The sequence below is a fragment of the Brevibacillus sp. AY1 genome (assembly GCF_029870785.1).
Lineage (GTDB): Bacteria > Bacillota > Bacilli > Brevibacillales > Brevibacillaceae > Brevibacillus > Brevibacillus invocatus.
Genome location: NZ_JAFLPN010000004.1, coordinates 1 through 198,504, shown reverse-complemented (window position 1 = coordinate 198,504; position 198,504 = coordinate 1). Strand labels below are relative to the sequence as shown.

The 198,504-nt window shown below is 50.0% G+C and carries 203 protein-coding genes, 1 other RNA gene, 1 pseudogene and 1 other annotated feature; of the genes and pseudogenes, 164 read left to right on the top strand and 41 right to left on the bottom strand.

All coding sequences use genetic code 11. The annotated features are described in order from the left end of the window. The first annotated feature begins 163 nt into the window (after positions 1 to 163). Complete coding sequence (locus JZI27_RS06755) at positions 164 to 931, top strand: enoyl-CoA hydratase/isomerase family protein (RefSeq protein ID WP_280207112.1); 768 nt, start codon at positions 164 to 166, stop codon at positions 929 to 931. A 140-nt stretch (positions 932 to 1,071) separates the two neighbouring features. Further along, positions 1,072 to 1,707 (top strand): RsfA family transcriptional regulator, encoded by a 636-nt coding sequence (locus tag JZI27_RS06750; protein WP_280207111.1) that lies wholly within the window; start codon positions 1,072 to 1,074, stop codon positions 1,705 to 1,707. A gap of 69 nt (positions 1,708 to 1,776) precedes the next feature. Here the strand turns inward: JZI27_RS06750 and JZI27_RS06745 are convergent, their stop codons facing one another. Then, positions 1,777 to 2,244, bottom strand: coding sequence for an N-acetyltransferase (locus JZI27_RS06745; protein ID WP_122907694.1), 468 nt, complete (start codon positions 2,242 to 2,244; stop codon positions 1,777 to 1,779). Positions 2,245 to 2,527: 283 nt separating this feature from the next. Between JZI27_RS06745 and JZI27_RS06740 the strand changes: the two genes are divergently transcribed. From JZI27_RS06740 to JZI27_RS06695, 10 genes are all read left to right on the top strand, one after another. Continuing rightward, positions 2,528 to 3,874: an acetyl-CoA carboxylase biotin carboxylase subunit gene (locus JZI27_RS06740; protein ID WP_280207110.1), complete on the top strand. Its 1,347-nt coding sequence runs from the start codon at positions 2,528 to 2,530 to the stop codon at positions 3,872 to 3,874. A gap of 15 nt (positions 3,875 to 3,889) precedes the next feature. After that, the gene (locus JZI27_RS06735) at positions 3,890 to 4,105 is read left to right on the top strand and encodes an acetyl-CoA carboxylase biotin carboxyl carrier protein subunit (protein ID WP_280207109.1); all 216 of its coding nucleotides are present in this window, start codon (positions 3,890 to 3,892) and stop codon (positions 4,103 to 4,105) included. Between the two features lie 55 nt (positions 4,106 to 4,160). Continuing rightward, positions 4,161 to 5,072, top strand: a complete 912-nt coding sequence (locus JZI27_RS06730; protein ID WP_122907691.1) for a hydroxymethylglutaryl-CoA lyase — start codon at positions 4,161 to 4,163, stop codon at positions 5,070 to 5,072. A 2-nt stretch (positions 5,073 to 5,074) separates the two neighbouring features. Beyond that, positions 5,075 to 5,866 carry an enoyl-CoA hydratase-related protein gene (locus JZI27_RS06725; protein WP_481752799.1) on the top strand — a complete coding sequence of 264 codons (792 nt, stop codon included), beginning with the start codon at positions 5,075 to 5,077 and terminating at the stop codon, positions 5,864 to 5,866. Positions 5,867 to 5,883: 17 nt separating this feature from the next. Next, complete coding sequence (locus JZI27_RS06720) at positions 5,884 to 7,422, top strand: acyl-CoA carboxylase subunit beta (RefSeq protein WP_280207107.1); 1,539 nt, start codon at positions 5,884 to 5,886, stop codon at positions 7,420 to 7,422. Positions 7,423 to 7,666: 244 nt separating this feature from the next. Beyond that, positions 7,667 to 8,632, top strand: coding sequence for a ketopantoate reductase family protein (locus JZI27_RS06715; protein WP_280207106.1), 966 nt, complete (start codon positions 7,667 to 7,669; stop codon positions 8,630 to 8,632). After that, positions 8,629 to 9,027 carry a DUF3397 domain-containing protein gene (locus tag JZI27_RS06710; protein WP_122907688.1) on the top strand — a complete coding sequence of 133 codons (399 nt, stop codon included), beginning with the start codon at positions 8,629 to 8,631 and terminating at the stop codon, positions 9,025 to 9,027. Before JZI27_RS06715 ends, JZI27_RS06710 begins: the two co-directional genes overlap by 4 nt. A 57-nt stretch (positions 9,028 to 9,084) precedes the next feature. Further along, a complete protein-coding gene (locus tag JZI27_RS06705) occupies positions 9,085 to 9,642 on the top strand; it encodes a helix-turn-helix domain-containing protein (protein ID WP_122907687.1) in 558 nt (185 codons plus the stop codon). 118 nt (positions 9,643 to 9,760) lie between these two features. Continuing rightward, on the top strand, positions 9,761 to 11,383 hold the full coding sequence (gene bshC / locus JZI27_RS06700; protein WP_280207105.1) for a bacillithiol biosynthesis cysteine-adding enzyme BshC: 1,623 nt from the start codon (positions 9,761 to 9,763) through the stop codon (positions 11,381 to 11,383). A 107-nt stretch (positions 11,384 to 11,490) separates the two neighbouring features. After that, positions 11,491 to 12,543 carry an S-layer homology domain-containing protein gene (locus JZI27_RS06695; protein ID WP_280207104.1) on the top strand — a complete coding sequence of 351 codons (1,053 nt, stop codon included), beginning with the start codon at positions 11,491 to 11,493 and terminating at the stop codon, positions 12,541 to 12,543. A gap of 65 nt (positions 12,544 to 12,608) precedes the next feature. Here the strand turns inward: JZI27_RS06695 and JZI27_RS06690 are convergent, their stop codons facing one another. Continuing rightward, on the bottom strand, positions 12,609 to 13,901 hold the full coding sequence (locus JZI27_RS06690) for an APC family permease (protein ID WP_280207103.1): 1,293 nt from the start codon (positions 13,899 to 13,901) through the stop codon (positions 12,609 to 12,611). A 119-nt stretch (positions 13,902 to 14,020) separates the two neighbouring features. Here JZI27_RS06690 and JZI27_RS06685 point away from each other — a divergent pair, with 119 nt between their 5' ends. The 34 genes from JZI27_RS06685 (at position 14,021) to JZI27_RS06520 (ending at position 50,946) form a co-directional block, all read left to right on the top strand. Then, the gene (locus tag JZI27_RS06685; RefSeq protein ID WP_122907683.1) at positions 14,021 to 14,956 is read left to right on the top strand and encodes a LysR family transcriptional regulator; all 936 of its coding nucleotides are present in this window, start codon (positions 14,021 to 14,023) and stop codon (positions 14,954 to 14,956) included. 80 nt (positions 14,957 to 15,036) lie between these two features. Beyond that, complete coding sequence (locus JZI27_RS06680) at positions 15,037 to 16,296, top strand: adenosylhomocysteinase (protein WP_122907682.1); 1,260 nt, start codon at positions 15,037 to 15,039, stop codon at positions 16,294 to 16,296. 153 nt (positions 16,297 to 16,449) lie between these two features. Further along, the gene (gene mraZ / locus JZI27_RS06675) at positions 16,450 to 16,881 is read left to right on the top strand and encodes a division/cell wall cluster transcriptional repressor MraZ (protein WP_122907872.1); all 432 of its coding nucleotides are present in this window, start codon (positions 16,450 to 16,452) and stop codon (positions 16,879 to 16,881) included. Between the two features lie 17 nt (positions 16,882 to 16,898). After that, entirely contained in the window at positions 16,899 to 17,843 is a 945-nt protein-coding gene (gene rsmH, locus JZI27_RS06670) for a 16S rRNA (cytosine(1402)-N(4))-methyltransferase RsmH (RefSeq protein ID WP_122907681.1), read from the top strand. Between the two features lie 31 nt (positions 17,844 to 17,874). After that, complete coding sequence (gene ftsL2, locus JZI27_RS06665) at positions 17,875 to 18,306, top strand: cell division protein FtsL (protein WP_122907680.1); 432 nt, start codon at positions 17,875 to 17,877, stop codon at positions 18,304 to 18,306. A gap of 173 nt (positions 18,307 to 18,479) precedes the next feature. After that, positions 18,480 to 20,900, top strand: coding sequence for a penicillin-binding protein (locus tag JZI27_RS06660; RefSeq protein ID WP_280207102.1), 2,421 nt, complete (start codon positions 18,480 to 18,482; stop codon positions 20,898 to 20,900). A gap of 65 nt (positions 20,901 to 20,965) precedes the next feature. Next, entirely contained in the window at positions 20,966 to 22,885 is a 1,920-nt protein-coding gene (locus JZI27_RS06655) for a stage V sporulation protein D (RefSeq protein ID WP_122907678.1), read from the top strand. Positions 22,886 to 23,011: 126 nt separating this feature from the next. Then, positions 23,012 to 24,490, top strand: a complete 1,479-nt coding sequence (locus tag JZI27_RS06650; RefSeq protein ID WP_251243158.1) for a UDP-N-acetylmuramoyl-L-alanyl-D-glutamate--2,6-diaminopimelate ligase — start codon at positions 23,012 to 23,014, stop codon at positions 24,488 to 24,490. 44 nt (positions 24,491 to 24,534) lie between these two features. Continuing rightward, positions 24,535 to 25,506, top strand: coding sequence for a phospho-N-acetylmuramoyl-pentapeptide-transferase (gene mraY / locus JZI27_RS06645; RefSeq protein ID WP_122907676.1), 972 nt, complete (start codon positions 24,535 to 24,537; stop codon positions 25,504 to 25,506). Next, positions 25,503 to 26,867, top strand: a complete 1,365-nt coding sequence (gene murD, locus JZI27_RS06640; RefSeq protein ID WP_251243159.1) for a UDP-N-acetylmuramoyl-L-alanine--D-glutamate ligase — start codon at positions 25,503 to 25,505, stop codon at positions 26,865 to 26,867. Before mraY ends, murD begins: the two co-directional genes overlap by 4 nt. 70 nt (positions 26,868 to 26,937) lie before the next feature. Further along, complete coding sequence (gene spoVE / locus JZI27_RS06635; RefSeq protein ID WP_251243160.1) at positions 26,938 to 28,032, top strand: stage V sporulation protein E; 1,095 nt, start codon at positions 26,938 to 26,940, stop codon at positions 28,030 to 28,032. Positions 28,033 to 28,160: 128 nt separating this feature from the next. Next, a complete protein-coding gene (gene murG / locus JZI27_RS06630; protein WP_280207101.1) occupies positions 28,161 to 29,264 on the top strand; it encodes an undecaprenyldiphospho-muramoylpentapeptide beta-N-acetylglucosaminyltransferase in 1,104 nt (367 codons plus the stop codon). A 103-nt stretch (positions 29,265 to 29,367) separates the two neighbouring features. Continuing rightward, complete coding sequence (gene murB, locus JZI27_RS06625; RefSeq protein WP_251243161.1) at positions 29,368 to 30,273, top strand: UDP-N-acetylmuramate dehydrogenase; 906 nt, start codon at positions 29,368 to 29,370, stop codon at positions 30,271 to 30,273. Between the two features lie 15 nt (positions 30,274 to 30,288). Further along, a complete protein-coding gene (gene murA / locus JZI27_RS06620; RefSeq protein WP_122907672.1) occupies positions 30,289 to 31,545 on the top strand; it encodes a UDP-N-acetylglucosamine 1-carboxyvinyltransferase in 1,257 nt (418 codons plus the stop codon). A 138-nt stretch (positions 31,546 to 31,683) separates the two neighbouring features. Next, on the top strand, positions 31,684 to 32,478 hold the full coding sequence (locus JZI27_RS06615; protein WP_280207100.1) for a cell division protein FtsQ/DivIB: 795 nt from the start codon (positions 31,684 to 31,686) through the stop codon (positions 32,476 to 32,478). 26 nt (positions 32,479 to 32,504) lie between these two features. Beyond that, complete coding sequence (locus JZI27_RS06610) at positions 32,505 to 33,215, top strand: DUF881 domain-containing protein (protein ID WP_280207099.1); 711 nt, start codon at positions 32,505 to 32,507, stop codon at positions 33,213 to 33,215. Between the two features lie 19 nt (positions 33,216 to 33,234). Further along, on the top strand, positions 33,235 to 33,978 hold the full coding sequence (locus JZI27_RS06605) for a DUF881 domain-containing protein (RefSeq protein WP_122907669.1): 744 nt from the start codon (positions 33,235 to 33,237) through the stop codon (positions 33,976 to 33,978). Positions 33,979 to 33,980: 2 nt separating this feature from the next. Next, positions 33,981 to 34,328: a small basic family protein gene (locus JZI27_RS06600; protein ID WP_122907668.1), complete on the top strand. Its 348-nt coding sequence runs from the start codon at positions 33,981 to 33,983 to the stop codon at positions 34,326 to 34,328. 140 nt (positions 34,329 to 34,468) lie between these two features. After that, positions 34,469 to 35,722, top strand: coding sequence for a cell division protein FtsA (ftsA, locus tag JZI27_RS06595; protein ID WP_251243162.1), 1,254 nt, complete (start codon positions 34,469 to 34,471; stop codon positions 35,720 to 35,722). A 267-nt stretch (positions 35,723 to 35,989) separates the two neighbouring features. Continuing rightward, positions 35,990 to 37,141 (top strand): cell division protein FtsZ, encoded by a 1,152-nt coding sequence (gene ftsZ / locus JZI27_RS06590; protein ID WP_280207098.1) that lies wholly within the window; start codon positions 35,990 to 35,992, stop codon positions 37,139 to 37,141. A 340-nt stretch (positions 37,142 to 37,481) separates the two neighbouring features. Beyond that, the gene (spoIIGA, locus tag JZI27_RS06585) at positions 37,482 to 38,444 is read left to right on the top strand and encodes a sigma-E processing peptidase SpoIIGA (RefSeq protein WP_280207097.1); all 963 of its coding nucleotides are present in this window, start codon (positions 37,482 to 37,484) and stop codon (positions 38,442 to 38,444) included. Positions 38,445 to 38,446: 2 nt separating this feature from the next. Next, positions 38,447 to 39,169, top strand: coding sequence for an RNA polymerase sporulation sigma factor SigE (gene sigE, locus JZI27_RS06580; protein ID WP_122907664.1), 723 nt, complete (start codon positions 38,447 to 38,449; stop codon positions 39,167 to 39,169). Between the two features lie 147 nt (positions 39,170 to 39,316). Continuing rightward, positions 39,317 to 40,096, top strand: coding sequence for an RNA polymerase sporulation sigma factor SigG (gene sigG / locus JZI27_RS06575; protein ID WP_092267774.1), 780 nt, complete (start codon positions 39,317 to 39,319; stop codon positions 40,094 to 40,096). A gap of 159 nt (positions 40,097 to 40,255) precedes the next feature. Next, on the top strand, positions 40,256 to 40,540 hold the full coding sequence (locus JZI27_RS06570) for a YlmC/YmxH family sporulation protein (protein WP_122907663.1): 285 nt from the start codon (positions 40,256 to 40,258) through the stop codon (positions 40,538 to 40,540). 78 nt (positions 40,541 to 40,618) lie between these two features. Then, positions 40,619 to 41,443, top strand: a complete 825-nt coding sequence (pgeF, locus tag JZI27_RS06565) for a peptidoglycan editing factor PgeF (protein WP_280207096.1) — start codon at positions 40,619 to 40,621, stop codon at positions 41,441 to 41,443. 21 nt (positions 41,444 to 41,464) lie between these two features. Then, positions 41,465 to 42,163, top strand: a complete 699-nt coding sequence (locus tag JZI27_RS06560; RefSeq protein ID WP_251243165.1) for a YggS family pyridoxal phosphate-dependent enzyme — start codon at positions 41,465 to 41,467, stop codon at positions 42,161 to 42,163. Positions 42,164 to 42,212: 49 nt separating this feature from the next. Continuing rightward, complete coding sequence (locus tag JZI27_RS06555) at positions 42,213 to 42,632, top strand: cell division protein SepF (protein WP_251243166.1); 420 nt, start codon at positions 42,213 to 42,215, stop codon at positions 42,630 to 42,632. A 29-nt stretch (positions 42,633 to 42,661) separates the two neighbouring features. After that, a complete protein-coding gene (locus JZI27_RS06550; protein ID WP_122907659.1) occupies positions 42,662 to 42,922 on the top strand; it encodes a YggT family protein in 261 nt (86 codons plus the stop codon). A gap of 12 nt (positions 42,923 to 42,934) precedes the next feature. Next, positions 42,935 to 43,708 carry a YlmH family RNA-binding protein gene (locus tag JZI27_RS06545; protein WP_280207095.1) on the top strand — a complete coding sequence of 258 codons (774 nt, stop codon included), beginning with the start codon at positions 42,935 to 42,937 and terminating at the stop codon, positions 43,706 to 43,708. 107 nt (positions 43,709 to 43,815) lie between these two features. Continuing rightward, the gene (locus JZI27_RS06540) at positions 43,816 to 44,301 is read left to right on the top strand and encodes a DivIVA domain-containing protein (RefSeq protein ID WP_122907657.1); all 486 of its coding nucleotides are present in this window, start codon (positions 43,816 to 43,818) and stop codon (positions 44,299 to 44,301) included. A 57-nt stretch (positions 44,302 to 44,358) separates the two neighbouring features. Beyond that, positions 44,359 to 44,633 (top strand) — a binding site (T-box leader). A gap of 48 nt (positions 44,634 to 44,681) precedes the next feature. Further along, positions 44,682 to 47,468: an isoleucine--tRNA ligase gene (gene ileS, locus JZI27_RS06535; RefSeq protein ID WP_122907656.1), complete on the top strand. Its 2,787-nt coding sequence runs from the start codon at positions 44,682 to 44,684 to the stop codon at positions 47,466 to 47,468. A gap of 143 nt (positions 47,469 to 47,611) precedes the next feature. Continuing rightward, positions 47,612 to 48,373: a TraR/DksA C4-type zinc finger protein gene (locus tag JZI27_RS06530; protein WP_481752798.1), complete on the top strand. Its 762-nt coding sequence runs from the start codon at positions 47,612 to 47,614 to the stop codon at positions 48,371 to 48,373. Between the two features lie 20 nt (positions 48,374 to 48,393). Then, a complete protein-coding gene (locus JZI27_RS06525; RefSeq protein ID WP_280207093.1) occupies positions 48,394 to 49,512 on the top strand; it encodes a mandelate racemase/muconate lactonizing enzyme family protein in 1,119 nt (372 codons plus the stop codon). A 21-nt stretch (positions 49,513 to 49,533) separates the two neighbouring features. Next, positions 49,534 to 50,946: an MFS transporter gene (locus JZI27_RS06520; protein ID WP_280207092.1), complete on the top strand. Its 1,413-nt coding sequence runs from the start codon at positions 49,534 to 49,536 to the stop codon at positions 50,944 to 50,946. 48 nt (positions 50,947 to 50,994) lie between these two features. Here the strand turns inward: JZI27_RS06520 and JZI27_RS06515 are convergent, their stop codons facing one another. After that, positions 50,995 to 51,477, bottom strand: a complete 483-nt coding sequence (locus JZI27_RS06515) for an NUDIX domain-containing protein (protein ID WP_122907652.1) — start codon at positions 51,475 to 51,477, stop codon at positions 50,995 to 50,997. A gap of 49 nt (positions 51,478 to 51,526) precedes the next feature. Then, positions 51,527 to 52,435, bottom strand: coding sequence for an NAD(P)/FAD-dependent oxidoreductase (locus JZI27_RS06510; protein WP_280207091.1), 909 nt, complete (start codon positions 52,433 to 52,435; stop codon positions 51,527 to 51,529). Between the two features lie 243 nt (positions 52,436 to 52,678). On the opposite strand from JZI27_RS06510, the gene JZI27_RS06505 reads away from it, so the two are divergent. From JZI27_RS06505 to JZI27_RS06480, 6 genes are all read left to right on the top strand, one after another. Further along, positions 52,679 to 54,061, top strand: coding sequence for an LCP family protein (locus JZI27_RS06505; protein ID WP_280207090.1), 1,383 nt, complete (start codon positions 52,679 to 52,681; stop codon positions 54,059 to 54,061). Positions 54,062 to 54,206: 145 nt separating this feature from the next. Then, positions 54,207 to 55,640, top strand: a complete 1,434-nt coding sequence (locus JZI27_RS06500; protein ID WP_280207089.1) for a sigma-54 interaction domain-containing protein — start codon at positions 54,207 to 54,209, stop codon at positions 55,638 to 55,640. Positions 55,641 to 55,832: 192 nt separating this feature from the next. Continuing rightward, positions 55,833 to 57,113, top strand: a complete 1,281-nt coding sequence (gene hisD / locus JZI27_RS06495) for a histidinol dehydrogenase (RefSeq protein WP_280207088.1) — start codon at positions 55,833 to 55,835, stop codon at positions 57,111 to 57,113. Positions 57,114 to 57,156: 43 nt separating this feature from the next. Then, on the top strand, positions 57,157 to 58,017 hold the full coding sequence (locus JZI27_RS06490) for a substrate-binding periplasmic protein (RefSeq protein WP_280207087.1): 861 nt from the start codon (positions 57,157 to 57,159) through the stop codon (positions 58,015 to 58,017). 70 nt (positions 58,018 to 58,087) lie between these two features. Beyond that, complete coding sequence (locus JZI27_RS06485) at positions 58,088 to 58,786, top strand: amino acid ABC transporter permease (protein WP_280207086.1); 699 nt, start codon at positions 58,088 to 58,090, stop codon at positions 58,784 to 58,786. Between the two features lie 4 nt (positions 58,787 to 58,790). Further along, on the top strand, positions 58,791 to 59,531 hold the full coding sequence (locus JZI27_RS06480) for an amino acid ABC transporter ATP-binding protein (RefSeq protein WP_280207113.1): 741 nt from the start codon (positions 58,791 to 58,793) through the stop codon (positions 59,529 to 59,531). A 181-nt stretch (positions 59,532 to 59,712) separates the two neighbouring features. Here the strand turns inward: JZI27_RS06480 and JZI27_RS06475 are convergent, their stop codons facing one another. Next, entirely contained in the window at positions 59,713 to 60,138 is a 426-nt protein-coding gene (locus JZI27_RS06475) for a DUF6157 family protein (protein WP_280207085.1), read from the bottom strand. Positions 60,139 to 60,328: 190 nt separating this feature from the next. Between JZI27_RS06475 and JZI27_RS06470 the strand changes: the two genes are divergently transcribed. Next, the gene (locus JZI27_RS06470) at positions 60,329 to 60,937 is read left to right on the top strand and encodes an Hsp20/alpha crystallin family protein (protein ID WP_122907649.1); all 609 of its coding nucleotides are present in this window, start codon (positions 60,329 to 60,331) and stop codon (positions 60,935 to 60,937) included. A 340-nt stretch (positions 60,938 to 61,277) separates the two neighbouring features. On the opposite strand, the gene JZI27_RS06465 is transcribed toward JZI27_RS06470, so the two are convergent. Genes JZI27_RS06465 through JZI27_RS06440 form a run of 6 tightly spaced genes read right to left on the bottom strand, consistent with a single transcriptional unit; the run spans position 61,278 to position 63,248 of the window. Then, positions 61,278 to 61,493 (bottom strand): spore germination protein, encoded by a 216-nt coding sequence (locus JZI27_RS06465; RefSeq protein ID WP_122909657.1) that lies wholly within the window; start codon positions 61,491 to 61,493, stop codon positions 61,278 to 61,280. A 36-nt stretch (positions 61,494 to 61,529) separates the two neighbouring features. Then, complete coding sequence (locus JZI27_RS06460) at positions 61,530 to 61,904, bottom strand: spore germination protein GerPE (protein WP_122909656.1); 375 nt, start codon at positions 61,902 to 61,904, stop codon at positions 61,530 to 61,532. An 18-nt stretch (positions 61,905 to 61,922) separates the two neighbouring features. Beyond that, entirely contained in the window at positions 61,923 to 62,126 is a 204-nt protein-coding gene (locus JZI27_RS06455; protein WP_251244848.1) for a spore gernimation protein GerPD, read from the bottom strand. Beyond that, on the bottom strand, positions 62,113 to 62,733 hold the full coding sequence (gerPC, locus tag JZI27_RS06450; RefSeq protein ID WP_280207084.1) for a spore germination protein GerPC: 621 nt from the start codon (positions 62,731 to 62,733) through the stop codon (positions 62,113 to 62,115). The genes JZI27_RS06455 and gerPC overlap by 14 nt, the downstream gene beginning before the upstream one ends. Before the next feature lie 42 nt (positions 62,734 to 62,775). Then, positions 62,776 to 63,000, bottom strand: coding sequence for a spore germination protein GerPB (locus tag JZI27_RS06445; RefSeq protein ID WP_280207083.1), 225 nt, complete (start codon positions 62,998 to 63,000; stop codon positions 62,776 to 62,778). Beyond that, positions 62,997 to 63,248: a spore germination protein gene (locus tag JZI27_RS06440; protein ID WP_251244846.1), complete on the bottom strand. Its 252-nt coding sequence runs from the start codon at positions 63,246 to 63,248 to the stop codon at positions 62,997 to 62,999. The genes JZI27_RS06445 and JZI27_RS06440 overlap by 4 nt, the downstream gene beginning before the upstream one ends. Before the next feature lie 152 nt (positions 63,249 to 63,400). On the opposite strand from JZI27_RS06440, the gene JZI27_RS06435 reads away from it, so the two are divergent. The 28 genes from JZI27_RS06435 to JZI27_RS06300 all read left to right on the top strand — a co-directional run bounded on the left by JZI27_RS06435 (position 63,401) and on the right by JZI27_RS06300 (position 92,813). Continuing rightward, positions 63,401 to 63,583 carry a hypothetical protein gene (locus JZI27_RS06435; protein ID WP_280207082.1) on the top strand — a complete coding sequence of 61 codons (183 nt, stop codon included), beginning with the start codon at positions 63,401 to 63,403 and terminating at the stop codon, positions 63,581 to 63,583. 159 nt (positions 63,584 to 63,742) lie between these two features. Then, the gene (locus tag JZI27_RS06430; RefSeq protein ID WP_276532812.1) at positions 63,743 to 63,874 is read left to right on the top strand and encodes a hypothetical protein; all 132 of its coding nucleotides are present in this window, start codon (positions 63,743 to 63,745) and stop codon (positions 63,872 to 63,874) included. A 124-nt stretch (positions 63,875 to 63,998) separates the two neighbouring features. Next, positions 63,999 to 64,379 (top strand): ASCH domain-containing protein, encoded by a 381-nt coding sequence (locus JZI27_RS06425; protein WP_280207081.1) that lies wholly within the window; start codon positions 63,999 to 64,001, stop codon positions 64,377 to 64,379. 38 nt (positions 64,380 to 64,417) lie between these two features. After that, positions 64,418 to 64,576 carry a helix-turn-helix domain-containing protein gene (locus JZI27_RS06420; protein ID WP_280207080.1) on the top strand — a complete coding sequence of 53 codons (159 nt, stop codon included), beginning with the start codon at positions 64,418 to 64,420 and terminating at the stop codon, positions 64,574 to 64,576. Positions 64,577 to 64,688: 112 nt separating this feature from the next. Then, complete coding sequence (locus JZI27_RS06415) at positions 64,689 to 65,441, top strand: CPBP family glutamic-type intramembrane protease (protein WP_280207079.1); 753 nt, start codon at positions 64,689 to 64,691, stop codon at positions 65,439 to 65,441. A gap of 170 nt (positions 65,442 to 65,611) precedes the next feature. Further along, complete coding sequence (locus tag JZI27_RS06410) at positions 65,612 to 67,882, top strand: type IA DNA topoisomerase (protein ID WP_280207078.1); 2,271 nt, start codon at positions 65,612 to 65,614, stop codon at positions 67,880 to 67,882. A 111-nt stretch (positions 67,883 to 67,993) separates the two neighbouring features. Continuing rightward, entirely contained in the window at positions 67,994 to 68,659 is a 666-nt protein-coding gene (locus tag JZI27_RS06405) for a PspA/IM30 family protein (RefSeq protein WP_122909647.1), read from the top strand. A gap of 94 nt (positions 68,660 to 68,753) precedes the next feature. After that, positions 68,754 to 69,158, top strand: a complete 405-nt coding sequence (locus JZI27_RS06400; RefSeq protein WP_122909646.1) for a DUF350 domain-containing protein — start codon at positions 68,754 to 68,756, stop codon at positions 69,156 to 69,158. A 22-nt stretch (positions 69,159 to 69,180) separates the two neighbouring features. Continuing rightward, the gene (locus JZI27_RS06395; RefSeq protein ID WP_122909645.1) at positions 69,181 to 69,687 is read left to right on the top strand and encodes a DUF4178 domain-containing protein; all 507 of its coding nucleotides are present in this window, start codon (positions 69,181 to 69,183) and stop codon (positions 69,685 to 69,687) included. A gap of 12 nt (positions 69,688 to 69,699) precedes the next feature. After that, entirely contained in the window at positions 69,700 to 70,473 is a 774-nt protein-coding gene (locus JZI27_RS06390) for a DUF4247 domain-containing protein (RefSeq protein ID WP_122909644.1), read from the top strand. A 151-nt stretch (positions 70,474 to 70,624) separates the two neighbouring features. Beyond that, positions 70,625 to 72,217: a long-chain-fatty-acid--CoA ligase gene (locus JZI27_RS06385; protein WP_280207077.1), complete on the top strand. Its 1,593-nt coding sequence runs from the start codon at positions 70,625 to 70,627 to the stop codon at positions 72,215 to 72,217. Positions 72,218 to 72,683: 466 nt separating this feature from the next. Further along, complete coding sequence (locus JZI27_RS06380; protein WP_280207076.1) at positions 72,684 to 73,334, top strand: DUF4912 domain-containing protein; 651 nt, start codon at positions 72,684 to 72,686, stop codon at positions 73,332 to 73,334. Between the two features lie 14 nt (positions 73,335 to 73,348). Further along, positions 73,349 to 76,234, top strand: a complete 2,886-nt coding sequence (locus JZI27_RS06375) for a 1,4-alpha-glucan branching protein domain-containing protein (RefSeq protein WP_280207075.1) — start codon at positions 73,349 to 73,351, stop codon at positions 76,232 to 76,234. A 43-nt stretch (positions 76,235 to 76,277) separates the two neighbouring features. Next, entirely contained in the window at positions 76,278 to 78,653 is a 2,376-nt protein-coding gene (locus JZI27_RS06370) for a sugar phosphate nucleotidyltransferase (RefSeq protein WP_280207074.1), read from the top strand. 43 nt (positions 78,654 to 78,696) lie between these two features. Then, positions 78,697 to 80,676: a glycoside hydrolase family 15 protein gene (locus JZI27_RS06365; RefSeq protein ID WP_122909639.1), complete on the top strand. Its 1,980-nt coding sequence runs from the start codon at positions 78,697 to 78,699 to the stop codon at positions 80,674 to 80,676. Continuing rightward, positions 80,676 to 82,100, top strand: a complete 1,425-nt coding sequence (locus tag JZI27_RS06360; RefSeq protein WP_251244835.1) for a phosphoglucomutase/phosphomannomutase family protein — start codon at positions 80,676 to 80,678, stop codon at positions 82,098 to 82,100. Before JZI27_RS06365 ends, JZI27_RS06360 begins: the two co-directional genes overlap by 1 nt. 203 nt (positions 82,101 to 82,303) lie before the next feature. Beyond that, a complete protein-coding gene (locus tag JZI27_RS06355) occupies positions 82,304 to 82,948 on the top strand; it encodes a TetR/AcrR family transcriptional regulator (RefSeq protein ID WP_251244834.1) in 645 nt (214 codons plus the stop codon). 1 nt (position 82,949) lies between these two features. Next, positions 82,950 to 84,482 (top strand): o-succinylbenzoate--CoA ligase, encoded by a 1,533-nt coding sequence (gene menE, locus JZI27_RS06350; protein ID WP_280207073.1) that lies wholly within the window; start codon positions 82,950 to 82,952, stop codon positions 84,480 to 84,482. After that, complete coding sequence (locus JZI27_RS06345) at positions 84,475 to 84,897, top strand: MaoC family dehydratase (RefSeq protein WP_122909635.1); 423 nt, start codon at positions 84,475 to 84,477, stop codon at positions 84,895 to 84,897. Before menE ends, JZI27_RS06345 begins: the two co-directional genes overlap by 8 nt. Beyond that, on the top strand, positions 84,894 to 85,895 hold the full coding sequence (locus tag JZI27_RS06340) for a 3-oxoacyl-ACP synthase (protein WP_251244832.1): 1,002 nt from the start codon (positions 84,894 to 84,896) through the stop codon (positions 85,893 to 85,895). Before JZI27_RS06345 ends, JZI27_RS06340 begins: the two co-directional genes overlap by 4 nt. Before the next feature lie 25 nt (positions 85,896 to 85,920). Further along, positions 85,921 to 87,177, top strand: coding sequence for a substrate-binding domain-containing protein (locus tag JZI27_RS06335; RefSeq protein WP_122909663.1), 1,257 nt, complete (start codon positions 85,921 to 85,923; stop codon positions 87,175 to 87,177). Positions 87,178 to 87,205: 28 nt separating this feature from the next. After that, positions 87,206 to 87,970: an ABC transporter ATP-binding protein gene (locus JZI27_RS06330; RefSeq protein ID WP_122909633.1), complete on the top strand. Its 765-nt coding sequence runs from the start codon at positions 87,206 to 87,208 to the stop codon at positions 87,968 to 87,970. Further along, positions 87,957 to 88,661 (top strand): ABC transporter ATP-binding protein, encoded by a 705-nt coding sequence (locus JZI27_RS06325; protein WP_122909632.1) that lies wholly within the window; start codon positions 87,957 to 87,959, stop codon positions 88,659 to 88,661. Before JZI27_RS06330 ends, JZI27_RS06325 begins: the two co-directional genes overlap by 14 nt. A 13-nt stretch (positions 88,662 to 88,674) precedes the next feature. Next, complete coding sequence (locus JZI27_RS06320) at positions 88,675 to 89,529, top strand: branched-chain amino acid ABC transporter permease (RefSeq protein WP_251244831.1); 855 nt, start codon at positions 88,675 to 88,677, stop codon at positions 89,527 to 89,529. A gap of 5 nt (positions 89,530 to 89,534) precedes the next feature. Next, positions 89,535 to 90,500, top strand: coding sequence for a branched-chain amino acid ABC transporter permease (locus JZI27_RS06315; RefSeq protein WP_122909630.1), 966 nt, complete (start codon positions 89,535 to 89,537; stop codon positions 90,498 to 90,500). Positions 90,501 to 90,629: 129 nt separating this feature from the next. After that, positions 90,630 to 91,280 carry a serine/threonine protein kinase gene (locus JZI27_RS06310; protein ID WP_251244830.1) on the top strand — a complete coding sequence of 217 codons (651 nt, stop codon included), beginning with the start codon at positions 90,630 to 90,632 and terminating at the stop codon, positions 91,278 to 91,280. Between the two features lie 90 nt (positions 91,281 to 91,370). Continuing rightward, a complete protein-coding gene (lspA, locus tag JZI27_RS06305; protein ID WP_122909628.1) occupies positions 91,371 to 91,823 on the top strand; it encodes a signal peptidase II in 453 nt (150 codons plus the stop codon). A gap of 60 nt (positions 91,824 to 91,883) precedes the next feature. Next, entirely contained in the window at positions 91,884 to 92,813 is a 930-nt protein-coding gene (locus JZI27_RS06300) for an RluA family pseudouridine synthase (RefSeq protein WP_122909627.1), read from the top strand. Between the two features lie 88 nt (positions 92,814 to 92,901). Here the strand turns inward: JZI27_RS06300 and JZI27_RS06295 are convergent, their stop codons facing one another. Next, positions 92,902 to 93,582, bottom strand: coding sequence for a hypothetical protein (locus JZI27_RS06295; RefSeq protein WP_280207072.1), 681 nt, complete (start codon positions 93,580 to 93,582; stop codon positions 92,902 to 92,904). 201 nt (positions 93,583 to 93,783) lie between these two features. On the opposite strand from JZI27_RS06295, the gene JZI27_RS06290 reads away from it, so the two are divergent. From JZI27_RS06290 to JZI27_RS06230, 13 genes are all read left to right on the top strand, one after another. Next, entirely contained in the window at positions 93,784 to 95,142 is a 1,359-nt protein-coding gene (locus JZI27_RS06290; protein WP_280207071.1) for a TolB-like translocation protein, read from the top strand. A 278-nt stretch (positions 95,143 to 95,420) separates the two neighbouring features. Then, on the top strand, positions 95,421 to 95,960 hold the full coding sequence (gene pyrR / locus JZI27_RS06285; protein ID WP_122909624.1) for a bifunctional pyr operon transcriptional regulator/uracil phosphoribosyltransferase PyrR: 540 nt from the start codon (positions 95,421 to 95,423) through the stop codon (positions 95,958 to 95,960). A gap of 173 nt (positions 95,961 to 96,133) precedes the next feature. Continuing rightward, positions 96,134 to 97,477, top strand: a complete 1,344-nt coding sequence (locus tag JZI27_RS06280; RefSeq protein ID WP_122909662.1) for a solute carrier family 23 protein — start codon at positions 96,134 to 96,136, stop codon at positions 97,475 to 97,477. A 178-nt stretch (positions 97,478 to 97,655) separates the two neighbouring features. Then, positions 97,656 to 98,600: an aspartate carbamoyltransferase catalytic subunit gene (locus JZI27_RS06275; protein ID WP_122909623.1), complete on the top strand. Its 945-nt coding sequence runs from the start codon at positions 97,656 to 97,658 to the stop codon at positions 98,598 to 98,600. Beyond that, positions 98,570 to 99,850: a dihydroorotase gene (locus JZI27_RS06270; RefSeq protein ID WP_280207070.1), complete on the top strand. Its 1,281-nt coding sequence runs from the start codon at positions 98,570 to 98,572 to the stop codon at positions 99,848 to 99,850. Before JZI27_RS06275 ends, JZI27_RS06270 begins: the two co-directional genes overlap by 31 nt. 97 nt (positions 99,851 to 99,947) lie before the next feature. Beyond that, positions 99,948 to 101,045, top strand: coding sequence for a carbamoyl phosphate synthase small subunit (locus JZI27_RS06265; RefSeq protein ID WP_280207069.1), 1,098 nt, complete (start codon positions 99,948 to 99,950; stop codon positions 101,043 to 101,045). Continuing rightward, entirely contained in the window at positions 101,029 to 104,241 is a 3,213-nt protein-coding gene (carB, locus tag JZI27_RS06260) for a carbamoyl-phosphate synthase large subunit (protein ID WP_280207068.1), read from the top strand. Before JZI27_RS06265 ends, carB begins: the two co-directional genes overlap by 17 nt. Positions 104,242 to 104,328: 87 nt before the next feature. Then, positions 104,329 to 105,033: an orotidine-5'-phosphate decarboxylase gene (pyrF, locus tag JZI27_RS06255; RefSeq protein WP_481752800.1), complete on the top strand. Its 705-nt coding sequence runs from the start codon at positions 104,329 to 104,331 to the stop codon at positions 105,031 to 105,033. A gap of 47 nt (positions 105,034 to 105,080) precedes the next feature. Next, entirely contained in the window at positions 105,081 to 105,719 is a 639-nt protein-coding gene (pyrE, locus tag JZI27_RS06250) for an orotate phosphoribosyltransferase (protein WP_280207066.1), read from the top strand. A 153-nt stretch (positions 105,720 to 105,872) separates the two neighbouring features. After that, positions 105,873 to 106,379, top strand: coding sequence for a GNAT family N-acetyltransferase (locus JZI27_RS06245; protein ID WP_280207065.1), 507 nt, complete (start codon positions 105,873 to 105,875; stop codon positions 106,377 to 106,379). 163 nt (positions 106,380 to 106,542) lie between these two features. Then, complete coding sequence (locus JZI27_RS06240; RefSeq protein WP_280207064.1) at positions 106,543 to 107,199, top strand: FusB/FusC family EF-G-binding protein; 657 nt, start codon at positions 106,543 to 106,545, stop codon at positions 107,197 to 107,199. Between the two features lie 189 nt (positions 107,200 to 107,388). Then, the gene (locus tag JZI27_RS06235; RefSeq protein ID WP_280207063.1) at positions 107,389 to 108,570 is read left to right on the top strand and encodes an AAA family ATPase; all 1,182 of its coding nucleotides are present in this window, start codon (positions 107,389 to 107,391) and stop codon (positions 108,568 to 108,570) included. 70 nt (positions 108,571 to 108,640) lie between these two features. Continuing rightward, positions 108,641 to 109,120, top strand: coding sequence for a hypothetical protein (locus JZI27_RS06230; protein WP_122909614.1), 480 nt, complete (start codon positions 108,641 to 108,643; stop codon positions 109,118 to 109,120). A gap of 19 nt (positions 109,121 to 109,139) precedes the next feature. On the opposite strand, the gene JZI27_RS06225 is transcribed toward JZI27_RS06230, so the two are convergent. Next, positions 109,140 to 109,757, bottom strand: a complete 618-nt coding sequence (locus JZI27_RS06225) for a TetR/AcrR family transcriptional regulator (protein ID WP_122909613.1) — start codon at positions 109,755 to 109,757, stop codon at positions 109,140 to 109,142. A gap of 172 nt (positions 109,758 to 109,929) precedes the next feature. Between JZI27_RS06225 and kynB the strand changes: the two genes are divergently transcribed. After that, entirely contained in the window at positions 109,930 to 110,556 is a 627-nt protein-coding gene (gene kynB, locus JZI27_RS06220; protein ID WP_122909612.1) for an arylformamidase, read from the top strand. 76 nt (positions 110,557 to 110,632) lie between these two features. On the opposite strand, the gene JZI27_RS06215 is transcribed toward kynB, so the two are convergent. Next, the gene (locus tag JZI27_RS06215; protein ID WP_122909611.1) at positions 110,633 to 111,835 is read right to left on the bottom strand and encodes a saccharopine dehydrogenase family protein; all 1,203 of its coding nucleotides are present in this window, start codon (positions 111,833 to 111,835) and stop codon (positions 110,633 to 110,635) included. A gap of 501 nt (positions 111,836 to 112,336) precedes the next feature. Between JZI27_RS06215 and zwf the strand changes: the two genes are divergently transcribed. From zwf to glpK, 5 genes are all read left to right on the top strand, one after another. After that, complete coding sequence (gene zwf / locus JZI27_RS06210) at positions 112,337 to 113,833, top strand: glucose-6-phosphate dehydrogenase (RefSeq protein WP_280207062.1); 1,497 nt, start codon at positions 112,337 to 112,339, stop codon at positions 113,831 to 113,833. A 36-nt stretch (positions 113,834 to 113,869) separates the two neighbouring features. After that, positions 113,870 to 114,766: a phosphogluconate dehydrogenase (NAD(+)-dependent, decarboxylating) gene (gnd, locus tag JZI27_RS06205; RefSeq protein WP_122909609.1), complete on the top strand. Its 897-nt coding sequence runs from the start codon at positions 113,870 to 113,872 to the stop codon at positions 114,764 to 114,766. A 39-nt stretch (positions 114,767 to 114,805) separates the two neighbouring features. Then, positions 114,806 to 115,798, top strand: coding sequence for a Gfo/Idh/MocA family protein (locus JZI27_RS06200; RefSeq protein WP_280207061.1), 993 nt, complete (start codon positions 114,806 to 114,808; stop codon positions 115,796 to 115,798). A 31-nt stretch (positions 115,799 to 115,829) separates the two neighbouring features. Further along, a complete protein-coding gene (locus JZI27_RS06195; protein ID WP_122909608.1) occupies positions 115,830 to 116,459 on the top strand; it encodes a cyclase family protein in 630 nt (209 codons plus the stop codon). 201 nt (positions 116,460 to 116,660) lie between these two features. After that, on the top strand, positions 116,661 to 118,157 hold the full coding sequence (gene glpK / locus JZI27_RS06190; protein ID WP_251244087.1) for a glycerol kinase GlpK: 1,497 nt from the start codon (positions 116,661 to 116,663) through the stop codon (positions 118,155 to 118,157). A gap of 49 nt (positions 118,158 to 118,206) precedes the next feature. Here the strand turns inward: glpK and JZI27_RS06185 are convergent, their stop codons facing one another. Beyond that, the gene (locus tag JZI27_RS06185) at positions 118,207 to 119,373 is read right to left on the bottom strand and encodes a CapA family protein (RefSeq protein WP_280207060.1); all 1,167 of its coding nucleotides are present in this window, start codon (positions 119,371 to 119,373) and stop codon (positions 118,207 to 118,209) included. Positions 119,374 to 119,490: 117 nt separating this feature from the next. Here JZI27_RS06185 and JZI27_RS06180 point away from each other — a divergent pair, with 117 nt between their 5' ends. Then, positions 119,491 to 120,330: a VOC family protein gene (locus tag JZI27_RS06180; protein ID WP_251244085.1), complete on the top strand. Its 840-nt coding sequence runs from the start codon at positions 119,491 to 119,493 to the stop codon at positions 120,328 to 120,330. A 73-nt stretch (positions 120,331 to 120,403) separates the two neighbouring features. On the opposite strand, the gene JZI27_RS06175 is transcribed toward JZI27_RS06180, so the two are convergent. Beyond that, positions 120,404 to 120,883, bottom strand: a complete 480-nt coding sequence (locus JZI27_RS06175) for a CcdC family protein (RefSeq protein WP_122909604.1) — start codon at positions 120,881 to 120,883, stop codon at positions 120,404 to 120,406. Between the two features lie 116 nt (positions 120,884 to 120,999). Then, the gene (locus tag JZI27_RS06170) at positions 121,000 to 122,205 is read right to left on the bottom strand and encodes an MFS transporter (RefSeq protein WP_251244084.1); all 1,206 of its coding nucleotides are present in this window, start codon (positions 122,203 to 122,205) and stop codon (positions 121,000 to 121,002) included. 184 nt (positions 122,206 to 122,389) lie between these two features. Here JZI27_RS06170 and JZI27_RS06165 point away from each other — a divergent pair, with 184 nt between their 5' ends. Then, entirely contained in the window at positions 122,390 to 123,073 is a 684-nt protein-coding gene (locus tag JZI27_RS06165; RefSeq protein WP_251244083.1) for a CPBP family intramembrane glutamic endopeptidase, read from the top strand. Between the two features lie 116 nt (positions 123,074 to 123,189). Here the strand turns inward: JZI27_RS06165 and JZI27_RS06160 are convergent, their stop codons facing one another. Next, entirely contained in the window at positions 123,190 to 123,726 is a 537-nt protein-coding gene (locus JZI27_RS06160) for a DUF309 domain-containing protein (protein ID WP_251244082.1), read from the bottom strand. An 86-nt stretch (positions 123,727 to 123,812) separates the two neighbouring features. Between JZI27_RS06160 and JZI27_RS06155 the strand changes: the two genes are divergently transcribed. Continuing rightward, positions 123,813 to 124,046 (top strand): hypothetical protein, encoded by a 234-nt coding sequence (locus JZI27_RS06155; RefSeq protein WP_280207059.1) that lies wholly within the window; start codon positions 123,813 to 123,815, stop codon positions 124,044 to 124,046. A gap of 66 nt (positions 124,047 to 124,112) precedes the next feature. On the opposite strand, the gene JZI27_RS06150 is transcribed toward JZI27_RS06155, so the two are convergent. Beyond that, positions 124,113 to 124,283, bottom strand: coding sequence for a YjzC family protein (locus JZI27_RS06150; protein WP_122909599.1), 171 nt, complete (start codon positions 124,281 to 124,283; stop codon positions 124,113 to 124,115). A 138-nt stretch (positions 124,284 to 124,421) separates the two neighbouring features. Between JZI27_RS06150 and JZI27_RS06145 the strand changes: the two genes are divergently transcribed. The 5 genes from JZI27_RS06145 to ssrS all read left to right on the top strand — a co-directional run bounded on the left by JZI27_RS06145 (position 124,422) and on the right by ssrS (position 128,634). Beyond that, positions 124,422 to 125,366, top strand: a complete 945-nt coding sequence (locus JZI27_RS06145) for a GntR family transcriptional regulator (protein WP_251244080.1) — start codon at positions 124,422 to 124,424, stop codon at positions 125,364 to 125,366. Positions 125,367 to 125,847: 481 nt separating this feature from the next. After that, on the top strand, positions 125,848 to 126,204 hold the full coding sequence (locus tag JZI27_RS06140; protein WP_122909597.1) for a DUF4870 domain-containing protein: 357 nt from the start codon (positions 125,848 to 125,850) through the stop codon (positions 126,202 to 126,204). Positions 126,205 to 126,457: 253 nt separating this feature from the next. Continuing rightward, positions 126,458 to 127,612: a CaiB/BaiF CoA transferase family protein gene (locus JZI27_RS06135; protein WP_280207058.1), complete on the top strand. Its 1,155-nt coding sequence runs from the start codon at positions 126,458 to 126,460 to the stop codon at positions 127,610 to 127,612. Between the two features lie 4 nt (positions 127,613 to 127,616). Then, complete coding sequence (locus tag JZI27_RS06130) at positions 127,617 to 128,387, top strand: enoyl-CoA hydratase/isomerase family protein (RefSeq protein WP_122909595.1); 771 nt, start codon at positions 127,617 to 127,619, stop codon at positions 128,385 to 128,387. A 54-nt stretch (positions 128,388 to 128,441) separates the two neighbouring features. Beyond that, positions 128,442 to 128,634, top strand: a non-coding RNA gene (gene ssrS, locus JZI27_RS06125) — 6S RNA. A gap of 97 nt (positions 128,635 to 128,731) precedes the next feature. Here ssrS and JZI27_RS06120 read toward each other — a convergent pair. From JZI27_RS06120 to JZI27_RS06110, 3 genes are read right to left on the bottom strand one after another with little or no spacing between them, the layout of a single operon-like run. Next, positions 128,732 to 129,196: a hypothetical protein gene (locus tag JZI27_RS06120; protein ID WP_122909594.1), complete on the bottom strand. Its 465-nt coding sequence runs from the start codon at positions 129,194 to 129,196 to the stop codon at positions 128,732 to 128,734. Positions 129,197 to 129,217: 21 nt separating this feature from the next. Continuing rightward, positions 129,218 to 129,562, bottom strand: a complete 345-nt coding sequence (locus JZI27_RS06115) for a DUF2512 family protein (protein ID WP_122909593.1) — start codon at positions 129,560 to 129,562, stop codon at positions 129,218 to 129,220. A 45-nt stretch (positions 129,563 to 129,607) separates the two neighbouring features. Continuing rightward, entirely contained in the window at positions 129,608 to 131,338 is a 1,731-nt protein-coding gene (locus JZI27_RS06110; protein WP_280207057.1) for an Rqc2 family fibronectin-binding protein, read from the bottom strand. Between the two features lie 232 nt (positions 131,339 to 131,570). Between JZI27_RS06110 and JZI27_RS06105 the strand changes: the two genes are divergently transcribed. The 14 genes from JZI27_RS06105 to rpe all read left to right on the top strand — a co-directional run bounded on the left by JZI27_RS06105 (position 131,571) and on the right by rpe (position 145,755). After that, the gene (locus tag JZI27_RS06105) at positions 131,571 to 132,461 is read left to right on the top strand and encodes a YicC/YloC family endoribonuclease (protein WP_280207056.1); all 891 of its coding nucleotides are present in this window, start codon (positions 131,571 to 131,573) and stop codon (positions 132,459 to 132,461) included. Positions 132,462 to 132,484: 23 nt separating this feature from the next. Next, complete coding sequence (remA, locus tag JZI27_RS06100; protein WP_015891999.1) at positions 132,485 to 132,745, top strand: extracellular matrix/biofilm regulator RemA; 261 nt, start codon at positions 132,485 to 132,487, stop codon at positions 132,743 to 132,745. A 14-nt stretch (positions 132,746 to 132,759) separates the two neighbouring features. Further along, positions 132,760 to 133,380: a guanylate kinase gene (gene gmk / locus JZI27_RS06095; protein ID WP_122909590.1), complete on the top strand. Its 621-nt coding sequence runs from the start codon at positions 132,760 to 132,762 to the stop codon at positions 133,378 to 133,380. Between the two features lie 2 nt (positions 133,381 to 133,382). Further along, on the top strand, positions 133,383 to 133,589 hold the full coding sequence (gene rpoZ, locus JZI27_RS06090; RefSeq protein WP_122909589.1) for a DNA-directed RNA polymerase subunit omega: 207 nt from the start codon (positions 133,383 to 133,385) through the stop codon (positions 133,587 to 133,589). Positions 133,590 to 133,687: 98 nt separating this feature from the next. After that, positions 133,688 to 134,932 (top strand): bifunctional phosphopantothenoylcysteine decarboxylase/phosphopantothenate--cysteine ligase CoaBC, encoded by a 1,245-nt coding sequence (gene coaBC / locus JZI27_RS06085; RefSeq protein ID WP_280207055.1) that lies wholly within the window; start codon positions 133,688 to 133,690, stop codon positions 134,930 to 134,932. Further along, on the top strand, positions 134,929 to 137,364 hold the full coding sequence (gene priA / locus JZI27_RS06080; RefSeq protein ID WP_251244074.1) for a primosomal protein N': 2,436 nt from the start codon (positions 134,929 to 134,931) through the stop codon (positions 137,362 to 137,364). The genes coaBC and priA overlap by 4 nt, the downstream gene beginning before the upstream one ends. A gap of 16 nt (positions 137,365 to 137,380) precedes the next feature. Further along, positions 137,381 to 137,857 (top strand): peptide deformylase, encoded by a 477-nt coding sequence (gene def / locus JZI27_RS06075; RefSeq protein ID WP_122909586.1) that lies wholly within the window; start codon positions 137,381 to 137,383, stop codon positions 137,855 to 137,857. 6 nt (positions 137,858 to 137,863) lie between these two features. Continuing rightward, the gene (gene fmt, locus JZI27_RS06070) at positions 137,864 to 138,814 is read left to right on the top strand and encodes a methionyl-tRNA formyltransferase (RefSeq protein ID WP_280207054.1); all 951 of its coding nucleotides are present in this window, start codon (positions 137,864 to 137,866) and stop codon (positions 138,812 to 138,814) included. Positions 138,815 to 138,817: 3 nt separating this feature from the next. Then, on the top strand, positions 138,818 to 140,164 hold the full coding sequence (gene rsmB / locus JZI27_RS06065) for a 16S rRNA (cytosine(967)-C(5))-methyltransferase RsmB (protein WP_280207053.1): 1,347 nt from the start codon (positions 138,818 to 138,820) through the stop codon (positions 140,162 to 140,164). A 222-nt stretch (positions 140,165 to 140,386) separates the two neighbouring features. Beyond that, the gene (gene rlmN / locus JZI27_RS06060) at positions 140,387 to 141,457 is read left to right on the top strand and encodes a dual-specificity RNA methyltransferase RlmN (RefSeq protein ID WP_280207052.1); all 1,071 of its coding nucleotides are present in this window, start codon (positions 140,387 to 140,389) and stop codon (positions 141,455 to 141,457) included. 8 nt (positions 141,458 to 141,465) lie between these two features. Then, complete coding sequence (locus JZI27_RS06055) at positions 141,466 to 142,221, top strand: Stp1/IreP family PP2C-type Ser/Thr phosphatase (RefSeq protein WP_122909582.1); 756 nt, start codon at positions 141,466 to 141,468, stop codon at positions 142,219 to 142,221. A gap of 5 nt (positions 142,222 to 142,226) precedes the next feature. Continuing rightward, positions 142,227 to 144,206: a Stk1 family PASTA domain-containing Ser/Thr kinase gene (pknB, locus tag JZI27_RS06050; RefSeq protein ID WP_122909581.1), complete on the top strand. Its 1,980-nt coding sequence runs from the start codon at positions 142,227 to 142,229 to the stop codon at positions 144,204 to 144,206. Positions 144,207 to 144,223: 17 nt separating this feature from the next. Then, a complete protein-coding gene (rsgA, locus tag JZI27_RS06045) occupies positions 144,224 to 145,114 on the top strand; it encodes a ribosome small subunit-dependent GTPase A (RefSeq protein ID WP_280207051.1) in 891 nt (296 codons plus the stop codon). Continuing rightward, a complete protein-coding gene (gene rpe / locus JZI27_RS06040; protein ID WP_280207050.1) occupies positions 145,108 to 145,755 on the top strand; it encodes a ribulose-phosphate 3-epimerase in 648 nt (215 codons plus the stop codon). The genes rsgA and rpe overlap by 7 nt, the downstream gene beginning before the upstream one ends. Positions 145,756 to 145,837: 82 nt before the next feature. Here the strand turns inward: rpe and JZI27_RS06035 are convergent, their stop codons facing one another. Beyond that, on the bottom strand, positions 145,838 to 146,278 hold the full coding sequence (locus JZI27_RS06035; protein WP_122909578.1) for an RDD family protein: 441 nt from the start codon (positions 146,276 to 146,278) through the stop codon (positions 145,838 to 145,840). Positions 146,279 to 146,595: 317 nt separating this feature from the next. On the opposite strand from JZI27_RS06035, the gene JZI27_RS06030 reads away from it, so the two are divergent. From JZI27_RS06030 to spoVM, 6 genes are all read left to right on the top strand, one after another. Further along, positions 146,596 to 147,438 carry a transporter substrate-binding domain-containing protein gene (locus JZI27_RS06030; RefSeq protein WP_122909577.1) on the top strand — a complete coding sequence of 281 codons (843 nt, stop codon included), beginning with the start codon at positions 146,596 to 146,598 and terminating at the stop codon, positions 147,436 to 147,438. Positions 147,439 to 147,472: 34 nt separating this feature from the next. Next, a complete protein-coding gene (locus JZI27_RS06025; RefSeq protein ID WP_122909576.1) occupies positions 147,473 to 148,132 on the top strand; it encodes an amino acid ABC transporter permease in 660 nt (219 codons plus the stop codon). Next, entirely contained in the window at positions 148,125 to 148,847 is a 723-nt protein-coding gene (locus JZI27_RS06020) for an amino acid ABC transporter ATP-binding protein (protein WP_280207049.1), read from the top strand. Before JZI27_RS06025 ends, JZI27_RS06020 begins: the two co-directional genes overlap by 8 nt. A gap of 144 nt (positions 148,848 to 148,991) precedes the next feature. After that, entirely contained in the window at positions 148,992 to 149,552 is a 561-nt protein-coding gene (thiT, locus tag JZI27_RS06015; RefSeq protein WP_122909574.1) for an energy-coupled thiamine transporter ThiT, read from the top strand. A gap of 214 nt (positions 149,553 to 149,766) precedes the next feature. Next, the gene (locus tag JZI27_RS06010) at positions 149,767 to 149,943 is read left to right on the top strand and encodes a hypothetical protein (protein WP_183185091.1); all 177 of its coding nucleotides are present in this window, start codon (positions 149,767 to 149,769) and stop codon (positions 149,941 to 149,943) included. A 20-nt stretch (positions 149,944 to 149,963) separates the two neighbouring features. Beyond that, a complete protein-coding gene (gene spoVM / locus JZI27_RS06005) occupies positions 149,964 to 150,047 on the top strand; it encodes a stage V sporulation protein SpoVM (protein WP_023557299.1) in 84 nt (27 codons plus the stop codon). Between the two features lie 91 nt (positions 150,048 to 150,138). Here spoVM and rpmB read toward each other — a convergent pair whose 3' ends face one another. Then, positions 150,139 to 150,327 carry a 50S ribosomal protein L28 gene (gene rpmB / locus JZI27_RS06000; RefSeq protein WP_005831020.1) on the bottom strand — a complete coding sequence of 63 codons (189 nt, stop codon included), beginning with the start codon at positions 150,325 to 150,327 and terminating at the stop codon, positions 150,139 to 150,141. A 251-nt stretch (positions 150,328 to 150,578) separates the two neighbouring features. Here rpmB and JZI27_RS05995 point away from each other — a divergent pair, with 251 nt between their 5' ends. From JZI27_RS05995 to JZI27_RS05950, 10 genes are all read left to right on the top strand, one after another. Further along, the gene (locus tag JZI27_RS05995; RefSeq protein ID WP_122909573.1) at positions 150,579 to 150,944 is read left to right on the top strand and encodes an Asp23/Gls24 family envelope stress response protein; all 366 of its coding nucleotides are present in this window, start codon (positions 150,579 to 150,581) and stop codon (positions 150,942 to 150,944) included. 12 nt (positions 150,945 to 150,956) lie between these two features. Further along, complete coding sequence (locus JZI27_RS05990) at positions 150,957 to 152,657, top strand: DAK2 domain-containing protein (protein WP_280207048.1); 1,701 nt, start codon at positions 150,957 to 150,959, stop codon at positions 152,655 to 152,657. A gap of 20 nt (positions 152,658 to 152,677) precedes the next feature. Continuing rightward, a complete protein-coding gene (locus JZI27_RS05985; protein WP_122909571.1) occupies positions 152,678 to 153,532 on the top strand; it encodes a DegV family protein in 855 nt (284 codons plus the stop codon). 161 nt (positions 153,533 to 153,693) lie between these two features. Then, positions 153,694 to 154,362 carry an L-serine ammonia-lyase, iron-sulfur-dependent subunit beta gene (sdaAB, locus tag JZI27_RS05980; protein WP_280207047.1) on the top strand — a complete coding sequence of 223 codons (669 nt, stop codon included), beginning with the start codon at positions 153,694 to 153,696 and terminating at the stop codon, positions 154,360 to 154,362. A gap of 39 nt (positions 154,363 to 154,401) precedes the next feature. Further along, positions 154,402 to 155,289 (top strand): L-serine ammonia-lyase, iron-sulfur-dependent, subunit alpha, encoded by an 888-nt coding sequence (gene sdaAA, locus JZI27_RS05975; protein ID WP_122909569.1) that lies wholly within the window; start codon positions 154,402 to 154,404, stop codon positions 155,287 to 155,289. Beyond that, entirely contained in the window at positions 155,286 to 157,340 is a 2,055-nt protein-coding gene (recG, locus tag JZI27_RS05970) for an ATP-dependent DNA helicase RecG (RefSeq protein WP_280207046.1), read from the top strand. The genes sdaAA and recG overlap by 4 nt, the downstream gene beginning before the upstream one ends. 128 nt (positions 157,341 to 157,468) lie before the next feature. Further along, complete coding sequence (locus JZI27_RS05965) at positions 157,469 to 159,040, top strand: hypothetical protein (protein ID WP_280207045.1); 1,572 nt, start codon at positions 157,469 to 157,471, stop codon at positions 159,038 to 159,040. 181 nt (positions 159,041 to 159,221) lie between these two features. Beyond that, positions 159,222 to 160,469 (top strand): DNA polymerase IV, encoded by a 1,248-nt coding sequence (locus JZI27_RS05960; protein WP_415783027.1) that lies wholly within the window; start codon positions 159,222 to 159,224, stop codon positions 160,467 to 160,469. Continuing rightward, positions 160,466 to 160,855: a YhjD family protein gene (locus JZI27_RS05955; protein WP_251244060.1), complete on the top strand. Its 390-nt coding sequence runs from the start codon at positions 160,466 to 160,468 to the stop codon at positions 160,853 to 160,855. Before JZI27_RS05960 ends, JZI27_RS05955 begins: the two co-directional genes overlap by 4 nt. Beyond that, complete coding sequence (locus JZI27_RS05950) at positions 160,852 to 161,199, top strand: YolD-like family protein (RefSeq protein ID WP_122909565.1); 348 nt, start codon at positions 160,852 to 160,854, stop codon at positions 161,197 to 161,199. The genes JZI27_RS05955 and JZI27_RS05950 overlap by 4 nt, the downstream gene beginning before the upstream one ends. Before the next feature lie 32 nt (positions 161,200 to 161,231). Here JZI27_RS05950 and JZI27_RS05945 read toward each other — a convergent pair whose 3' ends face one another. Further along, entirely contained in the window at positions 161,232 to 161,585 is a 354-nt protein-coding gene (locus JZI27_RS05945) for a VOC family protein (protein ID WP_122909659.1), read from the bottom strand. Positions 161,586 to 161,920: 335 nt separating this feature from the next. Here JZI27_RS05945 and JZI27_RS05940 point away from each other — a divergent pair, with 335 nt between their 5' ends. Together JZI27_RS05940 and JZI27_RS05935 are read left to right on the top strand one after the other, a co-directional pair. Next, positions 161,921 to 162,202 carry a hypothetical protein gene (locus JZI27_RS05940; RefSeq protein WP_122909564.1) on the top strand — a complete coding sequence of 94 codons (282 nt, stop codon included), beginning with the start codon at positions 161,921 to 161,923 and terminating at the stop codon, positions 162,200 to 162,202. 164 nt (positions 162,203 to 162,366) lie between these two features. Next, complete coding sequence (locus JZI27_RS05935) at positions 162,367 to 162,849, top strand: hypothetical protein (RefSeq protein ID WP_122909563.1); 483 nt, start codon at positions 162,367 to 162,369, stop codon at positions 162,847 to 162,849. A gap of 76 nt (positions 162,850 to 162,925) precedes the next feature. Here JZI27_RS05935 and JZI27_RS05930 read toward each other — a convergent pair whose 3' ends face one another. Next, positions 162,926 to 163,297 (bottom strand): NucA/NucB deoxyribonuclease domain-containing protein, encoded by a 372-nt coding sequence (locus JZI27_RS05930; protein ID WP_245996927.1) that lies wholly within the window; start codon positions 163,295 to 163,297, stop codon positions 162,926 to 162,928. 277 nt (positions 163,298 to 163,574) lie between these two features. Between JZI27_RS05930 and JZI27_RS05925 the strand changes: the two genes are divergently transcribed. Further along, positions 163,575 to 165,170 (top strand): amidohydrolase, encoded by a 1,596-nt coding sequence (locus JZI27_RS05925; RefSeq protein ID WP_280207044.1) that lies wholly within the window; start codon positions 163,575 to 163,577, stop codon positions 165,168 to 165,170. A gap of 34 nt (positions 165,171 to 165,204) precedes the next feature. Here JZI27_RS05925 and JZI27_RS05920 read toward each other — a convergent pair whose 3' ends face one another. Then, complete coding sequence (locus JZI27_RS05920) at positions 165,205 to 166,113, bottom strand: DMT family transporter (RefSeq protein WP_251244055.1); 909 nt, start codon at positions 166,111 to 166,113, stop codon at positions 165,205 to 165,207. 144 nt (positions 166,114 to 166,257) lie between these two features. Here JZI27_RS05920 and JZI27_RS05915 point away from each other — a divergent pair, with 144 nt between their 5' ends. Continuing rightward, positions 166,258 to 167,142: a LysR family transcriptional regulator gene (locus JZI27_RS05915; RefSeq protein WP_280207043.1), complete on the top strand. Its 885-nt coding sequence runs from the start codon at positions 166,258 to 166,260 to the stop codon at positions 167,140 to 167,142. Here JZI27_RS05915 and JZI27_RS05910 read toward each other — a convergent pair. Together JZI27_RS05910 and JZI27_RS05905 are read right to left on the bottom strand one after the other, a co-directional pair. Continuing rightward, positions 167,137 to 167,481, bottom strand: coding sequence for a TMEM164-related integral membrane acyltransferase (locus JZI27_RS05910; RefSeq protein ID WP_481752797.1), 345 nt, complete (start codon positions 167,479 to 167,481; stop codon positions 167,137 to 167,139). The genes JZI27_RS05915 and JZI27_RS05910 overlap by 6 nt on opposite strands. Before the next feature lie 451 nt (positions 167,482 to 167,932). Further along, positions 167,933 to 168,121 carry a hypothetical protein gene (locus tag JZI27_RS05905; RefSeq protein ID WP_276531761.1) on the bottom strand — a complete coding sequence of 63 codons (189 nt, stop codon included), beginning with the start codon at positions 168,119 to 168,121 and terminating at the stop codon, positions 167,933 to 167,935. Positions 168,122 to 168,321: 200 nt separating this feature from the next. Here JZI27_RS05905 and JZI27_RS05900 point away from each other — a divergent pair, with 200 nt between their 5' ends. Next, entirely contained in the window at positions 168,322 to 169,890 is a 1,569-nt protein-coding gene (locus JZI27_RS05900; RefSeq protein WP_280207041.1) for a PTS sugar transporter, read from the top strand. 101 nt (positions 169,891 to 169,991) lie between these two features. Here the strand turns inward: JZI27_RS05900 and JZI27_RS05895 are convergent, their stop codons facing one another. Genes JZI27_RS05895 through JZI27_RS05885 form a run of 3 tightly spaced genes read right to left on the bottom strand, consistent with a single transcriptional unit; the run spans position 169,992 to position 170,956 of the window. Continuing rightward, positions 169,992 to 170,174 carry a hypothetical protein gene (locus JZI27_RS05895; protein WP_122909556.1) on the bottom strand — a complete coding sequence of 61 codons (183 nt, stop codon included), beginning with the start codon at positions 170,172 to 170,174 and terminating at the stop codon, positions 169,992 to 169,994. Positions 170,175 to 170,234: 60 nt separating this feature from the next. Next, on the bottom strand, positions 170,235 to 170,456 hold the full coding sequence (locus tag JZI27_RS05890; protein WP_183185087.1) for an alpha/beta fold hydrolase: 222 nt from the start codon (positions 170,454 to 170,456) through the stop codon (positions 170,235 to 170,237). Next, on the bottom strand, positions 170,456 to 170,956 hold the full coding sequence (locus JZI27_RS05885; protein ID WP_122909555.1) for a Gmad2 immunoglobulin-like domain-containing protein: 501 nt from the start codon (positions 170,954 to 170,956) through the stop codon (positions 170,456 to 170,458). Before JZI27_RS05885 ends, JZI27_RS05890 begins: the two co-directional genes overlap by 1 nt. 160 nt (positions 170,957 to 171,116) lie before the next feature. Between JZI27_RS05885 and aspA the strand changes: the two genes are divergently transcribed. Further along, positions 171,117 to 172,541, top strand: a complete 1,425-nt coding sequence (gene aspA, locus JZI27_RS05880) for an aspartate ammonia-lyase (protein WP_122909554.1) — start codon at positions 171,117 to 171,119, stop codon at positions 172,539 to 172,541. 115 nt (positions 172,542 to 172,656) lie between these two features. On the opposite strand, the gene pdaA is transcribed toward aspA, so the two are convergent. Then, complete coding sequence (pdaA, locus tag JZI27_RS05875; protein WP_280207040.1) at positions 172,657 to 173,475, bottom strand: delta-lactam-biosynthetic de-N-acetylase; 819 nt, start codon at positions 173,473 to 173,475, stop codon at positions 172,657 to 172,659. Between the two features lie 170 nt (positions 173,476 to 173,645). Between pdaA and JZI27_RS05870 the strand changes: the two genes are divergently transcribed. The 4 genes from JZI27_RS05870 (at position 173,646) to JZI27_RS05855 (ending at position 177,496) form a co-directional block, all read left to right on the top strand. Continuing rightward, the gene (locus JZI27_RS05870) at positions 173,646 to 174,107 is read left to right on the top strand and encodes a hypothetical protein (protein WP_280207039.1); all 462 of its coding nucleotides are present in this window, start codon (positions 173,646 to 173,648) and stop codon (positions 174,105 to 174,107) included. Then, a complete protein-coding gene (locus JZI27_RS05865; RefSeq protein ID WP_148038758.1) occupies positions 174,079 to 174,285 on the top strand; it encodes a hypothetical protein in 207 nt (68 codons plus the stop codon). Before JZI27_RS05870 ends, JZI27_RS05865 begins: the two co-directional genes overlap by 29 nt. A 69-nt stretch (positions 174,286 to 174,354) precedes the next feature. After that, the gene (locus JZI27_RS05860) at positions 174,355 to 176,319 is read left to right on the top strand and encodes a CotS family spore coat protein (RefSeq protein WP_280207038.1); all 1,965 of its coding nucleotides are present in this window, start codon (positions 174,355 to 174,357) and stop codon (positions 176,317 to 176,319) included. A 25-nt stretch (positions 176,320 to 176,344) separates the two neighbouring features. Beyond that, the gene (locus JZI27_RS05855; protein WP_280207037.1) at positions 176,345 to 177,496 is read left to right on the top strand and encodes a glycosyltransferase family 4 protein; all 1,152 of its coding nucleotides are present in this window, start codon (positions 176,345 to 176,347) and stop codon (positions 177,494 to 177,496) included. A 158-nt stretch (positions 177,497 to 177,654) separates the two neighbouring features. Here the strand turns inward: JZI27_RS05855 and JZI27_RS05850 are convergent, their stop codons facing one another. Together JZI27_RS05850 and JZI27_RS05845 are read right to left on the bottom strand one after the other, a co-directional pair. After that, entirely contained in the window at positions 177,655 to 178,209 is a 555-nt protein-coding gene (locus tag JZI27_RS05850) for a hypothetical protein (protein ID WP_122909549.1), read from the bottom strand. A 175-nt stretch (positions 178,210 to 178,384) separates the two neighbouring features. After that, a pseudogene (locus tag JZI27_RS05845) lies at positions 178,385 to 178,534 on the bottom strand (LysE family transporter); the annotation flags it as partial. A 194-nt stretch (positions 178,535 to 178,728) separates the two neighbouring features. On the opposite strand from JZI27_RS05845, the gene JZI27_RS05840 reads away from it, so the two are divergent. The 5 genes from JZI27_RS05840 to JZI27_RS05820 are packed head-to-tail and all read left to right on the top strand — an operon-like array spanning position 178,729 to position 183,746. Then, the gene (locus JZI27_RS05840) at positions 178,729 to 179,751 is read left to right on the top strand and encodes a DUF7847 domain-containing protein (protein ID WP_280207036.1); all 1,023 of its coding nucleotides are present in this window, start codon (positions 178,729 to 178,731) and stop codon (positions 179,749 to 179,751) included. Continuing rightward, complete coding sequence (locus tag JZI27_RS05835; protein WP_122907641.1) at positions 179,744 to 180,373, top strand: DUF4129 domain-containing protein; 630 nt, start codon at positions 179,744 to 179,746, stop codon at positions 180,371 to 180,373. The genes JZI27_RS05840 and JZI27_RS05835 overlap by 8 nt, the downstream gene beginning before the upstream one ends. Next, positions 180,366 to 181,496 (top strand): DUF4350 domain-containing protein, encoded by a 1,131-nt coding sequence (locus JZI27_RS05830; RefSeq protein WP_122907640.1) that lies wholly within the window; start codon positions 180,366 to 180,368, stop codon positions 181,494 to 181,496. The genes JZI27_RS05835 and JZI27_RS05830 overlap by 8 nt, the downstream gene beginning before the upstream one ends. A 29-nt stretch (positions 181,497 to 181,525) precedes the next feature. Continuing rightward, entirely contained in the window at positions 181,526 to 182,425 is a 900-nt protein-coding gene (locus JZI27_RS05825) for an AAA family ATPase (RefSeq protein WP_415783061.1), read from the top strand. After that, positions 182,376 to 183,746, top strand: coding sequence for a DUF58 domain-containing protein (locus JZI27_RS05820; RefSeq protein WP_280207035.1), 1,371 nt, complete (start codon positions 182,376 to 182,378; stop codon positions 183,744 to 183,746). Before JZI27_RS05825 ends, JZI27_RS05820 begins: the two co-directional genes overlap by 50 nt. Here the strand turns inward: JZI27_RS05820 and JZI27_RS05815 are convergent. After that, a complete protein-coding gene (locus tag JZI27_RS05815) occupies positions 183,713 to 184,699 on the bottom strand; it encodes a stage II sporulation protein M (protein WP_122907637.1) in 987 nt (328 codons plus the stop codon). The two genes, JZI27_RS05820 and JZI27_RS05815, sit on opposite strands and share 34 nt — an antisense overlap. Before the next feature lie 82 nt (positions 184,700 to 184,781). On the opposite strand from JZI27_RS05815, the gene JZI27_RS05810 reads away from it, so the two are divergent. The 4 genes from JZI27_RS05810 to JZI27_RS05795 all read left to right on the top strand — a co-directional run bounded on the left by JZI27_RS05810 (position 184,782) and on the right by JZI27_RS05795 (position 188,349). After that, positions 184,782 to 185,597: an RDD family protein gene (locus tag JZI27_RS05810; protein WP_280207034.1), complete on the top strand. Its 816-nt coding sequence runs from the start codon at positions 184,782 to 184,784 to the stop codon at positions 185,595 to 185,597. Between the two features lie 245 nt (positions 185,598 to 185,842). Further along, a complete protein-coding gene (locus JZI27_RS05805) occupies positions 185,843 to 186,361 on the top strand; it encodes a hypothetical protein (RefSeq protein WP_251244037.1) in 519 nt (172 codons plus the stop codon). Beyond that, positions 186,342 to 187,421 (top strand): phosphodiester glycosidase family protein, encoded by a 1,080-nt coding sequence (locus tag JZI27_RS05800; protein WP_122907634.1) that lies wholly within the window; start codon positions 186,342 to 186,344, stop codon positions 187,419 to 187,421. The genes JZI27_RS05805 and JZI27_RS05800 overlap by 20 nt, the downstream gene beginning before the upstream one ends. 79 nt (positions 187,422 to 187,500) lie before the next feature. After that, a complete protein-coding gene (locus JZI27_RS05795) occupies positions 187,501 to 188,349 on the top strand; it encodes a M15 family metallopeptidase (protein ID WP_280207033.1) in 849 nt (282 codons plus the stop codon). A gap of 61 nt (positions 188,350 to 188,410) precedes the next feature. Here JZI27_RS05795 and lepB read toward each other — a convergent pair whose 3' ends face one another. Then, positions 188,411 to 188,971: a signal peptidase I gene (gene lepB, locus JZI27_RS05790; RefSeq protein ID WP_251244036.1), complete on the bottom strand. Its 561-nt coding sequence runs from the start codon at positions 188,969 to 188,971 to the stop codon at positions 188,411 to 188,413. A 388-nt stretch (positions 188,972 to 189,359) separates the two neighbouring features. On the opposite strand from lepB, the gene JZI27_RS05785 reads away from it, so the two are divergent. From JZI27_RS05785 to JZI27_RS05770, 4 genes are all read left to right on the top strand, one after another. Then, positions 189,360 to 189,779 (top strand): MarR family winged helix-turn-helix transcriptional regulator, encoded by a 420-nt coding sequence (locus JZI27_RS05785; RefSeq protein ID WP_183184817.1) that lies wholly within the window; start codon positions 189,360 to 189,362, stop codon positions 189,777 to 189,779. Between the two features lie 69 nt (positions 189,780 to 189,848). Next, a complete protein-coding gene (locus JZI27_RS05780) occupies positions 189,849 to 190,520 on the top strand; it encodes a hypothetical protein (protein WP_251244035.1) in 672 nt (223 codons plus the stop codon). A gap of 131 nt (positions 190,521 to 190,651) precedes the next feature. Further along, positions 190,652 to 190,798 carry a DUF4025 domain-containing protein gene (locus JZI27_RS05775; protein ID WP_280207032.1) on the top strand — a complete coding sequence of 49 codons (147 nt, stop codon included), beginning with the start codon at positions 190,652 to 190,654 and terminating at the stop codon, positions 190,796 to 190,798. Positions 190,799 to 190,922: 124 nt separating this feature from the next. After that, positions 190,923 to 192,041, top strand: a complete 1,119-nt coding sequence (locus tag JZI27_RS05770; protein WP_122907628.1) for an aminopeptidase — start codon at positions 190,923 to 190,925, stop codon at positions 192,039 to 192,041. Between the two features lie 3 nt (positions 192,042 to 192,044). On the opposite strand, the gene JZI27_RS05765 is transcribed toward JZI27_RS05770, so the two are convergent. The 4 genes from JZI27_RS05765 to JZI27_RS05750 form a co-directional block, all read right to left on the bottom strand. Next, positions 192,045 to 192,365 (bottom strand): hypothetical protein, encoded by a 321-nt coding sequence (locus JZI27_RS05765; protein ID WP_122907627.1) that lies wholly within the window; start codon positions 192,363 to 192,365, stop codon positions 192,045 to 192,047. Between the two features lie 210 nt (positions 192,366 to 192,575). Then, the gene (locus JZI27_RS05760; protein WP_280207031.1) at positions 192,576 to 193,097 is read right to left on the bottom strand and encodes an isoprenylcysteine carboxyl methyltransferase family protein; all 522 of its coding nucleotides are present in this window, start codon (positions 193,095 to 193,097) and stop codon (positions 192,576 to 192,578) included. 6 nt (positions 193,098 to 193,103) lie between these two features. Further along, positions 193,104 to 194,168 (bottom strand): type III polyketide synthase, encoded by a 1,065-nt coding sequence (locus JZI27_RS05755; protein ID WP_280207030.1) that lies wholly within the window; start codon positions 194,166 to 194,168, stop codon positions 193,104 to 193,106. Between the two features lie 208 nt (positions 194,169 to 194,376). After that, positions 194,377 to 195,618, bottom strand: a complete 1,242-nt coding sequence (locus tag JZI27_RS05750) for an MDR family MFS transporter (RefSeq protein WP_122907624.1) — start codon at positions 195,616 to 195,618, stop codon at positions 194,377 to 194,379. Between the two features lie 263 nt (positions 195,619 to 195,881). On the opposite strand from JZI27_RS05750, the gene JZI27_RS05745 reads away from it, so the two are divergent. The 3 genes from JZI27_RS05745 to JZI27_RS05735 all read left to right on the top strand — a co-directional run bounded on the left by JZI27_RS05745 (position 195,882) and on the right by JZI27_RS05735 (position 198,389). Then, positions 195,882 to 196,526, top strand: coding sequence for a GGDEF domain-containing protein (locus JZI27_RS05745; protein ID WP_122907623.1), 645 nt, complete (start codon positions 195,882 to 195,884; stop codon positions 196,524 to 196,526). 233 nt (positions 196,527 to 196,759) lie between these two features. Beyond that, positions 196,760 to 197,377 (top strand): DUF47 domain-containing protein, encoded by a 618-nt coding sequence (locus JZI27_RS05740; protein WP_122907622.1) that lies wholly within the window; start codon positions 196,760 to 196,762, stop codon positions 197,375 to 197,377. Then, positions 197,370 to 198,389 carry an inorganic phosphate transporter gene (locus tag JZI27_RS05735; protein WP_280207029.1) on the top strand — a complete coding sequence of 340 codons (1,020 nt, stop codon included), beginning with the start codon at positions 197,370 to 197,372 and terminating at the stop codon, positions 198,387 to 198,389. The genes JZI27_RS05740 and JZI27_RS05735 overlap by 8 nt, the downstream gene beginning before the upstream one ends. The last annotated feature ends 115 nt before the right edge of the window (positions 198,390 to 198,504 follow it).

Below are 198,504 nucleotides of genomic sequence, written 5' to 3'. Positions count from 1 at the left end.
AAAGATTAGCGGAAGATAGTATAAGTGCAACTAAGGCTCCGCCAAAAGCTTGGCGTAGCCAAGTTTTCTAATTGCCATCTTATTCAGATCGCGTCACTCACGTAGGATTTTATATCTGTGGGTTGTACAATAGAGCTATGCAGTTAAAAGGAGCGAAGGTAACATGGAAACGATTCTTTTCGAAAAACAGGATGGGTTTGCTACAATCACGCTCAATCGGCCAGATGTTCACAATGCTATCAGCGTAGAGCTGGTGGATGAGCTTGTCGATATCCTAGACGAGTGCGCTGGAGATGACGAAGTAAAGGTGCTCATCCTGACTGGTGCAGGCAAAAGCTTCGTCTCTGGAGGGGACTTGCCACAGTTTATCGCTGCTCGGGGTCGCGAGCAGGCGGAGCCATTGCTCGGCAAGGTTGCAGCACTGCTGTCGAAGATTGATCAATACAGCAAGCCCATAATCGCGATGATAAATGGTTCTGCAGTTGGAGGCGGATGCGAGGTAGCTGGTGCTGCTCATTTTCGCTTTGCAAGTCGAGAGGCTGTCTTTGGCTTTGTCCAAATCGGTATGCATATCACGACAGGCTGGGGCGGAGGCGCTCGCTTGCTGGATCTGCTGCCTGAGTCCAAAGCTTTGTCCCTGCTGCTGACAGGCGAGCGAATTACTGCTGAGGAAGCCAAGGACTACGGATTTGTGGATGCTGTATTCCCGGCAGAGGATTTAAAGCAGGAAGTGGAGCGCTTCGCCTTGAAAATCGCTGCTCAACCACTCGTCGGAATTGAAGCCTACATGCGAGTCTTGCAGTGGAAGCGCTCTGGTCTAGCACAAGGACAACGGATCAAGCTTGAAGTAGAGCAGTGTGCAGGGCTTTGGGGAAGCGAAGCGCATGTCCAAGTGGTAGAAAAATTTCTTTCAAAAGGTAAAAAGAGGTAATTCTTTCGTAGCAAGGTTTCTCCCGTTTAAACATTTATTCGCTTGGACATACTTTTTCTAGTAGAAAGCGATTCTACAAGAATAGGGAAAAGCATAGGATGAACTACATCATCCTTTTAAAGGTTACGGGAGGGACTTATATGGTAGCTTCCAGACAAGACGCGTGGACTGAAGATGACGATCTGGTATTGGCAGAGGTCACTTTACGTCACATTCGAGAGGGCGGCACACAGCTTGCCGCTTTTGAAGAAGTAGGACAACGGTTAGGACGGACTGCAGCAGCCTGCGGTTTTCGTTGGAACAGTTGCGTCCGCAAGCGATATGATGCCGCAATCTCCATCGCCAAGAGCCAAAGACAGCAATTGAAGAAGATGGGTAGGATCATCACACCTCTGCAGGAAGAGGTGGAAGCGATCCAAATTCCTGTGAAACGCCCTGTGGCGCAAGCCTCTGGAGCGTCACCTCACGATGAGGACGAGGATCAGCAGATTGAAGCAGTCATTCGTATGCTGCGGAGCCAAAAGGATCTTTCACGTCGTGTAAAACAATTGGAACAAGAGTTAGAAGGAAAAGAGTTGAAAATAAAAGAATTGGCTGAGGCCAATGAGCGTGCCAGGAAGGAAATGGAGCAGATTCAGGGTGTCAATGAGGATTATCGGGCACTCGTCCAGATCATGGAACGTGCGCGCAAAATGGCGTTTTTACAAGAAGAGGAATCGTCCAAACCCATCTTCAAGATGGATGCCAACGGCAATCTGGAGCGCGTAGAAAAGTAGTGGGCTCCCTAATCAAGAGCATAAAAAAGAAGCGGCGATCAACCGCTTCTTTTTTCATGTATCACAGCATTAATCCTGAAGCTCGACGTTTTCAGGCAACCATACATAAGGATTCTCACCGCGGTCACGCATCGGGTTGTACTTCACAGGTGTGAAGCCCATTTTCAGCCAGAACTGATCGGCGCGGCAGCGGGAGTTCGTCTTGATAGGGGAACCAAAGCTTTTTGCATGATTAACCAGGATGGTACCGAAGTCTTTACCCCGATAGTCAGGCAGGACCTCCAGCTTCCACAGCTCGTAATAATCTTGAGCTGGCTGGAAGTAGCGGTCGTACTTTCCGTCAATTTTATAGAGGCTCATCCGAGCGATGAGAAGGTCATTGTCGTAAATTCCGTAAAATGGAGATTCCGAATCGTTCTCCACGATGTTCGCCTCCAGGTCTTCCTTCATGGAAAGCTCCTCCAGGCCAAATTCGCGAAACTGCTGGAATTCTTCCAGTGTCTTATAGTTAATTTGTAAACGCTTTACTTCGAACATGGAATAGCCACTCCTCTCAAAACGCTTTGTCTTGGAACCACCTTTGCTTACTTGTATTATACACGAAACTACAGGAAGAGAAGAGAAATTCTTTACATTAAAAAGTAGGGAGGTGTAGGGAATGAATTTGCTTCCATGGAAAAAAATATAATTTCATCCTAGAACTATGAGCTAACTCATGGCAAAATAGAGACGAGAAGCATATGCCGTATTCGGAGGCACTCTGGATGCAAGCGCTTTCAGTCCTCGCTGCTCCGAATACGATGAAAGAGGGGAGCGTTGCATGAAAAAGGTTTTGATTGCAAATCGTGGCGAAATCGCCAGAAGGATCATTCGCACTTGTCAGGCACAGGGAGTGGCTACAGTCGCCATCTACTCAGATGCGGACAAGGATATGCCGTTTGTCCGAGAAGCCGATGAAGCCGTACATATCGGTCCTCCTCCTGTTCCACACAGTTATTTGAATGTTGAGGCAATCCTTGCAGCAGCGAAGAGTTGCCAGGCTGACTTCATTCATCCGGGCTATGGCCTCCTGTCGGAAAATGAAGCCTTTGCCCGTAGAGTCACCGAAGAGGGAATCGTCTTCATCGGACCTACACCTGAAGTGATCGGTCAAATGGGTGACAAACTGACTGCCCGGCGAATCATGCAAAAAGCGGGTGTTCCCGTCGTGCCAGGTGGCGACACTCCTTTGGATAACGCAGATGAAGCAGCTAATATGGCAGCGTCGATCGGGTATCCTGTCATGCTGAAAGCGAGCGCTGGCGGCGGCGGAATCGGCATGCAAATTTGTCAGAGCGAAGATGAGCTGCGACAGGCTTTCCAATCTGCTCGCGGCAGAGCGAAGGCGTACTTTGGCAACGATGCCATGTACGTAGAGAAGTATGTGGATAGACCGCATCACATCGAAGTCCAGATTGCAGGGGATCAGACAGGTCACGTAATCCATCTGCTGGAGCGTGAGTGTTCGATCCAGCGCCGCCATCAAAAGGTACTGGAAGAAAGTCCATCGCCGTTTTTGGATGAGGCGACGAGGAATGCGCTTTGTGACGCAGCCGTACTGGCAGGAAAGGCTGTGGGTTACACGGGCGTAGGTACCGTGGAGTTTATTGTCGATTCACAGATGAATTTTTATTTTCTGGAAATGAATACAAGATTACAGGTAGAGCATCCCGTCACGGAAGAGATGATCGGCCTGGATCTGGTGGCTATGCAATTGGAAATTGCACAAGGCCAGCCCTTGTCTATCAGTCAGGAAGACGTCCGGGCAAAGCGCCACGCGATTGAGCTCCGTGTTTATGCGGAGGATCCGGTGTCCTTCTTGCCTTCACCGGGTACAATCAGCCTTTATCAGGCTCCGGTTATGGAGCATGTCAGGATCGACGACGGGGTTGAGACCGGAACCAAGGTGACGCCATTTTACGATCCGATGATTGCGAAAGTCATTGCGTCAGGGGCGACGAGAGACGAAGCCATTCTCAGAGCTCGTGAAGCCATGCAGCAATTCCTGATCACCGGAATCAAAACCAACATTCCTTTCTTGCAGGAGGTTCTGGAAGACGACCGCTTCATTGCAGGAGAGTATACGACATGGTTTATCCAAGAAAGAAAACCAAAATCCACGATTTAGAAGGAGAGTAGACAGATGACACAAGTAGCAGCGAATATGGCAGGTACTGTTTTCAAGGTATTGGTACAACCAGGTGATTCCGTTGCAGCAGGACAGGACCTAATCGTGCTGGAGTCGATGAAAATGGAAGTTCCGATCGCAGCTGAATCAGCAGGCAAGGTAGTAGAGGTCAAAGTCAACGTCGGTGATTTTGTGAACGACGGGGACATTGTCGTGGTCTTGGATAATTAGCTCGATTTTTCGATTCAAACCAACTGAGCGCTCGCTAGGCAAGGAGGGTATCCCGATGAAGGTCAAAATCGTGGAGGTAGGCCCGCGCGACGGTCTGCAAAATGAAAAGGACATCCTCCCTTCAGCGGTCAAAGCAGCGTTGATCAACAAGCTGGCTGAAGCAGGACTGCAAACGATCGAAGCCAGCTCTTTTGTCAACCCTCGCTGGATTCCGCAACTGGCAGATGCCGACGAGGTTTTGTCCACAATCAATCGCGCACAAGGAGTCACGTACACGGCGCTCGTTCCCAATCTTCGAGGGCTGGAACGAGCACGAGCGTGCGGACTCAATGAAATCGCTTTGTTCATGTCTGCTTCTCAGACCCACAACCTGAAAAATATTAATAAGACGCTGGAGGAAACGTACCCGATTCTGCGTGAAGTGGCGCTGGAAGCACTGGCTTTAGGCATGCGGGTGCGCGGCTACGTTTCCACCGTCTTCGGTTGCCCCTACGAAGGCAAGGTGCCTTTGGACAATAGTCGGCGAGTGACCGAAGCATTGCTCGAAATGGGGGCGTATGAGATTTCACTCGGAGACACGATTGGCGTAGCGACCCCCAAGCAGGTGCATGACTTGTTCAGGGAATTGGTCAAGGATGCTCCGGTACAGCGCTTGGCCGGTCATTTTCACGATACGCGTGGAACAGGATTGGCAAATGTAGTCGCTGCGATGGACGTGGGCATCCGCACCTTTGACAGCTCAATTGGCGGGTTGGGAGGATGCCCGTACGCGCCTGGAGCCGCCGGCAATATTTCAACCGAGGATTTGATCTACATGCTGCACGGAATGGAATACGAGACTGGAGTCGACTTGCAGAAGCTGCTGGAAGCAGGGGCATTTATCCAAAAGCAGCTGGGGCGAGACCTCAACTCCAAAGTATTGAAGGCCCATCTTGCAGCTGAATGCTTGGCAGCTAAGGACGAATAGGAATGGCGGGAGGGAATGGCTTGAGTGTGTTGTTTCAAAAAGAGGGCGCAGTCGGAATTCTGACGATTGATCGTCCGCAGGTTCACAATTGTTTAAATCTAGAGACATTACTCAGCCTTCGTGAATGGATTACGAGCTTGTGTTCGGACAAGGAGATTCGCGTGGTGCTTGTCACAGGATCGGGCGACAAAGCATTTTGTACGGGTGCTGATCTGAAAGAACGGCGAAAGCTGACACCCCAACAGGTGGAGCAGTACATCAGAACCATCCGTGATACGTTTACGGAACTGGAGAAAATTCCAAAGCCTGTCATCGCAGCAATCAACGGGCTGGCCCTTGGCGGAGGCACAGAGCTAGCGCTGGCTTGTGATCTGAGGGTGATAAGCGAGTCGGCGCAGATGGGACTGACGGAGACGTCCTTGGGCATTATTCCAGGGGCAGGGGGGACGCAGCGACTTCCTCGCCTCGTAGGAAAAGGAATTGCCAAAGAACTCATTTTCAGCGCTCGCCGCATACTGTCGGATGAATCGCTTCGCATCGGGTTGGTCAACCGGGTGGTTCCAGCGGATCATCTTATGCCAGCAGCGCTAAGCCTCGCCCAGCAAATAGCTGAGCAGGCCCCATTGGCGCTCGCCCAAGCGAAGTATGCAATTGACTACGGACTGGAAGTAGATCAGGCAACAGGCTTGGCGATGGAAAGTCACGCCTATCAATTATTGATCCCGACAAAGGACCGCTTGGAGGGACTGGAAGCGTTCAGGGAAAAGAGAAAGCCGGTATATCGCGGAGAGTGACGAGGAGGAAGCTACTGATGAGCAAACACGCTGAAAACATGCTGAACGAAAAAATCGATCACATCAAACAAGGCGGCGATGCAAAGTACCATGCAAAGCTGAAGGAACAGAACAAGCTGTTCGTCCGCGATCGCCTGAAGCTGCTGTTTGACGATGAATTTCTGGTAGAGGATGGACTTTTCGCCAATGTCATGGCGGGAGACCTGCCGGCAGACGGTGTCATCACCGCAATCGGAAAGGTGAATGGCCAGACCGTGTGTGTCATGGCCAATGATTCCACCGTAAAAGCAGGCTCCTGGGGCGCGCGAACTGTGGAGAAAATCATCCGCATTCAGGAAACCGCTGAAAAAATGCAGGTTCCTCTCGTGTATCTGGTCGATTCAGCTGGAGCCAGGATTACGGACCAGCTGGAGATGTTCCCAGGGCGTCGAGGAGCGGGACGAATCTTTTACAACCAAGTGAAGCTATCTGGAAAAATTCCACAGGTGTGCATTCTCTTTGGCCCTTCTGCTGCAGGCGGAGCGTATATTCCCGCTTTTTGTGACATTGTCATCATGGTGGATAAAAACGCGAGCATGTATCTGGGCTCCCCACGTATGGCCGAAATGGTCATTGGAGAAAAAGTAAGCCTCGAAGAGCTGGGTGGGGCACGCATGCATTGTACCGTGAGTGGCTGCGGCGACGTTCTTGCTGCCAATGAGGAAGAGGCGATCCAGTCAGCACGTCAGTACTTGCGCTTTTTTCCAGCGAATTACAGCGAAAAGCCTCCTGTTGCAGCGGCACAGCCTCCAGTGGAAACGGCAAAAGAGATTACGGCGATCGTGCCGGAGAATCAAAATGCCCCGTTCAACATGCATGATCTGATCACTGCTTTGGTAGACGAAGGCTCCTTCTTTGAGATCAAGAAACTATTTGCGCAGGAGCTGGTGACAGGTCTGGCCCGTCTGGATGGCAAACCGGTGGGGATCATCGCCAACCAGCCGCGTGTAAAAGGCGGCGTCCTTTTTGTCGATTCAGCTGACAAGGCAGCGCGTTTTATTACCCTGTGCGATGCTTTCCAGATTCCCTTGCTCTTCCTGGCTGATGTACCGGGTTTCATGATCGGCACAGCTGTAGAGCGTGCGGGAATCATCAGGCACGGCGCGAAAATGATTTCAGCGATGGCGGAAGCGACCGTGCCGAAGATCTCTGTCATCGTACGTAAGGCGTATGGAGCAGGGTTGTATGCGATGGCAAGTTCTGCATTTGAGCCAGATGCTGTGCTCGCTCTGCCAAGTGCGCAGATCGCGGTCATGGGGCCGGAAGCAGCGGTTAATGCGGTTTACAGCAACAAGATTCAGGAAATAGAGGACCCGCAGGAGCGACAGGCTTTTATTGCGGCGAAAAGGAAGGAGTATCAGGAGGATATCGATATTACCTTGCTAGCCTCCAACCTGATCGTCGATGCGATTATCCCCCCATCCGATTTGCGAATGGAATTGATTTCGCGCTTTGCTGTTTACCAACACAAGAAGCAGGTTTTTTCCGAAAGAAAACATCCCGTTTATCCCGTATAGTGCCAAAGCCAGACTGTCTCTAGATGAAAGAGGCAGTCTGTTTGTTTCATGACAAGCGGTGATGACTGTTTTGTTAAGGGAGAATGATAAAGCGTTTCTTGTCGTTCATGTAAGAATGGTATCGATATCATAATTTTTACCGTCAAATATTTCGACAATTTCGATCTTTTTTAAGCCAATCAATTGCCCATTCTCCTAATCTCTGTTATTCTTTAAATAAGTATTGATTAATGTGGGTGAACAAATGCGATCGGAAACTTTTCCTGTCCAGACGGTTGTGATAGGCGGTGGTGCTGTAGGGTTATTGTACGCTGCAAGGCTTGTGCTGAGCGGACATTCAGCAACGGTCGTGACGCGAAGTTCGCATCAGGCTGAACAGATTGCCCGGCAGGGAATTACCTTTCATCATTTGGATGGGAGAGTATGTACAATCCCGATGGCAGCAAGTTCTGTCGAACAGGCTTTGCCTGAAGGCGGCTTGTACATTCTTACTGTAAAGCAAACCGACCTGCCAGGACTGATTCCCGCTTTGAGGCAAATCCACAAAAGCATACCCGTCATTGCGATGCAAAATGGCATGGGTCATCGGGAAATGCTTACAGAGGTACTGCTCGATGGGCAATGCTTCTTCGGGATCAACTCGGAAGGAGCCAGGCGCTTGTCTGGCACAGAGGTGGTTCATACAGGAAACGGTTCACTTCGTGTCGGTCCTTGGGAGAGGGGACATGCACACGATCCTGTGGTTCAGGCTTTCGTGGACTGGGCAAACTCGAACCAAATCATAGCCAGCTACGAGGAATCGATCCAACCGTTTGCATGGCGAAAGCTGGTCGCAAATGCGTTGATCAATCCGTTAACCGCGATTTTTGAAGTCCCCAACGGGGGGTTGCTTGAAAATCCGTACACCGTGGGCTTGATGCGTGAGCTTTTTAATGAAGCGACGACAGTAGCCAACCATTACGGACAAAAATTGGGGGAAACGGATTGGCAGGAGATAATTACAATTTGTCGAAATACTTCCCGAAATCTTTCCTCCATGCTGCAGGATGTGAAGCGTCACAGGCAGACGGAGGTAGAGGCGATCAATGGTTATCTCGTCAATAAGGGTAAAGAAGCAGGAATACCCACACCGCTGCACGAAAGCTTGCTTCGCGTGATCCTTCTCAAGACGAGCATGGGAAAAGAGAAGGTGGGAGGCGACAGTACATGACCATCGTGGCCAATGTCTGGTCCTACTTATGGGGTACACTGACCGTTATACCGTTTTTGGGATTTCCAATTGCCTATTTCCTATTATATGCGTGGAAACGGGACAAGCGGTTGGCTGGCCGCTGGGCGATAAATATCACGAATCTTTTGTTGATTCGCTCGGTAGTCGTCGCGTACAGCGAAATATGGCCTGAAGCCATGTCAGCTTGGTGGTGGATTGCTTGCTTCTATCTTGTCTTCATCTCGCTGCTTGGCTGGATGCAAGTGAAGTGGAAAGGGAAGCTATCCTTAAGAAAGATCGGCTTTTCCGCATGGCGCTTGTCGTTTCTCTTGTTTGGACTCATCTACGTAGTGCTGATTACGACAGGGATTGTCAAAACCATGAGTGTCGTATAAAAGCACTTTTGTTGATACATAATCGTTTCTATTCCGATAAGAAAGAAGGTTGGAAATATGCGACTTCCCATCGAGACCATCGGACACAAGATTCGAATGATTCGGAAAGAGCGCGGCTTTACTCTGGAGATCATGGCGAACAAAACAGGGTTAAGCAAAGGCCTGCTCAGTCAAGTGGAGCGGGGAATTTCACAGCCGTCCTTGGACTCCCTGTGGAAAATCACCAAGGCTCTCGAGTCACCCATCATTCACTTTTTTGAAGATATTGACCAAAAACAGGTGCATGTTACTCGCCAGCAAAAGCGCAGACAACTCGTATTTCCTGAATCAACGGGTACGTATTCGCTGCTCTCTATGGGAGGAAGTGCCAAGCTTGGCATGCTGGAGGTACGGCTCAAGCCAGGCGAAATGGCCGTCGATAAATTTGTACAAACGGAGGGCGAAGAGTGTTTTACTGTCGTGACAGGCAGTGTAGTAGCCCGTTTTAATGATGAAGAGCATGTGCTGGAAGCGGGAGACAGTATCTCGTTTGACAGCGCGAAAAATCACGCGATTGAAAATACGGGCGATCAAGAAGCGGTTTTGATCTGGTCCGTTACACCTCCGCAATTTTAAAAAACACATACCTACACTTCGACAACCCATTCGCGTGGGTTGTTTTCTTTTTTAAAGGGGAGGGTGCATGATATAATTTGCGAGAGAGACCACGGTCCTGAAGAAAGGTGAGCATGTCATGAACGTTGAAAGTGTTACGCTTCCGCTAGCCAATCGACTGGCAAAAGAATACCTGCAAGGAAAAGAGCTGGCGCAATCCTTTTTTAACTACCAGCCATACCGCAAAGAATCTTATCAGCAACGCCTGGACTGGCTTCGCAGCCGGCCATACGCGCATCGGGAAAAGCTGGTGGAAGGATTATATACGTACAATCAAAAGATGGGGAACCACGAAGAAGCGTTGAAACGGATTGAAGCGCTCAAGCATCCAGATACCTATGTCGTGATTGGTGGACAGCAGGCGGGTGTGTTGACTGGGCCTCTCTACACGGTTCATAAAGCCATTCATTTGATTCAGGCAGCAAAAAAATGGTCCAAAGAGCTGCAGGTAGAAGTCGTGCCTGTCTTTTGGATCGCAGGGGAAGACCATGATATCGACGAGATCGATCATGTGTATTGGCTGACTGACAAAGAGAGACGCTTGCACAAGGAAAGAATGCAACTGAATCGGAAAGGACGCCTATCTGCCAGCCAGATGCCGCTGGATGAGCAGGCTTATTCCACCTTTCTTCAGCAGTTTTTTGCCGGACAGACAGAGACCGTGCACACGCAGGAGATTCGCCACATGCTTGAGGAGACCGCTTCAGCCTCGACAACCATTGTGGAATGGTTTGCAAGGATTATGGCACAGCTGTTCGGCAAGCATGGACTCGTGCTGGTAGAATCGTCATCTCCCTATATTCGCGAACTGGAACAGCCGATGTTCGCTAAAGTCATCGAAAAAAATGAACAGCTTGCCGCTATTCTGACCCAAACCGCTGACCGGATCGCCCAGGCAGGGTATCCGTTGCAATTGCAGGTAGAAGAGCACCAGGCCAATCTCTTTCTTTATGAGGGTGGCGAAAGGCTTTTGTTGGAGCGGTACGGGGATCGTTTTGTCAATAGACGATGTACGTACACCCGTGATGAGCTGATCCAGCTGGCTTCCCGTGAGCCACAGCGCTTTAGTGCCAACGTCGTAACGCGTGGTCTGATGCAGGAGCATCTCTTCCCGACACTAGCGTTCATAGGAGGACTTGGAGAGGTCGCTTACTGGGCGTATTACAAGGAGGTATTTGCTGCGTTTGACATGCAGATGCCGATCGTTCTACCGCGTATGTCCATCACGTTTCTGGAAGGAGCGGTGGAAAGACTGCTGGCTGGCTTTGAGCTCAATGTCGAGCATGCCCTTACTGACTTTGCAGCATGGAAGACAAAGCAGGAGACCACGCAGGCAAGACACCCGCTAGAGAAAAATTTTGCTGATGTCCGAGAGTCCATGCTGGCTATGTACCGTCCATTAGTGGATGAAGTCGTCGCGATGGACGGCGGATTGCGGGGAATAGCTGAAAAGAACGTTTCCTTGCTCCTGGAACAGGTGAACTTTTTGGAAACGCGGTTGCTGCGTTCCCTGGAGGAGCGTGAGGATGTACAATCGCACCGTCTAAAGCGAATCGAGGCTAGCCTGATGCCGGAGGGTGGCTTGCAGGAACGAAAACTGAATCTGTTTACGTATGCCAACAAATACGGTCTGTCACTAATAGACCGTTTGGTGGAAGCGCCGTTCTCCGATGACGGAAGCCACCAGATCTTCCACGTCTAAAAAGTAGGACTTTGGACATTATTTCCTGCGAATATGCTGAAACATTCTCGACAAATTCTGCGTCTTACCCAGTATAGGAATACTCCTGCGAAAGGGGAGATTGTAAGGTGCAGAAAAAGTTGCGACTCATCGGAAAACGAATTGGACTAAAGGCTCTGGTACTGTCCCTTGTGCTGACAGGTGCAACCGTGGGAGGTTTAGACCGGGCAGAAGCGAAAATGGATGCCACGTCGATTTCTGCTCCTTTTTCGGACATTCATGGTCATTGGGCCTCCAAGGAAATAGCAGAGGCGACGAAGCAAGGACTCATTCGCGGATTTCCGGATGGGACCTTCCGACCGGAACAGACCATTTCACAAGAAGAGTTTCTCGTGATGATCGAACGGGTCATCCCTTCCTTTCCAGGTAATCAGCCTGATGATTTCTCACGGGAGACCTACCTCTCCAAGGTAAAGGGACGGTGGTCCGAGGGAACCTATACGCATTTACTGGCTGCAGGAATTACGCCAACAGGCAATCCGACGGACTCGCTGGATCGGCTGGAGGGTGCGAGGCTCATGCTTGCAGCCTTGGGCCATCAGTCCGAAGGTGAAAAATACAGGGGAACAAAATCCAAGTTTTTTAGCGATCTGTCCGTGGAAAATGAAGGTCAGGTGATGACGGTCTATCCCGCCTATAAGATGGGTATCATCACGGGCTATCCGGATGGAACCTTCCGTGCAGATGAAAAGGTAAGCCGTGCGCAAGCTGTAGTTCTTCTCTCACGATTGTCCCACCAAATCGAGGAATTGTTCCCGGGAAGAGTGTCAGAGGAAGAAAAGCAGAGCATGACCAAGCTGGTTTCTACCTTTGTAGGCCAGGTTATGGATAAAGAGCGAATCCGACGCTTTGATGAACTGGTCAAATACGTGGAAAAAGAAAAAGCACCCGTAAGTCAGCAGTTTTTACGCGAGCATTTCTCTTTCATGAATTACGAGGTCTATGACTACGTTCGTTTCCCTCGATTTAATGAGTTGATCTACTACGCCAAGATCGGCAACGACAAATATCGGATGACTGTCCAATACTACTCCGGTGAGCTAGGAGGCAGTGTTGACAAGACATTTTACCTGTCGTCCGCGGATGGCAAAACGTTTCGATTGATCGGAAAAGACGAATAGACACACAAAAGGCGTGCTGCAATAGCACGCCTTTCTCATTTTGCCGAATAGAAGCTGAAATTTTGTTAGGCAGATAGCGACTGCCCAGAACCTTTATTGATTCTTTTGCTTCCAATTAAAATGAGTGCAGCTGCGATCGCAAGCGGGTAGAGCGCCGACCAACCCAGGAAGGGGTATAGACCTGCTGTGAAGATCAGGGAGGTCCAGGAAGCGATGCGCCCAACCCGATTGTCTCGCAACAGCTTGACGCCAGCCAGGCATCCACCAATATACGTGGCGATGAAGGTGGAATTAGGAAGCTCAATCAACCGTGATAAATCAATCAGTCCCAGATACAGAGTGGTCAGGACGAGGACAAAGCACATGGCCAAAAAGAGAAGTCCTCCGGTTGGTGTCTGGTATTTAGGATGCAATCTGCCAAACCAACGAGGAGCAATGTTCTCTTGCGAAAGGGCGAAAGCAATGCGGGAGGCTGCACCTACATAGGCATTCGCGGTAGCGATACAAATAAAGAGGGCCGTGATCGCGACGATCCAGCCGCCAACGGGACCAAGGGAAAGCTGGATCATTACACTCAGCGAAGCAGCGGAAATCCCGACACCATAGCTGTGGGTGGCGACAGTCATAAAGGCCACACCAAAATACAACAGTGCGACAATGCCGGCACTCCAAAGAACACCGCGAATCGCATTTTTCGATGGATCGACAAACTCTTCGGATAGATGGGTCACTGCTTCCCAGCCAATAAAGCACCAGAACATCAAGACGGCTGCCTGTATCACGCTAAGCCAGCCATTGGGTGCAAATGGTACGAAATGCTCAGCAGAAGTATGGGGGATTGCGGCAATCACAGCCAAAATCAGGATGGACAAGATGAGTGATACGACAATGGTCTGGACGCGAGCCGCCACGTGAAGACCGATTACATTCATCCCGAGAACCGTCAGAAGAATCAATCCGGCACACAGATACACCTGTAACTCGCCCCATTGAAAGAGAACAGCAAGGTAATGAGCGCCTGTGACGCTTAGGATGGGAGCACCTATAGGTACCGAAAGCAGGAAAAACCATCCGACCATGTTGCCAAAGCGGTCGCCGTACGCAGTCCGAACGAAGGTAGAAACACCTCCAGCACTGGGAAAGCGGGCTGAAAGCAGGCCCATCGTAATCGCCATCGGGAGAACGAGGACAGACATGAGCAGCCACGCTACGATAGAGGCTGGCCCTGCTTTTTCAGCTGCCAACCCAGGTATGAGCAGTACGCCTGAACCGAGGACGGAGCCAATATATAAAGCAACAATCTGTGTCAGTCCAAGCGTTTTGGACAGACCGGGTGATGAGGCTACACCCTTTTCCATATCCTATCCCTCACTTTTAATAAACTGTATGCGTAGTGTAGCATAGACTTTGTAATCGGAGATATCTATAATATTAAATAATATGCATCGAAAAAATCGAATTGAAAGGGAGAGAGAGTATGGACACCCGCTATTTGCAGACCTTTCGAGAAGTTGCGAAATGGCAAAGCTTTACGCGGGCAGCTGAAGTTTTAGGCTATGCCCAGTCCAGTATTACCGTACAAATTCAAAATCTGGAAACTGAATTCGGCGTGTCTCTCTTCGAACGCTGGGGCCGAAAAATCAGACTAACACATGCGGGAGAAGTCCTTCTCGACTACACCGAACAGATGCTGGCTCTATTGGACGAAGCGAAGGGGCAGCTGTCTGAACATGCCCAGCTAGCAGGCACACTAAGCGTTGGAACGGTAGAATCTTTAGCTGCTTTTTACCTTCCGCCCTATGTGCAAAAGTTTCGACAGGAGCACCCGCAGATGCGTGTACTGCTGCATCCGGGGATTTGTCATGAATTGCGACAAGGGGTTAAAGAAGGAACGTACGACTTTGCTTTTATTCTCGACAAATGGCAAGAAAATGCCGATTTGATCACCGTCAATCTGGGTGAAGAAGAGCTGGTGGTTGTCTCCTCACCCGACCACCGGCTAAGTAAGCTCGAACAGGTAGAAGCCACAGATTTTTCCGGAGAAAACTGGATCTTTACTGAGGCGGGATGCAGCTACCGTTCACTGCTGGAGTCTGTCTTGCGGGAGGCGGGTTCCACAGTGCATTCAGCGCTGGAGTTCGGCAGCATGGAAGCGATCAAGCAATGTGTCGCCCACGATCTGGGTATCGCGCTGATCCCGAAAATCGCGGTGAAGGATGAAGTGAAAAGCGGCAAGCTGGCTATTCTCTCTTTTTTCCATCCGGACATTCGCGTGTTCCGGCAATTGATTTACCACCAGAAAAAGTGGATGCCTCAAGCCTTGCGCTTTTTCCTGGAGCTCCTGAAAAAGGGCGGACTCGACTTTGATCCAAAGGCTCGTCTGGCGAGTGTGCAATCAGATTGGCGAGAATAGGAAAAACAGATGATCGCTGATCTTGCGTATGATATGATAGAAGCTAAGTTGTTTTTGAGATGAAGGAGGTTCATGTTCGCATGAATAGTGTAGAAGAAAGCATTGTAAAAGATATGGGATTGGCTCACAACGGCCACCTGAAAATTGACTGGGTACAAGAACATATGCCCGTCCTGAATCGTATTCGCGAGCGTTTTGAAAAAGAAAAGCCTTTTGCTGGGCTGAAAGTAGCAATCTCCCTTCACCTGGAAGCGAAAACCGCTTACCTCGCGAAGGTTGTTCAAGCGGGTGGCGCTGAAGTGACGATCACTGGCTCCAACCCACTTTCTACGCAAGACGATGTGTGCGCAGCGCTGGTGGAAGACGGTATTCGCGTATTTGCGAAATACAACCCGGATCCAGCTGAGTATAAAGAACACCTGATCAAGACCCTGGAAACCCGTCCTGACCTGATCATTGACGACGGTGGCGATCTGGTAACTATCCTGCACAGCGAGCGTCGCGATTTGTTGGCGCAAGTGCGTGGCGGTGCAGAAGAAACGACGACAGGTATCCTTCGCCTGAAGGCTTTGGAAAAAGAAGGCAAGCTGGAATTCCCGATGGTAGCAGTGAACGATGCTTTCTGCAAATACTTGTTTGACAACCGCTATGGTACTGGCCAATCCGTGTGGGATGGTATCAACCGTACGACAAACCTCGTCGTGGCTGGAAAAACGGTTGTTGTTGTGGGTTACGGCTGGTGCGGTAAAGGCGTGGCTATGCGTGCAAAAGGCCTGGGCGCGAAAGTGATCGTAACCGAAATCGACGCGATCAAAGCGGTAGAAGCTTACATGGACGGCTTCGAAGTGATGCCAATGAGCGAAGCGGCTAAACATGGCGATTACTTCGTGACCGTTACAGGTAATCGCGACGTCATTCGCAAAGAGCACTTCGAAGTGATGAAAGATGGCGCTATCCTTTCCAACGCAGGTCACTTCGATGTCGAAGTAAACAAAGTGGAACTGAAGGAAATGTCGACATCCACGCGCATTGTGCGTAAAGACATCGAGGAATTTGTCATGGCTGATGGTCGAAAAGTGTATCTCCTGGCAGAAGGCCGCCTCGTGAACCTGGCTGCTGGAGATGGACATCCGGCTGAAATTATGGACATGACCTTCGCGCTGCAAGCCGTTTCTCTGGCATATGTGAACGAGCAGTACAAAAATATCGGCAAGCAAGTACTGAACGTGCCATATGAGCTGGATGCGATGGTTGCTCAATACAAATTGGAAGCACTGGGACTCGGTATCGACAAATTGACCGACGAGCAAAAAGCATACCTGGATAGCTGGGTCGAATAAGCTCGCGAAACCCGTCCTTTCCCGGCAAAAAAATAAACGAAAAAATCCTGCATACAAATGCGGGATTTTTTTTGTATAATAGCAAGTAGGTAGCAAAGTGGGGAAAAGTGGGGGAAAGTGGAGCCGCTTGAACGGAAAGTGGGGGAACCGGGCTTGTTCATGGGTGAATATCAGCACAGCATCGATGAAAAAGGTCGTCTGACCATCCCTGCCAAGTTCCGTGAAGGATTGGGCAGTTCCTTTGTCATGACCCGCGGTTTGGACCAATGTTTGTTTGCCTACCCGCTGGACGAATGGAAACAACTGGAGGAGCGTCTCAAAACGCTACCTTTCACCAAGGCGGACGCTCGTGCTTTTACGCGCTTCTTCTTTTCAGGAGCGACTGAATGTGACTGGGACAAGCAGGGAAGGGTAAACATACCTCAAAATCTGCGTGACCATGCTGCTATTCAAAAAGAATGTGTCGTCATCGGAGTATCCAATCGCGTTGAGGTTTGGAGCAAGGAGCGTTGGGAAGCGTACTTTGCGGAATCGGAAGGCTCGTTTGGAGAGATTGCCGAAAAGCTGGTTGATTTCAATTTGTAACAGCAAGAAGAACGGGAGTGACGATCTTGTCGTTTCATCATGTAACCGTATTGCGGGAAGAAGCAGTCGCTGGACTGAACATCCGACCAGGAGGTATCTATGTGGATTGCACCTTGGGTGGAGCAGGGCACAGCAGCCTGATAGCCTCTCAGCTGACAGATGGCGGACGTCTCATCGCTATCGATCAGGATGACTGGGCCTTGGATCATGCGCGCGAACGCTTGGCAACCGCTATGGATAAAGTAACTCTGGTAAAGAGCAATTTTCGCCATATCAAGGAAATAGTGAACGACCTGGATCTGGAGGGAGTAGACGGGATATTGTTTGATCTCGGTGTTTCTTCTCCACAGCTGGATGAGGGTGAACGGGGTTTCAGCTACAATGCAGATGCTCCCCTCGACATGAGAATGGACCAGCAAGCTCCTCTCTCGGCCTACGACATCATCAATGAGTGGGATGAAGAAGAGATTGCGCGAGTGATTTGGGAATATGGGGAAGAGAAATTTTCCCGGCGAATTGCCCGGCAAATCGTGGAGAATCGGAAGAAAAAACCGGTCGAGACGACGGGTGAGCTCGTTGAAATCATTAAGGAAGCGATACCGGCTGCAGCCAGACGTACAGGACCACATCCGGCCAAGCGCACCTTTCAGGCGATTCGTATCGCGGTTAATGACGAGCTGGACGCATTTAAAGAAGCGATTATCGATGCCATTTCCGTGCTGCGTCCAGGCGGAAGAGTGAGTGTCATCACGTTCCATTCGCTGGAGGATCGGATTTGCAAACAGATTTTTCAGGAGTATTCCAAGGGATGTACGTGTCCGCCAGCCTTTCCGATCTGTGCCTGCGGCAATCAGGCAACGGTAAAAGTGATCACCAGAAAGCCGGTACTGCCTTCAGATGATGAATTGGAAGCGAATCCGAGAGCACGTTCAGCCAAGCTGCGTGTTGCCGAAAAACTGTAAATACTTCATGGCTCAATAAGGGGGTTAGAAAATGAGCTACTACTACCGGGGAAACCTGGCGATGGAATTGGAACAGGAACAGCAAACCCGCACCGTAACGAAAACCAAACGCACGATCCGGATGAAACCGACGATTCCAACAGGGGAGAAGCTACTGTATTTGCTCTTCATCTCACTGACTGTAGCCGGGTTGGGTTTTGTGGGGGTGCGTTACTCGCAAATCTCCCAATATAACTACGATATACAAAGTGTCAAAAAGGAAAATCGCCTGTTGACTGAACAAAACGCCGCCTTGCATTTGCAAATCGAGCAAATGAGCAACCGGGACCGCATTCAAGGAGAAGCAGAACGCCAAGGAATGGTCTTCGACCCAGCAGCTGTGCACGTGATCGGCAAAGGCAACGTGGTAGTGAGTAGCCCGGTGCCAACTTCAGAGCCATCACAACAGACAACCCAACGATAATCATAATGTTACTTGCGAATAGCAAAGTAACATTTTTTCTTAAGTGAGAGTGTAGCAGATACGCGTTCTCATCTCATGAAAGATGCCACGAAAACCGATAACAACAAGGATGCCTACAAGAGTTCCGACATTGAATACATAGCGGAATATGTCTTGCGTTTGGAGTGACGACAATGGATACAAAGAGGCGCGTGAATTGGCGAATTCTCATGTTCGCGTTGTGCGTGATTCTTGGATTTTCCGGACTAAGTATGAGAATGTGGTGGCTGCAGTCCGTAGAAGCTGCCAAGATCATGGATTATGCCCGAAGCCAATGGGATTGGGAAAAGACGTTGAAACCAAAACGCGGAGCCATCATGGATCGGAACGGAGAAATTCTCGCTTATGAAGGCAAGGCCTATACGGTTAACGCAAGGCTCAAGCCCATGCACGAGAAAGATCAGGATTACGTTAAGGATCCCTATTATACGGCGACAACCCTTTCCCGTATTCTGGGTGCTCCCGTGGATTCGCTGCTAAAACCACTGACCAATCCGAAGTCCAAGGTCGTTTTGTTGGGGCGTTGGGGTAACAAAATTACGGAAGAACAGAAAAAGCAGATTGAGCAAGCCCAGTATCCGAAATTGCCGAGCGGTGAGGAAGTCAAAACGAATCAGCTGCCAGGCATTTATTTGACAGAGACAACTCGCCGTTTTTATCCGAACAACAGCTTTGCCGCCCACGTCTTGGGGTATTTGGATTTCGACGATAACCCCAAAATGGGGCTGGAGCTGCAGCTGGACGAGCAACTCCGCGGTGAAAAAGGCGAGATGGCGGTGATGACAGATGGCGCTGGCTATCAGCTGCCAGACGGTGAGCACAAGTACAAGCCCGCACAGGATGGCAGCAATGTCTACCTGACGATCGACAGGCAAATCCAGGATTACGTGGAACAGGCACTGGATATCGCGGAACGTGACTTTAAGCCAAAAGGACTGATGGTCGTTGTTTCTGACCCGCAAACCGGCGAGATTTTGGCGATGGGGAATCGTCCGCAGTTTAATCCGAACACGTATTATAACGGGATTACCAACTTTACCAACCATGCGGTTACCTCGATGTTTGAACCGGGATCCACGTTTAAAATTATTACCCTGGCTGCGGCGATCGAAGAGGGGATGTTCAATCCGAATGAGCCTTATCAATCCGGGACATATACCATCAAAGGCCAGACGCCGATCCGCGACCACAACAACGGTCGAGGCTGGGGCAAGATCAACTTTCTGGAAGGTGTACAGCGCTCTAGTAACGTGGTATTCGTCATTATGGGTTACGAACGTTTGAAACTGGAGAAATTGAAAGGCTACTTCGAGAAATTTGGCATTGGGTCCATCACGGGAATTGAGCTGCCGTATGAGAAAAAGGGGAATATTGCCAACCTGGAAAACCCGCGCTCTCCGCGCGACTGGGCAGTTACTACCTTTGGTCAAGGGGTGACCGTGACGGCGATTCAGCAGATTGCGGCAGTTGGAGCGATTGCGAACGGTGGAGAACTGTTGAAGCCGCGTATCATCAAGGAAATGCGAGACCCGCATACAGGAGCTGTCGAACATCGCAGTGAGAGAGAAGTAGTACGACGTGTGGTCAGTGCTGCGACTGCCAATCAAACCCGCGATATTCTTGAAACTGTTGTAACTGGGGAAGCGGGTACCGGAAAGTCCTATAAAATTGAGGGCTACCATGTGGCTGGTAAGACCGGGACCGCTCAAAAATACGAAAATGGAAAGCTGATGGATGGACATTACATCGCTTCCTTTATTGGCTTTGCACCGAAGGACAACCCGCGATTGTTAGTCTATGTCGTCGTCGATGACCCCGATATGAGGGACTACACCCAATACGGTGGGAAAATTGTCGCGCCGATCTTCAAATCAATCATGGAGCGCAGCTTGCAATATTTGCAGCAACAGCCTGATCTGAAGTCGGTAGAAGGAAAAGACAAGAACAAAAAACAAGCAGTAGCGCAACAGGCTAGCCTGACACCTGTAAAAGAGCTGACGTTGCCCAAATTCGTAGATATGGCCACGGCGACCGCTCAGATGAGAGCCAAACAGGATGAACTGCAAGTCACTGTGATCGGAACGGGAACGAAAATTGTAGAACAGTACCCGGCTCCCTACTCAAAAGTTGTATCCGGACAGCAGATCGTATTGGTTACGGACCGTGTTCAAGGCACGAAGATGCCTGATCTGACGGGCAAATCCTTACGTGATGTAATGGAATTCACCTCTATTTTGCACATGCAGGTTAAACCGACGGGGGTCGGGTTTGTCGCGCAGCAAAGCATTCCGCCAGGGACTCAGCTCCAGGGAGGAGAGACCCTCATGGTGACGCTCAAGTCTGAGTCAGAGCCGCTCGCGCCGACTGCTCCGATTGACGGTCAGACAGAAGGACCTGCGGATACTCCAGCAGCGGGCGCAGATACCCAGCCACCTCCTGAAACGCCTCCTGAGGCTCCTGTTCAGTCTTCAGGAGAAGTGGACGAGGCTGGTATACCCCCTGATGCTGGGACGTCTGAAACGGCAAATACAGAGCAATCAAGCACCACCCCATAGCAGTTCTAATGAGTCCCCCCGACGAATAGGGTTAGAAGAGACAACCTATTCGAGGGGGGACTCGTTTGCGAGTATCCAACGCTACCGTACGCCGTCGTATTTTTGTTGCACTGGTGATTGGGATCGTATTGTACACGGCATTGATTACCCGCTTGGGGTATGTGCAGTTGATAGAAGGACCTCGCCTGGCAGAGATGGCGGGTGATTTGCTTCAGCGCAATATCGACTTTCAACCCAACCGGGGGCGGATTCTGGACCGCAACGGCAACGAGCTCGTTTCGAACATCACGGTCCCGACAATCGTAGTTGTACCCGCACAGATCAAAGATCCGCAAGGCACCGCCCAGCAGCTCGCTGTGATCTTGGGGCAAAAAGAAGAGGAGATCTTCAAGGCGATTACCAAAAGGGCAATGAGCAATGATAAAATTCCGGGCGGACGCAAGATCTCGGAAGAGACAGCCAGAAAGATTCAAGAATTAAACCTCCCGGGAATCTACCTCGCGGGTGACACCAAGCGTTTCTATCCCAATGGAACCATGGCTGCCCATATCTTGGGCTTCACCGGGATCGACAATCAAGGGCTGACTGGATTGGAACGAATCTACGATACCTTTTTGCAAGGGAAGAAAGGATATATCTCCTATCCTTCAGATGCACGAGGTCGGGTGTTGCCGGGGGGCACTGAAGAGTATGTGGCTCCTGTAGATGGAATGGACATGTATTTAACCATAGACAGTACGATTCAGTCTTTTATCGAAAGAGAGCTGGATCAGGCGGTGGTGGCGTATCAGCCGGGTGACGTTCTGGCGATTGCGATGAATCCGAAGACAGGAGAAATTTTGGGTATGGGCAGTCGCCCCACTTTTCAGCCTGATCAATACCGGGACTATCCCATAGAGGTATACAATCGTAATTTGCCGATCTGGAAGACCTACGAGCCAGGATCGACCTTCAAAATCGTCACGCTTGCTGCCGCCCTAAATGAGGGCGTGATCACTCTGGACGAGGGGTTCTATGACCCGGGCTTCATCAACGTAGCGGGCAAGCGTCTGCGCTGCTGGAAGCGACAGGGACACGGGCAGGAAACCATGCTGGAAGTTGTAGAGAATTCCTGCAATCCGGGCTTTGTCACGATGGGACAACGCCTCCAAAAAGAACGGCTATTTGAATACATTAAGAAGTTCGGATTTGGCCAGAAGACGGGCATCGATCTGATCGGAGAAGAAAATGGATTGCTCTTCAATCTCAACCGTGTCGGCCCTGTGGAGCTGGGGACTACTTCCTTCGGGCAAGGTGTATCGGTGACGCCGATCCAGCAAATGGCTGCGGTCTCTGCCGCGATCAACGGTGGCAAGCTGATGAGGCCGTACGTCGCCAAGGAATGGCGAGACAGTGTGACGCACGATGTCATCGGACGAACGCTGCCGACTGAAGTCCGGCAGGTCATCAAGCCGGAAGTATCCGAGAAGGTACGCTACGCGCTGGAGAGTGTAGTGGCTCGCGGTACGGGAGGAAAGGCCTATATTGAAGGCTATCGGGTTGGCGGCAAGACGGGTACCGCGCAAAAAGTGAAGAACGGCAGATACATGGATGGAGAGTACATCGTATCCTTTATCGGTTTTGCTCCAGCAGATGATCCGCAGATTGTCGTCTACTTTGCGGTGGACAATCCAAAGGCACTGGCTTTTGGCGGATTGATTGCAGCTCCCAGTGTCAAAAGCATCATTGAATCCTCGTTGCAGCATCTGCAGGTTGAAAAGCGAAAAGACGGAATATCCAAAGAGATCAACAAGGCTTTGGGTGAAAGAAGTCCGATCGAAGTTCCCAACATGGTGGGGCAGAGCATGCAGGATGTAGTGACCACCTATGAGACTCTCCCGCTCGTCGTATCAGGTAAAGGCAAATACGTCGTTTCACAAGCTCCGGCAGCAGGCGTAAAAATCGAAGAGGGAGCAAAAATTCGCATCTACCTTGGTGACAAATGAAGCAATTAGCTATAAAATGAGTTTTTGGAGGCGGAGGAGAGTAGTCTTGTCTACGGGCGCTCACCTCCGTTCTTTGCAAAAAACACGAGATTTCTGTCTATACTAATGAAAAATGGGGTGCCTGTTATGTTGTTACGAGATCTGCTTTCGCCTCTGTTGCAGAAGAAGGTAAACGGAGATGACAGCATAGAAATAACGGGTTTGACAGCAGACTCGCGCCAGGTAAAGCCCGGTTTCTTGTTTATTTGTTTGACAGGATATACGGTGGATGGCCATTCCTTTGCCGCCAAAGCCGTCGAGTTGGGAGCAGTTGCCGTCCTAACACAGCGGGAGCTTGAGGTTGATGCTACGTTGGTTCAGGTAGGGGATACACGGCGAGCGATGGCCATTTTGGCTGACCGCTTTTTTGGTTCGCCTACGCGTGAATTGAAACTGATCGGCGTAACCGGAACGAACGGCAAGACGACTACAACACACCTGATAGACAAGATTTTGCGCGATCAAAAGAAACAGACAGGGTTGATCGGGACGATCCATATGCGGATCGGCGATGTGAGTGAAGAAGTAAAAAACACGACACCCGATGTTATTGACTTGCAAAGCAGCTTTCGCCGCATGCGCGATATCGAGACGGATTATGCGATCATCGAAGTATCCTCCCATGCGCTGGAACAAGGCCGAGTACGTGGCTGCAATGTACATACTGCTGTATTTACCAATTTGACGCAGGATCATCTTGACTACCACAAGACGATGGAAAACTATCGCTTCGCCAAATCGCTTCTTTTTTCCCAGCTCGGTAATGGCTATGAATGGGATAGCATGAAAACAGCTGTGCTCAACGCCGATGACGAAGCTTCCCAGCTGTTCGCGACGGTTACACCAGCTCGAGTGATCACGTACGGAATCGATCAGCCGGCTGATGTGTTTGCAACAGACATCGAAATCACTGGCAAAGGAACTTCTTTTACAGCTCATACGTTTGCAGGCAGCATCGGGTTACAATTGAAAATGGCGGGGAAATTCAATGTCTACAATGCCCTGGCAGCAATAGCAGCGACGCTTGTGGAAGGAGTGCCGTTGGAGGACATCAAAGCGAGTCTGGAATCGATTCCAGGTGTGAATGGACGCTTTGAAGCCGTGGAAGCCGGGCAGCCATTTACTGTGCTGGTGGACTACTCCCACACACCTGACAGTCTGGAAAACGCGCTTAAGACCGTCAAGGAATTTGCCAAAGGAAGAGTCGTTTGCATCGTAGGCTGCGGTGGTGACCGCGACCGGAGCAAACGCCCGATTATGGCTCAGATTGCAACAAAGTACGCGGATAAAAGCGTCTTAACATCTGATAACCCCAGATCTGAGGACCCGCAAGCCATCCTGGACGACATGCTGGCTGGCCTGGAAGGTGTAGACAAGAGCCGCTATACGACGCAGGTAGACCGGCGTGAAGCAATCTTCCACGCCATAGCGGAAGCTCTGCCTGATGATGTGATCCTGATCGCCGGAAAAGGGCATGAGACGTATCAAATCATAAAAGATCAAGTACTGTCGTTCGACGACCGCGAAGTAGCACGGGAAGCAATCGCTCAGTACAACCACGAATAGAGATGGATGCAATTGAATAGCATCGAAAGAAAGGAGGGTCGGGCATGTTCGCTGACAACGTACTCATCGTCACGATCGTCGCCGCGTTTCTCATCGCCGTACTCATTGGTCCCTTATTCATCCCATTTCTTCGCCGCCTGAAATTTGGGCAGGCGATCCGGGAGGAAGGGCCGCAGTCTCATAAAAAGAAAGCAGGAACGCCCACAATGGGTGGAACCATCATTCTCTTGGCACTTATTTTTACTGTGTTGAAGTTTGCGAATTCCTCCGTGGAAGTAACCTTTCTTTTGCTGGTGACGCTTGGGTACGGATTGATCGGATTCCTGGATGACTTTATCAAGATCAGAAAAAAACACAACCTGGGATTGACCGCCAAACAAAAATTTGCGGGGCAGATATTGCTCGGTATTGCTGCATATGCGTTGTTGATCGTGATGGGTCATGACACTTCGCTGCACCTGCCTGGTACCCCGTGGAAGCTGGAACTTGGCTATTTTTACTTTCCATTCCTGCTGTTTTTACTTGTTGGGACGACCAATGCCGTCAATCTCACAGACGGCCTAGACGGACTGTTGGCTGGAACAGGAGCCATCGCATTCGGTGCTTATGCGATTATTGCCTGGTTCGGACAGAACTACGACACGGCTATCTTCAGTGCGGCTGTCGTCGGTGGAGTCCTTGGTTTTCTCGTCTTCAATGCTCATCCGGCTAGAGTGTTCATGGGGGATACTGGCTCGCTCGCACTAGGCGGAGCCTTGGCAGGGATCGCCATCATGACCAAGACAGAGCTGCTTTTGGCCATCATCGGCGGCGTGTTTGTCGTAGAAACACTCTCTGTCATACTACAGGTGGTTTCATTCAAGACAAGAGGAAAACGCATTTTCCGAATGAGTCCGCTCCACCACCATTTTGAATTGACGGGTTGGTCGGAATGGCGTGTTGTGGTCACGTTCTGGCTGGTGGGTATTTTCTTCGCTGGTCTGGGCGTATATCTTGAGGTGGTGACAATCAAATGAATGACTATCGAGATCAACACGTTGTTGTTCTAGGGATGGCCAAAAGCGGTGTAGCAGTGGCAAAACTGTTGCACCGCTTTGGTGCTCATGTCGTCGTAAACGATCAAAAGCCAAGAGAAGAAGCAAGCGGCGCAGACGAGCTGGAAGAGCTGGGAATCACCGTTATCTGCGGATATCATCCGGATGATTTGATTCATCCAGGGATATCCCTTGTGGTCAAAAACCCCGGCATCCCTTATGAGGCGGCTCCAGTGGCCAAGGCGATGGGGCTAGGGATTCCGATCATTACAGAAGTGGAGCTCGCCTACCAAATCGCGAAGGCACCCATTATTGGAATTACCGGCTCCAACGGAAAGACTACGACCACCACGCTCGTCGGGCTGATCATGAAAGAGGCCAGAATTGAAGCGATGATTGGCGGTAATATTGGCACAGTGCTGTGCGGTTTAGCTGAGACCGCTACAGCTGACCAGTGGCTGGTAGCTGAGTTGAGCAGCTTTCAATTGGCGGGAACGGCAAGCTTTCGTCCACGAATTGGTGTTCTGATGAATCTGTACCCTGCTCACCTTGACTATCATCATTCCATCGATGCCTACTTAGAAGCGAAAATGAACATGTTTGCCAATCAAACGGCAGACGATATCGCCATACTCCCACTCGATCAGCCGGAGCTGTTGCCGCGGTTTGCTGAGCTTGCGGCTCGCAAATTCTATTTCAGCAAGCATCAGCAGGTGGAACAGGGAACCTATATACATAACGGCATGATTGTCTACGCGGACGGAAAGGGAAACCGAGAAGAGATCGTCGCGGTTGGGGAGATCACGGTTCCGCATGTGGACAATGCACTGGCCGCAGCGTTAATCACGATACTGGCAGGCGCGGACAAGCAATCAGTCGCCAGCGTATTGACGACCTTCTCAGGTGTCGAGCATCGCATGGAATACGTCGCAAGCATTGATGGGGTCAAGTACTTTAACGATTCCAAAGCAACGAATCCAGAAGCGGCTTCCCGTGCTTTGCAAGCGTGCAAGGAGCCGATTGTTTGGATCTGTGGAGGACTGGATAGAGGTGTGGACTTCAAGGAGCTGATTCCTTTTATCCAGGGTCGGGTAAAGGCGGTCGTTGCTCTGGGGCAGACGGCTGAAATCTTGTTGAAGCGGGCTGAAGAAGCAGGGATTAAGGAACGAATCCATGTCGATACTGTGGAGAAAGCCGTTCTGACTGCTTCTCAATTAGCGAATTCGGGTGATGTAGTGTTGCTAAGCCCGGCTTGCGCAAGCTGGGACATGTTTCCTTCCTTCGAAGCGAGGGGGAGCATGTTTAAGGACGGCGTGCATAGACTTAAAACAAGCCTAGCATAACGTCCCACAGCATCCTATAAAAAGACCAATCAGAGAATCGGGACGGCATGAGAAAGGATGACCTGCTATCATGAGCAAGGTACGCTCAGCTCCCGACTTCGTAATTATTTTTGCAACACTTTTTTTATTGGGAATTGGCATTGTGATGGTTTACAGCGCCAGTGCCATCGTGGCGCAGAAGCCGCCGTTTTCCGATCCGTACTTTTTTGCCAAGCGGCAGCTGATCTTTGCCCTGCTCGGCATTACTTCCATGTACATCACCATGAATATCGACTATTGGGTGTGGAAGCAGTGGGCCAAGCCTGGGTATTTAGTGAGCATCGGGCTTCTGGTGCTCGTCCTGTTGATCGGGATTGAAGTAAATGGATCGAAAAGCTGGCTTGGATTTGGGGCGTTTGGTATTCAGCCCGGGGAATTCGCCAAGCTGGGGGTCGTAGCCTTCCTGGCAAGGTGGCTATCTGACAATCAAAAACAAATCGTCTTGTTTCGCAAGGGGTTGGCTCCGGCACTGGGGATTCCCTTGGCATGCTTTGCCTTGATCATGCTCCAGCCCGATCTGGGTACAGGGACGGTTTTGATGGGAACAGCCGTCGTGATGATTTTTGCCGCAGGGGCGAGAATCAGCCACTTCGCTGCGCTGGGTATGCTTGGTGTCGTCGGTTTTATCGGCCTCGTCATCTCTGCGCCCTACCGAATCAAGCGCATTACCTCCTTTGTTGATCCCTGGTCTGATCCGCTAGGTGCGGGCTATCAGATCATTCAATCGCTCTACGCGATCGGCCCAGGCGGTCTCCTGGGCTTGGGTCTCGGACAGAGCAGGCAAAAGCACTTGTATCTGCCGGAGCCGTATAATGACTTTATCTTCTCAATCGTCGCCGAAGAGCTGGGCTTCATCGGTGGAACGCTGGTCCTGCTGCTGTTTTTGCTCCTCTTGTGGAGAGGGATGCGTACGGCAGTTACGGCTCCAGATCTGTTTGGAAGCCTGCTTGCCCTAGGCATTATTGGCATGATTGCCATCCAGGTTGTGATTAACATCGGCGTTGTGACTGGCATGTTTCCGGTGACCGGGATTACGCTGCCATTTTTAAGCTATGGGGGTTCTTCCCTGACACTGATGCTCACGGGGGTAGGGGTATTGTTGAACATATCCCGTTTTTCCAGGTAGCCATTCTCCGTTCGAGGTCCGTTCTGTAGAGGGACCTCGATTTGGAGGGTAGTCATTCATCCTGTATCGCGTTACAATTCATAGTTGGAAATGACTGAATCGATGCAGGAAAAAAGGGTGTGAATGTGATGCGTGTCGTCTTAACAGGCGGTGGTACAGGAGGACATATTTATCCGGCACTTGCGGTGGCGAGAGAAATTTCCCGCCAGTCTCCGCAAGCTGCCTTTTTGTATATTGGGAGTAAAAAAGGATTGGAGGCACAGATAGTTCCACGGGAAGGCATTCCCTTTCAATCGGTTGAGATCAGTGGCTTGAAACGAAAGCTGAGCCTCGACAACCTGAAAACCTTGTGGAATTTTTTGAGTGCAGTCTCTGAATCCAAAAGAATGCTCAAAGAGTTCAAGCCGGATGTCGTTATTGGAACCGGTGGCTATGTCTGTGGTCCGGTCGTGTATGCAGCAGCCAAGCTGGGGATTCCTACGATGATTCATGAACAGAACGTCGTACCGGGCTTGACCAACAAGTTCCTTGCGCGTTCTGTGACCAAAGTGGCTGTCTGCTTCGAAGAATCGCTTGCCTTATTCCCGGCTGCCAAGACCGTACTGACCGGAAACCCACGTGCAACGGAAGTCATGCACGGAAATAAACAAGCAGGAAGAAGTTTTTTGGGCGTGGATGAGGACAAGCGGATTGTACTGATTTTCGGTGGCAGTCGTGGCGCGAGAGCGATTAATGAAGCGGTGCTCTCTATTGTGGAACAGCTAGGGGAGCTGAATCGGACTCATATCGTCTACGTGACAGGAGAAGTTCACTTCAAGACGATTTCGGAAGTGCTGGAAAAAAGGGGACCTGTGCCACGCAACATGACCGTGCTCCCATTCGTCCATAATATGCCGGATGTTTTAGCAGCAACGCATATCCTGGTGGGGCGTGCAGGTGCTTCCACACTGGCGGAAATTACGGCGTTAGGGGTACCGGCTATTTTGATACCGTCCCCCTATGTGACCAATAATCATCAGGAAAAAAACGCGCGCGGTTTGGAGCGGGCAGGAGCTGCACGTGTACTTGTAGAACGGGAATTGACCGGAGAAAGCTTACTGGTGCTCCTGACAGAGCTGCTTGATGACCAGAAATCATGGGAAGAGATGCAGAAGGGTTCGCTTGCATTGGGAATGCCAGATGCAGCGACAAAGATCGTTCGCCAACTCCAGGAAATCGTCCGTCAAAAATGATCGGATGGGCGATTGTCACGCCAATCTGGGCGATCGCATAGTATGGAGCAAACACGTGATATGAACTGCGTCCGACCTAGCATGTGTATCAGGAGGTTCACGAATGAAGCAGATTGCAGAAGAATTGAAACAGGCAGGAATCGAAAAAGTGTGGACCGACGAACCTCTCGCCAATCATACGACATGGCGGATCGGGGGTCCAGCTGATTTGTTAATCCAACCCAAGGATAAAGAGTCCTTGATAAAAGTCTTGCAGATCGTCCATCGTCATGAAATTCCTTGGAGTGTAATCGGGCGCGGCTCCAACCTTCTGGTGAGGGACAGAGGGATACGAGGGGCCGTACTCAAGGTGACTGAGGGCTTGAGTCACTGTGAATTCAGGGGTGAAGAGGTGTGTGTGGGTGCCGGATATTCGATGATCCGCCTGGCGATGGAAACGGGGAAGATGGGATTAACAGGTATGGAGTTTGCGGGAGGTATTCCTGGTACTGTGGGCGGAGCCGTCTACATGAATGCTGGGGCGCATGGATCAGATCTTTCACGTATTCTCATTGAAGCCGAGATCCTCTTCGAAGACGGTGAAGTGAAAGTGTTGACCAATGAGGAAATGAACTTCAGCTATCGGACGTCTTTGTTGCAGCAACGAAAAGGAATTGTGGTAGAAGCACGCTTTCGCTTGCAACCCGGTGATCGCAAGGAGATTGCCGCTACGCTCGCCGCCAACAAGGAGCGCAGGCGTGAGACGCAGCCACTGCAGATGCCTTGTGCTGGAAGTGTATTCCGCAATCCGCCGGGAGATCATGCCGGTAGACTCATTGAAGCAGCAGGACTGAAAGGCTATCGATATGGGGGAGCTCAGGTCTCAGAGATACACGCGAACTTTATCGTCAACCGTGGTGGAGCAACGGCTACCGACGTCCTCACCTTGATAAATCACATCCGCAGCACGATCCAGACGAAATTCGGGGTCGATTTGCATCCGGAAGTGCTGGTGGTGGGCGAGGGGTAACACGGAGGTGAAAGTTTGGAGACTTTTGCGATCGAAGGCGGAAGACCTCTGTCCGGTTCGCTTCGGATCCAAGGAGCTAAGAACGCTGCGCTTCCGATACTGGCAGCAGCCGTGTTGGCGGAAGGGCAATTCTATATTTATGACGTTCCCCAACTGCGAGATATTGAAGTTATGCTGGAAATCCTATCAGCGCTAGGAGCAGATGCTAAATTAGTTGACGGCTGTGTGGATTTGGATACGACTTCTGTTTCTGTTCCGATGATACCAGATGACTTGATGGGGCAGATGCGATCTTCCATTTTTCTGGCGGGTCCTCTGCTGGCTCGTTTGGGAGAGGTAACCATCTCCAGGCCTGGTGGATGTGATATTGGGGAAAGACGCATTGATCTGCATCTGGCTGGATTGACTGCACTTGGAGCGAAGATCGAAGAATCGGAAGGCTACATTACGTTTCGAGCGAAACAGCTTCGCGGAACCAATATTTTCCTTTCCTTTCCCAGTGTAGGTGCAACCGAAAACATTATGATGGCAGCGGTTTTGGCCAAAGGGACGACTCGCATATGCAACGCTGCGAGGGAACCGGAGATTGTAGATTTGCAAAACTTCCTCAATGCGATGGGGGCGCGCATCCGCGGAGCGGGTACGGATACCATCGAGATCAATGGTGTTCCGCGGCTTCGTTCGGTCAGCTATCGGATTATTCCCGACAGGATTGTGACCGGCACCTATTTGCTGGCAGCCGGGGTAGCCCAAGGGCATATCGAGTTGACCAACACCATTCCGGAACATCTGACGGCTTTGATTGAGGTTGCGCGTAGCTGTGGTGTTGAAATCAAGACCCGCCATGATATAATGGAAATCAAATGCACCTCTCGACCTCGCGCCTACGATCGGATCATCACTTCGCCTTACCCTGGATTTCCAACTGACCTGCAGGCGCAGCTGATGGTATTCTTGTCACAGGCCAGAGGAACGAGCGTCATCAAAGAGACGATTTTTGAGGGAAGATTTAAACATGTGAATGAATTGGCGCGAATGGGCGCATCCATATACGTAGATCTGGGCTCTGCGATCATCCGAGGTGCCAATAGGCTGACGGCTACCAGCGTAGAAGCGACAGATCTTCGGGCAGGAGCAGCATTGGTCCTTGCTGGACTTACTGCTGAAGGTGTCACGACCGTGCACCAGATCCATCATATCGACCGGGGGTATGAACGGCTCGAGCAACAGCTGCACCAGCTTGGTGCCGATATTACGCGCGTGTCGATATAGGCAGGGACTTTGTTCAGCGGCATACAGCTATGCCGCTTTCCCTGTTTTTTAGATTAACAAAAATTTCCAATCGCATCGAATTGACGGCAAACGTAGGACAGGCATGCTTGCCTATTCTAAGCGAGGAAGGGTAGAACGATGGCGGTATACGACGAACGCATCCCGCAAGTCAAGCAACAACGTCCCAGAAGAAGGGGCAACCGCAAACTGGCTTTTCTGCTCGTACTGTTTTTTCTTACTGTTCTCATTGTTGTTTTTATCCAATCACCCTACAGTAAGGTGCAGCAAATCCAGGTTTTTGGAAATGATATTTATTCGGCAGAGCAAATCGTTGCGCAGTCAGGCTTGATCCGGGACATGCAGTTTATCAACGTTTGGGAAAGCAGTGTGAGAAACGCGTTGCAGCCTTTTGAAGGGATCAAGGAAGTGACACTGACCCGTTCGTTTCCAGGCGTCATCCAGATTCATGTTACAGAGCATAAGAGAGTCGCTTTCTGGAGCGGTCAGGACGGTACGAGATTTCCATTGCTGGATAATGGTTACGTGCTCAAGCAGGTAGACTTTTCAAAACGCGTGGTGGACAGGCCATTGATCAGCTCCTGGTCGGCACCTGAGCTGCTGCCCAATCTTGCCAAGTCGTTATCCCGCCTTTCACCAGCTGTACTGGGAGAGATCTCAGATATTGCACTGACACCTACTGTTTACGATAAACAGCGAGTCAGACTGTTCATGAGGGACGGAAATGAAGTGCGCAGTGTGGTCTACAAACTGGACAAGATGTTGAACTGGTATCCGGCAATCGTAAAGGAATTGCCGAGCGACTCCAAGGGAGTGCTATCGATGTTTGAACAGCCTTGGTTCGTACCGTATGGAGCAGCAGACGAGGCTATTCCGCTACAGGGGAACGAAGGACAAGCTCAAAAACCGCAGTAAGAGTAAAAGGAAAGGGACAGCCAAAAATGACACGTCGCAGCAAGTTTCAAATTTATCTTACCATCGTGACGTTTAGCACTGGATTCCTAGTCGCTACCTCGATTGAAACAACCAAGCTCATGAGAACGGAAAAGATGAACAATCAGTTGTTTCAGCAGGAGACGCAGCTGACGGACCGGATTTTGTCGGAGAAGGAACAGAACCGTCATCTGGAAAATCAGCTGATCGACTTGCAGCGTCAGGTAGGCAAGGTAGAGGAAGCGATGGCAGCGCGCAAGGAAGAGGCTGCCGACATCCTGGGCCAACTGGAAGCCGCGCGCATGCAGGCAGGGGTAGTTGCTGTAGAGGGACCAGGCATTGTCGTTACGATGCAGGATTCCCAACACGCCTCTACCAGCGCGGATATTACCAATTACATCGTGCATGAGCATGATGTTCGACTCGTCGTCAATGAGCTGCGGGCAGCTGGAGCGGAAGCAATCAGCATCAATGGACAACGGCTGGTCAGCAACTCTTCTATCCGCTGCGTCGGCCCAACAATTATTGTGAATGGTATCAAGTCGGCTGCTCCTTTCGTCGTTTCAGCGATTGGAGATCCGGGGACACTAGAAGGAGCCTTGAGCTTGCCAGGTGGAGTCCTGCAATCCCTACAGGATTTTGTACAAATCGACGTGGCCAAGCACGCGACGGTTCAATTGCCAGCTTTCGTAGGGGATGTCAAATCCAAACACTCGTAGTTGAAGGATGCGTTTAGCTATGTTGCAAAAAAGCCGTAAAATCACGTTTATTCTTGCCATTATTAGTGCTATCATAGGTGTGATGTTGACTGTGCAGCTACGCAGCAGTCTGGACCCGGTCCACAAAGAGTCGCGAAGTATTGCGGAACTGAGGGCCTCACTTCAAAAAGAGCTGGAAAAGCATAAAAATCTGCTAGCTGACATCTCCAAGTACAATCAATTGTATTACCAGTACGAGACTTCACTGAGTGAAGACGAAAGTCTGTCTGTCATGAGAGAAGAGCTGGCGCGTAACCGTAAAATGGCTGGTATGGTGGGTGTAGAGGGGCCAGGTATCGCGATCAGCATCGTAGACGTCGAGTTCGACGAAAGCATTGTGGACGAGCATATGTCTGCACCAGTAGTCGGCGGTTATTCGATTGATGACGAGGATTTGCGGTGGCTGGTCAATATCCTCTTCGCGAACGGAGCCCAAGCTGTTTCCATCAACGGACATCGCTTGATCTCCACTACTGCTATTCGCAATGTCGGGGATGTGATACAGATCGACACGAGGACCATACAGCCTCCTTATGAAATGAAAGCACTCGGAGAACCGGAAGTTCTGTTGTCAGCCTTGAAGCTGGAAGGGGTAGAGGAATACTTTCAGCTTTCCAATAAACATGTACTTGCCGAGAAGCGGGACAAGCTTATCATTCCTGCCAACAGAGAAGAACGTAGCATACGATTCATGAAACCAGTGAAAGAAAAAGGAGATTCGTAATCATGTGGCTCCCGCTCATCGGACTGATTGTCGGTCTTGTCGTCGGCTTTTTGCTGGACTGGCGTGTGCCTCAGGAGTATAGTAGCTATCTTTCCATTGCTTTATTGGCGGGATTAGATACGATCTTTGGAGGAATTCGTTCATTCCTGGAACGCACGTTCAATGTGCGCATTTTCTTGTCCGGCTTTTTCTTCAATACCTTGTTTGCGGCAGGTCTGGCTTTTATCGGTGGCTTTTTGGGAATCGATCTATACCTCGCTGCGATTGTGGCCTTCGGGGTGCGTTTGTTCAATAACCTAGCTGTAATTAGGAGAATTGTTCTATCCCGTTGGATCAATCAACAGGAATAGGGAAGGTAACTGGGAAGAAGGTCATATTTTTACAAAAATTCAAGATGAAAAAAAGGGAATGGTTATCCTGTGTGGAATAATTTATGCAGGTGTTCTCATTTTAACAAGACAGAAGACGTAGCAGGGGAGGTGTCACAGGTTTGGTAAGCAATGAACTCATCGTCAGCTTAGATATTGGAACTTCGAAAGTCCGCGTCATGATTGGCGAAGTCAACAACGGTTCCATCAACATCATCGGCGTCGGCCAGTCGCACTCAGAGGGGATTAAAAAGGGTGTGATCGTCGACATTGACCAAACCGTGCATGCCATCCGGGAAGCTGTCGACCATGCTGAGCGTATGGTTGGCGTTTCGATCGAAGAAGTGTATGTAGGAATCACGGGAAATCATATCGAGCTGCATGAAACACAAGGGGTTGTCGCTGTATCCAGCGAGGACCGTGAGATACGGGAAGAAGACATCCAGCGCGTCATCCAGGCTGCAAAAGTTGTCGCTATCCCACCGGATCGGGAGATCATTGAAGTAGTACCAAAGGAGTATATTGTCGACGGACAAGGTAGTATAAAAGACCCACGCGGTATGATCGGTGTAAGATTGGAAATGGAAGGTACCATTGTAACCGGATCCAAAACGGTTGTACATAACATCGTGCGTTGTGCACAACGTACCAATTTGCGCGTGGCGGGTATTTTTCTACAACCCCTGGCTGCTAGTACAGTCGCTCTTTCCAAGGATGACAAGAACATGGGTGTCGTCCTTGTAGATATCGGTGCTGGATCTACCACGATTGGTGTATTCGAGCAGGGTAAGTTGGCTGCCTCTACCGTAATTGGCATTGGCGGAGATCACATTACTAGCGATATTTCACTGGGATTACGTACACATACTGACGTAGCGGACCGGGTGAAGATCAAAAATGGGTGTGCCTTGATCGACGAAGCATCGGAGGATGTCAAATTCAAGGTGAACCGAATTGGCAGCGAGGTTGAAAAGCAGTTTACGCAAGTAGATTTGGCGAATATTATTGAGCCTCGTGCAGCCGAAATATTCCAACTAGTAGAGGATGCTGTCTACAAATTGGGGTATCGCGACGAAATTGCCGGAGGATATGTACTTACCGGGGGTACCGTCGCAATGCCTGGAATGTTGGAATTGGCAAAAGAAGAACTGGATGCTCCTGTTCGAATTGCCATTCCTGATTACATCGGAGTGCGCGATCCAGCCTACACCACTGGAGTAGGTTTGATTCAATACGCCTTGCAGCTGATGGAGCGTCGTAGCATTCGCACCACCCCCTCATTCAAGGGCAGCCAGAAACAAGCCGTTTCCAAGCCCAACAAAGAAGGCGGCGGCTTAATGGAAAAGGTGAAAAACTGGTTCAGTGAGTTTATTTAATCGCTCAAAATGGTAAGCAAGCGACAAGGATTTCTTGTCAGAGGGAGCTTTCTCACTGTATCGGAAAGTACAAACATCGTGCTAAGCTTCTCGATACAGCAAGAATAACCCGTCGCTCATCCTTGTTAAGCCTCGATAGAGGTTCTTCCAGTATCGGTAAGGAATACCCCGATACTGCATGATGAACTTTCCTCTATTTCGTGGTCGCACATCCTTGAAAAGCCTCAATAGGGGTTTTCTTATGTTGAATTGGGGAGGACTAGCAAGATGCTGGAATTTGATATGGATTTGGAATCCTTTGCGCGAATTAAGGTAATTGGTTGTGGCGGTGGCGGAAGCAACGCAGTAAACCGAATGATTGCAGGCGGTCTTCGTGGCGTCGAATTCATTACATTGAATACGGATGCCCAAGCACTCCAGCTGTCCAGTGCGGACATTAAATTGCAAATCGGAGAAAAACTGACTCGTGGACTTGGTGCAGGCGCAAATCCGGAAATCGGAAAAAAAGCAGCAGAAGAGAGCCGTGAGCTGATTGAAAACGCACTGCGCGGAGCGGACATGGTGTTTGTGACCGCTGGTATGGGTGGAGGTACAGGTACTGGTGCAGCCCCTGTCGTTGCGGAAATTGCCAAGGAATTGGGAGCCCTTACGGTAGGGGTAGTGACGCGACCGTTTTCATTCGAAGGCCGCAAGCGTTCCAGCCAGGGAGAACTGGGTATTGCCGCTCTGAAAGAAAAAGTGGACACCCTGATCGTCATCCCGAATGATCGTTTGCTGGAAATCGTGGATAAAAACACGCCGATGCTCGAAGCATTCCGTGAGGCAGACAACATTCTGCGTCAGGGTGTGCAGGGTATTTCGGACTTGATCGCCGTACCTGGTCTGATCAACCTCGACTTTGCTGACGTGAAAACCATCATGACAGAACGCGGTTCCGCGCTGATGGGAATTGGTGTGGGCAGTGGTGAAAGCCGTGCATCGGAAGCTGCTCGCCGTGCCATTTCCAGCCCGCTGCTCGAAACTTCGATTGATGGAGCACGCGGGGTTCTGATGAACATCACCGGTGGCACCAATCTGAGCTTGTACGAAGTAAACGAGGCAGCAGATATCGTCTCTTCGGCAGCAGATCCCGACGTAAATATGATCTTCGGTGCCGTGATTAACGAAGATTTGAAAAATGAATTGGTCGTTACTGTGATTGCTACCGGTTTTGAAGAGGCTCAGCGCCAAACGGCTGCACGCCGTCCTCAGCAACCAGCAGCTACACCGAACCGGCAAACACAAATCTCTCAAACCCCAAGCACGACACGTCCGGCGAACAAAGAGGAAGAGGACGAGAAATCGTTCTTCTCTATGAATAACCTGGATAACCTGGATATTCCGGCGTTCCTGCGTAATCGTCGTCGCAACAAGAAGTAAGAGAAAACAAATGCAAAAACCTTGTCTCCACTAGAGGCAAGGTTTTTTTGCGCTTTTAAAAAATTATCAAGACTTCAGGGTGTGCAAACAATTTTTGTCCTTCGCGTATCCTACACGTCGCTTTCATTTGAAAAAAAAACGTTCTACAAAAAATCCAAAAAAAGTCCGTCAAGAATTGACAGATTTTACATACACATTGATATATACTGCTTTTACCGGAAGAAGTATCGATACGGCGATTTTGGGAGCTAGCCATCTCAAGCGCGGTTTCTTCTGTATGTATTTGGACTCTTGCAGGCTGAGAAAGCCTTGAAGTACCGGTCGGGGGTGAGCACTCAGGGTGATTGTATATCTTGATATTATTTTACTCCTGAATATCGCGATTGATACCTTATTACTCTGGTTCACAGCGTTTTTTCGCAAAGAGCGAGTGGTCTGGTGGAGGATCATTGCGGCTTCAGTCTGTGGCTCGACGTATCTGCTTTTTTTCTTTTTTCCGTCTTTTTCCCTCATGTACCAGTGGCCAGTTAAATTGTTGTTATCCATCCTGATCCTGTGGATTGCTTTTGGGAACAAGCGTTTATGGGCATTTACCCAGAACCTGATCATTTTTTATTTTGTTGCGTTTGTGTTTGGGGGAGGCGTATTTGGTCTTCAGTATTTTTTAGCACCGCAAAATGAGATTTTAGGAGGATTGGTGGTGACACATAACGATGGCTTTGGAGTAGGGTTCAAGCCTACCTTTGTTATCCTAGTCATCGGCTTTGGACTGGTCTATGTGCTGGGAAGAAAGAGCTATCAAGCCATCCAGGAACCTCGACGAATCGAAACCTTTCTCGCTGAGGTCGTCGTCACACTGGCAGGAGAACGCGTCATTTGCAGAGGTCTGGTGGACACTGGAAACCAATTGCATGAACCGATCACGCGCATTCCTGTCATGATTATGGAGACTCGCATGCTGGCACATCTCCTGCCGCCGTCGCTTCTCCGACAAGCCGATGAAAACGGTGGAGTGTGGGAAAAGCTGGACGGATGCTGGGAAGAGCTTCCCGCCGAATGGCAGCCGCGTATTCGTTTGATTCCTTACCGTAGTGTTTCGCGTGGAATGGATTTTTTATTAGCGATCAAACCGGACTCGGTCACGATCGTGCAGGATGGCAATCGCTTTGAGACGCAGAAGGTTCTGATTGGCCTCAACCCGATCCCGTTGGCTGCAGACGGCAAATATCAGGCCATCGTACACCCCGCTATGATGGAGACCTATTCGCAAGAACCTACCCGAATTCTTGAACAGGAGGGCTAATCATGTACGTAAAACTTCGCCTACAATTGCAATTAACCTGGTACCGTTTCCTGATATGGATTGGTGCAAAAGCTGAAGAAGTCTACTATATCGGCGGGAGTGAGGCCCTACCTCCACCACTGACGCGAGAAGAGGAAGAAGTGTTGCTCGTACGTCTGCCGTCTGGCGATCCAGCCGTACGTGCCATGCTGATCGAGCGAAATTTGCGTCTGGTCGTCTACATCGCCCGGAAGTTTGAGAATACCGGAATCAACATCGAAGACCTTGTCAGTATCGGGACAATTGGATTGATCAAGGCCGTGAATACGTTTGATCCAGATAAAAACATCAAACTGGCCACCTATGCGTCCCGCTGTATCGAAAACGAAATCTTGATGTACCTGCGTCGCAACAACAAAATTCGTTCGGAGGTTTCGTTTGATGAGCCTCTGAATATCGATTGGGATGGCAATGAGCTGCTGCTATCCGATGTTTTGGGTACAGAAAATGATACGATTTACAAAAACATTGAAGACCAGGTAGATCGCAAGCTGTTGAAAAAAGCACTGGATAAGCTATCGGAGAGAGAGCGGATCATCATGGAGCTGCGCTTCGGATTAGCAGGGGAAGAGGAGAAGACACAGAAGGATGTAGCGGATCTATTGGGCATCTCCCAGTCCTACATTTCCCGACTGGAAAAGCGAATTATAAAACGGTTGCGAAAAGAATTCAACAAGATGGTCTAACGCATATTTTCCCATTCGAAGGGGATACTGTTCCTATCACCGAGCCAGATAGTGGTAACTGCCACGATCGCGTCGGCCACGCGTCAGCACGCGGCCTTTCAAGACAACCGAGTTAGGAACTTTTTCTTGCTTCGAGGAGGGAAAGACGTGACGCGCAATAAGGTAGAGATATGCGGGGTAGATACCTCCAAGCTTCCGGTACTTACCAACAAAGAGATGAGAGAATTGTTTGAGCGTCTGCAGAGCGGCGAACTGGCGGCCCGTGAAAAACTGGTCAACGGAAACTTGCGGCTGGTGCTCAGTGTGATCCAGCGGTTCAACAATCGCGGGGAGTACGTGGATGATTTGTTTCAAGTGGGCTGCATTGGTTTGATGAAAGCAATCGACAACTTTGATTTGGGGCAAAATGTGAAGTTCTCCACCTATGCAGTTCCGATGATCATTGGAGAAATTCGGCGCTATCTACGCGACAACAATCCCATTCGCGTATCCAGATCATTGCGCGACATTGCGTACAAGGCATTGCAGGTACGTGACAATTTGACCAACAAGCACTCCCGCGAGCCCACCATCACAGAGATTTCGCAGGAGCTCAACGTGGCCAAGGAAGACGTCGTATTCGCGTTGGATGCGATCCAGGACCCAGTATCGTTGTTTGAGCCGATTTATCAGGACGGCGGCGATCCGATTTACGTCATGGACCAAATCAGCGATGAAAAGAACAAGGATGTCACCTGGGTGGAGGAAATTGCGTTGCGTGAAGGGATGCAGCGTCTGGGCGATCGTGAAAAGATGATTTTGTCCATGCGCTTTTACGAGGGAAAAACCCAGATGGAAGTGGCAGAGGAGATCGGAATTTCACAAGCACAGGTATCCAGACTGGAAAAGGCAGCCATCGCGCATATGCAAAAGCACGTACAATCGTAGTGAGCGTCTATGTGAGGCATACCCGACGGATTTTTCGTTCGGGTTTTTTTGTTCCCCTAGCTTCAACCCAGATTTCTCATTTCATCAGGCTTGTCAACGGACATAATCCCAGGTTGTTTCATATACTAAAATAACGTAAGAAAAGTAGGTGAGGTCAGAATGGTGAAGATATCCGACTTCCAAACCAAAGAAGTGGTCAATATTTTGGACGGCAAGCGCTTGGGACAAATTTCTGATCTGGAGATTGATCTTCGCCATGGTCGGGTGGAGTCGATCGTGATCCCTGGACCGGGTAAATTCCTTGGCTTTTTTTCCTCGGGCAATGATTATGTGATTCCCTGGCGAAATATTGTTAAGATTGGCAAGGATGTCGTGCTGGTACGAATGGAGGAAACGTTGAAGGTGGAGTCGCGACATGGGGGGACGGACGAATACAGGGAGTGAGGGAGAAAGGCGTCAGACAGCCTTTCTTTTCTTTTGGGCTATGGTATGATAAGCCATATGAGGAAGGTGAAAAAGCGGATGAGAGAGCCATTTGTTCGGGTTGAGGATAAACCTTTTTTACAATTGCTGGAATGGGAGCGAAGCCATCCAGGTTTGGTAGCTGGATTTACAATTCGGACAGGCGGAGCGAGCGAATTGCCGTTCGAATCTTTCAATATGGGATTGCATGTAGGAGACAATGCGGGACACGTGGTGGCCAACCGGCGTCAGCTGGCCGCTCAGCTGGATATGCCGTTCGATGTTTGGACCTGTGCGGATCAGGTACATGGGCATCAGGTTTGCCGGGTCATGGCAGGTGGAGCGGGAAAAGAAAGCTTGGACGATGTGATCAAAGCAACGGACGGCTTGTATACAACCGAGAAAAACGTGCTTTTGACGTCCTTTTATGCTGATTGTGTTCCCTTATACTTCTTGGATCCTGTATCCGGAGCAGTTGGTTTGGCACATGCTGGTTGGAAAGGGACCGTTCAGCGTATTGCCGAGGAAATGGTTCAATCGCTTTCACAATCCTGCAAGTCAAAACCGGAGGATCTGCTGGTAGCTTTGGGACCATCGATTGGCGGTTGTTGCTACGAGGTGGATGAACGGATTATGGAACAAGTACGTAAGAGTGTTGAGCAATGGGAGAAGGCTGTGACACCAGCTGAAAAGGAAGATCGCTGGATGCTCGATTTACGCATCCTAAATCAGCTCATATTGGTGGATGCAGGCGTGAATTCTGCACATATTTCATCTGCAGATTGGTGTACAAGCTGCAGGACTGACCTGTTTTTTTCTCATCGCAAAGAAGCGGGAAGCAAAGGAACGACGGGCCGCATGGCTTCCTATATAGGCTGGAAATAGGAAAAGGAGTGGAGTTGCAGCATGCATGCAGAACAGGAAGTATTGAAGGAACGACTGGAACAGATCGAGAAGAGAATCCAGGCTGCTTGCGATAGATCGAACCGCAAGCGTGAAGAGGTAAAAATCATCGCAGTCACCAAATACGTAGAGGCAGATACGATTGGCAATCTGCTAGCAGTAGGAGTCGAGGATATTGGCGAGAACCGGCTGCAGGATGCATTGCCTAAGTTCGAGAAGTATGGGGACAAAGGCATCTGGCATTTTATCGGACACCTGCAAACGAACAAAGCAAAAGAAGTGGTCGGACGTTTTGCCTATGTTCATTCGCTGGATCGCGTGTCCTTGGCGCAGGAGCTAAATAAAAGGGGAGAAATGCTGAATCAGGTCGTTTCTTGCTTTTTGCAGATCAATATATCCGGAGAAGAGACAAAATTTGGGCTTAGTCCTGATGACGTATTGGCTTTTTTGCAGGAAACCAGTAATATGAAACATATAAAGATTGTTGGATTAATGACGATGGCGCCTGTTGTCGATAATCAAGAGGAAGCCCGTAACGTATTTCGCGGGCTTGCAGAATGGAAGGAACGCATCAATGATCGAGGCTTTCCTCACGCAGAAGTCACGGAGCTCTCCATGGGCATGTCCAGCGATTTTGAAGTGGCAATTGAAGAGGGAGCTACATATATCCGACTGGGTTCCGTATTGGTCAAGCCGGAGTAAAGCACGTATCAAACACATAGCGATCAAGAGATAGAAAGGAGGAAGGAAGATGGGAGTCATGAACAAACTGATGGGGTTCTTGGGATTGGACAACGAAGAGTACATAGAAGAAACCGTAGAGGAGCAACGAGAAGAACAGGATTCTTCCACCAAGCGTCAGCCTGCGGGACGTGCGAATAATGTAGTACCGTTTCAGGCTCGGGAAAAGGAGGGGATTCGCTTGATCCTCTGTGAACCCCGTCATTATAGCGATGCACAGGATATTGCAGATAACCTGCGTCATCGCCGTCCAGTAGTAGTGAACCTGCATCGCGTGGAGAAAGACCAGGCGAAACGGATCATCGACTTTTTGAGCGGTACAGTCTATGCATTGAACGGTGACATTCAAAAAGTAGGGGATACGATATTTGTTTGTACGCCTGACCATGTAGATATTCAAGGTACGATTTCCAGTGTTATTGAAGAGTAACAATCAACGACGAAAAAAAGGGTGAGCAAATGGGTTACTTCTTTACCATTCTAGATTTCGCTTTTACCGTATATCAGTACATGATCATCGCCTACATCCTGATGTCTTGGGTTCCACAAATGAGAGACACAGGAATCGGTCAACTGCTCGAACGTTTGGTAGAGCCGTACCTGGCGCCGTTTCGCCGATTTATTCCACCACTCGGATTTATTGATATCTCGCCGATCGTAGCGTTGATTGCTTTGCGTTTTGCGCATTACGGATTGGTTTCCATCCTGATTAAATTGTAGGCAGGATACGTCATGAGTGTATTTGACCATTTTTCAAAAGAAGAACGTCCTTTTGTTGAGCGGGCGCTGGAAATGCTGACGCAAGTAGAGCGTAAGCAGGCCATGCGCCTTACTGATTTTGTCGATCCCAGGCAAATGATGATCTATCAAAGCCTTACTTCCCAAGTACAGGATGTGCGTGTCTCGCCATTTGGTGGCTATGAGGGAGCTGAGCGTGTGCGTATCTTGCTTCATCCCGATTATCTCCCTGTGGAAAAGGAAGATTACGGACTGGCCTTGCTGCACATTGTAGCGGATCAACGCTTTCATGCACTCGAACACCGGGACGTGATGGGAGCCTTGCTGCATGTTGGGCTCAAGAGAGAAAAGTTTGGGGATATGCTAGTGAATGAAGAAGGCTGCTATGCCATCGTGGCGGAAGAAGTAGCAGACTTTGTTTGTTCCCAAGTATCTCAGATTCACCGAACCTCTGTCTCATTCGAGCGATTGTCATGGGATGCATTTACCCCACCGGGTCCTCGTTTCAAGGAAAAGACGATTACGGTAGCGTCTCCTCGGACGGATGCTGTGATTGGAGAGGTATACAACCTGTCCCGGGCCAAAGCACTTGTTCCGCTTCGGGCCGGAAAGGTAAAGGTAAACTGGAGAGTGATGGAGGATCCCTCCTTTCCGCTTCAGACAGGCGACATGGTCTCGTTTGCTGGCTATGGACGATTCAAGATTTTCGAAATATCAGGTACCACCCGGAGCGGTAGACTTCGCATGATTGTAGGGCTGGTTACATAAGATGAGAAAAAACGAAAAATGCTAAAAAAATGTAAGATCGTAAAGGAAATGCTGCAACTCTTGTCGAAATAATGTTCAACGATTATCGGGAAAAGTGGGGGGTTCATGTGCCTTTAACGCCGCTAGACATACACAATAAAGAATTCAGTACAGGCTTTCGTGGATATAATATCGACGAAGTGAATGAATTTTTGGATCAGGTCATTAAGGACTTTGAACTTCTGATCAAGGAAAAAAAGGAAATGGAAGAACGTATCGCGATCTTGAATGAGCGAGTGGACCACTACAAAGGATTGGAAGAAAACCTGAGCAAGTCCATTCTTGTCGCACAGGAAACAGCAGAAGACGTCAAATCAAACGCACGCAAGGAAGCTCAGCTGATCCTCAAGGAAGCGGAGAAAAACGCAGATCGGATCGTCAATGAAGCCTTGGCGAAATCTCGCAAGATTGCCATAGAGATCGAAGAGTTGAAAAAACGCGCCTCCGTATACCGGATGCGTTTTCGAACACTCTTGGAAGCACAGCTGGAAATGCTGGAGCACGGAGCTTGGGATGATATCGAGCAGGCAGATTCCGCAGTAGTCGTTGAATAAAAGATTGACGACTGGTCCATGATGGGACTATAATGAAAGACAACTTTTTGATATTTTTACGTGACGATGATCGGGACGAGTACGTAAAGAAGCGCTGCCAAGAGAGTCGGGGGTCAGGTGTAAACCCGTCCAGCTGCCTTTGCGGAATATCACCCGGGAGTTCAATAGCCGAAAGCCTGTTGCACAATCAACGTAATCAGGGCAAGTAAGTGAGCGAGTCATTCCCGTTACAGAATGTTCAAGTGAAGCGAGCTTTCGTCCATGTTGTACATAGGCATAGGTGAACTCGTTTAATCAGGGTGGTACCACGGGAGTCTTCTCTCGTCCCTTACCGGGGATGAGTGAAGGCTTTTATTTATTTTATAGGAGTGAAGAAGGCTATGGATTACAGCAAAACGCTATCTTTGCCAAAAACGGATTTCCCGATGCGTGGGAATTTGCCCAATCGCGAGCCGCACATGCAAACAAATTGGGATGAACAAAGTATTTATCAAAAAGTACTGGAACGCACCAAAGGACGTCCGTCTTTTGTCTTGCACGATGGTCCTCCGTACGCCAATGGCGATATCCATATTGGGCACGCCTTGAATAAAATTCTGAAAGACTTCATCATGCGCTACAAGTCCATGGCTGGTTTTTACGCGCCGTATGTGCCAGGCTGGGACACGCATGGTCTGCCAATCGAACAAGCGATTATCAATGCGCAGGGACTGGATCGTCGCGCGATCGAGGTCAACGATTTCCGCAAGCGCTGTGAAGAGTACGCTTGGTCCTATATTGACAAACAACGTGATCAGTTCAAGCGTCTGGGTGTTCGCGGAGATTGGGAAAATCCTTACGTGACACTCCTGCCTGAGTATGAAGCCAACCAGATCCGCGTCTTCGGAGAAATGGCAAAGAAAGGCTATATCTACAAGGGCTTGCGCTGTGTATACTGGTCTCCTTCCTCGGAAACTGCCTTGGCAGATGCAGAGATCGAGTACAAAGACAAACGCTCTCCATCTATTTATGTCAGCTTCCAGGTCGTGGATGGAAAAGGTCAGCTCGATACGGAAACCGGCGTTGTTATTTGGACGACCACTCCTTGGACGCTGCCAGCCAACTTGGCTATTTCGATTCATCCAGAGCTGGAGTACAGCGTGGTAAGAGTAGCAGATCGGAAACTCCTCGTGGCTAGTGGTTTGCTGGAAGCGGTGACCAAGGAGCTCGAGTGGGAAAATGTAGAGGTCGTCTCTACTCATAAAGGAGCAGACCTGGAGGGTGTAGTCACCCAGCATCCGTTCTATGAGCGCAAATCCCCTCTGATTCTGGGTGAGCACGTCACCTTGGATGCCGGTACAGGTTGTGTTCACACAGCACCAGGTCACGGGGAAGATGACTTTGCTGTAGGACAAAAATACGAGCTTGGGGTCCTTTGCCCAGTAGACCATGAAGGGAAAATGACCAGTGAAGCTCCTGGATTCGAAGGCTTGTTCTATGAGGACGCGAATAAGGTCGTCACTGAGAAGCTGAAAGAAGCGGGTGCATTACTGAAGCTGAGCTTCTTTACTCACTCCTATCCGCATGATTGGCGCACCAAAAAGCCGGTCATCTACCGTGCTACCGAGCAATGGTTTGCTTCAATCGACGGCTTCCGTGACCAAATGCTGGAAGCGATCAAAAATGTAAAGTGGATTCCGCAATGGGGCGAAACCCGCTTGGCGAACATGATCGCAGATCGCGGCGACTGGTGCATTTCCCGTCAGCGCGTCTGGGGTGTACCTATTCCGATCTTCTATTGCAAATGCTGCAATGAACCGATCATTAACGATACGACCATTAACCATATCGCGGATATGTTCCGTAAAGAAGGTTCTTCTGTCTGGTTCGCGCGTGAAGCAAATGAGTTGGTGCCTGAAGGACTGTCCTGCCCGAAATGTGGTGCCCATGAATTCCGCAAAGAGACGGACATTATGGACGTTTGGTTCGACTCCGGTTCCAGCCATCAAGCCGTACTGCGCGAGCGTGGCATGAGCTGGCCGGCAGATATGTATCTGGAGGGCTCCGACCAATATCGTGGATGGTTCAACTCTTCCTTGTCCACGGGCGTAGCTGTATACGGCACAGCGCCTTACAAGTCCGTATTGAGCCACGGCTTTGCATTGGATGGTGAAGGACGCAAAATGTCCAAATCACTGGGTAATGTAGTCATTCCGCAGCAAGTCATCGACAAGCTGGGTGCAGATATCCTGCGTCTGTGGGTTGCATCCGTTGACTACCAATCCGACGTCCGCATTTCCGATGCGATTCTGAACCAAATCGCAGAAGTGTATCGCAAAATCCGCAACACCTTCCGTTTCCTGCTAGGCAATCTGGATGGATTTGAGCCGGCGCGGGATCGTGTTGCGTATGAGCAGCTCGGCGAATTGGATCGTTACGTGCTTGCCAAAGCAGCGCAAGTAACAAAGCGTGTGAAGAAAGCATATGACGAATATCAATTCCATACTGTCTTCCACACGGTTCACAACTTCTGTGTCATCGAACTTTCGTCGTTCTATCTGGATATTTGCAAGGACAGATTGTACGTCGAGGCACCAGACAGCAGCAAGCGCCGCGCTGCTCAAACGGTCATGTACGACTGCCTGTTGAGCCTGGTCAGACTGATCGCTCCGATTCTGCCGCACACCGCGGATGAAGTATGGAACTTTATCCCGGGCGTGGAAGTCGAAAGCGTACAATTGACGGATATGCCAGAAGCAGAAGAAAAACATCTGAGCTTCTCGGCTGAAGCATTGAGCAAGTGGGATGCCTTCATGGAAATCCGTGATGAAGTTCTCAAGGCCATGGAAGAAGCGCGCCGCAACAAGGTATTCGGTAATTCCGTTGACGCCAAGCTTGCTTTGTATCCGCAAAACGATGCAGTTGCCCAAACGCTGGCGGCGATGGAGGATCTGGCAGACCTGTTTATCGTGGCACACGTTGATCTGCACAGCCAAGATGCGGCAGCTCCAGCTGACGCTGTCCAACTGGAAGGCATCCGCGTAGTTGTAGCGGCGGCAGATGGTGTCAAGTGCGAGCGCTGCCGTGTGGTGAAGCAGGACGTTGGTTCACACTCCGCGCACCCAGCTATTTGCGGACGTTGTGCTACTGTTGTCGAAGAGCATTACGCTCATGTGCATGAAGAATAAACAAACGCTTGTTCGAGCCTGTCTTTCCCGAATGGGGAGGGACAGGTTTTTTGTTTGGAGAGAGTCCTACCACCATCGGTTATTTCCGTTGATGCCAAGACATACTACCTGTTGAGGAATCAAAAAGAAGGGTGGTGTCCGACGTGGACCGAAATAAGTTGACTAGTCTGCGTGAGAGACTGCTGGAGGAAAAAAAGGACATAGAAGAGCGGGTGCAGGAACACTACGGCTTGCGGGAACAAATGGCCACTTCTCTGCAAGAATTTGCCATGTACGATAACCATCCTGCAGATATAGGTAGCGAGCTGTTTGAACGGGAGAAGGATTTGGCCCTCGACAGCCTGGATCGCGAAACGTTGAAGGAAATCGATCAGGCTTTGACCAGAATGGAAGAAGGTACCTATGGCATTTGCACGGTTTGTGGACAACCCATTCCCGAGGAGCGCTTGGAGGCCCTACCGCATGCTCAGACCTGCAAGGAACACGCCCCAGCTCCAAACATCAATGATTCACGGCCGATTGAAGAAGAGTTTCTCCAGCCGCCTTTTGGCAGAACGTCTTTAGATGAAAAGGAAGGCCAAAACGGCTTTGATGGAGAGGATGCCTGGCAGATCGTAGAGGCGTGGGGAACCTCAAGCACACCATTTTCATTTGTTGATAACGACAAGACGGACTACAAGGAAATGTATGTGGAAAGTGATGAACCCGACGGCTTCGTAGAGGCAGTCGAGGAAATCGGCTATACAGGGATCGAGGGGTACACCGGACCTGAGAGTGTCAACTACATGCGCAGCGGAACCTATGAGGAGTACATGCGAAAAGGTGAGGGGAAGGGGAATTTTCTTCAATACGATGATTACGAGGAAGAACGTGCGGAGCGTGAAGGCCGCGATGATTTGCTGTAACTGGAGGCTAGGCAACTGACATGCGGATCGAACGAGTCGAGACATATCCCCTCTTGTACCGATTACCAGAAGCATACGGAGATGCGAATGGATACAAGCGCTATCGCACCACTTATCTGATCAGACTGATTACCCGGTCCGGAATCGATGGCTGGGGGGAGATTCTGGACTGGCTTCCTACGTTACACGTCGGTTTTCGAGAGCGAATCGCCCCTTTTTTGATCGGAAAAAAAGCGACTGACAGGCGGACGATTACCGAGGTTGTCAATAAATGGCATCAACGCTCAGCCGCCGGGGTTAGTATGGCGTTGACCGAGATCATAGCCAAGCAGGCTGGCCTGTCTGTGTGTGAGCTGTGGGGTGGAAAAGTACATGGAAAGATCCCAGTGTACGCTTCGTTTCAGTCCTATCGGGAAACAGATGATTGGGCAGTCAGGTCGCTACAGCAGGTTACTTCCCAAGTTGAGTCAGGATTCAAACGGATAAAAGTGAAAATTGGCGGTCGCACGATTCGAGAGGATCACAAGCATATCGAGGCGCTCATGAATTCCCTTTGTCCCGATGTATGTGTGGCACTCGATGCCAATCAGAGCTATGACCTAGCGGCAGCACGTGATTGGGAGCATCTGATTTCACGGTACCCCAACTGGATGTGGCTCGAGGAACCGATGCCGATGGATCGGGTAGTGGAATACGTCAGGCTGCGTGCCGCTTTGCCTATTCCTCTGGCAGGTGGAGAAAATCTGGTGCGTTGCAGTGAGTTTCTGCCACTGCTCCATCAAGGAGCCATAGATATCGTTCAGCCTGATCCCATGCACACAGAAGGGCTGGATGCTTATCGTTGTCAGGTTGAGCTCTCGCGACAATTTGGATATCGGGTTTCCCCGCATGCATTTGACGGAAGCTTATCCCGTCTGTATGCGATCTTTGCTCAAGCTTGTCTTCCTGCATGGAGCAAGATGCAAGATCAGCAGATTGAGCCAGTAGAGTGGGATGTCATGGAAAATCCATTTACTCATTTGTTCTCGCTACAGCCGATCCAGGGAGAGGTTATCGTACCCGATGGAGTGGGGATCGGATTGGAGCCGAACTGGGAGATCATCAATGCCATGCACTGGGATGGCCATGTATTTGTGTAAAAGTGGAGGGACAACAGCCATATGGCGCAGAATGCGAAGAACCTGATTGGTTTGACGGGAATCCCGCTGGTGATGGTATTGGGCAATTCCATGCTGATTCCCGTCTTGCCGACGATGAAAGCCAAGATGGATTTAACTCAATTTCAAACCAGTCTGCTCATCACTGCCTTCTCTATCGCAGCGGGGATCGTCATTCCTTTTGCCGGCTATTTGTCCGACCGCTTTGGCCGTAAAGGTGTGATCCTGATCGCACTTGGCCTCTACGGAATAGGTGGGCTAGTGGCTGGTCTTGCATCGCTTTGGGTGGACAATCCCTACCTTATGATCATGGCAGGACGGATCATGCAGGGGATCGGTGCAGCGGGTACCGCTCCGATCGCCATGGCGATGGTCGGTGATTTGTTCGATGGGGCATCGGAGAGTAAAGCACTAGGTCTTCTGGAGACCTCGAACGGAATTGGCAAGGTATTGAGTCCAATCATTGGCTCCTTGCTAGCTTTAATATCCTGGTACATGGTCTTCCTTGCCTTTCCGATCATCTGTGGTGTCATTTTGTTGTTCTTTCTTTTTTTTACGAAGGAAAAGAAGCAAGAGCGCAAGCCGCTTCTGATCAAACAGTATGTTCATTCGATTGGTCAGGTGTTTAAGAAGCATGGAAAGTGGCTGGTTCCCGCCTTCTTTATCGGGAGTATTTGTCTGTTTACCCTCTTTGGGGTCTTGTTTTACTTATCCGATTTGCTGGAGGAAACGTACAAGATCGATGGAGTCATCAAGGGTGGATTCCTTGCCATTCCCTTGCTGGTCATGAGCATTGCGGCTTATGTGACAGGGCTGATTATCAAGAAAAAGCTGAAGCTGATGCGACTTTTTGTGATTGTCGGCATGTTTCTGCTTAGCACTTCCTATGTACTCGCGACTTTTGTCAAAGGCGCCTATGTCCTGATAGGAATTCTGGTTATTGGCAGCCTGGGCACTGGACTTATTCTCCCTTGCCTGAACAGCATGATTGTAGGGGCCGTCCAAAAGACAGAGCGAGGCATGATCACTTCACTATACAGCGGAGTCCGGTTTATCGGGGTAGCAATAGGACCGCCTGTCTTTACCTGGCTTCTCGGGATGTCGCGCACCGTCATGTTTATGTCAATCGCGGGTCTCTCTCTGGTGTTTGCTGTTGTCGCCATCTTTTTTCTAAAACCGCAGCAAACGCAACAGCAATCCCAGCAGTCACAGACCACGAGTGAGGATGCAGAAGCAGAACAGAAAAAACAAAAAGAGGCACAAGCATGGCGCCATATATCCGAGGTGCTGGGAATTGAGCCGCAGAAGCAGACCGATAAACGAAAAGAAGAGGCTATCAAGCATTTCGGATTTGATCCAAGCGACATGATCAAGCATTTGTTGGGCGGAAAAGAAAAGGAAAAGGGTAAAGAATAACAGGCATCTGCCGAAGGATTCGTCGGTAAATGCCTGTTTTTTTTCGTATCAGTACGTTTTTTTCAGAGCAAAGGGGTGCTTCAATGCTTGCTCCAATGCAAGCGGATACACCTCATCATACAGAAAACGGCTGAATGTGGGGTTTCCCTGTACCTGAGTAGGAATTTCATCAAAGGTCACCGTCTCCCAAACATCAGGACCCGTAGGGGGGTGGGAGCAATGCTGGACCAGTGCTATGTAAATATCCTTTCTCAGCTCTTCATTGACGGTATATTGACCAATCCGTTCGATACCGTTGAGAACAGCTCCGGTTTCTTCATAGGTTTCCCGGACAGCGGCGGCAAGACTGCTTTCTCCTGGCTCTACTTTTCCACCTGGCAATTCAATGCCTCGCTCACGGTGGCGGGTAAACAGCAGCTTTCCTTGCCAAAACGGAAAAATCAGCACATGGCGTGCGTCATGCATGTGATACTCTTGTGGATCAAAGGTAAGGGTGACGGGCAAGCCGAAGTCATCCAAAAAAGCGTACATACCTCGGTCTCCTTCATGAATAGAAGTCTGAGCAGCCGTAAAAGCTGGCTTAAGTCTGTTGCTGGGAAATGTGTTTGACTGCTTTCATGGCCTGACCAACGGATAGCGAAAGAGAAGAATAGGCAGAACCATTGGCCACATCTCCGATCGCATAAATCCATTGCTCAGCTGTGACCTGGTTGCAATCGGTCATCAGATAATGCTGATCATAAGTATCCAGCGGATCGAAGCCTTGGCTGTTCCCACGGACACCAACGCGTGGCAAAATCCAGTCCACAGAGATGGAACGTGGGGTCGCAGGCAGATTGGAACGCAGGTTGAGCGTCATGCGGCCAGCCTCCTCAGCGAAGGTATCGATCTGAGTCTCAACCAATAAGTGCAGATTGGGCATTGCAGAAATGCGATCCAACCATTCCGACCTGGCTCGAAGCTGTTTGCCGCGAACGAGCAGATAAACGTGACGGGCATGTGGAGAAAGATTGGCAGCACCCTCCAGTGCGCGGTCACCACCGCCTATCACCGCAACGTCCTGGCCTCGTATAGTAGAAGCCTGTGAAGTGGTGGAAAACCACGGAGACAATACGCGAGAGCAGCCTTCCAGAGCGGGAATGACATTTGGAGTTACACCTGTGGCGATAATCAAATAATCAGCTCGATACACGGAGTGAGAGGTCGTGACGAGATGATTCTCAACATCAATGGAAAGAATGGGCTCACCCAAGCGCGGGCGTAGTTGTTTGATTGTCGGATGAGCCAGCAAATCCTTGAGCAATGCGGCTCCATCTGGATATACCTGTGGAGGAAAATCCCAAATTTCATTGTGAATGTGCGCGATTTGTCCGCCCAATGCATCTGTTTTTTCCAAAAGGAGAGAGGATAATCCCAAGCGTTGGCACCAGATGGCGGCAGATAATCCTCCGATGCCACCTCCCGCGATCAGCACCTGTACGTGTTCCACTCTATTGTCCCCTCCGATTTTTCGTGACGTAGCCAAACAAGCAAGATTACATCTTCAATTTTAGACTACCTGTTTCATTACGCGAGTGCAAGAACGTTATGGGCAGGAAGTGCGTCATATAGATACAATCGGCAGAATTCTACAAATTATTGTGAAGGTGTGATAGAATGAACATAATTTTCCATAAACGGCGATGAAGGTAGTGACAGATTGTGCCCTTTTTCGGGATAAGGAGTTGAAGTCATGCAAGCGAGAATGGAAAAGAAGCCAGCGCACCAGGCGCCCAAAACAAAGCAAAAGAAGCGAGGAAAGCGTGGGAAAAAATGGTACTTCCTCCTTGCTATCAGCGTGTTTTTTTGTTTGTTGATTGTAGGGGTAGGCTTGGCGCTATCACAAATGGACAAAACACTTGAAGTTGTCACAGACGATCCATACAAGCTTCCGGATCAGCCAGCAGTCGTTGTTCCTTATGAAGGGAAAAAAGCGCTCTCCTTCGTCATTGTCGGCGTCGATACACGTAAGAACATCGGAATGCTGAATACAGACGTGCTGGTCGTAGCGGTAGCCAATCCGGAAACACAAAAACTGACAATGGTTTCGCTGCCAAGAGATACGCGCGTAGAGATGCCGGGCTATCCTGGCTACCATAAGGTAAACGAGGTCTTTGCGTTAGGTGAAAATATACGTAGAGATGCGGAGAATAAGGGCAAGCCCGTAACAGAAAACGGGATGACGCTCTTGAAAAAAACGTTGGAAGGAATGCTGGGAATCCCAATTGAGCATTATGTCCAGCTGGATTTTGAAGGATTTACGGCGGTCATCGACAATCTTGGCGGCATTAAGGTTGATGTAGATCGCGATCTGGTCTACGAGCTTCCACAAGAAGGCGTCTACCGAAATTTGAAAAAGGGACTTCAAGTCTTGAATGGCGAACAGGCTCTCGGGTTCGTGCGCCATCGTCTGGATAAACGAGGTGAAGCCTACAACTCCAGCGATTTTGACCGGAACCGGAGACAGCAGCAAGTGATTCGGGCTGTCGTCGATAAAGTCGTATCGATTGATGGAATCTCCAATCTGACCACCGTTCTCGACACCTTTGGCAAACACATTCGCACAGACCTTTCAGCCGAACAAATCAAGGGGTTGGCCCTTGACTTTGCCACCATTTCTTCAGAAAAAATGGTATCGCTCGACAATGGCGCGGTTTGGAAATCGCCGTACTCGATGTGGCCGCAAAAAAACATGCAAGACGTACGCAACACGCTCAAAGCAGAGATGGCCACCAATAACCTGCAACTGACCGCGAATAGGCTAAGTGATGCAGCAGTCGTGGAGCTAGCCAAATTTGAAACTCAGCCCAAGCCGACTGTCGCTCCCAAAAAGCCGACAACCACGGCGCCAACCAAAGTACAGGTGCCACCAGCCCAACCGGAGCAGCCACCGCAGCAGCCTCAGTCGGAGACACCACAGACAGAAGGAGCGCCGATGCAACCACCGTCATCGGATGCGCCACCTTCTCCGACAAATGAGCAGCAGCCATTTCCTGCAGATCAACCACCACCTGACATCGTGGCACCGCCTGCGCCTGTCGTTGAAGTGGTCGATCAAGAGCAGGGTGAAGGCTGAAGTTAAGAGATGTATAATGGTACACAAAATATACCCGCTCTGTTACCCAAACAGCAGTGGGTATTTCTTTTTTATTTTTCAAATTAATTGTACTAATTTATGATAGAACTATATAAAGACAATCTGTGAGGAAAGGATGGGAGCTATGATGCCAGAAATAGACCAAATATTGAAAGAATTATTGGAAAAAAATCAGGAGCTAGAAATGGTTTTTCAGTCCTCTCACGACGAGATTTTTGTGACGGATGAGACAGGGACTTGTATTCGTGTAAACCCGTCTTGTGAGCGACACTACGGCTTGCAAGGGATTGAATTGCTTGGCCGAAACGTTTTCGAAATGGAAGAAAAAAAGATCTTTTACCCATCGGCAACTGTGATGGTTCTCAGGGAGAAGAAACCGGTCACCATGATTCAATCTACTTCAACTGGAAGGCGCCTGCATGTAACGGCCAATCCGGTTTTTGACGAATCGGGCAATTTGTTTCGCGTAGTCTCCAACTCGCTGGACATCACAGAGATTCTCACTTTGAAAAAACAGGTTGAAGAGATGGAAAAAGTCATAAAGGAGTACAATGGGCAGCTGGAACGATTGCGTCAATCGCATTTTGGGAGGAAGGGGGCATTAATTGCCAAGAGCAAAGCGATGAAACGAGTCCTGCAGCTATTGGAGAGGGTTTCACAGGTGAATACAAGCGTCATGCTGCTTGGCGAGTCAGGTGTAGGCAAATCGGAAGTGGCATTCTGGCTGCACAACATCAGCAATCGCAAGGAAAAAGCATTCATAGAAGTAAACTGTGGTGCCATACCCGCCAGCTTGTTCGAATCGGAGCTGTTTGGCTATGAAGCAGGAGCTTTTTCAGGGGCACTTTCATCGGGCAGAGCAGGTCTGTTGGAATCAGCAAATGAAGGAACGCTGTTTCTGGATGAAGTGGGTGAACTACCGCTCGAACTGCAAACCAAATTACTCCAAGTCATTCAGAATCAATCGTTTATGCGCGTAGGTGGCAGAGAGTTGAAAAAAGTTGATGTTCGCTTTATCACTGCAACCAATCAAGACTTGGAAAAAATGGTATCGGAGGGGACGTTTCGCAAAGACTTGTACTACCGGTTAAATGTCGTGCCCGTAAAAATCCCTGCATTACACGAACGTACGGAAGATTTAATAGAATTGATCTTTTTATTTATGGAACGTATCAATGAAAAGTATCACTTCCAAAAAACGCTGTCTCCATCGGTGTTGGACAAGCTATTGGCCTACCATTGGCCCGGAAATGTACGGGAGCTGGAAAATGTGCTGGAAAGAATCGCCATTACATCTGACTGCAGTGAGATCTATACGGACAGCTTGTTCGATAATTTGCGTAGCGAAGGATACCATCAGAGTGAGCAAATGGTATCGAAAGAGGACTTCTTGAAGAGATTGGTCAGCGATCCCGAAAATACGCTCGACAAGATGCTATTCCAAGTGGAGCAGGAGATATTTGCCCATTTCTCAAAGGAACTGGGGTCTATGAGAAAAGTAGCGCAGCGCTTAGGGGTGAGTCAAAGCACGATCAGTCGAAGATATAAGAAAGCATAAGAGGAGAGGTGATGCATAATTGCAATGAATTGCAGAAATGAATCAAAATTCTCTAGTTGTTGTTGCAAAATTGAAATAATTGCGCTTCCTGTTTTTCAAAAAGCCCGTTGAGTGTTCATTTTTTTCTGACTGTTATGTTGGCACGCCTCTTGCTTTAGTAATAAGCCAACAACAGTATTGGAGGGTATAAAAATGATCCATCACATCAAAGAAGAAGCTGGGCTGCAAGTAGAAGAGAGAACTGAACTAGAAAATACGGTGTCTGACATCATCCACCGTGTACGCCAGGAAGGAGACAGCGCGTTAAAGGACTTTTTGCAAAAATTCGATGGAGTAGATCTGGACGATCTAAAAGTATCCGAAGAAGGCATTGCAAAGGCAAAAGCAGTCTTACCGCAAACACTGCTGGAGGATATCGCTTTTTCGATTGAAAGAATCAAGGCGTTTGCAGAAGCACAACGCCGTACGCTGACCGAATTTGAGCAAGAGATGATCCCTGGAGTCTACCTTGGTCAACGCGTAATTCCAGTCGAGTCGGTTGGCGCGTATGTACCTGGTGGTCGATATCCGCTGTTATCATCTGCACAAATGGGGATTATTCCAGCGAAAGTAGCCGGTGTTCCGAAAATTCAAGTTTGTACACCGCCAACCAAAGACGGAGAAATTCATCCTGCCGTCATTTACGCTGCGCATCTATCGGGTGCGGACGACATCTATCGTGTAGGGGGAGCGCAGGCGATCGCTGCCTTGACATACGGAACAGAAACGATAAAGCCGGTCAATAAGGTCGTTGGCCCTGGAAACCGATTCGTCACCGAAGCGAAGAGGCAAGTATCTGGTGTAGTTGGAATCGACATGCTGGCAGGACCAAGTGAAGTATTGGTCGTAGCGGATGAAACCGCTCGTCCTGACTACGTCGCCTCCGATCTGTTAGCACAAGCTGAGCATGATGTAGACGCGCGTGTGATTCTGGTTTCAACCAGTGAGAAGCTTGCAGCAGCTGTACAGGCTGAGATTGTCGAGCAATTGAAAACGCTGCCGACGGCGAAGGTAGCGGAAGCAGCTTGGGCACGCAGAGGACAAGTCATTGTGACAGATACGTTAGAGGAAGCCATTGCTGTGACGAATGACATCGCACCGGAGCATCTGCATGTGCAAATCAAAGATAGCCGAGAACATCTGCAGGCGTTTATCAATTACGGTTCTCTTTTCTTAGGGGAACAGGCGTCTGTCGTTTACGCAGATAAAGTCTGTGGTACCAATCATATCTTACCGACATTGGGCGCAGCAAAATATACAGGTGGCGTATGGGTTGGAACATTCCTCAAAGTCGTCACCCATCAATGGATTGATGATCAAGGAGTAAAGGCGCTAGCACCACATTGCGTTCGTCAATCAGAAAGAGAGGGACTTATCGGGCATCTACGTTCTGCCAATATCCGTCTGACAGGCAAGCTGGATATCGAATCGTAGATTTCAGAATGAGAGTCCATCAAACAAGAAGGGGTGTTTTTAGATGAAAAAGAAATGGACAAGGCTGTTATCCATCAGTGTTCTCGGGATGAGCTTGCTCTTAGCGGCTTGTGGCGCTCAAAGCTCTACCGGAGAAAATGCGACTCCTGGCACAGGTGCTGCGGCGAAGGGAACGCTGGAACAGATCAAGGAAAGAGGGGTACTGATTGTAGCCTCCTCCAATGACGTTCCATTTGCGTATATCGATAAAGATACGAAGGAATTTACCGGTATTGATGCGGAGATCATTAAAGAAATTGCCACCCGCTTAGGCATTCCAAAAGTAGAAATGAAGGAAGTAAAATTTGAAAATATGTTAATCGAAATGAATAATAAGAACGTGGATATGGTAACGGACGGGATGTACGTAAAGCCAGAGCGTGAAAAAATCGCGAACTTTACGCATCGCTGGTACAAACAAGGAGAAGGTTTGATCGTACGCAAAGATTCTGACATCACGGGCTTGGATAGTCTGAGTGACAAAGTGGTAGGTGCTCAAAAAGGGACAACCTTCCTCGAATTTCTTGAACAGCTTCAAAAAGAAGGAAAAATAAAGGAAGTAAAAATCTTCGGTTCGCAGGCCGAGTTGCTTTTGGCGACGAACACGAAAAAAGTGGATGCAGTTGTGACGGACAGCGCGACGGCAGCTTTTACAATCAAAAAAGACCCTACGTTGAATCTCAAATTGGTCTCTCCATACACCCCTCATTTTGACGGAATCGTTGCTGCTGCTGTCCGCAAAGAGGATCAAGACTTGCTGGACGCAGTGAATGCAGAGCTCGACAAACTCAAGCAAGAAGGATTTATTTTAGAAGTACTGGAGAAATACGGTTTAAGTGAAGACAACATGATGCCTGTAGAGTAATCGCGAATGAAGAAATTTACGGGGGGAAGTGCAGGGATGCGCTTCCCTTGGTTAGCGGGGGGTTAGTAGTGTGAATCATTTGGATTTTAAGACAGCTTTTGAACAACTTACGCCTTCTCTTCTGGAAGCATTAGGGTTAGTCGTTGCCTTGGCATTACTTTCCTTTACCTTGGCATTAACGATCGGCATGCTGGTTGCTTTAGGCAGACTTTCGAAAGTGCGTTCTTTGCATGTCGTTTTGATTGCATTCTTGGAAATCGTACGAGGTACCCCTCTATTGGTCCAGCTGCTCTATGTCTACTACGTTTTACCTGAGATCATCAGCTACGTAGTCGGGATCTGGGTACCCGGTTATCATATGAATATTAGTGCATTTACAGCAAGTATTGTCGGTCTTGGGGTCAACTATGGCTGTTACCTGTCGGAAGTCTTCCGCTCATCGATTCAGGCGATAGACAAGGGACAATTGGAGGCGGCTAAAGCATTGGGCTACACCAGTCGAAAAGCCATGTGGCATATTGTCATTCCGCAGTCCATTCGCATCGCTTTGCCGCCGCTCGGGAACTATTTTAACGCGATGCTGAAAGATACGTCTCTTTGCGCGTTTATTACGTTAGGCGAAATTATCCTGAAAACACAGGCATATGCATCGCAAACCTTTCTCACGATTGAGTCGTACACGATCGCTGCCTTGATTTATTTGATCGTCAGCATACCTCTGGGACAGGCTATTCGCATCATGGAAAGGAGGCTGCGCCGACATGTCTAAGACGATGGTCACCATTCAAGGTCTCTACAAAAAGTTTGGAGAGAACGAAATTCTCAAAGGGATTGACTTGCGCATCAGACAAGGAGAGAAGGTCGCTATCATCGGCCCCTCTGGATCAGGAAAATCGACGTTTCTTCGCTGTATCAACTATCTGGAGCAACCTACTTCAGGGACAGTCATGATTGATGATAAAAAATTCGCAGAACCGAATCAAAAGCTGAATGAAAAGCATGTGGCTGGATTGCGTCAGGAAGTAGGGATGGTATTCCAGAGCTTTAATCTCTATCCTCACAAAACGGCTTTGCAAAATGTCATGGCCGCACTCATCACGATACGTAAAATGCCGAAAGCACAGGCGATTGAAATTGCGGAAAAATTTTTGCAAAAGGTAGGGCTGGCTAACCGAAAAGATCATTATCCAAGTCAGTTATCGGGTGGGCAGCAGCAACGGGTTGCAATAGCCCGTGCTCTAGCGATGGAGCCGAAGGTCATGCTGTTTGACGAAGCCACTTCTGCACTTGATCCGCAATTGGTTGGAGAGGTGCTGCAGGTCATTAGAGAGCTGGCAAATGAAGGCATGACGATGGTTTTGGTTACACATGAGATGAAATTCGCTAGGGAAGTAGCGGACCGAATCATCTTTATGGATGGTGGCGTGATTGTGGAGGAAGGGGAGCCGGAGCCATTTTTTACGAACCCTGCACATCCCAGAACCAGAGAGTTCTTGCAGCAAGTCGACAATTAAAGGAAGAGAGTAGGAAAAAGGCTTTCACAGTCTCCAGGATGTGAAAGCCTTTTTCAACGTATAGGAATTTATAAGCGTCAAGCTTATGATTTTTGGAGCGCATGAAAACTTTCCGCTAAAACGCGGTCGCTCCTCCTTGAGAAGGCCTCGATAAAAGTTTTCTTAACTTGCGTTTTCGATTTCAAGCACGCGAATTCCTCATCCCAAAGACGAGCTTCAATCCATCTTCTCCCGATTCAACAAACCTACGGTACTCATCTGTCTCCATACCGTACAGGGCCAGTTTGCCTTCTTGATCGTGGTGGACGCCCCAGCCGTATTTTTTGGTCAGCATGGATGCACGCATGCACGGATGCTTCTTTTGAAAAAGCGCTTCCCTAATCGCATCTGCGTGAGTCGCAATTTCTTCTGCTGGAATTTGCTTGTGACGGATGTGCACCTCATAAATCAGGTCTTCTAGCGTGAAACGATAAGGGTATTGGGTCAACAGCTGATATTGGAGTACATGTATAGATGGATTCGCGTCCTGCTTAGTTGGTGGAATGGTACCCGTTTTTACGGGACAATCAGGAGAGACTTGCACAAAGGTATGTACGATTTCAGTCATTTCATAGCACCCACTTTTTATTGAAGAACGTATACTTGAATATAGCGTAAATAGTGAATTATTACCAGTTTTTCCTCTTGTCAGAAAGTTAATCGCGGGGACAAACGCCTACTGCATATCCTGTTAGGGAAGGATAGCGAGTCGTTCGCAGGGAGTTCTGACGGACTGACGAGAGGGGAGGTACGGGCGAGTGAAAAATTTGCAAGAGACCATGAAGCAGCTGCAAAAAGCATCAGAAAGTTTATCGCGTTTAAGTATTGATCAGGAGCATCCTTGGAAAGCATTGAGTCAGATGAATCAAATCTTGGATACGAATTTTTGGGAAAACCTGGTCGTTCTAAGCAAGCATGCAGCTCCTACCGTTCAATCCCAGCCACAAGAAATCACGACGAAAGTGAAAAAAGCAAAAAAAAGAAGAACGAAAGCACCTTCGGCAGCGCCTTCGACTGTACTCGTGGAAGAAGAACATTCTTTTTTCCCGACAACAGATGTATTCCAGACCGATCACCTCGTTATTGTTTGCTGCGAGCTGCCGGGCTTCGCTCGGGACAGTCTGGAGGTAACACTGCTGGATCAAAGGGTCATCGAGCTGCGCGGAAGAATTCGTGAGCACGTATACGCTCCGTCACGCGTGCATACAGAGAGAACGTCTGGCTCGTTCTGCCGGAAAATTGAGCTGCCGGTATCAGTTGGCTCAAAGGGAATGAAGGCGCAGTATCAGGACGGGTTGCTTGAGCTGTATTTGGTCCGGGATCAGACGATGAGAGAGAAAAAAGCGACGTTTCGCGCAAATTTGTAGAGAGAAGGTAGATGCCTTCTCTTTTTTTGTACTATCGGAAAGTGTTGAGTGCGCTAAAGCGCTAAAAAGATTAGCGGAAGATAGTATAAGTGCAACTAAGGCTCCGCCAAAAGCTTGGCGTAGCCAAGTTTTCTAACAGTATCGGAAAGTATAAACTTCTGTGAGTAAAACGTCCCGATACTGCAAGAATAACCTACCTCTAAAACGCGGTCGCACGTCATTGAAATGGCCTCGATAGAGGTTTTCTTATGATGCTCACCCGAAAACGGGAGCATGAACGCAGAACAGGGCTTGTCCGACCTATAAAAGAGCACAGTGTCTGGGAGATGAGCACTGTGCATCAAACATTTCCAACAAGTGGCTGGTCCACGACGCTCGGGTCTAGCGTGTTCGTCGCACTTGCCCCATTTATGGTGTTGACGACGTTTCCTGTATTGCCGCCACCAGAACCGGAGAAGGTTTTATTCGCACTTTTCGGTGAGATATTGAGGGTGTCCCCAAAGTTAACGGTACCAGAGTTGCTGTTGATATTAACTGCGCCTATGATCGAAGGCAAAGAACACCCCTCCCTTCACCCTCGTGCACCTGTCGATCAAGACGGATCTCTCAACAAGTGCCGAATGTTTTTTATGCGGGTTTCCATCGTGACACAGTCATTTGAGCCAATTTGCAAAACAGAGGAAGCAGAGAGAAAAGAAGTCTTCACACATTTCACATGGATAAAGCCGTTGTCCTGGCACGTTATCGTTTGGAAGGAGTCAGGCTGTTCAGGCTCTGGCAGGGGGAAGGTGAATAACGGATAATCCGTGAATTGAAATTCATGCTCGTAGTAAATGGCTGGCTCGCGCTGTACAGAGATGACATTCGAGACCGCATCGATATTGTGAGAATCGCCGATTTCGATGACAGAAGAAGTATCGACTGAGATGATGGACAAGGAGTCTACTTTTGATGTTCTTGTGTTCATGGCAGGGACTCTCTTTGCTTACGTAGCCAGGGGACGCACCGGCGCAAGCGTGACCCCGACAATCAATTCTTCAGGCGGCCCTTCGAATGAGGTGAAGAGGTACACTTTTTTTGTATCTCCTACGAGCAGAGAAGCTGCGGTAGACAGGCTGAATATATGAAGTGCACCAACGCAAACCTCACCATTCGTCACTTTGTAGTTCAACCTCTCATGCTTCTCCATGGTCTACCTCCCGCGGCAAATGTGTGACAAACGTAGTACAAGTCCGTTCAATATCGCGTTTCACCTTTTGTATGACCTTTTGTTCCCAGGCATCTATTTGCTCCGGCTCTAGCTCATCTGTATCTAGCTGGCCGAGATAATGAAGAATCCGCTGATCGATCTGTTTTTTGACGTCATCCAGAATAAAGCTGCGGTATGCCGGGTCCAACGGATAACCGTAATCGTCTTCGATCCGCTTCAAGACCTGATAGGCGTCCCGCTCCAGATAACGGTAAATTTCACTCTGTACGCGTTTGAAAGATGGCGAGCCAGCCGGATCAGTCGCACCGTTCGAGGGAGGAGTAGGCACAGAAATTTCGCCGATAGCAGCATCATTACCTTTGGGATTAAGTCCAATATTCATGGTGCCTTCGAGCTTCTCCACTTTTAACAAATCAAATTTATATTCATTTTTGATCACGGTAGGGACTTGCTTTTCTTTCCACTCACTCATTTCCTGATTCAGCTGCTCAATCAGCTTTTTCATGCTCTCCATCTGTTTGTTTTGAGCATGCAGATAATCGCTCATCTGTTGAAAATACTGCATGATTTCTTGATCCAAGTACATGACGATCATCCTTCTTTTCCGAACTGACAGCAGTCTAGACTGCTAGGAAGGCGTAACCAGAGGTACGCGTGGGACAAAATCTTCCGGTGGGGTACTTTCTGGTTGTAATTCGGTTTGAGGCGCGGGCCCTGTAAAGCCTCCGGTATTAAAAAGCTGTGTGATTGGTTTGATCATTCCTGAACTGCCGATCTGACAAATGGACGAATTGGTCAGACTCTCGATTTTTAACTGATGAATGACAATATGCTGTTGAACAAAAAAATTCATGAACGCTCCCGTCCTTTGATCGAGGCCTCAACGATTTCTTCCACAAATATCGGTATCTGTGCATCAGAGGTATCATTTACGTAGATGACGGTTTTGGGGATATGAAAATACAGGTTCTTGCCCGAGTTGAAAGATCCCCCACCGGTAAACGTCTGGAGGTAGCTGACTGGCGTGACGTTTCGCACATCGCCGACGTTAAAGACGCCAGTCATACTATTGACATTCACGACTCCCACAATAGCTGGCATCTCATCCACACCTTTCGCCAAGGAAATCCTTTTGTATTGTATGTGAGAAACAAGTGGGTGTTCATATCTGTTTTTATGACCGCTTTTAACGACGCAAGCATAGAGTGGATCATCCATGATTTTTTACAGCAAGACAATAAGGAGGTCACGTATTGGAAATCAAAATGAACAACAAGTGCATGAAGGTTGATGAGATCGAAATCACGGGTGTCACACAATCGTCCTTTGTATTGATCGGTGATGCAGATGTCGTAGATTGTGTAACCTTGTTCGATACACCCGAAGACTCACTGATTATTAGCAAACAAGTCCCGCTCAAGCCGAAAGAGTGGTAGCGAAGGTGCATGTGTTTCTTGACAAGACGAGTCTTTACAAATTTCCCAGCTCCACGTAAAATAACGTTCAGCTTAGAAAAATCTGTAAAAGATGATTTTTCTAAGCATTTTTTTGGTTAAAAATGAACATTCGTTCATGATTGGACGCGGGGAAAGGGGATGCTTCATATACAAGAGCTCGAAAAAGTCATTCAGGAAGAGATGCAGAAGAATCAGCTACCAGGACTTGCTATTGCGGCTGTACATAAACGATCGAACGGCATTTCTTTGTATCACCAAAAGGTGGAATGATTCGTTTCGACGAGGAAGGTACCGGAGTCGTGAATCCCTTTTTTTCGCAGGATGCTGACGGATCGATCGATCAGGAACGCCGTCGAAGCCCATATACACCTATACGGAAAGCGAGTGAATGATCATGAAACGAACCACATTTTGGGGACGGGACGAAAATGATGAACGCCTGGTCGAGCAAATCATAGCGGGTACGAAAACCGCAACATGTACACCGAAATGTTGGTATGATGCCGATCCAGATGAAATCACAGAGGTAGGAGAGCTGGTGGAGGTATACAGTAAAAAAGGGGCGTACATGTGCACGATTGAAATCATCGATAAATACGAGCTGCCATTTGGCCAGATCGACGAGCGAACCGTCGTTGGGGAAAATTGCAGCAGCTATGCAGAGTTTCGTGCAGATCATGTCTTTGCTTGGGAGTCTGACCTAAAAAAAGACGGTCATGAATTGACAGACGACACCATGATTGTGGTCGAACATTTTCGACTGGTGAAAAGTTGAGAGCGAGTTATGCAATACTTAAAGAAAGAAAGAAAGAAATGGAAGAGACGATTTTTGCTGTAGCGCGACAAGAATTTTCACAACATGGATTTGAAGCTACGACGATGCGAAAGATTGCGCAAGAAGTCGGCATAACGGCGCCTAATCTGTACCGATACGTGGAAAATAAAGACTTGAACAAGTGGAGCATCAGATGATCAACGAGCTACCTCGTCTGAGGAGGAAGAAGTAATAGTCAGCCTGACCATCCAGATGATCCACATGTATGTTAATCTTACACGGCAGGACTGAAAGGAACGAATGAGCAGTATGTGGAGAAAACATCTAAAACTTGCATCATGGGCAGCTGTCATAGCCATACTCGCCAGTCTGATCCTTCTTCCTTATCAACTAAAAATCGTCACCATGCCTACCGTACCCGGCATTCCGATGGCGGTGCTATTGGCATTATCCATCTTTCAGACCAGCGTCATGGTTTTTGTGCTGTCTCTTTTGGGATCCCGGCTGGCTGAAGAGGTTCAATTGCCGCTCCCGATCCTTCGCGGGTATGTAGAAGGCAGAAAAGGAGCAGTCTGGGATAAGCAATCCCTATTGTGGTCATTGGGTATGGGGATTTTGGTCGCTTTGCTGATCACGGTGCTGGACCGTTATGTATTTTCTTCCTCGATTCCAGGATTGGTGAATCTCGAACAGCAGGTTCCTCGCTGGTATGGGCTGTTGACGGTACCGTATGGAGGAATCGTGGAAGAGCTGATGCTTCGCCTTGGTGTCATGAGTATGACGGTCTGGCTTTTGGCGAAAATCACGAGAAGTCGTTTTAGCGCTATACCTACTTGGGTATATGTGTGTGGGATCGTGCTTGCGGCCATCGTCTTTGGCTTGCTGCACTTGCCTGCCACTATTCAAATTTTTGGTGAATTAACGCCAGTACTGATCCTTCGTGGTATCCTGCTGAATGGCATCGGAGGAGTGGTGTACGGTACTCTCTTTTGGAAAAGAGGGTTGGAATACGCTATGGTTGCCCATATGGCAGGAGACGTTGTCTTGCACGTCGTGTTTTAGAAAGCAGCTTCCCAGGATTGGACTACCTTCGAGCTATGCATTGAGGTATACTATTTGTATGATGAAAGCATCCAGGACTCTAGCGTATCGTTCGCTAGAGTTTTTTTGCTCAATTTGCTGGGAGAGTGTAGTCGGAATCAGCCAGCAGCTTAGTAAGGAGAGAACCCGTTTTGAAAACACTCATTATTGCGGAAAAACCTGACATGGGACGAAATATAGCGGCCGCAATAGAGCCCAAAGCCAAAAATCACCGTACATACCTTGAAGGCGAGCGATACATCATTACCTGGGCGATCGGTCACTTGGTCGAATTGGCAGAACCGGACGCCTATGATGTGAAATACAAGAAGTGGAACATCCATGATCTCCCGATTATCCCGAATACATTTAAGCTGGTACCCAACCGCAAAACCAGGGATCAGCTGAAGGTCATTGCAGATTTGGCGAAGCGAAGCAATCTTCTGATCAATTCATGCGATGCCGGGCGGGAGGGGCAGCATATCTTTTCGCTGATCCAGCGACATCTCAAGCTGAGACAGCCTGTGAAAAGGCTCTGGATATCAGACCTGACGCCGGAAACGATCCGCAAGGGCTTTTCCGAACTCAAGGACGGATCCGAATATGAAAATCTGACAAAAGCAGCCAGAGCCCGCAGCGAAGCCGATTGGCTGATCGGGATGAACGGTTCGCGCGCCTTTACCACCAAGCACAATGTCCTGATCTCAGTAGGCAGAGTGCAGACCCCCGTACTCGCTCTGATCTACGACCGGCAAAAACAGATCGAAGCTTTTTCCTCTTTGAAGTATTTTGAAGTGGAAGGTCACTTTACGCAGAATGAAATCAGCTACAAGGGAATCTGGCAAGGCGAGCGCATGACCGATCCTGCGAAAGCCGAGCAGCTGGCACGAAAAGTGAAGGGCAAACCGGCGCGCATTGCCTCCTATGAAGTGAAGGACACCAAAGAGTATCCTTTTAAGCTCTACGATCTGACCTTGCTGCAGCGCGAAGCCAACAGCAGGTACGGTTTTTCAGCCAAAAAGACACTCGATCTCGCGCAGGCGCTTTATGAAAAGCACAAGGTGATTTCCTATCCGCGTACGAATTCCAACTACGTGACCGAGCAGAACATTCCGGAGATGCACAAAACGCTGAACGCTTTGCAAGGCACGTCCTACGACGAGTGGGTGAAGGGAGCAAACCGCAGTCTCGTACACAAGGGAAACCGCTTCGTTTGCAATCCGGCAAAGGTCGAGGATCATCATGCGATCCTGCCAACCAATCGCAAGGCGACGGGCCTATCTTCAGATGAGCAAAAGCTCTACGATCTGATTGTACGCCGCTTCCTTTCCCAATTTTACCCGGCTGCCGAATACAAGATTCATTCGGTTATGACAGAAGTGGAAAAGGAAAGGTTCAAGACAACCGTCAAAGAGCTGCGCAGCATTGGCTGGAAGGTCATCTATGCAGACCAGAAGAAGGAAAAGCCCAGAGGCGCCAAGAATCAGAACAAGAATGAAGAAGAGCAAGAGGAAATCGAAGTCAACGAACCTTTTTCCCTGCTTGCCGATGCAGCCGTCCATTGTCAGAACGCTCAGGTAAAAGAGAAGGAGACGCAGCCGCCCAAGCACTATACCGAGGGCACTCTGCTCAAGGCGATGGAAAGTGCGGGCAAGCAGATCGAAGACGAGGAGCTGCGCGACGCGATGAAGGAATCCGGTCTGGGTACACCCGCGACCCGGGCAGCCACCATCGAGCGACTGAAGAAAGTCGGTTACGTGGAAATGCAGGGGAAGAAAATCCTCTTGACGCAAAAAGGACGAACCGTGATCGAACTGATTCGGGGAGCAGGGGTCGAGCTGCTAACCTCGCCTGAAATGACAGGTCACTGGGAGCGCCGCCTGAATGAAATTTCCAGGGGCGCTGCTTCTGACGAGCGTTTCATGGAAAACGTGAAGAAATTTGCAACCATGATCGTAGACAAGGTTCGTGTACAGGCGCGTGCAGACAAGACCTCATTCGAAAGTGCGGATGGCAAGGGGGCTCAGAGCAAAAGAGCAAGTGGGAAAGCGACAGGTAAATCAGCAGCAGCCAAAACGCGCAAAACGACCGGAGAAGCAGGTGCAACACGGAGTCGCGCGAAGGCTGGCACTTCTACCGCTTCCGCAGCTTCTAGCATCATTGCCCAATGCCCGCGACCCGGATGTGGCGGTTCGATCTTCATGGGGCGAAAAGGCTACGGATGTTCCAATTACAATGTAGGCTGCCGCTTCGTCATCTGGAAGGAGAGCTATGGGCGGAATCTGACAGATGCCCAGGTAAGAGGACTGATTGAAAAAGGCAAGACAGGGAAAATGAAGCTGATGCTTGCAGATGGAACCCCGACGGAGGGGCGCCTCATGCTCCAAAGCAAGGAGACAGGCGAGCTGGGAATTCTCCCCTAAAAAACTCCATCACGATATCGAAACTTCTTTCTCCCTTTCACGTAGATACATAGTAACAAGAGGGAAGCCAATTTTCGCCCTTTCACAAAGGTATCTAAGGAGGAAAAATCCATGTCCATTTTTAAAAGACTTCGTGATTTGACCATGTCCAACCTGAATGCGCTGATCGAAAAAGCAGAAGATCCCATCAAACTGACGGATCAATACCTGCGTGACATGCAGGATGATCTGGAGGAAGCAGAAAAAGCGGTAGCTGCCCAAATCGCACTGGAAAAGAAATTCAAGGTGCTGTATGAAGAACAGGAAGCGTTGGCGAAAAAACGTGAAGAGCAGGCACATGTGGCTGCACAAGCGAAAAATATCGACCTGGCTCGCAGAGCATTGGAAGAGAAAAAAGCTGCTGAGCAAAAAGTGGCGGAGTACAAGGCCGGTTACGATAAAAACAAACTGGCTGCCGACAACCTGCGTGATCAACTCGCTGAGATGAAAAAGCAGATCACCGAGTTGAAAAACAAACGTGAGACGCTGGTCGCACGCGTAAATGCAGCGAAAGCACAAAAGACCATCAATCAAGCGATGTCCGGCCTCGGTTCCAGCTCCGCGATGTCCGGTCTGAAGCGGATGGAAGAAAAAGCCCTGCAAATGGAGGCGGAAGCCGAAGCGAGCGGAGAGCTTTACAAGAAAGAAACCAATCTGGACGAAGAAATCGCCAAGCTGAGCAAGGATCAACAGGTTGAAGACGAGCTTGCAGCATTAATGAAAAAATACGAGGGGTAAACCGCATTTGGCGGTCCCCCTTTTTTTCGGCCTTGTGGTGTGTGCAAGTGCAAGGCTAACTCTCTAATCATTTGAATCGTACGGGGTGATGTGCTTGGATTGGATCGAAGTTCTCGCCATGCTGGTATGGACCGGTGCTGGAGGCCTTTTATTATTCGTATTGATGTGGATTGACTCCTTGTTTACCAAGTACAAGGATATGACGGAAATGAAAAACGGAAACATGGCTGTGACGGCTCGATTCGTCATGAAGCTGTTTGCACAAGGCTACATTTTGTCCCAGTCTATCGCTCATTCTCAAGACTTGTGGACGGCATTGTTCGTTTCCGTGATCTCATTTGTGATTTTATTCATTCTGGAAAGAATCGTGGAATTGGTGTTCCGAATGATCGGAGGACTCAATCTGGAAGAAGGCACACAGCAAGGAAAGGTTACGCATGCGATTTTGGCAGGTTCCTTTCATATCGTTGGAGCCATGATCATCGCGGCGTGCCTGTAAGCGCAGCAGGAGGGAGTATGCAATGAGCCTGTTTAAGCGAATAACGAACTTGTTTTCCAAGCACGAACCGCCGGAGCCGGAGAAAAGCATCCTGACCGTAGGGGCAGGTGACGTGGTAGAAGTGTCGATGGTCACGTATCAGGTGACGGGCAAAGCCAGCAATGCGAGCCGCCATGCAACCATGCTGACGCTGCAGGACGGCAATGATATTCGCTATCTCTACATCGAAGATCGTGAGCGCACGGTGTTTCACCTCTATCATGTGATCGATGGACGACTGGATTCGGTGGATGAGGTGCCGACCACCATCGAGATGGATGATGTGACGTACCATCTGGAGGAGCAGTATTCCGGACGGATCAGCGTGGTCGGAAAAGCTCCTTTTTCAGCATCTGGAGAGCAGTATATTTGGCAATTCCAGTCTGACCAGCGCCAGCTGTTGCGGATTGAATGGCAGGATGGTAGATTCATGCTCTACGAGGGAGAGACGGTACTTCCGGCTGATGTGCAGGTGTTACGCGGTAGCTAGGAGGAGAGGCATATGCCCCGTGAATGGGTAAAATTGATCAAGCTCTTTTTGATACCTGCCATCTTCCTGATGGCTATGGCTGGCGGTGGCGGCCATGCAGCGCCGGATATCAGTGACACGTATGCCTTGGAATCCGTCAGTTCCGTAGATGGAGGGCAATCCTCACGCGTATATCGGGCTGTCAATAAGACCGTGCCAGAGGTTGCCGAAGAGCTGGTCGCTATTGAAGAGCCGGAGGAAATGTCTGCGGAAAATACCGAGCGCATGTTCCTCGTCTATACAGATGCCTGGTATCATCTGCAGCAGGACCCGCAAAATCCGGCGGATACCATCGTGCAGAAAGATACGAAGGAATTCGTTGAGAAAAACTACGAGTCTTCCTTTCTGAAAGCGTACTTTGTCGCCTCCGTCCTGGAGGATGTCCTCGATGGGATGAGCAGCAGTGGAGGCAGCTATCGTGGATATTCCAGCAAGGAAGTGAACAAGCCAGGCGGAACGTACAGTACGCCGGACAAAGCAAGCCCGCCTGTCACCAAAGAAGGTACAGGGAGCATCATTAAACGGAGCAGCCAAAAACCCGATCAAACCGCAACGGTAGGATCCGGAGGCAGCTTGTTTGACAAACAGTCGGATTCAACGACCAAAAGCTCAGGAAAAATCATCCGCAATTCTTCATCGTCCAAGGAATCCTCGTCGAGCAAAAGCTCATCCATTTTTTCACCATCGAAAAAATCTCCTCCAAAGACGAAAGTCGGAGGTTCAGGCAGAATAACCAAACGACGTTGACCCGCCAGCAGGTTTGAGGCGGGTTTTCGTCTATTCTTGGACTTAGTTGTGGAATTGTGAATTTTTTCAGTATTTTCCGATAACGAAATTGACGCCAAACTCCTGAATTGCTAGTCTATGGATAAAGCACCAATAGAAGGAGATGGAACCTATGCATGTAGCCTTGCGAATCGATGATACCTTGCGCCGTGCAGTCTTGCTCTATCCGGATGTGGAGGCTGTTTTGGAAAACGAAAGGCGTTGGACCTACAGGGAATTTCAGAGTGAAGTGCATCAGCTGGCTCGAGCCATGCAGCGGCTGGGAATTGAAAAAGGAGATCGGGTAGCCGTCCTCTCGCCCAATACGGCAGCCATGCTGCAGCTATTCTATGCCTGCTTCCAGCTGGGAGCGGTGGTTGTCCCCCTCAATACACGACTGTTGCCGCATGATTATCAATACATCGTCGATCATGCTGAGGCGAAGCTGTTTTTCGTGGACGAGGAATTAATTCCATTGGTACAGCCGATTGTCGATGAGCTTCCGACCGTATCCAGGCGCATCATGATCGCACTGGACTTCTCCTCAGAACCGCATGGCGGATGGGCAACATTTCATTCCCTTCTGGCACAAGAAAGCTGTGATCCGTTGGTCGTCGAGATCGAGGAGACGGATTTGGCAACCATCCTCTACACCAGCGGCACGACTGGCAAACCCAAAGGCGTCATGCACTCCCACCGCACCCTTTACTTCAACATGCAAAATACGATGTTCCATCTCCGCGCTTCCGATCACGATGTCCTCTTACATACCTTACCGATGTTTCACGTCAATGGCTGGGGAACCCCATTCTCCTTTACAGCAGTAGGTGCCAGGCACGTCATGCTACGAAAGATCGATCCGCCACTCATTCACTCCTTGATCCAAAACGAAGGGATCACAGTCGCATGTATGGCCCCTACGGTACTGAATATGCTGATAAATGAGCCTCTTTTTCATAGTGACAAGGTGGACAGCTCGATCCGAGTCGTCATCGCTGGGTCAGCACCGCCTACAGCGTTTGTCCGAACCGTGGAACAGCAGCTGGGCTGGGAATTTATACAGGTATACGGGATGACGGAATGCGCACCACTGATCACGGTATCACCCATCAAGCATCATCTGAGAAATGAAGAGGAGGAAACTCGTTTTCGCCGGAAAGCCAAGGCGGGAATCCCGATGCTGAATGTAGAAATTCGAGTCGTGGACGACGAAAATAGCGACGTGCCGCGGGACGGAAAAAGCATTGGCGAGGTGATCGCTCGCGGCAATATGGTGATGGAGGGCTACTGGAAGCAGCCGGAAGCCACTGCAGCCGCTATTGTGGATGGCTGGTACCGGACGGGTGATATGGCAACGGTCGATGCTGAAGGATATATCGACATCGTAGATCGTAAGAAAGACATTATCATCAGCGGCGGTGAAAATATCTCATCGATCGAAGTGGAAGGCTTGCTTTATGAGCATCCTGCTGTATTGGAAGCCGCAGTCGTTTCCGTTCCGCATGAAAAATGGGGTGAGGTGCCATACGCGATCATCGTTCCTCGTCCTGGCATGCAGATCGACGAGGAAGCATTGAACCATTTTTGTCGAGATCGAATGGCTGCGTTTAAATGTCCCAAGGGCTTTCAGATTGTCGACGAATTGCCAAAGACCGCCTCAGGTAAAATTCGCAAGGTGGAGCTTCGCCAACCGTTTTGGCAGGAGAAAGGAAAACGGGTTAATTAGTTAGCTTCGAAATGGTACAGAACACTACGGTAAGAGTCGATGCCTTTTGGCGTCGGCTTTTTTTCTTTTTCCTGATCGCGAGTATACATACATCAACATCCGTCGGCATAAGTGAAAGGGGTATGTGTTCTATTTCTGCTTATGAAGAAAGGAGTTTCGCGCAAAAAATGAACGAAAATTCGACGTGTGAAAGCGTTTGCTGCGCATAGCAACTCAACTTTTGCTCGGACATGACGAAAACATCATTCTTTATCGACAAAAGAAGAAGGGAACCTCAACCAGCGTTCGACAGTTTTTCTACCTTGCATTGGCTATGATGACAGTGTTGGCTGATGATCACAAAAACAGTCGAATCCGTCTGGTTTGACTGCAAGTTGTTACATCTCTTCATAGGAAAAACTCCGAAAAGTGTGGATCTCTCGTTGAGAGGGGACGTTTTTCACAGAAAGGAAAGGAGCGCTCACCTGTGCTAGAAAAAATTCTACAGCTTAAATCCCAATCGATGACGATTTCCCAAATTGCCGAAGAATGTGGTTTGACGATCGGTCAGGTCAAGTACCGGTTGCAAAAAGGGAAGTCCAAATCTGAACAAGAAAGCCACCAGCCGAACCACCAGCTGCCCCAAAAAGCCGAACCAGATGACAACCAAGGCTGGCGCTTAGCCAGTTATTACGGTCGGGATATCATCAAGGCAATGGCACAAGGGCCTACTGTACTTTTCGTCTATTGGGAAATCACCTGGCCGCGCATGAGAATGGTCGCTTCTTATCTGCAAAGCGATTATCGTCAAATCCAAAAAGGAATTCGGATTTATGATGTGACCGACCGTTTGTTTGATGGTCATAACGCACATTGGCATAGAGATTTCCAAATTCAAGAAGAGGCAAACGGATGGTACGTGAACGATCTTCAACCTGATCGAACGTATATCGTTGATTTTGGACTCTTTGATCAAAATCGTTTTTGTCCCATATTACGTTCTGAATCGGTGGTCACACCGCGAAATACAAAGGCTGTCTGGGGAGAGCCACTGATAGAACCTGTGACACAGACATCTGTTCCGTCTTGGTTCGAGAACTTTTCTTCCTATTCCCTATATACCAAATCCACTCCATAAGTGAGGTGCTGTCGGTGCATCACGGATATCTCGCCCTTGTGCTGCATGCCCATCTACCCTATGTGCGTCACGGGGACAGGGACGATTGTTTAGAGGAGCGTTGGATCTATGAAGCGATGCTGGAATCGTATCTGCCTATTCTGCTGGTTTGCGAAAAGCTGCTGGAGGATCGAATTGATTTTCGCCTGACTGTGGCGGTATCGCCAACCTTGTTGTCCATGCTTGAAGATGAATTGGTCCAGTCTCGATTCCGTATTCATCTGCGAAAAACGGTGGAGCTGGCGGGACGTGAGGTTAGGCGGTCAGTCGAGCATCCAAAAGAGCATCGCCTCGCCAAAATGTATCTCGAACGCTTTCGAGAGATCGTCACGTACTGCACCAAGCACCAGTATTCATTGATACCTGCTTTGAAAAAGCTTCAGGATAGCGGATGCGTCGAGGTGATTACTTGCGCGGCAACCCACGCTTTTCTTCCGTATGTGGAGACGGAAGAGGCGATCCGTGCACAGCTTCTGACAGGGATCGAGACGCACACACGCATCCTGGGCAAACGCCCTACCGGAATCTGGCTACCGGAGTGCGGGTATACGCTAGGCTTGGATCGGTTGTTGAAAGAAGCAGGCATCCGTTATTTCTTCGTGGACAGTCACACGATCCAGCACGCGACTCCCCATCCGCGACGTGGCTTGTACGCTCCACTCTTGACTCCTTATGATGTCGCTGCCTTTGCGCGTGACGAGGTCGCCTCCCGACAGGTATGGAGTTCCTATGACGGTTACCCGGGCGATTTTGATTACCGTGAATACTATCGCGATATCGGATTTGATCGGGAGATGACGTACATTGAGCCCTATATCCATCCGGCGGGGATTCGCGTACATACGGGACTCAAATACCATCGGATTACGGGCAAGAATGTAGAAAAGGATTGGTATGATCCCCAACTGGCTCGTGAGAAAGCAGAAGCTCATGCACAGCACTTTCTCGAGCATCGCGAGCGTCAGGTGCGGGAAACAGCAGTCTGGATGGACCGGGAGCCGCTGGTGGTCGCCACCTATGATGCTGAGCTGTTTGGCCACTGGTGGTATGAAGGCCCACAATTTCTCGATCATCTGCTTCGCAAAACCACGATGGCTTCCGATGAGGTTCGCCTGATCACTCCCGCCGCCTATCTTGAGCGTTATCCTGAAAATGATCGCGCACGACTGCCGATGTCCTCCTGGGGACGCAATGGCTATGGCGAGGTCTGGCTGAATGAACGAAACGATTGGCTGTATCGCCACCTGCATCAGGCAGAGCGGGAAATGGTTGAGGCTGTGATACAGGTTCACAGGCAGCAGGATCATGGAGAGAAGGCCGAATTCGGGGTCCGCTGTTTGCGTCAGGCTGCACGGGAACTGATGCTTGCGCAGAGCAGTGACTGGTCATTCATCATGGATGGGCAGACTGTCGTGGAGTACGCGGTACGTCGCGTTCATGATCATCTGACACGTTTTTTTGAACTGATCGAGATGGTTCGAAGCGACCAGTATGAACCGGTAAAAATCCAAAGCATGGAAATGGCTTATCCGCTTTTTCCTGATGTGAGGGAAAGGTATTATTTGCCTGCTTCCATGCATAAAGTGAACGTATCGCAGCAAATGGTTGCGGTCAGCCAGGCGCACGGAACGCAGCCCCGAATCCTGATGCTCAGCTGGGAATTCCCTCCGTATGTGGTTGGCGGACTGGGACGGGCGGTCTACGATTTGGCCATCCATCTGGTTCGCTTGGGTGTGGAGGTGCATGTCCTGACTGGCTCTGCTGACAGGGTAGCAGGGAGTGAATGGGTGGAGGGCATCCATGTCCATCGTGTCAACACCTTCTCTACGGCAGAGCAAGAGGATTTCCTGCAGTGGGTATTTCAACTGAACCTGGCGATCGTGGACACGGTCGAACAGATGAGGAGAGAAGGCTTTTATCCTGATCTGATTCATGCCCATGACTGGCTGGTTGGTTGGGCAGCCGTGGAAATGAAACACCGCTGGAACCTTCCCTTGATTTCCACGATTCATGCTTTGGAACATGGCCGTCATCAGGGGATTCATTCGCCACTACAGCAGCGAATCCACGATTGTGAAAGGGAGCTGTGCAAGGTATCTGACCGCATCTTTGTTTGCAGCCAGTACATGATGGAAGAAGTGAAACGCTTGTTTGGAATGGCTGAAGAAAAGATGTGCCTGATTTACAACGGTGTAGAATCACCCCCTGACCTGAGTGAAGAAATGAGTCGGCATATGGAGGAGGTTCGACGGGAGCTAGGTCTGGGGCAGGGACCCATGCTGTTTTTCGTTGGTAGACTTGTCAAAGAGAAAGGCGTTCATCTCCTGCTTCATGCACTCTCACGCTTGCGGCACGAGCATCCGGATCTGACGCTCGTCATCGCCGGAAAAGGTCCAATGCGTGAAGAACTACAAGATTTGGCACACCGGTATGGCATTGCTAATGAAGTACGTTTCTTGGGATTTGTCGACGATGAACGTAGAAATGTGTTGTTTCGTTTGGCAGACGTAGCCGTATTCCCCAGCTTGTATGAGCCATTCGGAATCGTCGCATTGGAGGCGATGTCGTTTGGCACGCCATTATTGGCAGCAGATACAGGAGGTCTTCGCGAGATTGTCCGCCATCAGGAGAACGGGGTCACGATGTACGCAGGTGATGTGGATTCGCTTGTCAATCAGTTGCGCTGGCTGTTGAATCATCCTGAAGAGAGGATTTTCATGTCCAAGGTCGCGCAATCTGAGGTGCAAAGCCGATATGCATGGACACATTTGGCCCAAAAAACGGTTGAGCAGTATCGTATGCTTCTCCCTACAGTAAGACCTGATGAGGAAGTTGATCTTGTGTCATCGAAAGTTCCGTGACAGACTCGATGGAAGATTGCCAGTATGAAGGAGGAGCTTGAGGATGAAGGCAGTAATCATGGCTGGCGGCAAAGGTACACGTCTGCGTCCCTTAACGTCTCATACACCAAAGCCGATGGTCCCGTTGTTGAATCGGCCTTGCATGGAGTACACGATCGAGCTGTTGAAACGACATGGCATCAGAGATATTGCGGTCACGCTTCAATTTCTTCCTGACGTGATTCGCAACGCTTTTGGTGATGGCTCACAGTATGGGGTTTCCCTCACTTATTTTGAAGAGACAACGCCTCTAGGTACAGCAGGAAGTGTGAAAAATTGCGCCGATTTCTTGGATGAACGGTTTATCGTCATCAGCGGAGACACCTTGACTGACTTCGATTTGACACAAGCCATCCGTTTTCACGAAGAGAAGCAGGCACTTGCCACCTTGATTTTGACCCAGGTGGAGACACCCCTCGAATTCGGGGTGGTGATGACGGATGAGAGTGGTCGGATTGTCCGGTTTTTGGAAAAGCCGAGCTGGGCAGAAGTGTTTAGCGATACCGTGAATACCGGGATGTATGTGTGTGAACCTGAGGTGCTTGCTTATATAGAGAATGACAAGGAAGTGGATTTCAGCAAAGAAGTGTTTCCATTTTTCTTACAAGAACAAAAACCGCTCTTTGGCTATGCTGCCACTGGGTACTGGTCAGACATCGGCTCTTTGGAGGTATACCGGCAAGCGCAATTTGACCTCCTGGACGGGCTTGTCCAAGTGGAAATCAAAGCGCAGGAGATTGCTCCGCGCATCTTTCTGGAGTATCAGGTGAAGATTGATTCCTCCGTACGATTGGAAGGTCCTGTGTACATCGGTGAGCAGGTGCATTTGCAGGCAGGGGTGTCAGTAGGCCCGTACAGCATTATCGGAAACCACTCCGTCGTCGCTTCCGGATCGAAGCTGACGCGAGCGGTGCTGTGGGAAAATACAGTGGTTGGCAAAAAAACAGAGTTTACGGGTACCACGCTCGGACGTAATATCCAGATCGGCGATTCCGTGATTCTGGGTGAAGGAGCCGTGATTGGAGACCGTTGTCAGATCGGTTCGAAATCTTCAATCAAGGCAGGCGTGAAAATTTGGCCGGATAAGGAAATCGGCGAAAGTGCTACTGTCACGACATCCTTGATCTACGGTACAAAGCAAAGTAAAAATCTGTTTGGCACATCTGGCATTAAAGGGATCGGCAACGTGGAGATCACGCCCGAATTCGTGACGCGTTTGGCGGCAGCATATGCTTATGGCCTGCCATTTGGCAGTCGTATCGCCCTGTCGGCTTGCCCGCATCCCTTTGCCCAGCTGCTTAAGCACAGTTTGATGACCAGTCTTTGCTCATCAGGGATCGACACGGTTGATCTTGGCGTGGGAAATGTACCACTGCTTCGTTACGGGGTACGCAGCTTGGGGTGCCAAGGAGGCATCCACTTGCAGATGACAGATCCGCTTGATGAGAAACAAATGATTCTTCAATTTGTCGATCAGAGCGGGTTGCCGATCACGCGTGACGCGGAGCGCAAGATCGAGAATGCGTATTGGCAAGAAACGTACGTACGCAGTCTTCATCAGCTTGGACAATTGCACATCGAGCATCAGGTGCAGGATGCGTATATGCGTGAACTCGTTGAACGGCTTGATGTGGTGAGTATTCAACGCAAGCGATTCCGATTGCTGATCGATTGTGAGCCACGCTTCTATCCCACCTTTCTCACTCCACTGTTTCATACCCTTGGTGTGGTTGCGATTTACGGTTCGATCCAAGAAGGGGTGAGCAAACAGGGAGCCGATCTGGGCGTGTGCCTGAATCGAGACGGAGAACATCTTTCTTTGTACACAGAGCGAGGAATCCCTCTTTCAGCGGAACAGCTCCTGGCGATCCAAATTCTGGCATGCAGTCCTCTGCACAAGCGTATTGGTCTACCAGTGAGTGCACCGATAGAGCTGGAACATTTGGCTCAGCTGCTGCAAATAGAGGTCGTGCGCACAAAGGTTTCGCCGCGCTCCATGATGGAGGTTTCTGTCGGGGAACCCTTCCATCCGTTATTTGATGCTGTATACAGCCTGATGCAAATTCTTTCGTATCTCGCACGGGAGGAGAAGCCTCTTGGAAGCTTGCTTGAAAATATTCCGGCCTGCTACATGGAAAAGCAGATTGTGTTTTGCCCGTGGTCGCAAAAAGGTCGAGTCATGCGGAAAGTGCTGGAAGAAAGTAAAGGAAAGCTGCTGGAGCTAGTGGATGGCATCAAGGTATACGATGCAAACGGCTGGGTATTGATTCTGCCTGATAATGAAGATTCCCACTTCAAAGTGATTTCTCAAGGGGCGACGGCGGAGACGGCTGCAACACTCGCTTCCTCCTATGCCCGACGGATTGCCGAATACCAGTAGCAAGGGTATTGCCACGTTCTTTATTTCGATCAGGAGGTGTAGTATGCCAAGACCGCTCGTCGTCGGCAATGGAAAATTGCTGATCAATTTTGACGACAGACTGCACATGCGTGACCTCTATTATCCCTATGTGGGACAGCTCAATCATGTAGGCGGTCATTTCAGCAAGATGGGAATCTGGGTTTCGGGTCAGTTTTCCTGGCTGGATGAAGACGGATGGCAACGAAAGCTCGGCTACGAAAAGGAATCGCTGGTCACGGATGTACATTGCGAGCATGAATCCATGCAAATTTCGCTGCACCTATCGGATGGCGTGCACCAACGAGACCCGATCTATTTGAAGAAGGTACGCGTCCACAATCGTTCCAGCGAAGCAAGAGAAGTCCGTTTGTTTTTTAACCATGATTTCAGCCTGAATGAGAGCGAAGTAGGGGATACGGCTGTGTACGATCCTCTGCTTCGCACCATTTATCACTATAAGCGAAACGTGTACATCCTAGTGAACGGCAAAACGAATATCGGTGGAATTGACCAATACAGCGTAGGAATCAAACGTTTCCATTACGCCGAGGGAACCTGGCGTGATGCAGAAGACGGCTTGCTCGCCGGCAATCCGATTGCACAAGGCTCTGTCGACAGTACCATTGCCTTGCGCATGATGCTAGGGCCGGATGAGAAACAAGTCATGACCTACTGGATGTGCATTGGGGACTCCTATTCTGATGTAAAAAAAAGGAATCAATACGTGCTGGAAAGTGATCCGGAGCGCCTTTTGTCGAGAGTATCCGTGTACTGGCAGCGATGGGTCAACAAAGAAGAGCGTGATTTTGCCGATCTGCCTGCTGAAGTGATTGATCTGTACAAAACCAGCTTATTGATTGTTCGCACGCAGATCGATCAGCATGGCGCGATACTGGCAGCCAACGACTCTGACATTCTCCAGTATAATCGCGATCATTACAGCTACATGTGGCCGCGTGACGGCGCTTTGATCGCCTGCGCCATGGCAAAGGCTGGCTATACAGGGGTGGTAGCCCCCTTTTTTCGCTTTTGTGCAGAGGCTTTGACAGACGAAGGGTACCTGCAGCACAAGTACAATCCTGACGGTTCCGTTGGTTCGAGCTGGCATCCATACATCGTGGATGACGAGATTCAGCTGCCGATCCAGGAAGACGAGACAGCTCTGGTGCTGTACGCCTTGTGGGAGCAATACAAGAGCGGCAAACAACTGGAAGATTGTCAGGCTCTTTATCCTACCCTGATCAGGCCTGCCGCCCGCTTTTTGCTGGATTACATGCATCCAGAATGGGATCTGCCGATGCCCAGCTACGACCTTTGGGAAGAGCGGCGCGGCATATACACCTTTACCAGCGCTGCTGTTTTTGCGGGATTGAAGGCGGCCGCCAGATTTGCCTTGCTGTTCGGCGATGATCATCGATTCCAGCGCTATGACCAAGGTGCCGAGCGTATACGAGAAGCTATGTTGAAGCATCTGTACGATCCGCAGCTAGGGCGCTTCCTGCGCGGGTATTCTGCTGGGCCAGAAGGGCGCTTGGAAAAGGATTTCACCATGGAGAGCAGTCTGTTTGCCCTCTTTGCTTTCGATGTGCTGCCTGCAGACGATCCGCGAGTGGTAAACACGATGGAAGCAGTCAAACGAAGCTTGCTGGTACAAACCCCAGTCGGTGGGTTCTCCCGTTATCAGGGGGATGCGTATTTTCAAAAAGCACACGATCGATCGTTGGTTCCAGGAAATCCCTGGATTATTTGCACGCTTTGGATCGCGGACTGGGAGATTGCCAAAGCCACGTCATGGTCCGAATTGCAGGAGCCGAAGGAAAGGCTGCAGTGGGTCGTTCGGAAAGCCCTGCAGAGCGGTGTGCTGCCGGAGCAGCTGGACCCGTATTCAGGTGCGCCTGTTTCTGTAGCGCCACTAACCTGGTCACACGCTACATACGTGGGCACGGTGCTGCGATATTTGGAAAAGGTACAAGAGCTACAGGGAAGAAAGGAGAGGTCGTGATGCATGCGATCCGTTTCGGTACGGATGGCTGGCGAGCGATAGTAGCAGATGAATTTACAACGGCAAACGTACGCATTGTCGCACAGGCGATTGCCAGCTATACCAAGGAGAGAGGCCAACAGGAGCAACCCCTTTTGGTCGGACATGATACGCGGTTTTTGGGTCGACGCTTCGCAGAGGAGGTCGTCCAGGTACTCACGGGAAATGGCATACGCACCTATTTGCTGAGCGAGGCTGCTCCGACACCAGCAGTTGCTTTCGGAGTCAAGCATTTCGCTGCCAGTGGGGCGATCATGATTACCGCCAGTCACAATCCGCCCGAGTACAATGGAATCAAGTATATTCCCGATTATGCGGGACCGGCTTCACCCGCGATAACGAAACGTTTGGAAGAATGGATCACCCAGATTGTGCAGTCCGGCGAGGTGCATCGAACCAGCATCGATGAAGCTATCGCACAAAAGCGGATGCAAATCATCGTCCTGCGCCCTCATTACGAAGCCCATTTGCGCAGGATGGTGAAGCTCGATGTGCTGAAACGATCCTCTATGCATGTCGTCGTTGATGCCATGCATGGAGCAGGAATGGGTTACGTGAGTGGATTGCTGCGTGAGACCGGGATTCGAACGGTAGGGCTTAGAGAGACGGTGGACGCAGCATTCGGTGGGAATCTTCCTGAGCCAAACGAAAAGCATCTGACTCTATTGAGGCAGGAAGTCGTGAGCCGTCAAGCAACGATGGGCTTGGCCAATGATGGCGATGCGGATCGTTTTGGCGTCGTGGATGAAGCTGGTCGGTTTATTCCACCCAATGAAGTGCTGGTGCTGTTGGCTTACCATTTGGTGAATAACCGGAAGCTTTCTGGCAAAATCGTACGGACAGTAGCAACGACCCATTTATTGGACAGGGTTGCCGCTGCCTATGGTCTGGAGCTGGTGGAGACTCCCGTCGGCTTCAAGTATATTGGCGAGCAAATGCTGCTAGGAGATGTGCTGCTAGGCGGCGAGGAGAGCGGAGGTGCCAGCATACTCGGTCATATCCCCGAAAAAGACGGCGTTTTGATCAATCTTCTGATAGCGGAATTATGCGCGTGGGAAGGAAAACCGCTCGGCAAGATCCTGCGTGACGTGCAGGATCAGTTCGGTGAGCTGTTCAGTACTCGGATCGATATTTCGTTGACTCGCAAAGAAGATCTGCTGCAAAAATTGCTCGATCAGCCGCCTCTGCAGGTAGGTCCGTATGCGGTACAGGACATCAATCAGTTGGATGGTCGCAAGCTGCTTCTGGAGGAAGGACATTGGGTGTTGATTCGACCTTCAGGAACAGAGCCGCTCGTTCGTATCTATTGTGAAGCAACCAATCTCCTCGCACTGGAAAAAATCAAGGAAGCAATCCGGGATTGGTTTATGGAAATACGAGTGTAGCTTGAGGAGAAGAAGGAAGGATAGCCATCGGGGCTGTCCTTTTTTGTTTTTAAAGACCTATTAGAACGAACAAAAATTTACAAATAAACAATTGCCAAACAATTTTGAAAACGTTATCATAATAATCAGAAAAACTGACAACTGATTCATATTTCAGTTTTATGAAAACCCATACTTTCTCGAATGGACAAAAGGTGATGAACATGACTGAGCATACTTCCGAAACCAAGCAGCAGCAAAGCAAGATACCCGCAACCACAAAAGGAGCCAAGACGAGGCAAAAGCTACTGAACGTGGCCGAAGAGGTTTTCGGAGCGAAGGGGTATTTCGCAGCCTCCATCATTGATATAACTCAGCAGGCCAACGTAGCGCAGGGGACTTTTTACAACTACTTTGAATCCAAGTACGAGATTTATGCAGAGCTGATCAAACAGCTGAGCCGGGACTTCCGCATGGAGATCAAGCAGGAGGTCGCGCGTGCCAAAAGCCAGCGTGAAGCCCTGGAGATCGGTATCCACGTCTTTCTCAAATGGGTGAAAAATCACCGCAATCTGTACAGTATTGTCCAGCAATCCGTTCTCGTGGATGAGCAGTTGTACCGCGCGTACTACGAGCGTTTGGCCCAAGGCTATCTGAAAGGTCTGGAGGAAGCGATCGGCAGTGGCGAGTTCAAAGCACTGAACGCAGAAACAGTAGCTTACTGCCTGATGGGTGTCACTTCTTTCATCGGCATGCGCTGGGTGTACTGGGAAAACAAAGAGGTTCCCGAAGAAGTGGTACAGGACGCCATCACCTTTATTTTTGAAGGGCTGGTCAGCCAGGAAAGGAAAAATCAGAAGGGGGAGTAGGATGAAAGGGATTGCGGATTGGATTGACAAGCGTGCCTTCATTACACCGGAGCGAACTGCACTGATGGATGAAAGGCGACAGCTTTCCTACCTGGAGATGAGCGCAGAGGTCAACCGTCTTGCCCGCATGCTTGATGACAGATACGGATTACAGCCCGGTGAAAGGGTGGGCATCCTGGCTGCGAATAGCATCGAATATCTTTTGACGCTGTTCGCGATAGCCAAGCTGGGGTGTATCGCGGTAGTGCTCAACATACGGCTAACACCAGACGAGCTGGAGTATCAGCTCAATGACAGCGGGACGCGTATTCTGATCGCGGAAACAGCTTATCGCATCGAAGGAGAAGGGCTTCTGGAAACGACCGGTATTCAAGACATTCTTTGGTACGACCATCACGAAGAATCCCCTATGCAGCTATGCAACCTATCAGCAGCTTATCCTGCCGAATTGTTGACCAGAAAGGAAGTAGATGGGAACAGCCCCTTTATCATCTGCTATACATCCGGAACGACAGGACGCCCCAAAGGTGCCGTACTGACCCAGGAAAATATGTTCTGGAATGCGGTCAACAACGTATTGGCGCTGGATCTCACCTCACACGACAAATCGCTGACACTGCTTCCACTCTTTCATATCGGCGGGATCGGACTCTTTGCCTTGCCGACGCTCTTTGCAGGAGGAGCCGTCATCGTTCCCAACCGCTTTGATCCGGAAAAAGCGCTCCAGCTGATCGAGGAGCATGCGGTGACGATTGTGATGGGCGTGCCCACGATCTATGATTACATCCAGAAAAGTCCGAATTTTGAAACCGCTAATCTACAATCCATCCGCTGGTTTTACTGTGGAGGTGCGCCATGTTCACATGAACTGATCCACATTTACTTGGAGCGCGGGCTCACTTTCGCACAGGGATTCGGCATGACCGAGGCAAGCCCGACTGTATTTATGACTTCCCGGGAGGATTACACGCGCAAGATCGGATCGGTCGGAAAGCCTGTGATGTTCAGCGAGATTCGGGTTGTCGATGAAGGCGGCAGAGATGTTTCCCGCGGTGAGATTGGCGAGCTGCTGATCAAAGGCGGCAACATCATGCAGGGCTACTGGAATCGTCCGGAAGCGACAGCAGCGACGTTTCGCGATGGGTGGCTGTTGACCGGTGATCTTGTGACACAAGACGAGGAAGGCTTTGTCTACATCGTGGGACGCAAGAAAGACATGATGATCTCTGGCGGTGAAAATATTTACCCGCTGGAGGTAGAGCAAGTAATCGGCCAGCTGTCTGCTGTAGACGAGGTCGCTGTGATCGGTATGGCAGATCCGAAGTGGGGGGAAGTGCCCGTAGCGGTCATTTCCGTAAAAGCAGGACACGAGTTGACCATGGACGATGTAAAAAATCACTGTTTCAAGCGCTTGGCTAAATACAAGGTGCCAGTAATGGTGAGGTTTGTAAGCGCTTTACCGAAAAATGCAACCGGCAAGATCGACAAAAAAATGATCAAAACAGATTTTATGAAGGAGGAACAGCATGGCTAGATTCGAGATTGGTCAGAAAGCTTCTTTCGGCAAGACGATCACAGAGACGGACGTCGTTTCGTATGCGGGCTTGAGTGGAGATTTCAACCCGATACACGTAGATCGGCAGTTCGCCCAAACGACTCGCTTCGAACAGCGGATTGCACACGGACTATTGACGACCAGTCTCTTGTCTGGCGTGCTTGGCATGCATTTGCCCGGACCTGGCTCTGTTTACATCGGACAGACGCTGCGGTTCGTCCGTCCAGTATTCATCAACGATACGATTACGGCAACAGCTGAAGTACTCCAGTATGACCCTGTAAAAGGAAACATTCTGCTCAAGACGGAATGTCGCAATCAGAATGGTGAGCTCGTCCTGGAGGGAGAGGCGAAAATGCGTGTGCCACGCGAGGAACAGGGGGTTGGAGCATGATTGGCATCACAGAGACAGGGGTATATTTCCCGCCGCGTATCGAAACAGCAAAGGAGATCGCTGCCCGAGCAGAAATCCCCGAGGAAGTGATCGTGGAAAAGTTCGGTCTGGTGCAAAAACACATATCCGACAACCGTATTCATGCATCTGACATGGCAATCGAGGCTGCCAGATCGATCCTTGAAAAGATAGATCCGCTGTCGATCGATGTGCTGATTTACTTTGGCAGCTCCTACAAGGATTACATGGTCTGGACGTGCGGGACGAAAATCGTGCATGAGCTCGGGCTGAAAAATGCCTACGCCTTCGAAATCATGAACGTCAGCTCCTGTTTCCCGATCGCATTGAAGGTTGCCAAAGATATGCTCGTCTCCGATCCGACGATCCACAACATCCTGCTGGTCGGGGGCTGCAAGGAGGCGGAGCTGGTCGATTATCAAAATGTTCGCTCACGTTTTATGTTTAACTTTGCCGATGGAGGTGCAGCCGCTTTGGTACAGCGCGGTTCAGCGCGGAGTCGAGTGCTGGGCTCAAGCATTTTAACCGACGGATCCTTCCATGATGATGTTCGCGTGGTCGGCGGAGGCTCCAAGCATCCTGCCAGTCTGGAGAGCGTACAGCAGCGGCTACATTATCTGGATGTGAAAGATCCCAAGGACATGAAAAAGCGTCTGGACCCGGTATCCGTGAATTATTTCGTGCACGTGGTGCAGCATGCTTTAGAAAAAAGCGGGCACTCGGTTCGGGACATCAATTGGCTGATTCCGCTGCATACCAAGCGCTCCATGTTTCTGGAGCTGCTCAGCCGACTGGAGCTGAACGAAGACCGGGCGATTTACCTGGATCATTACGGCCATTTGTCCGCGCTTGATCCGTGCATTGGGCTTCACGTGGGTCAGGAGCGCAGGCTGTTTCGTAAAGGCGACAAGATCGTCACAGTAAGTGCGGGTACGGGCTACACCTGGGCCGCTACGGTGCTGGAGTGGCTTGAATCATAAATAGAGCGGGGGATCAAAGATGAGAATGAGAAAGCAAGGTTTAAAGCGTGGACTTACCACATGGCTGGTTGCGACCACACTCCTGGCATCAGCTTGCTCGACTCAGCAATCCGCACCACCATCAAATCCAGCTCAGCCTGGGGCAGCGACACCTGCAGCATCAGAGGCGAAAGCACCTATTCGAATTGGCGTGCTCGCTTCACTGACAGGAGCATTGGAGGATTATGGAAAGCAGACCACGCGCGGCTTCGAACTAGGGATCGCCTACGCGACAGGAGGCACGAACGAGGTGGGGGGCCGTCCGATCGAAGTGATCGTCGAGGATACAGAAACGAAATCGGATGTCGCAGTGAAAAAAGCGACGAAATTGATCGAGGATGAGCAGGTGGATTTTCTCGTAGGCTCATCGAGCTCAGGAGATACGCTGGCAGTCGTCCCGTTGGCTGAGGAGCACAAGAAGATCATGGTGGTCGAGCCAGCAGCTGCCGACAGTATCACCGCTGACAACTGGAATCCGTACATCTTCCGCACGGCCCGCAATTCTTCGCAGGACGCGATTGCAGGGGCGCTGGCGATCGCCAAGCAGGGTACGAAGATTGCAACTCTAGCCCCCGATTACGCATTTGGTCGGGATGGTGTAGCCGCCTTCAAGGAAGTGGCAGAAAAGCAAGGTGCCCAGCTCGTGCTGGAGGAGTATGCCGACCAGAAGACGACCGACTTTACGCCAAACCTGCAAAAAATTATTCAAGCCAAGCCTGACTACTTGTTTGTGATCTGGTCCGGAGCCAATACGCCCTGGAGTCAAATATCGGATATGAAGCTGCAGGAGCAAGGAATCAAAATCTCGACCGGAACAGCAGATTTCGCCACACTGAAAACCATGAAAAGCATGGTCGGTATGGAGGGCTTCACGCTCTACTATTATGAGCTTCCCAAGAACGAGGTCAATGACTGGCTGACCGAAGAGCACAAGAAGCGCTACAACGGAGAGGCGCCTGATTTGTTCGTACCTGGCGGCATGACAGCGGCGATGGCGATCGTAGAAGCACTGAAAAAATCCAACGGAGATACCAACGCAGACAATCTGATTCCACTGATGGAGGGCATGTCGTTTGACTCACCAAAAGGAAAGATGACGTTCCGACCGGAAGACCATCAGGCTCTGCAAGTGATGTATGCGATCAGACTGGAGCAGAAGGACGGCGTAGAATGGCCGGTTCCTGTGTTGATGGGCGAGCTGCCGCCGGAAGAAACAGCACCTCCGATTCGAAATAACAGGTAGGGCGGTGACAAAGAAAGGAGGATGGGAAATGCAGCCGATTCTGGAAACGGATAAGCTGACGATCGCCTTTGGCGGTCACAAGCCTGTGAATGAGGTAAGTTTGAAAATCATGCCCAATACCTTTACCTCGATCATCGGACCAAACGGCGCTGGCAAAACCACACTGTTCAACCTGCTGAGTGGTCAGCTGAAGCCTACTAGCGGCAGAGTGCTGATGAAGGGGAAAGAGATCACCCATCTTTCCCCGGCCAAGCGCACGCGTCTCGGTATGGGACGTTCCTTTCAAATTACAAACGTATTTCCTTCATTAACGGTGCAAGAAAACGTCCGTCTCGCCGTTCAGGCTCAGGCAGGCGTCTACTACAATCTGTTCGCTACTCCCAAGAAGCATGCGCACTTTGAAAAACGGGCTCAGGAGCTGTTGGAAACCGTCCTGCTGGGGCAAAAAGGGGATTCGCTCGCGAAGAATCTGGCACATGGTGAAAAACGCAAGCTGGAAATCGCCATGTTGCTAGCCCTGGAAACGGAAGTGCTGCTGCTGGACGAACCGACAGCGGGAATGTCGCTCGAGGAGGTGCCTTCGATTCTGGAAGTGATCCGGCAGATCAAGAATCAGGGAAACCGCACCATCCTTTTGATCGAGCACAAGATGGATATGGTCCTCAGCTTTTCGGAGCGTTTGATGGTCCTCTTCAACGGCAAGCTGCTTGCAGAGGATACCCCGGAGAACATCATGCGAAGCGAGCTGGTGCAAAAAGCGTATCTGGGAGGGCTATACGATGACGCTTCTTAAAGTCGACAGGATCGAAACGTACATCGGACAGTACCACATCCTGCAAGGTGTTTCCTTTGAAGTAAAGCAGGGGGAGGTGACGGTCTTGCTCGGACGCAACGGTGCGGGCAAGACAACCACCTTGCGCTCATTGATGGGTTTGAACCCGATCTCTACTGGAAGCATTACCTTCAAGGGAGAGTCCATCCATCACTTGCCCACCTACGAGATCGCACGGAAGGGAATCGGCTATGTGCCGGAGGATCAGGGCGTTTTTCCCGATTTGACAATAGAGGAGAACATCCGGCTGGCAATGCAGAAGTCGGATGATGCCACCCTTGAGCGTCGCGACTGGATCTTGAATCTGTTTCCCGACTTGAAGACCTTCTGGAAAAAGCCGTCTGGGCTGCTCTCTGGCGGTCAAAAGCAAATGCTGGCAATCGCGCGAGCCTGTGTCAACGACAACGAGCTGCTTCTCATCGACGAGCCGAGCAAAGGCCTGGCTCCAATCATGGTGGAAAAGGTCATGAACGTACTGCAGGAAATGAAGGACCGGGTCACGGTTGTGCTGGTGGAGCAAAATTTTTATATGGCGAGCACGATCGGGGATGGCTATTACATCATTGACGATGGCAGGACGGTTCACTCGGGGCAGATGGCGGAGCTAAAAGTAAACGAATCACTGAAAAAAGAATACCTCGGCATCGCGTAAGGAGGTTTGCAACTTGGATGTACTGTTGAATTTGACGATAAACGGAATTGCGACAGGCAGTCTGATCTTTTTGTTGGCTGCAGGCCTGACGCTGATTTTTGGGTTGATGCATGTGCTCAACTTTGCGCATGGAGCACTGTTTGCCTGGGGGGCGTACTTCGGTGTATGGATTTACACGCAGACAGACAGCTTCCTGGTCGGAATTCTCGGAGCTATCGTGATCGGTGGCCTGCTTGGATGGCTGCTGGAACGATGGATCATCCAGCCGGTCTATACGAATACCATGTCGCAAATTCAGGTCACGATGGGTTTGCTGCTGGTCATGAATGAATGTATCAAGGTGTTTTTTGGGCCCAATCAGGTCAGTGTGAGACTTCCGGACTATTTGGACCAGAGCTGGCTGCTCGGCGGTGTGATTCTGATCAAGTATCGCTTGTTCGTGATAGCCATCGGGATTTTGGTTTTTCTAGGTGTGCAGTACATGCTCAAGCGCACCAGGCTGGGACTGATCGTGCGAGCCGGTGTCATGAACAAGGAAATGGTGCAGGCCCTCGGTATCAACATCAAAAAAGTGTTTCTGTATGTCTTTATTCTGGGCAGCAGCATGGCAGCTCTTGGCGGTATGCTGTTTGCGCCTTACTCCGGTGTGATTCACGCTGGAATCGGAATGGATTACGGGATCCTGGCTTTCATTGTCGTGGTCATCGGAGGCATGGGCAGCATAGTCGGATCGGCGATGGCCGCCCTGCTGGTAGGGGTATTGGGCGCTTTTATGACCTATTTTGTTCCTAGTGTTGCGCTGGCCGTCAATATGCTGCTGATGTTTGGAGTGCTGATGTTCCGACCGGCAGGCTTGTTTGGGAGATGATGATCATGAAAACGAATTGGCTGGTTTCTTCACGACTCTGGATGGGGATGGCAGCGATCCTGCTCATCGGTTTTCCGTTTGTCAGCGACTCGCGTAGTGCTCTGATTTTGCTGACACAGATCTTTATCTATGCCGTATTTGCGATGAGCTACGATATTCTCTTGGGGTATACAGGCATTATTTCCTTTGGCCATGCCATGTTTTTTGGGATAGGAGCCTATACGACGGCCATTTTTCTTCATCGATGGGATCATACCATGCTCGCTTTTCTCGTTTCCCTGCTGGTAGTCCTGGTTTTGACCGGAATTGTCAGCTATTTGATCGGTGTCATGACACTGCGCTTGAAAAGCCATTTTTACGCCATGCTGACACTGGCCGTCGCAGGACTCTTTCTGGTTTTGGCGGAAAAGTGGCGCGACCTGACAAAAGGAAGCGACGGCTTTACTTTTTACATTCCGGATGTGCTAAAGGACCGCACTACGCTGTATTTCGCTTCCTTCTTTTTCATGATCATCATGTTCTTTTTGCTTAAGCGCTTCACGGATTCCCCGACGGGCAAAGTCCTGCAGGCCATCCGCGAAAATGAACAGCGTACGGAATCTTTAGGCTACCAGATCCTGCACTACAAGATCATCGCCAGTGTGGTTGCCGGTCTGGCAGCTGGTATGAGCGGTTCGATGTACGCCATTACACTGCGGTTTGTCAATACAGCAGTGTTTGGAACCAACGTCACACTAGACGCCTTGCTCATGACGATTGTCGGCGGGGTCGGCACATTGTTTGGCAGCATCGTCGGTTCGGCTCTGATATTACTCGTGCACGCCGGGTTGACGGATCTGGCCAAAATTCATTGGATATTTGAAAGATGGATGATTTTTTTCGGGGCGCTCTATATCCTGGCGGTCATGTTTTTCCCGCAGGGGGTCGTGGGGATGCTTCGGCAGTGGAAAGAGAAATGGAAAAGGGCTTAGCTGAGAAAGTGCGTCATGACAGGCGCACTTTTTTCGTGTCGTAAACCAGCTTCGATTTTGGTTTCCAACGGGAGGGTGTTTTGCTAGAATCTAAATTGAAGTCGGTAACAGCAAAAGAGATGAGAATGCATGCATATGGACCAGAACGTAATCGAACTGTTTTTGCAAGAAGTCAGATTGGAAAGCCAATCGCCGATCGATCCTGTCGTGGTCCATCGTATCCCGCCACCCTGGGAGTTGATCGGCACCGGTAATTACGCCGCTGTTTTTATTCATCCCGATTATCCGCAAGTGGTACTCAAGCTGTATGCGCCAGGGCGACCGGGCTGGGAGCAGGAGGTGCAGGTCTACGAGCGCTTGGGTGACACACGCTGGTTCCCGATCTGTTACCAGGCTTCTCCAGGCTACATTGTAATGAAGAGAATGAATGGTATTTCGTTGTTCGATTGTCTTCGTTACGGCATCCCGATCCCGCCGCAGGTCATCGAGGATGTCGAGGAAGCATTGGCTGTTGCTCGCCAAAGAGGCTTGTTTCCTCACGACGTACACGGAAAGAATGTCCTGATGGATCAGGGGCGGGGGTATTTGATAGACGTCTCAGATTATTTGAAGAACATTCCTGATCGCAAGTGGAAGGATTTGCGGAAGGCCTACTATCGCATTTATCTACCTTTTCTGAAGGACCGGGGCTGGAAGATTCCCTTGTGGGTGATGAACGGTGTTCGCAAAGGATATCGCCTTTACCAGAAAATAAAGCGTCTCAGGCGTAAATGGTCATGAGCGTTTTGATCCACTCGTTCTTTATGGTATAATGCAGATTTGAAATTGTGATCGATGAACGGATCTAGTCGGACGAAGGAGGATCTACTATTGTTGTACTATCTCTTGGCAGCAGGAATCATTGCGCTTGATCAATTGACCAAGTTTCTTGTGGTGAAGTACATGGAGCTTGGGGAGTCCATCCCGCTGATCGGGGATGTGTTTCATTTGACTTCCCATCGCAATATGGGAGCGGCATTCGGAATTTTGCAGAATCAGCGTTGGTTGTTTATTGTCATCACCACGGTCGTTGTCATCGGTATCATAGTCTCTCTGATTCGGATCGGTAAAAAACAGCCTCGCGTATCTTTGGCCCTGTCCATGGTCTTGGGCGGCGCCATCGGCAACTTTATTGATCGTGTAATGACAGGACAAGTGGTAGACTTCCTTGACTTTACCTTGATCAACTTTCCGATCTTCAACGTAGCAGACATGGCGATTACCATTGGGGTAGGCGTGTTGCTGCTGGATATGTTTCTGGAGGGAAGAAAGAAAAGCGCTTAATGGGAAGCTATCTTTTGGTGGATACTGTGAGTAACAAAGGAAGGCATAAGGGAGACAAACATGACCGATACACAGCTTTTTGAACGTTATGATTGGACGATTGAACAGTCAGACGCAGGTGAGCGGATTGACAAATATATTTCCTTGCAAAATGAAGATTGGTCCAGATCCCAAGTGCAGGCCTGGATCAAGGAAGGGCGCGTTACGGTCGACGGAGAGCCAGTGAAGAGCAACTATAAGCTGCAGGCTGAGGATGAGCTAACCTTGCGCGTGCCCCCTCCTCGCGAGATGGCGATTTTGCCTGAACCAATGCCCCTTGACATCGTGTATGAAGATAGCGACGTGGTCGTGGTAAACAAGCCGCGTGGACTGGTCGTACATCCAGCGCCTGGTCATTACAGTGGTACCTTGGTAAATGGATTATTGGCGCATTGCAAGGATTTGTCCGGCATCAATGGAGTGCTGAGACCTGGCGTCGTCCATCGGATTGACAAGGATACCTCTGGTCTTCTGATGGTTGCCAAAAACGACAAGGCTCACATGGGTCTGGCGGAACAATTGAAAGAGCATAGTGTAAATCGTACTTATGTAGCGATTGTTCATGGAGTGATCCAGCATGAGATGGGCACCATTGAGGCTCCGATTGGACGGGATCCGAAGAATCGGCAGCAGATGGCGGTTGTATTCGAGAATAGCAAGCACGCTGTAACACATTTTATCGTGCAGGAGCGCTTCAAGGATTACACGCTCGTCGAGTTGAAGCTGGAGACAGGCCGCACTCATCAAATTCGCGTGCATATGAAGTACATCGAGCATCCATTGGCTGGCGATCCGAAATATGGGCCAAAGCAAACGCTTGAGATAAATGGTCAGGCGCTTCATGCCAAAACCTTGGGGTTTGTGCATCCGCGTACAGGAGAGCGTCTGGAGTTTGAAGCGCCACTTCCTGAGGATTTGGAGCAAACAATTGCATATCTCAGACAACAGTAAAGAAAAAAAGGGATCTTCCTGGATGGAAGTCCCTTTTTTGTACGACTATGGCCATACCAAAAGCTTGGAGCAGCCAAGTTTTCGGATCCTACTCCTGCTGTATTCTCTCTAACTCCAGCCGGTCCACGATGCTGGCTACCAAAGATGTCAGGGGATTGACGATCTCTTGAGAGGTTCTCTGCTGGACCTGAACCGCTGCCACAACCATCGATTGCTGTGCCACAGATATCCTTTTCCCTGGTTCATCTTTCATGAGCCTTTCCAGGCCATCCGCAACCTCTAGCAAGTATTCCTCCGTCTTCCCTTGCATGATGAGAGGGAAGGTTCCATCCAGCACCTGCACCTGTAGCTCCAGTGCTCGGCCTAACTTAGTGGTATGCCTTTTCAATCGCTGTACGGTTCCTGCAACTGTATCTGGATTGGTAAAGACCACGATCTGCGGCGAGGTGAACTGGCACAGCCTATCAAAGTACGGTTCATCGATCTTGAGGATAGGAATGCTTCCGGTGTGAGTCTCATCCTGCAAGACGGCAATATAGTTGGTGCATGTAACCAGAATAGCATCTAGCTCGCATTCGGCCATCCAGCTTACTTGCTCCTTCACTTTGGCAAAAGCGTCAGAGGGAAGGAAATGTTCATCATTTGCAATGCGCAAGTACAACGCCGGGTCAACGAAATGAACGGTCTCGACGTCATATGGTTTTAAGGCGTTATCGATATAGGAAATGTTCGAATGATGGGCATGCAGGCAACCAAGTCTTTTTCTCATCTTTTTCCTCTATTCAGAATGTTGGAATACAGAAAGTGAAACGCAGGAGAACATGTAAGCGTCAAGCTAAATGATGGAGGTTTTCTCATCATTGTAACACAGGGGAAAAGGAGGCCAGGTGAAGTCGTTAACTCAGTTTCCTAATATTTTCATGCGGATGGCGAATAATATCCGAGAAAAAGTCTGAAGGAGGAGGAAGTATTGCGTAGGTTCTGGAGGGTAGTTTCCGGCATTACCTTGGTCGCGATGATGATGACAGGAGGAAGTGTCGTTGCGCATGGTGCGGAGCAAACACAACCTGCGCCGGTACGAGTGAGTGAGACCGCCGTTCCGGCACAGATCGCTTTCACCAGCAATCAGCAGCTCTGGCTGTTGCAGGGCGAGGATCAAGGGAGTCAGCCGATTCAGGTGACCAAGGATGGAATTGCGGAAATCGTCCAATGGTCGACTGATGGGAGTTGGCTCCTGTTTATGAAGTATCCAGACGACGATTCGTACTATACGTCGGGTTATCTTTGGGCTGTGAACAAGGATGGTAGCCGATCGTTTCAGGTGGATCAAAGACCAATCAGAGAAAAACCGAAATGGTCCCATGCAGCTAACCAGTTTGCCTATGTGGTTGGGAAGGCGAACGGAGACGCAGAGGAAGAGAAGACCTTTGTCATTGCGTCGATTGAGGAAGGGAAAGATGCGGCTATCGTTCATACGAGCAAAGCCGACTTTGTCGATTTCTCCTGGATGCCTGATGACAAGCAAATTCTTGTTTCGAAGGAAGCCGGGAAGGAAGCCGGGAAAAGCAAACCTATTACGCTTGAGCTACGTGATCTCGGAGGGAAGACGCTGAAGACATTCGCCATCTCGGAACCGCCAAAGACGGGGGAGGAGATTTATGCCTGGTCAGCCAAGGGCATGAAGGTGTCTCCAGATGGGAAGCATGTGGCTTACTTTGTACCATACAACTCTGCCTCATTGTCTGCTGATGGTGTACCGATCCAATGGTTTGACCTGAGTCAACCGAACAAGAAGCCTATGGAGATCGGCATGGGCCTCGCCTACCCGCAATGGCTCTCCTGGTCCCCCGACGGCAAAGAGCTCGCATTTATTCATGGAACGGATCGCATGGCTACGTATCATAAATACGTGCGTATCATCGACTTGACAGGAAAAGTGCGCTTTGAGGGGGAGGAAGATAAAGTGCAGTCCTTCCCGGTATGGACGAAACAGGCGCCATATCGCTTGACCTATACAAATGGACAGGGAACGGAGTATCATTTTGATCCCCAAAAAGTCATGGTACCAGGACAGCGTATCTGGGTACATACGGCAGCAGGGGAGGATATGCAGATAACCAAAGGAACCCAAGAGACGGCCGATCTGTACCCGAACCCTTCAGTTGATGGCAAACAGCTCCTGTTCGTGAGGCTGGATGAAGCCCAGCACGGCTCCATTTACGTGAAAGCAGGCGATAAGGAAACGGAGTTGGTCCGACACGTAACCGGAAATATCGGTTACTATGCCAATTATTTGCCTGAATGGATCCAGGTCTTTTGGAAAGAGTGACAAAAGGAAATGTCGAATTTTCGTTGACACCGCATCCTATCTGTGACATAATCCTACATGACGAATGGAACCTTTAAATCCAGTCCAGTGAGGCTGGCAAGGGCACGGAAATGACAAGCTGAAGAATGGAAAAAGGGAAGATCTGTACTTTCCTGCTCGCCTTCTGCCTGTCAACCTGCTTCTTGTCCCTGACAAGAAGCTTTTTTTTGGTAAACGCAGATTCCGTCGTTTATTATGAAAGAACTAGTGACCTGTTCCCGTCGAGGAGGGAAATGCAGATGATTAACAAAAGCGTGATCATGGACGAAGCGGCGATCCGCCGAGCATTGACCCGGATTGCCCACGAAATCATCGAACGCAACAAAGGTGTGGAAGACTGCATCATCGTCGGCATCAAGACACGCGGAATCTATCTCGCACAACGACTGGTCGAGCGCATTGAGCTGATCGAGAATGTAAAGGTGCCTGTCGGCGAGCTCGACATTACCTTCTACCGCGATGATTTGCAGCACAAGTCAGAAGATGCCGTCCTGCAAGGCTCGCAATTGCCGGATCAGATTACGGGCAAAACCGTGATTCTCGTGGATGATGTGCTTTACACAGGACGAACGGTACGAGCTGCCCTGGATGCCCTGATCGACAACGGGCGCCCAAGGATGATTCAACTGGCGGTGCTGGTTGACCGTGGACACCGCGAGCTGCCGATCCGACCCGATTTTGTCGGAAAAAACGTTCCTACTTCGCGCACAGAAATCGTTGATGTGCAATTGTCGGAAGTAGACGTCATGGACATTGTGTCCATCCGACAGCTGCTGTAAAAATGGAATAATCCTCTTTAAAAACGATCCCGTGAGATCGGCAAGAGGCAGACTACCTTCCCTCGTAATATGGAAAGGCTGGCCTCTTTGTGCGCTCACAAAGAGGTTTTTTGTTTGCCAATGCAAAGTTCGTGAATGATAAAAACAAGAAAAAACAGGGGAGAGTCAAGAAAATGAACGAAAAGAACTACATCGACGTACACGAGACGCCGAAAATCACAAAGCTGCTGCCACTGAGTATCCAACACTTGTTCGCCATGTTTGGCGCGACTGTGCTGGTACCGATCCTGACCGGACTTGATCCTGCCACGGCTCTTTTTACCAGCGGGATTGGTACTCTGATCTTCCTCTGGATTACAAAAGGAAAATTGCCAAACTACCTGGGATCATCCTTTGCCTTCATCGGTCCTATCATCACAGTCAGTCAGGCGTATGGAATCGGTACTGCCTTGCTCGGATGCTTCCTCTCCGGGATCATCTACATGCTCGTGGCTGGCATCGTGAAAAAGGCGGGAGTCAAATGGTTGGACCGTGTTCTGCCGCCAGTCGTGATCGCTTCGGTCATCGTGGTTATCGGCCTTAGCCTTGCGGGTGTAGCAGTCGATATGGCAACGAAGGTAACGGTAGACAACGTATCCGTCATCTCCCTTACTTCTGTCGAGATTTCTCTTGTCACGGTTCTCTTAACAGTAATAGCGGCAGTCGTACTTCGCGGATTTTTCGCTCTCATTCCTATCTTGATCGGTATCATCGCAGGTTATCTATACACCTTGCTGCGTCACCCTGGCCTGATCGATTTTCAACCCATCGCGCAAGCAGAATGGTTCATCAGACCAGACAAATTGTTTACCGAGCACTTCAAGTTCTTTGAAGTAGCAGCGGTCATGGGCAACCCTGGAGCATGGATTTCAGCATTGATCATCGCGCCGGTTGCATTCGTTACCCTGGCTGAGCATCTGGGCCACTTGCTGGTAACAAGCAAAGTCATGGATCGCGACCTGATGAAAGATCCTGGTTTGCATCGCAGCCTATTCGGTGACGGGGTAGCGACTTCCCTTGGCGCTTTGCTAGGTGGACCTCCTGCGACTACGTACGGAGAAAACATCGGAGTTCTGGCGATCACACGCGTCTTCAGCAAATGGGTGATCGGACTTGCAGCCGTATTCGCCATCCTGTTCGCCTTCATCGGCAAAGTCAACATGCTGCTGATGAGCATTCCAACGCCGGTTCTCGGTGGCGTATCCATCATCCTATTCGGGATTATCGCTGCTCAAGGCTTGCGGATGTATGTAGACAACAAGATCAGCTTTGAAAACAAACGCAACATGATTATCGCGGCAGTCATCCTCGTAACGGGGATTGGCGGCTACAAAATCACCTTTGAAGGTATCGATTTCCTGAGCAACGTTGCGATCGACAATATTGCACTCTCTACCTTCTTGGGTATCTTCCTCCACCTGATCCTGCCGGGCAAAGAATCGGCGATGGGTGAAGCAAACACGACGCAAGAGTCCTAATATCTGACACGTTTCAGAATCCTTTAACCCGGTCCCGTGAGGCTGGCAAGGTAGATGAACGCTGTTTCCTCCTGTCTGAATACCGACAGAACCGCAGCTTCTTGTCTACGCCTGCCTGCATGGCACCGTGACGAGAAGCTTTTTTTCTAAGCAATAGACAAAAACGGAGGGATACACGATGAACAAGATGACGCATTTGATTGGCCTTTCGGATTTGAGCAAGGAACAGATCACGCAACTTCTGGAACGCGGAGAGCACTGGGCAAAGCGACCGACAGAGCAAGCGCAGATCCTTCACGGACGCTTTGTAGCCAACCTGTTTTTTGAGGCTAGCACCAGAACCCGCTTTTCTTTTGAAGTGGCGCAAAAGCGTCTAGGGGCTCACGTGTTGAACTTTATTCCGGAAACCTCCTCTTCGGTAAAAGGAGAGACCGTCTACGATACATTGCGAACACTTGAAGCCATGGGGGTAGAGGCGGCGGTCATTCGCACCAAAAAAGAAGGGCTGCTGCAGGAGCTGGCAGCGAGCGTCGATCTGCACCTGATCAATGCGGGGGATGGGACCAACGAGCACCCTACCCAATGCCTGCTAGACATGCTGACGATGAAGCAGCAGTTTGGCAGCCTCGAAGGACTGAAAGTCGCCATCATCGGTGACCTGCGTCACAGTCGAGTGCTCGGGTCGCATCTGCACGCTTTGCCGAAGATGGGGGTCAACCTGCTTCTCTCCGGTCCTGGCTCGATGATGCCGCAGCCCACTATGGTTCCGGAGGGTGTGCGAATCGTCGAGATCGACGAAGCCATCCAGACAGCAGATGTCGTAATGATGCTGCGCGTCCAACTGGAAAGACATGCGGAATCCCTCTACATTTCCAAAGAAGAGTACCATCAGAGACACGGTCTGACCCTGGAACGAGCGAAGATGATGAAGCCTGGCTCTTTCATCATGCATCCTGCACCAGTCAATCGCGGGGTTGAAATTCATACAGATCTGGTAGAAAGCAAGACATCACTGATTCAAAAACAAGTAACCAATGGAGTAGCAGTGCGCATGGCCGTACTGGAAACATTGCTGAAAGGGAGCGAAATGGCATGGGTATCATCCTTGGCAACGGCAAACTGATCAATCAGGAGGGAAAACTGACTCCGGCTGAGATTTTGGTGGAGGACGGCCACATCACAGCAATCGGGGAGTCGATCTCGCGTGAAGGTCATGAGTGGGTGGATTGCAAGGGCAGCATGATCAGCGCAGGTCTGGTCGATGTACACGTGCATTTGCGCGAACCAGGATTTGAACAGAAGGAAACCGTTGCGACAGGAGCAGCGGCAGCAGTCCGAGGCGGCTTTACCACGATCGCGTGCATGCCCAACACACGTCCTTCGATCGACAGCGTTGAGACCGTTACCTACATCCTAGACAAAGCAAAAGAAGCAGGATTGGCCAGAGTGATCCCGTATGGCGCCATTACGGTGCGCCAGCTGGGGAAAGAGCTGACAGATTTTGCGGCTCTGAAGGAAGCAGGAATCTTCGCTCTGACGGATGACGGGGTTGGTGTCCAATCGACAGCCATGATGAAAAAAGCGATGAGGGCAGCACAGGAGCTGGGTATCTCCATCGTGGCTCACTGCGAGGACGACGACCTGCTCATCCCGGGTGCGGCTTTGCACGATGGTGTCGTAGCGGCACGTCACGGCCTTCCGGGTATCCCATCCGAATCCGAATCGATTCACGTAGGACGCGACATTTTGCTGGCGGAACAGACAGGCGTACACTATCATGTCTGCCATATCAGTGCGAAGGAATCGGTTCGCCTGGTGCGAGACGGCAAAAGAGCGGGTGTCCATGTGACCTGCGAGGTAACGCCTCATCACCTGCTGCTGTGCGACGAGGACATTCCGGAAAACCTGGATACCAACTGGAAAATGAACCCGCCGCTCCGCTCTCGTGAAGACCGAGCAGCACTGATCGCCGGATTGAAGGACGGCACGATCGATATGATCGCAACTGACCACGCTCCACATACGGCAGAAGAGAAGGCAAATGGCATGGATCGCGCCCCGTTCGGCATTGTAGGTCTGGAGACCGCCTTCCCGCTTCTCTACACACATCTGGTAGAGACAGGAGAGCTGACGCTGCAAAAGCTGGTGGAGCTGCTCACTGTCAAACCAGCACAGGCATTTGGCCTTCCGTACGGCCGCCTGGAAGTAGGAGCACCTGCTGATTTGACTGTCATCGATCTGGAGACAGAAAAGGCGATTGATCCGACCACCTTTGCAAGCAAAGGAATCAATACACCCTTTAGCGGATGGGCTTGCAAGGGCTGGCCAATCCTGACACTGGTAAACGGGAAGATTGTTTATCAAGAGGTATAAGAGAGAAAAGATAAAGCTGTAAAAGCTTGGGGATCGGCGTCTTCTATGAGGAAACCATCCCCATGCGCAAGGAGCGACTACGGAGGAGGAACGAAAGATGCGTGCAAGACTGATCTTGGAAGACGGAACAGAACTTATCGGCAACGCGTTTGGAGCGACGAAGGAGAAGAGCGGCGAGGTGGTGTTCAACACCGGGCTGACGGGCTATCAGGAGGTGCTTTCTGACCCGTCCTACTGCGGGCAGATCGTAACCATGACCTACCCACTGATCGGCAACTATGGAATCAATCGGGATGACTTTGAAGCCGTTCGCCCGTATATCCACGGTTTTGTGGTTCGCGAGCATTGCGACATGCCAAGCAACTGGCGCAACACCAACACCCTGGATGAGCTGCTCAAAACCTACGACATTCCCGGAATCTCCGGCGTCGATACGCGGATGCTGACTAGAAAGATCCGTTACCACGGCACCATGAAAGGGATGATTACCACAAGTGAAGCCCTGCTGGCGGAACTGGTTGCTTCCCTCAACCAAACTTCTTTGATGACAGATCAGGTATCACGTGTCTCGACCAAAAGCGTATTCAGCTGCCCGGGTACTGGACATCGGGTCGTGCTGGTGGACTTCGGCTCCAAGCACGGCATCCTGCGCGAGCTGACCAAGCGCAACTGCGACGTCGTCGTGGTTCCGTACAACGTGACGGCTGAAGAGATCCGCCGCATTCAGCCTGATGGCATCCTTTTGTCCAATGGCCCTGGAGACCCGAAAGATGTCCCACAAGCTGTTGAGATGATCCGCAATATTTTAGGCGAGTACCCGCTGTTCGGGATCTGCCTGGGACATCAGCTGTTCGCTCTTGCATCCGGTGCAGACTCCATGAAGCTCAAATTCGGACATCGAGGCGGCAACCATCCGGTAAAGGAACTGACTACCGGACGGACTTACATCACCTCCCAAAACCACAGCTACGCTGTCATGGAAGAATCGCTTCAGGGCACCGAGCTGGAGATTACCCATATAGCATTGAACGACGGAACCATCGAGGGTGTACGCAACACGGCGAAGAACGCCTTTTCCGTCCAGTACCATCCAGAAGCAGCACCGGGGCCTTATGATTCCGGCTACCTGTTCGACCAGTTTCTAGCGATGATGGATACCGCCAAGGAGGAGAAAAAACATGCCAAAACACGCTGATCTGAAAAAAATCCTCGTGATCGGTTCCGGTCCTATCGTGATCGGGCAAGCCGCTGAATTTGACTATGCAGGAACACAGGCCTGCGAAGCTTTGAAGGAAGAGGGGATGGAGGTTGTTCTGATCAACTCCAACCCAGCAACCATCATGACGGACACGAACATGGCCGACAAAGTATACATCGAACCGATCACCCCTGAGTTTGTCGCGCGTGTCATCCGTCAGGAAAAACCGGATGGACTTTTGCCGACATTGGGCGGACAAACCGGTCTGAACATGGCGGTTGCACTGGCTGAAGCGGGCGTTCTGGAGCAGGAAAACGTCAAGCTGCTCGGTACCAAGCTCGAATCCATCAAGCAAGCGGAAGATCGTGAGCTGTTCCGCGCCCTGATGAACGAACTGGGTGAGCCTGTCCCTGAGTCTGTGATTGTAAGCACTGTAGAAGAAGCCGTTAACTTTGCCAACGAGATTGGCTACCCGATCATCGTGCGCCCTGCTTACACACTGGGTGGTACGGGCGGCGGAATTTGCGATGACGAAGAGAATCTGCGTGAAATCGTGGCGAGTGGTCTGAAATACTCCCCGATTACGCAGTGCCTGATCGAGAAAAGCATCGCTGGTATGAAAGAAATCGAGTATGAAGTCATGCGCGATGCCAATGACAACTGCATCGTTGTCTGCAACATGGAAAACATTGATCCGGTAGGGGTACACACTGGTGACTCGATCGTTGTGGCGCCGAGCCAGACCTTGTCCGACCGCGAGTATCAGATGCTGCGCTCCTCTGCGCTGAACATCATCCGCGCACTGGGCATCGAGGGCGGCTGCAACGTGCAGTATGCACTCGATCCATACAGCTTCCAATACTACGTCATCGAGGTAAATCCACGTGTGAGCCGCTCGTCTGCGCTGGCTTCCAAAGCGACAGGCTATCCAATCGCCAAAATGGCAGCTAAAATCGCGATTGGCTACACACTGGACGAGTTGAAAAATCCGGTTACCGGCCAAACCTACGCATGCTTTGAACCAACCCTCGACTACGTGGTAAGCAAAATTCCACGCTGGCCATTTGACAAGTTCCAGTCTGCCAATCGCAAGCTGGGCACACAGATGAAAGCAACAGGGGAAGTCATGGCGATCGGCCGCACGTTTGAAGAGTCGATCATGAAAGCCATCCGCTCCCTGGAGATTGGCAGCTACCATATCGAAATCAAAGGTGCAAACAAGATTTCCACAGAAGAGCTGACAGCACGCCTGATCGCAGCCGATGACGAGCGCCTGTTCTTGCTAGCCGAAGCGCTTCGCCGCGGCTGGACTATCGAACAACTGCATGAGCTGACCAAAATTGATCTGTTCTTCCTGCACAAGTTCCACAAGATGGTTGCATTTGAAGCCGTACTGGCTGAAGGCTTAACCCATGAAAAGCTGTTCGAGGCAAAACGACTGGGCTTCACAGACCGCAAAATTGCTGAGCTAAGTGGAAAAACCGAAGAAGAAGTTCGCGAGCAGCGTAATCAGCAAGGATTTGTCCCTGTATTCAAAATGGTAGATACATGTGCAGCAGAATTCGAGGCACAGACCCCTTATTACTACTCCAGCTATGAAGTAGAGGACGAGCGCATTGAAACAGGCAAAAAACGCGTTGTCGTGCTGGGCTCCGGTCCGATCCGCATCGGTCAAGGGATCGAGTTCGACTACGCAACTGTACACGCCGTCTGGGCATTGAAAGAAGCGGGGTACGAAGCGGTAATTATCAACAACAACCCGGAGACAGTTTCGACCGACTTCAATACTTCTGACCGTCTGTACTTTGAACCACTGTACATTGAAGACGTCATGAACATTCTGGATGTCGAGAAGCCGGAAGGGGTTATCGTCCAATTCGGAGGACAAACGGCCATCAACCTGGCTGACAAGCTGGCTGCTCGCGGCATCAAAATTCTCGGAACCAGTCTCGAGAACATCGATGCGGCAGAAAACCGCGAGAAGTTCGAAGCACTCCTGCGCAGTCTGGAAATCGCGCAGCCGCCAGGAAAAACAGTGACGTCCGTAGATGAAGCGGTCGTAGCAGCAGATGGCCTCGGATTCCCGGTGTTGGTACGCCCATCCTATGTCTTGGGTGGACGTGCGATGGAGATTGTCTATAACGAGTCTGAGCTCTTGGAGTATATGGAAAAAGCAGTGAAGATCAACCCGGAGCATCCGGTTCTGGTAGACCGCTACATGGTGGGTATCGAGGCTGAGGTAGACGCGATCTGCGATGGTGAAAACGTCCTGATTCCAGGAATCATGGAGCACATCGAGCGCGCAGGTGTCCACTCTGGTGACTCTATCGCCGTGTATCCGCCACAATCGCTGTCTCAAGCGATCAAGGATGAACTGATCGAGATGACGACCAAGCTCGCGCGTGCTCTGCAAATCAAGGGACTGCTCAACATCCAGTTCGTCATCTACAAAGATCGTCCCTATGTAATCGAAGTGAATCCGCGCTCTTCCCGGACAGTGCCTTTCCTCTCGAAGGTGACTGGCATCCCGATGGCAAACATTGCGACCAAAGCGATTCTGGGTCACTCGATCGTCGAGCAAGGCTTCACGCCAGGCTACCATCCGGAAGAGAAAATGGTTTCGGTCAAAGTGCCGGTCTTCTCCTTCGCCAAGCTGCGCCGGGTAGATATCACCCTCGGACCAGAAATGAAATCGACAGGTGAGGTCATGGGCCGTGAAACAACACTCGCAAAGGCGCTGTACAAAGGTCTGGTCGCTGCGGGCATGAACATCCCGACACAAGGTGCCCTGCTGGTGACTGTAGCCGACAAGGACAAGGAAGAGGCGCTGGAAATCGTCAAGCGCTTCCGTAAGCTGGGCTTCAAGCTGCTTGCTACTTCCGGTACGGCTGATTATCTGGAAGAGGCAGGATTGCCAGTCACTCGCGTCAACAAATTGTCGGAAGGCACGCCAAATCTCCTGGACATGATTCACACTGGAGAAGCCAACATTGTGCTTAATACCCTGACAAAAGGCAAAACACCTCAGCGCGATGGGTTCCGCATCCGCCGGGAAGCGGTAGAGAACGGTGCTGTTTGCCTGACTTCACTGGATACAGCTACAGCGCTCCTGCACGTGCTTGAGACGATAACTTTCTCTACCGAAGCGATGCCAATACAACGCGCAGGTGCGAAAGTAGCTGTGACCGTATAAAAGCAAGACCTGAAACAAAGAGATACCAGACTGGGGACAAAGGAGAGAGGCAGTGTGAAACCGGAAACCATCGATATTCGTGAGCGTATGATTGTTGCACTCGACTTTTCTACACTGGCGCAGGTCAAGCAGTGCCTGGCTTCCCTTGAAGGGCATATACGCTACGTAAAAGTCGGCATGGAGTTGACCTATGCAGAAGGACCAGCAGTCTTTCAATACCTCAAGGAAAAGGGACTGAAGGTATTCGTCGACTTGAAGGTACACGACATCCCGAATACAGCCAAAGGCGCAATGCGCAGCCTCGCTCGTCACGGGGTCGACATGGTGAATGTCCATGCAGCTGGTGGTGTAGCGATGATGCAAGCTGCACGAGAGGGATTGGAGCAGGGGACAGCCGCTGGCGCTGTCTCCCCTCTCTTGATCGGAGTCACCATGCTGACTTCTACTGGCAAAAAGACGATGAACGAAGAACTGGCGATTTCAGGTGATGTAGAAGATGTGGTTCTGCACTATGCGAAAATGACGAAGGAAGCCGGATTGGATGGCGTCGTCGCCTCTCCACTGGAAGTGCCAGTGATCAAAAAGGCGTTGGGTGATTCCTTCGTCACCGTCACTCCCGGAATTCGGCCATTGGGTACGGATCAGGGTGATCAGACTCGCATCACGACGCCAGAGCAGGCATTTCGATTGGGCAGCGATTATTTGGTGATCGGCCGAGCCATTACGGGGGCGAAAGACCCGGCGGCTGCATGGGAAAGCATCGTGAATGCCGTCTATGTTGACCAAAAGTAATCGATGCAATGACGAAGCATTCGAATCCCACCTGGAATAGAGAGGACATGATACCTATGACAACGGCGAAAAAAATAGCGAGCAGCTTGCTTGAGATCGGCGCAGTCCATCTGCGTCCGGATCAACCTTTTACATGGACTTCCGGCATCAAGTCGCCGATCTATTGTGATAACCGAATCACCATGTCCTATCCTTCCGTTCGCAGACAGATCGCCCAAGCATTTGCCGAGCTGATCCGCAACACGTACCCGGATGCACAAGTGGTAGCGGGGACAGCTACAGCAGGTATTCCTCACGCTGCATGGGTCGCGGAGCTGCTGGATTTGCCCATGATCTATGTGCGCGACAAAGCAAAAGGACACGGGCGTCAAAACCAGATCGAAGGCGCATTGGCTGCTGGTCAGAAAGTGGTTGTCATCGAGGATCTGATCTCCACAGGCGGCAGTTCGTTGAAAGCGGCTCAGGCCGTGCAAGCGGAGGGTGGAGAAGTACTCGGCGTGGTTGCGATCTTCAGCTACCAATTCCCGGACGCAGAAGCTCTTTTCGCTGACGCAGGTGTACCATGCACGACCATTTCCAACTACACGGCATTGCTGGAAGCTGCGAAGGAGCAGGGTGTCATCAGCGCGGAACAAGAAACACTGCTGGCTGAGTGGCGCAAAGCTCCGAAGACATTTTTTGCTTGAGGCACATACGAGAGTGAAGGTGGCGAACAAAAGCCGCTTTCACTCTCTTTTTCATTTTCCAGCAATAAATTGAAACGAAGAATCTTGCATTATCGTAAAAGGGAGTGTAATGTATGTAATTATTTCCCTGCTCGATTGAGGGTGGTTGCGCGTGTGCAGATTAAGATAGAGCTTGTAGCGCAGGATGACGCTACAAAATTGTTTGAGTTTGAATGTCAAAACCGAGTCTTTTTTGAAAAATGGGTACCAACCCGTGGTGAAGCGTATTACGAGTTTGATTCTTTCTGTCATATTCTTTCTAACCTTCTGCAGGATCAAGCAGAGGGGAAGGATTATTTTCATCTCATCCGGGATGAGCATGGAACCATTCTGGGAAGAATCAATATCGTGGACATTCAAGTGATAGATAGTGTGAAGTCGGGACATATTGGCTACCGAATCGGCGAATCTCACAGGGGCAGGGGAATAGCTTCAGACGCCGTGCGGTTGCTGGTACAAAAAGCCGTCGAAGAGTACGACATCACCCTTTTGTACGCAAAAACAACAATGAACAATCTGGCTTCTCAAAAAGTCTTGGAAAAAAATCACTTTCTTTTTGTCACCACTGATCATGACCAGAATGAATTAGAACCGTTCAGACACTATGTTTGGAACGCATGACCGCGGCAAATGCCGGGATTGTCCTCCCTGATTTGGTAGAACTGTCTATTTAGCAGTTGTGATTTCGCACCTATACTGAATGGGAGGAATGGACAAAACCATTCTATCCGGGGCAAATGATTGTTGGTGCCCAGACAAATCCCATGTTAAAGGTGTGTCCGATATGACCGAGCGATTTATCCGCAACCATCAGTTTAATTTCATTAAAAAACAATCTGATCACGTACAGCGTGCTCATCATACAGTGTCTGATCCAAAAGTACTGGAAGCTGTTATTTTCCAAAGCGAAGCAAAAGTCATGGAACTGTTTCCTGAGCTGAGCGAGGATCAAAGAAAAGTGCTGGAGCCGATTACAACCTGCAAGAGCGCCCAGGATTTCAGCGATTACCTGCAAAAGGTCTGCGAGCATACGATTGATTTTCCAGCGATCTCGGAAGCGCAGATCAAGCGATTATTTCCGAAAAATAAAAAGCTGAAGCTGCCGAATCTCTCTGCGATGGATGTATCCAAATTGACCTACCTTGGCTGGCTTGACATCGCGACGAACAAGATTTACTACGTCTATCCGGATCAAGGGAAGTTCGTGGGAGTAGAAGGCAGATTTACGCCTGGAAGCAAGAAAAATCTTTGCTCGTTCTGTCACGGATATGAGGAAGTCGCGCTCGTATCCGCCATCTCCAAAGCGAAATCCTCCATTTCACCTGATTACTACAAAGCAGTAGGTAACTATATGTGTGTGGATACTCATCAGTGCAATAAGCAGATCACCGATGTGAGCAACCTGGAGGGCTTCATTGCACGCGTGCTGGCTAAAGAATAAGTTCTACTAGAGCGTTCCATGGAAAATGCTTGTGCAAGCCACCTTCTCTCAATTGAGAGAGGTGGCTTGTTCTACCTCTACACAGAACCGCCTCATTCTTTCTTCCCATTTCCATATTCTTCTTGTAGTTCATATGCATTATAATAGGATAATGCTAATTGCTCATTACCGATTGCAGGGGAGAATCAAATGACGAAGATTGATATATTGAAAGCAATGATTGCCCGGGACCAGACCAATGCGCTTGCTTGGTTCCTCTTAGGCTTGGAGTACGCGGAAAGAGGAAAGCGCAACGAGGCCTTGCATGCTTTTACACAGGCATTGACACATGGTGACGAAGAAATCAGGCAAAAAATCGTCAATGAACGAAGTCAAGTTCTGGAAGAGACTCCACTCAAAAAAGCAATAGAAGATACAGATTTTTTTCTTGCCTATGAATCGATCCCGACGCTCGTAACTGAGGGTAGCAGTGCTTCCGTTGAGGAAAAGGGGGAGGATCAGGAGGTAAGTCCTGTTTACTTATCAGATATAGGTGGTATGGATGCTGTGAAGAAAGCGATCCAGAACAAAATCATTCAGCCCTTCCAAACGATGGGCCATTCTGGTATTTTTCGCAAAAAAGGAGGCGGGAGCAGTGTGCTTCTGTACGGGCCGCCTGGTTGTGGAAAGTCCTTATTTGCAAAGGCGATCGCAGGGGAGTGCCAGGCTCGCTTTTTGCATTTGCCCATAACAGAGAGCTTGTCGCCGTATCAGGGTGTCAACGATGCACACATCAAGGAGCTTTTTGATAGCGCCCGTGAACAAATGCCCGCCTTGCTGTTCTTCGATGAGCTCGATGCGCTTAGCAATAATCGAGGAAAATCGTCTTCGTTGATGCTGCGAAGGGTCATCGACCAGATTCTTTGGGAAATCGATCAAATCAAGGCAAACGCAGATAAAATCTTGATCGTTGGCGCGACCAGCATGCCTTGGGATGTCGACCCTTCTTGCCAACGGCCAGGCCGTTTTGACAAAATGATTTTCGTAAGTCCGCCTGATAAGGAAGCGCGTGAAGCTATTTTTCGTTCCAAGCTGGCTGGGCGTCCATCGGAGCCACTCGACTTCTCCCAATTGGCTGCGTGGACCAACCTCTATTCCGCTTCGGATATTGAATATGTAGTAGAATTGGCTACCGAGCAGGTTCTTCATGACATTTTGACGAAGGGCATAGAGCGGCCGATCCAAATGAGTGACCTGAGAGAGTCGATCGCTGCGACGCGCTCCACGACCATCGAATGGCTGCGCACCATGAAAAGCTATATAAAATACGCGAATGAGGATGGGTTCTACGACGATGTAGAGTGTTATCTTCGCCGTCAAAAACGGTTGTAACTTCCCAGTTCTTTTTTGCGGAAGTTATGTTACGCTAACTTGTACACAGCCGTTGTGGAAGGAGAAAAAGATGAAGAAACTACACGCACTATGGATCGTCTTCCTGTCTGTTGCTTTTCTTTTGGCAGGGTGCAGCTCCGATCCGGTAGAAGAAGACGTCAACAACTATTTAAAAAATGAGTTGCCGAAGATGTCAACGCTGGAACAAGACATCCTCACCCAATTTGCAGCGATTTCGGGAAACCGCCAGCTTGATGCAGAGGCTTTGCACAAAGAATTGAATGACAAGGTTTTGTCCAAGTACGAGACGTTCGTACAGGAACTCGAAAAGATCAAGCCAGCCACCGAAGAAGTGCAACAGGCTCATGAAAAGCATGTGACAGCTGCCCTCGCTCAACTAGAGGCGTTCAAGACGGTTGTCTCCGCAATCAAAAACAAAGACCAAGCGGAACTAACCGCTGCCAGAGAAAAGCTGGAAGCGGCTAAAAAATTGGGTGATGAGTCCAAGGAAGCCATCAAGCAACTTGCGATTGGATACGGTGTTCAATAGCATCGAAGCAGTAATGGGCTTATTCGTACAAACCACCCGTATAAATGGATGCGAGCGTTTTGGCGATCTCATCGAGTGAAGCTTTATGCTGACACTTTACAATGTCCCACAAATACATTTCATGTGAGTAAAACCACCCCCGGGCGACCAGCTCGGGGTTTACTTCTTTCCGCGCCAGCCCCTGCTCCTGAGAGTACTTGATGTCCTGGGCGATCCGCAAGACGAACTGCTCGCGAATGTCCTCCCATTTTTTCTGAACCGTGGGAAACGCGCCGATCGCTTCGGAAAACAGCTTGAGCATGTCTCGCTCTGATTCCGCCATGTTCAGGAATGACGTTGTCTGATGGAGGATGAGCCGTTCAGCGTCCCCGCGAGACTGAGGATGGAATGGCAGCTCCGCGATCGAATAGAACGCAGCCATCACATCTTCCATCAAGACGATGAGAAAATCATCTTTGCCTGTAAAATGAACGTATGCAGTTCCGTACCCGGTTTTGGCACGTTTGATGATTTGAGAAATGGTTGCTTTGTGAAAACCTTCTTCTAGAAATACTTCTCGTGCAGCTTCCAGCAGCTTTTGCCGGGTCTGCTGCGCTCTGAGATGGCGTCCGTCGGTTACTGAATGACTCTGTTCCACTTGCCACGTCCCCCTTCTGCTACCTACAATACAGGGAAATTGCGGAAAAGGGAAGGTGATCCACGAGAGGAAGTCGTAATAGACCGAATATTGACATGCTATCAACTCTTCAGTAATCTTTGGGAAAGCACGTCATGATTCGTTTTGCCCAAGAAAAGGAGGAAAGTAAGCGATGAGTTCGAAATTGCTCGATATCTCCCGTCCACTCGCCCAGGGGACGCCAACATGGCCAGGGGATACACCTTTTTGCTATGAGGTAAACTGGCCCAAATCAGCGAGCGGTTCCGTCAATGTGGGGAAGCTGACCATGAGCATCCACACAGGCACGCACGTAGATGCCCCCTTTCACTTTGATGACGACGGTCGGAAAATGCTGCAATTGGATATCAACCTGTATGTTGGAAAGGCAAGAGTCGTAGAACTGACAAGCAGGCCAAGCATTGGTGCTTCGGATCTGGAAGAGCTGGATTTGACTGGTGTATCCAGACTTTTGATCCGCACCGGTTCTTGGACAGACCCAGGGAGCTTTCCCACTGAGATTTGCTTTCTTCGTGCAGACCTGGCTCCCTTTCTCGCTGAAAAAGGCATTCGCTTAATCGGCGTTGATGTCCCTTCCGTCGATCCGCTGGAGAGCAAGGAATTGGCTGCTCATCATAGTTTGCATGAACAAGACATCCATATTTTGGAGGGCTTGCTGCTCGACCATGTAGAGCCAGGCGATTATGAGTTGATGGCGCTGCCCTTGCCACTTGCTGAGGCAGACGGCAGCCCGGTTCGAGCCGTTTTGCGCACCCTGTAGCCATGAACACGAAAAAACCGTTCCCCTCATCTCGGGAGAACGGTTTTTTGCATTTGCATCTATCTCAACTTACGTGCTACGTACTTTGCAAGAGAGGGGATGTCTTCTCGATTACATCCCATGCCATACCACGAGCCTTCAGCCTTTCCAGAAAGGGGATCGGGTCGATCAGCTCTGGTGGAATGCATCCTGTTGTTTGCAAGAGCCCCTCTGCGATCATGTCGACGGCTACGACTGGCGGAATTCCTGTCTGCCAGATCGTTGCCTGAAACTCGGTTTTGTAGAAAACCTCGTCATGATTTGCAATGGTGTAGACGTAAACTTCCTTGCGTTTGTTATTTTGTTTGCCCTTGACGAGTGCGCCCACGCTGGAATAGCCGTGAATTTTACCCGCGAGATCTACCGGTTTGGGCATCGTGGTTACCACGACATCGCGAGGCACCACTTTGACGCCTTTAACATCGATCTCCTCGTCACTGTCAAGCCCCAGGTAGCTCAGCACCTTCAGCGTATTGACAAAATCGGGATGCAGCGCGTATTTGAAATCGACGTACTTGCACCCTTTTGCCCTGCCGATGGTTTCACCCAGTGTGGTCGCTTCCTCATGCTCGACATTGTAGCAGTCCAGCCAGCCGATTGGCTCTGGGAATTCGAACTCTTCCTTGTTGGCAAAGGGAGTGGGCAGATATTGCTCGCCTTTGTCGGCCGTCCAGTAATTGGGCTTCGCCAGACACTCCTGAATAGCCGTTTGTGGGCTGAAATAAGAGCAGAAGCCATCGTAATCAACAATGGAATTATCACCATCTCGGATCAGAATCGCGTCTACCTCGTCCAGTTGATCGACGGCGTAGCGTGCAGCGATATTCGAAAAGCCAGGGTCGCAGCCCAAGCCCATAATGCCAAGAATCCCGGCAGCACGGAACTTGTCATTCCATGCAAGCTGTTTGCGAAGCCATTGAGGCCCCGATGAAGCCGTATCAATATAATGAGTTTTGGTATTCAGGCAAGCTTTCATCACTTCAAAATTATTTTCTGGCAAACCGATGTGAAGCAACACATCGATGTCATCCAAAATCGCTTGCACGCTCAAGACATCCCGTGCATCCACGCGTTTTACCTGTATCTCTACATCTGTTTCACGCCTTAGCTCCGCAGCCAGCTCCTCGGCTGGACCGGTGGAAATATCAGCCAAAACCAGCTTGGTCAAATACTGGGATTTCACCAGCTCACACGCACTTACTTGTCCTACTCCGCCAACGCCTAATATCGCGACTCGCATAGAGTCCTCCTCCCTGATTGTACGAACTATCTTCGCATTCGAAACAGCCATTTTTGCAAATGCCAATCTTGATTGGTAAAGCATGTGGATACGATCAATACGGCGTCAATTGGTTCACGAGGACGAAGTCTCATGAATGGAAACCTCCTTCAATGTTCCAGATTTGGGTTGAGAGAAAAAGGGTCACCTCCTCTCCAGGGTAGCTTCCTTCATAACTTATGTTATGAAACAGCTATTGCGTCTCATGACAAAGGGAGTGCTCTCAGTTGCTAAAATGCAGATTTTTCAGATAATGACACATTCACATATTCTACCCTGATTATATAGTTTCACGATGAACAGACGATTTTCCTTTCTTGAAGAAAAAAAACATCACTTCCATCAGGGAAGGAAGGGTAACTACTTGATGAAAACAACCATTTGCCTAATAATAACGATGGTACCTGTCGCAAAAAAACGGTCTAGCATGAACGTACTATCAGGCAGGGGGAGGAATAGCGGTTGGAATCGATGACATTGCTGTTGTTTGGAGCTACTGGGGACTTGGCTGCTCGAAAGATATTCCCCGCCTTGTTTCGGATGTATGTGAATAAACAATTGCCCCAGCCTTTTTCGATAATTGCGGTGGGCAGGAGGAAGTGGTCGGCACGCCAATTTCAGGATCACGTCGCCCATGCCTTACACATGTACGGTCAGGATTGCACTACACAATCTCAACACATGCAGCCTTTCCTGCAAATGATCGATTACTTTGAAATGAATCTGAAGGATGGACGAGCCTACTCGGAATTACACCACCATGTGCAAAGGAAGGAAGAAGAGCTACAGATTAGTGGCAATCGCCTTTTTTATTTATCCGTTGCCCCCGAGTTTTTTGAAGGGATCAGTGTGAATCTGAAGAAAAGCGGATTGTGCAATAGCACTGGCTGGAAGCGTCTGATGATCGAAAAACCGTTCGGACGCGATCTGCAGTCCGCGAGAGAACTGAATCAGACACTTGCGGAAACGTTTTTGGAGGAAGAGATTTACCGGATCGACCACTACCTGGGGAAACCAATGGTGCAAAATCTGGAGTCACTCGAATACGCCAATCCCATGATTCAGGCCATCTGGAACAACGAGTATATCGCCAATGTGCAGATTACGGCCAGTGAAACGGTCGGGGTGGAGGAACGGGCAGGCTATTACGACCATACCGGTGCGATTCGGGATATGATTCAAAACCACTTGCTGCAGCTGGTCATGATGACAGCCATGCATTTGCCAAGGCACATGACTCCCGAAGAAATACGGGATGAGAAACGAAAAGTGATGGAAGCGATACGCCCTTTGCGCCAGGAGGATGTAGGGCAGCATGTCATTCGCGCTCAGTACGAGACCGGATATGTGGATGGTCAGGAAGTAGTTGCCTATCGGGATGAGACCGGAGTGGCGAAGGGTGCTACGACGGATACTTTTGTTGCGGCACGTCTTTTCATTGATACTCCGCGCTGGCAAGGAGTACCGTTTTACATTCGGACGGGAAAGCGGATGAAGGAGAAATCCACTCGAATCGTCGTGGAATGTAAAAATCCGAAACAACAGGATTCACAAGGAGATACGCTGGAACCGAATTTGCTGGTCATTCGCATTTTCCCAGATGAGGGGATTACCTGGCAGGTCAATCAGAAGAGTCCGGGGAAGGATGGCAAGCTGGAGGCTGTCAGTCTTCACTATATGCCTGATCCCAATAAGCTGCCGGAAGCGTATGAGCTGCTGCTGGGCGATGCCATGAAGGGCAACGCGGCTCACTTTGCTCATTGGAGAGAAGTCGAGCTTTCCTGGCAATGGGTAGAGCCGATCATTCAGGCTTTTGAGCAAAATGCCGTGCCACTCCACATGTACGAGGCAGGGTCCAATGGTCCAAAAGCAGCAGATGCCTTGCTGGAGCAAGACGGCTTTCAATGGTGGCTAGATCCCGTCATTTCAGAAGAGAGAACACCAATGACCATTTCATAAACCAAATCGGGAGAACGAGAAAGGAAGGCGGAAGAAATGAAGGTTGGATTAATCGGTCTGGGAAAAATGGGTTTGAGTCTGGGGCAGCAAATGCTGGAGAAAGGCCACGAGGTCACTGCATACGATGTGAACCCTGACGCGATTGAGGTGATTGCAGGCTGTGGTGCAAAGAAGGCTGAAAGCTTGGTGGAGCTGGTATCGATGCTACAATCTCCACGGGTTCTCTGGTTGATGGTTCCGCATACGCACGTGGATACGGTCTTAGAAGAGCTGCTGCCGCTTCTGGCTAGCGGCGATATCGTCGTAGAGGCAGGGAATTCCCACTACAAGGAATCGATACGCAGGGCCAACCGGTTTAAGGAATATGGTATCCTCTACCTGGATGCAGGCACCTCAGGCGGAATGGAAGGCGCTCGTCATGGCGCGTGCTATATGGTGGGGGGCGATCCCCAGGCTTGGCGCGTTGTGGAACCGATCATTCGCGATACAGCAGTGGAAAACGGATACTTGTATACGGGCCAATCGGGCAGTGGCCACTTTTTGAAAATGATCCATAACGGCATCGAGTACGGCATGATGGCAGCCATCGGTGAGGGCTTTGAAGTCCTTGAAAAAAGCGAATTTGATTACGATTTTGAGAAGGTAGCAGCAGTGTGGAACAACGGTTCCGTCATCCGCTCCTGGCTGATGGAGCTGACCGAAAGAGCTTTTTCCAAGGATGCCAATCTGGATGAGATCAAAGGAGTCATGCACTCATCCGGAGAGGGCAAATGGACCCTGGAAACAGCGTTGGACATGCAAGTGGCTACTCCTGTCATCGCGATGTCTCTGCTGATGCGCTACCGTTCCCTTGAGACCGACACCTTTTCCGGAAAGGTTGTAGCTGCGCTGCGCAATGAATTTGGAGGACATGCCGTAGAAAAGAAAGAATAGAATAAGGCTGAACGTATTGGCGAAAAGGGGGCTGCGAGTGTGAGGTTTGGCGTAGTCGGCACCAATTGGATAACCGAAGAATTTATTCGTTCTGGCAAGGAAATACCAGGTTTTTCGCTGGAAGCTGTCTATTCTCGGACAGAGGAGAGAGCAAAAGCGTTTGCAGAAAAGATGGGAGCGCCTCACACGTTTACCGACCTCGAAAAAATGGCAGCGAGCAAGCTTATCGATGCGGTGTACATCGCCAGTCCCAATTCTTTTCACGCATCGCAAGCGATTACCTGCATGAATCAAGGCATGCACGTCCTGTGTGAAAAGCCGTTCGCGTCCCATGCGGAGGAAGTCAAGCAAATGCTGGAAGCAGCCAAGAGAAATGACGTTTTGCTAATGGAGGCTGTAAAATCCACCTTTGCACCTAACTTTGGTGTCATCCAAGCGAACATGCACAAGCTGGGCAGGATTCGCCGCTACTTCGCCAGCAATTGCCAGTATTCCTCCCGCTATGATGCGTACAAGGAAGGTCAAATGTCGAATGCCTTCGATCCACAGTTTTCGAATGGTGCCTTGATGGATATTGGCATCTACTGTATTTATCCGCTCGTCGTATTGATGGGAAAGCCCGAGCGTATCCAGGCAGAAGCCATCCTGCTTGAGTCTGGTGTCGACGGGCAGGGGAGCATCTTGCTGCGATATCCTGATTGTGAAGCGCAAGTCATGTTCTCCAAAATCACCACCTCCTATTTGCCTGCCGAAATCCAGGGCGAGGACGCCACCATGATCATCAATAAAATCAACCGTCCGCAAAAGGTAGAGATCCGCTATCGGGACGGACGTGTTGAAGATCTGTCCGTGCCACAAACGCCTCAGATCATGCATTATGAAATCCGTGCCTTCATGGAACTGTTCCAAGCAGGGGAACGGGAATCACCTACGAATTCTCACCTTCATTCCATGATTGCGATGGAGATCATGGACGAAGCGCGAAAACAGATCGGTCTTTGCTTTCCTGCCGATCAGCCACGTGATTCATGAACAGAGCGACGAATAACAGGAGGTATGGCAAGTGAGAATGTATGATGTCACAGGTGCGATTTTTGAAGGCATGACGGTGTATAAGAATAAACCGGAGAAGCAGCCCAAGATCAGACCGCAGACGAACGGGTATGTGACCGAATCTCGGATCGAGCTGGATGTACATACGGGTACTCACGTCGATGCTCCGTTGCATATGGTCGTAGATGGGGAGACATTTGAGACGATTCCACTGGAAAAGCTGGTAGGCGCCTGCAAGGTGCTGGACTTGACAGACGTTGACGACAGGATCACCCAAGCTGATCTCGAGCGGTTCGCTATTGAAAAGGGCGATTTTTTGCTATTCAAAACGAAAAATTCGTTCTCGGAGGAATTCTCGTTCGAATTTGTGTACTTAGCCCATGACGGTGCAGAGTACCTTGCTTCTTTGGGTGTTCGCGGGGTAGGTACGGATGCGCTCGGAATTGAACGCAGCCAGGAAGGGCATCCCACACATAAGACGCTGTTCGCTGCTGAGATCATCGTGATTGAGGGACTGCGCTTGCAGGAGGTCGAGCAAGGCGAGTATTTTCTGGTGGCGGCACCGTTGAAGCTGCTGGGAACAGATGCCGCTCCTGCACGGGTATTGCTCTTTGAAGGCTTGGCAGTTACTGATTCGTAGATAGATGTTCAGCCAGACGCTGGACGTAAGAAGGCATGATTGACGATCTTGACACGATTGTTGGTGATGCCTTTTCTGCTTGATTGAGCATGTTTAAAAAAGAGGGATCAATTACCCGATCACAAATAAGTAGGTAGAGAACCGTATTTTTCAACACGGGTTCATTAGAATGGAATGCTGGAGAGGCAGGGGATCAGATCCATGCAAAAGCAATATGTCTTGGCCATTGATCAGGGTACGACGAGCTCAAGGGCCATTTTGTTTAATCGAGCAGGGAAGATCGTCGGAATGGCGCAGAAGGAATTTAAACAGCACTTCCCGCATCCGGGCTGGGTCGAGCATGATGGGCTCGAAATCTGGTCCTCGGTGGTCAGTGTCATCGGTGAAGTGTTGACGAGCCAAAATGTCGCAGCCCAGGATGTCGCTGCCATCGGGATCACCAATCAGCGTGAGACGACGGTCGTATGGGACAAGAAAACGGGCATACCCATTTACCCTGCGATTGTCTGGCAATCCCGGCAGACGGCAGACATTTGTGAGGACTTGAAGCAACAAGGCCTGACTAATCGGTTTCGCAGCAAAACCGGTTTGTTGATAGACGCTTATTTTTCCGGGACAAAGGTAAAGTGGATCCTGGATCATGTCCCGCAAGCACGCCAGCGTGCACAGCGGGGGGAGCTGTTGTTTGGGACCATCGACACCTGGCTGATCTGGAAGCTCTCTGGAGGAGCAGCTCACGTCACCGATTACACCAATGCATCACGTACGTTGATGTACAATATTCACGATTTGTGCTGGGACGAAGAGCTGCTCATGCACCTCGAAGTCCCTTCAGCCATCCTGCCAGAAGTGAAATCCAGCTCGGAAGTCTACGCCTACACTGATAAAAATCTGTTCTTCGGAGTGGAGGTGCCAATCAGCGGTGTGGCGGGCGATCAGCAGGCTGCGTTGTTTGGTCAGGCTTGCTTTGAACAGGGGATGGCAAAGAATACGTATGGAACAGGCTGCTTCATGCTAATGAATACGGGCACCGAGGCCGTTCAGTCTGAGCATGGGCTTTTAACCACTATCGCTTGGGGAGTGGGCGGACAGGTGGAATACGCGCTGGAGGGCAGCATTTTTGTTGCAGGCTCTGCTATTCAATGGCTGCGAGACGGATTACGCATGCTGAAATCGTCCGCAGACAGTGAGCAGTATGCTGCGAGAGTCGCCTCTACGCAAGGCGTGTACGTGGTTCCTGCCTTTGTCGGGTTAGGCACTCCTTATTGGGACAGTGATGTGCGCGGAGCTGTTTTCGGACTGACGCGAGGAACCACCAAGGAGCACTTTATCCGCGCTACCCTGGAGTCTCTCGCTTATCAGACTAAAGATGTCCTGACCGCGATGGAAGCCGATTCCGGTATCCGGCTGAAAAAGCTCCGAGTGGATGGTGGTGCAGTAAGCAACAACTTTTTGATGCAATTTCAAAGCGATCTCTTGGGTGTGTCCGTTGATCGGCCACAAGTCAACGAGACGACGGCTTTGGGTGCGGCGTACCTCGCAGGTCTGGCCGTTGGGTTCTGGCAAAATAAGCAAGAGATCGCTGATAATTGGAGGGTCGACAAATCCTTCTCGGTTGAAATGGATGAGGAGCAGCGCGACAATCTCTATGCTGGATGGAAAAGAGCGGTACGGGCGGCTATGGCTTTTTCCGAATAAAAAAGCCAAACCCTCTATGCATCTCAGTGGGCTTGGCGAGATTTTCGATTTATTTCACATTGGAAATGTTGCCATCAGCATCGATCTGCACATCCGTAGATATCGATTGCAGACGGTTTAACAGAGCAGCTCCATCCGCTTCATTCATGGGTACGGCACGTGCAAGCTCGGCATGAAACGGAATGGCCCTAAGCTCGCATTTGCCCGTTTTGGTACAGCTCGCTTGAAGGGCAATGCTTTCCCACGTTCGGGGTTCCGTGGAGCGGGTGAATATGAAATTGCCGAGGCTATAGGCGATCCATTTATCCTTGTACTGCTCCAGTCCTTGAATGACATGAGGGTGACCGCCTACGATCAGGTCGGCGCCAGCGTCTATGTAAGCACGTGCCAGTTCTTTCTGATTATCGAGAGGAAAGTCTTTTCTCTCCTCGCCCCAGTGAGGGATGACCACGATCAGATCCGCCTTCGGACGCGCTTCCTGGATCGCTTGTATCGCCTGCGTAGGATCGTAAGTAGCTGCGACACCTGGTTTGTTTTTGCCCGCATACCAGCTGACCTCCGGAATAACGCGGCTAAATCCGAAGATCGCGACTCGGATGCCGTTTTTTTCAACGTATACCGGAGCATAGGCGCGAGCGCTATCGACTCCCGCTCCCAAGTATTCGATCTGGTTCTCATCCAATGAGGCAAAGGTGTCGAGCAGACCTTCGACGCCTTGATCCATCGAGTGATTATTCGCAAGATTGACTGCATCGATTCCGGCAGCCTTGAGAGCGGGAAGTGCTGCGGGAGGCGACTTGTAGACAAACGCTTTGTTGATTGGCGGGGTTCCGCGAGTGGTTACGGGAGTTTCCAGATTCGCGATGGTGTAATCGTCTTGCAAGAACAGATCTTTTAGCTCCGTATAAGGGTAATCGTAGCCTTTTTCGATCAACATCTTCTCTACATTTCCTGCCATGATGACATCGCCGGCGAATGTGAGATGGATTTGGGGCTCCTGGTGCGGCTCCTGCTCTGTATGTTGGTTGTCAGGCTGCGTCAGGGGAAATCTGCCGTCTGAGCCTGAATCAGATGAAAAGGAGTTTGCAAACTGATACACGCCGATTGCAAGTACGGTTAACAAACAGAAAAGAAACGTTTGCACAGTTGCCCTGATCCACATTTTCCGTTTTTTTCTGCGCTGTGTTTTTACCCGGTGTGTCCGCGTCTGATTCATTCCACCCTCCCTTGAACTCTCTGATTGATATGGAAACATCCATTCATTATAACAAAAGTGCAGGGCGTGGAGCCAGTTCAGTCAACCTATACATGATAGTAAAAGAGGTGCAAAAAGATGCATGCTGCATTTGATCACTTGGTACATTTTCTACATCGCGCACCTGAAGAAGCGACGTCCGCTTTTCGTCAGGCAGGCTTTCACACGATGCCGGGTGGGCGTCATACGCATTGGGGGACGTGGAACAGTGTCTGTTACTTTGGACTCTCGTATATGGAATTTTTGGCTGTTCAGGACGCTGAGATCGCCGTTCAATGTGACAATCCCTTGATTGTTCAACTCGTCCAAGAAAATGCCTTGGGTGAAGGAATGGGACAAATCGCGATACGCACGAGCGAAATAGAACAATGGGCAGACCGTTTTCGCGTGCTGGGGCTGGAGGTCATTGGACCCTTGCCGGGAAGTCGTATGAGAGAAGACGGAACCAGAATCGCCTGGCGCATGCTGTTTGCAAAAGATCCTGACAGTCGATTGCGTCTGCCTTTTTTTATCCAATGGGAACAAAGCGACGAGGAGCGTCTACACGATTTGCAATCGAGAGGAATCATTGCGGAGCATTCCAATGGTGCCGAAAGACTGTTGGAGGTCGGGTACGCTGTCCGTCATCTGGAAGAAACGGTACAGCTATGGGAGCGCTGGTTTGGGTGGAAGGCAGGCGCTTCCTACGCCGACGGGCAAATAGCAGCTGATTGCCAAACGTTCACACTCTCTGGCGGGAATGTGACCTTGTGCCAGCCGAAGGGAATGGGCCTAACCCAGCAAGCTCTGGAAACGAAAGGGGAGCGGCCATTCTTTGCGAGAATGGCGGGAATGAAGGACAACATGGCTCTGTACCTGTATGGAGGAAGCTATTTCACTATTAATGAAGCAGGACACCATAAAGCAAAAAAAGCATAAAGACACTTATACGAAAAAAGCAGGACCATCTTGCGAGAGAAGGCTCCTGCTTTTTTTCAGTTCGATCATTGTTTTACGTGCGGAGGGCTTTCTTGGTAACTTGGCGGTACATGTAGAGCATCGCAACCCGCCATGTAGCCAGCATGCCAAAAGCCAACAGAAAAAACAGTCCAGCGGTTTGCAGAGCTGTGAAGGAGTCGTTGATCAATAGCTTGACGATGAGCCGCACCACCAGCAAGCCCCCAAGAATAAAGAACAGGGCTTTCGATGGCTTGAGATAAATATCTTCCCCCACGATCTCAAAGCGGGAGGTCAGGATCAGGGGGATGGACAGCACAATTCCAGCCAAAAAAGCGGTGAGATCGATAGCCGGTGACGTCAAGGTTCCCGGAAATAAGAACATGGCAAAGCCGGTAGCCATAAAAAACGGTGGCAAAATAATGCTTTTTGCAGAGACAGGCCTCTTGGCTCTTTTCATCCGTAAGAAGATCACGAAGACGGCCAAAATGATCGGTATGAGCAGGCCGAGTGTAGATGATGATAAAGTCTCCATGATGTGTTCCTCCAGTAGGCAAACATGATGATTTTAGTGTACACCATCACGGGGAAGGTAGACAAAGTTTGTACGGAAATCGTTGCAGTTGTCTACACTTTGTAACATCTTGCTGGCTACGCTGCTGCAGGGCTTTCATCGCTGGCACGTACGTCCAGCTTGTGCTTTTTGCTGTAGGAGTACGTAAAGATGCCTGAGAGCAAGGTAAGGGTGCCGAGACATATCAAGTAATTGCTTAACCCCAATAGATCGAGTGAGGCACCGGTAATCGCCAGCGCGATAAAGAAAAAGCTGCGGTCGAGCATGCTTTTAAAAGAGAAGAACCGGCCGTGCTGATTTTGCGGCAGTCGCTTCTGGAAAATGGTCGTGGTCACCGGGAAGAAAAAGGCGACGATGAAGCCAAAGAGAGCGAAGGATCCCAGCACCATGAGTTTGCTCGATACAAAGGTCATGCCGAACTGCGAGATGGCAAAGAAAAACAGCATCAGTGTCGACGAGGCCACTAGGTTGCGGCCGCCAATCCAGCGTTTGGCCAGCAGTCCGCCAATCAGAATGCTGATTCCTTCTGCTGCGAAGACCCATCCCATGAGCTGCGGCTCGCCTTGGATGGTGCTGAAGTTCAGGATCATCAGATTGACCCCGCCCAGGAACAGTGTAATTAATCCATTATTGATCAATCCAACGAAGATGGCAGGATCTTTGCGACTTGCCGTCAGGACTTCGCTGAACTGGATTTTTTCCTTGTTGCGATTCGACTGTACATGCGGAATCTTCACAAACAGTGTGACGATAGCCAGTGCAGCATAAGCCGCAAAGGAGAACAGGTAGAGCTGGGACAAAGACAGCGCTGCGACCAGAATACCGCCAGCAGCCGTACCAAAAATGCGTGAGAGTGTAGAAATGTTCAGGTAAGCACTGTTGGCTTTCAGCAATTCATCCTTGGACAGGATCGCAGGCAGGGATGCTTGCAGGGTAGGGAAGTAAAAGGCCGCAGAGCCTTGCATGACGATGAGAGCGACGATCATCCAGACCAGCGAATCATAAGCGATCGCAGGCATCATCAGAATCGGGCTGATACAGCGCACCAAGCTGGAGAAGATCAGTACCTTTCGCTTGTCGTAAGTGTCAATCACAACGCCTGCCTTTGGGGAAAGCAGGATGCTGACGGAGAGTCCGCTCATGAGAACCAAGGCTTTTAACGTATCAGAAGGAATCAGAGCCGACATAAACTGCAGATTGGCAATGATAAAAATCCACATGCCCGCCCCTGCAATGACTTCTCCGGTCATCAGCAGAAGAAACGTTCGGTTTCGCCACAACATAGAGGGCCACTCCTAATCAAAATTTTTTTGCTAGATGGTAGAGTAAAGTATAGCACTTGCCCAAAATTTTGTATATTCATGGCAGATGGTTATATACTCGTCGGAAGTAGCTTATATTCTCTGGAGTTTGGACAAGCTAGCTTTATACATTCACGACCATAACGCTATAAAGGAGTTCATCCAGATGTCGCGAAAACGGTCGTTACTGTTGCTGATCGGGTACGGCTTTGCTGCTACCTTGGCAATTTTTTATGGTTTGGTGGAGCGGCAAAGCCTGTTTGTGACATTTGTCTCTTTTCACTTGTTGGTCTGTCTGGGAATACCGCTGTTACATGGCTGGTGGGAAGGGAGCTTGCGGTCCAGCTGGCAGCAGGCTTGGGGGCATTATGAGCGAAGAGGCACCCGCTTTGGACTTGTTCTAGGGGCTATGCTCATGATCGGTGGGCTAGCGGGGATTTGGCTTTTACTGCAAACACCGGGCAGAGCGGAAGACATCCGGTCGGTTCTCGAACACTGGGGGCTGGATGCTCAGTGGATTTGGTGGTTCTCCATCTATCTGGTGGTGATCAACTCTCTGCTGGAGGAATTACTGTGGAGAGGATTTGTCCTGCAGCGTTTGCTGCACTTGATGACTTTTCCGGCTGCAATTCTTTTAACCAGCTTCTTTTTTTCTCTCTACCATCTGATCATTACTTCCGTGCTGTTTGGTGTTCTATGGGGCAGCCTGATGACGCTGCTGGTCTTTGGAGTAGGTGTCCTCTGGTCCTGGATGAAAGGGCTGTTTCCTTCTGTATATCCGACATGGCTCAGTCATATGCTGGCGGATGTTGGGCTCGTGGCTGGCGTGATTTTGTGGGTCTACCGTTAAAGTTGTCGTAAGCCATCAAGCGAGGGTGCAGCTTTGGCAGTATGAAAAGCCGATACTTCCCGCAGTGCGTGGGAATATCGGCTTTTTTGTGCTTGCTGAATGGCAGTTGTGATCGCTTACGTGGCTTGGCTGTTGCGTTGCGCCTGCCGGTGCTTTAACTGGCGCATCCGTTCTTCGATGACGTCCTGCCGATCCCGCAGGGTGTGCTTGTTCAGCAAATAGGAATTCGCCATGTCGCTGGGTCGATAAGGAGTAAGGTTTTGGGAGATGCACGCCTGCTTGTATGCCTCGAGCAAGTCAGGGGCAATCATAGGTAAATCCAGACTGACGTAGGGAATCCCTTTGTTCAGATCGTCAAGCCGCTTTTCGAGCCTAGCGATTAGTGCAGGAGCATCCAAACCAAGCTCCTGTAGTTCCGACTGATGCTGACGTACCAGCTTAACCGCATTGCCGATCATTTTCAATGCGCCGGCCTGATTGCCGCGACGCTGGTGATAAAGGCCAACTGCGATTTGAATCAAGCCCACCCAGATGAGTTTGCGCTCTGCTGGTGGTGCGCTTTTCCAATATTCTTCCAGAATTTCATGGCATTCAAAATAATCACGCTCAGCATGGAATAAAACAAGATAGTCTAGATACGGTTGAGGATACATCGAAATCACCTCACTGCTTGGTTTTCAACGGTTCACTTATATACTATTATAATGGATAGACAGCTGAAAACGAGGTGCGAGATACGATGACGAGAGACGAAATTATGGCTATATTAAAAGAACAGGATATGACCGAGGTCATAGAGCTGATTGAGGATGCTGAGAAGGGCGATCTGGAGGAGCTGGAATTGGCGGAGAGCCTTGGTCTTTTGCTCGATCGGGATTTGAACAGGGAAGTGCTTCAGCTGCTGGAGAGCCTTGGTGTAACGATCATTTATGTGAAAGACGACGATGAGGATGGCGAAGAGGAGAATGATTGATCCTCTGCACCTATTCACTTGAGCGAGAAGAACCAACCCGCATAGGAGGTTGGTTCTTTCTGTTCATTATTTCTGTGTCCAGACTCTGTTTTTGTTGCGGGTGGCAGGAAATTTTTCACCTCGACCCAGTTCGATGATCATTGGATCCTGTACGCTGGCGCCTGTTTCACCAATCTCCATGTAAACGCCGTTTTTAGGAGATTTGTCACCCTCGCGAAAACGACTTTGCTCGCCCATGAAGTCACCTTCCTTCTTGCGGTATTTCTTGCCGGGCTTAGTATATCCCTAGCTGATCGCTTCATGCTGTGCGATCTATTGACGATTTATTCCGAATTCATATACAGTAATATCAATAAATGGAAGTGGGGTGCATCTGTGTTACGTCTTACTTTGCAGAAAGACTCTAACGTATCCTATCACGAGCAATTGTACCAGCAGATCGCAGCCTCTATTCGTAGCGGTGATTTACCACCGCACGAACAGCTGCCTACGGTGAGAGAATTGGCAGCGCAGCTCAAGATTAATTACAATACCGTGCGCAGTGTTTATCTTCGATTGCAGCAAGAAGGTATGGTAGATTCCCGACAAGGCCGGGGAACGATTGTCAGCAATGTCGTCAATGACCCGCTCTTGACCCGCAATCCAGCACATTTGGCTTTGTTGGCAAAGGAAACCCTTCATAAGATAAAAGCGATGGGCTATTCCCTGGATGAATTTTCGCGTGTGCTTTCAGCGGTTATGCAGGAAGTGAATCAATTTCCTGTGCTATTCTTGCGTTTCACCGAACTGGAATTGGCCGAGTATTTGCGACTCGTTCAGTACCATCTTCCCAGTGCGATGGTGGAAGGAAGAACCTTTGAGGATTTTTCGGAGCGATTGGAGCGTGATCCGAGCTTTTTGCAGGAGTACAAAGCCATTGTCACGCATCCATCCGTGAGTATAAAGATGAGACAAAGCTTGCCCCGAGAAGCTCCGCCTGTAGTCAGTCTCGATTTTATTCCTGACCCGACGACGGTCATTCCGGCTATGGAGGCGTATCCACGCCATACGAAAGTGGGCCTCATCTGTGCCACGATCAGGGGAGCGGAAGGAATGATCCAAGACTTGCACAACGCGGGAATCACGCACCTGGAGCTGCGCATCATCGAGGCCAACCATCCGGATGTGTTTGAACTGATTTCCAGTTGCGATGTCGTCTATATTTCCAAGCCTGGCTATATGACGCGACCCCATTTATTGACCCTGCCCAAGGTGAAGGAATATCAAGAGGTTCCGGACTATCACGGCATCACCAAATTGCGCAAAATCGTTACACAATAGACCGTGACAAAGGCTGATTTTCCAAAGGACTAGACTCATGTACCATGCGGATGACCACTCACCTACATACCTTGTAGATGTACCGATCAGGAGGGGGTGAGGTTCATGGGTTGCGGATGCAGAAAGTCTAGCTGTAAAAAATGCTACTACAAAAAATGCTGCAAGAAGAAGTACTACAAAAAACACTGCTATTACAAACCATATTACAAAACCGAATGTAGCAGAAGCCATGGTCATGGTCATGGTCACGGCCACGGCTGCGGCTGTGGATTCGGTCACGGCGGCTCCTCTTCTAGTCACGGTGGTTACGACAGCAAATATTAAGGTGTAGAGAAGGCGCCGCTCCAGGCGCTTTTTCGCCTTTTTTTCCGATCATGTGAATAAACCACTTTTAAAAATCGTATATGTGCAACAACGATTTATTTTTGTCGCACTCATTGATCTTATTGGATGAATAAAACCGTATATGGAGGGTTATACCATGAGTGAGCATCTTCCTTCGAGTAAAGATGAAAGAACATGGGCCTTGGTGGCCCACCTGTCCGCATTGGTCGGCTGCTTCATTCCACTAGGCAACGTCATTGGTCCACTCATCGTTTGGCTGGTCAAAAGAGAGGGTAGCGAGTTTGTGGACATTCACGGGAAAGAAGCGCTTAACTTTAATCTGACTGTGACGATTTTTGCAGCTATTGCCACATTATTAATGCTCGTGTTGATTGGTGCTTTTCTCATGATTGCGCTGTTTGTGTTTTGGGTGATCTGTCTGATCATGGCTGTGATGAAGGTGAATGAAGGAAAAATCTATCGTTATCCGATTACCTTTCGATTTATTAAATAGGAACATTGCTCCCAAATGAGTCGTCTCCAGCAGGAGGAGGCTTTCTTGTACTATCGGAAAGTTTAAGTGCGCTAAAGCGCTAAAAAGATTAGCGGAAGATAGTATAAGTGCAACTAAGGCTCCGCCAAAAGGTTGGCGTAGCCAAGTTTTCTAATTCTGAAAAAAGGTAATTTTCCCCCAATTGAAGGATTAAAGAGGGCCCTTACAGAATTCTTTTGCGTGTGTGCATACGCCAAAAAGGGGTGGTAACGGCATGTTGACGGGCATTACTGTGGTCGATTTTTCGCGCCATCTTCCCGGACCCATCTGTACCATGAGACTCGCTGATCTGGGGGCGGAGGTGATCGAAATCCTTCCGTATCCGCTGGATCACGCCCTTTTATCGCATTCTGCAACTGGTTTTGCCAGGGAACCGGGAGCGTTTACCTTGCGTTCTCATCGCAATCATAAAAGCGTTTCGCTTAATTTGCGGACGGCGGAGGGGAAGGCGCTCGCGTTTGCTCTGGCCAGACAGGCTGATGTCGTGGTTGAAAGCTACCGGCCAGGCGTTTTGCGCCATTTGGGACTCGATTACGACAGTGTATGGGCTGCGCATCCAGCTGTCATCTACTGCTCTGTCACGAACTACGGACAGAGTGGGGAAATGTCTCAGTCGAGTGGACATGATTTGAACATTCAGGCTGTCAGCGGGTTTTTATCCGCTGTTCGTGATGGCGAGGGAAGACCGGTTGTGACGGATATCCCTCTCGCGGATTACGCGGTTGGTGTATACGCGAGTGAACAAATCTGCGCAGCTCTCGTTCATCGCGCACGTACCGGAAGAGGTGCCTACCTGGATATCGCATCTGCCGATCTGCTAACCACCTGGACAGGCCTGCATGCCCTGCTTTCCAAGCAAAGTGGAGTCGATCAACGAACGGGAGCTTGGTCGAAGGACTATGTAGCCTATCGCGTTTACGAGACGGCAGACGGTCAATTTGTGGCTCTTGCTGCGCGCGAAGAAAAGTTCTGGCGCAACTTCTGCCGAGCGGTTGGACGAGCTGACTGGGAGAGCTTGCACACGGCTACGATCAATCAACATCACGACTTGTATGAAGAACTGTGTTCCTTGTTTTTGTCTCGAACCCAAGCAGAGTGGGGCGAATTCGGAATGGAGGTCGACTGTTGCCTGACAGCTGTGGAGGAACAGGAGAACTGGGCGGAGAACGGGTATGCCCAAACCAGGGAAATTGCCTATTCTTTGCCGTACCTGGATCGCAAAACGGAACCGCATACCACACGCGATCATTCTTGGTATATCGACCATACGCATGAGCTGTTGAAGAAAAAATGCAAGATGACAGCAGGCGATATCCGACGTCTGGAGGGGCAAGGCGTCATTCCTGTGAAGTCAATAGAGAGGAGCTAAGAAGATGGAAGAGCTGCAAACGAAGCCAATCTGGACTACGTACGAGGAAGGTGTCTTCACAATTACTTTGAATCGTCCACAAGTATTGAATGCGATGACAATCGAGATGTTCAGGCTGTTGCAGGGTGCAATTGGCGAAGCAGCGAAGGACGAGTCCGTGGAAATCGTCCTGCTTCGGGGAGCAGGGGGACATTTTTGTTCAGGTGCTGACTTGAGCGTTCTGGGTTCAATGGGGGAAGAAAGCCAAGCAAATGATGCGCTGACAGTGATCAATGAATTTCTGACTGCCCTGCATCACATGCCGAAGCCCGTAATCGCAGTGATAGAAGGAGTCGCGGTGGGGGCAGGACTGAATCTGGCTCTGCATGCGGATTTTGTCATCGCAACTGAAGATGCACGGCTGCAGGAGCCTTTTGTTCAGATCGGATTGACAACGGATTTTGGAGGAACCTATCTCCTGCCTCGCCTAGTCGGAATGGCACAGGCAAAACGGCTTGCGTTGCTGGGCGACAGGCTTTCGGGAAGCGAAGCCGCGCAGATCGGACTGATTTACAAGGCTGTGCATGTCGAACAGCTCGACCAGGAAGTGGAGCAATTAATCACCCAGCTTCGCAGATTGCCCAAGCAGGCTTTTGCTGTGACCAAGTCCGGGATGAACCATAGCCTGGATCATGACCTGCAGTACGCCTTGGCTTGGGAGAAGGAGCAGCAGCCTGCTTTGTTGAAGCATCCTGAATTCGCTGCTTTGGTTCGTGCCCGGATGAAACGCGGATAATTGGAAAGATTATCCGTTGAGCCATCACGGGTTCTGTGGTAGAGTAAGGATAACAACATCCTGCGATGTACGTAAGGCCGTAAATGTTTCTAACCTTATACGTGTTATTCGGGAGACGAAAATTCGTGACGGATGCCAGGCCCACCTCCTGCTGGGATGCATGGGAAGGCAGAAGTGCGAAAGGTGTCACCCACCTGTGTGAGCGCAGGTTTTAGAAACATGAGGTCAACGGCAGAGCGGGTAACGAATGCAAAACCAAAACCACCCGGAAAAATATTCCAGGTGGTTTTTTTGTTTTAAGGCTGACGTGTAAAAGGATGAGGCAATACGTGTTTGTGTTTTATTTATTGCATGGGGTTGGAAGATTGACTGGATTCGTTCTTATTCCCTTTGCTTCTTCCCTGCTGACCCTGTTCATCTCCTTGCTGGACAATCGTCAGAGACTGGTTCAAAGACTGGGTGTCCTGCGCATCTTGGAGGATTTGATACATTTGCAGGAAGTTGGCTTTTTGGCCTTCGGGAATTCCTTTAATACGGACGGTCATTTCTTGTGGACCATTCTGTTGCTGGCCATTTTGCTGCCCACCGCTTTGCGAGGAGCTTTTGCTGTTATGACCGTTTGAAGGCTCGTCGAGAAAACCGAGGAACATGGAGTCATTTTCTTCATTGTTGTCTTGGGATTGCTGTTGTTGTTGGGAATTGCTGCTGCCTTGCTGCTGCTGTTGTTGACCATTGTGGTCACCCTGCTGCTGGTCGAAAAGCACACTAAACTCGTTTAGGTCAGTCTGAATAATGCCAATGACGTTCATTTCGATCCTCCCTTCATTGAATCAACCTGGATGCTTGGTGTGATGAACGCCCTTATGCTGTAAATAGCTGTGGTAAAAATATTCGACCACACCAATGGCAAAAGTAGTTACGAGTATGCCCGACAAGTGATACGTCTGGTTAAAGAGGGCGCAGGAAGCCCAAAACAAAGCAAACACAAGAAGAAAATCCGCAGTGGTTGCAAATGTATTGTTCGTATTCGGCAGGATCAACAAATCACCGATCGCATAGGCGATCAGACTGACGATGATACTGGCGACGAAGGCAAACGTGAGTGACGTTCCTGACCACCAGAGACCTGGAATCCCGATGACGCCGTTAATCAGGAGCTTGATGATGATGTTCAAAGAACGAACCCCTCCTTTCATACCCTTAGTATGAACGTTGCCAACCTAGCTATGCGTAGTCGGGGTGTTCGTTTTTAATTGTCGAATCAGTGCTTCGTCAGGTGTGACGTACAAGGTGCGCTGCTGCTCATAGATACAAAATCCTGGTTTCGAACCATTCGGTTTTTTTACATGCTTGACCAGCGTATAGTCGACAGGGACCTGACTTCCTTGTTGAGCGCGACTGAAATAAGCCGCCAGATTGGCTGCCTCCAGCAACGTCCGGTCAGAAAACTGACGAGCCCGAATCACGACGTGCGAGCCAGGGATATCCTTCGTGTGCAGCCACGTCTCGTGAGGAGAGGCGAGCTTGTTGGTCAAATACTCATTTTGCTTGTTGTTCTTTCCGACGAGAATCTCGGTGCCATCTGTTGACACGTATTTTTCCAGCTCTGGCCGCGTATCTTTTTTCTTGCGCATCCCGCGTTTTTTTCGGTTCCGTACATAACCCTGCTCGACTAGCTCTTCGCGAATTTCCTCCGCTTCGGTCAAACTAGCGTGCTCCAGCTGACCGAGCAAGCCATCGAGGTAAAGGATTTCGGTTTTCGCTTGTTCGATCTGTTCATTCACAACCTGTATGCTGTTTTTCGCCTTGTTGTAGCGTTTGTAGTAGGCTTGCAGGTTTTCGGAAGGGGTTTTCAACGGGTCTAGTGGGATAGACAGTGTTGCGCCGGCCTCATCATACCAGTTCACGGTGACCAGTTCCTTATCGCCGCGTTTGATCTGATGCATATTGGCTGTAATCATCTCGCCGTACAGTCGGAATTGTTCCGCATCCTTGGCTTCCTCCAAAGTCTGCAGCAGCTTTTCAATCTTCTTTTCGTTTTTGTTCCTTTCCGTTGTCACAAAACGAATCAGATCGTGTGCGCGCTGCTTCACGGTATCTCTCAAGGCTTTTCCTTCGTAAAATGCCTGGAGGCACTGATGGACGTTAGGGAAAGGAGTGACTGTCTCGGCCGGCAAGTGGGTGAGTTCCACGACGTGAAAATACGACTTGTCCTTGGTCGTGACCACCGTTGGAGAATATTGATGCAAAAGGATTTCCTGCCTGATTTCAGCAAAGGCCTCCCACACGGTTTCTTGTGTAGCCAAACCAGCCCTGTACAGGATCTCCTTGGCCAAAAGCGGGCTTACCCCTGTGTAGGAATCCACGATTTGTTTGTCCAGTCGTCCGCCATTCCAATCCAGCAAAGAGATGAACTCTGCCTTGGAGACGCTGAGCAAATCACGCTTGTCCTGGCTTGGAGGAGAAACATAGGGACGTCCTGGAACCACTTGTCTGTACTGGCTGATCGCTGCTGTAACGTGCATGGCACTATCCAGAATCATTCCAGTCGCAGGATCTACCAGGATGATATTGCTGTGTTTCCCCATCACCTCCATAATGACTCTGCGAACCGCTGTATCGCCCAGTTCGTCGCGGGTACGGACATCGATATGAATGATGCGTTCCATCCCTACCTGCTGGATGGACTCGATCACGCCTCCCTCGCAATGCTTGCGCAGCAGCATGCAAAACATCGGGGCTTCCAATGGATTGGTAAACTCCTCCGTGGTCTGGTGGATGCGCGGATAAGTTGGGTTGGCGGATAAAAGAAGCTTTACGTTCTCGCCTTGTGCGCGAATTTGCATGATGATATCGCTGTGGTGGGGCTGATGGATCTTGGAGATGCGTCCGCCCACCAATCTATGTAACTCCTGTGCCAAAGCACGAGTGACTACGCCGTCGAATGCCATAAAAACTCACCTCATTAGAAAATAAGAATGATGCCATCACAGTGTAGCATAAAACAGGGGAGTGGGAGGAATCTTGTTCTCTGCCCCGCTTTAGTTGACACTGCAAATAGTTGTCTCCTATAATTAATTAACGATTTTTGGCCGATAGGGATATAGACATGTTGTCCCATCGCGGTGACTCATCCTTAAAGAGAGCCTCAGCCAGAGGGTTTCTTTTCTGGGAAGTGATAAAATGATTCGAAGCATGACAGGGTATGGACGGAAAGAGGAAGGAAAAGGCTCATTGCGTTTGACGGTGGAAATACGAGCCGTCAATCATCGGTTTTCTGACATCCTTGTTCGCTTGCCCAGAGCTTGGAGCATGCTGGAGGATCCCGTGCGCAAGCTGGTGGCACAAAGTGTGAGGCGAGGCCGGGCAGAGGTGAACATCTCGGTGGAGGAAGAGCGCAGTACGGCATCTTCTTCTCTTACTGTGGACTGGAGTGTTGCAGAACAGTTCGTCCTGATCTCACATGAAATGAACGAGCGTTTTTCACTGAACACACCTTTGACCGCGAAGGACTTATTGCTTTTGCCAGGAGTCATACATACCGAGGATTCAAACGAAAAAGAGGGCGAAGATATAAGCGAATGGATTCTTGCTCTGGTCGAATCTGCAGCACAGGACTTGTCCTCCATGAAAATCGCGGAGGGGAATCTTCTTGAGAAGGACCTGACAAATCGTCTTTCGCAGATCCGCACATGGATCGATGAAATTCGTGAGCATGTTCCTCAGGTGAGTGAAGAATACCGCAATCGTCTCCAACAGCGCATCGCTGAGATGTTGAGTCAGGTATCGTTTGAATGGGAACCACAAAGAATGGCACAGGAATTGGCTTTTTTCGCTGAGAAAAGCGACATCAGTGAAGAAGTGATTCGACTGCAGAGTCACTGCCTCCAGTTTGCGGAGCAGCTCGAACAGGAAGAGGCGATTGGGCGCAAGCTTGATTTTCTCCTGCAGGAAATGAATCGGGAAGCAAACACGATCGCATCGAAGGCAAATCATTTACATATTCAGCATTTGGCCGTCGAAATCAAGACTGAGCTGGAAAAAATGAGAGAGCAAGTTCAGAACATCGAGTAGGATGAAAGGATGGGCTGGGCCGCATGGCAATCAAGCTAATTAATATCGGATTCGGCAACATTGTGAACGCCAATCGCATCATCTCCATTGTAAGTCCCGAATCAGCTCCAATCAAACGGATCATTCAGGAAGCGCGTGACCGCAATATGCTGGTAGACGCCACTTACGGCAGAAGGACGCGTGCAGTGATCATTACAGACAGCGATCACGTCATCTTGTCAGCTGTGCAGCCAGAGACAGTAGCACAGCGTTTGACGACGAAAGATGATGAATCGGATGAATAACTAGGAGTTGAATCATGGACATGGTAGACCGCGGTCTCCTCTTGGTTCTCTCCGGACCTGCTGGAGTAGGAAAAGGTACGGTGTGCAAAGCCCTTCGCGAATGTATGCCCAATCTGGTATACTCGGTATCTGCTACGACTCGCAACCCGCGTCCGGGAGAAGTTGAGGGAGTTAATTATTTTTTCAAGTCAAAAGAAGAATTTCGCCGTATGATTGAGCAGGATGAACTGCTCGAATGGGCAGAGTACGTAGGGAACTACTACGGAACACCTCGTGCATTCGTCGATTCCATGCTGGAAGCAGGGCGCGATGTGATTCTGGAGATTGAAGTCCAGGGTGCTCTGCAGGTAAAAGAAAAATTCCCTCAAGGGACGTTTCTTTTCCTGGCGCCTCCAGACCTCGAAGAACTGGAAAGCCGGATCGTGGGAAGAGGCACGGAGTCAGAAGAAACCATTCGCAAGCGCATGGAAGTAGCGCGTGAGGAAATCGAGCTGATGGATCACTACGATTACGTGGTCGTCAATGACGAGATCGAATGGGCGTGTGATCGGATTCGATCGATCATTACAGCAGAGCATTTGAAAAAAGATCGTCAGGTTCACAAATATCGCAAATGGCTCAAGGAGGTACGGTAAAGATGTTGTATCCATCGATTGATGAACTGACCGCAAAGGCGGACAGCAAGTACATTTTGGTGACGGTGGCTTCCAAGCGGGCTCGCCAGCTTCGGGAGAACAGCCCGATGCAAGTAGTGAAGCCAAAATCGAAAAAGCATGTAGGCATGGCTTTGGAAGAGATGATTACAGACGAGCTCGTATACGAGTACGTAGAAGCGCGTAAATAGGAACGGACTACGAAAAACAACCTCCAGCAGGTTGTTTTTTTCGGATGGAGCTAAACTGTGAAAAAGCCTCGGTAAGAGGTTTGGGGGGAGAATTGAGGATGCATTCGCTTAAGGGAAAACGAATCGTGCTCGGTGTATCAGGGGGGATCGCTGCTTACAAGGCGGCTGCACTTACCAGCAAGCTTACCCAGGCAGGAGCCACTGTCCATGTCATCCTGACGCAAAATGCAGCGAGGTTTGTCCAGCCGGTGACGTTTCAGGCACTTTCTCACCAGCCCGTTCACCATGACATTTTTGATGAGCCCGATCCGCACGTGATCAGCCATATTGAGCTTGCAGACCGTGCTGATCTGGTTCTGGTGGCGCCTGCGACTGCCAATCTGATTGGCAAGATGGCCCACGGGTTGGCCGATGACATGCTGACGACGACGATTCTGGCTACAAAGGCACCTGTCATGGTAGCGCCAGCGATGAACGTGAATATGTACGACCATCCCGCCGTGCGGGCCAACATGGAGAAGCTGGCTGAGTACGGTTATCGTTTTGTGGAACCGGGAGAAGGACTGCTTGCCTGTGGCTGGGTAGGAAAAGGGCGCTTGGCTGAGCCAGAAGAAATCGTGCAGGCTGTAGCTGCATTTTTTGCAGAGCATGAGAGCGAAAGCTGTACGAAAAAGGATTTAATAGGGAAAAAAGTACTTGTGACGGCTGGTCCGACCCGAGAAAAAATCGATCCGGTGCGTTATATTACGAACCACGCTTCTGGCAAAATGGGGTATGCCATTGCAGAAGCAGCGCGTGACCGTGGAGCAGACGTGGTACTGATCAGCGGACCGACATCGTTACCTCGTCCTGTCGGTGTCGATTTTGTAGCCGTAGAGTCAGTACAGGAGATGTTCGATGCCGTCATGAAAGCACTGCCGGACAGCGATATTGTGATCAAGTCAGCTGCTGTATCCGACTACAGACCGCGCACGGTATACGACCATAAAATGAAAAAAGGCGACGGCGAGCTTGTGCTTGAATTGGACAAAGCTCCTGATATTTTGAAGACCATCGGTGAACGGAAAGCCAATCAGTTCTTAGTCGGATTCGCAGCAGAGACGCAAGATCTCCTCGAAAATGCGAAGTCCAAGCTGGAACGCAAAAACCTGGACATGATTGTAGCCAACAACGTCTTGACCGAAGGAGCCGGAATGGGGAGCGATACGAACATCGTCACGCTGATGTCCCGGTCTGGCGAACAGGTAGAGTTGGCTCAGATGAGCAAAAGGGCAGTGGCGGACAAGCTATTTGACGCCATCGGGTTGTTGATCGGACAGCGTTCGCTTCGTGATTTGTCATGATTGCCCATATTATTGTGGATGTGCCAGTCAGCCGGACGAATCGCCCCTTTGATTACCGTGTACCTGCCTGGCTTAGTCCCTTGATTCAGGTCGGGAGCCGTGTAGTCGTGCCTTTTGGACCGCGCAAGCTTCAGGGGTATGTGGTTGGAATCTCGGAGAACACGGAGCACGGTGTGGACGAAGATCGCCTCAAAGACGTGGAGCAGGTCATGGACGATACACCACCATTGACAGCGGAATTGCTGAAAATGAGTGAATGGATGTCCGGGCAGTATCTTTGTCCCTGGGTAACGGCTGTGCAAGCGATGCTCCCTGCTGTCCTCAAGGGCAAGGCACAGAAGTGGCTGACTGCCAGTGACCAGCTGGACGAGCGGATTTGCGCTAATTCTGGATTGCTCTGGGAACTGCTGCGCAAGCGACAATTGCCTCTTGCCGAAGTGGAGAAACAGTTTCCTGACGAATACATGCTCATACCCGGCTGGATTCACAGCGGGCTGATCACGACAGAGTACCAGGTGAAGGATCGGATCACCAAGAAGCAGCAAAGCTTTGTAAAATGCTTGCTCAGTCCCGAGCAAATGATGGAGGTCCTAGGTTCCCTTTCCGCTCGTGCAGATCAAATGCGCCGCGTGCTGGAGCTGTTTTTGCAGCATCCCGCGGACAGCTTTTCCATCCAGACGATGCGTGACGAGTTTGGCGTCAATCGCTCGGCTTTAAAAAGCATGGAAGCAAAAGGCTGGGTAGCGATCGAGCAGGTCGAGGTGTATCGAGACCCCTATGCCAATCGGCGTTTTGTGGAGCGGAAAAAGCCGGCATTCACTCTTCGGCAGCAGGAAGTGCTGGCTCCCATCATTCGCTCGATTCAAGAGTCCAGCTATGCCTCATTCCTGCTGCACGGCGTGACCGGTAGCGGAAAGACGGAGGTGTATCTGGAGGCGATTGAGCATACCCTCGCAAAGGGGCGGGAAGCCATTTTTCTCGTACCGGAAATCTCTTTGACTCCGCAGATGGTAGAACGCTTCAAGGAGCGTTTTGGTGCGGATGTAGCGGTGCTGCACAGTGCCCTGTCCCAAGGAGAGCGGTATGATGAATGGCGCAAGATCATCCGCAAGCAGGTCAAGGTCGTAGTAGGTGCCCGTTCTGCGATCTTCGCTCCCTTTCAGAATGTAGGGCTCATCGTCATCGACGAAGAGCACGAGAGCTCCTACAAGCAGGAGGAGACACCGCGCTACCATGCACGGGAGGTCGCCTTGTGGCGAGCCAAGGAAAACGGTGCCGTCCTGTTGATGGGAAGCGCCACACCTGCACTAGAGACATATGCACTCGCAACAAGGGGCAGGTACACGCTGCTGGAAATGCCCGACCGTGTCGGCCATCGTCCCATGCCTCAAGTCCATGTCGTTGATATGCGCGAGGAGCTGCACGCGGAGAATCGCTCCATGTTTAGTCGGCTTTTGCATGAGATGATTGCGGATCGCCTGAAAAAGCAGGAGCAAATGGTGATCTTTCTCAACAGACGCGGCTTCTCCACCTTTGTCATGTGCCGATCTTGCGGCTATACATTGAACTGCATTCATTGCGATATTTCGCTTACGTACCACAAGAGCAATCATACGGCACGCTGTCACTATTGCGGCTATACCATCGCCCAGCCTGCCCATTGTCCGGAGTGTCAGAGCGAGCATATCCGTTTTTTTGGTACGGGAACACAAAAAGTGGAGGCAGAGCTGGCCAAGCTGTTTCCCGGCATTCGCGTCATTCGCATGGACGTGGACACGACATCGAGGAAAGGCTCGCATGAGGAATTGCTTAGCAAATTCCGTCAGGGTCAAGGAGATGTCTTGTTGGGGACGCAGATGATCGCCAAGGGCCTGGACTTCCCGCGAGTGACACTGGCTGGCATTATTGCGGCAGATACATCCTTGCATCTTCCTGATTTTCGGGCAGCCGAGAAAACCTTTCAGCTGTTGACGCAGGTAGGCGGTCGAGCAGGGCGCCATGAGCTTGAAGGGGATGTCGTGATCCAGACGTATACGCCAGAGCATTACAGCATCATTCATGCGACCAGGCACGATTATCCAGCGTTTTATCAGGATGAGATGCTGCAGCGCCGACGTACCGGATATCCCCCTTACTATCGACTCGTACTGATCACGTTCAGTCATGAAGATGTCCCTGTCGTGATCCGCGGGGCGCATGTGATGGGAGATTTTTTGCGGCAAAGAGTGGCGTCTACGACGATCCTGCTAGGCCCTGTCGCCTCGCCGATCGCCCGAGTGAAGGATAGATTTCGTTTTCAGATCATGCTAAAATATCGGGATGAACCGAATGTGACGGAATTGCTTACCCAAGCGACTGCAGCATTCGAAGAGTGGAACAAACAGCAGAAGGTACTGATGACCATCGATGTCGATCCGTACGTATTGCTTTAGGGAGGATAAAAAACACATGGCCATTCGTTCTATCGTAAAACATCCAGATCCAATCCTTCGGGAAAAAGCGATCGTGGTGACCAAATTTAACGCAAATCTGCACAAATTGCTGGACGATATGGCAGACACCATGTACGACGCCAATGGCGTAGGACTGGCTGCACCGCAAGTAGGTATTTCCAAGCGCGTCATCGTCATGGACTGCGGAGACGGACTGATCGAGATGGTCAATCCGGAAATCGTGGAGCACGAAGGAGAACAGTTTGACTATCCGGAGGGCTGCTTGAGCATCCCGGGACTGCGTGGAGACGTTCGCCGTCACCAGTGGATCAAGCTGCGCGGACAGGATCGTTTTGGCAATCAGGTGGAACTCGAAGCGGAAGAGCTTCTGTCCCGTTGCGCACAGCATGAAATCGATCATTTGAACGGTGTTCTGTTCATCGATGTGGCAGACAAGGTGTACCAAGTGAACCCGGACGAGGAAGGGGAATAAATCGATTTGAGAGATGTACGTATCCTGTTTATGGGAACGCCTGACTTCGCCGTATCCAGTCTGGATGCCCTGATAAAAGCAGGCTTTAACGTTATTGGTGTGGTCACGCAGCCTGATCGCCCGGTAGGACGAAAACAAGTATTGACGCCGCCGCCTGTAAAAGAGGCGGCTTTACGTCATGGACTGCAAGTGCTGCAGCCGGAGAGGATCAAGTCGGAGGAAGCCTTGGCCGAAGTGCTCTCCCTGTCTCCGGATCTGATCGTGACCGCTGCCTACGGTCAGATATTGCCTAAAAAACTGCTGGAAGCTCCTAAATTCGGCTGCATTAACGTGCACGCTTCCTTGCTCCCCAAATACAGGGGAGGAGCGCCGATTCACAAATGCATCGTCGAAGGGGAAAAGGAGTCTGGCGTTACGATCATGTACATGGTAGAGGCGCTGGATGCAGGCGATATGCTCTCCAAGGTTGTCGTTCCGATCGAGGAGCGGGATACAGTGGGAACCCTTCACGACAAGCTGGCAGCAGCCGGTTCTGCCTTGTTGATCGAAACCATTCCTGCTCTTTTGGCTGGGGAATTGACAGCAGAAGTTCAGGACCATGACGCGGCTACGATTGCTCCAAATATCAAGCGGACTGACGAGCAGATCGACTGGTCTCGCACTGCCGAACAAATCTATAATCAGGTGCGAGGGCTAAATCCGTGGCCAGTAGCCTTTACGAAATACCAGGGCAAGGTATGGAAAATCTGGTGGGTGGAAAAGGTAGTGGATGCAGCGGTGGATCATCAGCCAGGAACAATCCTGGCGCGAGACGAGGATGGATTGATCATTGCCTGCGGTAGTGGTGCTGTGAAAATCACCGAACTGCAGCCTGAGGGCAAAAAACGAATGAGCGCTCTCGACTTTTTACGCGGTGCGGGCAACAGCATAGAAATCGGCACGAAAGTAGGAGAGTAGCCCGTGGCAAAAAAAGGAGCTCGTGACCTTGCTCTGGACGTATTGAACAGGGTAGAAGAACAGAAGTCTTACAGCAATCTGGAACTGAGACACGTATTGGACAAAGCAGATCTGAGCGCTGCTGATGCGGGTCTGGTGACAGAGCTGGTCTATGGAACGATTCAGCATAAATTAACACTTGATTTTGTCCTGTCCCACTTTGTAGGGGGCAAAAAAATACAAAGCTGGGTGCGCAATCTTCTGCGTCTCAGTCTCTATCAGATTCATTATTTGGATCGGATTCCTGAGCGCGCTGCGGTACACGAGGCAGTTGAAATCGCCAAGCGGAGAGGTCATCAAGGGATATCCTCGATGGTCAATGGAGTCCTGCGAAATGTGCTGCGCAATCCCGATGTGTGGGAGCGCCAACCAAAAGGGGATGCTGTGGAGCAATTGGCTGTCGCCTACTCGCACCCCCAATGGCTGGTGCGTCAATGGCTGAAGGAGTATGGAGAGGAGACGACCCGTGAGATCTGTGAAGCGAACAATCGTGCTCCTCACAGCTCGGTCCGCGTCAATCGTCTCAAAACCACCCGCGAACAGCTGATTGCCAGTTTGAAAGAAGAGGGTCATGTCGTACAGCCTTCTCCGCTTAGTCCAGATGGCATCTTGCTGGCGGGGGGAAATGCAGCTGGCACAAGCTGGTTTAAAAAAGGGTATTGCACGGTGCAGGATGAAAGCTCGATGCTGGTAGCGTCTGCAGTTTCTCCAAAGCCAGGGATGCGTGTGCTCGATGCGTGTGCTGCGCCAGGAGGCAAGACTACGCATTTGGCCGAGCGCATGGAAAACCGCGGGGAAATCGTGGCAAACGATGTTCATCCGCATAAACGTGAGTTGATCGTCCATGCAGCGAAGCGTCTTGGGCTGGATATCATTGAACCAATCGTCAGCGATGCGCTGGATCTGCCGCAAAAAGGGCTGGGTCAATTTGACCGTATCTTGCTGGACGCACCATGCACCGGTTTTGGTGTCATTCGCCGCAAGCCAGACCTGAAGTGGAACAAGACCGCTGACGACGTAAAAGCGATCGCCCAATTGCAATACCAGCTGTTGGTGCAGATGTCTTCGATGCTCGCTCCTGATGGTCTGCTGGTTTACAGTACGTGTACGATCGAACCAGCAGAGAATCAGGAGATTGTTCAACGCTTTGTTGCTGAGCATCCAGAGTTTGTCTTGGACGATACGCTGGGTGACGATTTGCCGCTAGTGGTCCGAGAAAAGCTTGACGAGACAGGGGCATGTCTGCAGATTTTGCCTCATCATTTTGACAGTGATGGTTTCTTTATCGCCCGTTTGAGACGGAAGAAGTAAACCACAAAGGGGTGGCGCGCTACCTGATAAGCGCGCTGCTCCTTTTGCCTTTGTTTGCGCAGGCATGGTTTGGTTTACACTAGGAAAAAGGACTGCATTTGCGCATTGGTTGGGAAAACCGTTTGAAGCCAAGCGTCAGGCAGGGTACAATGATAGAATGATCAAATGTGTTTTTTTAAGAGGGCAACATTATAAGCTTTTTTTAAGGATGTGCGAACAGCAATGCCATTAACAACATATACGAGTGCCAAGCCGCTCATTTACAGCTTGACCCAGTCCGAGCTGAAGGACTGGTTGGTAGAAGCTGGTGATAAAGCGTTTCGTGCACAACAAATTTTCGACTGGCTGTATGTGAAGCGAGTCTCCTCGTTTGACGAGATGAGCAATTTGTCCAAGGACTTGCGCCAAAAGCTGACAGACGCATTTCGGATGGATCCGCTGAAAGAAATCACGCATCAGGAATCACAGGATGGAACGATTAAGTTTTTGTTCCAACTGGTGGATGGCCATGCAATTGAGACGGTGATTATGCGTCACAACTACGGCAACAGCGTTTGTGTGACCACACAGGTAGGCTGTCGCATCGGATGCACCTTCTGCGCCTCTACGTTGGGCGGGCTGAAGCGAAATCTGGACGCCGGCGAGATCGTGTCGCAGGTGTTGATGGCACAACGCAAGCTGGACGCCGATGGTGAGCGTGTAAGCCACGTTGTTGTGATGGGAATTGGCGAGCCCTTTGAGAATTTTGAAAGTCTGATGGCTTTCCTGTCGGTGATTAATGATAATCGCGGTTTGAACATCGGAGCGCGCCACATTACCGTGTCGACCAGCGGAATCGTGCCGAAAATCTACGAGTTTGCGGATCGTGGCGGGCAAGTGAACCTGGCTATCTCGCTGCATGCTCCAAACACCGAGCTGAGAACGCAGCTGATGCCGATCAACCGTGGGTTTCCTCTGGAAAAGCTGATGGAGGCTTGTCGTCATTACATTAACAAGACGGGCAGAAGAATCAGCTTTGAGTACGGTCTTTTCGGTGGAAAAAACGATCAGCCTGAGCATGCAGAAGAACTGGCTAGCCTGATCGGAGATATGCTGTGCCACGTCAATCTCATTCCGGTCAACTACGTTCCGGAGCGCGACTATGTGCGCACACCGCGCAATGAGATTTTTCAGTTTAAACGGATTTTAGAAGATAAGGGAATCAACGTGACCATCAGACGTGAGCACGGTAGTGATATTGCTGCCGCATGTGGTCAGCTGAGGGCACAACACGCTAAAGAAACCGTGGGGTGATATGAACCATGGAAATTGCGACGAAATCTCATGTTGGCCGCGTCCGTCAGGTAAACGAGGATTACTTTGCCTGCGTGGAAGACCTGAACGGACGCGTCCTGGCAGTTGTAGCAGATGGTATGGGCGGTCATCAGGCTGGCGATATTGCTAGCCGACTTGCTGTTGAGCGAATAGTAAAAGAACTTAAATCTCTGGACGGCATTCTCGAAGACGAGGATGCCCGGGAGCAATTGATGAATGCCGTTCTTCACGCAAACAAAGAAGTGTACGAGTATGCAATCGAGCACCCAGAATGTAACGGAATGGGGACGACCGTCGTAGCCGCATTGATGGGCCCCACCAGCGTGATTACTGCCCATATCGGTGACAGTAGATTGTATCATTTCAAAGAAGGAAATCTTTTTATGAAAACGGAAGATCATTCGTTGGTCAACGAATTGGTCAAGAGCGGTCAGATTACCGAAGAAGAAGCATCCGTCCATCCTCACCGCAATGTCATCATGCGCTCCCTAGGGACGGAGCCAGACGTACGGATCGATCTAGGTCAGTTTGATTGGTCCTTCGAGGATGTTGTCCTGATCTGCTCTGACGGTTTGAGTAACAAGGTAAATCATAGAAGAATGGAAGAATGGCTACATAAAGAGGTATCACTGCAGGCTCGGGTAGAGGGCCTGGTAGATGAGGCATTGGCTGCTGGTGGAGAAGACAATATTACACTGGTTGCTGTCCGCAACATGCCCGATGTTAGTCAGAAAGAGGGGTGAGAGAGATGGAAGGTCTACGACTGGGTGGACGGTATCAGTTGGAAGCCCGCGTTGGCGGGGGTGGCATGGCGATTGTTTACAAGGCTAGAGACTTAATTTTGAATAGACAGGTAGCTGTCAAAGTGCTGCGTTCCCAATACGGGACTGACGAAGACTTTGTGAACCGATTCAGACGGGAAGCGCAGGCAGTTGCCAGTCTGTCTCACCCCAATCTCGTAGGAGTGTATGATGTAGGTCAGGAGAACGACACGCACTACATGGTCATGGAGTACGTGGAAGGCTCGACTTTAAAAGAAATGATCGTCTCGCGTGGAGCACTGCCAGTAGAGGAAGCTGTGCGGATCGCTGCACAGATCTGCGATGCGCTGGACCATGCACATCAGAATCAAATCATACACCGAGACATTAAACCGCATAATATCTTGATTGGAAAAAATGGACGTGTGAAGGTTACGGACTTCGGAATCGCCAGGGCCGTCACATCCACGACCATTACCCATACAAATGCCATGCTCGGCTCGGTGCATTACTTCTCGCCAGAGCAAGCCAGAGGCGGCATTACCGGAGAGAAATCGGATATTTACTCTCTGGGGATCGTCCTTTATGAGATGGTTACTGGAGAACTTCCTTTCTCGGGTGACTCGCCGATTTCGGTAGCGCTCAAGCATTTGCAGGAGCCGCTTCCAGAGCCGCGTCAGCTCAATCCGGGTATTCCGCAAAGTGTGGAAAACGTCATCTTGAAGGCATTGGTCAAAGATCCCTTCCTGCGATATGCATCAGCACGAGAAATGCTGGAAGATTTGGAGACCTGCCTGTTTCCAGAGCGATTGCACGAGGAAAAACTGATCTTTCCAGTGGACGACGAAGAGACACGCGTGGTTCCGATCATTACACCGGACATGCTCGAGAAGCAAGGAAAGGGTCGGACTGGGACAGGGCAGCGAAGCCGCTATGAGCAAAACGATGATGATGAAGAGCAAAAAACACCGAAAAAATGGTGGGTAAAAGCGCTCATGTGGGTCGGAGGCATCGGTTTATTTTTCGTATTGGCGTTTTTCGGATTTAACTTACTCTTAAATCTTTTCCCATCTGTTCCTGAAGTAGCTGTTCCACCTGTGGAAGGTACGCATGTGACACTGGCGAAGCAAAAGATTGAAGATGCCAAGCTGGTTGCCAATGTGATCGAGGAAGCGAGCGATACGATTGAGCAGGACATCGTCATTAGGCAAGACCCCGCACCACCGATGAGGCTCAAGGAAAAAGCAACTGTGACGATCTATGTGAGCAAGGGTCAACGAGCCGTCGACATGCCTAATCTCATTACGTTGCCGCGTTCGACTGCAGAAGATCAATTGAAGCAGCTTGGATTCAAAGCGGAGAACATCACGTTTGTAGAACAAGAAGACGACGAGGCAGAGGCAGGTGTTGTCATTGATCAGTCGCCTCGCTTCAACGAGAAGGTGTACCCTAGCAAGGATACCGTTACGGTGAAAGTCAGCAAAGGCAAATCGTTTGTCTCCATGCCAGAAGTGCGAGGCAAGACCACCGAAGAAGCTCAGGTTGAGTTATTGAAAAAAGGTCTGGCAGTCGGAGCGATCACCAAGGAGCCATCCTACACGGAGCAGAGGGAAGGCATCGTACTTTCTACGCATCCTTACGATCCCGGCATGCAGGTGCAAAAGGGTGTGGCTGTGCCGCTCACTGTCAGTAATGGCCAGTTCCCGCTCGACGCCAAGCTCGCCAATGCACCGGTTTATGTGGAAGTCGTACCAGGAGAGTCGGTAGATCTCAAGATTGAAGTCTCCGATGCGCGTGGTGACAAGCAAGGCATCCAGCAAGAAGTGATCGTCGAGAGCAAGGAGTTTATTGTTCCGATCGTGCTTTCCCCACAAAAGGATGCCGTGATCCGAGTGTTCATCAAGGGTGCAAACAACCAATACATGGAATACCAGACGATTCCGATATCGTACAGCAGCTTGCCATAGTTATGTGGAGGTAATGAATGCCAGAAGGACGGATTGTAAAAGCGCTTAGCGGTTTCTACTACGTAGCAGACGGGGATCGTGTATACAGCTGCCGTGCTCGCGGACTTTTCAAGAAAAAGGGAGCAAAGGTTACTCCCCTCGTCGGTGACTGGGTCAGGTACGACGTGATCAATGACGAAGAGGGATATGTGATGGAGGTGGGCGAGCGAACCAGTGAGCTGGTGCGCCCACCCATTTCCAATGTCGATCAGGCCGTGCTTGTTTTTTCCATGTACAAGCCGATGTTTAGCTCCTTGTTACTGGACAAGTTTCTCGTCCATACCGAACGTGCAGGAATCGATTCCGTCATTGTCTTGTCCAAAGCGGATCAAGCAGAGGAAGAGGAGATTGCTGAGATTGTAAAAAAATACGAGGCCATTGGCTACACGGTCATTCCTACCTCAAAGGTAGACCAGCGCGGTATTGCCGAAGTAAAAGAGCTGCTGCGCGATCGCATCTCTGTTTTTGCGGGCCAGTCGGGCGTAGGGAAATCTTCGCTGATCAATCTGCTTTTTCCAGGCATCAGTCTGCAAACAGGGGAAGTAAGCGAAAAGCTGGGACGAGGAAAGCATACGACACGCCATGTGGAGCTGATTCCACTGGAAGGCGGAGGGTATGTTGCGGATACGCCTGGCTTTAGCTCCCTTGAGTTCATGGACATGAGTGAGCAGGATTTGGCTGATTCCTTTCGTGACTTTGCTTCCTTGAGTCCAGACTGCAAATTCCGTGGATGCTTTCATATCAGCGAGCCGTCATGCGCGGTGCAGACTGCATTGGAAGCAGGAGAAGCCAGCATGGAGAGATATGAACACTACAAGCAATTTAGAGATGAGCTGAAAGAATATCAACGGAGGAACAAACCATGGTAAAAATCGCACCTTCTATCCTGTCAGCAAACTTTGCGCGATTGGGAGAAGAAATTCAGGATGTCGAACGGGGAGGGGCAGACTGGATTCACGTAGATGTCATGGACGGACATTTTGTACCTAACATTACGATTGGTCCCTTGATTGTGGATGCTATTCGCCCTGTTACGAAGCTGCCTCTCGATGTGCATTTGATGATCGAGGAGCCGGACCGCTACATTCCGCAATTCGCCAAAAGCGGAGCGGACTGGATCACGGTCCATCAGGAAGCATGCCGGCATCTGCATCGCACGATTTACCTGATCAAGGAACAAGGCGTCAAGGCAGGAGTCGTCCTGAATCCCGCGACCCCACTCGTGACGATTGAGTCGCTGCTACCTGATCTGGACATGGTGCTTTTGATGACGGTCAACCCAGGCTTTGGCGGCCAATCCTTCATTTCGTCCGTGGTACCGAAAATCAGAGAGCTGCGACGCATGCTCGATGAGAGAGGGCTTGGACATGTGGAGATCGAGATAGACGGTGGAGTCAACAAGGATACCGGCCGTCAGTGTATCGAAGCCGGAGCGACCGTTCTCGTGGCAGGAAACGCTGTTTTCAATCAACCTGACCGCGCTCAAGCGATCGCAGCGATTCGCGGCTAAATAGAATAGAGCTATGAAAAAAGGATGTCCTTCAATCAATGTTGACTGTTGGACATCCTTTTTGCGTTTATCGGGGCTTTGCTTATCCCTGAGGTGGTTTGTTGGAAGTCACGTACGTACCTGCGATCAAGTCATGAATCGAGCGCTTGTCTTCACGTGCAGCTACCATGATGGCACTGACGATGGCTCCTATTCCCAAGGTAATGCCGTAGACCAGGTACATGCCTACGAACACGCGAAGCAGCATGGTTCCGATCCCGACTTGACTGCCGTCCATTTTGACAATCCGAATGCCCAGGAGTTTCTTCCCGACTGTATACCCGAACCACAGAACCGGAAGAAGAAGGGAATAAACGGCAGAGAGTGCGTTTGTAAACCAGTCATTCTCGTCGGCTGGGGAGATCAGGTAAGAAAGAAGTGCTAGCGGTACACCAATAATAAGTCCATCTAAAAGATTGGCCCCAAGTCGACGCCAAAATCCGACCGGATTCATCTCGATCGGTTGTAAAGTTTCTGTTTCCATTGTCTGTTCGCTCCCTCTCTCATTTGATACGACAAGACAAGACTCCGCCGATTTGTCGACGGAGTCAAGTTTTGCATTTTCATTATATACACGATGGAAATGAATAACAATATTAAGAAAATGGTATTTGCATCCTTTTGCCCAGTTGTAGGGCTTAAAAAATCATGGATCTGGGCGGAAAGCTGTAAAAATAGGGCATACTATCGGAGGAACAACAGGAGTTTCCTCATTTAAGCATTGATTATAGATATCATTTTGTTGTATAAATATAAATTGTTGATTAAATTTTTTTAAAAACACTACACGGAGGTTTCATCATGAAAAACAAAAGATCCATTTTTTCTCTAGCCGTTTCTTCCTTGTTGGCAGCAGTGGTCATCGCGGGCTGCGGTACAGCAGGCAGTCCATCCGGTACTGGACAACCGGCAGAACAGCCACAGGCAGGTCAGGAAGGCACACAGCCGAGCGGTGAGAAAAAGACGCTCATCATGGCTACCTCTGCAGACTACCAGCCCTATGAATATCACGATTTGAGCAGCGGTAAGGATGAAATTGTCGGTTTTGATATCGACATTGCCAAATATATCGGACAAGAGCTGGGCTATGAAATTCAAGTCAACGACATGAATTTTGATGGACTGGTTCCGTCTTTGCAATCCAAGCGAGCAGATTTTGTGATGGCTGGAATGACCCCCAATCCGGATCGCTTGAAGAATGTGGATTTCTCGGAGATCTATCATGAGGCGAAGAACACGCTCGTTGCCAAAAAGGATAGCCAGATTACGAAGCCTGAACAGCTGGCGGGCAAAAAAGTAGCCGTACAGTTGGGCTCTATTCAAGAGACGGCCGCTAAAGATTTGGCCAAAACGGTAGAGGGTCTGCAAATCACTTCTTTGAACCGAATCGGAGAGATTGTGGAAGAAGTGAAGACGGGACGCGTGGACGCTGCGATCATCGAAGACCACGTAGCAAAAGGTTTTGTTGCGAAAAACGAAGCTCTTCAATTTACTACGATTCAAAGCGAGGAATCCAACGGAACGGCTGTTGCATTCCCGAAAGGCTCCCCATTGGTAGAAGATTTTAACCAAGTCCTCAAAAAAATGAAAGAAAACGGTGAGATGGACAAGCTGATCAACAAGTGGTTTGGTGATGGCCAATAAAATGATAATACGGTCGTAAGGGGTGGGTAAGGGCATGGATTTGGATTTTGCTCAAATCGTGCCCTATATCCCTTTTATTTTCGAAGGGATAAAGGTCACGTTACTTGTAACATTGATTTCGGTTGTACTGGGTTTTATCTGGGGCTCCATTCTTGCCCTGATCAAAATCTCCAAGCTGGGGCCGCTTAACTGGTTTGCTGTGGCGTACACCTCCGTGTTTCGCGGAACGCCGTTAATTTTGCAGCTTTCCTTTGTATACTTTGCGACACCGCAGTTGACGGGCTACATTATCTCCGCATTTGAAGCAGCTATAATCACGTTTACTCTGAATTCCGGGGCGTATATTTCCGAGACGATTCGCGGCGGGATTATGGCGGTCGACAAGGGACAGTGGGAGGCGGCAAAAGCGCTCGGCGTGCCCTATCGGAGGATGATGTTCGATATCATTTTGCCGCAGGGAGTTAAACATATCCTGCCGGCGCTGGTGAACGAAACAATCGCCTTGCTCAAGGAATCGGCGCTCGTCTCTACAATCGGTCTGGCTGATATCTTGAAGAACTCCAACGTAGTCGTAGGGACGACCTATCGATACTTCGAGCCTTTTCTCATCGCAGGGATGATCTATTACGTGATGGTAATGATCCTGACTTGGGTAGCCAGGGGCGTGGAACGGAGGATGAGAAGAAGTGATTAAGGTCGATCAGATAACCAAGTCATTCGGACAGCTGCAGGTGCTAAAAGGCATCTCTACCCAAATCGGCAAAGGCGAAGTGGTGGCGATTATCGGACCGTCCGGATCAGGCAAATCTACGCTTTTGCGCTGTATCAATCTGATGGAGGAGCCGACCAGTGGCTCCATTTTCATCAATGGACAGGAAATTACCGATCCAAAAGCAAACGTTATGAAGATCCGCCAACAGATCGGCATGGTGTTTCAGCATTTTCACTTGTTCCCGCACATGACAGTCCTGAACAATTTGACATACGCTCCTATAAAGGTGAAAGGATTGTCCAAGTCAGAGGCGGAAAAAAAGGCAAAGGAGCTGCTGGAGCGTGTAGGCTTGGCTGATAAAGCGGACGCCTATCCATCACGTCTGTCAGGCGGTCAGAAGCAGCGTGTGGCCATAGCGCGTTCACTGGTCATGGAACCGGATATCATGCTGTTCGATGAACCGACCTCCGCACTCGATCCTGAGATGGTCAAAGAGGTGCTCGAAGTGATGAAGGGCTTGGCCCACACCGGTATGACGATGGCAATCGTAACCCACGAAATGCGATTTGCCGAAGAGGTGGCGGATCGTATTCTGTTCATCGATGCCGGACGTCTGGTCGAGGAAGCGTCGCCTGCCGAATTCTTTACGCGTCCTACGAGCGAGCGGGCGAAACAGTTTTTGGAAAAGGTACGCTGAACAAAGGTCGTGTTCCCGAGTGGAGCGCGACTTTTCATTTTGACACGCACAGGCACTTGGGCTAGAATCAGGTCAGTAAGACCAGAATGTGTATGGCTTTACTCAGTTATTTCGTTTGACCAACATGAGAAGGGGTGAAGGTTTGTGGATCGGAATCGACTGCTTACATTGCTGGAGATGGCAATGATGGCGGCGCTAGCTCTGGTTTTTAGTGAAATTAAAGTCTTTACCATGCCCCAAGGAGGATCCGTATCTCTAGTCATGGTGCCGATTGCTCTTCTTGCGGTTCGTCGTGGAATAATTCCTGGTATTTTAACTGGTTTGATTGTCGGATTATTGCAGCTCTTTTTGGGTGGTTATGTGGTTCACCCGATTCAGCTTTTGCTGGATTACCCGGTTGCCTTTGCGGCTTTGGGGTTTGTCGGGATCGTGCGGATCTCTCATTTCACGAGCAAGCCAAAGCGCAATGTCGCGATCTGGGGCGCTCTTTTGGCAGGTGTGCTGGTACGCTTTGCTTGCCATTTCACTTCCGGTATCGTCTGGTTTGGCGAGTTTGCGCCTGAGGGGATGAATGTCGCCTGGTACTCGTTCGTGTACAATATCACGTACCTGCTCCCTGAAATGGTGATTTCGGGCATTGTTCTGTCGATCGTGCTCGGCACTGCGCCTCAGCTGCTGCAGCCTGCTCGCAACCGACTGGCTTAATCTCGGCCCATAGAGTGGACCTGCATATTCATCATAGGCTTTGCATATTGTATTCAGGCAGCTATCATGTTGCCTGATTTTTTTCTTTTCGGAATTCATCTGAGATCTGCATTCGTTTTTACATTTTCGTGTAGCAGGATACATGTTTATCCGACAGCGGAATATGATGTAATATGCACGTTTGGGAGAACACCTGAAGGAGGTGCGTCAAGAAATGGGATTGCGCTCCTTTCGCCTGCGACAGGGGGGCGCCTTGCGACGTGTTCTCGGGGTTGCATTGGCTGTCGGAGGGATCACCATTTTCCTGTACATGGCACCTCCGTGGGTTTGGTATAGCCTGTTATCGCTGGCACTCATGGGGGCGGGCTTGTATCTGTATCGTGGGAAGTAATTTCGGTGAGGAGGGGTAACATGCGGTTCTACACCATCAAGTTGCCGAAGTTCCTGGGTGGCATGATTCGCGCCGTCATAGAGGCATTCAACAAGAAAAAATGACGGCGTGGCACGGGCCTCCTCAAGGATGAAAGCGTCGGGAGAAATGCAAAAAAGCACCTCAAGGGTGCTTTTTTTCGCGTAGGAGAAATCACTATACGCGAGTTACGAGTCCGGATTTCAGCGCTCGGGTACTTACATAAACGCGCTTCGGTTTTCCATTTACAAGAATGCGCACTTTTTGTACGTTAACACCCCAGGTGCGGCGAGTTGCGCGCATGGAGTGGGAGCGAGCGTTTCCAGCTTTAGCAGATTTACCAGTTACAAAGCAGCGACGTGCCATTACGATCCACCTCCCTTGTTGCATCTAAACGGGATTTCCTTCGATGGGAAATACAAATACTCGACTATATTAGCATAGGAGTGCTGTCAATTGCAATACTTGACATGAGGATTTGCCCTTTACTCCTACTAGATCTACTAGCAATCGACAAAAACGCTTCATTTCTCCTATATGTTAGTGTAGAATTGGAGAAAGCATGATTACGCGAAACCTATGACGGCAATGCCGTTGAACAAAGGAGGAGTCCTTGCATGACAGTGGAATTAACCACCCCTCTGGGTAAGATCGACGTTACGGAAGATGTTATCGCACGAATTGCGGGGGGCGCCGCCATGGAGGTTTTTGGTCTAGTCGGAATGGCTTCCCGAAAAGCGTTGAAGGATGGAATCGCTGAGCTTTTGAAAAAGGATAACCTGAGCAAGGGTGTCGTTGTTCACAACCAGAATGGCGAAGTAATCTTGGACATGCATATTATCGTCAGCTATGGCGTGAAAATTTCTGAGGTAGCGGGCAATGTGCAGCGCCGCGTTCGTTATACCTTGGAGCAAACAGTTGGAATTGATGTCTCTGCCGTCAATATTTTCGTACAAGGGGTTCGTACAGACAGAGATACGTAAGGAGGAACATCAGTGGTACATACGCGTCTAGATGGCGTGCAGTTTAGCCGGATGGTCTATTTGGGAGCAAGTCTTCTGTCCGGAAACGTCAAAGTGGTAGATGGATTGAATGTGTTCCCCGTACCGGATGGCGATACGGGGACTAATATGAATTTGACGCTTACGTCTGGAGTAGAGGAGCTTTCTCGCAAAGAGTCCTCCAACATCTCGGAAGCAGCTGCTGCCTTGGCTAAAGGTCTGCTGATGGGGGCTAGAGGGAACTCAGGCGTGATCCTGTCCCAGCTGTTCCGTGGTTTCAGCAAATCGGTCAGCGGGAAAGAGGAGATCAACGCACGCCAGTTTGCAGATGCGCTCAAATCAGGAGTAGATTCTGCCTACCAGGCGGTGATGAAGCCGGTGGAAGGGACTATTCTGACGGTCGCACGGGAAGCTGCGGACATGGCTGTTCGCGTCGCCCGCACTTCGGATGACGTCCTTCACGTCATGGAGAAAACATACGATCAAGCGCAGGAAACATTATTGCGCACACCAGAAATGCTGCCTGTTTTGAAAGAGGTAGGCGTGGTCGATTCTGGTGGACAAGGCCTTTTATACATATACGAGGGATTTTTGCGCGCGCTGCGTGGAGAGACGGTGGACGAAGCCAAGAAATCACCGTCAAAGCCCGTAGATCAGGTGACTCTGGATCAACTGGTGCAGGAGCATCACAATGCGCAAATCCACATGAAAACAGAAGATATCAAGTTTGGTTATTGCACCGAATTCATGGTATGGCTCTCCAATAGCACAGAGCCGAACAAGAAGCCGTTCTCTGAAAGCTTGTTCCGCAATCAACTGGACAAGATGGGGGATTCACTGCTCGTTGTCTCAGACGACGAGGTGGTAAAGGTACATATTCATGCCGAGCATCCGGGTAATGTCATGCAGTATGCCCAGCAGTACGGCAGCCTGCATCGCATCAAAATCGAGAACATGCGTGAGCAGCACGCTAATATATTGAAAGCAGAAGAGCGCAAGGACCAGGCTCAAGGTAACGCACCTGAGCGGTTGGGAGCGCTTCCTTATGGCTTGATCGCGGTAGCAGCTGGAGACGGAATCGCGGAAATCTATCGCAGCATGGGCGTCCATGTCGTGGTCGAAGGCGGCCAGACGATGAACCCGAGCACGGAAGATTTCATGAAGGCGATTGGGGATCTGAACGCTGAGCATATCATCATTCTGCCGAATAACAGCAACATCATCATGGCTGCCCAGCAGGCTGCCGAGCTTTCAGAAGTGCCAGTCTCGGTCATTCCGAGCAAGAGCATTCCGCAGGGGATGGCTGCACTCGTTTCGTTCAATGCAAGTGCAGAGCCGAGCGCCAATGAAGCAGCGATGAGCAAAGCGATTGCGCATGTGAAGACAGGTATGGTGACCCACGCGGTACGCGATACGCGGATGGGTGATGTGGAAATTAAAGAGGGCGATTTCATCGGCATCGCAGAAAAGGAGATCGTTACCGCAGGAGCTGATCTGATGGAGAGCGCCACGACACTCTTGCTGGGGATGGTCGACGAAGACACAGAGATCGTCACGATCTTCCTGGGTGCGGATGCGACAAAGGAACAATCGGCAGCACTGGAGACCGCTTTGACGGATGTGTATCCAGAGGTGGAAGTCGAGATACTCTTTGGAGGTCAACCGCTTTATCCCTTTATCTATTCCGTAGAGTAATCGTGTGAGGAGATGCGCGTATGTCCATTGTGATTCTTACCGACAGTGCTTCTGATATTGAAGCATCTGTACGACAATCGTTGGGGATTGTGAGTGTCCCGTTGAAGGTGATGTTCGGATCAGAGACCTTCCTCGATGGCGTCACGATTTCTTCCACCGAGTTTTTTGATAAGCTGAAGCAAAGTGATGCTCTGCCTACCACTTCACAGCCTTCTCCTATCGATTTTGCCGAAGCGTACAAGGGCATCATCGATCAGCATGGGAAAGATGTACAGATCATTGTGATCACCCTGTCTGCGGCACTTTCGGGCACATATCAATCGGCGATGATTGCCAAGACGATGATGGAAGATGAAGTCGACATTACGGTGATCGACTCTCGCAAAGCCGCATTCGTGCATGGCATGATCTGTGTCGAGGCTGCCAAGGCTGCTGAGGCAGGAAAGAATAAGCAGCAAATCCTGGACATGATCGATCGTTATCTGGATGAGGTGCAGGTCTACTTCATCGTGGATACATTGGAGTTCCTGCAAAAAGGCGGCCGGATTGGACGGGCATCTGCTGTGATCGGATCACTGCTCAATATCAAGCCGATCTTGATGCTGGACCCTGCCGGTTACGTCTCGGCCTTTGACAAGGTACGGGGAACCAAAAAAGCGCTCAACCGTGTGCTTGAAACCTTGCAGGAATACGCCCAAGGGCAGCCTGTAAAGATGGCGGTCTTGCATGGCTGTGTCCCTGAGCAAGCCACTGAACTGTTGGAGCGCATCAAACAGGAGTTCCAGGTCAATGAATCGTATGTCTTAGAAATCGGTCCTGTAATCGGTACACATACGGGTCCAGGCCTCTTGGGCATCATGATGGTCAAAGAGTAGGCACGGAAGATATCGGAGAGCCTCCCTCGTTCGCAGGGGGGCTTTTGGTTTGGCTTACATCTGTCCGCTGAACACCCCAAACATATGTAGCGCTTTCATATGCTGTAGGATACAATAAAACAAGAACGTTGTACCCCTTGTGATATCAGGAGGAGAAGCGGTTGAAATACAAAAGCGTATTTGATATTATCGGCCCGATCATGGTAGGGCCTTCGAGCTCCCATACGGCAGGAGCTGCACGGATCGGCAGGGTGGCACGCAGGCTGTTCGGCAGAAAGCCGGCACTCGCTCAGGTGACGTTCTACGGATCTTTTGCAAAAACCTATCAAGGGCATGGCTCGGACGTAGCGACAATTGCAGGAATTTTAGATTTTGAGACTTCGGATTTAAGATTGAAGGATTCGTTGAACATTGCACAAAATGAAGGTATGGAAGTCATCCTGAATACCTCGGATGTTTTGACGGAGCATCCGAATACGGCGAGAGTCAGGCTCTCTGATGAGAAAGAGACGATCGAGATCGTCGGGGTATCGATTGGCGGAGGCAAGATTGAAGTGCTTGAAATCAATGGATTTACTTGCCAGCTGGGCTTTGACAGCCCGACGCTGCTGGTCTTGCATGAGGATCGTTTCGGAATGATTGCAGCGGTTGCCAAAGTGTTGACGCAGCATCGAATCAACGTAGGTCTGATGGAGGTTTCCAGGCACGACCGCGGATCGCGAGCGCTGATGGCTGTAGAGACAGATGCCGTCGTCTCGCCACAGGTCATGGAGGAAATCCGCAAGATTCCTTATATATTTGATGTTTCCCTGCTTGCTCTGGCTGATTAGCTGTGGCAACCAGGTGAAATAGAGGAGTGAATCAACAGCATGTTTCGCAATGTGGCTGAACTGGTGGAGTTGGCTGAATCCCAGGGGAAGAAAATATCCCAGGTGATGATCGAAGCAGAGATGGAAGTGTCTCAGCGCAGTCGGGATGAGATCATGCAGCAGATGTACAGCAATCTGGACGTGATGGAAAAGGCGGTCCAGCGCGGATTGACAGAAGATATCCGCTCCCATAGCGGATTGACGGGCGGAGATGCCAAGAAGCTGCAGGAATACATGAAGAACAAGCCTTTTCTCTCGGGTACGACGCTGCTGGGCGCCGTCTCGATGTCTGTCGCCGTCAATGAAGTGAACGCAGCGATGGGGACGATCGTCGCGACACCGACTGCGGGGGCCTGCGGGATTGTACCCGGTACGTTGTTCGCTGTCACGGAAAAGCTCCAGCCGACCAGAGAAGAAATGGTGAACTACTTGTTTACGGCAGGTGCTATCGGGTATTGCATCGCCAACAATGCTTTTATCTCGGGAGCGGCAGGCGGCTGTCAGGCAGAGGTAGGCTCTGCGACCGCGATGGCAGCGGCTGCGATTGTGGAGATGGCAGGTGGTACGCCTGAGCAATCGGCACAAGCGGTTGCGATTGCCTTGAAAAACATGCTGGGTCTGGTCTGTGACCCTGTAGCGGGCCTGGTGGAAGTACCTTGTGTGAAGCGAAATGCGATGGGTGCTGCGATCGCGACTGTTGCGGCTGACATGGCTCTGGCCGGGATCAAGAGCGTTGTTCCCACAGACGAAGTGATCGAAGCGATGTACCGGATCGGCTGCGCCATGCCGACTGCCTTGAAGGAAACCGCGCAGGGGGGACTTGCTGCGACCCAGACGGGCAGACAAATTGAAGCCAAGATCTTTGGCGTTCGGTTGGATACACCGTGAGCGGGGTATATGAGAAGTCCGTTTCCCTCTTGCACGGGGTGGGGGAAGAACGGGCGAAATCGTTGGCGGGGATGGGGATCGAGAGTATTGGCGACCTTCTGGAGTACTTTCCTTCCCGCTATGAAGATTACCGCGTTCGCGATTTAACGGAAATCAAGGACGGGGAGAGGGTGACGCTTGCTGGTACAGTGTACGGCGAACCCTCTGTTCGTTTTTATGGTAAAGGCAAGTCACGCATTTCTGTCAAGGTCGTGATGGATCGGGTCGTGGTGACGGCAGTCTGGTTCAACCAGACCTTCGTGAAAACCCGATTGTCGCCCGGAAAAGAAGTTCTCTTGACGGGAAAATGGGACAAGCACAAGCTGCAGATCACGGTGAGCGAGATGACGGAGGTGGATTCGGAGCGGGCAGCCAAGCGAGGCGAATTGGCTCCGGTCTACCCCCTGCGCGGAGATGTTACGCATACCTTGTTGCGCAAGCTGATCCAGCGGGCATTGCGTCAGTATGGTCGCGAAATTCCGGAGATTATGCCTTCCGAGCTTGTGGAGCGTTATCGATTGATGCCACGTGTAGAAGCCTTTCACGCCATCCATTTTCCCGAGCATGCAGAGGACGGCCGACAGGCTCGGCGTCGCATCATGTTTGAGGAGCTTTTTTTATTTCAACTTAAAATGCAGACGCTGCGGCGCATCAACCGACAGCAGACGGAAGGCATGGCACTGGCGATCCCGATGGACGAGGTACGGCAGTTCATTACGGGCTTGCCCTTTCCGCTGACGGATGCACAGAAGCGCGTGGTCAAGGAAATCCTCGACGACATGCGTGCTCCCCATGCGATGAATCGCTTGTTGCAAGGGGATGTGGGCTCGGGTAAAACCGTAGTTGCGGCTATCGCCTTGATCGCTGCTGTGAAGGCAGGATACCAGGGGGCGCTGATGGTGCCGACCGAGATCCTCGCCGAGCAGCATTTGCAATCGTTGACCAGTCTTTTGGCTCCTTATGGGATCGAGGTGGCGCTCCTCTCTGGTTCGCTGACTGCCAAAAGACGGCGTGAGGTCATTGGCTCGCTGCAGATGGGGCTGATCGATGTCGTGGTAGGTACGCATGCCTTGATCCAGGAAGATGTCTTCTTCTCCAAGCTGGGTCTGGTGATCACAGACGAACAGCATCGCTTCGGGGTAGAGCAGCGACGCATTTTGCGCAACAAAGGGCTGTCACCAGACGTGCTGTTTATGACCGCGACACCGATTCCGCGGACGCTGGCTATCACCGCTTTTGGCGATATGGACGTCTCCACGATCGATCAGATGCCAGCGGGACGCAAGCCGATCGAGACGACCTGGAAAAAGCACGACCAGTTTCCCGCTGTGCTGGAAGAGATGCGCTCAGAGCTTCGCCGTGGCAGACAGGCGTATGTCATCTGTCCATTGATCGAAGAATCGGAAAAGCTGGACGTGCAAAACGCGATCGACGTGCATGCGCAGCTCTCCCAGGTGTTCCCGGAGTTTGGTGTGGGGTTGATGCACGGTCGCTTGCCGGCCAAGGAAAAGGATGCGGTCATGCAGGCTTTTTTGGCTGGAGAACATGCGGTGCTGGTGTCTACAACCGTGGTCGAGGTCGGGGTCAATGTACCCAACGCCACCTACATGGTCATCTACGATGCGGAACGCTTTGGCCTTGCCCAGCTGCATCAGCTTCGCGGACGTGTCGGTCGCGGTTCGGAGCAGTCCTACTGCGTGCTGATCGCCGATCCCAAATCCGAGATCGGAAAAGAGCGCATGCACGTCATGTGTGAAACGACAGACGGCTTCGAGCTTTCCCAGCGCGATCTGGAGCTGCGCGGGCCGGGGGACTTTTTCGGTACGAAACAGAGTGGCTTGCCTGAATTCAAGGTGGCGGATCTTTTGAGCGACTACAAGGCGCTGGAGGTAGCCAGGCAGGAGGCTGCCAGATTGGTCGCAGAGCGCTCCTTTTGGCGAGAAGAACGCTACGGCTGGCTGCGTGATTATCTCAAGCGTGAAGGTGTGCTGGACGGAATTGTATTTGACTAGGAATGTGTGGAGAAGTCCTCCCATAAAGGTCGGGAGGGCTTTTTCTTTTTTCCTTTTCTTGTAACAAATTCAAGGAAGATTGCGTCAATAAGGGAAGAGAGATAGAAGATATCAAAGGGGGATTTTGCTTGTTCTCATTACGTTTTTTCAGAACGGGCACGTTGTTGTGCCTCACTTCTGTATTGATAGCGGGCTGCGGCTTTGGCGATTCCAGACCGCCTGCTGCAGCCTCTGAGTCAGCTTCGTCAGTGGAGTCCATTCCTGCTGTTTCGACCCCGCCGTCGGATGAGGAGGAGTGGAAGGTGGAGGAGCTGCCGTATGCGTATTCCACGATGCAGCAGAACGTCGTGATTCAGCTCAACGGAGAGCCGAGTCTGCACTCGCCGATTCGGACGATCGTCGGAATCGATGCGCAGGCTTACACGCTTTTTTTCCGTGAGCCGATGGAGCGAGCCAGTGTGGAAAAGGCCATACGGAATCACATCAAGCCGGAGCTGATCAGGGAAGGCTTGGACTATTTGGAGCCTGCCCTGCAATTTCACTGGGTTCATGATCAGCAGCTGCATGTGCTGGTCTCTTTGCCTGCAGAGAAGACGTCCGTCAGTGACTGGATGGAGTATCGCCTGCATGTAGCAGGGGCAACAACGGTGAAAGGTACTTCACTGCCTGAGGATTCGCCTGATTTTTATGCGGTTGCATTGCGGCCTGGACAGGTGTGGAAGGTAGCGGCAGACGGCAAAGAACGGGAAAAGCTGACGGACTTCACTACCTACTATGTGACGGAAATGCTGGATGCGGAAGCGCGATTTTTCTTGTTGAGCCGCAATCAGCGTTATTGCGAATGTGATGCCATCTATCCCAAGCTGTTCTCGGTGTATGACAGCAACACCGATACGATCACCCGATACCCGGTGGACTTGGCTAAACACTACAGGGGGGAAGGGAATTTTATCGCCGATCGTCGCGGCTTTTTCTACGCAAAACCAGACGATGGTGTCACCGTGCCGGAAAGTGAGTTTGCCACTGGGGTGAGGGTGGACGGCTATGTGCATGGTGCCAGCTTTAGTTTGGATCGCACACGTCTGCTGATGGCTGTCGGGGGTGCTGAGCAAAAAAAGGATCTCGATCTGATCGTCTATGATCTGGAAGCAGGAATAGAAGAACGACGTCTGCCAGGAGTCATTCGCGGTACGATACCGACCAGCGAGATGGACGGAAGTATCTTGACCATTTCTTTTGCCGATGACGGGCGGCAGGCTACTTTCTTTATGCGCAAGAATGAGCAAGAGCTGATTGAATTGCGGTACCGCTACGACTGGAAGACGGGAACCGTCAGCGACTGGAATCCGCCGGTGCCAGCAGATGCTTGGTCTGGCTATACGCAAACCGATGACGGAATGTATCAGATGTATCCCAATGCCGGTATTTTTAAAGGCTCCGAGGCAGTCTTGGAGTTCCTGGGAGATGGACTGTGGATCCCGGGGAGCCATCAGTTTGTCTACACCCAATATGAGGATAGCAGCGAAGGGCAGGTGGACACACAGTCGCTTTATATGTTTGACGCCGACCGCAAGCAGGAACGTGTGCTGAGTACGGGATTGCCGGCAAGCTCGTTTTTGATCGGGGCGAGCAAGGATGGCAATTGGCTGTATCTGTACAGCTCTCGTGATTTGGCATCACCTCCCACTCCAGCTCCATAGAACGGCTTTTCTAGCCAGTCTGCACGTGTACGTGATCGTACCTGCTGACTGGCTGTTTATTTTCACAGCAAAAAATTACCAAGCTTATTAGGCGAAAAAAGAGTATAAAAGCGAACGTTTGTTTGCTATACTAAGAACAAAAGCATAATACGAACAAACGTTCTTGTACAGGAGATGGTCTATGATGACCAAGTCGGGCAACAAGCGAATCGTCTTTCTCATCGACATGCAAAGCTTCTACGCCAGTATCGAGAAAGCAGCCAATCCGCAGCTGCGGGACCAGCCGATTGTGGTGGCTGGGGACCCTGAACGGCGCAGCGGAGTAGTGCTGGCTGCCTGCCCGATCGCCAAAACGTATGGCGTGGTCACGGCGGAAGCGCTGTGGCAGGCACAGCAAAAATGTCGGCACCTCGTCGTCGTTCGGCCGCGCATGGAAACCTATATCCGTATTTCCATGCAAATCACGCAGATCTTCGAGTCCTTTACCGACAAAGTGGAGCCGTATTCCATCGACGAGCAGTTTCTCGATGTGACGGGAAGTGTTCATCTGTTTGGAGATGTGTACCAGATGGCGGCGCAAATTCGCCAGCGCGTCTGGTTGGAGACCGGGATCAACTGCCGGGTGGGAATCGGAGAGAACAAGGTCTTGGCGAAGATGGCATGTGACAATTTTGCCAAAAAACAGGAGGCGGGGGTGTTCTGGCTAAAGAAGGAGGAGCTGGCCGAGACGCTGTGGAAGCTGCCGATTGAGAAGCTGTTCGGGGTCGGTTCGCGGATGAAGCGGCATTTTCATCGGATGGGAGTGTACGAGATCGGACAGCTGGCGGGGATGTCTCCCGCCGTCCTGACACGTCGCTGGGGAGTCAACGGCGAGGTGCTGTGGCGCACCGCACATGGCATGGATGATTCGCCTGTATCGCTTAACACCTACGATACGCAAAAAGGAATTGGTCATCACATGACGCTGCCACGCGATTATCACACAGCGGCACAGATCAAGGTGGTGCTTCTGGAGCTGTGTGAGGAGGTGTGTCGGCGGGCGCGCAGCAAGGAATTGATGGGATCGGTCGTCTCGGTAGGCTGTCGCGGCGCTGATTTGGACGCGGCCAACGGTTTTGGCCGTCAGTTGAAGCTGGAGGAGCAGACCAACGATGCGACGACGCTGTTTGAGGCGGTCTGCTGTCTGTTTGACCGCCACTGGCAGGGGACGCCTGTGCGCAGTGTCGGAGTCAATCTGGAGCAGCTGGTGCCGGACAATGTGCTCCAGCTCAATCTGTTCACGGACAATCAAAGACGGCGTTCGCTGGCTCATGCGATGGATGACATTCGCTCGAAGTACGGTCAGGATGCCATCCTGCGAGCAGCGTCCCTGCTCGGGGCTGGTCAGGCGAAGGAGCGCGCCCGCAAGATTGGAGGGCACTACAAATGACCCGCCCCGAGGAGTCAGGAAAAGAGCAGCCAGAGCCAGAGATGGATCTCGTCCGGCGCTATATCCTTTTTGGCCTTTTGTTTCGCGTCGTCATGGCGGATATGACCTCGGTGCACCGCGTCTCCCTGAAACTGTCGTACGATGGATTTTTTCAGGAGCTGTCCCGTTGGTCAGAGCGTCAGCACCATGCGATTCGCCGGCTCTTGCGTCAGCGGGGATGTTACGTGGTCAGCACCCAAAAGCAGGGGCATACCTACGTCGTTCAGTATCGCCAGCGTGGCTATTTACGCGAAGCGATCTATTCCATTGAAATCCTGCGGGCGGAATGCCAGGAGCTGATCGGGCTTTGGATGACAGGCTATCAGCAAGGAGAGGGGACAACATGAGGGAAACACGCGTATCGAAAAAGGATAATCTGTTTGTATCCAGCCGGTTTGTACTCCCTGAGCATCGGGAAATGTACGCACGCATCAAGGAACAGGAGCGTCGCTACGTTCCACCCGAGCTGGATTCCGATCAGCTGGCAGAGCTAAGCGAGCAGGTCTGGCAGGCTTTTCAGACAGGGACTGCTCTCGTGCTCACCTACTATAACGGAAAAGAACCAAGCAGATTGTCCGGCTACGTCATGCACATCGATCAGGTACAGCAGCGAATGAAGCTGAGGGTGGATACAGGTACGCAATGGCTTTCGTTTGCCGCCCTGCTGCAAGCAGAAAGGGATGTCCGTTAAAGGGCATCCCTCTTTCCTTGCTGGAACATCTCCTAGTATTCGCATACTTCCAGACAGTTACCATCCACATCGTAGAAGGCGAAGTACGTGGCTCCATACTCCTTGATTTCCTCGACCTGAACGTCACGGCTTTTCAGGTAATCGTAAGCTTCACTGGCACGCGAGACATAGAAGTTAAAAGCGCAACGGCGAGGCTGAAAATAAAGGGGATCTTCTGTGAGGAACAGTGTGATGGAAGTATCCCCGAATTTGACGCACTGGTATTCTCCCTGTTCACTCTTCCAACCGAGAACACCACCCAGAACATCCACATACCAGTGGGCAGCTTTCTCAATATCCTTGGTTGGGACAAAAACCGTGTCAATTCGTTGAAACAAATTAGTCACATCAAATCGCCTCTTTCTTGTCAGGATAAGAACATACATTCGCGCATAAATGGAAAAATCCTCCCTTACCTAAGACGTTTTTATCAAAAGGCGTCAAATGTGACAATTTCGCATGTGTGAAAAAAGCAAACATCAAAAAACAGCGTGACAAAGCGAAAGTGATATGTCTGAGAAAGAAACGTCACGACGGAAGCAAAAAGCGGTGGAAAACAGCTTAATTTCGCATTTTCCAGCGTATTGTGGATTTTGCCAGAAATCCTGATTCCCTGTATTCTTTGTATCGTTAGAACTTCATTTGATGAGAAGTTCGATGCATACAACAAAGGAGATTGTACATGTTAGCACAAGAAATGGGTGTGATTTTCACCAAGCACGTAGAACAGATTACTTCCAAGTGCTGGAGTGAATTTCTGCAGCAGCTGGAGAGTAAAGGTTTATACGTGGTCATCGAGACAGATACCAACGGGCGGGTGATGAGTCCACTGGGTGGTTTGATGCCAATGCCGTGCAAAAGTGAGACGCTCCATATTCTGACTGCCGACGATTTGCAGCAACGGGGCTTGCCGCTTGGCCACCATATCGTGAATACGCGAGAAGCAAAAGTAGCCACATCGTAGAAAAAAGATCAAACAAGGAATCACACGACCTTTCCTGCCGGAAGTATTTCGGTGGGGAAGGTTTTTTGCTGTCGATTTTATAAAAAATAGACGTAATTCGACAAACAAGATCCATCCGCAGATGATACTTCGAACGTGAGAATCGTGGTCGAAGAGGTGAAACGATGCATCCTTCCAAGCAGTCAGTGACAGAAAGTAAAGAGTCGCCAAACACAGCAGGCCATCTGGTACAATTGCAAACCCCTGCTAACATGCGTTCGTCCTCCATTCGCGTCCTGCAGCAGTCGATTGGCAATCAGGCCCTGCAACGGATGGTTGCGCAGTCAAACTCAAAACAAGCGATACCTCGTGATATGAAAGAAGAGAATGGCGTGATCCAAGGGGTTTTTCTGGACAAGCATAAAAATGAACTGCCGGATCATTTGTGGTATAAAATTTTTGTGAACAGCGGGAAGTCCATAAGAGTAGATTATCTCACGCGAAACGGTCATATTGGTATTAGGCATATCCAAAACGCCATGTATGGACATTTGCCAAGGGCATCAGAGGCAAAGGTGAAAAAAATGAGCCGAACGGATTTGAACGAAAAGCATATCAAGGAGCTGGATCAAGCGCTCAGTGCTTATAGGGGATCTTTTTTGGTGTAAACCAGCTGGGAGAGTCTCCACTGCTTCCTCAAAAGCAAACCCGCATGGCGCATTCACGGCCGAGCGGGTTTTACGTTCATTTCACCACAAATTGCACACGCGTCCCGTCCGGGTAGTTCTCCAGCTGATTGGAGACCCAAGATCCCGCTCCGCGATTATCAGATGGGGATATGTAGGCGATATCTGCACCCTTGCCGCCTTCCGCACACATCGCCATCGGCCATTCGTCCCGATCGAAGCCGCGTTTGGTAGGAATGCCTAGCAGGGACTCATCCCGATTTTGATCGGCACCTTTGCGGTCAATCGTGCAGATGGAGGAGTGACCATTCTCCACAGCTGCTTGAATATGTGCCGCAGTCTCAGGGAAGCGCTGGCTCGGAAATTCCAGGACGAGATCCGCTTCGGTCGGTGTGCTGACCGGCGTACCAGTCTCTAGCTCCCCAAACAGATAGGTGCAAACAGCGACGACGATGGCAAGAAAGAGTAGGATAGGCGAATTTTTTTTCTTTTTCTTACGTCTCAATGGTTTTCTCCTTGTCTCCCAAAACTTGTTGGTTTTTCGCAACATAACTCGTATTATACCGATGATTTCCAAATGCGAACAAGTGTTTTTTAAATTGGAGTTGAATTCAGGAATAAAGAAGGATAAAAGCAACCCATGAACAATTAAGAAAGTAGTAAAACGAAAGCTGTTTTGAGTAAGGCTAAACTAGGAGGCATATGCAATGACAACCACGATATTTACGAACGGAAGGATTTACACGGGCGATCCGCAGCATTTGTTCGTCCAGGCCCTCGTCGTCCGGGATGGACTCGTTCATGACTTGGGCAGTGGTGCGGACATGCTCTCACAGTGGGGAACAGGGGCTCAAGTAATTGACCTACAGGGACATACAGCAACTCCTGGTTTGATTGACAGCCATTTGCACTTGGGCTGGCAAGGCTTGACTTTTATGCAGCTCAATTTGAGCAAGGCGACCTCCAAGGATGAAATGTTGATGCTCATTAAGCAAAGAGCTGAAGAAACGGGCCCCGAGGAATGGATGGAAGGATTTGGGTGGGACGAAAATCTGTTCGTAAATGGTGGAGGAATTCCTACCATCGAAGAGCTGGACCGGGTCGCTCCGCATTGTCCGATCATGCTCTCTCGCATATGCGGGCATGCAAATCTGGTCAACAGTAAAGCGCTGGAAAGGATTGGCTATCATCCGGAAATGGCAGTTCCGGCAGGGGGCGTGGTCGTCTGCGATCCGGACACAGGACGTCCGACGGGGATGCTGCTGGAGACGGCTTCCAATCTGGTCAAGCCGCATATTCCCAAACCAAGCTACGATCAGCTGAAGACGAGCCTGCGCAACTCCATTCAGTATGCGCTCCAGCATGGCCTGACAGGTGCGCACACCGAAGATTTGCGCGAATTGGGTGGATTGGCTCAAACCTACCGTCTCTACGATGAGCTGATCAATCAGGAGGAGCTGGCGCTTCGTTGCAACCTGCTCGTTTACTATCCTCACATGCATGAGCTGCGCGAACAGCAGATGTATGCAGGCTATGGCAACAGCCATGTGCAGATAGGAGCTGTGAAGATCTTTGCGGATGGAGCACTGGGACGGCGCACTGCCTATTTGTCGGCTCCCTATGCGGACGATCCGACCACCAGCGGCTATCCAGTGCACGAGCAAGAAGAATTGACAGAGCTGGTTCGGCAGGCGCGAGCCCTCAGCATGCCGATTGCGGTCCATACCATCGGCGACAAGGCACTAGAGATGGTCTTGGACAGTTTGGACCAATTCGCGCCGGCAGCCTATCGGGATCGACTCATTCATACGCAGATTGTCCGGCCAGATCTGCTGGAGCGCTTGCAGCATCCCAACCGAATCGCGGACATCCAGCCGCGCTTTTTGGCGGGAGACTTTCCGTGGGTGATTGATCGCGTGGGTGAAGAACGGATTGCATTCTCGTATATCTGGAAAACGATGATCCATAAAGGGATTATCTGTGCGGGCGGATCGGATACTCCGGTGGAGCCGATCGATCCTTTGCTGGGGATTCATGCAGCGGTCACCCGCAAAGCACCAGGGGAAACGCATGGTGGCTACATGCCGGAGGAGAAGCTGACCATGCAGGAAGCGATCTCGCTATTCACGACCAGTGGAGCAAAAGTTACCCATGAAGATCATCTGAAGGGCACCTTGAGTCGAGGCAAGTTTGCCGATATGACTGTTTATTCGAACGATTTGTTTGCGATGGACCCGGATGAACTGCTCTCGACGAAAATTGTCATGACCGTCATCGGCGGAAAGGTTTGCTACACGCGTTAAGCCAGAAAAAATGAACGTGCAGGCGAGGAAGACCTCATGCCTGCACGTTTTTTTCAGTTACTGCCAGCTTTTTTGAGGATTTGCGTCGCAGCCATTTACCCAGATCCATTTCGGCGATCAGGATGCTGAACAATACCAGGGCTGCACCCACATACCCGCGCAACGAAAGCATTTCACCCGTGACCAAAAACGCGATTGCGACAGCGAATACGGGTTCCATTGAAAAGATCAGGGCAGTGTGCGTCGGAGTCGTGTACTGCTGGGCTACCGTCTGCACCACGAATCCGACGGCCGAGCAGAAGATTCCCAGCATCAGAACCGCAAACCATGCCTCAGGGGTTACGGGGAGCCGCGGCGTTTCCAAAGCTAGTGAAAAGAGCAGCCCAAGCAGGCCAGTGAAACCGAGCTGGTAAACACCGAGCTGGAGCGGATCGGATTGATTTGCCCATCTGCCAGTAACGATGATGTGAATGGCATAAAACACAGCGCCGAGAATGCATAACAAATCCCCACGGCTGATTTCAAGCTGGCTGTTCAATGTGAGCAAACCAATACCGATCAGTGCGAGAAACGCTCCAAGAAAAACACGTGGCGGCGGAATCTGGCGCAGCAGCATGGATAAGAACGGTACGAAGATGACAGTCAGACTGACGAGAAAACCTGCCTGGGATGCAGTGGTTGTCTTCAAACCAGTCGTAATCGTAACAAAAACGCCAAACAATAGGGTGCCTAGAACAAACGCTTTGCCGAGGGTCTTCCGATGAGTACGCAGGATGCGCCGACGAAAGAAAAGACCAGCCAAGACAAAGGCGAGCAAAAAGCGCAGAGCAATAAAATTGAAGGTTTGCAGATCTGTAAGCCCCATCTGCATGAACAGATAGGAGGAACCCCAAAAAAGGGTTACCAAAAGCATAGCCAGATCAGCTTTTAATTGAGGTTTCATTCTCGTGCTCCCTTATCCCCGCAGATTGAAGCTGGGACACTTTATCTCTTGATACGTTTTCAGTATAAGGGTATCGCTTGAATAAGAAAAATGAATGTTTATTATGGTTTGCACAAATTGTTTTCATGAAAAAGAGGGGTATGCATGAGTCTCAATAAGTACGAAGTTTTCACGTCGGTGATGGAAACAGGCAGCTTGACCAAAGCAGGGGAGCTTCTCGGGTTAACACAGTCGGCTGTCAGTCATGCCATAGCCAGTCTGGAACAGGAATTTGGCCTGACACTCATGATCCGTGGGAGGTCTGGAATCAGCCTGACAAGCAATGGGGAGCGACTGTATGGCTATATGCGCGAGATTCTGCGGGTCAATGAACAAATGAAACAGGAAGTGGACGCAATAAAAGGCATTGAGTCGGGAACCGTAAATCTCGGTACATTCACCAGTGTCTCGACGCAATGGCTGCCGGGGATCTTGAAGCAATTCCAGGACGCCTATCCGAACATTGAAATCAAGCTGTTCGACGGATACTACGACGATATTGAAGAGTGGGTTTCAGCGGGAAAAGTAGATCTCGGTTTTGTCTCTATGCCTACTGCGACATCCTTCGATCTGCTGCCTCTCAAAAAAGATCGCATGCTCTTGCTGGTGCCTTCTGATCATCCGCTTGCCGCGAGAGAAATCGTACAGGTAAGCGAGCTGGTAGAAGAAACATTTATCATGCCGACCATTGGCTGTGACAATGATATCCAGCGCATTTTAAAGGAATACAAGCTGCAGCCAAAAATCAAATACGAGCTGGGAGACGATCATGCGATTATTGCGATGGTGCAAAATGGCCTCGGAATCAGCATTCTCCCGGAAATGATCTTGTTTCGACTGCCTGCGAATATTTGTGTCATTCCTTTGGAGGGAGCCCACTATCGAACGATCGGAATTGGTGCCCCCTCGATGGCCAACCTGTCTCCAGCCGCACAGCGATTCTTGGCTTGCGTGGAGGATTGGGTACGGAATTGTGCACTGCCTTCATGAAGACATCTCTTGTGAGGATGAGGATATTGCTTTTTTGCCCCATGCAAAAGGCCAATAAAGCAGGAGAAAGACCGCCAAAGCGACGCCTTCCAGGGAGAGGATGTACCACGGATACTCGCCCAGGTAATCAATCAGGCTAGGGTTCTCCGGCTTGTGTGAGACGAACAGGTAGTTCCCGCCTGTAAAGTGATTGACCAGCAAAGCCACGAGTAGGAGCACATTGAGAAAGCCCATCGTTTTCCAGACTGAGCGAAGCGTTGGGCGATATCCTTCCACCCATGTCATGAACAGACAGGCGTATAGCGCAGTGTGTGCCTGGAACGTGCAGAGGAACGGCATTTTTTCCGATATACAAAAAGAGCGGCCGTGAGCACAACAAAAAGCAGCAGCACGACCAAATGAGAGGTGGAAAACAAGTGGAAGGGATCCTCGTCAATCGTGTAAGCAAATAAGGAAGGTGACATACAGAAGCTCCTGAAAAATATTTTTGAAAGAATTCACAAAATTTTAACACAAAAACCGAGTTTTATATAAGTAAATGGTTATAATAAAGGTATACAGATAGATTTCCTCGGAAAGGAGATAGGACAGTGAACTTGGTACTGACAGAGAAGATGTGCAAAACATGTCAAGCTCGCTTGACCGAATATGAGATCGAGAATAATGAAGGTCTGTGTATAGATTGCTACAAAGATAGTCAGAATAATGAAGAAAAATAAATAAATAAATCATGGATGATCCCCTTTCTTCTACAGAGAGGGGGTTTTTTACTGCCTCGAGAGTGGTTTTCTTATTCGTAAGGCAGCTTATCCATCAGAAGGAGCAGGAAGGTAGCGAGTGGTCCAAGCAGCAAGGAGATGAGAAACCAGTTAAATCCACTGCGGTTTTTTCCCTGAGCAAGTCCAGCGTTGATCAATGCAAGCGTTCCCCAGCCAATCCCATATTCGTTTACCACGCTTTTCACCCCACCTTGATACATCGGTATGTAAAATTACAAGACAAATTATACCATATTATCTGAAGATTTCTATATTCATGTCAATCTGTTCAATCTCATCGAATAAATACAGAGAATCTCTTGAATTATGTGCCATCCTTTACTAAAGTAAAACTATACCTAATTAATAAAGTAACGCTTTAACAAAACAAAACAAAACAAAACGTTGGGAGATCTTGCATGTGACAAAGCGGATAGCAGTCGTAGGAAGCAGCGGGGGCAATTTATATAATCTGGGAGGAAAAGATCCTGAAAAGCTCTTGGGTGAAATCATCACACAGATCGAGTCAGCAGGAATCGAGCTGGCAGCGGTCCAGTTCATTGCGGCTAAAAGCTCGATGGATTCAGCAGGCGACTCGACAGATGCTGCGGTGTATGTATGGAATGAAAAAGTCAGTCAAGTGGTCTCGGTGTTTGAGGGACCGCTGGAGGCGTGCAATCGGTATGCAGCCAGCGTGGACGAAGAGATCGCAAGCCAGATACGGGCAGGAAGCGTCGATGGCTTGATCGCGATGAGTGCAGCGCCAGACGGTGCCAATCAGCAGGTCATTCGCGCAGCAGTCGATCAGCAGGTACCGATAGCTGGTACAGGCGGTACGTCGATGGCACAGATCGCGTCAAAGGGCGCTTTGGTCATTCTGACTTCCGGAACGACAGGAACGACAAACCGGACGAGAGCGATCAGTTTTCTCACCGTATTCAGCAAGCACTGGGGAATCGCGTACAGACCGATGATCGGGGATTCGAAGCAAGCGTCGGGTATCTCGGCTAGCCCGTGGAAGCGAGTCCAAATTCGAGGAATCATGATGGCTTCGCTGCCGGGCTTTATCGCGCTGGCATTGATCCTTGCCCTCAGTAAGATACCCGGTTTGTCCATGCTGAGTGAAGTGTTTGACGTCTTGATCAAGGCACTGCCCGTCGTGATTGCGGCGGTAGCGGCGAAACAAGTGTCTGACATGGAAGAGGTATCCGTCGTGGCAGGGGTGCTGGCAGGCGTCTTGTCTATCGATGGAGGAATTATTGGCGGTATGCTTGGCGGTATAGGCGCAGGTCTTTTGGTGAATCTGCTGTTTAGAAAATGTATCGAGTGGCGGTTTCCGACCACGACTGTCAATATTATTGCCGGCGGTATCTCTGGGCTAGTATCAGGATTGATCGTCTATTATTTGTTGGCGCCGATTGCCTTGCAGGCAGGGGAGTGGGTAAAAGTTCTGATTGAAGGAGCGGTGGCTTACAGCCCGATCCTGGCGGGTTTGATTGCAGGACTTCTCATCTGGCCAGCGATCATTGGCGGTGTGTATCATGCCGCGATTTTGCCGATTGTGCTTTTGGAGATGGAGAAAACAGGGAACAGCTTCCTGGGTGCAGTGGACATGGTCGGACTCGTCATGGTATCTGCGGGAATTACACTGGCGAATATCGTAGCGCCACGCGAAAAAAGCGAAGCTACGTTGGCGACGCCTGGTTTTTTGATCAATATGGGCTTTGGTACCTTCGTCGAAGCAGCATATCCATTCATGTTCTCTAATAAGCTGGTGTTCGCAGGAGCTGTGATCTCTTCAGGTGTAGCTGGTATGCTGGTTGGTTTGTTTGACGTCAGAGGAACAGCCTATGTGCCTTCGATCATGGCACCACTTCTTTCCAATAACATGGTCGGATTTATCCTCGCGATGGCGAGTGGGCTGTTATGCTCCTTCCTGATCACGCTGGTCGCCAACAAGATGGCCAAGAAAAAAGGACAGGCTCAGTGAGTCAATCCAAAGACCCCCTGACTTAAGCAAGTGAGTCAGGGGGTACTCTTTTTTCTTCGATTATTCAGCAGAAGCAACCCCGTCCCTTGTCTGAAAGCACTTCACACGCTCCAGCCAGTTGGCAAACAGGCTCTGTACAGCGCTGGCTGCTCGATCTCCAGCATGTGTCCAGCTTGGTCGAGAATGGAGCAGGTCGCATGGGTAAAAGCTTTGAGCAGTGCCAGATGATCCTGATAGCCGCATATCGCGTCTTCATCTCGCTCCAGGATGATACGAGAAGGCAAGGTGCGTATCCACCAAACGATATTGCCACCAAGGCAAAGCAGCGATGGGCCAGCAGCGAGTCAAGTTTTGTCAAGCAGCATGGACAAGAGATCGTCCGATGTTCGCACCCAGTCTTCCACCGGGCTGTGACCATGGGCGGGCAAGTCGATATAAATCCGCTGATAGCCCAGAGTATGTGCAAAATGAGGTTCGGCCCATGCTTGCATGGAGCGGTGATCCGTTCCCAATGCGTGGAGAAAGACGAGTGGGTAGCCTTCTCCGATGATCTTGCAGGAGACCATTATTTTTCCGGCAAAGGAATGATCAGTTCATGCTGTCTGCTTCCGTCCTTTGCACTAACCTCAAACAGAATAAGCATCAGTGTAGAATTCGGCTCCGCCTTTTTTACCTTTACCGTATGGGTGAAGTCGCCCCACTCCGGCGCTCCAGCAGAGGTATTTACAGTGCCCTCGGTCAATTCATTGTGCCCGTCTTCTACCACATATTGAAACACAGCTTCAAATACTCTGGCTTGCCCCTTGATCTCGAAGGTATCCTCTCCGGTTTTAGCCACTGTTACTTTTTGAAAAATATCGTTTCCGTACGTTTTCTCAGCAGCAGGCTGCTCTTCCTTTGGAGGCTCCTGTTCGGGAGCAGGTGTTTGCGGCTGATTTGGCTGTTGCGCAGGTGGTTCACTTGAGGCTGGGGGCTGTTCGGGAGCAGGCTGATCGACCGCTTCTGGCGTACTGCTACAGCCATGCAGGAGTGCTGCGGTCAACAAGATGAGAAAAAGTTTCTTCATGGTATCCCTCGATTCCATTTTTTCATTGATTATTAGCCATTCTACCCAATAAGACGGCGAAAAAGATAGCTGTGTTTCAAAGAGACAGCCCTTTTCTGAAAATCTATGGTAGAATGAGGGGGACGTAACCCACTATTACTAGGAAAGATGGCGAACAAGGATGGAACAACAATCGTTTCGAATTGAAAAGGATTTTCTTGGTGAAAAAGAGATTCCTGTAAACGCTTACTACGGTGTGCAAACCATGCGGGCAACAGAGAATTTCCCAATTACCGGCTACCGCCTTCATTCATCGCTGATTATTGCCATGGCTATGGTAAAAAAAGCAGCGGCGATTGCCAACATGGAAGTATCTCGACTCAACCCACGTCTCGGTAATGCGATCGTGACCGCTGCCGAGGAGATCATGGATGGAAAGTGGCATGACCAGTTCATCGTAGATCCGATCCAAGGGGGAGCGGGAACCTCCATCAATATGAATGCCAATGAAGTGATTGCCAATCGTGGATTGGAGCTTTTGGGAGAGAAGAAGGGGGATTACTTCCACCTGAGCCCGAATACGCATGTGAACATGTCTCAATCCACCAACGATGCATTTCCGACAGCGATTCACCTGGCAACACTAAGTCTTTTGGAAAAGTTACTTGTGACCATGCAGACGATGCACGATGCATTCGGACAAAAGGCACAGGAGTTTGATGACGTCATCAAAATGGGTCGTACGCATTTGCAAGATGCGGTACCGATTCGTCTGGGCCAGGAGTTCGAAGCGTATCGCCGGGTACTGGATCGCGATATCAAACGGATCAAGCAATCTCGCCAGCATCTGTACGAAGTCAACATGGGGGCGACAGCAGTAGGCACTGGGCTGAATGCAGATCCGCGATATATAACGACAGTCGTAGAAAAGCTGACGGAAATCAGCGGCTTCCCCTTGGAAGGAGCCGAACATCTCGTCGATGCCACCCAAAATACAGATGCTTATACAGAAGTGTCTGCGGCATTGAAAGTATGCATGATGAATATGTCCAAAATTGCCAATGACTTGCGTCTGATGGCATCCGGACCGCGCGCAGGACTAGGAGAAATCTCTTTGCCAGCCCGCCAGCCTGGATCATCGATCATGCCGGGGAAAGTCAATCCGGTCATGGCAGAGGTCATCAACCAAGTGGCTTTCCAAGTCATCGGAAACGACCATACCATCTGCCTGGCGTCTGAAGCGGGTCAACTGGAGCTCAATGTGATGGAGCCAGTGCTCGTCTTCAATCTGCTGCAATCGATCAGTATCATGGACAATGCTTTCCGCGCGTTCACAGAATACTGTCTCGCAGGAATCGAAGCCAATCGAGAGCGCATGAAGGAATACGTGGAGAAAAGTGTGGGTGTCATTACCGCAGTCAACCCACATCTGGGTTATGAGACAGCGGCACGTATCGCCAGAGAAGCCATCCTCACAGGCAAGTCGGTTCGCGAGCTGTGTCTGCAGCACAATGTTCTGACAGAAGAGGAGCTGGATTTGATTCTGGATCCTTTCGAAATGACCCACCCAGGGATCGCTGGAGCGTCTCTGCTGGATCGGGAATAGGAAGAAAGTACGGAAATCCTGTTAAAAGATTGTTCCGGAAGATAAAAGAGCTCCCGTTCCTCGCGTATTCGTGCAGGAACGGGAGCTTTATTTTGTGAAAATGGCTATATGGTATTTAGTGCCGAGGTGTAGATGGAGACAGGGGCGCAGGGGTGGTGGCGGAACCAGGCAGCTGATCCAGGCTTTTAAAAACATAGCCCTGTCTGTGCGCTTCATCAATAAAAGCACCCAATGCTTCCGTGTTGTCCTTGGAGATGGAGTGCAGCAAAATGACCGCTCCCGGATGTAGCTGGGACATGATCTGGTCATAGGCGTACTTCCAGCCGCGCTGCTGCTTGACATCCCAATCCTTGTAGGCAATCGACCAAAATACGTTGGTGTACCCCAATTCCTTCGAGATCCCTAGTGTTCGATCACTGAATATCCCCCGAGGTGGACGCAAGTACTTCATTTCCTTTTGCCCGGTTACCTCTGTTACGGCATCCTTTACCTTGGCCAGTTCATCCTTGATTTTTTCATTCGAGATCGTGGACATATCGGGATGGCTCCACGAGTGATTGCCGATCAGATGACCTTCCGCAACCATTCTTTTCAACAGCTCAGGCTTGTCCTTTACGTAGTGGCCAGTGACGAAAAAAATAGCGGGCACATGTCTGGATAGCAGGGTATCTAAAATAGCCGGTGTGAATCCGTTCTCATAGCCATTGTCAAAGGTCAAGTACAATTCTTTCTGTGAAGTATCGCCTAGAAAAACAGCGCCATGTCGATCAACAATGGATTTAAACCCCTCTTCGTTAATCGATGGAAGCCTACCATTCTTGCTTTTTTTAAACCCGAAATGATAAGGCTGATCCTGGTAGGCGACCGTTGATTGAAGAGGCAGCATACACAGCAGAAAGAGGCTGAAAATCAGGCAAGCCATTCGTTTGTTCATTGACTCTCCTCCCGATCTAAAACGAGAGCCATTTTCGCCAGCTCCTTTTCCATAGCGAACTACTCACGTCCTTTCTCCATTCGTTGCATGAATCATGTTCGTCCATGAAAAGTTTGTCCAGTTCGTTTCCAAATATGTACCGTAGCCATAAGGCGGGCTAAAGCCTGTAAATGAGCACAGAAATCGAAAATGTGCAAAAAAAACTTGGAGACAGGACAACTGCTCATACAAGTGACCAAGAACCAACATATAGTACTAAAGTCAACGGTGATCCGCTGACTGGTAACACGATACTACTTAGTGCCGGAGGTGTGGTCATGGGAAACGATTGGCTGAGACAATTGAGACAAATCATTGAAGATGACGATGACATTGAAGAAGTAGAAGTAAAAGTAGAATACGAAGACGGCAGAAAGAAAAAATGGATTTTCACAGACGACGCAAGACCCGTACTTGAAGATAATGACGACGAAGAAGACGATGAAGACGATGAAGACGATGACGAAGACTCTGACGGATCTGATGACGAAGACAATTCAGAAGAATACGAAGCTGACGAAGAAGACGACTCCGATGATGAAGGCGAAGAAGATGAGGATGAAGATGAAGAATACGGTGACGATGAAGCCTAATCATCCATTTAACAAAAAAGATGCGTCTGACAGCGCATCTTTTTTTATTTATGCAGGATCAAAGGTCCATTTCTTCGAGCTTGTCTCTTTGCGCGTCGCCCATCCTGGAACAAGCTACGGGCATGGTTTTTTGATGATAGAACTGGCTAATTCCTATGGCTATTTGTCCGTTTCGTGATGAAAAATGATCGAATAGTAATAGGAAAGGACCATCAACGCACCATAATTGGACGACGGGAGGAAGGCAATGGAAGAGTACCTGATCAAGCCGTGGGACATTCACAGACAGGGAACAGGAGCAGCCGAAGCCGCCCTAAATTGGGATATGCATGTTCCGCCGGAAATAGACACGATAGCTGAGGCGGTTATCAAAATGTACGATATGTCTGTCAGCAGTCGAACGTTGATTACCTCCAAACCAGACAAAGGTGGAGCCATTTGGCGGATTGAGACCAATAAAGGACCGAGAAGTCTGAAGTTGTTGCATCGAAGTCCAGAGAGAAGCCTGTTCAGTGTGGGTTTACAGGAATATGTTGTCAAGCAAGGTGCTAGAGTTCCGGCGCTGATACCGGCAAAGGACGGGAAGCTGTTTGTTGAGATGGGCGGAAAGCTCTGGATTGTCACGGACTGGATCAATTTACAGCCTGCGACGAAGGTTGATCTGGTAGGCGCACAGGAACTGTGCTACGGGTTAGGGGAATTTCACAGGCACACCAAAGGCTACTTGCCTCCATTAGGAGCGAAAAACTCATCCCGCCTGTATCGTTGGCCTAATTACTATCAGAAAATCGCCAAAAAAATAGGCTGGATGCGGGAAATGGCATCCGCGTACAGCGAAACAGCGGCGAGCCCAGAGATCCTGTCTGTCGTCGATGAATACGAACGTCAGGCACAGGAAGCGATCACACGACTGCAGCAATCAGCATATTCCAAAATGGCTGCGATGGGGGAACCTCACTGGGGCCTTGTACACCAGGACTATGGATGGTCCAACGGACAAAATGGACCAGGAGGTCTTTGGGTTATTGACCTTGACGGGGTGTCCTACGATCTGCCATTCCGCGATTTGAGAAAGCTGATTACTAGCACGATGGACGATATGGGCGTATGGGATGTCGGTTGGATGCGCGGAATGATTGAGGCGTATCACAAAGCGAATCCCCTGGATGCAGAATCGTTTGACGTTTTGCTGATCGATATGGCCATGCCCAACGAGTTTTACAAACATCTGAAAGAAATGTTCTTTGATCCTGTTACGTTTTTGAATACGGAGGCTGGAGCGATCCTCCAACGTGTGGTAGCGACGGATCAGACGAAGTGGCAAGCGTTAGCGGAACTGAGCAAAGACAAATCGAAATACGCAGCTGGCTCCTACGAGCAGGCAGCTGTCGCACAATCCCCCGAAAAAATCCCCTCACAAGCTTCCTCCACGTTTATCTGGGAGCAAAAACAGTGGAATCTGCAGACCAAAAAGCGTGCAGATCAAACAGAAAAAGAAGCTGTATCTGCTTCCTCCAATGACAAACAAAAGAGCAGCAAAAAAGAGAACGCGCCCAAACGCGATAAAGCTGAAGAGAAAAAGGTCAGCTCAGGCAAGCGCGAGACAGTCCCGTTCGAAGAGAAGAAGGTCGAATCCACTCAGTCTAAAGAGAAAAAAGTTGACACCTCTCAGTCCAAGCAGAAGAAGGATGCTGTCAAAGATAAAGTGGCTGAGCTGAAGCCTGTAGAAAAGAAATCCAGTTCTGTCTCTGCTGCGGAAGAGAAAGAAGCTGTGCGCTCGTCCGCCAGTAGAAGAAAAAGCCTCACATCATCCTCTGCCTCCAATGTTATTAATCTTCTCCCTTACCTTTCCAATCCAGTCACTAGAACCCCTAGAGCAAAGACAGCAGCTAGCGGAAGGAAGCGCCAAGCAGGTGCCGCTGCAAAAGCAAAACGTACTACGACCGTGAGAGCCTTGCAGACCAAACGAACGGAAGCAAGCCGAGCCATTGCCAAGAAAAGACAAGCGAAGCCGCTTTCATCAGCACGGACAGCATCACGTCTAGGACAAAAATCAACGAGCACGACCAAACCAAGAAGAGCAGCAACGACGTCTGCGTCGAGTCGTCACGGGTATAATAAAGTGCCTGCTCCACGAAACCGCGTGACTACCAATCCTGCTCGCAAACCAAAAGCAAAGCAAGGTATGAAGAAGTACAAAGGCTTGCGATGAACCGCATGAGGAAAGGGGAATCACGATGAAGGTAGCCATGATTTGCACCGAAAAGTTGCCCGTGCCTCCAGTCCGCGGCGGTGCCATTCAAACCTATATTTCAGGAATCGTGGATGATCTGAGTTCCTATCACAATGTAACCGTTATTGGTACGACAGATCCGGAGCTAGCGACCGACGAGATCATCCGACAGGTTCGTTACGTAAGGCTAAACGGACTGGGCGTCTTTGAAACGTATGCAGCAGAGGTCGTTCGCTTTTTACAGACAAGTGAATACGACATCATTCATGTCTTCAATCGTCCGCGATTGGTACCGTTGATACGGGATGTTTGTCCAAACGCGAGAATCATTTTGAGCATGCACAATGACATGTTTGACGTGGCCAAAATTGATCCGCAAGTGGCAGTCAAAGCCATTGAATCTGTCGAGCGAATCATTACCATCAGCGATTACGTAGGGGGAGTCATTTCCTCCCTGTATCCTGCAGCTACAGAAAAGCTGCGGACCATTTATTCGGGAGTGGATCTGGGAACCTTTGTCCCCTGGGAAAAATCGTCACAGGCGCGTCAAGTTCGCCAAGAGCTGAGAAGTCAGCACCAATTGAATGGCAAACAAGTCATCTTGTTTGTAGGTCGGCTGACTCCTAAAAAAGGTGCAGATATCCTCGTCCGAGCCATGAATGATTTAAGCAAACGCCACTCCAATATAGCACTGGTCCTGGTCGGTGGCTCCTGGTACAGCGAAGATAAGGTCAGCGATTATGTAGCGTATGTACGTTCTTTGGCTGGTCGTTCACCTATTCCGGTCATTACCACTGGTTTTGTTTCGGCTGAACAGATTCATCAATGGTTTTGGGCAGGGGATATCTTTGTTTGTCCGTCCCAATGGGAGGAGCCATTGGCACGTGTACACTACGAAGCAATGGCAGCAGGTCTCCCCTTTGTGACGACCAAGCGAGGAGGAAACGCCGAGGTCATTATCGGAGGAAACGGTCTACTGGTTGAGCAACCAGAGAACCCTTTAGCTTTCTCAGAGCAATTGCAAAAGCTCCTTTCCAGCCGGGATCTGCAACGCAAAATGGGAAGTGCAGGCCGGATGTTGGCAGAAGAGCGCTTTAAGTGGAATCGTGTGGCGCGAGAAGTTCGCGAAGTCTGGGAAGGAAGAGGGTTTCGATAAAAAAAGGGAATCGAAAAGCCCACATTCTGCTGACAAACAGTGAGCAGGTGGGCAACCGATTCCGATACATAAAAAGAAGGTGCAAGTGAGCTTGTAGGGTAACAAAGACGCAAACGAGCTAACTCAATTTGGATTGTCGATCCTTCGTTTTCAGAGCTTTAAGGATCTGCGGAAGAAGCCTGGTCTGGCAAGTTGGGAATGATAGCGACGATTCGATGAAGTGGAATCAGAACGGAGCTGCCGATGTGGTCGAGAGCAGAAAGGGTTTTCAGCTCAACGATTCCTTCATCGACCCGGATCAGCTTTCCCACTCGATACCGGCGACTGTGCACGCCAAAGTCGGCGGAGAGCAGGAGCTCAATGGTCTGTTGCTGCTTCATGCATTTGACCAATTCCCTGCGAAGACCTTTAACGCCTGCTTCCTCAGCGGATTCTTCCGCTTCGACCTCGACATTGACGATGGGTGCTGGAATAATCAAAGGCTTCGGTGCCTGGATATTTACAGTAGGTGCCTCCACTTGAACGTTGGGTGTGGAGGGCGTGACTGTAAGCTCAGGCGCTGGGGCAGTCACAAGTACTTTAGGAGCCCGAACATTGACGCGAAGCCAGCGAGGATGGTCTAGCTTCCTTGCTCTTTTCCCGCGTACGTTGTGTGAAGAAGAGTGATTTGGGCGAGAATAGCGATTTCGTTTTTTAGACTTGGCCGATTTCACTGATGACACCTCCCACTGTGCATGGTTTATCATATTCAGCACGGCAGGAGCGGTCTGGACATATTACCTGAGTAAGGGCAATTTGGGGCTGGTAAGCGGATTATTTTTCTGCCAGGGCGAGGCGAATGCCGATCGCCGCATACAAGAGGGCTTTGCCATAGTTCACATACTTCCTTACGCCGTTAGCCAGCCCAAGAGCGGTCATGATCCCAGCTTTTCGCCCATTGGACATGCTTTGCGCGATAACGAACAGGATATCAGGTCCGGGAGCGAGGGTGAGCAGGATTGAGACAGCCAAAAATGAAATAACGAGTGAAAGCTCCATCATGTCAACTCTCCTTTGGGAATAAAACTTGGTTGAACCTACATTACGGCAATTCAGAAAAGTCGTCCAGTAGGAAAGGAGCGGTTTGTTAAATATCGGAAATTCACGAGTCTGAAGAAAGGAATTTTTTTAAAAACAAGGAAAATCGTGTATAATGGTCGGGTAATCTCAAATAGAGACATGGAGGTTTCACAATGAATCAAACACCGCTTACCCCTATGGGAGTAGGAAAGCTGTTGGATAGGAGCTTTTCCATATACCGTCAACGTTTTGGAGCATTTTTTCTGCTGGCTTTGATGGTGTTCGGGCCCTTGCTTTTGCTTCAAGACTTGCTGCTGATGGACTTTAGCAGTATGCCCTTCCTGTACCAGGACACTTCTGGAGAAGATTTCTGGGAGTCCTTGGGTCAAAGATTTATCTCTTCCGAAGAAAACGTGACCCAGAACATAGCCTTGCTGCTGGTCTACTTGTTTATCGTCTTTCCTATTATAACATTGGCTGCCTACCCGCAGCTGCTCGCATCCAGTCTGATCCTGACGAAAGCGGCGGTCGAGGGGGAAACGACAGGGATCAAAGCAGCTTTGCGTCAATCCTTCAGTCGTTTTTGGCCACTGGTGGGTAGTACAGTACTCTACTTATTGGTTATTGTGGGAATATTTCTGGCCTTTTTCATTCTTTGCGGTTTGCTTTTTCTTCTCTTCGCCTTCAGTACAGGCGAGAGCATGGATACCCTTTTCTCGGACGACAGCGCACTCAATCCGATTGTCGTCGTAGTCTTTTTCCTGGTAGCGTACTTCCTTTTCATCATCGGCGTCATGCTCGTCCCCGGATTTTTTATGCTTCGTTGGGGTTTTTATCTGCCGCTCGTTTTGTTGAAAGGAGAAGGGGTAGGTTTAAGCAAGAGCTGGAACTTGACGAAAGGGAATTTTTGGCGACTGTTTGGGCTCTATTTCGTAGTCATGATCCTGTACTCCATCTTCTCAAGCGGGATTCAATTCATCCTCATCGGGGCTTTGGGTGCGTCCTTGATCAGCAGTGTGCTGCAAGTCTTGTTTTCATGCCTGCTGATGCCTTGGATGTTGATCGTCTATGCGCTGGCTTATCTCGATTTGAATGTGAGAAAAGAAGGAACAGATTTGGAGGCGATGCTGAACCAGCATCGTCCAGAGGATACAGCTGTAGCAACGCTAGACAAACAGGGAGAGCCACATGAGTAGCGCCATGATTGGGTCAAAGGACAAGGAACGGTTAGTCGAGATCCTTTCCTCTGATGAATTTAATAGGCAGTCCCAGGAAGGTGCAGGATGGATTGAAAAAGCAATCAACCACTTAATTGAGATGATCGCGAAGCTGTTTCAAGTGACGGAAATTCCGACAGAAGCGGCTGGAACCGTTTCTGTTTCGGTCGTGATTGTAGCGATTGGCGGCTTGTTGTTTTTGATCTATTGGTTGTCACGGAAAATGGTTTTGCAACAGAAGCGGGAGCGTACCTTATTCGTTCAGGGGGAAAAAAAACGTTCCTACTCGGATTATCTAAATGAGGCGAGACAGCTTGGACAGCAGGCGGAGTGGCGGGAAGCCGTCCGCCATCTGTTTCTCGCGCTGCTGGTTTATTTGCAGTGGAAGAACTGGATCCGGATTGAGAAATGGAAGACCAACTGGGAATATGCAGATGAAATCCAGTACAACTATCCGGCTGCACAGGATTTGTTTCGCCGACATGCGCGTTCATTTGAACAGGTTTGGTATGGGCAGGAAGAAATTGACCAACAACTGTTTTGGCAGCAGCTCCAGGAATTAGAGAAGCTGCTGGGTGAGGAGGGACATCGTCATGGGTAGCCTTCGCACCTATCGCATCGCCCTCGTCATTGCCATTTTTCTACTGGTGGGCATCAGCTTGCTGATCGTCAAGCCAGCGCCTCCCTCGTATCCGCCATATGTCGCAAAGTCAGCACAGCCGAATGGAAGTAAAGCCATTGTCATGCTGATGGAGGAGAAAGGCAAGCCGATCAAGGAATGGCGTCAGCCTATGAAGTTTTTGCCATCGCAAGCAGGTCAGGTTCTGATTTCTCTGGAGCCCAAAGGAATGACAGAGCTGGAAAGAGAAGAGCTTTTGGATTGGGTAGCTCTAGGTAATGATCTGATCCTGTTTGCAGAGGAGCCGGCAGATTGGGAACAAGCTTCGTTCCAGCTGATTCTTCAGGAGAATGAAGAAGAGGAAGCAGAGCGGAAAATCTGGGGGCCTCAGCTGAGCGGTAACAGGAACGGCGTGGTGCAATCGCCTTTGCGATTGGATAAAAGCCAGGACATGGAAGAATTGCTCAGTGACGATGCAGGCGTCCTGGCAGGACGTACAACCATCAGCGAGGGGACAGTCAGTCTGTTTCTTGTCCCGCAATGGATGAGCAACGGACAGGTTGCCAGGCACGATCATTTCGAAGCGATTTGGCCTTATTTGCAGAACGAGTGGTCTGTCGTTTGGATGGATGAATACCATCATGGCTATCGGGATCAGCCCAGTCTGTTTGCGCTTTATCCCGGATGGCTAATCGCAGGCTTTGCTCAGCTGGGCTTGCTTCTCCTCATGTGGATTTGGTGGAGAGGAAAAAGATTTGGACCTATCTACACGCTGCGAGAATGGACAGTACGTCGTGGCGACGAGACTTTGCTTGCCGTGTCCAGCTGGTACGAACGAAGACGACTTGCCATCGATGCACTGCGTCATCGTGAAACGTACTTGAGGCAACTCATGCATGAACGGTGGGGCGTGCACCAACGAGCGGAACATCACGAAATCCTGCAAGTGGCACGTACCAAATGGAACGAAAGCGAGCTTGCAGCCTTGGTGCAAGTATTGCAAAGACTGGAACAGATCAAGACAGAGAATGCCTATTCGCAAAAACAACTGCTTGCAGACAGTCTCCTGTTAGACAAGATATTGAAGCGCCTGGAGAAGGAGTGATTGGTGTAGTGGAACGATTGATCGAAGAAATGGAGAAAGAGCTGGTTGGGCAAAGGCAGAACATCCGTCTGCTGATTACCGCACTGCTCGCAGGAGGTCACGTCTTGCTGGAGGGGGTACCGGGAATTGGCAAAACGAAAATGGTGCGCACTTTATCCGGCCTGATTGGAGGCGAGAGCAGAAGGGTACAATTTACCCCAGACATGATGCCGAGTGATATTATTGGGCATGTCGTTTTTAATATGCAGCAAAATCGTTTTGAAACGATCAAGGGACCTGTATTTTCCAATCTATTGCTGGCTGACGAGATCAACCGAACACCCCCGAAGACCCAGGCTGCCCTGCTGGAAGCCATGGAAGAAAAGCAAGTGACCATTCACGGCGTTACTTATCCGCTGCCGGACCCGTTTTTTGTGGTGGCTACGCAAAACCCGATTGAATACGAAGGAACCTATGTTTTGCCGGAAGCGCAGCTCGACCGCTTCTTGTTCAAGCTGCAGGTTACGTATCCTTCCCATGAGCAGGAACGACAGATTCTGGCGCAACACGTGCCGTACTCCTTGTCGGCCACACATAAGCCTGAAGTGCAATACACGCTCGAACAAATTCTGGATCAGCGGCAAAAGCTCAGCGAGGTTGTGGTGGAGGAATCGATCCTCGAGTATATTACGACTTTGATTCGGAAGACGCGGGAGACAAAGCGATTGCTGCTCGGAGCGAGTTCGCGGGCAGGGATTGCCATTCTGATGGCGAGCAAGGCCTGGGCGCTGCTGGACAACCGAAATTACGTGACGCCAGATGATGTGAAAATGGTGGCAAGACCTGCATTGCGTCATCGTCTGGTTCTCTCACCGCAGGTGGAATTGGAGGGAGGTACTAGTGACCACATCATCGACGAAACGTTGGCGGCCATTCCAGTTCCTCGCTGATGTTCTGCAAGACCGCTTTATTTTGCCCACGAAACGGCTTATCCTGTGGATTCTGCTCGGTCTTCCTCTGGTCATGACTGGTTTTGTGATGGGCTGGGGATATCGCGCCTTTTGGCTGTACAATGGCTTGATCTTAGCAGCCAGCGTGGTCGATTGGCTCTCGATGCCCAAAAAGAGAGAGCTATCTGTGACCAGAATGCTGCCAGAGCAGGCGGATATTGGCCAGGAATTCCAGGTTCACATCGCGTTCACGAATACGAGTGGGCAGAAGGTGGGGTTCGAGCTTGCGGACGACTTGCCGTACTCATTCCAGGAGAGCGGAGTATTGCGGGGCATGATGGAGCCTGGCACCTTCGGAGTGACTTACCATACAAGGGCTAACGTTCGAGGCATGTATTCCTTTCATTCACTGTTCCTGCGCTGGCATGGAAGAATCGGCTTGTGGTACAGGCAGAGCCGGTTTTCCTGTGATCAGACCATTAGGATCTATCCGGACTTGTCTACTGTCCGCGGCTATCTCGCTTCACTGCAAGAAAGCCTGATCGTTGATGGAAAGAAAATCATGCGCCGAGCAAGAACGGGTTCAGAGTTCCATGCGATCCGTGAATATGTGCCAGACGACGATCCACGCACGATCAACTGGTCTGCTTCTGCTCGTTCCAGACGACTGATGACCAATCAGTACCGTCCCGAGCAAGGAAAAGTCGTGACGATCATGCTGGACTGCGGCAGACTGATGGGTGTTGAGCTGGATAATCGGACTCGCTTGGATATCTCCCTGGAGTCGGCCATGACATTGGCGGCCGTAGCGATTAAACAAGGGGACCAGGTTGCCCTGCTGGCGTATTCGCATGAGATCAAGCTCTATATTCCACCGGGAAGAGGGCTATCGCATTTGCATACGTTAGTGGAAGCTACCTATAACCTCACAACTGATTTTGTTGAATCGGATCCAGCGAAAGCGTTGACGTTTCTTCATCGTCAGCAAAAAAGAAGGAGCCTGATTGCGCTCTTTTCCGATATGGAAAACTACTTGATCGAGGACCAGTTAAGCGCATATCTTTGGCGCCTGAGACGGTCCCATCTGCTTCTGCTGCTCTCCTTGACGGATCCGTTGCTTCAGGGCTGGAGTGATGTGGAAACCAAAAACTCGAGAACAGCCTATGTTAAGGCTCTGGCACAGCGTTTTAAACTGGATCGAAAAGCCTTTCAACAAAAAATGACCGGAGCGGGTATCCAGGTGTTGGATGTACCGTCCGATCAATTGACGTTGAGCGTCGTGAATACTTATTTGGAGATCAAGTCAAGAGAGGCGTTGTAGGAGAGTCGTCTACGCTGACCGAGGACGTACCAGAACACCAGGATCAACAGGGTGCTGATCGCTACGAAGTATTTCGCTTCCAAGGAAAGGGTTGTGGAAGGCGTGATGAAGCCCTCGATGATTCCGGCGATAAAGAACAGCGGGAGTGTGGCTAGCAAGAGCTGGGCAGACTCCTTGACTGCTTCAAGAAATTGATGCTTGCGTGCGTATTTGCCAGGCACCAGCATGCGATATCCCATGTACAGTCCTGCTCCTCCTGCGATAAAGATGGCAGTGAGCTCGATGACACCATGAGGCAAAATATACGCCCAAAAGGCATAGCTGATGCCCGCTTGCTGATAAACCGCTGCAAGGGCACCAACCAGCAACCCGTTAAACAGGAGCAAATAGATCGGAAAGAGCCCAAACGTAACGCCGCTTACAAATGCGAGAATCGCGACTCTCATGTTATTAGTCATAATCATGGTAGAAATGACCGGACTATTGATCGAGTCATGTCCTTCGCCCAGGCGTGTTGGATCGATCTGTTCGGCCATTCCCTCCGGCAGGACGTAGTACAGATTGAGCGGGTCGATCATGACTGCAGCATACCCAAAGACCCCTCCGAGCAGGAACAGAAAGGCAGCTATAGCCATAAACCAAAGCCGTTTTTGGATCAGGAGGATAAAATAGGTGCCGAAAAAATAGGTGATTTGCTGCCAACTGCTGGCCTGTTGCTTATACGTCAGATTGTGCGCGCGCGAGACCAGCTGATTCAGGTAATGCGTCAGCTCATCAGTCGGGTAATAAGAACGGACATACGCCAAATGCGCGGAAGTTTTTTTGTAGAGCAGCGTGAGCCTGTCGATGTCGGCAGCTTGGATGCCTTTGTTTTTTTTCTGGAATCTTTCGACCAACTGCTCCAGCTCGGCCCAGGATGCCTTGTGCGTATGCCAAAACGAGGTTAAATCCATGAAACAGCCTCCTTATTCCGGGGAAAAAGTGTATCAAAAAAGATGATTGGCAAGCAAGGGAAAGCGGGTGAAGACAACAGGAATGAACGACTGGATACAGAACAATCAAGCAAATCGTGAAGCAACCGTGATTACACCAGAACACGTTCAGCTTCGGTTTCAAACGGCTGGCCTCGGGAGCCGGGCTGCCGCGCAATTAATTGACACAGCCATCCTGCTATTGGTTAATATTACCTTATTTATCGTGTTCAGTATAGTCGTATATGGCAGCGATGAGCAAGCTTGGAGCGATCTTGAGGACTTTGCGATTGCGATCCTTCTTTTCGTGCTATTTCTCATCAATGCAGGCTATTTCTTTATTCTCGAAGCGTTTTGGTCAGGTCAAACACTCGGCAAAAGATGGATGAAGCTGCGGGTCATCCGAGAAAATGGTCAACCGATAACCTTTTTGTCCGCTGCTATTCGCAATTTGTTTCGCATCATTGATGTGTTGCCGAGCGGATATTTTCTTGGTGCTATGGTCTCTTTTTTTCATCCTAAAGATAAAAGAATTGGCGATTTGGTAGCAGGTACCATCGTTGTGGCTGAAGGGGGACAGAACGTACCCCCCTCTAGAAAGCAAAAAGCCCAGCAAAAAGAAGGGGTGGGTGCACCTCTTTTGCTCGATGATCGGCAGAAGCAAGCCATTACACGTGAAGACTGGCAATTGCTCTCTACTTTTGTCACTCGCCTCGATTCCTTATCTTCGGAGAAACAAAAAGAGCTGGGCGCACAAATTGCCGAGCGGTTTATCGAAAAGCTAGAATGGAACGAGGGAGAGCAGGTAGAAGCGGACCCCATCGTATTTTTGCAGCGTCTGTACTGGGAGCTACGCAAGGAATGGCAATTGGGTAAGTAAGTGTGAAAGATAGGAAACGAGTAGGATTGAAAAACCACCTTGTAGTGCACAAGGTGGTTTTTGGCGTAAATCTACTAATTTTTCCAATATTCGCAAATGAGCACCCGAATTTTGTTCTATGATATAATAGATTCGCATTCTTTGTCACAACACGCGGTTATGACCGTGTTGTTTGACCGCAAGTGGTCACATCCACTTTTATGAAAGACGTCGAGACGTTTTTCACAGAAAGGAGGGGGTAGCCGATGAGCGATAAATACTTGCAAGCTTCATCGACACCGTCAACTACACTACCACTCCCCACTGATGGGAAGCAGGAGAGAAGACGTAAGAGAGGCGGACTTTTCAGCAGTCTGTTCAATACGTTGAATCCCTCCCGAACACAAGGTAAGCGAAACTTGATGCCAACCGTTTTGGCGGTATTGCTATGGGCAGCTCTTGCCTATGGTGGCTACGCCTTTGCGATGCATACGTTGGACAAGCAGCAGCAGTTTGTGAATCAGCGAATTACGCAGGTGCAGGAGAAGAATCAGGAACAGATGAAAGCAATGGGAGAGCAACTGACGCTCGTCCAGGATGAAATGTCGGAAGTTGCCAGTGGTTTGGCTCACATCCAGGAAGAACTGCAGATGACGGGTGAGACTATTGGTGGGACAGACAAGACAAAACAGGCCTTGCAAGAACGGATTGATCAGTTGAATACACAGCTGGTTGATTTGAAAGCGTCGCTGAAAAAACTGGAGGATGCAGCCCGTGCTTGGTAAGGTTAATCGTTTTTTTGCGTTTCTCTTAGCGCCAGCGTTAGGTTTTCTGGTTGCTTTTTCACAGGTAAATCCTGTGGACAAGCTCACATTGGAAGGACTGACGCTGCCGGTAGAACAGTCGTCTGAGCAGGTAGCGGCGCTGCAGGAGAGGCTGGATGAAACAAGGGAAACCATAGAAGGCACAGAGCTGGCGATCCAAGGCATTCGCGATGCAGCAGAGAAAGAGAAGAAAGAATACGAACAGCAAAACCAGAAGATTAACAATTTGCTGGCGGCCAGTATCTCGCATACCAAACAATCAGAAGATGTACTGGATACGATATTGTCCAACATGCTGGGCAAGCCGATCGGTCAATCTTTCGGCAAGAATTCGACAGTCAAAGTATACTCGTTGACTGAAGCGGGGTACCGGGGCTATATGGCGAAGGTGCGCCTGAATGATCCGAAGGCATTGAAAATGGTATTGGCGAATAACTCCGTGAAGAGCAAAGGTGAAACGACCAGTCAGGCCGGAAAGCGCACGGGTGCCATCCTCGCGATCAATGCCGGTGGCTTCATGGCTGACAAGCAAGGCAACCTGGTTCCGTTGGGAATCACCGTTGTGGATGGAACGATTCGGACGTTTTCCGATAACAAGAACCTGAGCTTTGTCGGATTCAATAACAAGGGTCATCTCGTCGGGACGAATATTACGAAGCAGGAACAAATCACCCAGCAGGGGATCTTGCAGGGAGCCAGCTTTTTGCCAAGGCTACTGCAGGATGGCAAACGATTGCCGATTCCGAAAGATTGGGCAAATGCACGACAACCCCGAACCCTCATTGGTCATTTTGACAACGGAGATTTGCTCATGATCGTAATTGACGGCAGACGAGAAGGGTGGAGCAATGGAGTCACCCTGGAAGAAGCACAGAAAAAATTGCAGGAATTCCATGTGGTTGACGCTTACAACCTGGATGGTGGAGGTTCAAGCGCTTTTTACTACAAGGGGAAATTGCTGAACAAACCATCAGGCGGACGTGAGCGTGCCGTGGTAAGCAATCTGGTCATCATGCCGTAGAAGATCATTTCTGCGGCGGATGACTGCTTTTTTTGGCAAAAATGTACATAAGGGTCTGAATTGATCAGGAGGAATCAGGATGAAGAAGAATCGCATGGGTATGGCGCTGGCAGCTTTGCTGTCCGCAGCTCTCATAGGAGGCTGTGAGGCTCCATCGCTTGGAATACTGGATGGCAAGGAGGGGCAGACACCTCCATCCACTGCGGCAGATCCCACTCCCGGAAATGATCCATCAGCCAGCGAAACAACATCTGCTACTCCACAGGAGTCCGATGATGAGAAGAAACCGGTAAACAGACCAACCTTGGAAGAGACAATCCAGACGGTAGATGGGGTCCCCACCGTAACGAATCCGGATGAATATCATGTCATTGTGAACAAGCAGCGCTCTTTGCCTGCTGACTACATCCCGGATGACCTTGTAGAACCCAATGTTTTATTCCCTTATGCAGACAAGGTAGAAAAGAGAAAGCTCCGTGAAGCACCTGCAAAAGCGCTGGAATCGTTATTTGCACATGCGAAGCAGGACGGAATAGAGCTGTACGCCGTATCGGGGTACCGCTCCTATCGCACGCAAAAATCACTCTACGATACGTACGTCAAGACACAAGGCGAGGCACATGCTGCTGCATTCAGCGCAGTACCAGGAAAAAGTGAGCATCAAACAGGTCTTGCAATGGACGTGTCTGGAGCTGACAGCGTAACTCGATTAGAGCAAAGCTTTGCTGATACCCCGGAGGGACAGTGGCTGGAGAAAAACTGTGCGCAGCATGGGTTTATTATTCGCTATCCGAAGGGCAAGGAAGATATCACGGGATATGCATACGAACCTTGGCATCTCCGTTACGTCGGTCAGGAGATTGCAGAGGAAATCACTTCGAAAGGGATTACGTTGGAGGAGTACTTTTCGAATTCCAGCCCGTCATAAGCATATAGATGCAAAAAAGCCGCTATCCAAGCGGCTTTTTCTGTTGAGGACGTATGATTCGCTATTTAGGTACACGGATGCTGGAGAGAGGCCAATACACGACCTCAGCTCGGCCAACCACATGATCCAGCTGCACGGGTCCAATCATGCGACTGTCCATGCTGTTGCTGCGGTTGTCACCCATGACAAAGACGCTTCCTGGCTCGATCGTTACCGGACCAAAGTCTTCTGTCAGGGTGACCCCAGCGGCAGAGGCCTTCTGCTTGTTTTCTGTCAGATAATCTTCTGCCAACACCTGACCGTTTACGTACAACTGATCATCCTTTGCTTCTACCGTATCGCCTGCAACAGCAATGACACGCTTGATCCAATTGTCTCCGCTGGCATCTGGATGAATGATGACGATGTCACCTGGTTTAGGGTCTTGCAAATAGTAGATGGCTTTATTGACGATCACGCGTTCGCGGTCATGCAACGTGCTCTCCATCGAACGTCCCTGGACGACGTAGGGAGCCATGATGAAGACGTAGATGAAGGCAGTGATCGCACCAATCAAGACAAACGATTTAAGCCAATCAAAGAGTTCCGATCTCCATTTCGTCTCATGAGGGGTTTGTTCCATCAATATGATCTCCTATGTATGTGGTTTTTCGCGCGGTAATGTGTAGGACATGCTCGGGTGTCTTACACCGCCCATGTTTTATTATACATGCTTTGCGAAAGGATACGAAAGAAGATTCATGGGAATGAATGGGTTTGGGAAAAAAGGAATTTCAACTGTCACGAATTTGACAACTTCCACTATTGCCTGATCTTTCCCTTTATTGTAAGATGAACTTGAAAATAGTTTTACACTAAAAATATTAAGTAGTAAACACTTTGTCGCATCATTTACATAACACCACTTTCAGAATGATGCAGAGTTTATGCTTGCTCTTCATCTATGAAGACTATAATATTTTTATAAATATAGTAGACAAATTCTGAAAATAGGTGATGATGTGAGCGATATGTCCCGCGCCAGTAAACTAGAGGAACTCGATCGAGTGTTTTCCGAAATGGCCCGATTCTTTATTAGTCAGTGGCTAATCGAGGAACAAGAGATCAGTCCCAAACAGTTCATTTTGTTGCGTGTGCTTTTAGAAGTAAAACGAAGCACCGTATCTGATCTGGCGAGCATATTAAGGCAGTCGAATAGTGCTACTACCATTGCGCTCAATCGATTGGTGAAAGCCAGTTTTGTAGAACGCGTCCGTGATGAAGAAGATCGCCGTGTAGTGTGGGTCACATTGGCTCCAAAAGCTATCCCTATGATGGAAGAGCTATTGGAAAGAAGGCGATGCTTGGTCAAAAATTTGACAGAGCACCTCACGGATGAAGAACTGGATAACTTTACCTATTGCCTTGAGAAAATGAAGCAAAGTATGTAGCATTTCCGTTTGAAGAACCACAGGGACATGATGGTGGGCAAGGTGCACTACGAAACGGGAGTGTACACAATGAGAAAAAGCAGCACACTGATGATGGGAACCTTTGTACTGGGAGCGTCTTTGTTCGCTCAAGCTGCCTGTGCCGAAGAAGTTACCGCAACGGAAACAGCAACACAAGCGGAAGTACAAGCAGAAGAAGCAACTGACGCAGAGGCTACTGAAGATGCTACAGATGTAGAAGAAGAGGCAACAGTTGAAGCGCCTGCAGCTGAAGAAGTACCTGCACACGTTCAGGCATCTGCCCCTTCGACAGCTGCCGGGGCTTGGATTGACATGCCTAAGGAGGACGAGTACTTCATTTATTCTGCAAAAGCGAACGAAGGAGCAGTTACACCTACAGGTTGGGTTGCTGCACCTAAAGAAGGCGAGTTCGTGCTGTTGAATCAAGATCAAGTCAATACTCTTGTGCAACATGGCTGGATCGTGATGCCTGTACAAGATGAATACTTCATTTCCCAGTCTTCTACTGAAAAGGTAGCCCCAACCGGCTGGATCACCATGCCTGTAGTTGATGAATACGTGATCGTAACTCCAAAAGAAGAAAAGCCAGCAGTTCAACATGGCTGGGTAGCAGCACCAGTAGAGGGTGAATCAGTGACGATTAAACAGGATAATTTCCAACCTTCCGGAAGCCGTTCCGACTGGAACTGGCTCGTTCCAAACGCTGATTCTGAAGATTAATCAAAATTCTCGCGAACGCTTTGCTCCATACGAGCAAGGCGTTTTCTCTTTTCTGTCTGCTCTCCTCTATGACGTGTGAAAGATGCGCGATTCGTACAAACTAGAGGAGAAATCGAGAGGAGGGTACGAAATTGCAAGAACGACACAATGAGCAGAGCACCTCAAACGATCGGATTGAACAGGAGAATCAGGTAGAGGACGGCCAGGCAATCACACAAGAACAGATCAGCGACAGCTACAAAATGGGTACGATTGAAGATGGAGAAAGGAATCCATAAAGCTGAGCCAGCCTGAAAACGGCTGGTATTTTCTCTTTTCATTAAAATAAATTTTATTGACATATGAGGATTTATCGTTAAAAATACAAGAGGAATCAGAAAATTGAAAAAGGGGTGTGCCGAAATGAAGGATCCTCGTTTGGAGAGATTGGCGCATATATTGGTAAATTATTCGGTTCGCGTACAGCCAGAAGAGAATATTTTGATTCATGCAAAAGGCGAGGTACCGGATTTGGTGAGTGCTTTGGTAAAAGAAATTTACCAAGCAGGCGGGAATCCTTACGTTCAGTTGGTCAATCCGATGATCAGCAGAGACATCGCGATGAATTGCAACGAAGAGCAACTCGCAGTAATGGCGGACCATGAAAAAACCTTCATGGAAAAAATGGATGGGTACATTGGCATCCGTGCAGCAAGCAATATCAATGAAATGGCTGACGTGCCGGGAGACAAACTGGGGATGTACGCTCGTCTATACGAATTGCCTGTCATGGACATACGCGTTCCTCAAACCAAGTGGGTCGTTCTTCGCTATCCCAACCCGTCGATGGCGCAGCTGGCGAATATGTCCACGGCCGCTTTCGAGGATTTCTACTTCCAGGTATGTACGATGGATTACGCCAAGATGGATAAAGCAATGGACAGCTTGGTCGAGCTGATGAACCGAACAGACCGTGTACGGATCACCGGTCCCGGAACAGATCTTTCTTTCTCCATTAAGGATATTCCAGCCGTAAAATGCTCAGGCTTGCGCAACATCCCGGATGGAGAAGTATACACGGCACCGGTGCGCGATTCCGTCAACGGTACGATTACCCACAATGCGCCGACGCCTTACAATGGCTTCACGTTTGAAAATGTACGCCTTACCTTTGAGAATGGAAAGATTGTGGATGCATCAGCGAACGATACAGAGCGACTCAATCAAATTCTCGACACAGATGAAGGGGCGCGTTATATCGGGGAGTTTGCTATCGGAGTGAATCCGTTTATCCGCAATCCGATGAAAGACATTCTTTTCGATGAAAAAATTGACGGAAGCTTCCATTTTACTCCGGGACAATGCTATGATACGGCATACAACGGAAACAAGTCCTCTGTCCACTGGGATATGGTATCGATCCAGCGTCCAGATTGGGGTGGTGGAGAAATCTGGTTTGATGACGTCTTGATCCGCAAAGATGGACGATTTGTCATCCCGGAACTGGAAATCCTCAATCCCGAAAACCTGGGTGCAGAATAAAGGTTACTTCAGATAATCTTCTAAGCGCTCTTGAGCCAGCGGGAAGCTCATGTCCAGCTGGAACAGCATGAACAGATTGCTTGATTTTAAAACGGTTCGGCGGGCAGCATGAAACAGAACTGGCTTGGTGTGCTTGACGACAGTCATGATCTCAACAACCGGCGGTACGACTTGCTTGATCCGCAGCAGGCTTTGCAAATAACGAAGAAATTTTTGAACCGTAGCTTGTTCTTCGTCATCGGGAATGGTTTGGATCAAATCAATAAATTCCCGTACGATCATTCGCTTTGTCTCAAGAGGCTCATGCATGGATGTGCGATTCATTGGTTATCCACCTTTAGGTAATAATTTTTGGAAGTAACACAAAAGAAAACGAACCCTTTCAAATGGTCCCCGATCATGGATCGGACCGAGCAGTGATTTCTTCTGCTTTTTTCTATACCTCGAAATCGCGCTTGATAAACCTCAATTTGCAAAAAAACCTCGATCCTTTTTGGGAATCGAGGTTTTTACGTGGCTGCATAGAGGATTTTATTATGATCGTTGACGCTGATAGACTGCTTGCGTCTCCAAGGGAATCCTGATCCGCAATAAAATCCAGGCGTTTAACAGGGTAAAGACGATCGCTGTAGTAAATGCAAGAAAGGTGAGCGGCAGTGTCAAAAGCTCAATCGCTACCACCCAATAATTCGGGTGACGCAGAAAACGGTACGGTCCAAGCCGGAGCGGTTCAGCACCTGGAAGAATGAGTATCCGGGTGTTCCAATGACGCCCGAGGCTTGCTATGCACCAATAGCGCATCAGCTGTGCCAGGACAAAGAAAGTGAAGGGTACCATCCACCAGGAAGGCAGGCTGTGAAGCTCCCTTTTGTACATGACCTCCAAGATCAAGCTGACAAAAAAAGTAATATGCAGAACAACAATGTACTTATAGTGGGAGGAACCGACCTCATAGCCACCGCTAGCACGAATCCAGCGTGCATTCTTTGCAGCCAGGAGCAATTCGCTGATCCGCTGTAAAAGAACGATACACAGGACAGACCAAAAAAAGAGCATGGTTGACTACCTCGCTTCCAGCAGGAGCAGCTCGGAGCTGAATCCGGGGCCAAGTGCGGCCATCAACCCTCTGTCGCCTACTTCCCAGTGTTGTTCCATGCTTTTTTCCAAAACAAAAAGAACGGTGGGAGAAGACATATTTCCAAAGTTGCAGAGCACTTCCTCCGATAGCCGTGTCGCGTCTTGGGAGATGCCCAGAGACTGCTGATAGGCAGTCAGCACCTTTGCTCCTCCGGGATGGAAAATGAAATGACGTAACTGATCGATGGATGTATCGAGTGGATGGAGAAAGCTATCTACATTTTCCTTCATGGATTGTTTGATCAAGGTAGGAATATCGCGTGAAAAAATAACGCGCAGACCTGGTTCTGTGACCTCCCAGCCCATCACATCCAGCGTGTCCGGCCAAGTAGTCGTACGGGATCCGCAAAAGCTTAGCCTCGGAACAGCAGAGGAAGTCGCGACTTCGTCCCCATCTACTAATACAGCGGCAGCACCATCCCCAAACAGGCAGGTCGCAACCAGGTTGCTTTTCGACATATCTTGCCGTATAAAGGTAAGCCCACAGAGCTCGACACTGACAAGCAGCACACGTTTTTGCGGATAAGCCCTGGCGTATTCGCATGCCCGTGACAATCCCATCGCTCCGCCAGCACACCCTAATCCCCATAGCGGGACTCTGGTGATGTCTGGACGCAGACCTAGCCTGTTTACGAGTCTGGAGTCCATACTGGGCGTGGCGATACCTGTACTCGATACGAACATGAGGCAATCGATCGTATCAGCAGGAACCAATGCTTTTTCCAAGCAGCGAGAAACCGCTTCTACAGCCAAAGCTTCTGCATTTTCTACATACAATTGATTCTTTTCCGCGAAGATTCGATCCTGGGAAAACCAGTCGATGGGCATGCAAAAGTGGCGCTTTCGAATCTGACTGTGTGAAAAAATACCGAGCAATCGGTCAATGTCAGGAAAAGCTTCCTGAAAAAATTGACGGGCTAGAAGCATCGATTCTTCTTGATTGACAACGTGTGGCGGTACAACAGTAGCAACAGCCTCAATACGGGGCATAGCAGCATTCACTCCCGTTTTGGTAAGTGTTCTCAGTTTCCCCCTGAAAGAGGAATCCAATTCATGGTAAAACGGATTTAAAGTGCGGGCTATCATGATTCTGTGTACTCTTATTTTTCATTCGTAACCGTATCCCCAGATTATCGGGAAGGAAACTCATGAAAAAAGCCTGACGCTTGTTTTTACATAAGCATCAGGCTTTTTTAGATCATGAGGAAATGTCTGTCGTGCTCTGGATAGAGCTTTGTCCCGCTACGGCTTTTTTCACATTGCGATACTGGAACAGCCCTGCGACGAAGAGGAGAAGTCCGATCAGCGAAAACCAGAACGCACCGCCGATATTGCGAAATGCGACTGCACCGACGGAGGGGCCCAACGTACCCGTGATACCGTAATTCAGCCCGAACAAGGAAAAATAGCGACCGCGATAGGCTTCTGGAGCCAGCATCGAGATCGATTTTTGGATTTGCGGCCCATACAGCATTTCGCCAATGGTAAAAATGATCTCAGCCAGAATCAGCAGCAGGAAGCCGGGAGCCCATCCGTAGCCAAAACCGACACAGGCCAGGAAGCAGTAGGCAATGAGAATGACGCGATGGGCAGGAAAGCGCTCCGCGTATTTGGCGATGGCTAACTGGCAGCAGACGACTAGGGCTCCATTGATCGTCATCAATGTGGCAAATACCGTCAGAAAATCATCAAATTGCGTCCTCAAATGTTGAGGCAAGATGATTTCTACCTGAGAGTACAACAACGAAACCGGTATAGCAGCGATTGTCATGGCAATCAATGTAGGATGCTCCATGATGCGCATGCGAGGAGCAGCTTCAGGAGACGAAGCGGGCTTTCTCGCTGCTTCCCGGACCTCTTTCGGGAGAGTTTCAGGAATCTTCCAGACAATCAAGGCACAGTATACCAGCAGCATGAATGCACAGAAGCCAAAGGCAATCCCGGGGTTGATTTTGTAGATCGCTACACCGATCAATGGTCCAGCAGCTGCCCCAAGGTTCAAGGCTGTATGCAGGAGGGCAAATACTTCGCTTCGTTTATCCTCGGGAACGACATCTGTCACCTGCGCGCTTGCTGCGGGCCAGAAAAGAGAAGCCCCGATTCCATTCAAGATGGTGAGGGCAGCGAATGTAATCAGAGATTCTGCCCAGATATAGCCGGCCATCGAGACGGCTTCGATTAGGAGAGCGGCCACCATCAAGGGCTTTCTGCCGTATTTATCAGAGAGGCTGCCTGCAAAGAGATTGGAGATGATACCGGTCAGAGGCTGCAAGCTGGTCACCATAGCGGCAACCAGGAGATTCCCATCCATTTTGTCATAGAGATAAAAAGCAAGAAAAGGGCGGAGCATGAAACCAGCAAAAGTTGTGAGAATCGTCCCGATGACGCGTATCCAGATCGTCGGGTCATAACGCTGAATGAGGTTGTGCAACCAAACCATCTGGTCAATACCTTCTTTCCGGTAAAGTATTTTTTTGGTAAGTATATACGAGCGCGAAATGAAAAGAAAGAGGGTTACAAATTGCAATAATTACCAAAATATTCAGAAAGTAGAACTAGTAAACAGTGTTTTTTCGCTTGAACTCAAACGAGAAAATAGGTAAAATATTCCTACTATTAAAGTACTATTTCCAGTCTGTTAAAATAGGTCTATCAGATCATTTTCGTTCACTGTGGAGCGGTTTTGACTAGAGGGGGATATCATTGGACGCACGTTGGATTGGTTTGGGAAGCTCTTGTATACTCGTTGCGATCTGGCTTGTTGCCTATGGATTCCCTCAAGGGGAAATAGCCGTGTCACTAGTTTCGATAGCGGCAGCGCTTCAACTGATCATCGGCTACCAGACAGGGAAGCAGATGGATCAATTGCGACAATTGGCTTATCACGATTCACTTACCGGTGTACTAGTGAATCGTCGCTTTCTCGAAAGACTGGACCAAGAGGTAGATCTGGCAAGGCGCGGGAAATACCCAGTCACACTGTTGTTTCTTGATCTGGATAATTTTAAAAAGTTTAACGACAAGCACGGTCATATTGAAGGGGACAAGCTCCTTTATCGATTTGCCCAGATCCTCCAGTCCTGTGTAGGAAAGGAAGATCTTGTGGGGCGTTGGGGTGGAGAGGAGTTCGTAGTTTTGCTCGATCACTGTGATACGAAGGCGGGACTTGCAGCAGGAGAGCAGATTCAGAACCAGATTCGTCATCATCTTGGCGGGCTTACAGTCAGTATAGGTGTAGCTACTTATCCTACCCATGCTTCCGACTCTGGGGAATTGACACTCATGGCCGATAATCTCATGTATGAAGCCAAAAAGAAAAAAGACTGTATCCTCGCTGCTTCCAATTAAAGAGGGGGAGGCCCAGCTTAACACTCGATTTTGTAGAAATTCGGGTGTTTTTTTGTGGAAATAGGACGATCCTAAAAGGAATCAATCGAATATTGTAAAGAGGATTTACAAAAACTTAACAATACTTTAAATAAAAAAACACATATTTTGCCTTGATTTTAAATTTACGTTCACACTGATGTTCGATATAATCTTCTAGGTGTGATTTTACCAAAGGAGTGAGTAGGAGACGTATGTTGAAATCAAAAAAGCACATCTTCTTCGATCTGTTTGAACAGCAGATTGCCACGGTGCACAAAGGAACTCATCTTTTCTATGAAATGGTGGGAAACTATCAGGACGTAGAAGCTAAAGTTAAGGCAATTAAGGCTGTCGAAAAAGAAGGGGATGAAATCGTTCGTCAAATCATGAACGCTTTGAACTCCACATTTATCACTCCGCTCGAGCGCGAAGATATTCATCAACTTGCTCATACAATGGATTCGATGATCGACTACATTGATGGTGTAGCGGATCGGATGTATCTCTACCAAGTCCAACAGCCAGATCCACGTGTGTTGGCACAGGCTAACATCTTGGTGAAATGTTCAGCGAAGTTGATTGAGCTGATTCGTACCCTGCGCAAACTGGATCACCAGGTAGTGGAAAAAATCGCTCGCGAGATCAAGGACTTGGAGCATGAATCGGATTCGAACTACCGTAAAATGGTTTCTGATCTATTGAATGCGCCAAATGCCAATCCAATCGAAGCTATCAAGCTCAAAGAGATTTACGACAAGCTGGAAGACTGTGCGGACTTCGCTGAGGATGTCTCGAACCTGGTAGAAGGGATTGTGCTAAAGAATGCCTGATTTGTCGCCTGACCTGATTTTGCTCATTCTCGTTGTCGTCATGGCGCTAAGTTTTGACTTTATTAACGGCTTTCATGACACAGCCAACGCGATTGCTACATCAGTATCGACCAGGGCCTTGAGTCCTCGTACGGCGATCATCATTGCCTCCCTCTGTAACCTGATTGGTGCATTGAGCTACACAGGGGTTGCGAAGACGATCGGAGGGGGTATTACGGACCCGTTCAAGCTGGAAAACGGCTTGGTCGTAGTACTGGCAGCACTGATGGCAGCTATTCTATGGAATATCATTACCTGGTACTTCGGTATTCCGAGTTCCTCTTCACACGCCCTGATTGGTGGCGTAGCAGGAGCAGCAATAGGTGCTGCCGGTTTTGATTCCATCAATGCAGAAGGCTTCATCAGCATCGTACAAGCTCTGATCGTATCTCCGATCGTGGCATTTGTTGTAGGTTTTATCGTCATCAAAATCGTTTCCTTAATTGTAGCCAACACAGCGTACCATAAAACCAATCGTAAATTTCGTTTTATGCAGGTGATGTCGGCCTCCTGGCAGGCGTTTAGCCACGGCGCCAACGATGCTCAAAAAACGATGGGTGTCATTACGCTGGCTATGATCTCTGGGGGATTCTTAGTGCAAGAGCCCGGTGAATTCGTCATCCCACTTTGGGTAAAGCTGTCTGCAGCTGTTGCGATGGCATTGGGTACCGCTTTTGGTGGCTGGCGCATCATCAAGACGCTGGGCGGCAAGATCATGAAGATCAAACCGATCAGTGGTTTCTCTGCCGACCTGTCTTCTGCTTTAATCATTACGATATTTACGGCGCTGAAGCTACCTGTCAGTACTACCCACGTGATTACTTCGGCCATTCTCGGGGTAGGGGCTTCCCAGAAAGTATCCGCAGTGAAATGGGGAGTTGCTGGACGAATCCTGATTACTTGGGTGATTACCTTGCCCATTACAGGTGCGCTTGCAGCGGCTTGCTACGTAGTTCTTGACGTGTTCCTCTAAAATAGTAGACACCTGCTAACAAATGATTCGTTAGCAGGTGTCTTTTTTTATACTATCGGAAAGTTTAAGTGCGCTAAAGCGCTAAAAAGATTAGCGGAAGATAGTATAAGTGCAA

Bases quoted from the DNA above. Each gene is read 5' to 3' on its own strand.
- JZI27_RS06315 (WP_122909630.1), top strand. From the start codon at position 89,535: ATGAAAACGAATTGGCTGGTTTCTTCACGACTCTGGATGGGGATGGCA.
- JZI27_RS06460 (WP_122909656.1), bottom strand. From the start codon at position 61,904: ATGAACACAAGAACATCAAAAGTAGACTCCTTGTCCATCATCTCAGTC.
- JZI27_RS06010 (WP_183185091.1), top strand. From the start codon at position 149,767: ATGGGATTGCGCTCCTTTCGCCTGCGACAGGGGGGCGCCTTGCGACGT.
- JZI27_RS06385 (WP_280207077.1), top strand. From the start codon at position 70,625: ATGCATGTAGCCTTGCGAATCGATGATACCTTGCGCCGTGCAGTCTTG.
- JZI27_RS06390 (WP_122909644.1), top strand. From the start codon at position 69,700: ATGCCCCGTGAATGGGTAAAATTGATCAAGCTCTTTTTGATACCTGCC.
- JZI27_RS06615 (WP_280207100.1), top strand. From the start codon at position 31,684: ATGGCGGTATACGACGAACGCATCCCGCAAGTCAAGCAACAACGTCCC.
- JZI27_RS06520 (WP_280207092.1), top strand. From the start codon at position 49,534: ATGGCGCAGAATGCGAAGAACCTGATTGGTTTGACGGGAATCCCGCTG.
- JZI27_RS06335 (WP_122909663.1), top strand. From the start codon at position 85,921: ATGAGAAAGCAAGGTTTAAAGCGTGGACTTACCACATGGCTGGTTGCG.
- JZI27_RS06265 (WP_280207069.1), top strand. From the start codon at position 99,948: ATGCGTGCAAGACTGATCTTGGAAGACGGAACAGAACTTATCGGCAAC.
- JZI27_RS06300 (WP_122909627.1), top strand. From the start codon at position 91,884: ATGACCGATACACAGCTTTTTGAACGTTATGATTGGACGATTGAACAG.
- glpK (WP_251244087.1), top strand. From the start codon at position 116,661: ATGCAAAAGCAATATGTCTTGGCCATTGATCAGGGTACGACGAGCTCA.
- JZI27_RS05770 (WP_122907628.1), top strand. From the start codon at position 190,923: ATGAAGGATCCTCGTTTGGAGAGATTGGCGCATATATTGGTAAATTAT.
- mraY (WP_122907676.1), top strand. From the start codon at position 24,535: ATGTTCGCTGACAACGTACTCATCGTCACGATCGTCGCCGCGTTTCTC.
- JZI27_RS06605 (WP_122907669.1), top strand. From the start codon at position 33,235: ATGTTGCAAAAAAGCCGTAAAATCACGTTTATTCTTGCCATTATTAGT.
- JZI27_RS06475 (WP_280207085.1), bottom strand. From the start codon at position 60,138: ATGACTGAAATCGTACATACCTTTGTGCAAGTCTCTCCTGATTGTCCC.
- JZI27_RS06745 (WP_122907694.1), bottom strand. From the start codon at position 2,244: ATGTTCGAAGTAAAGCGTTTACAAATTAACTATAAGACACTGGAAGAA.
- JZI27_RS05940 (WP_122909564.1), top strand. From the start codon at position 161,921: ATGTTAGCACAAGAAATGGGTGTGATTTTCACCAAGCACGTAGAACAG.
- JZI27_RS06030 (WP_122909577.1), top strand. From the start codon at position 146,596: ATGAAAAACAAAAGATCCATTTTTTCTCTAGCCGTTTCTTCCTTGTTG.
- JZI27_RS06420 (WP_280207080.1), top strand. From the start codon at position 64,418: ATGGAAGAGACGATTTTTGCTGTAGCGCGACAAGAATTTTCACAACAT.
- JZI27_RS06365 (WP_122909639.1), top strand. From the start codon at position 78,697: ATGCCAAGACCGCTCGTCGTCGGCAATGGAAAATTGCTGATCAATTTT.
- JZI27_RS06515 (WP_122907652.1), bottom strand. From the start codon at position 51,477: ATGTACGCTTTTTTGGATGACTTCGGCTTGCCCGTCACCCTTACCTTT.
- sdaAA (WP_122909569.1), top strand. From the start codon at position 154,402: ATGTTTCGCAATGTGGCTGAACTGGTGGAGTTGGCTGAATCCCAGGGG.
- gmk (WP_122909590.1), top strand. From the start codon at position 132,760: ATGGACATGGTAGACCGCGGTCTCCTCTTGGTTCTCTCCGGACCTGCT.
- JZI27_RS05750 (WP_122907624.1), bottom strand. From the start codon at position 195,618: ATGGTTTGGTTGCACAACCTCATTCAGCGTTATGACCCGACGATCTGG.
- gerPC (WP_280207084.1), bottom strand. From the start codon at position 62,733: ATGTACTTGGATCAAGAAATCATGCAGTATTTTCAACAGATGAGCGAT.
- JZI27_RS05825 (WP_415783061.1), top strand. From the start codon at position 181,526: ATGGAGAAAGAGCTGGTTGGGCAAAGGCAGAACATCCGTCTGCTGATT.
- JZI27_RS06330 (WP_122909633.1), top strand. From the start codon at position 87,206: ATGCAGCCGATTCTGGAAACGGATAAGCTGACGATCGCCTTTGGCGGT.
- lepB (WP_251244036.1), bottom strand. From the start codon at position 188,971: ATGGAACAAACCCCTCATGAGACGAAATGGAGATCGGAACTCTTTGAT.
- kynB (WP_122909612.1), top strand. From the start codon at position 109,930: ATGAGTTCGAAATTGCTCGATATCTCCCGTCCACTCGCCCAGGGGACG.
- def (WP_122909586.1), top strand. From the start codon at position 137,381: ATGGCCATTCGTTCTATCGTAAAACATCCAGATCCAATCCTTCGGGAA.
- JZI27_RS05815 (WP_122907637.1), bottom strand. From the start codon at position 184,699: ATGGATTTAACCTCGTTTTGGCATACGCACAAGGCATCCTGGGCCGAG.
- aspA (WP_122909554.1), top strand. From the start codon at position 171,117: ATGGAACAACAATCGTTTCGAATTGAAAAGGATTTTCTTGGTGAAAAA.
- JZI27_RS05950 (WP_122909565.1), top strand. From the start codon at position 160,852: ATGAGGGAAACACGCGTATCGAAAAAGGATAATCTGTTTGTATCCAGC.
- JZI27_RS06175 (WP_122909604.1), bottom strand. From the start codon at position 120,883: ATGGAGACTTTATCATCATCTACACTCGGCCTGCTCATACCGATCATT.
- JZI27_RS06230 (WP_122909614.1), top strand. From the start codon at position 108,641: ATGAAGAAACTACACGCACTATGGATCGTCTTCCTGTCTGTTGCTTTT.
- JZI27_RS06120 (WP_122909594.1), bottom strand. From the start codon at position 129,196: ATGAACGTCATTGGCATTATTCAGACTGACCTAAACGAGTTTAGTGTG.
- JZI27_RS05925 (WP_280207044.1), top strand. From the start codon at position 163,575: ATGACAACCACGATATTTACGAACGGAAGGATTTACACGGGCGATCCG.
- JZI27_RS06610 (WP_280207099.1), top strand. From the start codon at position 32,505: ATGACACGTCGCAGCAAGTTTCAAATTTATCTTACCATCGTGACGTTT.
- priA (WP_251244074.1), top strand. From the start codon at position 134,929: ATGATTGCCCATATTATTGTGGATGTGCCAGTCAGCCGGACGAATCGC.
- JZI27_RS06180 (WP_251244085.1), top strand. From the start codon at position 119,491: ATGCATGCTGCATTTGATCACTTGGTACATTTTCTACATCGCGCACCT.
- JZI27_RS06440 (WP_251244846.1), bottom strand. From the start codon at position 63,248: ATGCCAGCTATTGTGGGAGTCGTGAATGTCAATAGTATGACTGGCGTC.
- JZI27_RS06035 (WP_122909578.1), bottom strand. From the start codon at position 146,278: ATGGAAACAGAAACTTTACAACCGATCGAGATGAATCCGGTCGGATTT.
- pyrR (WP_122909624.1), top strand. From the start codon at position 95,421: ATGATTAACAAAAGCGTGATCATGGACGAAGCGGCGATCCGCCGAGCA.
- pgeF (WP_280207096.1), top strand. From the start codon at position 40,619: ATGAGAGAGCCATTTGTTCGGGTTGAGGATAAACCTTTTTTACAATTG.
- JZI27_RS06570 (WP_122907663.1), top strand. From the start codon at position 40,256: ATGGTGAAGATATCCGACTTCCAAACCAAAGAAGTGGTCAATATTTTG.
- JZI27_RS05885 (WP_122909555.1), bottom strand. From the start codon at position 170,956: ATGAAGAAACTTTTTCTCATCTTGTTGACCGCAGCACTCCTGCATGGC.
- menE (WP_280207073.1), top strand. From the start codon at position 82,950: ATGAAAGGGATTGCGGATTGGATTGACAAGCGTGCCTTCATTACACCG.
- JZI27_RS05920 (WP_251244055.1), bottom strand. From the start codon at position 166,113: ATGAAACCTCAATTAAAAGCTGATCTGGCTATGCTTTTGGTAACCCTT.
- JZI27_RS06405 (WP_122909647.1), top strand. From the start codon at position 67,994: ATGTCCATTTTTAAAAGACTTCGTGATTTGACCATGTCCAACCTGAAT.
- JZI27_RS06650 (WP_251243158.1), top strand. From the start codon at position 23,012: ATGTTGTTACGAGATCTGCTTTCGCCTCTGTTGCAGAAGAAGGTAAAC.
- JZI27_RS06170 (WP_251244084.1), bottom strand. From the start codon at position 122,205: ATGTTGTGGCGAAACCGAACGTTTCTTCTGCTGATGACCGGAGAAGTC.
- JZI27_RS06550 (WP_122907659.1), top strand. From the start codon at position 42,662: ATGGGTTACTTCTTTACCATTCTAGATTTCGCTTTTACCGTATATCAG.
- JZI27_RS06555 (WP_251243166.1), top strand. From the start codon at position 42,213: ATGGGAGTCATGAACAAACTGATGGGGTTCTTGGGATTGGACAACGAA.
- JZI27_RS05830 (WP_122907640.1), top strand. From the start codon at position 180,366: ATGGGTAGCCTTCGCACCTATCGCATCGCCCTCGTCATTGCCATTTTT.
- pyrE (WP_280207066.1), top strand. From the start codon at position 105,081: ATGATACCTATGACAACGGCGAAAAAAATAGCGAGCAGCTTGCTTGAG.
- JZI27_RS05910 (WP_481752797.1), bottom strand. From the start codon at position 167,481: ATGCCGTTCCTCTGCACGTTCCAGGCACACACTGCGCTATACGCCTGT.
- murG (WP_280207101.1), top strand. From the start codon at position 28,161: ATGCGTGTCGTCTTAACAGGCGGTGGTACAGGAGGACATATTTATCCG.
- JZI27_RS06340 (WP_251244832.1), top strand. From the start codon at position 84,894: ATGATTGGCATCACAGAGACAGGGGTATATTTCCCGCCGCGTATCGAA.
- JZI27_RS06055 (WP_122909582.1), top strand. From the start codon at position 141,466: ATGGAAATTGCGACGAAATCTCATGTTGGCCGCGTCCGTCAGGTAAAC.
- JZI27_RS06155 (WP_280207059.1), top strand. From the start codon at position 123,813: ATGACGAGAGACGAAATTATGGCTATATTAAAAGAACAGGATATGACC.
- JZI27_RS06395 (WP_122909645.1), top strand. From the start codon at position 69,181: ATGAGCCTGTTTAAGCGAATAACGAACTTGTTTTCCAAGCACGAACCG.
- JZI27_RS05765 (WP_122907627.1), bottom strand. From the start codon at position 192,365: ATGAATCGCACATCCATGCATGAGCCTCTTGAGACAAAGCGAATGATC.
- JZI27_RS06160 (WP_251244082.1), bottom strand. From the start codon at position 123,726: ATGTATCCTCAACCGTATCTAGACTATCTTGTTTTATTCCATGCTGAG.
- JZI27_RS05805 (WP_251244037.1), top strand. From the start codon at position 185,843: ATGAGCGATAAATACTTGCAAGCTTCATCGACACCGTCAACTACACTA.
- hisD (WP_280207088.1), top strand. From the start codon at position 55,833: ATGATCCATCACATCAAAGAAGAAGCTGGGCTGCAAGTAGAAGAGAGA.
- JZI27_RS06710 (WP_122907688.1), top strand. From the start codon at position 8,629: ATGACCATCGTGGCCAATGTCTGGTCCTACTTATGGGGTACACTGACC.
- JZI27_RS06600 (WP_122907668.1), top strand. From the start codon at position 33,981: ATGTGGCTCCCGCTCATCGGACTGATTGTCGGTCTTGTCGTCGGCTTT.
- JZI27_RS05905 (WP_276531761.1), bottom strand. From the start codon at position 168,121: ATGTATCAAGGTGGGGTGAAAAGCGTGGTAAACGAATATGGGATTGGC.
- JZI27_RS05870 (WP_280207039.1), top strand. From the start codon at position 173,646: ATGAGCACAGAAATCGAAAATGTGCAAAAAAAACTTGGAGACAGGACA.
- JZI27_RS06235 (WP_280207063.1), top strand. From the start codon at position 107,389: ATGACGAAGATTGATATATTGAAAGCAATGATTGCCCGGGACCAGACC.
- JZI27_RS06360 (WP_251244835.1), top strand. From the start codon at position 80,676: ATGCATGCGATCCGTTTCGGTACGGATGGCTGGCGAGCGATAGTAGCA.
- JZI27_RS06480 (WP_280207113.1), top strand. From the start codon at position 58,791: ATGGTCACCATTCAAGGTCTCTACAAAAAGTTTGGAGAGAACGAAATT.
- rsgA (WP_280207051.1), top strand. From the start codon at position 144,224: ATGCCAGAAGGACGGATTGTAAAAGCGCTTAGCGGTTTCTACTACGTA.
- JZI27_RS06270 (WP_280207070.1), top strand. From the start codon at position 98,570: ATGGGTATCATCCTTGGCAACGGCAAACTGATCAATCAGGAGGGAAAA.
- JZI27_RS05840 (WP_280207036.1), top strand. From the start codon at position 178,729: ATGAATCAAACACCGCTTACCCCTATGGGAGTAGGAAAGCTGTTGGAT.
- JZI27_RS05985 (WP_122909571.1), top strand. From the start codon at position 152,678: ATGTCCATTGTGATTCTTACCGACAGTGCTTCTGATATTGAAGCATCT.
- JZI27_RS06735 (WP_280207109.1), top strand. From the start codon at position 3,890: ATGACACAAGTAGCAGCGAATATGGCAGGTACTGTTTTCAAGGTATTG.
- JZI27_RS06325 (WP_122909632.1), top strand. From the start codon at position 87,957: ATGACGCTTCTTAAAGTCGACAGGATCGAAACGTACATCGGACAGTAC.
- JZI27_RS06660 (WP_280207102.1), top strand. From the start codon at position 18,480: ATGGATACAAAGAGGCGCGTGAATTGGCGAATTCTCATGTTCGCGTTG.
- JZI27_RS05780 (WP_251244035.1), top strand. From the start codon at position 189,849: ATGAGAAAAAGCAGCACACTGATGATGGGAACCTTTGTACTGGGAGCG.
- JZI27_RS06685 (WP_122907683.1), top strand. From the start codon at position 14,021: ATGGACACCCGCTATTTGCAGACCTTTCGAGAAGTTGCGAAATGGCAA.
- JZI27_RS05915 (WP_280207043.1), top strand. From the start codon at position 166,258: ATGAGTCTCAATAAGTACGAAGTTTTCACGTCGGTGATGGAAACAGGC.
- remA (WP_015891999.1), top strand. From the start codon at position 132,485: ATGGCAATCAAGCTAATTAATATCGGATTCGGCAACATTGTGAACGCC.
- JZI27_RS05865 (WP_148038758.1), top strand. From the start codon at position 174,079: ATGAAGAATACGGTGACGATGAAGCCTAATCATCCATTTAACAAAAAA.
- JZI27_RS06505 (WP_280207090.1), top strand. From the start codon at position 52,679: ATGCAAGCGAGAATGGAAAAGAAGCCAGCGCACCAGGCGCCCAAAACA.
- JZI27_RS06740 (WP_280207110.1), top strand. From the start codon at position 2,528: ATGAAAAAGGTTTTGATTGCAAATCGTGGCGAAATCGCCAGAAGGATC.
- JZI27_RS06150 (WP_122909599.1), bottom strand. From the start codon at position 124,283: ATGGGCGAGCAAAGTCGTTTTCGCGAGGGTGACAAATCTCCTAAAAAC.
- JZI27_RS06110 (WP_280207057.1), bottom strand. From the start codon at position 131,338: ATGGCATTCGACGGCGTAGTCACTCGTGCTTTGGCACAGGAGTTACAT.
- JZI27_RS06430 (WP_276532812.1), top strand. From the start codon at position 63,743: ATGCTTCATATACAAGAGCTCGAAAAAGTCATTCAGGAAGAGATGCAG.
- ileS (WP_122907656.1), top strand. From the start codon at position 44,682: ATGGATTACAGCAAAACGCTATCTTTGCCAAAAACGGATTTCCCGATG.
- spoVE (WP_251243160.1), top strand. From the start codon at position 26,938: ATGAGCAAGGTACGCTCAGCTCCCGACTTCGTAATTATTTTTGCAACA.
- JZI27_RS06140 (WP_122909597.1), top strand. From the start codon at position 125,848: ATGAGTGAGCATCTTCCTTCGAGTAAAGATGAAAGAACATGGGCCTTG.
- gnd (WP_122909609.1), top strand. From the start codon at position 113,870: ATGAAGGTTGGATTAATCGGTCTGGGAAAAATGGGTTTGAGTCTGGGG.
- JZI27_RS06715 (WP_280207106.1), top strand. From the start codon at position 7,667: ATGCGATCGGAAACTTTTCCTGTCCAGACGGTTGTGATAGGCGGTGGT.
- coaBC (WP_280207055.1), top strand. From the start codon at position 133,688: ATGCATTCGCTTAAGGGAAAACGAATCGTGCTCGGTGTATCAGGGGGG.
- JZI27_RS06525 (WP_280207093.1), top strand. From the start codon at position 48,394: ATGCGGATCGAACGAGTCGAGACATATCCCCTCTTGTACCGATTACCA.
- JZI27_RS05810 (WP_280207034.1), top strand. From the start codon at position 184,782: ATGAACGACTGGATACAGAACAATCAAGCAAATCGTGAAGCAACCGTG.
- JZI27_RS05860 (WP_280207038.1), top strand. From the start codon at position 174,355: ATGGAAGAGTACCTGATCAAGCCGTGGGACATTCACAGACAGGGAACA.
- JZI27_RS05760 (WP_280207031.1), bottom strand. From the start codon at position 193,097: ATGCTCTTTTTTTGGTCTGTCCTGTGTATCGTTCTTTTACAGCGGATC.
- JZI27_RS05835 (WP_122907641.1), top strand. From the start codon at position 179,744: ATGAGTAGCGCCATGATTGGGTCAAAGGACAAGGAACGGTTAGTCGAG.
- murB (WP_251243161.1), top strand. From the start codon at position 29,368: ATGAAGCAGATTGCAGAAGAATTGAAACAGGCAGGAATCGAAAAAGTG.
- JZI27_RS06370 (WP_280207074.1), top strand. From the start codon at position 76,278: ATGAAGGCAGTAATCATGGCTGGCGGCAAAGGTACACGTCTGCGTCCC.
- ftsZ (WP_280207098.1), top strand. From the start codon at position 35,990: ATGCTGGAATTTGATATGGATTTGGAATCCTTTGCGCGAATTAAGGTA.
- rpe (WP_280207050.1), top strand. From the start codon at position 145,108: ATGGTAAAAATCGCACCTTCTATCCTGTCAGCAAACTTTGCGCGATTG.
- spoVM (WP_023557299.1), top strand. From the start codon at position 149,964: ATGCGGTTCTACACCATCAAGTTGCCGAAGTTCCTGGGTGGCATGATT.
- JZI27_RS06185 (WP_280207060.1), bottom strand. From the start codon at position 119,373: ATGAATCAGACGCGGACACACCGGGTAAAAACACAGCGCAGAAAAAAA.
- JZI27_RS06355 (WP_251244834.1), top strand. From the start codon at position 82,304: ATGACTGAGCATACTTCCGAAACCAAGCAGCAGCAAAGCAAGATACCC.
- JZI27_RS06025 (WP_122909576.1), top strand. From the start codon at position 147,473: ATGGATTTGGATTTTGCTCAAATCGTGCCCTATATCCCTTTTATTTTC.
- JZI27_RS06445 (WP_280207083.1), bottom strand. From the start codon at position 63,000: ATGAATTTTTTTGTTCAACAGCATATTGTCATTCATCAGTTAAAAATC.
- JZI27_RS06750 (WP_280207111.1), top strand. From the start codon at position 1,072: ATGGTAGCTTCCAGACAAGACGCGTGGACTGAAGATGACGATCTGGTA.
- JZI27_RS05755 (WP_280207030.1), bottom strand. From the start codon at position 194,168: ATGCCCCGTATTGAGGCTGTTGCTACTGTTGTACCGCCACACGTTGTC.
- JZI27_RS06690 (WP_280207103.1), bottom strand. From the start codon at position 13,901: ATGGAAAAGGGTGTAGCCTCATCACCCGGTCTGTCCAAAACGCTTGGA.
- JZI27_RS06455 (WP_251244848.1), bottom strand. From the start codon at position 62,126: ATGGAGAAGCATGAGAGGTTGAACTACAAAGTGACGAATGGTGAGGTT.
- JZI27_RS05800 (WP_122907634.1), top strand. From the start codon at position 186,342: ATGCAGCCCGTGCTTGGTAAGGTTAATCGTTTTTTTGCGTTTCTCTTA.
- carB (WP_280207068.1), top strand. From the start codon at position 101,029: ATGCCAAAACACGCTGATCTGAAAAAAATCCTCGTGATCGGTTCCGGT.
- JZI27_RS06295 (WP_280207072.1), bottom strand. From the start codon at position 93,582: ATGAGAAAAAGACTTGGTTGCCTGCATGCCCATCATTCGAACATTTCC.
- JZI27_RS05995 (WP_122909573.1), top strand. From the start codon at position 150,579: ATGACAGTGGAATTAACCACCCCTCTGGGTAAGATCGACGTTACGGAA.
- JZI27_RS06415 (WP_280207079.1), top strand. From the start codon at position 64,689: ATGTGGAGAAAACATCTAAAACTTGCATCATGGGCAGCTGTCATAGCC.
- JZI27_RS06500 (WP_280207089.1), top strand. From the start codon at position 54,207: ATGATGCCAGAAATAGACCAAATATTGAAAGAATTATTGGAAAAAAAT.
- JZI27_RS05890 (WP_183185087.1), bottom strand. From the start codon at position 170,456: ATGGTCTCCTGCAAGATCATCGGAGAAGGCTACCCACTCGTCTTTCTC.
- bshC (WP_280207105.1), top strand. From the start codon at position 9,761: ATGAACGTTGAAAGTGTTACGCTTCCGCTAGCCAATCGACTGGCAAAA.
- JZI27_RS05740 (WP_122907622.1), top strand. From the start codon at position 196,760: ATGTTGAAATCAAAAAAGCACATCTTCTTCGATCTGTTTGAACAGCAG.
- pdaA (WP_280207040.1), bottom strand. From the start codon at position 173,475: ATGAACAAACGAATGGCTTGCCTGATTTTCAGCCTCTTTCTGCTGTGT.
- JZI27_RS06725 (WP_481752799.1), top strand. From the start codon at position 5,075: ATGGCGGGAGGGAATGGCTTGAGTGTGTTGTTTCAAAAAGAGGGCGCA.
- JZI27_RS06130 (WP_122909595.1), top strand. From the start codon at position 127,617: ATGGAAGAGCTGCAAACGAAGCCAATCTGGACTACGTACGAGGAAGGT.
- rpmB (WP_005831020.1), bottom strand. From the start codon at position 150,327: ATGGCACGTCGCTGCTTTGTAACTGGTAAATCTGCTAAAGCTGGAAAC.
- pknB (WP_122909581.1), top strand. From the start codon at position 142,227: ATGGAAGGTCTACGACTGGGTGGACGGTATCAGTTGGAAGCCCGCGTT.
- JZI27_RS06240 (WP_280207064.1), top strand. From the start codon at position 106,543: ATGACCGAGCGATTTATCCGCAACCATCAGTTTAATTTCATTAAAAAA.
- JZI27_RS06720 (WP_280207107.1), top strand. From the start codon at position 5,884: ATGAGCAAACACGCTGAAAACATGCTGAACGAAAAAATCGATCACATC.
- JZI27_RS06705 (WP_122907687.1), top strand. From the start codon at position 9,085: ATGCGACTTCCCATCGAGACCATCGGACACAAGATTCGAATGATTCGG.
- JZI27_RS06275 (WP_122909623.1), top strand. From the start codon at position 97,656: ATGAACAAGATGACGCATTTGATTGGCCTTTCGGATTTGAGCAAGGAA.
- JZI27_RS06165 (WP_251244083.1), top strand. From the start codon at position 122,390: ATGTCGCGAAAACGGTCGTTACTGTTGCTGATCGGGTACGGCTTTGCT.
- JZI27_RS06490 (WP_280207087.1), top strand. From the start codon at position 57,157: ATGAAAAAGAAATGGACAAGGCTGTTATCCATCAGTGTTCTCGGGATG.
- JZI27_RS06560 (WP_251243165.1), top strand. From the start codon at position 41,465: ATGCATGCAGAACAGGAAGTATTGAAGGAACGACTGGAACAGATCGAG.
- JZI27_RS06755 (WP_280207112.1), top strand. From the start codon at position 164: ATGGAAACGATTCTTTTCGAAAAACAGGATGGGTTTGCTACAATCACG.
- JZI27_RS06345 (WP_122909635.1), top strand. From the start codon at position 84,475: ATGGCTAGATTCGAGATTGGTCAGAAAGCTTCTTTCGGCAAGACGATC.
- JZI27_RS05855 (WP_280207037.1), top strand. From the start codon at position 176,345: ATGAAGGTAGCCATGATTTGCACCGAAAAGTTGCCCGTGCCTCCAGTC.
- sigE (WP_122907664.1), top strand. From the start codon at position 38,447: ATGTACGTAAAACTTCGCCTACAATTGCAATTAACCTGGTACCGTTTC.
- JZI27_RS05960 (WP_415783027.1), top strand. From the start codon at position 159,222: ATGATGACCAAGTCGGGCAACAAGCGAATCGTCTTTCTCATCGACATG.
- JZI27_RS05735 (WP_280207029.1), top strand. From the start codon at position 197,370: ATGCCTGATTTGTCGCCTGACCTGATTTTGCTCATTCTCGTTGTCGTC.
- JZI27_RS06310 (WP_251244830.1), top strand. From the start codon at position 90,630: ATGCATATGGACCAGAACGTAATCGAACTGTTTTTGCAAGAAGTCAGA.
- JZI27_RS06280 (WP_122909662.1), top strand. From the start codon at position 96,134: ATGAACGAAAAGAACTACATCGACGTACACGAGACGCCGAAAATCACA.
- JZI27_RS06105 (WP_280207056.1), top strand. From the start codon at position 131,571: ATGATTCGAAGCATGACAGGGTATGGACGGAAAGAGGAAGGAAAAGGC.
- JZI27_RS05935 (WP_122909563.1), top strand. From the start codon at position 162,367: ATGCATCCTTCCAAGCAGTCAGTGACAGAAAGTAAAGAGTCGCCAAAC.
- JZI27_RS05955 (WP_251244060.1), top strand. From the start codon at position 160,466: ATGACCCGCCCCGAGGAGTCAGGAAAAGAGCAGCCAGAGCCAGAGATG.
- JZI27_RS06425 (WP_280207081.1), top strand. From the start codon at position 63,999: ATGAAACGAACCACATTTTGGGGACGGGACGAAAATGATGAACGCCTG.
- JZI27_RS05785 (WP_183184817.1), top strand. From the start codon at position 189,360: ATGTCCCGCGCCAGTAAACTAGAGGAACTCGATCGAGTGTTTTCCGAA.
- JZI27_RS06215 (WP_122909611.1), bottom strand. From the start codon at position 111,835: ATGCGAGTCGCGATATTAGGCGTTGGCGGAGTAGGACAAGTAAGTGCG.
- pyrF (WP_481752800.1), top strand. From the start codon at position 104,329: ATGATTGTTGCACTCGACTTTTCTACACTGGCGCAGGTCAAGCAGTGC.
- JZI27_RS06680 (WP_122907682.1), top strand. From the start codon at position 15,037: ATGAATAGTGTAGAAGAAAGCATTGTAAAAGATATGGGATTGGCTCAC.
- ftsL2 (WP_122907680.1), top strand. From the start codon at position 17,875: ATGAGCTACTACTACCGGGGAAACCTGGCGATGGAATTGGAACAGGAA.
- rlmN (WP_280207052.1), top strand. From the start codon at position 140,387: ATGCCATTAACAACATATACGAGTGCCAAGCCGCTCATTTACAGCTTG.
- murD (WP_251243159.1), top strand. From the start codon at position 25,503: ATGAATGACTATCGAGATCAACACGTTGTTGTTCTAGGGATGGCCAAA.
- JZI27_RS06135 (WP_280207058.1), top strand. From the start codon at position 126,458: ATGTTGACGGGCATTACTGTGGTCGATTTTTCGCGCCATCTTCCCGGA.
- JZI27_RS06730 (WP_122907691.1), top strand. From the start codon at position 4,161: ATGAAGGTCAAAATCGTGGAGGTAGGCCCGCGCGACGGTCTGCAAAAT.
- rpoZ (WP_122909589.1), top strand. From the start codon at position 133,383: ATGTTGTATCCATCGATTGATGAACTGACCGCAAAGGCGGACAGCAAG.
- JZI27_RS06545 (WP_280207095.1), top strand. From the start codon at position 42,935: ATGAGTGTATTTGACCATTTTTCAAAAGAAGAACGTCCTTTTGTTGAG.
- JZI27_RS05795 (WP_280207033.1), top strand. From the start codon at position 187,501: ATGAAGAAGAATCGCATGGGTATGGCGCTGGCAGCTTTGCTGTCCGCA.